The organism is Leifsonia sp. 22587 (assembly GCF_052044215.1).
In the GTDB taxonomy this organism is placed as follows: Bacteria; Actinomycetota; Actinomycetes; order Actinomycetales; family Microbacteriaceae; genus Leifsonia; species Leifsonia shinshuensis_C.
On the sequence record NZ_JBQENB010000001.1, the window covers coordinates 174868 to 401421 of the forward strand.

At 67.8% G+C, this 226554-nt stretch carries 212 protein-coding genes, 4 tRNA genes, 2 pseudogenes and 1 riboswitch; of the genes and pseudogenes, 123 read left to right on the forward strand and 95 right to left on the reverse strand.

The window, feature by feature from the left end:
* Positions 1 to 241: 241 nt before the first annotated feature.
* Positions 242 to 2335, forward strand: a complete 2094-nt coding sequence (locus ACTJI1_RS00840; protein WP_440741168.1) for an acyl-CoA dehydrogenase family protein — start codon at positions 242 to 244, stop codon at positions 2333 to 2335.
* A gap of 390 nt (positions 2336 to 2725) precedes the next feature.
* Here ACTJI1_RS00840 and ACTJI1_RS00845 read toward each other — a convergent pair whose 3' ends face one another.
* Positions 2726 to 3730, reverse strand: a complete 1005-nt coding sequence (locus ACTJI1_RS00845) for a malate dehydrogenase (RefSeq protein ID WP_440741169.1) — start codon at positions 3728 to 3730, stop codon at positions 2726 to 2728.
* 77 nt (positions 3731 to 3807) lie between these two features.
* On the opposite strand from ACTJI1_RS00845, the gene ypfJ reads away from it, so the two are divergent.
* The 3 genes from ypfJ (at position 3808) to pip (ending at position 6558) form a co-directional block, all read left to right on the forward strand.
* A complete protein-coding gene (gene ypfJ, locus ACTJI1_RS00850; RefSeq protein WP_440741170.1) occupies positions 3808 to 4695 on the forward strand; it encodes a KPN_02809 family neutral zinc metallopeptidase in 888 nt (295 codons plus the stop codon).
* 82 nt (positions 4696 to 4777) lie between these two features.
* Complete coding sequence (locus ACTJI1_RS00855) at positions 4778 to 5449, forward strand: GOLPH3/VPS74 family protein (RefSeq protein ID WP_440741171.1); 672 nt, start codon at positions 4778 to 4780, stop codon at positions 5447 to 5449.
* A 26-nt stretch (positions 5450 to 5475) separates the two neighbouring features.
* A complete protein-coding gene (pip, locus tag ACTJI1_RS00860) occupies positions 5476 to 6558 on the forward strand; it encodes a prolyl aminopeptidase (protein WP_440741172.1) in 1083 nt (360 codons plus the stop codon).
* On the opposite strand, the gene ACTJI1_RS00865 is transcribed toward pip, so the two are convergent.
* The gene (locus tag ACTJI1_RS00865; RefSeq protein WP_310131515.1) at positions 6547 to 6969 is read right to left on the reverse strand and encodes an adenylyltransferase/cytidyltransferase family protein; all 423 of its coding nucleotides are present in this window, start codon (positions 6967 to 6969) and stop codon (positions 6547 to 6549) included. The genes pip and ACTJI1_RS00865 overlap by 12 nt on opposite strands.
* Before the next feature lie 88 nt (positions 6970 to 7057).
* Complete coding sequence (locus ACTJI1_RS00870) at positions 7058 to 7627, reverse strand: arsenate reductase/protein-tyrosine-phosphatase family protein (RefSeq protein ID WP_440741173.1); 570 nt, start codon at positions 7625 to 7627, stop codon at positions 7058 to 7060.
* A 204-nt stretch (positions 7628 to 7831) separates the two neighbouring features.
* Between ACTJI1_RS00870 and ACTJI1_RS00875 the strand changes: the two genes are divergently transcribed.
* Positions 7832 to 10519 (forward strand): right-handed parallel beta-helix repeat-containing protein, encoded by a 2688-nt coding sequence (locus ACTJI1_RS00875; protein ID WP_440741174.1) that lies wholly within the window; start codon positions 7832 to 7834, stop codon positions 10517 to 10519.
* On the opposite strand, the gene ACTJI1_RS00880 is transcribed toward ACTJI1_RS00875, so the two are convergent.
* The 5 genes from ACTJI1_RS00880 to ACTJI1_RS00900 are packed head-to-tail and all read right to left on the reverse strand — an operon-like array spanning position 10472 to position 16337.
* Positions 10472 to 11848 carry a lipopolysaccharide biosynthesis protein gene (locus tag ACTJI1_RS00880; RefSeq protein WP_440741175.1) on the reverse strand — a complete coding sequence of 459 codons (1377 nt, stop codon included), beginning with the start codon at positions 11846 to 11848 and terminating at the stop codon, positions 10472 to 10474. The two genes, ACTJI1_RS00875 and ACTJI1_RS00880, sit on opposite strands and share 48 nt — an antisense overlap.
* Entirely contained in the window at positions 11845 to 12942 is a 1098-nt protein-coding gene (locus ACTJI1_RS00885) for a glycosyltransferase family 4 protein (protein ID WP_440741176.1), read from the reverse strand. Before ACTJI1_RS00885 ends, ACTJI1_RS00880 begins: the two co-directional genes overlap by 4 nt.
* On the reverse strand, positions 12939 to 13931 hold the full coding sequence (locus tag ACTJI1_RS00890) for a glycosyltransferase family 2 protein (protein ID WP_440741177.1): 993 nt from the start codon (positions 13929 to 13931) through the stop codon (positions 12939 to 12941). The genes ACTJI1_RS00885 and ACTJI1_RS00890 overlap by 4 nt, the downstream gene beginning before the upstream one ends.
* On the reverse strand, positions 13928 to 15019 hold the full coding sequence (locus ACTJI1_RS00895; protein ID WP_440741178.1) for a glycosyl transferase: 1092 nt from the start codon (positions 15017 to 15019) through the stop codon (positions 13928 to 13930). The genes ACTJI1_RS00890 and ACTJI1_RS00895 overlap by 4 nt, the downstream gene beginning before the upstream one ends.
* The gene (locus ACTJI1_RS00900; RefSeq protein WP_440741179.1) at positions 15006 to 16337 is read right to left on the reverse strand and encodes a phenylacetate--CoA ligase family protein; all 1332 of its coding nucleotides are present in this window, start codon (positions 16335 to 16337) and stop codon (positions 15006 to 15008) included. Before ACTJI1_RS00900 ends, ACTJI1_RS00895 begins: the two co-directional genes overlap by 14 nt.
* A gap of 123 nt (positions 16338 to 16460) precedes the next feature.
* On the opposite strand from ACTJI1_RS00900, the gene ACTJI1_RS00905 reads away from it, so the two are divergent.
* Both ACTJI1_RS00905 and ACTJI1_RS00910 read left to right on the forward strand, forming a co-directional pair.
* Positions 16461 to 17423 carry a glycosyltransferase gene (locus ACTJI1_RS00905; protein WP_440741180.1) on the forward strand — a complete coding sequence of 321 codons (963 nt, stop codon included), beginning with the start codon at positions 16461 to 16463 and terminating at the stop codon, positions 17421 to 17423.
* 46 nt (positions 17424 to 17469) lie between these two features.
* Complete coding sequence (locus ACTJI1_RS00910; protein WP_440741181.1) at positions 17470 to 18126, forward strand: hypothetical protein; 657 nt, start codon at positions 17470 to 17472, stop codon at positions 18124 to 18126.
* Positions 18127 to 18182: 56 nt separating this feature from the next.
* Here the strand turns inward: ACTJI1_RS00910 and ACTJI1_RS00915 are convergent, their stop codons facing one another.
* From ACTJI1_RS00915 to ACTJI1_RS00925, 3 genes are all read right to left on the reverse strand, one after another.
* Positions 18183 to 19808, reverse strand: a complete 1626-nt coding sequence (locus ACTJI1_RS00915; RefSeq protein ID WP_440741182.1) for a polysaccharide biosynthesis tyrosine autokinase — start codon at positions 19806 to 19808, stop codon at positions 18183 to 18185.
* Complete coding sequence (locus tag ACTJI1_RS00920) at positions 19805 to 21124, reverse strand: hypothetical protein (RefSeq protein WP_440741183.1); 1320 nt, start codon at positions 21122 to 21124, stop codon at positions 19805 to 19807. The genes ACTJI1_RS00915 and ACTJI1_RS00920 overlap by 4 nt, the downstream gene beginning before the upstream one ends.
* Positions 21125 to 21274: 150 nt before the next feature.
* Positions 21275 to 25693 (reverse strand): PKD domain-containing protein, encoded by a 4419-nt coding sequence (locus ACTJI1_RS00925; protein ID WP_440741184.1) that lies wholly within the window; start codon positions 25691 to 25693, stop codon positions 21275 to 21277.
* 226 nt (positions 25694 to 25919) lie between these two features.
* Between ACTJI1_RS00925 and ACTJI1_RS00930 the strand changes: the two genes are divergently transcribed.
* From ACTJI1_RS00930 to ACTJI1_RS00940, 3 genes are read left to right on the forward strand one after another with little or no spacing between them, the layout of a single operon-like run.
* Positions 25920 to 27086, forward strand: coding sequence for a DUF1972 domain-containing protein (locus tag ACTJI1_RS00930; RefSeq protein ID WP_440741185.1), 1167 nt, complete (start codon positions 25920 to 25922; stop codon positions 27084 to 27086).
* Positions 27052 to 28221: a Gfo/Idh/MocA family protein gene (locus ACTJI1_RS00935; RefSeq protein WP_440741186.1), complete on the forward strand. Its 1170-nt coding sequence runs from the start codon at positions 27052 to 27054 to the stop codon at positions 28219 to 28221. Before ACTJI1_RS00930 ends, ACTJI1_RS00935 begins: the two co-directional genes overlap by 35 nt.
* Positions 28218 to 29141, forward strand: coding sequence for a hypothetical protein (locus ACTJI1_RS00940; protein WP_440741187.1), 924 nt, complete (start codon positions 28218 to 28220; stop codon positions 29139 to 29141). Before ACTJI1_RS00935 ends, ACTJI1_RS00940 begins: the two co-directional genes overlap by 4 nt.
* Here the strand turns inward: ACTJI1_RS00940 and ACTJI1_RS00945 are convergent.
* The 4 genes from ACTJI1_RS00945 to ACTJI1_RS00960 all read right to left on the reverse strand — a co-directional run bounded on the left by ACTJI1_RS00945 (position 29115) and on the right by ACTJI1_RS00960 (position 33616).
* Positions 29115 to 30320 carry a glycosyltransferase gene (locus tag ACTJI1_RS00945; protein ID WP_440741188.1) on the reverse strand — a complete coding sequence of 402 codons (1206 nt, stop codon included), beginning with the start codon at positions 30318 to 30320 and terminating at the stop codon, positions 29115 to 29117. The genes ACTJI1_RS00940 and ACTJI1_RS00945 overlap by 27 nt on opposite strands.
* Positions 30304 to 31077 (reverse strand): CDP-alcohol phosphatidyltransferase family protein, encoded by a 774-nt coding sequence (locus ACTJI1_RS00950; RefSeq protein WP_440741189.1) that lies wholly within the window; start codon positions 31075 to 31077, stop codon positions 30304 to 30306. The genes ACTJI1_RS00945 and ACTJI1_RS00950 overlap by 17 nt, the downstream gene beginning before the upstream one ends.
* The gene (locus tag ACTJI1_RS00955; protein ID WP_440741190.1) at positions 31077 to 32594 is read right to left on the reverse strand and encodes a sugar transferase; all 1518 of its coding nucleotides are present in this window, start codon (positions 32592 to 32594) and stop codon (positions 31077 to 31079) included. The genes ACTJI1_RS00950 and ACTJI1_RS00955 overlap by 1 nt, the downstream gene beginning before the upstream one ends.
* Before the next feature lie 359 nt (positions 32595 to 32953).
* The gene (locus ACTJI1_RS00960; RefSeq protein ID WP_440741191.1) at positions 32954 to 33616 is read right to left on the reverse strand and encodes a DUF1345 domain-containing protein; all 663 of its coding nucleotides are present in this window, start codon (positions 33614 to 33616) and stop codon (positions 32954 to 32956) included.
* Between the two features lie 152 nt (positions 33617 to 33768).
* Between ACTJI1_RS00960 and ACTJI1_RS00965 the strand changes: the two genes are divergently transcribed.
* A complete protein-coding gene (locus ACTJI1_RS00965; protein ID WP_440741192.1) occupies positions 33769 to 34152 on the forward strand; it encodes a hypothetical protein in 384 nt (127 codons plus the stop codon).
* A gap of 81 nt (positions 34153 to 34233) precedes the next feature.
* Positions 34234 to 34953, forward strand: a complete 720-nt coding sequence (locus tag ACTJI1_RS00970) for an SOS response-associated peptidase (protein ID WP_440741193.1) — start codon at positions 34234 to 34236, stop codon at positions 34951 to 34953.
* Between the two features lie 54 nt (positions 34954 to 35007).
* Here ACTJI1_RS00970 and ACTJI1_RS00975 read toward each other — a convergent pair whose 3' ends face one another.
* Entirely contained in the window at positions 35008 to 36573 is a 1566-nt protein-coding gene (locus tag ACTJI1_RS00975) for a glycosyltransferase family 39 protein (RefSeq protein ID WP_440741194.1), read from the reverse strand.
* Between the two features lie 192 nt (positions 36574 to 36765).
* Positions 36766 to 37803 (reverse strand): L-glyceraldehyde 3-phosphate reductase, encoded by a 1038-nt coding sequence (gene mgrA, locus ACTJI1_RS00980; RefSeq protein WP_440741195.1) that lies wholly within the window; start codon positions 37801 to 37803, stop codon positions 36766 to 36768.
* 143 nt (positions 37804 to 37946) lie between these two features.
* On the opposite strand from mgrA, the gene ACTJI1_RS00985 reads away from it, so the two are divergent.
* The gene (locus tag ACTJI1_RS00985; RefSeq protein ID WP_310131468.1) at positions 37947 to 38162 is read left to right on the forward strand and encodes a hypothetical protein; all 216 of its coding nucleotides are present in this window, start codon (positions 37947 to 37949) and stop codon (positions 38160 to 38162) included.
* Between the two features lie 78 nt (positions 38163 to 38240).
* Here ACTJI1_RS00985 and ACTJI1_RS00990 read toward each other — a convergent pair whose 3' ends face one another.
* Together ACTJI1_RS00990 and ACTJI1_RS00995 are read right to left on the reverse strand one after the other, a co-directional pair.
* Positions 38241 to 38399, reverse strand: a complete 159-nt coding sequence (locus ACTJI1_RS00990; protein WP_310131466.1) for a hypothetical protein — start codon at positions 38397 to 38399, stop codon at positions 38241 to 38243.
* A 38-nt stretch (positions 38400 to 38437) separates the two neighbouring features.
* Positions 38438 to 38695: a DUF1049 domain-containing protein gene (locus ACTJI1_RS00995; RefSeq protein WP_440741196.1), complete on the reverse strand. Its 258-nt coding sequence runs from the start codon at positions 38693 to 38695 to the stop codon at positions 38438 to 38440.
* A 143-nt stretch (positions 38696 to 38838) separates the two neighbouring features.
* Here ACTJI1_RS00995 and ACTJI1_RS01000 point away from each other — a divergent pair, with 143 nt between their 5' ends.
* On the forward strand, positions 38839 to 39393 hold the full coding sequence (locus ACTJI1_RS01000) for a hypothetical protein (protein ID WP_440741197.1): 555 nt from the start codon (positions 38839 to 38841) through the stop codon (positions 39391 to 39393).
* 75 nt (positions 39394 to 39468) lie between these two features.
* Here the strand turns inward: ACTJI1_RS01000 and ACTJI1_RS01005 are convergent, their stop codons facing one another.
* The 6 genes from ACTJI1_RS01005 to ACTJI1_RS01030 form a co-directional block, all read right to left on the reverse strand.
* On the reverse strand, positions 39469 to 40500 hold the full coding sequence (locus ACTJI1_RS01005; RefSeq protein ID WP_440741198.1) for an SIS domain-containing protein: 1032 nt from the start codon (positions 40498 to 40500) through the stop codon (positions 39469 to 39471).
* 43 nt (positions 40501 to 40543) lie between these two features.
* Positions 40544 to 41392, reverse strand: a complete 849-nt coding sequence (locus tag ACTJI1_RS01010; RefSeq protein WP_440741199.1) for a carbohydrate ABC transporter permease — start codon at positions 41390 to 41392, stop codon at positions 40544 to 40546.
* Positions 41389 to 42348 carry a carbohydrate ABC transporter permease gene (locus ACTJI1_RS01015; protein ID WP_310131453.1) on the reverse strand — a complete coding sequence of 320 codons (960 nt, stop codon included), beginning with the start codon at positions 42346 to 42348 and terminating at the stop codon, positions 41389 to 41391. The genes ACTJI1_RS01010 and ACTJI1_RS01015 overlap by 4 nt, the downstream gene beginning before the upstream one ends.
* Entirely contained in the window at positions 42345 to 43646 is a 1302-nt protein-coding gene (locus tag ACTJI1_RS01020) for an extracellular solute-binding protein (protein WP_440741200.1), read from the reverse strand. Before ACTJI1_RS01020 ends, ACTJI1_RS01015 begins: the two co-directional genes overlap by 4 nt.
* Positions 43643 to 44578, reverse strand: a complete 936-nt coding sequence (locus ACTJI1_RS01025) for an N-acetylglucosamine kinase (RefSeq protein ID WP_440741201.1) — start codon at positions 44576 to 44578, stop codon at positions 43643 to 43645. The genes ACTJI1_RS01020 and ACTJI1_RS01025 overlap by 4 nt, the downstream gene beginning before the upstream one ends.
* Before the next feature lie 255 nt (positions 44579 to 44833).
* On the reverse strand, positions 44834 to 46090 hold the full coding sequence (locus ACTJI1_RS01030; protein ID WP_440741202.1) for an ROK family protein: 1257 nt from the start codon (positions 46088 to 46090) through the stop codon (positions 44834 to 44836).
* Between the two features lie 222 nt (positions 46091 to 46312).
* On the opposite strand from ACTJI1_RS01030, the gene ACTJI1_RS01035 reads away from it, so the two are divergent.
* The 3 genes from ACTJI1_RS01035 to ACTJI1_RS01045 all read left to right on the forward strand — a co-directional run bounded on the left by ACTJI1_RS01035 (position 46313) and on the right by ACTJI1_RS01045 (position 48747).
* The gene (locus tag ACTJI1_RS01035) at positions 46313 to 46732 is read left to right on the forward strand and encodes a hypothetical protein (RefSeq protein WP_440741203.1); all 420 of its coding nucleotides are present in this window, start codon (positions 46313 to 46315) and stop codon (positions 46730 to 46732) included.
* A gap of 139 nt (positions 46733 to 46871) precedes the next feature.
* The gene (locus ACTJI1_RS01040) at positions 46872 to 47498 is read left to right on the forward strand and encodes a TMEM175 family protein (RefSeq protein WP_440741204.1); all 627 of its coding nucleotides are present in this window, start codon (positions 46872 to 46874) and stop codon (positions 47496 to 47498) included.
* 70 nt (positions 47499 to 47568) lie between these two features.
* The gene (locus tag ACTJI1_RS01045) at positions 47569 to 48747 is read left to right on the forward strand and encodes a MalY/PatB family protein (RefSeq protein WP_440741205.1); all 1179 of its coding nucleotides are present in this window, start codon (positions 47569 to 47571) and stop codon (positions 48745 to 48747) included.
* Positions 48748 to 48910: 163 nt separating this feature from the next.
* On the opposite strand, the gene ACTJI1_RS01050 is transcribed toward ACTJI1_RS01045, so the two are convergent.
* The 5 genes from ACTJI1_RS01050 to ACTJI1_RS01070 all read right to left on the reverse strand — a co-directional run bounded on the left by ACTJI1_RS01050 (position 48911) and on the right by ACTJI1_RS01070 (position 53312).
* Positions 48911 to 50224, reverse strand: coding sequence for an O-acetylhomoserine aminocarboxypropyltransferase/cysteine synthase family protein (locus tag ACTJI1_RS01050; protein ID WP_440741206.1), 1314 nt, complete (start codon positions 50222 to 50224; stop codon positions 48911 to 48913).
* A gap of 70 nt (positions 50225 to 50294) precedes the next feature.
* The gene (locus ACTJI1_RS01055; RefSeq protein ID WP_440741207.1) at positions 50295 to 50630 is read right to left on the reverse strand and encodes a carboxymuconolactone decarboxylase family protein; all 336 of its coding nucleotides are present in this window, start codon (positions 50628 to 50630) and stop codon (positions 50295 to 50297) included.
* Complete coding sequence (locus ACTJI1_RS01060; RefSeq protein WP_440741208.1) at positions 50627 to 51034, reverse strand: (R)-mandelonitrile lyase; 408 nt, start codon at positions 51032 to 51034, stop codon at positions 50627 to 50629. The genes ACTJI1_RS01055 and ACTJI1_RS01060 overlap by 4 nt, the downstream gene beginning before the upstream one ends.
* A complete protein-coding gene (locus ACTJI1_RS01065) occupies positions 51031 to 52062 on the reverse strand; it encodes a zinc-dependent alcohol dehydrogenase family protein (protein ID WP_440741209.1) in 1032 nt (343 codons plus the stop codon). The genes ACTJI1_RS01060 and ACTJI1_RS01065 overlap by 4 nt, the downstream gene beginning before the upstream one ends.
* Positions 52050 to 53312, reverse strand: a complete 1263-nt coding sequence (locus tag ACTJI1_RS01070; protein WP_440741210.1) for a multidrug effflux MFS transporter — start codon at positions 53310 to 53312, stop codon at positions 52050 to 52052. Before ACTJI1_RS01070 ends, ACTJI1_RS01065 begins: the two co-directional genes overlap by 13 nt.
* 102 nt (positions 53313 to 53414) lie before the next feature.
* On the opposite strand from ACTJI1_RS01070, the gene ACTJI1_RS01075 reads away from it, so the two are divergent.
* The gene (locus ACTJI1_RS01075) at positions 53415 to 54287 is read left to right on the forward strand and encodes a helix-turn-helix transcriptional regulator (RefSeq protein ID WP_440741211.1); all 873 of its coding nucleotides are present in this window, start codon (positions 53415 to 53417) and stop codon (positions 54285 to 54287) included.
* A 39-nt stretch (positions 54288 to 54326) separates the two neighbouring features.
* Here ACTJI1_RS01075 and ACTJI1_RS01080 read toward each other — a convergent pair whose 3' ends face one another.
* Both ACTJI1_RS01080 and ACTJI1_RS01085 read right to left on the reverse strand, forming a co-directional pair.
* Complete coding sequence (locus tag ACTJI1_RS01080) at positions 54327 to 55526, reverse strand: acyltransferase family protein (protein WP_440741212.1); 1200 nt, start codon at positions 55524 to 55526, stop codon at positions 54327 to 54329.
* A gap of 69 nt (positions 55527 to 55595) precedes the next feature.
* Positions 55596 to 56504: an alpha/beta hydrolase gene (locus ACTJI1_RS01085; RefSeq protein ID WP_440741213.1), complete on the reverse strand. Its 909-nt coding sequence runs from the start codon at positions 56502 to 56504 to the stop codon at positions 55596 to 55598.
* A gap of 45 nt (positions 56505 to 56549) precedes the next feature.
* On the opposite strand from ACTJI1_RS01085, the gene ACTJI1_RS01090 reads away from it, so the two are divergent.
* On the forward strand, positions 56550 to 57029 hold the full coding sequence (locus ACTJI1_RS01090) for a MarR family winged helix-turn-helix transcriptional regulator (RefSeq protein ID WP_440741214.1): 480 nt from the start codon (positions 56550 to 56552) through the stop codon (positions 57027 to 57029).
* A gap of 302 nt (positions 57030 to 57331) precedes the next feature.
* Here the strand turns inward: ACTJI1_RS01090 and ACTJI1_RS01095 are convergent, their stop codons facing one another.
* The 4 genes from ACTJI1_RS01095 to ACTJI1_RS01110 all read right to left on the reverse strand — a co-directional run bounded on the left by ACTJI1_RS01095 (position 57332) and on the right by ACTJI1_RS01110 (position 65318).
* Positions 57332 to 58282 carry a quinone oxidoreductase family protein gene (locus tag ACTJI1_RS01095; protein ID WP_440741215.1) on the reverse strand — a complete coding sequence of 317 codons (951 nt, stop codon included), beginning with the start codon at positions 58280 to 58282 and terminating at the stop codon, positions 57332 to 57334.
* A 76-nt stretch (positions 58283 to 58358) separates the two neighbouring features.
* Positions 58359 to 60008 carry a hypothetical protein gene (locus ACTJI1_RS01100; protein ID WP_440741216.1) on the reverse strand — a complete coding sequence of 550 codons (1650 nt, stop codon included), beginning with the start codon at positions 60006 to 60008 and terminating at the stop codon, positions 58359 to 58361.
* Between the two features lie 128 nt (positions 60009 to 60136).
* A complete protein-coding gene (locus ACTJI1_RS01105) occupies positions 60137 to 63859 on the reverse strand; it encodes an InlB B-repeat-containing protein (protein WP_440741217.1) in 3723 nt (1240 codons plus the stop codon).
* Between the two features lie 64 nt (positions 63860 to 63923).
* Positions 63924 to 65318, reverse strand: coding sequence for an FAD-binding oxidoreductase (locus tag ACTJI1_RS01110; RefSeq protein ID WP_440741218.1), 1395 nt, complete (start codon positions 65316 to 65318; stop codon positions 63924 to 63926).
* Positions 65319 to 65464: 146 nt separating this feature from the next.
* Here ACTJI1_RS01110 and ACTJI1_RS01115 point away from each other — a divergent pair, with 146 nt between their 5' ends.
* The 3 genes from ACTJI1_RS01115 to ACTJI1_RS01125 all read left to right on the forward strand — a co-directional run bounded on the left by ACTJI1_RS01115 (position 65465) and on the right by ACTJI1_RS01125 (position 71087).
* Positions 65465 to 65734, forward strand: coding sequence for a hypothetical protein (locus ACTJI1_RS01115; protein ID WP_440741219.1), 270 nt, complete (start codon positions 65465 to 65467; stop codon positions 65732 to 65734).
* A 110-nt stretch (positions 65735 to 65844) separates the two neighbouring features.
* On the forward strand, positions 65845 to 69042 hold the full coding sequence (locus ACTJI1_RS01120; RefSeq protein ID WP_440741220.1) for a BTAD domain-containing putative transcriptional regulator: 3198 nt from the start codon (positions 65845 to 65847) through the stop codon (positions 69040 to 69042).
* A 335-nt stretch (positions 69043 to 69377) separates the two neighbouring features.
* A complete protein-coding gene (locus ACTJI1_RS01125; protein ID WP_440741221.1) occupies positions 69378 to 71087 on the forward strand; it encodes an ATP-dependent nuclease in 1710 nt (569 codons plus the stop codon).
* A 665-nt stretch (positions 71088 to 71752) separates the two neighbouring features.
* Here ACTJI1_RS01125 and ACTJI1_RS01130 read toward each other — a convergent pair.
* Positions 71753 to 74470 carry an AAA family ATPase gene (locus ACTJI1_RS01130; protein WP_440741222.1) on the reverse strand — a complete coding sequence of 906 codons (2718 nt, stop codon included), beginning with the start codon at positions 74468 to 74470 and terminating at the stop codon, positions 71753 to 71755.
* Between the two features lie 318 nt (positions 74471 to 74788).
* On the opposite strand from ACTJI1_RS01130, the gene ACTJI1_RS01135 reads away from it, so the two are divergent.
* The 4 genes from ACTJI1_RS01135 (at position 74789) to ACTJI1_RS01150 (ending at position 78086) form a co-directional block, all read left to right on the forward strand.
* Positions 74789 to 76081: a P-loop ATPase, Sll1717 family gene (locus ACTJI1_RS01135; RefSeq protein WP_440741223.1), complete on the forward strand. Its 1293-nt coding sequence runs from the start codon at positions 74789 to 74791 to the stop codon at positions 76079 to 76081.
* Positions 76059 to 76766, forward strand: coding sequence for a P-loop ATPase, Sll1717 family (locus ACTJI1_RS01140; RefSeq protein ID WP_440741224.1), 708 nt, complete (start codon positions 76059 to 76061; stop codon positions 76764 to 76766). Before ACTJI1_RS01135 ends, ACTJI1_RS01140 begins: the two co-directional genes overlap by 23 nt.
* 91 nt (positions 76767 to 76857) lie before the next feature.
* Entirely contained in the window at positions 76858 to 77415 is a 558-nt protein-coding gene (locus ACTJI1_RS01145; RefSeq protein WP_440741225.1) for an MIP/aquaporin family protein, read from the forward strand.
* A 131-nt stretch (positions 77416 to 77546) separates the two neighbouring features.
* Positions 77547 to 78086, forward strand: a complete 540-nt coding sequence (locus ACTJI1_RS01150; protein WP_440741226.1) for a MarR family winged helix-turn-helix transcriptional regulator — start codon at positions 77547 to 77549, stop codon at positions 78084 to 78086.
* Here the strand turns inward: ACTJI1_RS01150 and ACTJI1_RS01155 are convergent.
* The 11 genes from ACTJI1_RS01155 to ACTJI1_RS01205 all read right to left on the reverse strand — a co-directional run bounded on the left by ACTJI1_RS01155 (position 78053) and on the right by ACTJI1_RS01205 (position 88916).
* Positions 78053 to 79183: an enolase C-terminal domain-like protein gene (locus ACTJI1_RS01155; RefSeq protein ID WP_440741227.1), complete on the reverse strand. Its 1131-nt coding sequence runs from the start codon at positions 79181 to 79183 to the stop codon at positions 78053 to 78055. The genes ACTJI1_RS01150 and ACTJI1_RS01155 overlap by 34 nt on opposite strands.
* A complete protein-coding gene (locus tag ACTJI1_RS01160; protein WP_440741228.1) occupies positions 79184 to 80713 on the reverse strand; it encodes a thiamine pyrophosphate-dependent enzyme in 1530 nt (509 codons plus the stop codon). It abuts the gene before it with no gap.
* A 5-nt stretch (positions 80714 to 80718) separates the two neighbouring features.
* Positions 80719 to 81030 carry a thiamine pyrophosphate-binding protein gene (locus ACTJI1_RS01165; RefSeq protein ID WP_440741229.1) on the reverse strand — a complete coding sequence of 104 codons (312 nt, stop codon included), beginning with the start codon at positions 81028 to 81030 and terminating at the stop codon, positions 80719 to 80721.
* Positions 81031 to 81035: 5 nt separating this feature from the next.
* Positions 81036 to 82688: a GMC family oxidoreductase gene (locus tag ACTJI1_RS01170; protein WP_440741230.1), complete on the reverse strand. Its 1653-nt coding sequence runs from the start codon at positions 82686 to 82688 to the stop codon at positions 81036 to 81038.
* Complete coding sequence (locus tag ACTJI1_RS01175; protein ID WP_440741231.1) at positions 82678 to 83358, reverse strand: gluconate 2-dehydrogenase subunit 3 family protein; 681 nt, start codon at positions 83356 to 83358, stop codon at positions 82678 to 82680. The genes ACTJI1_RS01170 and ACTJI1_RS01175 overlap by 11 nt, the downstream gene beginning before the upstream one ends.
* Positions 83355 to 83822, reverse strand: coding sequence for a hypothetical protein (locus tag ACTJI1_RS01180; RefSeq protein ID WP_440741232.1), 468 nt, complete (start codon positions 83820 to 83822; stop codon positions 83355 to 83357). The genes ACTJI1_RS01175 and ACTJI1_RS01180 overlap by 4 nt, the downstream gene beginning before the upstream one ends.
* Positions 83819 to 84661, reverse strand: a complete 843-nt coding sequence (locus ACTJI1_RS01185; RefSeq protein ID WP_440741233.1) for an alpha/beta fold hydrolase — start codon at positions 84659 to 84661, stop codon at positions 83819 to 83821. The genes ACTJI1_RS01180 and ACTJI1_RS01185 overlap by 4 nt, the downstream gene beginning before the upstream one ends.
* Before the next feature lies 1 nt (position 84662).
* The gene (locus tag ACTJI1_RS01190; RefSeq protein ID WP_440741234.1) at positions 84663 to 84908 is read right to left on the reverse strand and encodes a hypothetical protein; all 246 of its coding nucleotides are present in this window, start codon (positions 84906 to 84908) and stop codon (positions 84663 to 84665) included.
* Positions 84909 to 85006: 98 nt separating this feature from the next.
* Positions 85007 to 86095: an NAD(P)/FAD-dependent oxidoreductase gene (locus tag ACTJI1_RS01195; protein WP_440741235.1), complete on the reverse strand. Its 1089-nt coding sequence runs from the start codon at positions 86093 to 86095 to the stop codon at positions 85007 to 85009.
* A 233-nt stretch (positions 86096 to 86328) separates the two neighbouring features.
* Positions 86329 to 88152 carry a glycoside hydrolase family 15 protein gene (locus ACTJI1_RS01200; RefSeq protein WP_440741236.1) on the reverse strand — a complete coding sequence of 608 codons (1824 nt, stop codon included), beginning with the start codon at positions 88150 to 88152 and terminating at the stop codon, positions 86329 to 86331.
* Entirely contained in the window at positions 88149 to 88916 is a 768-nt protein-coding gene (locus ACTJI1_RS01205) for an SDR family NAD(P)-dependent oxidoreductase (protein WP_440741237.1), read from the reverse strand. Before ACTJI1_RS01205 ends, ACTJI1_RS01200 begins: the two co-directional genes overlap by 4 nt.
* Before the next feature lie 238 nt (positions 88917 to 89154).
* On the opposite strand from ACTJI1_RS01205, the gene atpB reads away from it, so the two are divergent.
* From atpB to ACTJI1_RS01235, 6 genes are all read left to right on the forward strand, one after another.
* Positions 89155 to 89934, forward strand: a complete 780-nt coding sequence (gene atpB, locus ACTJI1_RS01210) for a F0F1 ATP synthase subunit A (RefSeq protein WP_440741238.1) — start codon at positions 89155 to 89157, stop codon at positions 89932 to 89934.
* Positions 89935 to 90037: 103 nt separating this feature from the next.
* The gene (locus ACTJI1_RS01215) at positions 90038 to 91105 is read left to right on the forward strand and encodes a sodium:calcium antiporter (protein ID WP_440741239.1); all 1068 of its coding nucleotides are present in this window, start codon (positions 90038 to 90040) and stop codon (positions 91103 to 91105) included.
* 527 nt (positions 91106 to 91632) lie between these two features.
* Positions 91633 to 92403, forward strand: a complete 771-nt coding sequence (locus ACTJI1_RS01220) for an alkaline phosphatase family protein (protein WP_440741240.1) — start codon at positions 91633 to 91635, stop codon at positions 92401 to 92403.
* Positions 92404 to 92461: 58 nt separating this feature from the next.
* The gene (locus ACTJI1_RS01225) at positions 92462 to 93292 is read left to right on the forward strand and encodes a ZIP family metal transporter (RefSeq protein ID WP_440741241.1); all 831 of its coding nucleotides are present in this window, start codon (positions 92462 to 92464) and stop codon (positions 93290 to 93292) included.
* 89 nt (positions 93293 to 93381) lie between these two features.
* On the forward strand, positions 93382 to 93546 hold the full coding sequence (locus ACTJI1_RS01230; RefSeq protein WP_440741242.1) for a hypothetical protein: 165 nt from the start codon (positions 93382 to 93384) through the stop codon (positions 93544 to 93546).
* A 19-nt stretch (positions 93547 to 93565) separates the two neighbouring features.
* Positions 93566 to 93907: a hypothetical protein gene (locus tag ACTJI1_RS01235; protein ID WP_440741243.1), complete on the forward strand. Its 342-nt coding sequence runs from the start codon at positions 93566 to 93568 to the stop codon at positions 93905 to 93907.
* Positions 93908 to 93911: 4 nt separating this feature from the next.
* Here ACTJI1_RS01235 and ACTJI1_RS01240 read toward each other — a convergent pair whose 3' ends face one another.
* Positions 93912 to 94577 carry a response regulator gene (locus ACTJI1_RS01240; RefSeq protein ID WP_440741244.1) on the reverse strand — a complete coding sequence of 222 codons (666 nt, stop codon included), beginning with the start codon at positions 94575 to 94577 and terminating at the stop codon, positions 93912 to 93914.
* 23 nt (positions 94578 to 94600) lie between these two features.
* On the reverse strand, positions 94601 to 96217 hold the full coding sequence (locus tag ACTJI1_RS01245) for an ATP-binding protein (protein ID WP_440741245.1): 1617 nt from the start codon (positions 96215 to 96217) through the stop codon (positions 94601 to 94603).
* A gap of 161 nt (positions 96218 to 96378) precedes the next feature.
* Here ACTJI1_RS01245 and ACTJI1_RS01250 point away from each other — a divergent pair, with 161 nt between their 5' ends.
* The 5 genes from ACTJI1_RS01250 to ACTJI1_RS01270 all read left to right on the forward strand — a co-directional run bounded on the left by ACTJI1_RS01250 (position 96379) and on the right by ACTJI1_RS01270 (position 100923).
* A complete protein-coding gene (locus tag ACTJI1_RS01250) occupies positions 96379 to 97233 on the forward strand; it encodes an ABC transporter ATP-binding protein (protein WP_440741246.1) in 855 nt (284 codons plus the stop codon).
* A 5-nt stretch (positions 97234 to 97238) separates the two neighbouring features.
* Complete coding sequence (locus tag ACTJI1_RS01255) at positions 97239 to 98114, forward strand: ABC transporter permease (protein ID WP_440742160.1); 876 nt, start codon at positions 97239 to 97241, stop codon at positions 98112 to 98114.
* Positions 98115 to 98167: 53 nt separating this feature from the next.
* Positions 98168 to 99271 (forward strand): ABC transporter substrate-binding protein, encoded by a 1104-nt coding sequence (locus tag ACTJI1_RS01260; protein WP_440741247.1) that lies wholly within the window; start codon positions 98168 to 98170, stop codon positions 99269 to 99271.
* A gap of 133 nt (positions 99272 to 99404) precedes the next feature.
* Positions 99405 to 100049, forward strand: a complete 645-nt coding sequence (locus ACTJI1_RS01265) for a DedA family protein (protein ID WP_440741248.1) — start codon at positions 99405 to 99407, stop codon at positions 100047 to 100049.
* A 64-nt stretch (positions 100050 to 100113) separates the two neighbouring features.
* Positions 100114 to 100923, forward strand: a complete 810-nt coding sequence (locus tag ACTJI1_RS01270; RefSeq protein WP_440741249.1) for a COG4705 family protein — start codon at positions 100114 to 100116, stop codon at positions 100921 to 100923.
* 27 nt (positions 100924 to 100950) lie between these two features.
* Here ACTJI1_RS01270 and ACTJI1_RS01275 read toward each other — a convergent pair whose 3' ends face one another.
* The gene (locus ACTJI1_RS01275) at positions 100951 to 101943 is read right to left on the reverse strand and encodes a sensor histidine kinase (protein WP_440741250.1); all 993 of its coding nucleotides are present in this window, start codon (positions 101941 to 101943) and stop codon (positions 100951 to 100953) included.
* The gene (locus ACTJI1_RS01280) at positions 101940 to 102605 is read right to left on the reverse strand and encodes a response regulator transcription factor (RefSeq protein WP_440741251.1); all 666 of its coding nucleotides are present in this window, start codon (positions 102603 to 102605) and stop codon (positions 101940 to 101942) included. Before ACTJI1_RS01280 ends, ACTJI1_RS01275 begins: the two co-directional genes overlap by 4 nt.
* 95 nt (positions 102606 to 102700) lie before the next feature.
* On the opposite strand from ACTJI1_RS01280, the gene ACTJI1_RS01285 reads away from it, so the two are divergent.
* The 3 genes from ACTJI1_RS01285 to ACTJI1_RS01295 all read left to right on the forward strand — a co-directional run bounded on the left by ACTJI1_RS01285 (position 102701) and on the right by ACTJI1_RS01295 (position 105546).
* Positions 102701 to 103531 (forward strand): phosphatase PAP2 family protein, encoded by an 831-nt coding sequence (locus tag ACTJI1_RS01285; RefSeq protein WP_440741252.1) that lies wholly within the window; start codon positions 102701 to 102703, stop codon positions 103529 to 103531.
* A 159-nt stretch (positions 103532 to 103690) separates the two neighbouring features.
* On the forward strand, positions 103691 to 104347 hold the full coding sequence (locus tag ACTJI1_RS01290) for a phosphatase PAP2 family protein (RefSeq protein WP_440741253.1): 657 nt from the start codon (positions 103691 to 103693) through the stop codon (positions 104345 to 104347).
* A gap of 587 nt (positions 104348 to 104934) precedes the next feature.
* Positions 104935 to 105546, forward strand: coding sequence for a hypothetical protein (locus ACTJI1_RS01295; RefSeq protein ID WP_440741254.1), 612 nt, complete (start codon positions 104935 to 104937; stop codon positions 105544 to 105546).
* 944 nt (positions 105547 to 106490) lie between these two features.
* Here ACTJI1_RS01295 and ACTJI1_RS01300 read toward each other — a convergent pair.
* Positions 106491 to 107357 carry an ArdC family protein gene (locus tag ACTJI1_RS01300; RefSeq protein WP_440741255.1) on the reverse strand — a complete coding sequence of 289 codons (867 nt, stop codon included), beginning with the start codon at positions 107355 to 107357 and terminating at the stop codon, positions 106491 to 106493.
* 511 nt (positions 107358 to 107868) lie between these two features.
* Between ACTJI1_RS01300 and ACTJI1_RS01305 the strand changes: the two genes are divergently transcribed.
* The gene (locus ACTJI1_RS01305) at positions 107869 to 108189 is read left to right on the forward strand and encodes a hypothetical protein (protein ID WP_440741256.1); all 321 of its coding nucleotides are present in this window, start codon (positions 107869 to 107871) and stop codon (positions 108187 to 108189) included.
* Positions 108176 to 109276, forward strand: coding sequence for a tyrosine-type recombinase/integrase (locus ACTJI1_RS01310; protein WP_440742161.1), 1101 nt, complete (start codon positions 108176 to 108178; stop codon positions 109274 to 109276). The genes ACTJI1_RS01305 and ACTJI1_RS01310 overlap by 14 nt, the downstream gene beginning before the upstream one ends.
* A gap of 77 nt (positions 109277 to 109353) precedes the next feature.
* Here the strand turns inward: ACTJI1_RS01310 and ACTJI1_RS01315 are convergent.
* The 3 genes from ACTJI1_RS01315 to ACTJI1_RS01325 form a co-directional block, all read right to left on the reverse strand.
* Positions 109354 to 109426 (reverse strand) — tRNA-Phe (locus ACTJI1_RS01315).
* A 60-nt stretch (positions 109427 to 109486) separates the two neighbouring features.
* Positions 109487 to 109563, reverse strand: a tRNA-Asp gene (locus ACTJI1_RS01320).
* Positions 109564 to 109637: 74 nt separating this feature from the next.
* Positions 109638 to 109710 (reverse strand) — tRNA-Glu (locus ACTJI1_RS01325).
* A 363-nt stretch (positions 109711 to 110073) separates the two neighbouring features.
* Between ACTJI1_RS01325 and ACTJI1_RS01330 the strand changes: the two genes are divergently transcribed.
* Both ACTJI1_RS01330 and ACTJI1_RS01335 read left to right on the forward strand, forming a co-directional pair.
* A complete protein-coding gene (locus tag ACTJI1_RS01330) occupies positions 110074 to 111348 on the forward strand; it encodes a M23 family metallopeptidase (protein WP_440741257.1) in 1275 nt (424 codons plus the stop codon).
* Positions 111341 to 112654 (forward strand): C40 family peptidase, encoded by a 1314-nt coding sequence (locus tag ACTJI1_RS01335; protein WP_440741258.1) that lies wholly within the window; start codon positions 111341 to 111343, stop codon positions 112652 to 112654. The genes ACTJI1_RS01330 and ACTJI1_RS01335 overlap by 8 nt, the downstream gene beginning before the upstream one ends.
* A 113-nt stretch (positions 112655 to 112767) precedes the next feature.
* On the opposite strand, the gene ACTJI1_RS01340 is transcribed toward ACTJI1_RS01335, so the two are convergent.
* Complete coding sequence (locus ACTJI1_RS01340) at positions 112768 to 113259, reverse strand: inorganic diphosphatase (protein ID WP_309853846.1); 492 nt, start codon at positions 113257 to 113259, stop codon at positions 112768 to 112770.
* A 43-nt stretch (positions 113260 to 113302) separates the two neighbouring features.
* On the opposite strand from ACTJI1_RS01340, the gene tilS reads away from it, so the two are divergent.
* The 15 genes from tilS (at position 113303) to cls (ending at position 127015) form a co-directional block, all read left to right on the forward strand.
* Positions 113303 to 114376, forward strand: a complete 1074-nt coding sequence (tilS, locus tag ACTJI1_RS01345) for a tRNA lysidine(34) synthetase TilS (RefSeq protein ID WP_440741259.1) — start codon at positions 113303 to 113305, stop codon at positions 114374 to 114376.
* Between the two features lie 16 nt (positions 114377 to 114392).
* A complete protein-coding gene (gene hpt / locus ACTJI1_RS01350; RefSeq protein WP_310131400.1) occupies positions 114393 to 114944 on the forward strand; it encodes a hypoxanthine phosphoribosyltransferase in 552 nt (183 codons plus the stop codon).
* Positions 114945 to 115035: 91 nt separating this feature from the next.
* Positions 115036 to 117039, forward strand: a complete 2004-nt coding sequence (gene ftsH / locus ACTJI1_RS01355) for an ATP-dependent zinc metalloprotease FtsH (RefSeq protein ID WP_310131398.1) — start codon at positions 115036 to 115038, stop codon at positions 117037 to 117039.
* A gap of 13 nt (positions 117040 to 117052) precedes the next feature.
* Entirely contained in the window at positions 117053 to 117631 is a 579-nt protein-coding gene (gene folE, locus ACTJI1_RS01360) for a GTP cyclohydrolase I (RefSeq protein WP_310131396.1), read from the forward strand.
* Positions 117628 to 118431 carry a dihydropteroate synthase gene (gene folP / locus ACTJI1_RS01365; protein ID WP_440741260.1) on the forward strand — a complete coding sequence of 268 codons (804 nt, stop codon included), beginning with the start codon at positions 117628 to 117630 and terminating at the stop codon, positions 118429 to 118431. Before folE ends, folP begins: the two co-directional genes overlap by 4 nt.
* The gene (gene folB, locus ACTJI1_RS01370; protein ID WP_440741261.1) at positions 118424 to 118807 is read left to right on the forward strand and encodes a dihydroneopterin aldolase; all 384 of its coding nucleotides are present in this window, start codon (positions 118424 to 118426) and stop codon (positions 118805 to 118807) included. Before folP ends, folB begins: the two co-directional genes overlap by 8 nt.
* Positions 118804 to 119346 (forward strand): 2-amino-4-hydroxy-6-hydroxymethyldihydropteridine diphosphokinase, encoded by a 543-nt coding sequence (gene folK / locus ACTJI1_RS01375; RefSeq protein WP_440741262.1) that lies wholly within the window; start codon positions 118804 to 118806, stop codon positions 119344 to 119346. The genes folB and folK overlap by 4 nt, the downstream gene beginning before the upstream one ends.
* Positions 119343 to 119822 (forward strand): DUF3180 domain-containing protein, encoded by a 480-nt coding sequence (locus ACTJI1_RS01380; protein ID WP_310131388.1) that lies wholly within the window; start codon positions 119343 to 119345, stop codon positions 119820 to 119822. The genes folK and ACTJI1_RS01380 overlap by 4 nt, the downstream gene beginning before the upstream one ends.
* Complete coding sequence (locus ACTJI1_RS01385; RefSeq protein WP_310131386.1) at positions 119806 to 120291, forward strand: PH domain-containing protein; 486 nt, start codon at positions 119806 to 119808, stop codon at positions 120289 to 120291. The genes ACTJI1_RS01380 and ACTJI1_RS01385 overlap by 17 nt, the downstream gene beginning before the upstream one ends.
* Positions 120288 to 121949, forward strand: a complete 1662-nt coding sequence (locus tag ACTJI1_RS01390; protein WP_440741263.1) for a PH domain-containing protein — start codon at positions 120288 to 120290, stop codon at positions 121947 to 121949. The genes ACTJI1_RS01385 and ACTJI1_RS01390 overlap by 4 nt, the downstream gene beginning before the upstream one ends.
* Positions 121949 to 122758, forward strand: a complete 810-nt coding sequence (locus ACTJI1_RS01395; RefSeq protein ID WP_440741264.1) for a Rossmann-like and DUF2520 domain-containing protein — start codon at positions 121949 to 121951, stop codon at positions 122756 to 122758. Before ACTJI1_RS01390 ends, ACTJI1_RS01395 begins: the two co-directional genes overlap by 1 nt.
* A 33-nt stretch (positions 122759 to 122791) precedes the next feature.
* Positions 122792 to 123670 (forward strand): pantoate--beta-alanine ligase, encoded by an 879-nt coding sequence (panC, locus tag ACTJI1_RS01400; protein WP_440741265.1) that lies wholly within the window; start codon positions 122792 to 122794, stop codon positions 123668 to 123670.
* A 42-nt stretch (positions 123671 to 123712) separates the two neighbouring features.
* The gene (gene lysS, locus ACTJI1_RS01405) at positions 123713 to 125242 is read left to right on the forward strand and encodes a lysine--tRNA ligase (protein WP_310131375.1); all 1530 of its coding nucleotides are present in this window, start codon (positions 123713 to 123715) and stop codon (positions 125240 to 125242) included.
* A 54-nt stretch (positions 125243 to 125296) separates the two neighbouring features.
* Positions 125297 to 125470, forward strand: a complete 174-nt coding sequence (locus tag ACTJI1_RS01410) for a hypothetical protein (RefSeq protein ID WP_310131373.1) — start codon at positions 125297 to 125299, stop codon at positions 125468 to 125470.
* An 81-nt stretch (positions 125471 to 125551) separates the two neighbouring features.
* Positions 125552 to 127015 carry a cardiolipin synthase gene (cls, locus tag ACTJI1_RS01415; protein ID WP_310131370.1) on the forward strand — a complete coding sequence of 488 codons (1464 nt, stop codon included), beginning with the start codon at positions 125552 to 125554 and terminating at the stop codon, positions 127013 to 127015.
* 10 nt (positions 127016 to 127025) lie between these two features.
* Here the strand turns inward: cls and ACTJI1_RS01420 are convergent, their stop codons facing one another.
* From ACTJI1_RS01420 to ACTJI1_RS01430, 3 genes are all read right to left on the reverse strand, one after another.
* A complete protein-coding gene (locus tag ACTJI1_RS01420; protein ID WP_310131368.1) occupies positions 127026 to 127439 on the reverse strand; it encodes a type II toxin-antitoxin system VapC family toxin in 414 nt (137 codons plus the stop codon).
* The gene (locus tag ACTJI1_RS01425) at positions 127436 to 127717 is read right to left on the reverse strand and encodes a FitA-like ribbon-helix-helix domain-containing protein (RefSeq protein WP_440741266.1); all 282 of its coding nucleotides are present in this window, start codon (positions 127715 to 127717) and stop codon (positions 127436 to 127438) included. The genes ACTJI1_RS01420 and ACTJI1_RS01425 overlap by 4 nt, the downstream gene beginning before the upstream one ends.
* Before the next feature lie 137 nt (positions 127718 to 127854).
* Positions 127855 to 128856, reverse strand: coding sequence for a pirin family protein (locus ACTJI1_RS01430; RefSeq protein WP_440741267.1), 1002 nt, complete (start codon positions 128854 to 128856; stop codon positions 127855 to 127857).
* 52 nt (positions 128857 to 128908) lie between these two features.
* Between ACTJI1_RS01430 and ACTJI1_RS01435 the strand changes: the two genes are divergently transcribed.
* The 4 genes from ACTJI1_RS01435 (at position 128909) to ACTJI1_RS01450 (ending at position 133380) form a co-directional block, all read left to right on the forward strand.
* Positions 128909 to 129331: a hypothetical protein gene (locus ACTJI1_RS01435; protein WP_440741268.1), complete on the forward strand. Its 423-nt coding sequence runs from the start codon at positions 128909 to 128911 to the stop codon at positions 129329 to 129331.
* A gap of 130 nt (positions 129332 to 129461) precedes the next feature.
* The gene (locus tag ACTJI1_RS01440) at positions 129462 to 131984 is read left to right on the forward strand and encodes an ATP-dependent Clp protease ATP-binding subunit (protein ID WP_310131360.1); all 2523 of its coding nucleotides are present in this window, start codon (positions 129462 to 129464) and stop codon (positions 131982 to 131984) included.
* A 136-nt stretch (positions 131985 to 132120) separates the two neighbouring features.
* Complete coding sequence (locus tag ACTJI1_RS01445) at positions 132121 to 132636, forward strand: amino-acid N-acetyltransferase (RefSeq protein ID WP_440741269.1); 516 nt, start codon at positions 132121 to 132123, stop codon at positions 132634 to 132636.
* A 108-nt stretch (positions 132637 to 132744) separates the two neighbouring features.
* Positions 132745 to 133380, forward strand: a complete 636-nt coding sequence (locus tag ACTJI1_RS01450) for a hypothetical protein (RefSeq protein ID WP_310131357.1) — start codon at positions 132745 to 132747, stop codon at positions 133378 to 133380.
* On the opposite strand, the gene ACTJI1_RS01455 is transcribed toward ACTJI1_RS01450, so the two are convergent.
* A complete protein-coding gene (locus ACTJI1_RS01455; RefSeq protein WP_440741270.1) occupies positions 133367 to 133723 on the reverse strand; it encodes a YciI family protein in 357 nt (118 codons plus the stop codon). The genes ACTJI1_RS01450 and ACTJI1_RS01455 overlap by 14 nt on opposite strands.
* Positions 133724 to 133806: 83 nt before the next feature.
* Positions 133807 to 135168, reverse strand: coding sequence for a DNA repair protein RadA (gene radA / locus ACTJI1_RS01460; protein WP_310131353.1), 1362 nt, complete (start codon positions 135166 to 135168; stop codon positions 133807 to 133809).
* A 139-nt stretch (positions 135169 to 135307) separates the two neighbouring features.
* On the opposite strand from radA, the gene ACTJI1_RS01465 reads away from it, so the two are divergent.
* Positions 135308 to 136234 (forward strand): alpha/beta fold hydrolase, encoded by a 927-nt coding sequence (locus ACTJI1_RS01465; RefSeq protein WP_440741271.1) that lies wholly within the window; start codon positions 135308 to 135310, stop codon positions 136232 to 136234.
* On the opposite strand, the gene ACTJI1_RS01470 is transcribed toward ACTJI1_RS01465, so the two are convergent.
* Positions 136224 to 137027: an SGNH/GDSL hydrolase family protein gene (locus ACTJI1_RS01470; protein ID WP_440741272.1), complete on the reverse strand. Its 804-nt coding sequence runs from the start codon at positions 137025 to 137027 to the stop codon at positions 136224 to 136226. The genes ACTJI1_RS01465 and ACTJI1_RS01470 overlap by 11 nt on opposite strands.
* Positions 137028 to 137113: 86 nt before the next feature.
* On the opposite strand from ACTJI1_RS01470, the gene ACTJI1_RS01475 reads away from it, so the two are divergent.
* The 3 genes from ACTJI1_RS01475 (at position 137114) to ACTJI1_RS01485 (ending at position 138635) form a co-directional block, all read left to right on the forward strand.
* Positions 137114 to 137200 (forward strand) — tRNA-Ser (locus ACTJI1_RS01475).
* 390 nt (positions 137201 to 137590) lie between these two features.
* Positions 137591 to 138037, forward strand: coding sequence for a helix-turn-helix domain-containing protein (locus ACTJI1_RS01480; RefSeq protein WP_440741273.1), 447 nt, complete (start codon positions 137591 to 137593; stop codon positions 138035 to 138037).
* Between the two features lie 16 nt (positions 138038 to 138053).
* The gene (locus ACTJI1_RS01485) at positions 138054 to 138635 is read left to right on the forward strand and encodes a PIN domain-containing protein (RefSeq protein ID WP_440741274.1); all 582 of its coding nucleotides are present in this window, start codon (positions 138054 to 138056) and stop codon (positions 138633 to 138635) included.
* Between the two features lie 110 nt (positions 138636 to 138745).
* Here ACTJI1_RS01485 and ACTJI1_RS01490 read toward each other — a convergent pair whose 3' ends face one another.
* Positions 138746 to 139714 (reverse strand): HNH endonuclease, encoded by a 969-nt coding sequence (locus tag ACTJI1_RS01490; RefSeq protein WP_440741275.1) that lies wholly within the window; start codon positions 139712 to 139714, stop codon positions 138746 to 138748.
* A 232-nt stretch (positions 139715 to 139946) separates the two neighbouring features.
* A complete protein-coding gene (locus tag ACTJI1_RS01495) occupies positions 139947 to 141068 on the reverse strand; it encodes a tyrosine-type recombinase/integrase (protein WP_440741276.1) in 1122 nt (373 codons plus the stop codon).
* Between the two features lie 138 nt (positions 141069 to 141206).
* On the opposite strand from ACTJI1_RS01495, the gene ACTJI1_RS01500 reads away from it, so the two are divergent.
* Positions 141207 to 141605, forward strand: a complete 399-nt coding sequence (locus tag ACTJI1_RS01500; protein ID WP_440741277.1) for a hypothetical protein — start codon at positions 141207 to 141209, stop codon at positions 141603 to 141605.
* Positions 141606 to 141619: 14 nt separating this feature from the next.
* Here ACTJI1_RS01500 and ACTJI1_RS01505 read toward each other — a convergent pair whose 3' ends face one another.
* Positions 141620 to 144352 carry an AAA family ATPase gene (locus ACTJI1_RS01505; protein ID WP_440741278.1) on the reverse strand — a complete coding sequence of 911 codons (2733 nt, stop codon included), beginning with the start codon at positions 144350 to 144352 and terminating at the stop codon, positions 141620 to 141622.
* Between the two features lie 373 nt (positions 144353 to 144725).
* Positions 144726 to 145001, reverse strand: coding sequence for a hypothetical protein (locus ACTJI1_RS01510; RefSeq protein WP_440741279.1), 276 nt, complete (start codon positions 144999 to 145001; stop codon positions 144726 to 144728).
* Positions 145002 to 145346: 345 nt separating this feature from the next.
* Between ACTJI1_RS01510 and ACTJI1_RS01515 the strand changes: the two genes are divergently transcribed.
* Entirely contained in the window at positions 145347 to 145712 is a 366-nt protein-coding gene (locus ACTJI1_RS01515; RefSeq protein WP_440741280.1) for a hypothetical protein, read from the forward strand.
* 481 nt (positions 145713 to 146193) lie between these two features.
* Here ACTJI1_RS01515 and ACTJI1_RS01520 read toward each other — a convergent pair whose 3' ends face one another.
* The 7 genes from ACTJI1_RS01520 to ACTJI1_RS01550 all read right to left on the reverse strand — a co-directional run bounded on the left by ACTJI1_RS01520 (position 146194) and on the right by ACTJI1_RS01550 (position 152447).
* Positions 146194 to 147036, reverse strand: a complete 843-nt coding sequence (locus ACTJI1_RS01520; RefSeq protein WP_440741281.1) for an ArdC-like ssDNA-binding domain-containing protein — start codon at positions 147034 to 147036, stop codon at positions 146194 to 146196.
* A 364-nt stretch (positions 147037 to 147400) separates the two neighbouring features.
* Positions 147401 to 148633, reverse strand: coding sequence for an MFS transporter (locus tag ACTJI1_RS01525; protein WP_440741282.1), 1233 nt, complete (start codon positions 148631 to 148633; stop codon positions 147401 to 147403).
* Positions 148634 to 148742: 109 nt separating this feature from the next.
* A complete protein-coding gene (gene eno, locus ACTJI1_RS01530) occupies positions 148743 to 150119 on the reverse strand; it encodes a phosphopyruvate hydratase (RefSeq protein WP_440741283.1) in 1377 nt (458 codons plus the stop codon).
* Positions 150120 to 150274: 155 nt separating this feature from the next.
* The gene (crcB, locus tag ACTJI1_RS01535; protein ID WP_440741284.1) at positions 150275 to 150655 is read right to left on the reverse strand and encodes a fluoride efflux transporter CrcB; all 381 of its coding nucleotides are present in this window, start codon (positions 150653 to 150655) and stop codon (positions 150275 to 150277) included.
* A complete protein-coding gene (locus tag ACTJI1_RS01540; protein WP_440741285.1) occupies positions 150652 to 151035 on the reverse strand; it encodes a fluoride efflux transporter FluC in 384 nt (127 codons plus the stop codon). The genes crcB and ACTJI1_RS01540 overlap by 4 nt, the downstream gene beginning before the upstream one ends.
* A gap of 138 nt (positions 151036 to 151173) precedes the next feature.
* Positions 151174 to 151932, reverse strand: a complete 759-nt coding sequence (locus ACTJI1_RS01545; protein WP_440741286.1) for a 2,3-bisphosphoglycerate-dependent phosphoglycerate mutase — start codon at positions 151930 to 151932, stop codon at positions 151174 to 151176.
* Positions 151929 to 152447 carry a universal stress protein gene (locus ACTJI1_RS01550; RefSeq protein WP_440741287.1) on the reverse strand — a complete coding sequence of 173 codons (519 nt, stop codon included), beginning with the start codon at positions 152445 to 152447 and terminating at the stop codon, positions 151929 to 151931. The genes ACTJI1_RS01545 and ACTJI1_RS01550 overlap by 4 nt, the downstream gene beginning before the upstream one ends.
* Positions 152448 to 152623: 176 nt before the next feature.
* A riboswitch (Fluoride riboswitch) is annotated at positions 152624 to 152686 on the forward strand.
* Positions 152687 to 152720: 34 nt separating this feature from the next.
* On the opposite strand from ACTJI1_RS01550, the gene ACTJI1_RS01555 reads away from it, so the two are divergent.
* Genes ACTJI1_RS01555 through ACTJI1_RS01570 form a run of 4 tightly spaced genes read left to right on the forward strand, consistent with a single transcriptional unit; the run spans position 152721 to position 156791 of the window.
* Complete coding sequence (locus ACTJI1_RS01555; protein WP_440741288.1) at positions 152721 to 154253, forward strand: MutS-related protein; 1533 nt, start codon at positions 152721 to 152723, stop codon at positions 154251 to 154253.
* On the forward strand, positions 154250 to 155782 hold the full coding sequence (locus ACTJI1_RS01560; protein ID WP_440741289.1) for a MutS-related protein: 1533 nt from the start codon (positions 154250 to 154252) through the stop codon (positions 155780 to 155782). Before ACTJI1_RS01555 ends, ACTJI1_RS01560 begins: the two co-directional genes overlap by 4 nt.
* Positions 155779 to 156357 (forward strand): histidine phosphatase family protein, encoded by a 579-nt coding sequence (locus ACTJI1_RS01565; protein ID WP_440741290.1) that lies wholly within the window; start codon positions 155779 to 155781, stop codon positions 156355 to 156357. The genes ACTJI1_RS01560 and ACTJI1_RS01565 overlap by 4 nt, the downstream gene beginning before the upstream one ends.
* Positions 156354 to 156791 (forward strand): hypothetical protein, encoded by a 438-nt coding sequence (locus ACTJI1_RS01570; protein ID WP_440741291.1) that lies wholly within the window; start codon positions 156354 to 156356, stop codon positions 156789 to 156791. Before ACTJI1_RS01565 ends, ACTJI1_RS01570 begins: the two co-directional genes overlap by 4 nt.
* A 147-nt stretch (positions 156792 to 156938) precedes the next feature.
* On the opposite strand, the gene ACTJI1_RS01575 is transcribed toward ACTJI1_RS01570, so the two are convergent.
* Entirely contained in the window at positions 156939 to 157832 is an 894-nt protein-coding gene (locus ACTJI1_RS01575) for a LysR family transcriptional regulator (protein ID WP_440741292.1), read from the reverse strand.
* 84 nt (positions 157833 to 157916) lie between these two features.
* On the opposite strand from ACTJI1_RS01575, the gene ACTJI1_RS01580 reads away from it, so the two are divergent.
* The 3 genes from ACTJI1_RS01580 (at position 157917) to lgt (ACTJI1_RS01590) (ending at position 160767) form a co-directional block, all read left to right on the forward strand.
* Positions 157917 to 159065 (forward strand): TDT family transporter, encoded by a 1149-nt coding sequence (locus ACTJI1_RS01580; protein WP_440741293.1) that lies wholly within the window; start codon positions 157917 to 157919, stop codon positions 159063 to 159065.
* Between the two features lie 19 nt (positions 159066 to 159084).
* Entirely contained in the window at positions 159085 to 159681 is a 597-nt protein-coding gene (locus tag ACTJI1_RS01585) for a uracil-DNA glycosylase family protein (RefSeq protein ID WP_440741294.1), read from the forward strand.
* 177 nt (positions 159682 to 159858) lie between these two features.
* Positions 159859 to 160767, forward strand: coding sequence for a prolipoprotein diacylglyceryl transferase (gene lgt, locus ACTJI1_RS01590; RefSeq protein WP_440741295.1), 909 nt, complete (start codon positions 159859 to 159861; stop codon positions 160765 to 160767).
* Between the two features lie 81 nt (positions 160768 to 160848).
* On the opposite strand, the gene ACTJI1_RS01595 is transcribed toward lgt (ACTJI1_RS01590), so the two are convergent.
* Both ACTJI1_RS01595 and ACTJI1_RS01600 read right to left on the reverse strand, forming a co-directional pair.
* The gene (locus ACTJI1_RS01595) at positions 160849 to 161202 is read right to left on the reverse strand and encodes a DsrE family protein (protein WP_440741296.1); all 354 of its coding nucleotides are present in this window, start codon (positions 161200 to 161202) and stop codon (positions 160849 to 160851) included.
* 4 nt (positions 161203 to 161206) lie between these two features.
* Positions 161207 to 161479, reverse strand: a complete 273-nt coding sequence (locus tag ACTJI1_RS01600) for a metal-sensitive transcriptional regulator (RefSeq protein WP_301209958.1) — start codon at positions 161477 to 161479, stop codon at positions 161207 to 161209.
* A 396-nt stretch (positions 161480 to 161875) separates the two neighbouring features.
* Between ACTJI1_RS01600 and ACTJI1_RS01605 the strand changes: the two genes are divergently transcribed.
* Positions 161876 to 163528, forward strand: a complete 1653-nt coding sequence (locus tag ACTJI1_RS01605; protein ID WP_440741297.1) for an FAD-dependent oxidoreductase — start codon at positions 161876 to 161878, stop codon at positions 163526 to 163528.
* A 36-nt stretch (positions 163529 to 163564) separates the two neighbouring features.
* On the opposite strand, the gene ACTJI1_RS01610 is transcribed toward ACTJI1_RS01605, so the two are convergent.
* The 6 genes from ACTJI1_RS01610 to ACTJI1_RS01635 all read right to left on the reverse strand — a co-directional run bounded on the left by ACTJI1_RS01610 (position 163565) and on the right by ACTJI1_RS01635 (position 169724).
* The gene (locus ACTJI1_RS01610) at positions 163565 to 164287 is read right to left on the reverse strand and encodes a DUF4396 domain-containing protein (protein WP_440741298.1); all 723 of its coding nucleotides are present in this window, start codon (positions 164285 to 164287) and stop codon (positions 163565 to 163567) included.
* Positions 164288 to 164332: 45 nt separating this feature from the next.
* A complete protein-coding gene (locus tag ACTJI1_RS01615) occupies positions 164333 to 165865 on the reverse strand; it encodes a multicopper oxidase family protein (RefSeq protein ID WP_440741299.1) in 1533 nt (510 codons plus the stop codon).
* A gap of 114 nt (positions 165866 to 165979) precedes the next feature.
* Positions 165980 to 166588 (reverse strand): DUF305 domain-containing protein, encoded by a 609-nt coding sequence (locus ACTJI1_RS01620; RefSeq protein WP_440741300.1) that lies wholly within the window; start codon positions 166586 to 166588, stop codon positions 165980 to 165982.
* An 87-nt stretch (positions 166589 to 166675) separates the two neighbouring features.
* Positions 166676 to 167143, reverse strand: a complete 468-nt coding sequence (locus ACTJI1_RS01625; RefSeq protein WP_440741301.1) for a hypothetical protein — start codon at positions 167141 to 167143, stop codon at positions 166676 to 166678.
* Between the two features lie 209 nt (positions 167144 to 167352).
* On the reverse strand, positions 167353 to 167655 hold the full coding sequence (locus ACTJI1_RS01630; protein ID WP_440741302.1) for a metal-sensitive transcriptional regulator: 303 nt from the start codon (positions 167653 to 167655) through the stop codon (positions 167353 to 167355).
* A 32-nt stretch (positions 167656 to 167687) separates the two neighbouring features.
* Positions 167688 to 169724: a heavy metal translocating P-type ATPase gene (locus tag ACTJI1_RS01635; protein ID WP_440741303.1), complete on the reverse strand. Its 2037-nt coding sequence runs from the start codon at positions 169722 to 169724 to the stop codon at positions 167688 to 167690.
* Between ACTJI1_RS01635 and ACTJI1_RS01640 the strand changes: the two genes are divergently transcribed.
* Positions 169698 to 169871, forward strand: coding sequence for a hypothetical protein (locus ACTJI1_RS01640; RefSeq protein ID WP_440741304.1), 174 nt, complete (start codon positions 169698 to 169700; stop codon positions 169869 to 169871). The two genes, ACTJI1_RS01635 and ACTJI1_RS01640, sit on opposite strands and share 27 nt — an antisense overlap.
* 31 nt (positions 169872 to 169902) lie before the next feature.
* On the opposite strand, the gene ACTJI1_RS01645 is transcribed toward ACTJI1_RS01640, so the two are convergent.
* The 3 genes from ACTJI1_RS01645 to ACTJI1_RS01655 are packed head-to-tail and all read right to left on the reverse strand — an operon-like array spanning position 169903 to position 172729.
* Positions 169903 to 170160, reverse strand: coding sequence for a hypothetical protein (locus ACTJI1_RS01645; protein WP_440741305.1), 258 nt, complete (start codon positions 170158 to 170160; stop codon positions 169903 to 169905).
* A gap of 24 nt (positions 170161 to 170184) precedes the next feature.
* Positions 170185 to 172482, reverse strand: coding sequence for a heavy metal translocating P-type ATPase (locus tag ACTJI1_RS01650; RefSeq protein WP_440742162.1), 2298 nt, complete (start codon positions 172480 to 172482; stop codon positions 170185 to 170187).
* Between the two features lie 37 nt (positions 172483 to 172519).
* The gene (locus ACTJI1_RS01655; protein WP_440741306.1) at positions 172520 to 172729 is read right to left on the reverse strand and encodes a heavy-metal-associated domain-containing protein; all 210 of its coding nucleotides are present in this window, start codon (positions 172727 to 172729) and stop codon (positions 172520 to 172522) included.
* Between the two features lie 163 nt (positions 172730 to 172892).
* On the opposite strand from ACTJI1_RS01655, the gene ACTJI1_RS01660 reads away from it, so the two are divergent.
* Together ACTJI1_RS01660 and ACTJI1_RS01665 are read left to right on the forward strand one after the other, a co-directional pair.
* Complete coding sequence (locus ACTJI1_RS01660; protein ID WP_440741307.1) at positions 172893 to 173300, forward strand: four-helix bundle copper-binding protein; 408 nt, start codon at positions 172893 to 172895, stop codon at positions 173298 to 173300.
* A gap of 26 nt (positions 173301 to 173326) precedes the next feature.
* Positions 173327 to 173578 (forward strand): transposase, encoded by a 252-nt coding sequence (locus ACTJI1_RS01665; protein WP_440742163.1) that lies wholly within the window; start codon positions 173327 to 173329, stop codon positions 173576 to 173578.
* Here ACTJI1_RS01665 and ACTJI1_RS01670 read toward each other — a convergent pair.
* Complete coding sequence (locus ACTJI1_RS01670; RefSeq protein ID WP_440741308.1) at positions 173575 to 173925, reverse strand: ArsR/SmtB family transcription factor; 351 nt, start codon at positions 173923 to 173925, stop codon at positions 173575 to 173577. The genes ACTJI1_RS01665 and ACTJI1_RS01670 overlap by 4 nt on opposite strands.
* A 222-nt stretch (positions 173926 to 174147) precedes the next feature.
* Here ACTJI1_RS01670 and ACTJI1_RS01675 point away from each other — a divergent pair, with 222 nt between their 5' ends.
* The 12 genes and pseudogenes from ACTJI1_RS01675 (at position 174148) to ACTJI1_RS01730 (ending at position 185775) form a co-directional block, all read left to right on the forward strand.
* Positions 174148 to 174552, forward strand: coding sequence for an arsenate reductase ArsC (locus tag ACTJI1_RS01675; RefSeq protein WP_440741309.1), 405 nt, complete (start codon positions 174148 to 174150; stop codon positions 174550 to 174552).
* A gap of 552 nt (positions 174553 to 175104) precedes the next feature.
* Positions 175105 to 175541: pseudogene (locus tag ACTJI1_RS01680) on the forward strand (phytoene desaturase family protein); the annotation flags it as partial.
* Positions 175542 to 177174: 1633 nt separating this feature from the next.
* Positions 177175 to 177690 carry a M23 family metallopeptidase gene (locus ACTJI1_RS01685; protein WP_440741310.1) on the forward strand — a complete coding sequence of 172 codons (516 nt, stop codon included), beginning with the start codon at positions 177175 to 177177 and terminating at the stop codon, positions 177688 to 177690.
* 104 nt (positions 177691 to 177794) lie between these two features.
* Positions 177795 to 178607 (forward strand): F510_1955 family glycosylhydrolase, encoded by an 813-nt coding sequence (locus ACTJI1_RS01690; RefSeq protein WP_440741311.1) that lies wholly within the window; start codon positions 177795 to 177797, stop codon positions 178605 to 178607.
* Between the two features lie 104 nt (positions 178608 to 178711).
* Positions 178712 to 179905 (forward strand): peptidoglycan DD-metalloendopeptidase family protein, encoded by a 1194-nt coding sequence (locus tag ACTJI1_RS01695; protein ID WP_440741312.1) that lies wholly within the window; start codon positions 178712 to 178714, stop codon positions 179903 to 179905.
* Positions 179898 to 180527 (forward strand): TlpA family protein disulfide reductase, encoded by a 630-nt coding sequence (locus tag ACTJI1_RS01700; protein ID WP_440741313.1) that lies wholly within the window; start codon positions 179898 to 179900, stop codon positions 180525 to 180527. Before ACTJI1_RS01695 ends, ACTJI1_RS01700 begins: the two co-directional genes overlap by 8 nt.
* A 58-nt stretch (positions 180528 to 180585) precedes the next feature.
* Positions 180586 to 181551 carry a prolipoprotein diacylglyceryl transferase gene (gene lgt, locus ACTJI1_RS01705; RefSeq protein WP_440741314.1) on the forward strand — a complete coding sequence of 322 codons (966 nt, stop codon included), beginning with the start codon at positions 180586 to 180588 and terminating at the stop codon, positions 181549 to 181551.
* Positions 181544 to 183226, forward strand: a complete 1683-nt coding sequence (resB, locus tag ACTJI1_RS01710; protein WP_440741315.1) for a cytochrome c biogenesis protein ResB — start codon at positions 181544 to 181546, stop codon at positions 183224 to 183226. Before lgt (ACTJI1_RS01705) ends, resB begins: the two co-directional genes overlap by 8 nt.
* A gap of 44 nt (positions 183227 to 183270) precedes the next feature.
* Positions 183271 to 184221, forward strand: a complete 951-nt coding sequence (ccsB, locus tag ACTJI1_RS01715) for a c-type cytochrome biogenesis protein CcsB (protein WP_440742164.1) — start codon at positions 183271 to 183273, stop codon at positions 184219 to 184221.
* Between the two features lie 44 nt (positions 184222 to 184265).
* Positions 184266 to 184544, forward strand: coding sequence for a hypothetical protein (locus ACTJI1_RS01720; protein ID WP_051336973.1), 279 nt, complete (start codon positions 184266 to 184268; stop codon positions 184542 to 184544).
* Between the two features lie 22 nt (positions 184545 to 184566).
* The gene (locus ACTJI1_RS01725; RefSeq protein WP_440741316.1) at positions 184567 to 185334 is read left to right on the forward strand and encodes a cytochrome c biogenesis CcdA family protein; all 768 of its coding nucleotides are present in this window, start codon (positions 184567 to 184569) and stop codon (positions 185332 to 185334) included.
* Positions 185335 to 185370: 36 nt separating this feature from the next.
* A complete protein-coding gene (locus tag ACTJI1_RS01730) occupies positions 185371 to 185775 on the forward strand; it encodes a DUF3566 domain-containing protein (RefSeq protein WP_440741317.1) in 405 nt (134 codons plus the stop codon).
* 287 nt (positions 185776 to 186062) lie between these two features.
* Here the strand turns inward: ACTJI1_RS01730 and ACTJI1_RS01735 are convergent, their stop codons facing one another.
* Positions 186063 to 186317 carry an SHOCT domain-containing protein gene (locus ACTJI1_RS01735; protein WP_440741318.1) on the reverse strand — a complete coding sequence of 85 codons (255 nt, stop codon included), beginning with the start codon at positions 186315 to 186317 and terminating at the stop codon, positions 186063 to 186065.
* Between the two features lie 288 nt (positions 186318 to 186605).
* Here ACTJI1_RS01735 and ACTJI1_RS01740 point away from each other — a divergent pair, with 288 nt between their 5' ends.
* The 10 genes and pseudogenes from ACTJI1_RS01740 to ACTJI1_RS01785 all read left to right on the forward strand — a co-directional run bounded on the left by ACTJI1_RS01740 (position 186606) and on the right by ACTJI1_RS01785 (position 194042).
* A complete protein-coding gene (locus tag ACTJI1_RS01740) occupies positions 186606 to 187277 on the forward strand; it encodes an ArsR/SmtB family transcription factor (protein ID WP_440741319.1) in 672 nt (223 codons plus the stop codon).
* A 70-nt stretch (positions 187278 to 187347) separates the two neighbouring features.
* Positions 187348 to 188529, forward strand: a complete 1182-nt coding sequence (locus ACTJI1_RS01745; protein WP_440741320.1) for an MFS transporter — start codon at positions 187348 to 187350, stop codon at positions 188527 to 188529.
* Between the two features lie 180 nt (positions 188530 to 188709).
* On the forward strand, positions 188710 to 189114 hold the full coding sequence (locus ACTJI1_RS01750) for an MFS transporter (protein ID WP_440741321.1): 405 nt from the start codon (positions 188710 to 188712) through the stop codon (positions 189112 to 189114).
* A pseudogene (locus ACTJI1_RS01755) lies at positions 189078 to 189395 on the forward strand (MFS transporter); the annotation flags it as partial. The gene ACTJI1_RS01750 and the pseudogene ACTJI1_RS01755, both read left to right, overlap by 37 nt.
* Before the next feature lie 53 nt (positions 189396 to 189448).
* Entirely contained in the window at positions 189449 to 189748 is a 300-nt protein-coding gene (locus ACTJI1_RS01760; RefSeq protein ID WP_440741322.1) for an MFS transporter, read from the forward strand.
* 898 nt (positions 189749 to 190646) lie between these two features.
* A complete protein-coding gene (locus tag ACTJI1_RS01765) occupies positions 190647 to 191129 on the forward strand; it encodes a hypothetical protein (RefSeq protein WP_440741323.1) in 483 nt (160 codons plus the stop codon).
* Positions 191126 to 191758, forward strand: a complete 633-nt coding sequence (locus tag ACTJI1_RS01770; protein WP_440741324.1) for a hypothetical protein — start codon at positions 191126 to 191128, stop codon at positions 191756 to 191758. The genes ACTJI1_RS01765 and ACTJI1_RS01770 overlap by 4 nt, the downstream gene beginning before the upstream one ends.
* Before the next feature lie 97 nt (positions 191759 to 191855).
* Positions 191856 to 192554 (forward strand): hypothetical protein, encoded by a 699-nt coding sequence (locus ACTJI1_RS01775; protein ID WP_440741325.1) that lies wholly within the window; start codon positions 191856 to 191858, stop codon positions 192552 to 192554.
* Positions 192555 to 193113: 559 nt separating this feature from the next.
* The gene (locus tag ACTJI1_RS01780; RefSeq protein WP_440741326.1) at positions 193114 to 193545 is read left to right on the forward strand and encodes an SMI1/KNR4 family protein; all 432 of its coding nucleotides are present in this window, start codon (positions 193114 to 193116) and stop codon (positions 193543 to 193545) included.
* A 245-nt stretch (positions 193546 to 193790) separates the two neighbouring features.
* Entirely contained in the window at positions 193791 to 194042 is a 252-nt protein-coding gene (locus tag ACTJI1_RS01785; RefSeq protein WP_440741327.1) for a hypothetical protein, read from the forward strand.
* Positions 194043 to 194296: 254 nt separating this feature from the next.
* On the opposite strand, the gene ACTJI1_RS01790 is transcribed toward ACTJI1_RS01785, so the two are convergent.
* The 3 genes from ACTJI1_RS01790 to ACTJI1_RS01800 form a co-directional block, all read right to left on the reverse strand.
* Entirely contained in the window at positions 194297 to 196114 is a 1818-nt protein-coding gene (locus ACTJI1_RS01790; protein WP_440741328.1) for a cell wall-binding repeat-containing protein, read from the reverse strand.
* Positions 196115 to 196703: 589 nt separating this feature from the next.
* Positions 196704 to 197351 (reverse strand): TetR/AcrR family transcriptional regulator, encoded by a 648-nt coding sequence (locus ACTJI1_RS01795; RefSeq protein ID WP_440741329.1) that lies wholly within the window; start codon positions 197349 to 197351, stop codon positions 196704 to 196706.
* Complete coding sequence (locus tag ACTJI1_RS01800) at positions 197348 to 198094, reverse strand: SDR family oxidoreductase (RefSeq protein ID WP_440741330.1); 747 nt, start codon at positions 198092 to 198094, stop codon at positions 197348 to 197350. Before ACTJI1_RS01800 ends, ACTJI1_RS01795 begins: the two co-directional genes overlap by 4 nt.
* 78 nt (positions 198095 to 198172) lie before the next feature.
* Between ACTJI1_RS01800 and ACTJI1_RS01805 the strand changes: the two genes are divergently transcribed.
* The 13 genes from ACTJI1_RS01805 (at position 198173) to ACTJI1_RS01865 (ending at position 211157) form a co-directional block, all read left to right on the forward strand.
* Positions 198173 to 198676 (forward strand): winged helix-turn-helix transcriptional regulator, encoded by a 504-nt coding sequence (locus tag ACTJI1_RS01805; protein WP_440741331.1) that lies wholly within the window; start codon positions 198173 to 198175, stop codon positions 198674 to 198676.
* A 96-nt stretch (positions 198677 to 198772) separates the two neighbouring features.
* Positions 198773 to 199261: a heme-degrading domain-containing protein gene (locus ACTJI1_RS01810; protein WP_440741332.1), complete on the forward strand. Its 489-nt coding sequence runs from the start codon at positions 198773 to 198775 to the stop codon at positions 199259 to 199261.
* A gap of 12 nt (positions 199262 to 199273) precedes the next feature.
* On the forward strand, positions 199274 to 200320 hold the full coding sequence (locus ACTJI1_RS01815) for a LacI family DNA-binding transcriptional regulator (RefSeq protein WP_440741333.1): 1047 nt from the start codon (positions 199274 to 199276) through the stop codon (positions 200318 to 200320).
* Between the two features lie 176 nt (positions 200321 to 200496).
* Complete coding sequence (locus ACTJI1_RS01820) at positions 200497 to 201534, forward strand: BMP family ABC transporter substrate-binding protein (RefSeq protein ID WP_440741334.1); 1038 nt, start codon at positions 200497 to 200499, stop codon at positions 201532 to 201534.
* Positions 201535 to 201568: 34 nt separating this feature from the next.
* Positions 201569 to 203119 (forward strand): ABC transporter ATP-binding protein, encoded by a 1551-nt coding sequence (locus tag ACTJI1_RS01825; RefSeq protein WP_440741335.1) that lies wholly within the window; start codon positions 201569 to 201571, stop codon positions 203117 to 203119.
* The gene (locus tag ACTJI1_RS01830; RefSeq protein WP_440741336.1) at positions 203112 to 204191 is read left to right on the forward strand and encodes an ABC transporter permease; all 1080 of its coding nucleotides are present in this window, start codon (positions 203112 to 203114) and stop codon (positions 204189 to 204191) included. Before ACTJI1_RS01825 ends, ACTJI1_RS01830 begins: the two co-directional genes overlap by 8 nt.
* The gene (locus ACTJI1_RS01835) at positions 204184 to 205092 is read left to right on the forward strand and encodes an ABC transporter permease (protein ID WP_440741337.1); all 909 of its coding nucleotides are present in this window, start codon (positions 204184 to 204186) and stop codon (positions 205090 to 205092) included. Before ACTJI1_RS01830 ends, ACTJI1_RS01835 begins: the two co-directional genes overlap by 8 nt.
* A 25-nt stretch (positions 205093 to 205117) precedes the next feature.
* Entirely contained in the window at positions 205118 to 205612 is a 495-nt protein-coding gene (locus ACTJI1_RS01840; protein ID WP_440741338.1) for a nucleoside deaminase, read from the forward strand.
* A 22-nt stretch (positions 205613 to 205634) separates the two neighbouring features.
* Positions 205635 to 206672 carry a Gfo/Idh/MocA family protein gene (locus ACTJI1_RS01845; RefSeq protein WP_440741339.1) on the forward strand — a complete coding sequence of 346 codons (1038 nt, stop codon included), beginning with the start codon at positions 205635 to 205637 and terminating at the stop codon, positions 206670 to 206672.
* A complete protein-coding gene (locus ACTJI1_RS01850; protein WP_440741340.1) occupies positions 206672 to 207436 on the forward strand; it encodes an SDR family NAD(P)-dependent oxidoreductase in 765 nt (254 codons plus the stop codon). The genes ACTJI1_RS01845 and ACTJI1_RS01850 overlap by 1 nt, the downstream gene beginning before the upstream one ends.
* Positions 207429 to 208244: a purine-nucleoside phosphorylase gene (locus tag ACTJI1_RS01855; RefSeq protein ID WP_440741341.1), complete on the forward strand. Its 816-nt coding sequence runs from the start codon at positions 207429 to 207431 to the stop codon at positions 208242 to 208244. The genes ACTJI1_RS01850 and ACTJI1_RS01855 overlap by 8 nt, the downstream gene beginning before the upstream one ends.
* Positions 208241 to 209935, forward strand: coding sequence for a phospho-sugar mutase (locus tag ACTJI1_RS01860; protein WP_440741342.1), 1695 nt, complete (start codon positions 208241 to 208243; stop codon positions 209933 to 209935). The genes ACTJI1_RS01855 and ACTJI1_RS01860 overlap by 4 nt, the downstream gene beginning before the upstream one ends.
* Positions 209928 to 211157 carry an MFS transporter gene (locus ACTJI1_RS01865; protein ID WP_440741343.1) on the forward strand — a complete coding sequence of 410 codons (1230 nt, stop codon included), beginning with the start codon at positions 209928 to 209930 and terminating at the stop codon, positions 211155 to 211157. Before ACTJI1_RS01860 ends, ACTJI1_RS01865 begins: the two co-directional genes overlap by 8 nt.
* Positions 211158 to 211335: 178 nt before the next feature.
* On the opposite strand, the gene ACTJI1_RS01870 is transcribed toward ACTJI1_RS01865, so the two are convergent.
* Positions 211336 to 212220: a LysR family transcriptional regulator gene (locus ACTJI1_RS01870; RefSeq protein ID WP_440741344.1), complete on the reverse strand. Its 885-nt coding sequence runs from the start codon at positions 212218 to 212220 to the stop codon at positions 211336 to 211338.
* Between the two features lie 117 nt (positions 212221 to 212337).
* Between ACTJI1_RS01870 and ACTJI1_RS01875 the strand changes: the two genes are divergently transcribed.
* Complete coding sequence (locus ACTJI1_RS01875; protein WP_440741345.1) at positions 212338 to 213057, forward strand: SDR family oxidoreductase; 720 nt, start codon at positions 212338 to 212340, stop codon at positions 213055 to 213057.
* Between the two features lie 20 nt (positions 213058 to 213077).
* Entirely contained in the window at positions 213078 to 213737 is a 660-nt protein-coding gene (locus ACTJI1_RS01880) for an alpha/beta hydrolase (RefSeq protein ID WP_440741346.1), read from the forward strand.
* Here the strand turns inward: ACTJI1_RS01880 and ACTJI1_RS01885 are convergent.
* Entirely contained in the window at positions 213734 to 214315 is a 582-nt protein-coding gene (locus ACTJI1_RS01885) for a TetR/AcrR family transcriptional regulator (protein WP_440741347.1), read from the reverse strand. The genes ACTJI1_RS01880 and ACTJI1_RS01885 overlap by 4 nt on opposite strands.
* Positions 214316 to 214412: 97 nt before the next feature.
* Here ACTJI1_RS01885 and ACTJI1_RS01890 point away from each other — a divergent pair, with 97 nt between their 5' ends.
* Entirely contained in the window at positions 214413 to 215294 is an 882-nt protein-coding gene (locus ACTJI1_RS01890) for an aldo/keto reductase (RefSeq protein WP_440741348.1), read from the forward strand.
* A gap of 64 nt (positions 215295 to 215358) precedes the next feature.
* On the opposite strand, the gene ACTJI1_RS01895 is transcribed toward ACTJI1_RS01890, so the two are convergent.
* On the reverse strand, positions 215359 to 216600 hold the full coding sequence (locus tag ACTJI1_RS01895) for an ROK family transcriptional regulator (RefSeq protein WP_310131301.1): 1242 nt from the start codon (positions 216598 to 216600) through the stop codon (positions 215359 to 215361).
* A 279-nt stretch (positions 216601 to 216879) separates the two neighbouring features.
* On the opposite strand from ACTJI1_RS01895, the gene ACTJI1_RS01900 reads away from it, so the two are divergent.
* The 4 genes from ACTJI1_RS01900 (at position 216880) to ACTJI1_RS01915 (ending at position 222822) form a co-directional block, all read left to right on the forward strand.
* The gene (locus ACTJI1_RS01900; RefSeq protein WP_440741349.1) at positions 216880 to 218223 is read left to right on the forward strand and encodes an ABC transporter substrate-binding protein; all 1344 of its coding nucleotides are present in this window, start codon (positions 216880 to 216882) and stop codon (positions 218221 to 218223) included.
* Positions 218224 to 218231: 8 nt separating this feature from the next.
* A complete protein-coding gene (locus ACTJI1_RS01905) occupies positions 218232 to 219179 on the forward strand; it encodes a carbohydrate ABC transporter permease (protein WP_440741350.1) in 948 nt (315 codons plus the stop codon).
* Complete coding sequence (locus ACTJI1_RS01910) at positions 219176 to 220033, forward strand: carbohydrate ABC transporter permease (protein WP_440741351.1); 858 nt, start codon at positions 219176 to 219178, stop codon at positions 220031 to 220033. Before ACTJI1_RS01905 ends, ACTJI1_RS01910 begins: the two co-directional genes overlap by 4 nt.
* Positions 220034 to 220098: 65 nt before the next feature.
* Complete coding sequence (locus ACTJI1_RS01915; RefSeq protein ID WP_440741352.1) at positions 220099 to 222822, forward strand: hypothetical protein; 2724 nt, start codon at positions 220099 to 220101, stop codon at positions 222820 to 222822.
* 37 nt (positions 222823 to 222859) lie between these two features.
* Here the strand turns inward: ACTJI1_RS01915 and ACTJI1_RS01920 are convergent, their stop codons facing one another.
* Complete coding sequence (locus tag ACTJI1_RS01920; RefSeq protein WP_440741353.1) at positions 222860 to 225826, reverse strand: glycoside hydrolase family 2 TIM barrel-domain containing protein; 2967 nt, start codon at positions 225824 to 225826, stop codon at positions 222860 to 222862.
* Positions 225827 to 225899: 73 nt separating this feature from the next.
* Here ACTJI1_RS01920 and ACTJI1_RS01925 point away from each other — a divergent pair, with 73 nt between their 5' ends.
* The gene (locus ACTJI1_RS01925) at positions 225900 to 226508 is read left to right on the forward strand and encodes a TetR/AcrR family transcriptional regulator (RefSeq protein ID WP_440741354.1); all 609 of its coding nucleotides are present in this window, start codon (positions 225900 to 225902) and stop codon (positions 226506 to 226508) included.
* Positions 226509 to 226554 lie beyond the last annotated feature (46 nt).

The window sequence follows — 226554 nt, forward strand, 5'->3', positions numbered from 1 at the left end:
GGCGCCGCCGCGACCGCGGATCGAAGCGCCGCTCCCACTCGGGGGCGGCGCTTTTTCGCGCTCTGCAGCAGGGCGGGCGCTTGTTCCTTCACCACCAGCTCGGACACCCGCATTTGGAGGTTCCCACAACGCCGGGGTCGCACGTCCGCCCGGGCGTTTGTAGGCGGCGCACCGACGTTTTCGCCAGTCCCGGCGGGCGTCGTAGCGTGTCCTCATCCCGCGATTTTCTTGAGGAGAGGTCATGGTCGACACTGCCGAACGCGTCCCGAACGCTGTCTCCACCACCACCCCGGCGCCCGCCGTCCCGGAGCCCGCACCCCTCGGTGCGTCGCCCCGCGTCGACGTGGAGGCGCTGGGCCGCCAGCTCCTCGGAGACTGGGCGGAGGCGCGGCTGGCGTCGCGCCGGCTCGCGGGGCGTCCCGAGATGCAGAAGCAGGAGGGGCTGTCCGTCGCCGAGCACCGGAAGCGTGTCTTCGAGCAGCTGAAGCTGCTGGTCGAGAACGGCCAGGTGCACCGTGCCTTCCCGAAGTCGGTCGGCGGCGAGGAGGACAACGGCGGCAACATCGCCGCGTTCGAGGAGCTCGTGGCGGCCGACCCGTCCCTCCAGATCAAGTCGGGCGTGCAGTGGGGCCTCTTCGGCGCCGCCGTGCTGCACCTCGGCACCGAGCGTCACCACACCGCCTACCTGCCCGCGATCATGTCGCTGGAGGTTCCGGGCGCGTTCGCGATGACCGAGACCGGGCACGGCTCCGACGTCGCGAGCATCGGGACCACGGCCACCTACGACCCGGAGACGCAGGAGTTCGTCATCGACACCCCGTTCCGCGGGGCGTGGAAGGACTACCTCGGCAATGCCGCGGTGGATGCGACCGCGGCGGTCGTGTTCGCGCAGCTCATCACGCAGAACGTCAACCACGGCGTGCACGCCTTCTACGTGCCGATCCGCGACGCCAACGGCGACTTCCTGCCCGGCATCGGCGGCGAGGACGACGGCCAGAAGGGCGGACTGAACGGCATCGACAACGGCCGGCTGCACTTCACCGGGGTCCGCATCCCGCGCACCGACCTCCTGAACCGCTACGGCGACGTGGCCGAGGACGGCACCTACACCTCGCCGATCTCCAGCCCGGGGCGCCGGTTCTTCACCATGCTCGGCACGCTGGTGCAGGGTCGCGTCTCGCTCGACGGATCGGCGACCATCGCATCCAAGATCGCCCTGAAGATCGCGATCACCTACGCGGACCAGCGGCGCCAGTTCACGGCGGGCAGTGACACCGACGAGGAGGTGCTGCTCGACTATCAGCGGCACCAGCGCCGCCTGCTGCCGCGCCTCGCGACGACGTACGCGGCGAGCTTCGCCCACGAGGTCTTCCTGCACAAGTTCGACGACGTGTTCAGCGGCGTCGCGGACACGGACACCGACCGGCAGGACCTCGAGACGATCGCGGCCGCACTCAAGCCGCTCAGCACGTGGCACGCGCTCGACACGCTGCAGGAGGCGCGCGAGGCGTGCGGCGGCTCCGGCTTCCTGACCGAGAACCGGCTCACGTCGCTCCGCCAGGACCTGGACATCTGGGTCACCTTCGAGGGCGACAACAACGTCCTGCTGCAGCTGGTCGCGAAGCGCCTGCTCACCGACTACAGCCGCAAGTTCGCCAAGGCGGACGCCGGCGCGCTCGCCCGCTACGTCGTCACCCAGGCGGCGGGCAAGGCCTACCACGGCAGCGGGCTGCGGAGCGTCGCCCAGACGGTCCGCGACTTCGGCTCGACGGCCCGCGCGGTCAACTGGCTGCAGGAGCCGTCCACGCAGCGCGAGCTGCTGACGGCGCGCGTCGAGACGATGATCGCGACGATCGCGGGACGCCTGCGTCCCGCATCCAAGCTGGGCAAGAAAGCGGCCGCCGACCTGTTCAACGCGCAGCAGAACGACCTCATCGAGGCCGCCCGCGCCCACGGCGAGCTGCTGCAGTGGGAGGCGTTCACGGACGCCCTCGAGGACGCGCCGGACGAAGGCACCAAGCAGGTGCTGACCTGGCTGCGGGACCTGTTCGGCTTCGGGCTGATCGAGAAGCACCTCGCCTGGTACCTGATCAACGGCCGGCTCTCGCCGCAGCGGGCGCAGGCGGTGTCGGCCTACATCGACCGGCTGCTCACGCGCATCCGCCCGCACGCCGTCGACCTGGTGGATGCGTTCGGCTACGGCCCCGAGCTGGTGCGCGCGAAGATCGCGTCCGGCGCCGAGGCGGAGCGCCAGGCCGAGGCCCGCGCGTACTACGCCGAGCGCCGCGCCGACGGCACCCTCCCGCCGCACGAGAAGTCGCAGAAGAAGCGCTGACGCGGGGCGGGCGGCGTCGCGTCGCTCGCCCCGGCCCGGTCGCGCGATTTGTGCCAAATCGTGGTTATGGCAGCGCTATAACCGCGATTTGGCACAAATCTCTCGCGTTCCCGCCCCCCGGCGGTATTCGCGCCGAATCGCGACAATGGCGGCGCCGGTGCCTGCATTCGTGACGAATGTCGCTGGCCCCCGCGGCGCCGGTGCGTTCATTCGTGACGAATGTTGCTGATCCCCTGCCGCGATTCGTGCCGAATGGTCGCTATGGCCCCGCGAATGCCACGATTCGTCACGAATGTCGCGCGCCGCCGGCGTGCGATTTGTGCCAAATCGTGGTTATGGCGACGCGAATACCGCGATTTGGCACAAATCGTGAGCTCGCGAACGCGCGCGTCAGAGCAGGCCGAGGGCGCGCACGGCGTCGCGCTCCGCGACGAGCTCCGCCACCGACGCGTCGATGCGCGAGCGCGAGAAGGCGTCGATCGCGAGGCCGGGGACGATCCGCCACGCGCCGTCCACCGAGCGCACCGGGAACGACGAGACCAGTCCCTCCGGCACCCCGTACGACCCGTCGGACACTACGCCGGCGCTGGTCCAGCGCTCGGCGGTGCCGTGCACCCAGTCGTGCACGTGGTCGATCGCGGCGCTCGCCGCCGACGCGGCGGACGACGAGCCGCGCACCTCGATGATCTCGGCACCGCGCTTCGCGACCCGGGGGATGTACTCGTCCACGAGCCAGCGCTCGTCCACCAGGTCGGTGGCCGGGCGGCCGTCCACGCTCGCGTGGCTGAGGTCCGGGTACTGGCTGGCCGAGTGGTTGCCCCACACGATGACGCCCTCGACGGACCGGACGGGCACGTGCAGGTGCCGGGCGAGCTGCGCGACCGCGCGGTTGTGGTCCAGCCGGGTCATCGCGGTGAACCGCTCGCGCGGGACGTCCGGCGCGTGCGCGCTCGCGATGAGGGCGTTCGTGTTGGCCGGGTTGCCGACGACGAGCACGCGGACGTCGTCCGCGGCGCCCGCGTTGATCGCCTCCCCCTGGGGTCCGAAGATGGCGCCGTTCGCCTCGAGCAGGTCGCTCCGCTCCATCCCCGGTCCGCGCGGGCGCGCGCCCACCAGCAGCGCGATGCTGGTGCCGTCGAACGCCGCCCGGGCGTCGTCCGTCACGTCGACGGAGTGCAGCAGCGGGTACGCGCCGTCCTCCAGCTCGAGGGCGGTCCCCTCCGCCGAGCGGACCCCGGCCGGGATCTCCAGCAGCCGGAGACGCACCGGCGTCTCGCGCCCGAGCAGCTGCCCCGACGCGATCCGGAACAGCAGCGCGTAGCCGATCTGGCCGCCCGCCCCGGTCACGGTCACGGTGACGGGCGAAGGGGACGGCGACGGGGTGGATGCGCTCACGCCGCGAGCCTAAACCGCAGCCCGGTCGACCGCGCAAGCCCCGAGACCGGCCGCGCGCCGCGGCGTACGGTGTGCCCATGACGTTCGATCCGAATGCCGACATCAGCGGCGGCAAGGTCCGCCGCCGTGGCCGCACCACCGGGATCGCCGCCGGAGGCGTCGGGCTCGGCGCGATCGCGGTGTTCCTCATCGCCCAGCTGCTCGGGGTGGACGTGAGCGGGCTCGTCGGCGGCGACTCCGGCGGCAGCACCCAGCAGATCGGCACGGGCGACCAGGAGGTGGCCTGCACGACCGGCGCCGAGGCGAACGCGAGCGTCGACTGCCGGATGAAGGGGGCGGCCGCCTCGCTCGACACGTACTGGGCGGACGAGCTGCCGCGCCTCGGCGGCAGCTACGAGTCGCCGCAGTTCATCCTGTTCACCGACCAGACCAGCACCGGATGCGGCGGAGCCACGAGCGCGGTGGGGCCGTTCTACTGCCCGCCCGACCGGACCCTGTACGTCGACACCGGCTTCTACGACGAGCTGCGGTCGCGGTTCGGCGCGAGCGGCGGCCCGCTGGCCGAGATGTACGTCGTCGCGCACGAGTGGGGCCACCACATCCAGAACATCTCCGGGATCATGGACCAGCACACCAGCCGAGAGACCGGACCGGCGTCGGACAGCGTCCGCACCGAGCTGCAGGCGGACTGCTTCGCCGGGAGCTGGGCGGGCGCGGCGTCGACGACGAAGGACGAGAACGGGCGCACCTTCCTCGAGCCGATCACGGATGCGCAGATCGCCGACGCGCTCAGTGCGGCTGCCGCGGTCGGCGACGACCGGATCCAGAAGGCCGCCACGGGACGCGTGAACCCCGAGGGGTGGACGCACGGCTCGGCGGAGCAGCGTCAGCGCTGGTTCACCACCGGCTTCCGTCAGGGCGCCGCCGCCTGCGACACGTTCTCGGTTCCGGCCTCACGTCTCTGAGCGTCACCGTGTGCCGGTGTCGACGGCGTCCCGAACATGCCCGACGGCGTCACGAACGGGGCCCGGCCGCGTCTCAAGGGGTATGGCCCCTTCCACTCTGACGGTCCCCGAGGGGCTCGCTCTGCTCCTGCTGCGCGACTCCGACGGCCGGCGCGCGGTCGAGGCGGGGACGTTCGACGCCCTGCTCGCGGCGGGTGCGCTCGCCGAGCTGGCGGTGGACGGCGCGATCGACCTCGACGCGGGCGGACGGGTGGTCGTGGCCGGCGGTGCCCGTGCATCCCGAGCACACCGCCTCGATCCCACGCTCCACCGCATCCTCGACGAGGTGGCGGCATGCCCGCCTCAGCCGGACGAGTGGTGGGTGGCCCGGCTTGCGGGGCCGGCGCTGACCGACGGCATCCTCGACGCCCTCGTCGGCCGCGCCATCGTGGCCGAGCGTCCGCGGACCTTCCTCGGCCACCCGGTGGCGCCCGCCTACCCGGCCCTCCGGTCCGACGAGGAGGAGGCGCTGCGCGACGCCCTCCGCTTCTCGCTCGCGGTGGACCACCACCCGGCCCCGCGGGTCGTCGCGACCATCGCGCTCCTGGACGTGGTGGGCCGCCTCCGCCATGTCGCCGGCTTCATCCCCGACGGCGGTCTCGACCTGCGCTCCGGCCAATGGCCCGCTGCCGCCCTCCAGGCGTGGCTGCTGGGCAGCGACCCGGTCGCCGGTGGCGCGCTGCGAACATCCATCGAGCGCGGTGACGCCGGCTGAGCGGCCCCGGGCACTAGCCTGGCGGAATGCGCACCCTCTACCCGGAGCTCGAGCCGTACGACAGCGGGATGCTGGAGGTCGGCGACGACCAGCAGCTCTACTGGGAGGTGAGCGGCAACCCGGACGGCAAGCCCGTCGTGTTCCTGCACGGCGGCCCCGGCGGCGCGACGACCCCGGCGCACCGGCGCCTGTTCGACCCGGAGCTCTACCGCATCGTGCTGTTCGACCAGCGGATGTGCGGACGCAGCCTCCCGCACGCCAGCGCGCCGGACGCCGACCTCGCGGTGAACACCACCTGGCACCTCGTCGAGGACATCGAGCGGCTGCGCGAGCACCTGGGGGTGGACCGCTGGCAGGTGTTCGGCGGTTCGTGGGGGAGCACGCTGGCCCTCGCGTATGCGGAGACGCATCCCGACCGGGTGACCGAGCTGGTGCTGCGCGGGATCTTCACCCTGCGCGCGCAGGAGCTGGACTGGTTCTACGAGGGCGGCGCCGCGGCCCTGTTCCCCGATCTGTGGGAGGGCTTCGTCGAGCCCGTACCCCCGGCGGAGCGGTCGCACCTGATGCGCGCCTACCAGCGCCTGCTCTCCGACCCGGACCCGGCGGTGCACCAGCCCGCCGCGGTGGCGTGGTCGCGCTGGGAGTCGTCCACGATCACCCTGCTGCCGCGTCCGGAGCTCGTCGAGTCGTTCACCGAGCCGGCCTACGCCGTCGCCTTCGCGCGCATCGAGAACCACTTCTTCATGAACGGCGGGTGGTTCGAGGAGGGCCAGCTGATCCGGGATGCGCCGAAGCTCGCGGGCATCCCGACGGTGATCGTGCAGGGCCGCTACGACGTCTGCACGCCGCCGATGACCGCGTGGGACCTGCACCGCGCACTTCCGGAGGCGGACCTGCGCATGATCCCGGACGCCGGGCACGCGTTCGACGAGCCGGGCATCCTGGATGCGCTCATCGAGGCGACCGACCGTTTCGCCGGCAAGGAAGCGCCCGAGCAGGACGACGCGGCCGAGCAGGACGACGCTGCCGAGCAAGACGACGCGACGGACGCCGAAGGGTCCGACGCCGAGGAGACGGACGGCGAGGAGCCGGACGGCTCAGCCGGCTAGCACCGCCAGCGCCTGCCGCAGCTGCGTCGACGACGTGGTCATCGTGTACGGGAAGTACACGACCTCGACGCCGACCGCGGCGAACTCACGCTCGAGCCGCAGGCCCTTCTCGGTGCCGCGCCAGTCGTCGCCCTTGAAGAACACGTCGAACCGGAGCTCGCGCCAGGTGTCGAGCTTGTCGGGGACGGTCTCGGCGACCGCCTCGTCGACGTACTCGATGCTGCGCACGATCTCGAGCCGCTCCGCCAGGGGGATCACCGGGCTGATGCCCTTCGTGAGCTCGAGCATCTCGTCGGAGACGACGCCCGCGATCAGGTAGTCGCACTGGCTCTTGGCGTGCTTCAGGATGTTCAGGTGTCCGATGTGGAACAGATCGAACGCCCCTGCGGCGTAGCCGACGCGTCGGGTCACGGGCTTCCCCCCTTTGGTTGAGATATCCTCACCATTCTGGCGGATTAGTGAGGATTTGTCACCAGACTGTTTCGGGGGGTACGGCTCCTTATGCGGCGCAGCTCTTCAAGACACGTGCCACCCGCTGGACCAGCGGGTCGATCTGCAGCAGGGCGGCGGTGAAGGCGGCGTCACCGCGACCGTACGGATCGAGGATGTCTCCCTCGTCGTAGCCGCGGCGGGTCGCCGCACCGATCGAGCGCACGCGAACCGCGGGACGGTGCGATGCGGCCCAGGCGACCAGCTCGGCAGATTCCAAGCCTGCCGGAGCGCCGGTCGTCGCGTCGGCGAACTCGGTGAAGGTGAAGACGCGGCGGACAGTGCGCGGGTCGCGTTCCGCCACCCAGCCCCGGTGCTGCTGCGTCGCCGTGAGGATGAGCCCGGACTCCTCGAGCATGTGCCGATCGGCCTGCCGGGCTGAGAAGCCCTCGACGTCGATCCCGCGGGCGATGAGCATCCGGTCCATCGGCGGATGGACCGGCCATCCCACCTCCGCGTGCGTCCCCGCTGAGCTGACGGCGAACCGCTCGTCACCGGCGAGTTCGTGCGCGAGGAGGAGGTGCATGGCGGGGGAGCGGCAGATGTTGCCCGTGCAGACGGTGAGGATGCGGAAGGGCATGCTCCCATTCTCCCCGATGCGCAAAGGCACCCGAACGGGGGGTTATGCTTCCCTGGTGACTTCCCGCACCGAGCGATAAAATCATTCGTTTTCGGTGTAACGCTCATCGAGCATCTGCTAGGTTGCAGGGAAGCTCCGCGCAGAAGGCCTGGTCTCACCTTCGTGTTTTCTGTTCGTGAACTAATCAGCATTGGAAGACAGTCCATGGTCCGCAAGGCCAGACACCGCCTCGCCAACACCCCTAAAAGCCCCCGAAACCCCGACAAGACCTCGAGCCCGAAGACGCTGCGCGCAGTGATCGCCGGACTCGGGATCGCGGCCGTCGCCGTCACCGCGGCGATCACCGTCCCCCTCGGCGCCACCGCGGCGCCCTCCTACCAGACCGGTGCCACCGTCGTCTCCGACGGCTTCACGCGCTCGATCGCCGACGGCTGGGGCTCCGCCCCCGTCGGCGGCGCGTACACGGTCACCACCTCGGCCGGCCCGTCCGTCTCGCCGACCGCAGGCGGAACGCTCGAAGCGCCTGCCCCCGGCCACTCCGGCCAAGCCGTCCTCGGCGCCGTCTCCGAGCGGGACATACACGCCAGCGACGTGCTGACGGTTCCTGCGCTGCCGCGTTCCGGCAACGGCGTCTACAGCGGCATCCGGCTCCGGGTTTCCGGTACGCACGCCTACGTGGCGCAGCTGCGTGTCAGCCCGCGCGGGGTCGCGACCGTCTCCCTCCTCCGGGTCGGAGATGTCGGCGGCGCCCAGGCGACGCTCGCCAGCGAGCGCGTCGCCCTGCCCGCGGTCACCCCGGGGCAGCGCATCACGCTCGAGGCGCAGGCCACCGGTGCGACCCCCGTCTCGCTGTCGGCGCGCGCCTACACGACCGGGACGACCGCTCCCGCATGGCAGTCCGTGGCCACCGACTCCTCGCCGCAGCGCATCGTCGGCGCCGGAGCCCTCGGGATCTGGACGTATGCGTCCAGCGCCTCGGCGCCCGTTCCGCTCCGGCACTCGACGCTGAAGGCGGAGAAGCTGGTGCCGGTGGTCCCGTCGAACCCGGCGCCGACTACGACGCCGACCCCGACGACGACGCCGACAGCCCCCGCGCAGACGCCGACTCCCACCCCGACCCCCACCACGCCGCCGACCCAGCCTGAGCCTCCGGTGACTCAGCCGGCTCCGGGCGGCTCCGGAGGCTCGTCCGGTTCGGTGACTGCGGGTCTCGACCTCACCGGTGTGCGCAAGGCCACCGGCTCCGCGGATCCCGGTCAGACCGCCTACCCCGTACCCGCCGGCGCGCTCTTCGTGTCGCCGCAGGGATCGGACGGCGCCAACGGCTCCCAGGGCAGCCCGCTCCGCACGGTCGCAGCGGCCATCGGTCGCGCCACTTCCGGTCAGACGATCGTCCTCCGCGGCGGCACCTACACCGAGAGCGTGACGCTCCCCGCCAACAAGCAGCTCACCCTGCAGGCGTACCCGCACGAGGCGGTCTGGTTCGACGGCAGCGTGCCGGTCACGTCGTGGACGAAGTCCGGCTCCGTCTGGATGTCCACCGGCTGGAACCACGTGTTCGACCACAGCCCCACGTACAGCCGCGGCGCCCCCGACGGCACGGCGGACGCGTGGACCTGGATCAACCCGGCCTTCCCGATGGCGGCTCACCCCGACCAGCTGTTCGTGAAGGGTACCTCGCTGCGGCAGGTCGCGAACTCCTCCAAGGTGGTCGCCGGGACCTTCGCCTACGACGAGTCGTCGAAGACGCTGATCACCGGAACCGACCCCACCGGTGGCGACACCCGTGCCAGCGCCCTCCAGAAGGCGATCACGATCGCCGGCCCCGGTGACGTCCTCCGTGGCTTCGGCATCCGCCGCTACGCGGACTCCGTGCCCGACATGGGCGTGCTGACCGCGGGCAAGGGCAGCACGACGCTCGAGAACATCGCCGTCACGGACAGCGCCACCCAGGGCATCTCGCTGGGCGGCCCGAACAACGTGCTGCGCAACGTCACGGTGGCGCGCAACGGTCTGACCGGTGTGCACGCCGACTACGCCGACAACATCACGATCGTGAACCTGCTGGCCGCGGGGAACACGGCGGAGCGGTTCAACACCTCTCCGGTGTCGGGCGGCATGAAGATCACCCGGTCGCGCGGCGTCTCGGTCACGAACAGCGCCTTCGTGGGCAACTACGGTCAGGGCTTCTGGACCGACATGGCCGTGTACGACATGACGTTCTCGGGCGACGACTTCCTTCGCAACCTGAGCAACGGTCTCGTCCTTGAGATCTCGGCGAAGGCGACAGTGGCGGATGTCCGGGCCATCGGCAACACCCAGGCCGGAATCAAGATCGACAGCACCGCGGACGTGCAGATCTGGAACTCGACGCTCGCGGACAACAACCGCGACGTGAACATCACCCAGTCGACCAGACGCGGCACCAACGCCGCGGACTACGGCCACGACCCGCGGCGTCCGTTCCCGGACCCCACGATGACCTGGATCAGCTCGGGCACGCAGGTGCGGAACTCCGTCCTCTCCGGCTCGACGGGCAACTGCCTGCTGTGCATGGAGGACTACTCGCACCAGTACTCGGCGGCGACGCTCAACACGGTGGTGTCGAACACGCTGTTCCAGCGGCCGAGCACCTCGCAGCCGGGCTGGATCGTGGTCTGGTCCCGTGGAGCCGGCGACCCGGCGATCTTCTCGTCGCTGCCGGCGTTCCAGTCGGCGACCGGGCAGGGCAAGGCGAGCACCGAGCTCGTCGGGCCGAGCCTGATCACGTCGACGGGTGGGCTGACCGGAGCCGTGCAGGCCCAGGTGGCAGCCATCGCCACGCCGGTCCCGGCTGCGATCGCGTCACTCGTCGGTCAGCCGGCCGGAGTCCCGCACCTCGGCGCCTGGTGAGGCGGGCGCCGACCTCCGCGCGAGGTCGCGCCTGACCCACCAGAAGTTCGGGATCACCTGGCAGAGCAGGACGGAGATGGCCGTTCCGACGATCGGTCCGCCTGCTCCCAGGATCCCGATCAGGTACCACGACAGGCCGAGGTTGAGGGGCACGCTGATCAGGATCGGCCAGACCTGGAAAGCGAGCCCCCGCTCGTCGGTCATGTACATGCCGATCGGGTACTTGGCCGCCTGCAGCGTGATGAAGACCACGTAGCCCCCGATCAGCCAGCCGTCGAGCGTGATGCGGCCGCCGGACACGAATCCGGTGATCAGCGGCGCGACGGCGGCGAGCAGAAGGGCGGCCACCAGGCCGAGCACGGTGAACCAGAGGGTCGGCCGGAGCGGTGATGTCACCGTCCGGTCGGCCCTCGCCCGTGCGAAGATCGGCCACAGCGCTATTCCGGACGCTGCGATCGTGGCGAGCAGGATGTTGAAGAGCTGCGATGCCAGGTTGTACTGCGCCAGCTCGTCCCCGGTGGTGAGGTGGCTGAGCAGCAGCCGGTCCGTCTGCATGGCGATCGGCAGGGCGATCATCTGCACCAGCATCGGCCACGCGATGCTGCGCGTCCGGACGCCCGGGTAGCGCTTCGGGTGGATCGCCTCCCGGGCCGCCGCCCCCAGCTGCCGCGGCAGAGCACGGGCGGCGAGGATGAGGCAGAGCGTCGAGCACGCCGCACTCGCCACGAAGGAGTAGACCGCTATCGCCGACTCCGCCGGAAGAGCGAGAAGCGCGGATCCCCCCACCAGCAGCAGGATGATCGGCGCGACCACCGCCTGCGTCGCCACCTGGAGCGCGTTGCGGCCCAAGCCGATGAGGAGGCGCGGCCCGATCGCGAGCGGCAGCGCGAGCCCGAAGATCACGCCGCAGACGAGTGCCGCCGTGCTGCCGCCGCCCGGGAGGAGGCCCGCTCCCAGGAGCGTCGGCCACAGCCCGAACAGACTGATCAGCAGGCAGATGGCCACGATCACGAGCCCGGAGACGGTCAGTACCCGCATGGTCGTCGCGATGGTGCGGCGCAGCGTCTCGTCGCGCCGCGGGTCGTCGGACGATGCCACCGCGTTGATCAGGACCGCGCCCATCCCAAGGTCGGCGAAGGGGAGGAGGGCCGGGAGCGCCGTGAGCAGGCCGTACTGCGCGTAGGCCGCGACCCCGAAGTTCTCGATGATCACGCGGCTGGTCACGATCCCGAGCAGCCCGGAGATCCCCATCACCACGACCTTCGCCGCGGCGGTGGAGCCGACGGCGGCCGCCATGCGGCGACGGGGGCGGACGGCGACGTGGGTCATGCGACGGCCTCCCGCGGGGCGAAGAGCCAGCGGTCGGCGTCGAGCCTGCCGTCCTGGACGGGCAGCGCCGCCAGGATCCGTGCGGCATCCGCGGTTGCGTCCTCATCCGTCGTCAGGGACCCGGTGATCCTCGCCGCCCAGTCTTCCGCCGGGGCCGAGGGGTCGAGCACCACGTGACCGTTCTGCTCCAGCCAGTCGGCCAGGCCCGTCTCGCTGCTTGTGACGATCCGCCCTCCGTGGGCGAGCGCCTCCACGATGGGCAGTCCGACCTGCTCGCGCCAGAGCGGCCGGGGCTGCGAGGGCAGCACGAGGGTGCGGGCCGCGCGGAGCTCACGGTGGATGGTGTCGCGGGGCGGGTCCACCAGCAACCGGATCGACGGGTCAGCGGCTGCGGCGCGCCGTACTTCCGCTTCGAGCGGTCCGGTGCCGATGACCACGAGGGACGCCTCCGGACGAGCAGCGCGGATCGCCGGCCAGGCGGCGAGGAGCACCGGGAGGCCCTTGCGCTCGCTCAGCGCGCCAAGGAACACCACGCGGGAGCCCACCTTCTGCAGGAGTGCGCAGTCGCACGCCGCCGGCAGCGCGGGGACGAGGATGGCCTCCGCTGCGGGTGAGAAGCGGCGCGCGTACACGTCGCGGGCGCCCGGCGTGCCGAAGGCGACGCGGTCGATGCGGCGCCAGACGTACCGGGCCAGCGCGAGCTCGGCCCGGCGCCGCAGGCGCGAACGGAGGCGCGGTGCGCGCGCGTCGAACACGTCGAGGTTGCCGATCGCGTAGGTGACCACCGTCGGGCGGCGGCGACCCGCGAGCCGCGGCAGGCGGCTGGCGGCGAGCACCGCGGCGGTCCTCGGCAGCGATGCGAGGTCGAGCGGCTCGTTCACCTCCAGCTCGGTCCAGCGTCCCTTCGCGGCGAGCAGCACGGCGCGACCGAGACCCGCCTGGACGAGGTCGAGGCCGGCGGCCTGCTGCTGATCGAAGTCGTAGCGGCGCCGCCGGTACACGATCGACGCCGGCTCCAGGGCGTGCGCGCGTTCCAGGTGCGCGGTGCGCACCTGGTCGTAGAGCCGCACACGCGGATGGAGGAGGGCGCTCACGAGAGCTGCTCCCGGCGGGCGTACTCCTGGTAGACGCGACCGACCGCACCCGACATCATCCCGACCCCGCGGTAGACGCCGCGCTGGCCGCGCGCCCGGTGCCGGAGGTCCCCGGTGACAGTCCCGACAGCCCATCGTCCGAGGCCGAGCACGACGCGTCCCGCGCCGCCCGCCGCGCGGCGGATCCGGACGCCGGTGCGCTGTGCCCCGGGAGGCGCCATCAGCGCATCCACGACTGCCGCCGTGTTGCCGTGGCTGAAAGACCGGTGCAGGAGCCAGCGGCGCTGCAGCCGCTCGGCCGGCCACTCGTCGTCGAGCACCGCTTCGTCGCACCAGAGGATGCGGCCGCCGCGGCTCACCAGCTGCCGGGTGAACAGGTTGTCCTCGCCGCCGGACAGGCCGAGCGTCTCGTCGAAGCGCAGCCCCAGCCGGTCGATCTCGGCGCGGTCGAGCAGGAGGTTGTTGGTCGCAGCGATGGTCAGCGTGTCGCCCGTGCGGTGCCGGGGGCGGTGGAGGAAGTCGCCGGCGACCACCCACGGGTCGGTCCCGTGCGGGTACTCGGAGATGACGCGTCCCATCACGGCGGTCGGCCGCGACTCCGTGTACACCTCCGCGAGCCGGACCAGCCAGCCGGAGCGTGCGCGCTCGTCGTCGTCGATGAACACGATCAGGTCGCGGTCCGCCGTCTCGTCGAGGGCGCGGTTGCGGGCTGCCGCGATGCCGCGGCGCTTCTCGGTCACGTACCGCACCCCCTCTGTGAGGAACGGCTCGGCTGCGGCGCGGCCGCTCTCGTCGGGGTCGTTGTCGATGATCAGCAGGTCGGAGGTGATGCCGGAGGCGGCGTCGAGCTGGTGGAGCTGCTCCAGCAGCTCCGGAACCACCGAGGCGAGGAGGTGCGGCCGCTTGTAGGTGAGCACGACGACGCTCAGCGTGCCGGTGGCGGATCGCAGCGCTGGGCGCACTTCGAGGCGCTCGCTGTCGGAGATCACGGGGTGACCTCCCGCGCGTCGGCGAGGGCGGGGGCGGCGTCCGCCGGGACCTGCACGCCGCGGCGGAGCGCCAGCGCACGCCGGTACGCCCGGACGTGGGACTCCCCCGTACGCTCCCAGCCGCGTGCGGAGAGGTCGGGCCACGCCGAACGGGCGTCCACGCGAACCGCCGCGAGCGCGCTGATCAGCTGGCCGGCGGACAGCTCGCCGTCGAAGAAGCGCACCCAGCCCGGGCCGACCTCGCGCGACAGTGCTTCGTTCACGGCGTTCCGCGGCACGAGCACCGGACGATCGAGGGAGAGCGCGGCGAGCACGCCGCCCGAGTTGTGCATGAAGCGGTAGGGGAGCACCACCAGCTCGGCGCTCGTCACCGCGGAGACGAGTTCCGCGTCGTCGAGGTGCCGGAGGGTGGCCTCGATGCCGGAGCGTGGATGCGCCGCCGTGCGCACGAGCTCGTCCAGCGCCTCGCTCGTGGGGCGCCCGCCGATGGTCAGGGTCAGGTGGGGGTTCACCTGGTGCGCCGCCTCGAAGGCCGCGATCAGAGACTCCACGCCCTTGTAGCGGCGGATGAGGCCGGTGAACGCGACCCGCCCGGCGACGGGCGCCGACCGCGGGTACTCGGAGAACCAGTCGCGGTAGTGGCCGTGCGGGATGAGCGCGACGGCCGCTCCGGCGGGGACGGGTGTCTCGGTGTTGAGGACGACGCGCACGGACGTCATCCGGTCGATGAGGCCGAGCAGCGCGCGCTCCCGCCGATTGAGCCCATCGGGGAGTCCCACATTGTGGACGGTCCGGACGATGGGGATGCGCAGCACCGACAGCTTCGCGAGGAAGAGGAGCACGAGGAGCTGTCGCACCAGCATCCGGAGCGGCGTCCGCCCGCCGACCAGGATCTCGGGCCAGTGGGAGTGGTAGACGTCGAACCGGCCGAGCAGTGCGGTCCGCCACGAGAAGGTGAGCACGGTGACGCCGGGCTGCTCGCGCAGCGACTGCGCGAGCATCACGAGATAGGGATTGGTGGTCGGACGCGGGACCGGGAACGACTGCAGGACCGTCAGCGCGTCCGCGTCACCGTCATGCCGGGACATCGCTGCGGATGTAGCGGATCTTGCCGCCGTCGTGGGGGATCGACGTCACGAGTTCGAGACGGACCGGGACCGTGCCCTGGACGATGTCGCGGATGCGGTCGACCGAGTGCTCGATCGCCGAGACGGCGTACTCGTCCGGTGCCGGGACGCACCGGACGACGATGGAGTAGTCGGACAGCTGGTGCACCTGGAACTGCCGCACCTCGTCGATCGCGTTGCTGAAGAGCTGCGTGAGGCCCTCACCGGCGACCACGCGGCCATCGGGCAGGTGCAGCGCCTCCGAGACGCGGCCGGAGACGTTCGCGATCCGCGGCAGCGTGACCCCGCAGGCGCAGCGGCCCGCAATCGTGGTCGTGCGGTCGCCGAGCCGATAGCGGATCAGCGGGAACACGCGGTTGGTGAGGTCGGTGGCGACGGTCTCTCCGAGCTGGCCGGGGACGACCTGGCGGTTGCTGTCGTCGAGCACCTCGATCACGCGCACGTCGGCGAAGACGTGCATCCCGTCGGCCTGGGCGCACTCTCCGGCCATCCACGGGATCTCCGCGCAGCGGTAGTGGTCGTAGACCGGCGCGCCGAACGTGCGCTCGACGAGGGCGCGCTGGGCGGGGGTGATGGGCGCGGCGGTGACGGCGATCGCCTTCGGCGGGTGGAACGCGATGCCGGAGCGCTCGAGGAACGACGCGAGCTCGACGATCCCGCCGACGTAGCCGATCAGCACCTCGGGCTTGACGTCCTCCCAGCGGGAGATGAAGGCGCTGACCGAGTTCTCGTCCATCCGGTAGGCGTCGAGCTGGATGCGCTTCGACGGCCACCACTGGAGGTCGTGCTTGCGGGTCTGCGACTTGTTCTTCACCTGGCGTGACACGAGCGCCACGTTGTCGGACGGGTGAACCCCCCACCAGCTGAACAGCCGCCATTCGATGGTGCGCGTGGGCGTGCGCAGGTCGCGGAGCAGCTTCAGCGGTTCGCCCGTGCTCCCGCCGGAGGTGGAGACCACAGAGTTCTCCGCCGTCGCCTCGGTGGAGCGGATGTCGTCGAAGTGCGCCCGCACATCCGACTTCTGCACGATCGGCAGGGAGGTGAAGGCGGCGGGGTCGCGGAGGTCGTCGGCGGTGATCCCGGCGTCCGTGTACAGGTCGCGGTAGAACCGCGTGTTCTCGTAGGCGAACCGGGCGTGGTCGATCGCACGGCGGGCTTGCAGGGCGGCCAGCTCCTCGGGCTCCAGACGCTGGTCGTGGAGGAGGCGCTCGTACATCGCGCGGTTGTCGCGCAGGAACAGGTCTCGCTTCATGTCGAAGACGAGTCGGCGGAAAGTCACGGCGTCCTCCCTGGTCGGGTTCGGGTAGATTCGACGCGCCGGCTCGAGCCGGTGATGGGTTCAGGATATTGTGAAACCGCCCGAAAGCGAAGTTTTCTCACCTTTATTGGGGGTATTCCGATCGTGAGCCCCGACTCCGCGCAGACGGCGGTCGTCGTCGTCAACTACGGCGCGTCGTCCCTCGTGGCGCAGAATCTCGCCCCTCTCGAGGCCGAGCGCCCGGATGCGCTCATCGTGCTGGTCGACAGCTTCTCGGACGCGGCAGAGCGGCAGCGGGCGGCCGCGCTCGCCGCCGGACGGGGCTGGGAGTTCGTGGCCCCCGACGGCAATGTCGGTTTCGGCGGCGGTTGCGACCTCGGTGCTGCGCGAGCGCTGGAGCGCGGGGCGACGCGCATCCTGCTCCTCAATCCCGACGCGCGGCTGGAGCCGGGCGCGCTGGCGGTGCTCGAGTCCGAGGTGGAGGCGGACCCAATGGTCCTCGTCGCACCGAGGATCGAGCGGCCCGACGGCTCGGTGTGGTCCGTGGGCTCCGACCTGTACCTCGCGGACGGGCGGATCCGCTCGGTCCGAGCGCGGTCGCGCTTCCCGGGCGCCCAGCGGGCCTTCTGGCTGAGCGGGGCGTGCCTGCTGCTCTCCAGCACGCTGTGGACGCGGATCGACGGCTTCCGCGGCCAGTACTTCCTCTACTGGGAGGACGTCGACTTCTCCTGGCGTGTGGTCGCGGCCGGGGGGCGGCTGGCCGTGCGGGGCGATGCGCTGGCGGTCCACGCCGAGGGCGGCACCCAGGGCGAGGATGCGGGGCGCCAGTCCGCCGGGGAGCCGAAGTCGGACACGTACTACGCCTACAACATCCGCAACCGCCTGGTCTTCGCTCGTCTCAACCTGCCGGACGAGGCGGTGAGGAGGTGGCGCCGCCTCCCTCTGTCCCTGCGGATCGCGTGGGAGGTGCTGCTGCAGGGCGGCCGCCGGCAGTTGCTCCATCGGCCGGGTCTGCTGTTCCTCGCCCTGCGGGCCGTGCGCGCGGGGCGCAGGTTCGCGGTATCCCCCACCAACAGGGGCCAGAAAGGTGAGAATTCCTCGCGGTAGACTTCTGGGGCGCGGACCCGACACCGTGCGAACTGGGAGCGTAGCCATGACCACTCCGGCCGACCAGGACGAGCAGCCCCGCCGCCGCCGAATCATCCCGTGGATCGCGGGCGGCAGCGCCGTCGTGCTCTGCGCAGCGGGCATCACCTGGGGCGTCCTCAGCGCCCAGTCCGCTCCCACGAAACCGACCCATACCCTCGTTGCGGTCGGGACCCCTGTGCCGAGCGCACCAGCCATCCCGGGCCCCACAGCGAGCGCCGCGCCCGGAGCGAAGGCCGCAGACCCCATGACCGCGCCCACGCCCGACCCCCGCTTCGGCGCCCCGGTCGCGCAGACGGTCACGACGGGCGACGCGAGCTCCTTCGGCGGCGACGTGACCGTCACCGTCTCGCCCTTCACGGAGGTCACCATCTCCGCCGCCGGTCCAGGCGAGGTCAGCGGGCCGGGCATGAAGGCGACGGTCGTCGTGCGCAACGGCGGCTCCAAGCCGGTCGACCTTAGCACCCTCGCGGTGAACGGCTATTACGGCGACGACTACACGCCCGCATCGCCGATCGCGTCCGAGACCAACGGCCTGACGGGCCAGCTGGCTGCCGGGCAGGAGACCTCCGGCGAGTACGTCTTCTCGGTGCCGGCCGCATCGCAGTCGGCGTTCCGCGTCACGGTCGGCAGCGGTGCGTCGCCGATCGTCCTCGTGAAGTAACACCGTCTTCACGGCGAGAGCCGGGAGCGCCCGATCGGGTCGCTCCCGGCTCGTCGTCATTTGCGGGCGACGTCCGCGGTGTTGTCGGCGTCCTCAGAACGGTTGGCGCCGGCGTCGGCGCTGGCCTCGTCCTCCGGGGCCGAGAGCGACGCTGACGCCGCGACGGACGACACCTCCTGCGGCGCCGCCTCCGGCGCATCCTCGCCCTCAGGCCGGCCCTTGGAGGGCTTCTCCGGCCCGGGCTTCGGCGCAGAGTCCCCCCGGGACGCCCCCGAGCTGAACTTGCGCAGTGGGTTCATCGGGACGCGCCGTGCGCCGTCGCCCGCGGACGCGGTCTGCTCGTCGGCCTGGTAGTAGTAGTACGCGTTGCCGGTCCGCTTCCCGCGCGCCTTGTTGAGCACGACCCCGGCGACCGAGCCGCCGGCACGCCGGATGGCCTCCACGGTGTGCATCAGCTGGTTGCGCCGCACCGCCGAGCGGTCCACGATCACGACGGTGCCGTCCGACTCCGTGACGAGGGACGCGGCATCCGCGACGGCGGCCAGCGGCGGGGTGTCGATCACGATGACGTCGAACATGGTCCGCGCTTCGGCGATCAGCGAGCTCATCGCCTTCGACGACAGCAGCTCGCTCGGGTTCGGCGGGATGCGGCCGGAGGTGAGCACGGTCAGCGAGCCGTCGCCCCAGGGCTGCACCGCGTGGGCGAGCGAGATGCGCCCGGCCAGGATGGTGCTGAGCCCCGTCTCCTGCACGAGCCCGGTGTACCGCGCGATCGCCGGGCGGCGGAGGTCGGCGTCAATGAGCAGGACGCGCTTGTCGCCCTCGCTCAGCGCGATGGCCAGGTTCGTGGCCACCGTCGACTTGCCCTCCCCGAGGATGGACGACGTCAGCACGAACACCGGGGACGGCACGTCCACCGCCAGGAACTCGAGGTTGGCCCGCAGCTGCCGGAAGTCCTCGGCGCTCCCCGACCGTGTGTCCCCGACCATGGCGAGCGCCTGACCCGCGCCACGGCGGCGCCGGATCGTGCCGAGGCTGGGCGCTCCGCTGACCGCGACCGCCTTCTCCTCCGAGTCGATGCGGGTGCTCAGCGCCTCCCAGAGCAGGAGGGCGCCGACCGCGGCGAGGATGCCGACGATGAGCCCGAGCAGGACGTTCAGCCGCTCGTTAGGCGCCGACGGTCCGGCCGGCTGGACCGCGGGTTCGATGACGCGTGTGCTGACCGTGCCGTTGCCCTGGGCGTTCTTGGGTGCGATGTCCTCCACCTGGGTCTTCAGACTGGCGGCGGCGGCATTGGCGATGTCGGTCGCCCGCTTCGCCGACGTGTCCGTCACATCCAGCTGCAGCACGACGGTGTTCTGGGGCGTCGTGACCGTGATCTGCTTCGCCAGGGTCGCCGGGGACACGCTGAGGTCCAGGCTGTCGATCACCGGCTGCAGCACGACCGGAGCGGTGGCGAGCTGGGCGAAGGAGAGCATCTGGTTCTGCGTGTAGGTCGAGCCCTGGTTGATGTCGTTGCCCGTGACGCCCGCGTTCAGGGAGAAGTAGAGGCTCGTCGTGGAGGTGTACATCCGGGTCGCCAGCTGGCTCGCGCCCCATCCCGCGATGGCGCCGATGAGCGCGCCCACCAGCACCACGTACCAGAAGCGGCGGAACAGGGCGAGATACGGGTTCCGGGTCATGACAGTTCCTTCAGGGGTATCGGGAGGGCCGGGCCGGTCGGGACCCGGGTCGCGGACGCTTCCGCGGCGGGGCTGATGCGCGCGGTGCGTGCCAGCCATTGGCTGCTCGCGGCGATACCCGCGACAGCGAAGAGCAGGATGGAGTACTGGGTGATCAGGGCGACGGTGGCGAGCGCCGGGATCTGCGCGACGACGGCGATCGTCGCCGGAGTCGCCCGCCCGCGCACGACCACCCACAGCGCCCCGACGAGAGCGATGCAGGCCAGAAGGAGCGCGAGGATGCCGTTGGTCAGCCCGGTCAGCACGAGCTGGCTGTCGATGGAGACGAAGTGGGCGAAGTGCAGGGTGCCCGTCGAGTCGCGCTGAGCGGAGTCCGCGACGCCGATCGGGTTCATGCTGCCGAGCAGGGAGAGCAGGTCGCCGCGGTAGTCGGCGCTGCCGGTCGCCTCTGTCCCGGCGTCGTCGAACACCGACAGCACCAGCGGCGACGCGGCCACCGCGGCGACCACCAGGACCGAGAGCGTCACTGTGCGGGCCTTCACGGAGAGGTCGCGCGAGAAGAACACGGACAGCAGCAGCGCGATCGCCGCGCACAGCATGGCCGTGCGGCTGAAGCTCACCACGCAGCCGGCCAGCATGATCGCGACCATCGCAAGGCGTAGCCACAGGCGGAACGGCGCGGCGATCGCGAACGGAATCGCCAGGGCGAGGCTCGAGCCGAGGGCGATCGAGTGTCCGAAGGCGGCCTCGGCGCGGGAGACGCCGCCGCGCTCCTGGATGGTGCCCCACGCGCTGTAGAGGCCGTTCGAGGCGTGGATGAGCACGAACGGGTTGAACCCGGTGACGAACTCGACGACCGCCACAGCGCCGACGATGCTGAAGACGATCGCGATCGCCGCGCTCAGCCAGCTCAGGGAGACACGAAGGGCGGCCAGCCGGCCGACCAGGTAGCCGACGGCGAAGTACGAGACCGTGGTGATCAGCGTCGCGTAGGCGATGGAGCCGTTGGCCCCGAACAGGCCGGCGATGCCGAGCACGAGAAGGATGATGAGGAAGACGTCCGCCGGCACGAGGTGGAACCGGGGCGCGGGCACCAGGGCGGCGATGACGACCAGGCCGACGGCGCTCACCGCCGGAAGGAAGAGCTTGCCGTTGAACCCGACGCCGATGCCGATCCAGATGGGGATGAAGCAGAGGGCGGCGAGCCACAGGACCACCGATGCCCGCGGAGCACGGCGGAGGACGATGAGCAGCAGGGCGGCAGCGACGACGCCGAGCACCTGGATCATCAGGTGGTCAACGGAGGTCCCCGTCATCTTCGTGCCTCTCGTCTGCGGGTCGGTCGCAACTGCCGGGGTCGGTCCGGCTGAGAAGTGGTCTCATGCTACTCGTCCGGCCGGGACGGCCGATCAAGTGGAACCGGGCGGGGCGTTGGCACGCCCCGCCCGGTCGTGTGCTGCTCGCGGTCAGGCTACGGGCACCACCTGGAAGCCGGTGTAGCGGACGACGACCGGGGTCGTCGTCGCTGTTCCCGACAGGTACTCGCGGAGGCCGACGCTGCCGGCGGTCTGCAGGGCGGCGGTGGAGTCCGTCGCCTGCAGCTGCCAGTTCGCCGGGGCGGTCTGCGACGCCGACCAGACCGAGGCCTTGATCGTCGTCGGGTTCGTGCCCGTCACCTGCACCCGCACGGAGAGCGTGTCTCCGGCGGCGTAGGTGATGCCGGCGATGTTCGCCGCGCTCAGGACCGTCGACCCCTGGAGCAGCTGGAGCTGCACCTGGCCGGTGGCCTTGATCCAGACCCGCGCTTCGTAGTCCGTCGAGCCCACCAGTCGGCCGATGGCGGAGACGTACGTCCCGCCGCCGGTCGGCATCGTGGTCGTGCTCAGCTTCACTGTGGTGTCGGTGCTGGTCGACGAGACGCCGTTGAGCGAGCTCGTGCGGCTGGCGCCCAGGGTGGCGGACTGCTGGCCGTATCCGGGTGCGACCGAGTAGTTGGTCGCACCTCCGCTGACGGTCCACGCTCCGCCGGTGTCGGCGTTGCCCCACCCGCTGGCGAGCGTGCGGTTGAACGTGTCGGCGGCGAGCGGCTGCGGTCCGACCGGGGCCGTCGGGCTGACGGTCGTGGTCTTCTGCGCGGTCGCGCCCTGGTTGTCGGTCACCGTCAGCGTGATCGTGTAGGTGCCGGCCGCGGCGTAGGTGTGCGTCGCGGTGGCTCCCGTCCCGGTCTGCCCGTCACCGTAGTTCCATGCGTAGCCGGCGATCGTGCCGTCCGGGTCGGACGATCCGGAGCCGTCCACCGACACCGTCAGGTTCGAGGTGCTGGAGGTGAAGGCGGCGACCGGCGGCTGGTTGACCGGAGCGGTCACCGTGACCGAGTGGGTGGTCGCGGTGGAGGCGGCTCCCTGGTTGTCCGTGACCGTCAGGCCGACCGTATAGGTGCCGGCGGCGGCGTAGGTGTGCGTCGTCGTGGCCCCCGTGCCGGTCTGGCCGTCACCGAAGTCCCAGGCGTAGCCCGTCACGGTTCCGTCCGGATCGCTGGACGTGCTCCCGTCGAGCGAGACCGTGAGGTTGCTCGCCGTCGAGGTGAAGGCCGCCGTCGGCGCCTGGTTGGCCTTGGCTGCGGTCACCGGGTGGGTGACGACGGCCGAGGTCGCGCCGGAGTTGTCGGTGACCGTCAGCGACACCGTGTAGGTGCCCGCGTCCTGGTACACGTGGGTCGGCGTGGCGCCGACTCCCGTCGACCCGTCTCCGAAGTCCCAGGCGTACGAGGCGACCGTGCCGTCCGGGTCGCTGGACGCCGTGGCGTCGAACGCTCCGCTCAGGTTGGTCATCGTCGCCGTGAAGGCCGCGGTGGGCGCCTGGTTCGGCTTGGTGCCGGTGCCCAGGTTGTAGTGGTCGAGCACGGTGGACGCGCTGAGCACCGTCGGGTACACCGCGGCCTCGTCGATCGTGCCGTTGAACCACGGGCTCGACGAACCCCAGGTGGTGTCCCCGCCGACCCGCCAGTAGCCGCTGTACGACTGCGCGCTGGTCTGCGGGTTCGTCCCGGAGAGCTGACCGTCGAGGTACAGCTTCATGCCGTCGGGTCCCTGCGTGGCGACCACGTGGTGCCAGGCGCCGTCGTTGTACGACGGTCCCGTCGTGATCGTGTTCGTCTGGCCGGTCCAGGTGCCGAACACCAGCTGACCGTTGTCCTGCATGTAGACGTGGCGGTCGTAGTTGCTGGAGGTGCCGCTGGTGGCGTCCCCGAATCCGATGATCTTGCCGCCGGAGTTGGTGGTCGTCTTGAACCACGCCTCTTCGGTGTAGACCGTCGGGTTGGAGTCCTGCGTCCCGTTGATCACGGCCCCGCCGTTGAAGGCGACCGCGGTGTTCGAGACTCCGGCGATGGCTCCCGCCTGCTGCTGCGAGTAGGTGCCCTGGTAGTTGCCGGTCACGCCGTTCGGTCCGGCGTCGGCAGCGGTGCTGCCGAGCGTCTCACCGAGGCGCCAGTAGAACTCCGGGTTTCCGGCGTAGACAGCCGCGCCGTACGCGTCGCTCGGCGCGGCCGGGATCGGCGACGGCTGTCCGGCCGCGACGATCTGGGAGGCGATGGTGGTCCGGCTCAGGGCCGTCGGGTAGAACGCGACCTGGGCGATGGACCCCGCGAAGTTCTGGCTCGACGGCTGCGCCGGCCATCCGTTCAGGTTGTCGCCGCCGATCCGCCAGTAGCCGCTGTACGGCTGACCGCTGGTGACGTCCGTCCGGGTGCCGACGAGCTTGCCGTCGACGTACAGCTGCATGCCGTTCGAGCTGAGGCTTGCGGTGATCTGGTGCCACTTCCCGTCGTTGAAGGATGCGGCGCTGTTCACCGTCGCGACTCCGCCCGGGTAGACGCCGAACCAGATCCGTCCGGAGTTGTCCATGTACACGTGCCGGTCGTAGCTGCCCGAGGTCCCGGTGTTCGAGTTGCCGAAGCCGAGGATCTTGCCGCCCGAGGTGGTGGTGGTGTTGATCCAGGCCTGAGCCGTGAACGTGTTCGGTCCGGTGATCTGCTGACCGGGCGTCACCCAGCTGTTGCCGTCGAAGACGGCCGAGCCGGAGCCGGAGATCGGTCCGTTGCTGGAGCGGGTGACCCCGCTCGGCAGCGTCAGGTCGTTGAAGCCGACGTGGTCGTAAGCCGTCTGACCGCTGGTCTCATCCATCGGCCAGTAGGCGCTGGCGCCCGCCCCGGTCACGCTGTCGGAGTAGCTGCTCGATCCGTTCGTGGACGAGACGGTCACGCTGGGCGTGTCCCTCGACGTGGTGTTGTTGTCGGGGTCGAAGACCTTCACGTGGTAGATGTGCGTCGATCCCGGAGCGAGGCCCGTGTCGACGAAGCCCATGGGGGGCGTCGTGTAGAAGTTGGACCGCTGGGTGACCGTGTACACCGGGGTGGTGCCGGCGTCGCGGTACACCTTGTAGGTCAGGTAGCCGTTGTCCATGTCGTAGGTGGCGTTCCACGAGACGCGGACCTGGCCGCTGGCGAACGAGACGGCCTTCGGCACGAGCGGGATGCCCTGCGGGCCGACCTTGTTGGGTGCGACGGAGCGAACCGCGAACCGGGTGAGGCCCTGCGAGGCGACGCCGTTCACGCTCGGGAACTCACCGCCGGCGATCACGTACTTGGAGTTGCCCGCGACCGACCAGGTCGCCTGCCCCTGTCCCGTGTACTTGCCGGTGGTGAAGTTCGGGAAGAAGTCCTGCAGCGCCGGGGAGGGCTTTCCGCCCCAGTTGAAGTACCCCATCGGGTCGTTGGCGAGCGTGCCCACCGCGGCGGCCGAGAAGCCGAGCAGGTGGTGGAACGTCCACGTCGGGGAGGTCTGCGGGAAGCCGCCGCCTGCGATGTTGCCGCAATAGTGCGGGTGGCCGACGACGTAGAGCACGGAGTTGACGGGTGCCACCGAGTAGGTGTCGCCGTGGCAGTCCTCGATCCACTGGACGTTGCCGGTCGACGGATCGGCCGAGAACGCCCCTTCGAGGTTGCCGGTGCCGCCCACCCAGTCATAGCCGGATCCGTAGATCGCCGTGGGCGTCGCGGCCAGCGCCGTGATGCTGGCGTTCTTGCCGTAGTCCTGCACGACCTGGTTCACCGCCCACGGGACGTAGGCGCCCGTGGTGGCGTCGACCGAGCCGAGGCCCAGGGCCGCCATGCCGGAGAGGCTGGCGAACTGACCGCCGACGTAGACGCGCGAGCCGTCGGTGCTGGCCGTGATCGCGTTCACGTTGTAGTCCGCGTCCGCCTGGAACGGCAGCGTGGCTCCGGTGTTCGGGTCGAGGGCCGCGACGCGCTGCTTGGCCACACCGTTGGCGCTGGTGAACCAGCCTCCGGCGTACACCGCGTTGTTGGTGACGGTGAGTGCGCGGACGGAGGCGCTCATCACCGGCTTGAACGAGGTGATGCGCTGGCCGGTCGCGGTGCTGTACGCCGCGATCCGGTAGGCGCCGACGCCGTCGGACGTCGTGAAGTCGCCCGCGACGTACACCTTGGTGCCGTCGGGGGAGCCGGCGACCGCGAGCGCCTGGCCGTTCAGGCTGGGCGCGAAGTTGGTGAGCAGCGCGCCGGTGGTGACGTCGAAGGCGAGCACGTTGTTGCGGGGGACCGTGTTCACCCCCGCTGCCGAGCCGGCCGGGCGTGCGGTGGTGAAGCTGCCGGCCACGTAGTCGACGTTGCCCACCACGGCCTGCGACCAGACGACGCCGTCGATCTGAGGGGTGGGGAGCACGTCGGCCGTGACCGTCGGTGGTGTGGCCGGATCGGCCGGGTTGGGAGGCGCGCTGTCGGCGAAAGCGGGGCCGGCGGCGAAGAATGTGCCGAGGCCGAGCGCGATGGCTGTTGTGATGGCGAGCGTCCGCGCTCGGTTCATTCGGTTCATGGTCGGGTCTCCATGGGGGTCGGGTCGGGCCGAGTCATGTCCCCTCACGGTGAAGTGACACTTCCTCAACATTGCCTACAGGCTATCGCTTCCAGCCCAGGAGAGAAGTGCCCCCAATCCGGGGGTGAGCATTATTCAGTTTGTAGTGATCTGCGTTACTGTTGCCTCGACCGCACCCGACCGCGGTCATCGCGGCATTCGTCGAGGGGAGGATTGAATGGCGACAACGCGCGCTCAGGCCGTCGTCCCGACCGTCCGGATCCTCGGCACGCACGGCGTCCCTGCGAACTACGGAGGCTTCGAGACCGCCGCCGAGAACGTGGCGCTGTTCCTGCGCGACCAGGGCTGGCGCGTCATCGTCTACTGCCAGGCCGAGGGCAAAGGGCCGATCGTCACCGACGAATGGAACGGCATCGAGCGGGTGACTATCCCCGTCGCTGCCACCGGCTGGATTGGGACGAGCCGCTTCGACCTCCGCTCGATCGCCCACGCGGTGCGCCGCCCCGGGCTGTGCCTCACCTTCGGCTACAACACGGCGATCTTCAACATCTGGCAGCGCCTGGCGCGCATCCCGAACATCATCAACATGGACGGCATCGAGTGGTCCCGCGCCCGCTGGGGCAAGATCCGCCAGGCCATCCTGTACGCGAACGAGCGCATCGCCTGCGTGGTGGGGGACACGCTCATCGCGGACCACCCGGAGATCGAGGTGTACCTGCGACGCAAGGCGCCGCAGCGCAAGCTCACGATGATCACCTACGGGGCGCACCGCGTCGACGACGCTCCCGAGCAGCCGGTCCGCGACCTCGGCCTCGAGCCGGGCGGGTACTTCACCCTCATCTGCCGGCCCATCCCGGAGAACTCGATCCTCGAGCTGGTCGCCGCCTTCTCGCAGGAGCGCCGCGGCGTCCAGCTCGCCGTCTTCGGCGACTACCGCCCCGACGACGACGAGTACCACCGTGCCGTGGTGGATGCCGCGAGCGACGAAGTGCGCTTCGTCGGGTCGGTCTACGAGCCGGACCGCATCGCGGCCCTTCGCTTCCACAGCCTCGGCTACTTCCACGGGCACACGGTCGGCGGCACCAACCCGTCGCTCGTCGAGGCGATGGCCGCCGGAAACCCCGTGCTCGCCCACGACAACGCCTACAACCGCTGGGTGGCGCAGGACGCCGCCCTGTACTTCACCACCGTTTCCGAGGCCTCCGAGCGCATCAGCCGGCTCGTGGGCGACCTCGAGCTCCGCGCCGGTCTCGCGGCCGCCGCGCGCGAGCGCCACGCCACCGAATTCACCTGGGAGCACGTCGCCGGCCAGTACCGCGACGTGCTCGCCTCCCACCTGGAGCGCACACATGACGATCGACGCACCCTCGACCCTGCCCGCTGAAGCGGCCGCCCAGCCGACCCCGCAGCGGACCATCCGCCTGGGCGTCGTCGGCCTGGGCAAGATGGGCCTCTCGCATCTCTCGATGATCAACGCGCATCCCGACGTCCGGGTCGAGGCGGTGGTGGATGCGGCGGGCTACCTGCTCGACGTCCTCTCCAAGTACACCGGTCTCGCCACCTTCCCGTCGATCGACGCGATGCTCGCCCAGCGCGAACTCGACGCCGTCATCATCGCGACCCCGACGAAGCTGCACGCCCCGATGGTCCGCTCGATCCTCGAGGCCGGGGTCGACGTATTCTGCGAGAAGCCGCTCAGCCTGACGGCCGCGGACTCCGAGGCTCTCGCGGCGCTCGCCGCGGAGACCGGCCGGGTCACCCAGGTCGGCTACCACAACCGGTTCGTCGGCGCCTTCCGCGAGGTCAAGCGCCTGCTCGAGCTCGGCGCCATCGGCCGGGTGACGCACCTCCAGGCGGAGGCGTACGGTCCGGTGGTCCTGCGCGGCAAGGGCGGCACCTGGCGCAGCGACCGCAACGAGGGCGGGGGCGCGCTGTACGACTACGCCGCACATCCGCTCGACCTGATGACCTGGTACGCCGGCGAGGTCCAGGGCGTCGGCGGCACGGTCTTGGAGTCGGTGTTCTCCGCCTCCACGGAGGACCAGGTGTACGGCACCCTGTTCTTCGGCGAAGGGGTCAGCGGCCAGCTCTCGGTCGACTGGTCGGACGAGTCGTATCGCAAGATGACCACCCAGCTCACGATCTCGGGGACGGCGGGGCGCATCCACGCCGACAGGCAGGAGTGCCAGGTGTACCTTCGCGACACTGCGCCGGAGATCGACGGCTACACCCGCGGCTGGAACGTCCGGTACACCACCGAGCTGACCGACCCGGTCTGGTTCTACCTTCGCGGCGAGGAGTACAGCGCGCAGCTCGACTACTTCGTCCAGAGCGTGCTGACCCGGCGGACGGACGGACTCAACTCGTTCCGGAGCGCCGCGGCCACCGACCGCGCCCTATCCCTGCTGACCGCCGACGCCTCGGCGCCACGCACCACCGCCGGCGACGGCGACGGCGCACATCCGGCCCCCGCGACCTCCGCGCCGTCGGGACGACGCTTCCCCTGGAGGAGACGATGACCACCTCTGCACAGATCCCCGCACCGGCCGGCACGGCGCCCGCCGCTCCGGTCGTCCTCGACCGGCTGCTGCTGGGCGACAACCAGTTCTTCGGCGTGAACCACATGTCCGAGGAGAAGGCGCGCGCGCAGGCGATGCGCTTCCAGCACGCCGACGCGATCATGGAGGTGATCGACGCGGCGTACGACGAGGGCATCACCACCTTCATGTGCACGACCCACGACCGCATCGCGGAGATCGCCGACCGCGTGCGCGAGAACCCGGAGCGCTACGCGGACTTCTCCTTCCTGCCGAGCATGCCGTACGCGCACAAGTACGCCGACGCCGTGACCGAGGCGGGCATGCTGGGCGCGATCCGGCGGTTCCTGCCCGAGGAGGGCCTCGTAAACGCGGCGCTCCGCGGCGGCCGCGCGCTCGCCCGCAAGGATGTCGAGGGCATCATCACGCTCCTGGTGGACGCGGAGCTCGCGATGTTCCGCGGCACCCGCACGCCCGTCATCTGGCTGCAGAACGTCGTAGTCGACCTGCTCCTGGGTCTCGGCTTCCGCGACGCGTTCGGCATCTTCGCCGAGCACGTCCGCTCCCGCTACGGCGCCGAGCCGGGCTTCATCACGATGAACCTGCCGCTGTGCCTCGACGTGCTGGCCGACCAGGGCATCGAGAACCCGCTGGTGTGCTCGAACATCAACAAGATCGGGTTCCGGATGTCCGGGGGACTGGACGCCTACCGTCGTGCGCTCGAGGAGCGGCCGTTCCGCGCCGTGGCCATGAGCGTCTTCGCGTCGGGCGCCATCCCGGCCCGCGAGGCGATCGAGTGGATGGCGCAGCAGCCGAACATCGAGTCCATCGTCTTCGGCGCATCGACCCGGGCGCACCTGGCCTCCACGAAGGCCCTAGTGGACGAGTACTTCCCGGCGTGAGCGGCGCGCTCCGCGCGCACGGCTCCCGTAGCGGATCCGCGCGCGGAGGTTCGCCGCGATCTCGGCGCGGTACCGGTCGAGGGTGAACCGCTGGAGCGCGGACGCGCGGGCGTCCTCGGCCATCCGGTGTGCGAGCTCCGGGTCGTCCAGCAGCCGCTCCACCGCGTCCGCCATCGCGACTGGGTCGCCGGGCGTGACGAGCAGCCCGGTCCGGCCGTCCTCGATCGACTCGAGGTGCCCGAGGGCGGCAGCGGCCACGACGGGCCTCCGCGCGAACTGCGCCTCCACCACTGCGTTGCCGAACGGCTCGCGCAGGGAGGGCGCCAGGACGATGTCGGCGCGCTCCAGGGCGGGCCAGATCGGCGACACGTAGCCGGGGAAGGCGACGTGGCCGCGCAGGTCGTCGCGGTGGGCGCGGTCGCGCAGCTGCTGCTCGTACCACTCGTAGCCCTCGAACGGCGTTCCGCACAGCTCCAGCCGGACGTCGTGCCCGCGCGCCCGGAGGATCGCGGTCGCCTCGACGGCGACGTCGGGCGCCTTGCGCGGCGAGAGCCGTGCGACGACGCTCATGGTCACCGGTCCCGAGCCGCGCTTCACCGGCGTGGGCTCGACGGGAGGCTGGGTGACCCCGTTGTAGACCTCCACGGTCTTCGCCCCCAGAGCGGCGACGGCGGATGTCAGTGCCCCGGTCGATGCGCGGCTGATGGAGATGATGCCGTCCGCGAGGAGGAGGGGCGCGTTCAGGCCGAAACGGACCAGCCGCCCGTCGGTCGTCTCGGCCTCGTGCACATGGCAGACGACAGGGACCCGCGCCTGGCGTGCAGCAGCGATCCACCAGGGGAGCGTGACCGTGTTCACGTAGACGACATCCGGATCGATCTCGCGGATCAGCCGGCTGAGCCAGCCGACCGAGCGGAGGCCGCGCCACCCGAGCGAGACGACGCCTCCCAGGCTCGCGTCGGCGCGCCGCAGCACCGGGAACGGCCGGACCATGACATCCGCCCCTCGGGCCTTCAGCCACCCGGCGAGCGGACCATCGGCGCCGAGCACGACCAGCACGTCGAAGTCGTCCTCGATCAGCGCCTGGACGCTCTCCAGCATCTGCAGGTCCGACCCGTAGACGTCGCCGGAGGGGTTCGCGACCAGCGCGAGCGGGCGGCGGTCAACGGGTGCGGGCATCGAGGACCTCCAGGTCGCGGAACCACTTGCGCAGGGCGACGAGCAGGTAGAGCGCGTTCGCCACGAAGAAGGCCGTGTAGACCCAGAAGAAGAGCAAAGGCCAGCCGGCCGTGACGAAGGCGAGGCAGAGGAACCCGTAGTCCATCGGCAGTGCCGCAAGGGCCCGTAGCGGGGTGCTGCGGCCGGAGTCGCTCGCCGCGCTCGACGCGGGGGTCCACCCGCGCGAGCGCTTCAGCTGCTCGTTCAGGATGATCGTGAAGAAGATGACGGTCGCGACCACGCTGTACCCGATCGGGACGAGCAGGGCCGGCGCCGGGATCGGGTACCAGCGGAAGAACATCACCAGCACGGCGAGGTGCAATGCGGCGATCTTGGTCGCATCCACGACGTGGTCGAGCCATTCGCCCGAGAGGGATCCGCCGCCACGCAGCCGGGCGAGCTGGCCGTCGGCCGAGTCGAAGGCGTAGCCGACGGCGAGCGCCAGCCACACCACGAGACCGGTCCACCACTGCGGCGGCACCGTCACGAGCACCGCGATGCCGGCGAGCGAGAAGCAGGCGCTGATCGCCGTCACGGCGTTGGGCGTGAGGCCGGCGCGGAACGCGAACGCCGCGAGATGGCGGCCGATGGGCCGGTTGACGTAGATCGAGTAGCCGGGCGCTCCGCGCGTCTTGACCTTCTGGGCCGCCGACAGTCGGGCGACGATCTCGCGGTGCCCGGGCCGCGCGGTGGCGGGCCCGACGGTCTCAGCGGACATCAGTACGCCCCCACCGGATGAGTCAGCACTTTGACGGTGCGCCACATGATCACGAGGTCGCCCGTCAGGGACCAGTTCTCCACGTAGTAGAGGTCGAGACGCACGCTCTCCTCCCAGGAGAGGTCCGAGCGGCCGTTCACCTGCCACATCCCGGTGAGCCCCGGCTTGATGTAGAGGCGACGGTGCACGTGGTTCTCGTATCCCTCGACCTCGGAGGGTAGCGGCGGCCGCGGGCCGACCAGGCTCATGTCCCCGAGGAAGACGTTGACCAGCTGCGGGAACTCGTCGAGGGAGAACTTGCGCAGGTAGTGCCCGACGCGGGTGACGCGCGGGTCGTTCTTCATCTTGAACAGCAGTCCCTGGCCGTCGTTCTTCGCCTGGAGCTCGGCGAGCCGAGCCTCGGCATCGATCACCATCGAGCGGAACTTGAACATCCGGAAGCGCTCGCCGTTGCGGCCGACGCGCTCCTGCGAGAAGATCACCGGTCCGTTGTCGTCGAGCTTGATCGCGATCGCGATCGCGATGAACAAGGGTGAGAGCAGGAGCAGTGCGAGGCCGGAGGCGAAGAAATCGAACGCGCGCTTGAGCACGTGCTTGCCGCCTTCGAACTGCGGGATCTCCACGTGGATGAGGGGGAGGCCCTCGACCGGCCGGAAGTGGATGCGCGGGCCGGCCACGTCGGTGAGCGGCGACGCGAGGACGAGTTCCGTGGCGGTCCCCTCGAGCTTCCAGGCGAGCTTGCGTACGAAGTCGCCCGAACTGAGGGCGCGGCCGGCCACGATCACCGTGTCCGCGCCCAGCCGCGCCGCAGCGTCAGCGACCCCCGACAGGTCGGAGACGATCGGTACCTCCCGGTCGGGGCTCGCGATCCGGCGCCGCATCTCGGCGTCCTTCTTCGCGCCCTTGCGCTTGCCCGTGTCGAGAGCGGCACCCACGACGTTGTAGGCCGCTCCCGACTTCTGGTGGATCTGGCGCACGACGTAGTCGACGTCGTTGAACCGTCCTACGACGAGCGCGCGCGAGAGGTAGTGGTCGAAGGTGCGCTGGTGGATGAGCCAGTGGCGCCACAGCCAGCGCGAGAACAGCACCCCGGCCATGCCGGCCGGCAGCGCGACGATGAAGTAGCCCCGGGCGATGTCGATCTTCGTCACGAGGAAGAGGATGGCCAGCACGCCGAAGGTCGTCGCCGTCGCCGAGACGACGCGGCGGTACTCGGAGACGCCGAGCCCGATGACGCGGGGATCGCGGGTGCGGTACACCGAGAGGGTGAAGAGCCACGTCGCGGCGATGATCAGCGACAGGTAGGCGTAGTCGAGGTGGAATCCCGCGGTCGGAGCGACCGCGTCGTCGAAGCCGAAGCGCACGTACACGGCGCCGATGGTGGCGGCGAGGATGATCGCGGTGTCCGTGGCGAGCAGCCGGTAACGGTAGCGCTTCGCCCAGGTGAGTTCGGAGCTGCGCCCGCGCAGAGCGGTGGGGGCGACGATGCCGGGGAGCCGGGGGCGGACGACGGTCATGCCGCCACCTCCGCAGCGCCGGCGCCGGCATCGTGTCCCATCAGGGAGCCGACGGCGGCTGGGGGGAAACCGTGGTCTCGAACGGCTTCACCGCCGCCGGCTCCGCTCGAGGGGCGACTCCCGTGGTTCCGCGCGCGCCGAGTGCTCCCCGTTCGGATGGGGTTGAGTGCGGGAAGCGCTCGGCGCGGCGAAATCGGGTACACGTGGGTCACCTGCGGGTCGGGTAGGTACTGCTTTCGGGTGGTGTGAACGATCGGAGTTCCAGTACCGTAAAGTGACTGTTCCTCACCAATTCACAAAACTGAGAATACATCGTTTTCTCAGCTTCGCGTCACCCGCTTTTGGGGGGTGAGTGATCCTCAGTTACCCGTGAGCGTGTTGAAGGCGACCACCACGATCGCGCCGTTGAACAGGAACGACAGCACCGAGTGCCACGTCACCGTCCACCGGATCGCCGGAGACAGGACCCTGGTGTCGGACGTGGCGAAGGAAGTGCCGACCGTCACGGAGAAGTACACGAAGTCGCTCAGCCGCGGCTGCCGTTCGCAGGGGAACTCGAGCGTCGGATGCGCGCTGCAGTGGTAGCGCCGGAAGTACGACTGCGCGAACCCCCAGTGCAGCAGCGCCCAGGAGACGAGCATCGCCCAGACGCCCAGGCTGTCCACGAGAACGTGCAGGCCTTCGTCCGGCACCGGCGCCCGTACGGTGAGGGCTCCGGAGGCGCCGAGGACGAATCCACCGATCGTCGTCAGGATCGTCATGGTGCGGACCGTGCGGCCCACGTGGAAGCGGCTGAGGGCTCGCGCCGTCCAGTCCTCGCGCCGGGCGATCATCCCGACGACGACGCCGACCGTGAGGACGTACGCCGTGCCGATGCCGCACCACGTCGCGAACATCGCGAAGTAGGTCTCGTCCGTCGCCAGGAACATCATCGCGAGCACGAGGCCGATCAGCGCGGCCTGGACCAGCAGGTTCGCCGCGACCGCGAGGTGGGTCAGGGGCGCGACCGACGGTGAGCTCACGCTACGTAAGACGGCAGCGGACCCGTTCCATGATGCGGGTGCCGTACTGTGCCCACCGCCGTCACGAAACCGGGCACGTCGCGTCTGCAGAAATGAAGGGCCCGTGTCTGGCACCAGCAGCGGGCCGCAACCGCATTCACGATTGGAACACCGTGCGCATCACCAAAGCACTCATCCCCGCCGTCCTCGTCGCCGGCATGGCCGCCGTCAGCCTTTCGGGCTGCGTCCAGGCGAGCGTGGGGGACACGAACTCCTCCAGCAACCCGACGAACGAGAACCTGTCGGACATGCCGCGCGAGGTGCCCTACCTGCCCGACTCGGTCATCAAGAAGTCGACCACGAGCGGCAGTGACGCGACCGGCGACTACGTGATCGACCTCGAGACGTCCTCCACCGATGCCGTGAAGGACGCGGAGGACATCCTGAAGCGCGGCGGCTTCACCGAGGCCGGCGTCAACCGGTGGGAGAACGACAAGTACGAGGTGACCGTCACCGGCTCCGGCAGCAAGGTCAAGTACCAGCTCGACCGCAAGTAGCCGCTCGGGTACGGCACGCGGCCCCGTCCCCGGAACGGGGCCGCGCTCGTCCCTGTCGGAGGTGCGGCCTAAGCTGGCGGCATGTGCGGCAGGTTCGCGATGGACGACAGGGTCAACGCCGAGATCACGGAGTTCGTGGAACGGACCGGGCGGCGGCCCGAGGAGTGGCGCGCCGACTGGGAGGCGGACTACAACATCGCGCCGACCGACGACATCCCCGTGCTGATCGACTCGGCCAAGACCCGGGAGCTGCGCTTCGAGCGCGCGCACTGGTCGCTCGTCCCGTCCTGGTCCGACACCCTCAAGACCAAGTTCCCCACCTTCAACGCGCGGGCGGAGGACATCGCCGAGAAGTCCACCTGGCGCAAACCCGTGCAGTCGCACCGCGCGATCGTCCTGGCGCGCGGCTACTACGAGTGGCAGGGGCCGAAGGGCAGCAAGACGCCGTACTTCATCCGCTACCCGGAGGGACGCCTGATGGGCTTCGCCGGGCTGTACTCCTGGTGGCGCGACAAGAGCAAGGCGGAGGACGACCCCGACCGCTGGGTGCTCACCGCCACGATCCTCACGTCGGATGCCGTGCAGACGCTCGCCGACATCCACGACCGCAATCCCGTGATCCTGCCCGAGGAGCTGTGGCAGCACTGGATCGACCCGTCCATCGTCGGCGACCAGGCCCTCGTCGACGAAGCGGTGCGCGCGGGCGTCGCCGAGGCCGAGACGCTGCGCTTCGACCGGGTGGCCCCGTTCAAGACGAGCGACGACGGACCGCAGCTGATCCAGCCGGTGGACGCCGCCTGAGCGTCGATGAAGCCTGAGCGTCGGCGAAGCGTGAGCGTCGACGAGGCCTGACGCTCAGCGCGTCAGCTCGATGATGACGCTGCGGTGCGTCGTGATCGTCCGGCCGGTCTCGAAGAAGCCGAGCGCCTGCAGGTCGGCGAGACCCCAGGTGTCCTGGACGCCCTCCTCGTCGTCGTACTCGATCATCCACACCCGCTCCACGCCGTCGAAGCGGCCGCGCTGCGCCGCCGCCGGCACCGAATAGGCGCGGTCCGACCACCAGTCGTTGCGGTAGTAGGGGACGCGCAGGGTGACATCCCGGACGCCCCGGAAGCCGTCCGGGTAGGTGCGCATCGCCAGCCGGGGCCGCTGCGAGGGCCGCGCCGACTCGTCGAAGACGACGGCGTCGCCCGGGCCGGCGTTCGCGCGCATCGCCGCACTGATCTCGGCCCAGTCGCTGTCGTTCTTGGCATAGGGACCGCGCTGGAGCACGTAGACCGGGGCGCAGAGGGCGACGAAGACGAGCGTCGCGCCCGCGGTCGCGGCCACCGTCCGCCTCGGGTCGCCGCCGATGAGCCGCCCGAGCACCAGGATGCCCTCCGCGACGAGGAGTGCGGCGGCCGGAGCGGCGAACGTCGAGTAGCGGCCTGTGTACATCGGGTACACGAGGTTGACCACGAGCATGACGCCCGTCGGCAGGAACAGCCAGGTGGCGGCGACGAGGCGGGTCGACACCCCGCGGGGACCGGTGCCGGAGGGACGCATCACGCGCGTGCGCCAGGCACGCCACGCCGGCCACAGTGCGAGCGCGATGAGCGCCCACGCCGGGATCGCGACCCACGGCATGCCGAACCACAGGAAGTAGTACCAGATCGACGGGTCGTCCGGGGTGGCGCTCAGGTAGGAGATCTGACTGCGTTCGAGGTACGCGAGCGCGGCGAGCGGCATCAGGGTCAGCATGCAGCCGGCGGCGCAGACGGCCCATGCCCGGAGGGTCGAGCGCGACGCGCGGCTCCCGAGCAGCACGGCGCCGTGGGCGATCAGCAGGGTGGCGAAGTAGAGGAAGAGGTACGAGGAGACGGCCATGCCGACGGCGTACAGCAGCCAGGCGAGCCGCCGCGCGGCCGGTGCCAGCCGCCGGCCGCCGCCGTCGACCAGCCACAGCAGGAGCAGCGTGAGCCAGGCGGCCGCGGCGGCGGTGAAGGCATACGACCGTGCCTCCTCGCCGGCGTACGTGAGCCGCGGGAGGACGGTCGCCACGATGCCGGCGACGACCGCCGCCCGGGCGCCGCCGCGCCGGCCCGCGATGAGCGTCACGGCCGCCACCGCGGCCCCGACCGCCACCGCGCTCGGCAGCCGCAGGGCGAACGCGCTCTCGCCGGCCAGGCGGATCCACCCGTGCATGAACAGGTAGTAGAGCCCGTGCACCGCGTCGACGTGCAACAGCATGCCGATCAGGCTGCCGACGGGACGCTTGGCCGAGAGCAGCGTCGCCGCCTCGTCGCCCCACAGCGAGGGGATCCAGCTCGCCGCGGCGCACAGCACCGTCGCGAGGAGGCCGAAGATGCCCGCGATCGTCCACGGGCGCACCGCGCGGAGCGGCGCTCCGACCCGGAGGTCCGGTTCGACGAGGACGGCCATACCACCCGGTTCTAGACGGCGGACGGGAACACCTCAGAGACAACCAGAGAACCCTGGGGGACGCGTGAGGGAGCACTACGGAAACTCACAGCCCCTGCCTACTGGGGCAGTGGTCCTCCCGATAGCCTCCGTGGCGGCCTGCCCACCCGGCGCAGGCGCGCGCGCAGGGCGCAGTCCGCCGCGCGCCGGCGCTCACACCTCGCCGCGCCGCGCTCCCGCCCAGAGGTCGACCCCCGCATCCACCGCGTGCTGGTCGATCGCCGCCAGCTCGTCGTCGGAGAAGGACAGATTGCCGAGCGCGGCGACGTTCTGCTCGAGCTGGCCGACGCTGCTCGCACCGATCACCAGGGAGGTCACACGCTCGTCGCGGAGCGCCCACGCGAGCGCGAGCTGCGCGAGCGACTGCCCACGGGCGGCGGCGATCTCGTTCAGCGCGCGCAGGTGCCCGATCGCCTCGTCGGTGAGCCAGGACGAGTCGAACGAGTCGCCGCGGCTCGCACGGGAGCCCTCCGGCACGCCATCGAGGTACTTGTCGGTCAGCATCCCCTGCGCCAGCGGCGTGAAGCCGATCACGCCGACGCCGAGCTCGTCGACCGTGTCGAGCAGGCCCTCGGTCTCGATCCAGCGGTTCAGCATCGAGTACGACGGCTGGTGGATGAGCAGCGGCGTCCCGAGGTCCGCGAGGATCTCTGCGGCCCGCCGGGTCTCCTCGGCGCTGTACGACGAGATGCCGACGTAGAGCGCCCGCCCGGAGCGCACGGCCGTGTCCAGCGCCTGCATCGTCTCCTCCAGCGGAGTCGACGGGTCGGGACGGTGCGAGTAGAAGATGTCCACGTAGTCGAGCCCCAGCCGCTCCAGCGACTGGTCGAGGCTGGCGAGCATGTACTTGCGGCCCCCGCCGCCCTGCCCGTACGGCCCGGGCCACATGTCCCACCCGGCCTTGCTCGAGATCACCAGCTCGTCGCGGTGGTCGCGGAGGTCCTCGCGCAGGATGCGGCCGAAGTTCTTCTCGGCCGACCCGTAGGGCGGGCCGTAGTTGTTCGCCAGGTCGAAGTGGGTGACGCCGAGGTCGAAGGCGCGGCGGATGATCGCGCGCTGCGTGTCGATCGGCCGGTCGTCGCCGAAGTTGTGCCAGAGGCCGAGCGAGAGGGCGGGCAGGTCGAGACCGCTGCGCCCGGTCCGACGGTAGAGCATGTCGTCGTAGCGTGCGGGATCCGGAATGTAGGCCATGCCTCCACAGTGCTACGCCGAGGGTGCGATGTCCAACCGGCGCGGACGTCCGGTGCGCTGCGCGAACCACGGCGGCGGCTACCGCAGATCGGCGACCGATCAAGCCCTTGCCGCACCGACGGATGCGGCGGTCGCATGGGAGCATGACCGACGAAACGACTCCCACAACCGACCCCACCGTCCCCGGCCAGCCGCAGGGCGCTCCGGCGCCCTCGGACACCCCGGTGCACGACCAGCCGACCGCCGCCGGGCAGGCGCCCGCCGGCACGGCCCTGGACGACGACGCCGACCTCCCGGCCGACGACGAGACGGCCGACACCCTCCAGAACGACGCGCTGCTGGACGAGGAGCAGCCGTGACGTCACCCCATCGCTGCTCATGACAGCGGCGGCCGCGCTCGGGTGAGCACGGCCGCCGCTGGACGGACAGGGGACGGGTCAGGTGCGGCTCGCACCGCGGCGCAGCCAGCCGACGATCGCCGTGATGACGAAGAAGACGATGCCGAGGATCGCCAGCCACAGCAGCCCCTTGATGGCGAAGCCGAGGATGGCGAGGACCAGCCAGATGATGAGCAGGACGATGATAAGAGCGATCATGTGATCATCTGACCCCTCCGCGCGGGACTCGTCAATGTTCAGCGGCGGCCCTTGCGTGCCGCCCGGTTTCGTGCGAATACCCAGCCGACCACGCCGCCGGCCGCGAACACGATGAGCACCAGCGCCCACGTCGGCATCACGAGCTGCCCCCACAGCAGGTAGATCGTCGCCTGGTCGCCGCCGACCCCGTTCTGGATGGCGACGACGATGAGCAGGACCACCAGCACGATCGCCAGCCACTTCCGCTTGAGGAAGCGGACGAACGCGTTCTCCCGGGTGTCCTGACGGGTGCTCATGGCGTCAGTATGGCGCGACGCGCCCAGGGCGGGACAGGGGGAGGTAAGGCGTCACGAAGTGCGTGCAGGCACGTCTTCCTCTGTAGGGGCGCTCGAGGTACGGCCTCGACACCGCAACGCCCCGCCAAGAGAAAGAGAACTGTATGAACCCCCGTTCCACCCGCCGCGCTTCCGTGCTCGCCGTGCTCGGCGCGACCGCTGTCGCCGGCGCCTCTCTGCTGACCGGCTGCGCCGCCGGCGTGGATGCCCACGTCCAGGAGGGAACCGTCCACGTCACGAAGGGCGACACCGAGACCTTCGAGAAGGACGGCGTGGTCGTCGACGCGGCCGGCAAGAAGGTCCAGATCGAGTCCAACGGCTCCAACGCCACGGTGAAGTGCACCGGCGGTGAGGAGATCGACCTGGTCGGCCACAAGGGCACCATCACGCTCAAGGGCTCGTGCGGCCATGTCGAGGTGACGTCGAGCGACCAGAAGATCACGGCCGAGACCATCTCGGGCATCAAGATGGTGTCGTCCGGCACGACGTTCGATGCCGGCACCATCCAGAAGGATGTCGTCGTGTTCGGCTCCGACATCGACCTCACCTACGACGAGTACACCGGCTCCGGAGACCCGGCTCTGTTCGGGACCAACATCCGCGTCGGCAAGAAGGGCGACATGCCCACCGTGACCAGCACCCCGACCCCCTCGAAGTAACGAGGCCCCTCACACGACGGCCGTCGCCGCATCCACACGGTGCGGCGACGGCCGTCCACGGTTGCAGCGCTTCGCTCAGCCCACCGGCAGCTTGGTGTCGTCCTGGTGGTACAGGAAGTCCTCGAGCGGGAACGGCTTGTGCTCGATGGCCGCGGCGATCGCGAGCTGGCCGATCACGGTCTCCACCACGGAGCGCTCGAACGGGCCGAGCCCCGCATCCACCGGCACGATCGTCAGTCCCGCGTGACCCGCGCCCGGCACGCCGGCCGGGTCGGCGGCGGTCATGAGCACCACGCGAACCCCGGCGTCGAGCACCGACGAGGGGATGGCCAGCTCGCGTCCGTCGCCGAACACCACGAGCGCATCGCCCGCGGAGAGCACCTCCATCGGTCCGTGGAGGTACTGGTACGTCTCGAAGGCGGCACTCGGCGTACGCAGGCCCTCGCGGACCATGAGCGAGAGCTCCGACGCGGACGACAGCGACGCGCCGCGACCCACGACGTCGATCGCGCCGGCCTCGGCCAGCACGCGGCCGATCGTCTCCGCCGCCTCGGCGTAGTCGCGCAGGGCGTCGGACGCCCGCGCGGGGATGCGCTCCGCCTCGGCGGCCGCGTCGAGCGCGCCGACGTGGTCGAGCAGCAGCGCGTAGGCGAGGATCGTCGCGGTGTAGCCGCTGGTGTAGACGGGCGAGTCGGGGAAGCCGCCCAGGCCGAGCACCGCATCCACCGTGTCCCGGATGGGCGCCTCGGGGCAGTTCGAGATGCCGATCCGCGTGCCGGCGGGCAGCGTCCGAGCGGCGTTCAGCGGCTCGGGGCTGCGTCCGGACTCGGACACCACGATGTGGTGGTCGGCCCGCACGGCGACGAGGCCGTCGGCGAGATCGGACGCCACGACCGACGAAGCGGGCCGGCCCACGGCCGCGAGAGCGGCGACGAGCGCATGCGCCGAGTTCAACGAGGCGCCCATCGCGACGACGGACACCGACTCGTCGGCTCCCCATCGGCTCAGTCCGGAGGCGGCCAGGTCGCGCAGCACGGTCTCCCGGGCGAGGGCGAGGTTCTCCGGCTGGGCGCGCATGGCGTCGACGAAGGGGGCTTTGGGTTCCATGGAAGGTCCTTACGTGTCGGTGAGGGAGGTCGGTCGGGGAGGGTCAGCCCTTGACGGCGCCGGCGGCCATGCCGCTGACGACGTACCGCTGGAAGATCAGGGCGACGATGATCGGGGGAAGGGCCGCGAGGATGCCGCCGGCAGCCACGAGCCCGAAGTCGGTCGTGTAGCGTCCGGCGAACTCGCTGATCGCGACCGGCAGCGTCTTGGCCGCGTTCGACGAGGTGAAGATCAGCGCGTACATGAACTCGTCCCACGCCAGCAGGAACGCGAACATGATCGCCGCGAAGATGCCGGGGCGCGCGGCGGGCAGCACCACGCGGAACAGCGCGCCCAGCCGCGAGGCTCCGTCGATGCGGGCCGCCTCCTCCAGCTCCTCCGGGATGGTCAGGAAGTAGTTGCTGAGGATCCACAGCACGAACGGCACCACGAGAGAGCAGTCGACGATGATCAGGCCGACCACCGAGTCCAGCAGCCCCAGCGAGTTGAGGATCAGATAAAGAGGAATGAGCAGCGCGATCTGCGGCAGCATGTACGTCGCCAGGAAGAGGATGAGCACCGCCTGCCGGAAGCGGAACCGCAGCCGCGCGAACGCGTAGGCGCCGAGGATGCCGACGACCATCGAGACCGCGACGGTCCCGACCGCCACGATGGTGGTGTTGGCGAGCGCCGCGCGGAACGTCGCGCCGACGCTCTCCGCCCCGCCGCGGAAGATCAGCTCGTAGCGGCTCCAGTCGAGCGTGTCCGGGATCCACTGCAGCGGTGTGGAGATCAGGATGCGCTGCGGCGTCACGCTGGCGATCACCATCCACCCGAAGGGCAGCAGGATGACGACCGCGACCACCAGCGCCGCGAGGTGGATCAGGATCGAGTTGCGGGTGGTGCGCTTCACAGCAGGCTCATCTCGGATCGGCGCAGCATGCGCAGGTAGACGAAGGTCAGCGCGAGGATGACCAGCACGATGATGTACGACAGCGCGGCGCCGACCCCGAAGTTCTGGTCGGAGAACGCGGTCGTGTAGGCGTAGTACGCGATCGTCTGGGTGCCGTTCACGGGCCCGCCGCGGGTCATCGCGTAGATGATGTCGAAGACCTTGAACGCCTCCACGGTGCGCAGCACCAGCACGATCGAGATCGACGGCACGAGCATCGGCAGCACGATGGTGCGGAAGATGCGCGGCCAGCTCGCCCGGTCGACCTTCGCCGCCTCGTACAGCTCGCTCGGGATGGACGTGAGCCCCGCCAGCAGGAAGAACGCCACCAGCGGGGTCGTCTTCCAGACGTCGGCGACGATGACCATGTTGAGCGCGAGGGTCGGGTCTCCGAGCCACGCCTGGTACTGGTCGATGATGCCGAGCTGGGTCAGCGCGGCGTTCAGTGCGCCGTACTGGGCGTTGAAGATGCCCTTCCACATCGCCGCGTTCACGATCGTCGGGATCGCCCACGGGATGATCACGACGGCGCGGAACAGCCACCGCGCCCGGAGCTTCGCGTTGAGGAGTCCCGCCACGATCAGGCCGAGCACCAGCTCCAGCGCGGTCGAGACGAGGGTGAAGTACAGCGTCCGTCCCATCGCCGCCCAGAAGCCCGGGGCGGTGAGGGTGTCGATGTAGTTCTGCAGCCCGACGAACGGGGTGTCGGTCGCCAGCGCCGAGTTCACCTCGAAGAACGAGATGAGGAGCGTGCGCAGGATCGGGTACACGATGACCCCGAACACCGCGATCGCGGCGGGCAGCAGCAGCCAGAAGGCGAGCCTTCCCTGGTTGTCGCGCTTGCGCCGGTTGCGGCGCTGCCCCGTCGCGGGGGCGCGTCGCTCCGTCTCGACTCCGGCGACCGACACGCCGCTCATCCCTGGTTCTCGTTCGCGGCCTTGACCGCGTCGTCGAGGGCCTGCTGCGGGCTCTTCTTTCCGAGCAGCGCGTTCTGCAGCTCCACCTGGATGGCCTGCGACACGGTGTTGTAGTTCGGCACCGGCGGGCGCAGGATCATCGAGTCGTAGGCCTTGCCCGCGGCGGCGAACACCTCGGGGTTGGTCTTCGTGATCTCGGGCTTGGTGTAGCTGGCCTTCCAGTTCGTCATCGAGCTCTTGACGTACTTGTCCTGCACCGCCTCGCTGGTCATGTACTCGATGAACTTCCACGCGGCCGCCTGGTGCTTCGACTTGGCGCCGATGGCGAGCGCCATGGAGCCGTTCACGCCGGGGTTGTCGCCGCTGGGGCCCGCCGGGGGAGCGGTGACCGCGATCTGCCCGACCACCTTCGAGATCGACGGGTCGTTCTGGTCGCGGAAGGTCGACTCCCAGTTCAGCTCCATCGCCGTCTTGCCGGCCGCCATGGACTTGTCGGTGTCGTCCTCGAGGAAGGTCGTCGACGCCGGGTCGGTGAGCCCCTCATCCAGCGACTTCTTCATGAACTCGAGCGCCTGCACGCCCGCGCCCTTGTTGATGTCGAGCTTTCCGCTGGAGTCGGTGAACTGGCCGCCGTACGCCCCGAGCAGCTCGGCGTAGTCGCACACCAGCGCCTCGGCCTGCGACCAGCTCCAGGCGATCGGGTACTGCACCACCCCCGCGTCCTTGAGCTTCTTGGCGACGGCGAGCACGCCGTCCCACGTCTTGACGTCGTCGGGGGTCGCGCCCACCTTGGCCAGCATGTCCTTGTTGTAGAAGAACAGCTTCGTGGACGGGCCCCACGGCACGCCGTAGAATTTGCCCTTGTACTCGGCGCTGGTGAGCGCGCCGCCGAGCATGTCGCTCTTCCACGAGGACGGGAACCGCTTGGTCACGTCGGTGATGATGTTCTTGGAGGCGAACTCCGCCGGCCAGATCACGTCGAGGTGCACGACGTCGTACGTTCCGGCCGGAGCCGAGGTGACGATCTTGTCGTGCAGCGCCTCGTAGGCGACGAACGTCGGCTTGACGGTGATCTTGGGGTTCTTCGCCTCGAAGTCCTTGATCATCGCGTTGACGTCCGACTCCGAGTAGCCGGCCTGCTTCATGAACAGGGCGTTGATCGTGCCGGTGCCGTCGCCCTCGCCGCCCGACGCGGTGCCGGCGCCGGTGACGCTGCAGGCGCTGAGGGCGAGAGCGGCGGTCGCGGCGAGCCCGAGGGCCCCGAGTGCGCGACGGCGCCCGGTGGATGTGATTCTCATGACTTCCTCCGTGTGTTCGATGGTGCGAAGGGGACGACAGTGGCCGCCTCCGTGAGCCGCCGGGCGAGCGCGAGGGCGCCGCGCACCGGGGCGACATCCAGCAGGTGGATGGAGTGGGTGAGCCCGCGGGCGCGCAGGCGCTCGCCGAGGGCGTCGAACAGCCGCGGCTGATGGCTGACGACGCCGCCCGCGCAGACCACGTCGTCGCCGGCCGCGCCGCGGCGGTGGACCAGCTCGACGCTCCGGGCGAGCTCGTCGGCGGCGGCGTCGATGACGCGTGCCGCCCGTTCGCTGCCCGCATCGGCCGCCGCGAAGACGAGCGGTGCGGCGGCGCCCCACGCCGTGACGCGCGGGCGGACCGTGAGCGCGTTGGAGAGCCCGACGATCTCGTCGACGCCGAAGTGGGCGAAGAGGGCGTCGGCCAGCGCGTCGCGCGGCTCGTCCTGATCGACCGCGTCGAACAGCGAGCGCACGGCGTCCCGCACCAGGGCGGGGGCGCTGCCGGGGTCGTTCAGGATGTAGCCGTAGCCTCCGGCGCTCACCAGGCTGCCGTCGGCGCGGCGGCCGACGACCTTGCTGCCGGTGCCCGCGATGACGGCGATCGCCTCGTCGAAGCCGGCCGCCGGTCCGACCAGCTCGACGTCGTTGACGGCCAGCGCCGGTCCGTCGTGCAGCTCCGCGAGCATGTCGGAGAAGGCGAGCGTCTGGGCTTCGCTGTCGAGCCCGTGGGCGCCGACGACGAGGGGAGCCTCCGCGGCGCCGGGCACCGCATCCAGCAGGGCGAGCAGGCCGCGGACGTTGTCCTCCGAGTGGAGGTGGCCCCCGTGCTGCCAGTCGGCGGTCTTGACCGACCGGTCGAGGAGCGCGGCGCCGGCGTCGTCCTCGACGCACACGTGCGTCTTGGTGCCGCCGATGTCGATTCCGACGATCACGTCTGCTCCTCTGCGTCGTTGAAGTACCTTCTTCTTTCCTATCGGAGTGAGAAGAAGTTGACGCCCAACCTAGGCGACGCTCCCCGCCCCCGTCAAGGCCCGCGCGTGGCCGGGGACGACATTCGTCACGAATGCGCGCTTCCCCGCCGCGAGAGGCGACATGCGGCACGAATGTCGCTACGACCCGAAGCAAGACATTCGTCACGAATGGGGGTTGCCGCGACGCGAGAGGCGACATTCGGCACGAATGTCGGGTCAGAACGCGAGGTAGGCGAACCCGTTGACCTCGGCGGCGGCCAGCTCCGCGGCGCCCAGCAGCACCGCATCCTCGCGGTGGGTCGCCGGCTCGATGCGCGGCACGCGGATGATGCGCCCGCGCAGCCGCTCCTGGATGCCGGGGATCACCATGTCGGAGCTGCCGACGAAGCTGCTTCCCACCACGACGAGCTCCGGGTCGAGCACGATCACCAGCGCCGCGACCGCGATCGCCACCATGTCGAGGATCTCGTCGGCCAGCTCCTGCGCGTCTGCGTTGCCGGTGCGCGCAAGTTCGAAGACGTCCTCGGCGGTCAGTGAGCCGGAGGCGGGGATGGGCATGCCGCGTTCCCGGGCGCGCTGCGTCAGCGCGAGCGAGCCGATGCGGTCCTCGAGGTCGCCGCGCGCGTCGTACGAGCGTTCCAGCGAGGACCGTTCCATGAGCAGGTAGCCGATCTCGCCCGCCTCCGCGCGCGCTCCGCGGTGCAGTTCGCCGTTCGCGACGATGCCCGCGCCGAGGCCGTTCTCGAGGAACAGCGCCACCAGGCTCGACAACCCCCTGCCCGCGCCGGCGTGCAACTCGCCGTAGGCCAGCGCGTTCGCGTCGTTCTCTACGACGACGGGCAGGTCGGTCCGTTCGCGCAGCAGCGCGCCGAACGGGACGCCTGTCCAGCCGAACTCCGGCATCGTGCCGACCACGCCGTCCGGCTGCTGCACCACGCCGGGCACGGCGATCCCGACCGCGAGGCACGGCGTGCCCATCGAGTCCGCGGTCGCGATCAGGTCGTCGAAGAGCCGGAACACCTTGCGCAGCTGCCGGTCCTGGTCCGGTGCCGCGACCGTTCCGCCGCCGCCCGCGGCGCCATCATCCGGCCCGCCACCGCCTTCCGCCCCGGCCTGCCGGGCGCCGAGCGCCACCGACCGCCGGAACACCACCTTCCCGTCGAAGTCGACGAGGATGCCCGTCACCGTCTCGGCGCGCAGCTGGATGGCCGCGACGAGCCGCGAGCTGCCGGCGTACCGCAGCAGGACGGAGGGCCGCCCGCCGGTCGACGGCTCCTGCCCGGCCGGAACGATGAGGCCGTCGTCGATGAGGGATGCGGTGAGCCGGTTGATGGTGGCCGGGCTGAGGCCGGTCTTGACGCCGAGCTGCTGCCGCGACAGCGCACCGGACTCGCGCAGCGCCTCGATGATGGCGGTCTGGTTGACGCGTGCGAGGGTGCTCGTGGTCGCCGTCGCCCGCGTCCGCTTCGCCACCGGCGCCTCCTCGTCCCGTCCCCCGCTCCCGCGGTCTGCGCACACTTTACTATCGCAGTGATCGGATGTGCGCCGCCGCCACCCGGTCGCCGGTCACTCCGCGCTCAGCCTAGCGACGCTGCGATCGCCTCCGGGATGCATGACCTCTTCGCCGTGACCCGCAGCGGGGGCACTCGAACTGGGGCGCGCATCCGCTCGAAGGGCAGGGGTACCGTCGGCGGCATGTTCCGGTTCCCTCGTGCAACGGGCCGGCGGCGGACTGACCCCGCCGTCGGCTCGTTGCTGGCCGGAGCCATGGCGGGCGGCATCCGCGACATCTACGGCCACACGGTCACCTACGTGCCTGAGGACCTCGTCTACGTCGAGCGCCTGTTCACCGACCTCCGCACGGACGACGGGTTCGTCGGCGACGAGTTCACCCTGCAGAGCCTCGGCTGCCTGATCGGCGAGATCCTCGTGCGCACCGACGGCGGGCACTGGAGCGCCGCTGCGCGCCGCCGGGGAGCACCGGACGACGCGGGGCTCGAGGTCGTCCTGCCGAACGGCCGCGCGGTGAACCCCATCCGCGCCGCCTACGACCGGGCGGACCGCGGCGCGGACTCGTCGGTGATCCGGTTCCGCCAGGTCGCACTCGCGTCCTGACCGGCGCTCGCGTCCTGACCGGCGCTCGCGTCGTGACCGGCGCTCGCGTCCCGGCCGACATCGCCCCACCGGTGCGCACACGCCGCCGCTGCGGCATGATCGTCGCCGGGAGCACATCCTCCCGCCAGGAGGGACGACGATGTCGAAGACACGGCTCGAGGCCTTCAGCGACGGCGTGCTCGCCGTCGCCATCACGCTGCTGGTGCTCGACCTGCACCTGGAGCCCGGCGAGCCGGGCGGCCTGTTCGCCCAGCTGGTCGCAGCGTGGCCGTCGTTCGCCTCCTACATCGTGAGCTTCCTGGTCATCGGCGTCATCTGGGTGAACCATCACGCGGTGGTGCGGTTGGTTCAGGTCGTCGACCGCACGCTGCTGTTCTGGAACCTCGTCCTCCTCATGTTCGTCACCGCGCTCCCCTTCACGACGTCGACGCTGGCCGCGGCCCTCGCGGGAGGCGACCGCACCGATCTCCGCGTCGCGGCGGTCCTGTACGGAGGCGCGATGACCGGCGTCGCCGTCGGTTTCACCGTGCTCCAGGCGCGCATCACCGGCCAGCTGGTGGCGTCGGGCCAGATGGATGCGGCCACGCGCCGCCGCTCCCTGCTGCGGTTCGGGCTGGGCACCGTCGTCTACCCCGTGATCACCGTCGTCGGACTGTTCAGCGTCGTCGCGATGCTCGTGGCGCTCGCCGCTCTGAGCCTCTACTACCTGTTCAACCAGACGGGCACGTCGGAGACCGGCCGTCTCGGCGACGGCGCGCCGTCCTGACAGGCCGCTTTCACTACGCTTTTTGACGCTCCGGGTCGCGGCGCCGCCGCGGCTGCGGCACAGTGTCCGAATGAGCTTCGGACCGGCACGATCCCTGGAGCAGCTCTTCGCGACCAGGTCGAGCATCAAGTGGCGCCGCTACCCGGCGGACGTGCTGCCCGTCTTCGTCGCCGAGATGGACTTCGATGTCGAGCCGGCCATCCTGGACCGCGTCGCCGAGACCCTGCGGCACTCGGACACCGGCTACCTGGACTCCGCCGGTCCGCTGGCGCCAGCCTTCGCCTCCTTCGCGGCGCGCGAGTGGGGCTGGGAGGTCGATCCGGGCACGGTGCACCTGGCGACGGATGTGACGGTCGGCGTGGTCGAGGCGCTCCGGCTGGACCTGCCCGAAGTCGGTGGATGCGTCGTGCTCACGCCGCCCGTGTACCCGCCGTTCTTCGAGATGGTGGACGAGGCGGATGCGGTGGCGGTCACGGTCCCGCTGCTCGAGGACGAGGACTGGTCGCTCGACCTCGTGGCGATCGAGCGCGCCTTCGCGGAGGGAGCCGACGCCCTGCTGCTCTGCAACCCGCAGAACCCGACCGGCCGATGTCACAGCCGCAGCGTCCTGGAGGCGCTCGCCGCGCTAGCCGCACGCTACGACGTGTTCGTGGTCAGCGACGAGGTGCATGCGCCGCTCGCGCATCCCGGAGCCGTCTTCACCCCCTTCGCGCCGATCGCCCGCGCCGCCGGCGCCCGTTCGGTCACCGTCACGTCGGCGAGCAAGGCCTGGAACCTCGCCGGCCTCAAGTGCGCCGTCGTCGTGCCGGCCGACGACGCGTCGGCACAGCTGCTGACCGCCCTGCCGGAGGAGCTGGCCGCGCGCACCAGCATCCTCGGCCTCCACGCCAACGTGGCCGCCCTCTCGTGCGTCAGCTGGCGGGACGACCTCCTCGGCCTCCTGGTCTCGAACGTCCGGCTGCTCGAGGCCGAGCTGGCCGAGCACGCACCCGCCGTCCGCGTCGTCCTGCCCGACGCCGGGTATCTGGTCTGGCTCGACTTCCGCGACGCCGGCCTCGGCGACGACCCCGCCCGCGTGCTGATCGAGCAGGGGAGGGTCGCCCTCAACTCGGGGCTCGCCTTCGGCGAGCCGGGACGTGGCTTCGCCCGGATCAACCTGGCGTGCAACCCGTCCACCGTGGTGGAGGCGGTGCGCCGCATCGCCGCGACGGTCGCCGCCGCGCGCGAGCGGGCGGTGCTCGCCGGCTGACGCCGCTCGCCTGACGGCGGCGCCGCTGCCGGCAGTCACCGATCGTCGGAGAACGGGTCCCAAATCTCCGACACAGGGCTCTGGCGCAGGAGTTTCGCGCCGATTTCAGCCGATCATCCGACGGTAGGCGCCGAATCTCCGACGCTGGGACTGGAGGCGAGTCTCACGCGCCATCCGCGCCGCCCGCGGCGACCAGCCCGCGGTCGAGGTCGTCCAGGATGTCGCGCACGCTCTCCAGCCCGATCGACAGGCGGATCAGCCCCGGTCCGATCCCCGCCTCCGCCTGCTCCTCGGGCGTCAGCTTGGCGTGGATGGTGCTGCCGAGGTGGATCGCGAGCGTCCGGACGTCGCCGATGTGCGTCATCGGCGAGATCAGCTCCAGTGCGTCGATGAAGCGGCGGGCCGCCTCCCGTCCGCCGGCCAGCTCGATGGACACGATCGATCCCGCTCCCGCAGGCAGGTAGCGCTGGGCGCGGGTGTGGAACGGGTTCGACGGGAGGCCCGGGTAGTGCACCTCGGCGACCTCCGGCCGTGCCTCCAGCCACTCCGCCACCGTCTGCGCGCTGGCGACGTGCCGGTCCATCCGCACCGACAGGGTCTCGATGCCGTGGAGCAGCAGGAAGCTGCTGGTCGGTGGCACCGTCGGCCCGTACTCGAGCACGATCACGCTGCGGACGTAGGCGAGGTAGGCGCCCTCGCCGTAGCGCTCGACGAAGGACGGGACGCCGGGCCGCGGCGCCGCGGCGAGCTGCGGGAACCGTTCCGCCTGCGCCGCCCAGTCGAAGCGTCCCGCGTCGACGACGGCGCCGCCGATCACCGACGCGTGACCGGACAGCCACTTCGACGTCGAGTGGATGACGATGTCGGCACCGTCTTCGATGGGGCGCCAGAGGTACGGGGTCGGCACGGTGTTGTCGACAACGAGCGGGACGCCCGCCTGGTGGGCCAGCCGGCCGATCCGCTCGATGTCCACCACCTGGCCGAGCGGGTTGGGGAGCGTCTCGGTGTAGACGGCCTTGGTGTTCGGGCGGATGCGCGACGCCCACTCGGCGTCGTCCGCGTCGTCGGGCACGTACTCGAACTCGATGCCCTGCCGCGCGAGCACGCCGCGGAACATCTCGCGCGTGCCCTCATAGAGCGACCGCGAGGCCAGGATGTGGTCACCGTTCGCCGCGAGAGCGCTCAGGGCGGAGGCGATCGCCGCCTGTCCGCTGGCGACGACGATCCCGTCCACGCCGCCCTCGAGGTCGGCGATCCTGCGCCCGGCGACCGCGTTGGTGGGGTTCTCGTTGCGCGAGTACGCGCGGTAGGCGCTGCGGCCGGCGAACCGCTCCTCGCCGTCGTCGAAGCTGTCGAAGACGTACGCCGCCGTCTGGTAGATCGGGGTCACGCGGGAGCGGGTCTCGGAGTCGACCACGGCTCCGGCGTGGATCTGGCGGGTCTCGAAGTCGAGCGGTCGGGTGCTGCGGCCTGGCATGGGGTCACTGTAGTGAGAGCCGCGGCAGACTGCCACGTTGTTGCGCCATGCGACGGCCGCAGCACCCCTCCTAGGACTGCTCGCCTCCGAAGACCTCCTTGGCCATCGTCATCGCGGACATCGCCTTCGGCCAGCCGGCGTAGAAGGCGAGGTGCGTGATCGCCTCGATCAGCTCGTCCTGGGTCACGCCGTTGTCGCGGGCGAACACCAGGTGGAACCGCAGCTGCTCGATGCTGCCGCCGGTGAGCAGTGCGGCCACCGTCACCAGGCTACGGTCGCGCTTCGAGAGCTCGGGGCGCTCCCACACCTCGTCGAAGAGCACCCGGTCCGTGTAGTGGACGAGGCCGGGCGCGAAGTCGCCGAACGCGCGCTGTCCGCCCGTCCATCCCGTCGTCTCGTCGCTCATGCCGTGCGCCCTTCGAACTCGTCGTCGGTGATGTGCTCTTTCCAGATCGTCGTCTCAGCGGGGTCGTCGCCGGCCTCCAGGAACGCGATGTGCTCCATGAAGCAGCCGGGGGCAGCCGCGTGCCAGTGGTCCTCGCCCGGCGGGGTGTACAGCGTCTGGCCCGGGTGGACCTCGATGATCGTGCCGTCGCGGCCGCCGAAGCGGGCGACTCCCGCGGTGACCCGCAGGTACTGCCCGCGCGCGTGGCTGTGCCACGCCGTCCGCGCGCCGGGCGCGAAGCGTACGAGCGCGGCCGTCATGCGCTGGTCCCCGTCGTGCGGCGTCACGATCGGGTCGACCCAGACGTCGCCGGCGAACTGCTCCGGCGGGTTCTTGACCGTGGGGGTGGTGGGTTCGATGTTCATGCGTTCTCCGTCTCCAGCAGCACCTTGATGGCGCGTCTTTCGTCCATTGCCTGGTAGCCCTCGGCCGCCCGCTCGAGCGGGAGGGTGAGGTCGAACACCGCTCCAGGATCGATCTCGTCGTTCATGATCGACGCGATCAACTCGGGGAGGAACCGCCGCACCGGCGCCGGGCCTCCGTGCAGGTGCACCGCCGAGAAGAACAGCTCGAGGCCGGGCAGCTCGACGTCGTGCGAGACGCCGACGTAGCCGACGTGTCCGCCCGGGCGGGTGGCGCGGATGGCCTGCATCATCGACTCCTGCGTGCCGACCGCCTCGATCACCGAGTGCGCGCCGAGCCCGTCCGTGAGGGCCTTGATCCGCTCCACCCCGGCGTCGCCGCGCTCCTCGACGACGTCCGTGGCGCCGAACCGTCGTGCGAGCGCCTGCCGGTCGGCGTGGCGGCTCATCGCGATGATGCGCTCGGCCCCGAGATGCTTCGCCGCCAGCACGCCGAGCAGGCCGACCGCTCCGTCGCCGACGACGGCGACCGTCTTGCCCGGCCCGGCCTCGGCGGCGACGGCCGCGAACCATCCGGTGCCGAGGACGTCGGAAGCCGCGAGCAGGCTGCGCCGCTGCGCGTCCGTCGGGACACCGGGGACAACGACGAGCGTTCCGTCCGCGAGGGGGACCCGCAGCCGCTCCGCCTGGGTGCCGAGGGCTCCCATCGGCACGGCGTGGACGCAGCGGGACTGGTAGCCCGCCTGGCAGATCTCGCACGTGTTGTCCGAGGCGAAGAACGACCCGACCACGACATCGCCGACGCTCACGTTCCGGACCGCGTCGCCGACCTGCTCGACGACCCCGACGTACTCGTGGCCCATCGGGGTCGGCTCGGTGACCGCGTCCGTGCCGCGGTACGGCCAGAGGTCCGAGCCGCAGATGCAGGCGGCCGTGACGCGGATGATGGCGTCCGTCGGCTCCTGGATGGTGGGGTCGCCGCGTTCTTCGACGCGAACGTCCCCGGGGGCGTGCATGACTACTCCGCGCATGTGCGGGTTCCTTTCGTTGCGAGGGGGAGGGGATGCCCGGGAGCGGTGCTCGCGCCCCGGCGGGTGTGGAGGAGGACCGTCGCGGCCGCCAGGGCGATGGATGCCGTGGTGACGAGGCCGAGCGGCAGGATGCTGAGCGACCCGGCGACGCCGACGAGCGGGGCGGCCACCCCGCCGAAGGCGAACCGCGCGGCCCCGAGCAGCGAGGACGCGGTGCCGGCGATCTGCGGATAGCCCGCGAGCGCCATGGTCGTGGACGGCGGGCTGGTGACGGCCGTGCCGACGGCCAGCAGGAACAGCCCCGCGATCACGATCGGCAGGGGCACGCGGACCAGCCCTGCCACGAGGAGTCCCGCCGCGCCGAGCCCGGCGAGACCGAGCCCGACCGTGAGCGTCCCGCCGAGCGAGCGCTCCGAGGCGCGTCCGGCCAGGTAACCGGCGACCATGAACCCTGCAGAGTTGAGCCCGAAGGCGAGCGCGTACCCCTGCGGCGTGAGCCCGTAGACGCCCTGGAGGACGTACGTCGCACCGCTCAGGTAGGCGAACAGGGCCGCGTAGGCGAAGCCCTGGGCCACGACCGCGCCGACGAAGCGTCGGTCCGAGAGGAGCAGTCGCAGGTCTCGCCGCAGTCCCGTGAACCCGTCGCTCGTGCGATCCGCCGACGGGAGCGTCTCCGGGAGGCCGACGGCGACCCAGGCGAGGATCGCCGCGCCGATGACCGCCAGCACCAGGAACAGGCCGCGCCAGTCCAGCACGGCCGTGAGCGCTCCGCCGATCAGCGGACCGACGACCGCGGCGAGTCCGCCGGTGACCGTGAGTCGTCCGTAGAAGCGGATGAGCCGGCCGCCGTCGTACACGTCGCGTCCGGCCGCCTGCGCGATGACGATGCCGACGCCGCCCGCGAGCCCCTGGAGCAGGCGCGCGGCGATCAGCGTCTCCATCGTCGGGCTGATGGCGCACAGCGCCGAGACGATCACATACGCGATCACGCCGGCGAGGGCGGGCGTCCTGCGGCCGAACCGGTCGGAGAGCGGCCCCGCGATCAGCTGCCCCGCCGCGAGGCCGACCAGGCAGGCGGTCACCGTCAGCTGCGCGAGCGAGGTGGCCGAGCCGAGCTCGGTGGTGAGCGCGGGGAGCGCCGGCAGGTAGAGGTCCATCGAGATGGGACCGAACACCGTGAGCACGAGCAGCAGCGTCGCGAGGGCGCGGGTCGCACGTACCGGGGTCCGGGTCGGGGATGTCGTCGTCACGTGCTCAAGCACACCCGCTCCCGGAATGGAGAGGGAGTCCCTGCTGAGGGGTGTACCGCCAGGGCATCCCTCAGGCCGCCGTCACGGCTTACGCTCGACGGCATGGACAACCGAGCCGAGGTCCGCGAGTTCCTGATGTCGCGGCGCGCCAAGGTCACCCCCGAGCAGGCCGGCCTGACCGCCGGCTCCGGCCGGCGCGTCCAGGGCCTGCGCCGGTCGGAGGTGGCGATGCTGGCGGATGTCAGCGTCGAGTACTACGCGAGGCTCGAGCGCGGCGCGATCTCCGGCGTCTCCGCCGCGGTGCTGGACGCCGTCGCGCGGGCGCTGCAGCTCGACGACACGGAGCGCGCGCACCTCTTCGACCTGGCGAGGGCGGCCGACGGCATCCCCCTGTCGGGGCGTCCCCGCCGCCGGACCTCGCGCGACCCTGCCGCGCGTCCCAGCCTCCACTGGGCGCTTGAGGCGTTCACCGACGGCATTGCGGTGGTCCGCAACGCGCAATCCGACGTTCTGGCCTTCAACGCCCTGGGCCGCGCATTCTACGCGCCGCTGATCGGCGACGGCGGCCGCACCCCCAACCTCGCCCGCTTCCAGTTCCTCGACCCCGCGTCGCGCGACTTCTACCCGGACTGGGACCTGTTCGCCGACATGTGCGTCGCGGTGATGCGCGCCGAGGCGGGCCGTGACCCGCACAACCGGGGCCTGCAGGACCTGGTGGGCGAGCTGTCGACCCGCAGCGACACCTTCCGCCGGTTGTGGGGCGCGCACGACGTCCGCACGCACGGCGCGGGCACCAAACGCTTTCGGCATCCGGTCGTGGGGGAGGTGACGCTGGCGTACGAGGAGCTGGCGATCACCGCGGAGCCCGGCCACGTGCTGCTCCTCTATACCGCGGAGCCGGGCTCACCCTCCGCCGAGCGGCTGCGGCTGCTCGCCTCGTGGGCGGCGGAGCGGACGGCGACGTCGGCGCAGTGACGCCCGCGCCTTCCTGACTGCCCGCCGATTACCTCCGGCTCAGCCGGCATCCGGCGTGACAGCCGGCCGGGGTTCCGCCGCGGCGGGGACCGGTCGGGCGCTCAGAGCGCGGCCGACCGTGCGCGAGAGCGCGATGGAAGGCCGTTCCACCAACCGGTAGAACAGCTCCGCGACCACCAGGATGACGGGGATGGTCAGTGCAGCGATCGGGACCCACCACCATCCCGACGCCCCGACGAGCAGGGCGACCGCCACCAGGATCGGCTCGTGCACGAGGTAGATGCTGAACGACCGGGTGCCGGCCCACTGCACCGGCCGCGTCTCCAGCGGACGGCGAGCCGGGGAGGCGAAGGCGAGGCACAGGATGACGGTCACACCGATCAGGGAGGCCGCGTAGACGACGGACTGCCGGACGCCGTACGAACCGTTCGGGGCCGCGATGGAGGGCGCGACGGTCAGCAGCAACGCCGCGGCGACGACCGGCCACCAGTGCCGAACCGACGCCGCCGCCGACGAGACCCCATCCCGGTTGAAGGCCACGATCATCCCGATGGCGAACACGGGCAGGTACTGCAGCAGGTCGTCGGTGAGCCACGCCGCGGGCAGCAGCTGCCGCACGACCGCGAACCGGGACAGCGCCGATACGGCGATGAGCACAGGAATCGCAGCCCACCACCACCTGTCCGCTCGCGCGAACCGGATCACCAGGTACATCAGGGGCATCAGGAGGGAGAACCACACTTCCCAGGTCAACGACCACAGCGGGCTGTTCAGGTTCGAGGTCCCCAGCACGAGGATCGCGTCATGCCAGAGCGTGCCCACCGTCGGCGCGTGGTGCGAACCCAGCCAGGTCGGACCGGGCTGACGCGGTACCGCGAGAGCGAGCGCCAAAGCCACGACGAGCGACGCCCAGACGGGCAGGTACAGCCGGACGATGCGGCGGCCGTAGTACGCGAGCGTCGACCGCCCGGTCGGCGGCCGGCTGAGGAACGGCAGCGTGAGCACGAATCCGGACAGCACGAAGAACACGAGCACGGCCTCGTGACCCGCGAACAGCAGGCGCAGGGGCGTCGCGTACAGCCACCACTCGGGGCTGAGGAGGGCGGGATTCGCGTGGGCGACATAGAGCGCCGACACCGCCGGGACGATGAGGAGGGCGTGGTAGCCCAGGACGACGAAGGATGCGACCCCGCGCAACCCGTCCAGCGACCGGTACCGAGCAACCTGAGCTTCACTCATGTTCGAAGGCTACGCCACGAGTGGACCATCCGGTGCACCCCGAACGGGGGATGCGCGTCCCGGTGCGGCTCAGGTGGACCGATGCCGCAGCCGCTGCGTGATGAACAGCGCGGCCCGCTCGACGGCTTCGTCCGCCTCGTCGAGGACCCCGGTGAACGCGGGGAACACATGGGGGACGTCGGCGACCACATCCAGGATCACGTCCACTCCGGCGTCGCGGGCCCGGTCGGCGAGCCGCACGGAGTCGTCGAGCAGCAGCTCGTTCGTGCCCACCTGGAGCAGGATCGGAGGGAACCCGGTCAGGTCGGCCAGTACCGCGGGCGCGAGGAGCGGCTGGTGCGGGTCCTGCCCGGCAAGGTAGAGGTCGCCGGTGCGGCGCATCCCTTCGATGGTGAAGAGCGGATCGGCGTCCCGTCTGGAGGACATCGACGCACCGGACCTCGTGTGGTCGAGGCCCGCCGAGAAGGCGACGATGCCTGCGGGGAGCGGCAATCCCTGGTCGCGGGCGGCGAGGGTCGTCGTGACCGCCAGGCCGCCGCCGGCGGAGTCGCCGGCGAGGACGATCGACGACGGATGGGCTCCCTGGTCGAGCAGCTCGCGGTAGGCGGCGAGACAGTCGTCGATGCCTGCGGGGAAGGGATGCTCGGGCGCCAGCCGGTAGTCGAGGGAGATGGCGGGCACGCTGGTCTGCCGTACCAGGCGCGCAGTGAGGGCCATCGCGGTCTCCGGTGACCCGAGCGAGAACGATCCGCCGTGGAAGTAGAGGATCGTTCCGGGGTGCGGATCGGTCGCCGGCCGAACCAGGACTGCGGGTCGCCCGCCCAGCTCGATCGGGCTCCGCGTGATCTCGCTCGGCACGGGGAACTGGCCCATGAATCGCGCGAACCCCGCCCGCTGGTCCTCGACGGAGGCCGGACCGGCGGCTTGTGGGGCCGCTCGAAGCTGCCGATCGAGCGCCTGTCGTTGTTCCCTGCTCATGTCTTCCTCTCGTCCGGACTACTTGCCGCGGCATGTATCTGTAGAATGTATGCCGTGGCAACTAAAAGCGCAAACGACGCACTCATCCGGCTCTTCGACGACCTGGTCCGCTGCGAGACGCGCCTGTACAACGCGATCGGCGAGTCCCTCCGGCAGGAGCACGGGATCGCCACCTCGCAGTACGAGTTCCTCCGCTACTTCCGCGATCACCCCGGTTCGCGGATCGCCGACGTCGCAGCCAACTTCGCCGCTGGAATCGGCGCGATCAGCAAAGGAGTCGACCGCCTCGAGGCGCGCGGATGGGTGGCCCGCCACCCGAACCCGACCGACGGGCGTTCCTCCCTCGTCAGCCTGACCTCCGCAGGCGCGCTCCTCGTGGCCGACGCTGAAAGCACGTTCCGCGACCGGTTGGCCGAGCTGATGACCGCAGATCTCGCAGCGGCCGACGTCGAGGCGACAGGGCGCGTGCTCGCGACACTGCGCTCCGCACTCGAGCGGGATCGCGTGGGTCTGCCGGTCGGCTGAGACGACGAAAAAACCCCCGGATTCCGTTAGGACCGGGGGCTTTCTTTGGTGGCTCCGACCGGCATCGATCCGGTGACCTTTCGATTTTCAGTCGAAATCGTGGCGTGACAAGGGGCATCGCACAGTGACAGATCGTTATTTTTCCGCGGAAGTCGATGCGCTGAGATCACGTGAGATCACATTGAATCTCGGGCGTTTGTAGTCAAAATGTAGTCACGTCGGGGCCCTTGGAGGCCAGCGAAATAGGGTTCGTCGGCGGGTCCTCGCGGCCGCTCACTCGTCCGATTCGGAACGTCTCGAGATCAGGTCGGCTCTTCCAGGGGATCGCCACCGACCGCCAGGACTGCCTTGCCTCGCGCTTTGCCTGCCCCGTGTTGTGTGTGAGCCGCGATGAGCTCGGACCAGGTGACGATGCGGGGTGCCGGTATCACCAAGCCCTCGCCGGTGTGCGCCACCGCCGCTGTCATCAGTTCGCGAGCGCACTCCGGCTGGGACCGAGCGAGCCCTAGGATGCTGAATCCGCTCAGCGTCGCATTGGCGGCGCGCAGTTCCCGATACGTGGGCGGTTGGGGGTCCGGTTCACCCGCTGCGCCGCCGTATGTGAGGATCGTGCCTCCTGGAGCGAGCGCCGCAAACGCTTCGTGGAGGACTTCCCCGCCGACAGATTCGAATATGAGGTTGAAGCGTTCGCCACCGTTGGCCTTCCGGGCCCGCTCGAAAAAGTCGTGGTTGCGTTGAACGGACACCGTCCCCGGCTCAGGGTGCTTGTCCATCCCGATCCCGCCGACGATTCTGTTGAGGCCTCGATGTTGGAGGATCGTCGACAGTGCGCGTCCCACGCCGCCACTGGCGCTTGTGATCAGCGCGCTGTCTCCGCGCCCAGCATGAGCGCGGCGAGCCAGACCGGTGGCCGTGGCCCACGTCAGCGGGATGGTCGCCGCCCGCGCGGCGTCCAGTTCCGCGGGAATTGGAATAGTGAGGTCGGCTGCCGCGACGACGAACTCGGCCATACTCCCGCCCGCAATTGTGAACGCGAGTACGCGGTCCCCCTTCTGCAGTGCCGTCACGTCTTCTCCGATTCCGACGATGATCCCGGCAACCTCCATTCCCGGGACGAAGGGCCATCGCGTCGCGTAGCCGGGCACTCCCCGCCGCGCCAGTACGTCGGCGAAGTTCAGCCCGGCGAACTGCGACTGGATGAGCACTTGGCTCGCACGAGGGACGGGAATGGGGATGGAAGTGATGGAGAGCACCTCCGGCTCGCCTGGCTCACGCATAGTTAGGGCGCGCATGGTATTGGCCTCCGTATCAGATGGATCTTCGATGTAGTCATGGCTGGCAGGCGGACGGGTCCTCGGTGACTGGGATGGTCATCGGCTCGCCCGCGCGATTGTTGTGGATGCGCTTGTCGGCGTTCATTACGACCGAACCGGTTTGCGGGGTGACCGTTGCGTGTAGGCCACCCTCGCTTGAGAACGCGATGGTCCCGGTGCCCGTGTGGGTGAACTGCGTTCCCCGGGACTCCCCGGTGAGCACGTAGGGCCCGGCCCCGTCCTGCACGTGCGCGCTGATCGACCCGGTGTAGGGGATGCCTGACGGTGTTGCGTCGAACCGGATCGTCCAGTCGCCGTCGATCGGCCCACACTTGCTGCCCTCGATTCGCATGCCTTGCACGCTGGTCGCGATCCGGTACCCCTCGACGTTGGTGTCCAGGCTCAAATCGGTCTGCGCGATTCCTCGTTTTGACTTGGCGATGAAGTGGACGACGCCGGTCTTGTTGATCGCTCCCGGCGCGACGAAGGTGTGTTTCGAGGGCGCCTTAACGGGGGTAGCGGGGCTGACCGATGTACCGCCGGAGGTGAGCGATGCCGTTATAGTCCCGCCCGTCTCGGCTCCATCTATCTTGCTTTTCGGGCGCGCCGTGAGGGCGGCCTCTGATTTGGGCTTCAGCCGGTGGGTGCCCTTGTCGCTGCTGACCGGGAGGTCGACGCAATGGCCCCCTTGCCAGAAGGCGATGGCCTTTTTATAGAGCGTCTGGACGGTGAGTAGCGACGCCTGCTGGTTCACCTGGACGACGGCGGCGCGCCGGGCAGCGTCGGCGCGGGAGCTGCTGCGGACGATTCCCGGCCCGCGGGGGGCTGACGCGGAGGCGCTGGTGAAATCGATGGCGCTGGGGGCGCCGGTGAGGGAGTAGCCGTCTCTCGCCTCAAGGTAGACACCTCCGTTGACGCCGGTGCTGTGCGCGCCTGCTGCCACGGTGGTGCCGGTGGATACGTCGAGCCGTGCCAGCTCGGCGTCGTCGTCTACGGTTCCTTTTGCTTCGACGTGAAGGTCGAGGCTTGCGTGCATGCCGATGCTTCCCGCGTCCCCGGTGACGGTGGAGTGCATGTCGGCGGAAGCGTCCGCGGTGCCGGAGGCGTCGGGGCACACTGTGAGGCTGAATGCGGTTGTCGTGGTCATGGCGACTGTTCCGGCGTCGGTGCCCTGTGTGGTCGTCGCGGCTACGGTGCCGCGCATCACGCCGTTTTCGACGCTGATCTGGGTGCCGTTGCCGGTTGCGATGTCGCCGGTGGACGACGTCGTTTCGGCCTGGTCGGAGCCGGCAAGGTCCATACCGCTGGAGATCCCAGCGCCCAGAGCGGTGTATCCGATCACCCCGGCGGCGATGGTGGCGTCGCCTAACGGGTCGCCGGCGCGGGCGGTCCCTGGGTGGGCGGGTCCGCCGGATCCTTGCGGCACGGCAGGTGATGGCAGAACCGCTTGGCGGATTTGCTTCTCGTTGGCGTCGGCCAGTCCTTCAACGGTTTTCAGGAATTGGGTTCGGTCGGGGCCGTGGAGGCCTGCCGCAGCTGTCATCAGGTCGGCGGCCTGACGCTGAGTGGTAACGGCCGTGCTGGCGGTGTGTGAGGACACCGTTCGAAGCCCGAGCGTGTGGCGGTCGGCGGCGGTGCCGGTGCATCCGACTGTTACCGCAGCCACCGTGGAGAGGGTTGCTAAGACGAGCAGGCCGCGGTGCGACCGCGAGCGAGTGATCACTGGTGTCTCCGTGTTCTGTGAGGATGATGTAGTGCACTGGCCCCGCCGCGTGTGACGGCGGGGCCAGTCGATCAGTTCAGGCTGAGGACGGACGCGGCCCGACCGCCGACGGCGATGAGCGCTGCGGCTTGATTGGCGGAGGTCTTGCCCAAGAGTGTGTCCACGAGCACTGCGGCGGTGTAGGCGACCAGCCGAGCCTGCGCGCCCAACCGATCCGCCCTCTTGCCGGTGGCGGCGAGTACTGCCGCTTGGTCGAGGAGCGAGCGCAACGGCGCAGCGGCGGCCGATGTGACGTGAAGCTTCGCGACGGTCGCATCGAAGTCGGCGAGGACGCGCTCCCGAGGGGTGGTAGGCGGAGGCGGTGCCGTCACGGTGACCGTGAACGGTGCGCCACCGGGGGAGGGCGCGAGCGCCTTGGCCCCGGCGTCGTCCGCGACGGCGAGTTGAACCGTCCATGTCCCCGTCTGCGTCAGGGTGACCGTTCCTGTGGCCGTCCCGGAGCCGCGGGACTCTTGGACGGTCGCGGGGACGTCGACGGATGCCGATCCTGAAACCAGGGTGAACGTCGCGCGGTGCGTGTCCTGGGTCCCTGCGTCCGTGAAGCTGCCGGTGAGGGTGACGGGTGTGCCGGTCGTGACAGTTCGACTTGTTATTCCGGTGAGCGCTGGTACGGGGTCTGCGTTGTTCACCGTGGCAACGGTCGTAGCGGAGCCTACCCGTCCCGTTGCGTCGATGATGTTGACCGTCACATCATGGTGGCCGTCTTGGGCGAACGCCACGTCGGCGGAGGCTGTCGTTCCATCGACGCGAGCCGGTAGGGCGGGGCCGCCGTCGATGCTGTAGCTAGCCGTCCACGGGCCGCCGTCCGGGTCGCTGAACCCTGCGGTTATGCTGGCCGTCCCTCCCTCGCTGATGGGTTTCGGCTGTTGTACCGTCACCACAGGGGTGTGCGGCTCGGGACCGAAGCGGGCGGTCACGGTGTGGTCGCGGTCCATCGTCATGCTGAGCGTGCCCGGGCTGGCGTCGTGACCGTCGATGGTCCAACCGGTCTGCTGCCACCCTTCCCGCGCCGTGGCCTCGACTGTGACGATCTCCCCAGCGGCATATGTGTTGCGTTGAGGTGTGGCAGCGACAGTTCCGCCCTCATCCGCTGTTGCGGCGAGCCGGTACTGCACGTTGGAGCCGACGACCGTGGTGCTTGCAATCACCTGGGATCCCGACACGTCTGCGGTGATCGTCACCGGATGCTCGGTCCCCGGATCAAGCGCCGGGCTCAGTCCGCTGTATGTGCCATCACCCAGCGTGGCGTCCCCGTCTTTCCCGTCGTCGTGCAGCGCGACCTCCTTGACTGCCCCGTCGACGTCGCCGACCCGCGCGACGACGGATCGGACCGCCGGACGGTCAGCGGTGAGCTGGTCGGTCTTGCCTCGGGGGGCCGCGGTCAGCAGCGTTCGTCCGTTGCTGAGCGTGGGTGCGTCCACGCTCAGTGAGTAGGGGCCGCCGGAGACCCAGACCGCAACGCTGACCGCGGAGCCTGGCTTGGCGCCGTCGATGTGAACGGTCCAGTTTCCAGCGACCGGCCGCGGGCTGAAGGCGTCGGCGAAGCCGAATGTGCCGGACCCTTGAGTGGTCTGGCTCAGCATGTCGCCGTCCGGGTCGATTAGGGACAGGGTGGCGCCCTGGGCCGCGGCGACGGCACCGAACTCGGCGGCATCGGGGACCGGCACGGTGGCGTCGCCGGATCCCGATTCGTCGACCGTCACTGTGGGTGTCGCGATCGTAACCGGGTCTGTGAGCTCGTCGTCACTCGGTGCGCCATTGTTGCCGTCGCCCGGGTTCCCGGGGCAGCCGCCCCAGTCGACCGGGATGGTCGGGTCGCAGCCGTCGGCAGGGGTGCCAGTCGGTGCCGGGGTCGGTGTGCCGGAGTCGGTCGGCGTCGGAACTGGGGTGTCCGTGTCGCTCGGAGTCGGCGTGTCGGTGTTCGACGGCGTGGGCTCGGCCGATGCCAGCTGCCTGGGCGCAGCGGTTGTGATCGGATGGCCGATGAGACGCGGAAGTACGTAGTTCTGGAAGTCCTCCTCGGACTCTGTCATGGCTGTGTGGAAGTCGCGTGGTGACTCTGGCGCGTCGGTAAGGTCCCACTTGGCGCTGGAGGCCGGGACGATCCCGTCGCCAAAGTACGCGGTCTTCACCGGCATGGCGAGTAGTGGGATTTCCGTTCCGACGAGGTTCGAGATGGGCACTCCGCGAAGGTTGGTGATGAAGCCGTTGAAGATGTGGTCGACATAGGCGGTGCTCAGCTGCATCGTCGCCGGGAACAGCGGGATGGCGTGTTTGTCGGCGGCGCCGATGCTCATCAGGATGTCGGCGAGGGGTGACCCGCGATTCGGTGTTCCCATTTGGATGAGCCGGTGGACCACGGGCTTGCCGGGCTCTGGGTCGGCAGGCATGAGCTCCTGGATGTAGTAGCGGGACATCAGTCCGCCCATTGAGTGAGCCAGTACGTCGACATGCCAGGCGCCGGTCTTGTTCCGTACGCCTTCGATGTAGGAGGACTCCTGTGAAGCGTTCTCGGCGATTGTGTTAGTGGGCTGGAGGAGGTCGTCTGACGTGCCGGTGTTCAGTTTCCCTGGGACCTGCCCGTCGCCGACCGCCCAGCCGTGGAGGAGAGGGTGCCCTTTGGCGAGGATGGTTTGGTACGCGCCCCACGAGGAATTGGCGTTGGATTTGTAGCCGTGAACCAGGACAAGTGGTCGCGGTTGGATGGAGACGGAGGTCCAGCTGATGGGTGCCGCGTTCTTTTGTATTGCCCGCGCGGCGAGCGCGATCGTGTCTGTGACGGGTTTGCCGTGCGTATCCCAGGCGGCGTCGGTGGAGTCCCATGGGAGGTCCTGGACCCAGTCGCCGCCGGCGGGGACGGTGATGTCCGGCTGGTCACCTGGCAGAGGGGTGGAGCTTTGGTCGACCAGCTGAAGCTTTGCAGTGATGGGCCGGGAGTCAGGGTTGTGTGCTTGTACGTGGATGCGGACCGGATTGCCGGCCACGACTCGTGTGCTGGGTTCGACGTCGGTCCAGTCGGTGGATGGATAGATCTGGGTCTGCGGCTTTGCTGTTAGGGCGAGCGGTTGCTCGGGTTGGGGGATGTCGGGGCTGCTGCCGTCGTCGTAGGCATGCAGGGTGGCCCGCTCGCTCAGCGGCACGCCGTTGTTGTTGGCGGCGATAGCGGTGAAGTCGTACGTACCTGCCGTCGTGGGCGTTATCGTCTCTGGACTGACGTAGCAGGACCTGATCGGAAGGACGTCGTCCGTGCACTCGATATGCGGAGTGACGGATTGGCCGACGGGTGCCGAGAAGTCGCCGGCCGAGGACGGGTAGACCCAGTGGATGACGGGGCCTTGCATGACCTTCGTGAAGGTGTGCGAGCCGGTGACCTCTCGGTGACTGGCGGTGGTCTTGTCGGCGAACGTGATGGTCCAGGTGTAAGTCATGGCTCCGGACGCTGTGGGCCTGATGCAGGCCGTCAGGGGCTCGCCTGACGCTGTCCGATGCTGGGTAGCGCCCGTGGAGTCCACGGATTCGAGAGTCGTGGAGAGGGCGATCTCATCGTCGGCGGGACGCGGGTCGATCCTGATCGTCGGGCAGTAGAACAGCCAGCCGTCGTAGGCCTTTCCGTTCTCGTCCCATGACACCCGGTAATCGGGGTAGTCGGTGGTCGTGGTGTCGGCTGCGGCTGGTTGCGTCGCCACCAGGCTCGCGCCTATCGCGAGCGCGCACGCCATGATGGCGCCGATCACGGCCCGTGGGTCGATCGGCCGGTTGCCGGACTGTCGGGTTCTCATGGGCAGTTCTCCGTTCGCGTTAGATGCCGGCGCAGGCGCGCCGGATGGGGAGGGCGTCCGCGAGGACGCCGTGCGGGTCATAGGCGGCTGCGAGTCTGCCGAGCCGCGACAGCGCGTCGGAGTCGTAGGCGCGATGCGCCGACTCCGTGCTGCCGTCGGCAGCGAAGTTGACGAGCTTCCCGCCGGTCAGCCACGGGCTCAGCGCGCCGAGGAGTCCCTCCGAATGTGCGCGAGTAGCCTCTCCGATCCCGGGTGCGTCGATGCCGATGGTGAGGATGCTGTAGGCGGCGTCGCGGTTGCTCACCGCGCTCGGCGCGGCGTGACAGGCAATAGCGCCGCCGAGCTGGCGAAGCTCGACAATGACCTGAGGAGAGCGCGATTCGGGTCCGGCAGCGGCGACGATCACATCGAGGGCCTCGTCGGGCAGGTCGCGTAGCAGCCCGGTTCGCTCGAAGACGGGCATCGGATCGACGGGGTCGGCGTGGATCGCGCCGAGAGCGGCATAGGGAATCGTGTTGACGGCGTCGATCAGCGTGGAGGCGACCGCGCGCATCGGCTGGAGGACCGCTTCTCCGTCGGCCGGGTCGCCCGTCCACGCGAAGCGCACGGCGACGGTCATGCGGCCTGCGAGCGGCTCGGGCACGCCCGGCATCGCAGGGAGCTGCAGCACGGCAAGGGAGGTGGTCGCCCGCGCTGGCAGCCGTCCGGCCCATTCTCGCCATGCGGACAGCACCTTGGACGTGTTCTCGCCGCCGTAGTACAGGGCGCCCGCATAGATCGAGGGAATGCGCACGAGGTCGAACTCGATCGCCGTCACGATGCCCAATGCGCCCTTGCCACCCCGAAGCGCCCAGAACAGTCCGGACTCGTCCTCGGCCGTCACGCGCCGCGCCTGACCGTCACCGGTCACCACTTCGATCGCACGGACGCGGTCGGACGCGACACCGAGAGTGCGGGCGAGGGGACCGTAGCCGCCACCGGTGGTGTACCCGACGACGCCGACGTTCGGCGCCGAGCCGGCGAGTGGGGCGAGGCCGTGCGGGGCGGCTGCATCGAGCACACGCTGCCAACGGACGCCGGCGCCGACGCGGGCCCACCCGTCGGGGTAGACGACGCATTCCTCGAGCAGCGTCGTATTGATGAGGAGGTGCGGCTCGTCGAGGGAGAAGGCCCCGTGGCCGGTAGCGCCCACGGCGACACGGAGGCCGTTGATCCCGGCGAACCGGACGACCGCGCTCACGTCGCCGGCGGTGGCGACGTCGACGATCGCCGCGGGCGTACGTCGCACGGCGACATTCCAGCCGGTGACCCGTTCGGCGTAGCCGGGCGTCCCGGGAAGGAAGAGCTGCCCCTGGAGAGCGGCGGAGAGGAGTCCGAGATCCAGGTCGCGGACGGGCTGGTCAATGGTGGTCATGGCTGGGTCCCTTCGTGGAGATTCGGCCCTCAGCCTGGCCGTCGGCGCTTGCCATCGGCTTGTCGCTCTGCTCCAAGCCGGCTCCAAGCGGCGGACGGAGTTGGTGCCCCTAGCGTCGCTTCGTCCGACTTGAAGAAAGGAACATCATGTCCACCGTCACCATTCAGCGCACCGAGGACCCGGGCCGCACGCTCGGCGTCGTGGGACTCGTCCTCGCGATCGTCTTTCCGATCGCCGGCCTTGTAGTGAGCCTGGTTGCCCGCAACCGCTCGCGGGAGGCCGGCTTCGCTAACGGCCTCGCCAAAGCCGGCGTGATCGTCTCGATCGTCATCATTGCCGCCTCGCTCCTGATCTCCTTCGCGATCATCGCTCTCGGTGTCGCCATCACTGGCGATCCGACTTTGATGGCCCCGTGAAGGAATGCCCCACTGCGTATCGGGACGCGGTGGGGCCGGGGGCCGCGGTCGGGTTACTGCGGCCCCCATCTGGCTAGAATGACGCCGATTATCATCTGCGAGGAGGACCCGTGATCGAGGTGCGGCTGCTCGGACCCACCCGTGTCGTCGTCGACGGCGTCGAGGTCGACGCCGGTCCGCCCAAGCAGCGGGCGTTGCTCGCCCTGCTGACCCTCAACTCGGGGCGCACGGTTTCGGTGGACCAACTCATGGCCACTCTCTGGGAAGACGACCCTCCTGCGAGCGCGATCTCGAGCATCCACGCATATATTTCCAACCTCCGGCGTGTCCTCCGGGGCCCGAGCGGCGCCCCGACCATCGTCCGCCAGGGCTCCGGTTACAGCCTTGTGCCGAATGCTGCGGACATCGACGTCACGGCGTTCCGCGATGACCTGGCATCCGCCCGGCGCGCTGCAAACGTGGGCGATTGGAGGATGGCAGCCGACACGTCCGGTCGTGCTCTCGAACGCTTCCACGATCGGGCTCTCGTCGATCTCGCCGGCGACTTCTCCGAGCTGGACGAATTCGCGCGCGCACTCGAAGAGGAACGTCTCGACGCTCTCGAACTACGAGCGGAGAGCCTGATTCGCTCTAACGCCCCGGAGACTGCGCTTCCGCTGCTCGCCCGGGCCTCGGCCGCGCGGCCCCTGGCAGAGGACCCTGTGCGATTGCGGATGATCGCCTTCCATGCGCTCGGCCGCACCGCCGACGCGTCGACGGCATTCCATGAGCACGCCGAACGGCTCGCGACCGAACTGGGTTTGGATCCTTCCCCGACAGTACGAGAACTACACACGCAGCTCCTGCGTGGCACGAGCCCACTCGGCACGCGTTCCGCTCCTCCGGCCGAGGACCCGGAAGAATCCCGGCTGCATGACGATGTCGTCGGTCGTGTCGCCCAGCGGCAGCAACTCCTCACCGCAGTGGAGGACGCATACAGCGGCACCCCACGGTGGTGCATCCTCACCGGGCCCGCGGGCATCGGGAAGACGACGCTCGCCGAGTGGGCACTAGCCGAGTTCGCTGCTAAAGGCGCAGATGACATTCGAATCCGCTGCCAGCAGGACGACGCTGCGCCCTCCTGGTGGGTCGTTCAGCGTCTGCTGAGCGCGCTCGGTCACGATCCGGACGTCGTGCTCGACGCGCGCGGGAGCGACGCCGATGCCGCCGCGCACCTCCTCCTGGAGCGTACTCACCAGGCTGTGGGCGCGACGCTGAAGTCATCCGGCCGTCGGGTCGGCGTACTGATCGACGATGCCCAATGGGCCGATGCCAATTCGCTGCGCGCACTGCTCTACGTGGCCGACAACCTGCGGGACGCTTCGTTCCTTGTCACTCTGACTGTCCGGGACGGAACCACATCGCCGGATACCGACAAATTGCTCGCCCGCTTCGCCCACAACCGTACGGCTCGGCAGCTTCGCGTGCCGCCGCTTCGCAGCGAAGAGGTGAGCACACTTGTGGAGTCCCTGACCGACGAGCTCATCACCCCCGAGCGCGCCGCCGAGCTGACCGAACTCACGCAAGGCTCGCCGTTCCTCCTGCAGGAGTACACCCGCCTGTCATCGGAGGACCGCGCGAACACGAACTGGCAGGAGGCCGCTGCCTCCGTCCTCTCCCGCCGGCTGGCGATCGTCGACCCCGAGGTGGTCTCCGTCCTTCGGTCCGCCGCGGTCGCCGGCGAACCCATCGACTTGGAGATGCTCGCTGAACTGACCACCCTGCACACCGACAGCGTCGCAGACCTGATCGATGAGGCGGCCGACCAGGGCTTCATTGTCGCGACGCGTAGCGGCCAATACCGCTTCGCCCACGCGCTCATCCGGGAACACCTCCTGAGCGGCCTGTCGCCCTTGCGGCGCCAGCGCCTGCACTTGGCCGCCGCGAACTGGATAGACCGGAGCGGAAACCGCGGCACGCGCGCCCTGTTCCGACGAGCGACTCACTACCTGGCCGCCTTCCCGTTGGCGTCCGCGCCTATTGTCCTGGAATCCGCCATCGACGCCGCACGCAGCGCAGAAGGCGAATACGACACCGAGCGTGCTGCAGAGTGGTGGGGGACCGCACTCAGCTTCCACCGCGAGACAGGGACCGACGCTGCACCAATTGAACGGCGAGACGAGCTGCGCATCGCCTATGTCGAAGCCCTCGCGCGCGCCGGCCGCGGGCAGACGGTACTGGATGCGGTCGATACCGGCATCCTCGAGGCGATTCGCGAGCGACGCTCGTCATCAGCGGGCGTTATCGCCGCGGCCCTCGTACGCACCGCCGGCTGCTGGCCGTGGGTCTCCTACCGTGGTGACCCCAGCGGCCTCCTGGGCCGTCTCGCCGGGATCGAACCCTTGGTGCAGGATGACGCTGCCGCCCATGCCCGGGTGCTCGCAGCCCTGGCCGTGGGCAGCTACTACGAAGATGACCCCGCCGTGCCAGACGAGTTGAGCCGCAGGGCAATCGAGCTTGCAGAACAGTCCGGTGACCCGGATGCGCTCGCCGATGCCCTCCTGGGGCGCGTGCTGGCCTTCGTCTCCACCCACTCTCACCTCGGCGAAGCACTCGAGATAATCCAACGGATCAATCAGCTCCCGCACGCACGAGCGGCATTCGACGAAGCGCTTACTACAGCCATCCTCGTTGCCACCCATCTGGGACTCGGGGACCCAGCCGCCGCTCGCGAAACCCTCCGCCAAGCAATCGTGCGAGCCGACCTGCTGCGCCTTCCGGTCATCCGCGTACAGCTTCGCTGGGTCGAAGGCATGCTCGCGCAGTGGGACGGGGACGTAAGCGCCGCCGAGCGACACTTCGAGCTGGCATACGAACTGCACCGCGAAACGGAACTCTATACAGAGGGCGTAAGGAGCATCTCCGCGTTCGCACTGCGGTATGCCCAAGGCTTGAAGCACGACCTACCGGTATTCGCCCACCAGGATCAACTTGTGGGCCTATGGTCGCGAACCATAGCGGCAGCGGAAGCGGATGAACGGAGCTTGGCGCAAGTTCTCATCCGAGAACTGATCGGTAGGTCCGTGCCCCTGCAGTGGACGTCAGTGGCCTCCTTGGTGATAGCAGGCGACGCGGCGGCGAGATTGCAGCTGGAAGACGAGCTTAACGAGCTAACGGGGCTGCTGGAGCCGTTCCAGAACTGCGTGGCCAACATCGGCCAGGTTGGGGTCCTCGGCACAGTAGCGGAATGCCTGGCGCGCATGGCCGAGGCCGCAGGCCAGCGCAGCGAGAGTTTTGCTCTCATCGACGCGGCCATTCGAGCACGATAGGGGGTTTGCTCACGGAGACACCCGAGTCGAACATCGCGCACGTGTGTCCGGATTGGGAAGCTGAGGTTCTACCATTGAACTACACTCGCGCGGCCCGGAATCCCAGTAAAACACTGGGAAGTAGGGCTGCGGCCCAGACAACCCGCTCAATGGTTTTTGGCCAAACTCAGCGTTTACTCACCGCTTTGGGATTGCGAGTGCCTGTCTAGCAGTCGTGACCTCTATGGGGGACGCCGCCTATTGCGGAGTTCTGTGATGCTGATGGGGGCGAACAACATGTCGCACGACGCATGGTCAAGTCAGTGGCGAAGTGACCTAGACGCTCGGGGGATCGAATGCTCAATGTCAAAATCAATACCTTTGAGACCAGCGATGGCACGCAGGTCTCTGTACCCGACGCCGGAGTCGTGATCTTTGTAGGCCCCAACAACGCGGGCAAGAGCCAGGCGTTGAGGGACCTGGTGGGTAAGGTCCGAAACGGCGACGGGTACGTCGGTAAAGCAATCACCGCCGTTAGCCTTGAGAAGCAGGGCGACACGTCGGAATTGTGGTCTTGGGCGCAAGAGAACCTCCCGCGTGCGACGCGTGAAGGCGTAGAACGAATCCAAGTCTCAGGGTGGGGTGACGTCGCGGCCACCGACGTCGGTCCGCAGTGGTCCATGCCTTCGAATCTGGGGATGCTTACGGATTCATTTGTGCTTTTCGCTGATGGGAAGACGCGGCTGACCTCAGTAGATGCTCCGACGAACATTGACTTCCGCACGCAGTTCCCAACCCATCCAATACAGCGAGCTGCGAGGGACTCCGCGTTGGAAGTTGAGTTCAGCGAGGTCTCACGGTCCGCCTTTGGATTGGAGGCGACGGTCGACCGATTCGCAGGAGCTGTAATCCCGTTGAGGCTTGGGCCGCGGCCGGTGTTCGCGCACGAGAACGGGGTTCCTACCATGGAGTATCTCGAGGCCTTGGCGGGGACGCCTGCCGTCGAGAATCAAGGCGACGGTGTCAAGAGCTTCCTCGGCCTGATGACACAGCTAATCGCTGGAAGTCATACAGTGTTGCTGGTGGACGAACCAGAGGCGTTCCTACATCCGCCTCAGGCTCGCTTGCTGGGGCGATTGCTCGCTCAGCGTGCGTCATCGCGTCAGGTGTTCCTCGCGACGCATAGCGCGGACATCGTGCAAGGAGCGCTGGAGGCGGGCGCTTCGGTGACGATCGTGAGGCTTACGCGCGAGGCAGACCTCAATCGGGCGGCCGTTATCGACGATGCCGATGTTCAAGAGCTGTGGGCTGACCCGCTACTTCGCTACTCGGACGTTCTCGACGGGCTGTTTCACGACGCGGTGGTTCTGTGCGAGAGCGATTCGGACTGTCGATACTACGCAGCAGTCCGCAACCACCTATTTCCTGACGACACGGGCGCCACTCGCCGACCTGAGCTGCACTTTACTCACTGCGGAGGAAAAGGTCGGCTCGCTGTGGTGATCCGAGCCCTAAAAGCCGTCCGGGTCCCGGTTGTTGTCGTGTCGGACTTCGACTTACTGCGCGAGGAAGCCGATGTCCGGAAGACTGTCGAAGCGCTTGGAGGGCAGTGGGAGGGCCTCAGCCCCGCGAGGTCGGTCATCGATGCAGCGCTGAAGTCAGACACCAAGCCTCTGCGCAAGACTGCCACCAAGGACGCGCTTATAAGTCGCCTTGACTCGGCCGGCGAGGTACTTAATGAGTCGGACATTGACGCGCTTCGTTCCATTCTGAAAGCGGACTCGGGATGGGATAAGGCAAAACGCGCGGGGCTCGCAGGGTTGCCGCAGGGGGATCCGTCCAAGGCCGCCGAGGAGTTGCTGGTTTCATTTACCGCCCTGGGGCTGTTAGTTGTCCCGGTAGGCGAGCTCGAAAGGTTTGTACCGACGGTCGGAGGGCACGGCCCTGGATGGGTAAATGGTGTCCTGTCGGAGAAGCTGCACGAGGCTCCATCGGCTGATGCGGAAGCCTTTGTTACGAGCATCGATGAAGCGTCGCGTCGACTCAGCGGACTGGTGTCAGAATGACGCCTTTGCAGCCTTCCGGGCGGTTCTGCGCTCGAGCGAGCACCTCTAAGTGGGGACCGCCATTGAGCGGTACTTTGGCCGCACACCAACCCCGCAAGCGCGGCCACCGGGCCGGCACAGCAATCGTCCCAGGGAGATCAACGGACTAGGGCGATATCTGAAGTTGCTACGTGCGCGCCCATTCTCGGACGAAGCCGGACCGCGAGACCGGTGAGCTTGTCAATCAGCGGTCTGATGGACACTTGGGTCGTGACGTTTCAAGAACCAGCCCCTAGGCCGTTCGGCGTATCGGACGATGAGGCAATTGAACTGTGCCGAGAATGGATGATCTATCTCGGCGCGACCGATGCATTGGCAGCTGAGGGAGCCGCACGACATTCCTGCGATCTGTATAGCTCGCGCTACCTAGCCTGGGTTGACAATGGTCGCGGGAATCTCGATGTGGCAGCGGTCGAACGAGCGGCAAGCGTAGCCGCCCAAGATGGGCGTACTGCTCTAATCTTTCTGCGAGGCGGCGTGCGGCCCGTGGCGCAGCAGAGAGCCGATGCGCTCGGTGTCGCCCTACTGAACTACCGCGCGAGGGACAGTGCGCTTGACGGTAGAAGCAGCCTCGGTCGAGAGATTGTTTCTACCGGTTTGGGCGCGTGATAGCCGACTTTGCACGCCTAGCGCGTCAATGTCGGCGACGAAGGCGACAGTGCGACAACTGGGCCCGCAGTGTCGATTCGAGCCGATCGTCCAAGCTCCTGCCTAGCCGCAGAGCGGGACTTCTCAATCGTCTCTTCGCTGAGCAGTCGCTGCATCGTGGCTGCGACTTCTGTCAGGGCGGCTTCGACGGTGCCGGCGATTACGACGACGTCATTTTGCGCGCGCCCGCGCGTGAGCCCGACGTAGAGGCCAGCGGCGTCGACACCCGGTCCTACGATCGCGCGCTCTGTCGTTTCCCCCTGGACTCCATAGACAGTGCTGGCGTATCCGAGGTGCACGTGCGAACTCGCGTAGTCGCGTGTGATCTGTCGGATTGCTGACGAGTCGCTGACCGATGCCAGGGTGACGTTGTCGTCCGAGATGCTCCTAACTACCCAGTTCTGCCGGTTCTCGACTCCGACGCTGTTGTCGTTACGCCGGGTCTGAACCAAATCTCCGACGAAGAGCGGCTGCTCTGACTGGCCGAATGCAGAGCGGCGGGTGTCGAGTTCGCCGGCCGCGATACGGCGAGCCTGGATCGCTTCGCTGATCTGCTGGGCTTCGGCATGAGTAGCGGTAACGAGCGCGATAGACTCGCCCTTCCGCGAGGACTCCAGCCAAGAGGCGACCATCATTTGGCGTGCTTCAACTTCGCTCGTCGCGCGCGTGAGATGGCCAGTCCGCTCAAGCTCCAAAGCAATAGCTCGCGACTCTGCCGGCCCGCTTGAGTCACGCAGGCGTGACGACAAATCGGCCCATTCTGGGTCGCGGAAGCGGTGGATTTCCGTGAGCTCGATTTTCTCGAACGCGGACCGGCGGAAGAGGGCCATTGCGCCGGAGTGCCCGACGGGGAGCGCTTGGTAGTCGTCGCCGACGACGGCGATGGTGGCGCCGGTGCGGTGCATGACGTCGATGAGCGCGTTTGCGGCTTCAAGGTCGAGCATGCCGGCTTCGTCGATAACGATCCGATCACCAGGCCGGATCCGGGTTCGTGGGCCCTGGTAGTGCTTGCCGCTCGCGGGTTCGATTTCACCCGGCTCGAGCCGTGTCCATTCCGTGTTGCCGGCGATGCCCGTGTTCCATCGCCAGCCGTAGTCGTGAAGGAGTTGGTGGAGGCTGGATGCGGCGCTGTCGGTTTCGCGTCCGGCGACGGTGGAGGCCTTCTTGGTGGGGGCGACGATGATCATGTTTCGCCCGTGGCGCCGCAGGGTGGCGCCAGCGACCTTGAGCATGGTCGTTTTGCCGGTGCCAGCGGCGCCAGTGATGGCGACGACGGTGGCGGTCCCGGCGATAGCGGATGCGCCATCGGTTTGATCGTTGTCTAGGACTCGCTCGGGATCGAGCGCGTGCGCGATCTCGGTGATCTCCTCCACAGGGGCCGCAGCACCGGGCGCGGACAGCGCTTCGATGCGGTTGGTAAGCGTGGCTTTCAGCACAGCCGTAGAGATGGCCATTCTGGACTTGATGTGCGCGGGGACGTCGGGCTCGTCGAGCAGCGTGACGGTGTGTGCTCGTGCGGCGGCGATGACCTGCTCGGCCATGGTCGCGAGTTCTGTGCGCTCAGCGACGACGCCGGTCGCGGCGAGGGCGCGGAGCGCGCCGGCGCGGATGTCCATCAGGCTGAATCGGCCGCCGGTGCCGGTCGAGCGAGCGTCAGCATCGACGACGGCGGTGGCGGCGAGGAGTTCGATGTCGAGATCCTCAATCGATGCCGAAGATGCGCCGATGGGGGAGCGCGCCAAGAAGAGCGCGGGGTCGGCAGTGGCGACTTCTTCGCGGACGAGCTCGGCCCAGTCGCCTTCATCCAGATAGCCGGGCTTGTTCGGTCGGCCGGCGGCCCAGGCCCATCGGTCGATCTGGCTCAGCACATCGTGGGACGGTTCCTGTCCGGGGTTCTGTTGCTTCCACCAGGCGGTGCGGGCGATCTTGTTGGCCTCGATCTGCGCCGACCGCTTCGACAGTGGCCGCACGAGATGCTGCAGCTGGGCGATCTCCCCATCCTCGTTGAGAGTGAACCCTTTCGCTGCCAGAGCGGTGATCCAGGCGGGGTCGGTGCGGGCGGCGAGGTCGCCTTCGGCGTTGATGACGTTCTGGAAGCGCAACGCAACCCTGGTGTCCACGTTGGACCATTTCCCGTCGATGCCTTGGACTTTGACGCTCAGCCAGAGGTGGCGGTGCTTGTGCGGATCCAGCGATCGAGAGCGTTCATGCTTGAGCTCGACCACCTCGATTCGAGCGAGATTTTCCCTGATGCAGCCGCCCTTTCCACGCCGCGCGTTGAGTTCCTCTTGCCAGAGGTGGATGATCCGGTCTCTCACCCGATCCTGGAGGTCCTCGTACGCCGCGTTCAACTCCGGATCCAGCATCGCCGCGATGCTGAACGACTTCGGCGCGTTGATCGTCGCATCCAGAACGAGGTCCGCGACCGGTGACTCCAGATCCCGGCCGCGACGCTCACCGGTGAGAGGGTCGGAGCCGTCGACCCATTCCCTTAACTGGGAGCGGGTGAGTAGGTCGTCGCGGATGGCGCCGTTCTCTACGATGTAACGGGTCATCACCGCATTTGCGTAGCCGGCCGCGGCCAGCGGGCCGTCGGCAGTCTTCGCCGTCAAGGTCGCGTCGCAGACGCCGCCGAAGGCGTAGTGGACCGCCTGCTTGACCCCTTGGGCTGACTGCCCGCGCTTCCAGCGCGCCACTCCACCTCTCACACTTAGAACTTCCGTTTGCGCGCGCTTTTTGGCGCGCACGGAGCGCGCACACTCGAAGAGTGACTGCGTGCATTAGCTGTTAGGTAGCCTTCACTTCTTCTCCCCTTGCTGTCACCGCAGTCTCGTCTTCCCTCCTCGGCTATTCCCCTTTTGCGCCTGTCCGGGTTTCCGGGTCTGGCTTCGCTCGATCGTTGAGTTCTTCCACGCGCTCGAACCACATCCGCTCGCTCCTTCGCCGAACAAGCGTGCCCCTGAAACCGAACGACTGTCATCTGTTGCCTCTAGAGTCAAACCGGGAGGGTGTCTATGGAAAGTGTCTTCTTCGCGTATGCCTGGTTGCCGCCGTTGCGTGCAGAGACGATGCGAAATGCGGCAGAACAAATCCAGCAGGCGGGCTTTGCGGCCACAACCTGGGAGGATCTACCGATCGAGGGGTCGGCATTGATCCCCACGATCTGCCAAGCCATCGCCGCATCAGACTGCGTCATCGCCGAGGTGAGCGATCTCAACAGCAATGTCTTATTCGAAGCCGGATACGCGATAGCGCTGGGTAAAGAGGTCTGGTTTGCCGTCGACGAAAGCGACGGCGACGCCTTGCGCAACTGGAAGGACCTCGGCATCCTCGCGACTGTCGGACGAATTGGCTACGAAGGAAGCAGCCATTCATTGTCGAACCGTTGGGTGGAGCGCAGAGACGATCAAGGAGCGCCGCTGCTTGAAACCCTCCTTATCAACGGACGCCCGAGAGAAGCGGACGCAGTATTTGCGCCCTCCACACCGTTGAAATTCGAAGCCTCATCAACGCTAGAGAAGCACCTGGACAGACAGGGTCATCTCCGCATTCTTGGGGCCACGGAGGACCTTGGTCTCGCACCACTCGATTTCTACGTCAAAGAGATATACCGATCATCCGCCTGCATTTTCCACCTCCTTGCGCCTCGCCGGGTGCGTTCAGGCGAGCACAACGCGCGAGCCAGTTTTTTGGCTGGTATTGCGCACGGGCTGGATCTCCCACTCCTGGTGCTCATCGAGGAGGGTGGAACCGTTCCGCTTGATTACCACGACCTCACCTTCGCCTATTCCGGATCCGCGCAGCTAATCGCAAAGGTCGATACCTGGCTAAACGAATTGCCGAAAGCTCCTGGCTCTAACCGACGGCTCGGTCGCCTGGCGCTTGATATTGAGCTGCCCATCCGCTCATTCGGCGAATACGTAGCCGAATACGAGAAGTCGGAGCTTCAGAACTACTTCATCAACACGAGCGAATTTGAGTCGGTGCTCGCCGGCAACACCAAGGTCTTCGTCGGCCGCAAGGGCACAGGCAAGACGGCGACGATGAGCCAAGCGGTGGAGGAATTGAGACGCGACCGGCGCATCCTCACGGTGCCGATAAAGCCCTCCGCATACGAGCTCTCCGGTCTGGCGAGGGCTCTGCGTGATCTGTCCTCGCACGGATCGTCGGACTACCTCGTAATCAGCTTGTGGACCTTCCTCCTGTACACAGAGATCGCACTTCGAGCAGTTTCCTTTGCTCGCGAACGCATTGGCGCCTCACGACACCGCATCAACGAGTGCCGTGCAGGACGCTCGCGCGCCTGACAAGATTGGCGTCCAGTCAGTTCACTGGAACGACGAAGAGTTGCTAGCGCGCGTCCTTGAGGAACGGTACGCAGCGAACAAGAGAGGTCAACGCAACGGACATTCCTTCGACATGTGGGCGGAGATCTTCGACCCAGAGGTTAGGGGTTTGCGGACACGGGACTACTTCATGTGGAAGGTGCTGCCGCGACCTCGGGACGTGATTTACTTCGCCAACGAAGCGCTCACAACGGCGATTAATCGCAAGCACCCCCGCATTACCACCTCGGACATCTTGTTCGCCGAAGAGCAATATTCCAGATTCGCTGCCGAAGCCCTCTTGGTGGAAGGGGAGGCCGAGCCCTTCGATCTCGAAAGCGCCTTGTTCGAGTTTGCAGGTACAAGTGCGACTCTTACCGAGACGGAATTGCGCGACATTGTGAGGGACGTTCCCCACTCCGAGGAGCTCTTGCAGTGGCTTGTCCGAAGCTCAGTCCTCGGCATCGAGACACGGCCTGGCAAGTTCATGCACGTTGAAGGCAAGACGGCTGCCGAACGCCAGCTGCGCGTCGCACGTCGACTAGCGAAGAGCACCGGGGCGCCTGTTCGCTTCCGAGTTCATCCGGCGCTCCGCAACTATCTTGAGGTACGCAACGACGATCTTCACGACGACGAGATCGAAGATATGACGCTGCAAATCGAGTAGCGGCTTTGGCCGGACGACAACTTCTCGGCCAGGGTCACCTGACGCGTCTCGGGGTCGGTGTAGCCGCTCTACAGCGAGCGGTGCGCGGCGGATGCCCCAACCGGTCGCCTCGTGGCTGGCGCTTAGGGGAGCGGTAACGCTGTGGTCGTCGCTGCTGGGGGTGCCCACGTTCCCTGCCCCGTACTACAACGGGAACATGTGGGGACCGTTGTTCGACCAGATCGTCGGGACGATGTTCCTGCTGATGCTCATCGCCGCGCTCATCGATTTGCACAATACGGCCGTCCAGGCCAACCTCGGTCCGCTCATCATCGGCTTCGCTGTCGCGGCGATCGGAATGTCCTTCGGAGCGAATGCCGGTTACGCGATCAACCCGGCTCGTGATCTCGGTCCCCGGCTTCTTGCGTGGATAGCTGGTTGGGGCGATCTCGCCGTTCCCGGCAACGGGCCGTGGTTCAGCGGCTACATGTGGGTGCCGATCCTCGGGCCGCTGATCGGCGGCATGATCGGCGTCATCCTCTACGACTTGTTCATCGGGGACATCCTGCACGCGCGTCTTGTTTGTAATGGGCCCGCGATGCAGGCGCAGGCCGAGACTCCGGCCCGTCCACCTGGGCCGGACACCACGGAGCCGCGTTCCCGCCGATAGCCGATCGGCGGCGGCTTCGTAACAAGTGCGGGGAGGGGTCGTCCACGTCCCCTCCCCGCGCCCTGTTTTGCCGGCCCACGGGGATCGGCGCAAGATTTGCGTAGCCGCAACGAGACGGGAATACTGAGCGGATGACCAGCCCTCACGCCACAGCCGACCGTGCGTCCGCCGACCGTGCTGTGGATGCGGCGCTCTCGGCGGCGAACGTGATGATGCGCGTTGCGGCCAGGTCGGTGCTCGAGGTCGAGGATCGGGTCACCACGCCGCAGTTGCGGGTGCTGATGATGATCGCGGCCACGGGTCCGCAGAATCTGGGTGCGGTGGCTGAGGAGCTGAACGTGCATCCGTCAAATGCGACCCGGGCTTGCGAAAAGCTGGTACAAGCCGGCTATATCGTGCGCTCTGACGACCCGATCGACCGCCGCTACATCCGGCTGCAGCTGACACAGGCAGGGGTCGACCTGGTGAACCATGTGCTGGACCAGCGCCGGCGTCAAATGGCCGAGGTCCTCGCGCGCCTCTCAGCGGACGAGCAGAGTACGGTCGCCACCGCGCTGGAACTGTTCGCTGCTGCGGCAGGTGGGGAACCCATCCATGACGGCCGCTTCACGTTCTCGCTGGAACCCGGGCACGACAGCTATTCCGTCGAGGACCATTCCTCGACGAGGTAGCGTTCCGCATCCGCGCGTTTAAAAATCAGACCATGGCCGGCCAAAGCGCGAAAAACTTGAAGGTCTCCTCCCGACAGTGTGGGGCCACCGTCGAAGAACGCTGCCTCGATCTGAGCGTGGTCGTGGAAGTACTCCACATGCGCGACGTTGGCCAGCGCAGCCCCCAGCGTCGCATGGATAGCCGGGGCGGTGTGCGCACTCAACGGTATGCCGGCGGCTTGGGCCAGGGTGGATGCGCGCAGGAAGCCGGTCACACCGCCGCAGCGGGTCGCGTCGGCTTGCAGCGTGTCGACGGCGCTGGCCGCCAGCATGGTTGCAAAGTATTGGGGCGTGTAGCCGTATTCGCCAGCGGCGATCTGCATGCCTGCCGGGCCGCGGTTGCGGATCAGCCGCAGCCCCGCGAGGTCGTCGCTTGAGACGGGCTCCTCGAACCAGGTGACGTCCTCGTCTTCGAAGCCCGCGGCGAAACCGAGGGCCTGTTTTACGTTGTATGCTCCGTTTGCGTCGACGAACAGCTGCACTTTTGGACCGATCGCGTCGCGGGCCGCCCGTACGCGTTCCAGGTCGTCCGCGGGCGCGGATCCGATCTTCATCTTCACCGCGGGCAGACCGTCGTCGGCCCAGCCTCCGAGTTGATTCTGGAGTTCCGGGATCGTATAGCTGGTGAACCCGCCGCTCCCGTAGGCCATCACGTTGGTCGCTGAGCCGCCCAGCAGTTGGAGGAGGGATACCTCCAGCTTCCGGGCGCGAAGGTCGTGAAGTGCGATGTCCACGGCCGAGATCGCACTCGCGCATACCCCGGCCCAGCCCAGGTTGCGGACCGCGCCCGCCATTGCCCAGAAGGTCGACTCGGCGGCCAGCGGATCCGTGCCGATGATGTGGGGTGCCAGGACCCCTCTGATGATGGCGAGGGCGGCCGGAGAGGTGTAGGAATAGCCGAGCCCGGTGCGGCCGTCCGCCTCGACTTCGGCGATGAGCACGCCGGTGCTGTTCCACTTGGCGGTTCCGTCCGACTCGGGCTGGGCTTCCCCCGCGGTGGTTGTCGGCACCGAGTACGCGGACACACTCACCCGGCTGACCCGGCCGTGCTCCATCATCTATTCGCTCCTTGGGGAACTCGTGTCGCCGCTGTCGTCCGTGTTGTCACCGAGGTGCAGTTTGCCCTTGACGCGCTCCACGCCTTCGGTGATCACGGCGGTCGCAGAATCGCGGATTACACCGAGCTCGCTGGGATCGCCCTTCAGCAGCGCCTTGGCAGTGTTCTTCGCGTACTCCAGCGTGATGTGCGGCGGGAGTGGGGGGACGTTCTTGCTGGTGTGTGCATCGAGTAGGGTGACGCCTTGGTGCGCGAAGGCTGCATCCCAGGCGTCGGCGATCTGATCGTCATCGGTGACCGTGATGCCTTGGAAGCCGAGGAGTTTCGCCCACCCTGCGTAATCGACCGATTCCACCTCCTGAGCGGTATTCCATACCGGGTTGCCGTCTTCGGTCCGCATCTCCCACGACACCTGAGTGAGGTCGTTGTTGTGCAGGACCAGGATGATCAGCTGCGGACTTTGCCAACGGTCGAGGTACTTCTTGATGGTGATGAGCTCGTTCATGCCCAGCATCTGGAATGCGCCGTCGCCGATTGTGCAGATCACCGAGCGATCCGAGTAGGCGAACTTGGCCACGACTGCGTACGGCATCGCGGCGAGCATGGTTGCCAGGCGTCCGGAGAGGTCGCCCATCATCCCTCGTCGCAGGCGGATGTGGTGGCCGTACCAGTCGGCGGTCGTTCCGGCGTCGGCTGTGACGATCGCCCTCTCCGGCAGGCGCTTGTTGAGCTCGTAGTACACGCGCCGAGGGTTGACGCCGTCGTTGTACTGCGCCATGGCCTGCGCATCCATCTCGCTCTCCCACCGCACCATCTCGTCCGCGACGGTCTGCTGCCAGTCAAGGTCCGTCGTCTCGTGCAACAGTGGGATCAGCGGGCTCAGGGTGCTCTTGACGTCGCCCCAGAGGTTCAACTCTGTCGGGTAGCGCAGTCCCATCTGCTCCGGCTTGAGGTCGACTTGGATGGCGCGGGCCTGCCCGGTGGCCGGCAGGAACTGGCCGTACGGATAATTGGTGCCCAGCAGGACGAGCGTGTCGCATCCCTTCATCTGGTGCAGACTCGGCACCGATCCGAGCAACCCGACCTGTTGAGAGTGGTATGGCACGTCGGAGGGCACGACCTGCTTGCCCCGCAGGGCGGTGACGATGCCCGCGCCCGCCAGCCTTGCCGCCTCCAGCAACTCGTCGGTCGCCCCGTTGGCGCCGTGTCCGACCAGGAAGGTGACCTTCTGGCCGGCGTTGATGATCTCCGCCGCTTTCAGCAGCTCGCTGTGCGGAGGAACGATGGACGTCGACGGTGCGACCGCGCTCGACCGGGACACCCACATCTCCGGTTCCGGCTCGACCATCTTCACGCCCTGGATGTCGTGAGGAAGGATGATGACGGCGGGCTGCAGTCTCACGCGTGCTGTCCGGAAGGCGGTGTCGATGACGGCCTGCGCCTGTTCGGGGGAGACGATGGTCTGCACGTAGCAGGCGACGTCCGAGAAGACGCGTTCCAGGTTGCTCTCCTGCTGGTTGAAGGTGCCCAACGCGTTCACGCCCTGTTGGCCGACGATGGCGCCACCGGCTGGTTGTCCATCATCGCGTCGTAGAGCCCGTTGAGCAGGTGAAAGGCGCCGGGGCTCGAGGTTGCGGTGCATACTCCGATCTCGCCGGTGAATTTCGCGTGCGCTGTCGCCATTAGGGCGCAGATTTCTTCGTGGGTCGGCCGGATGTATTCCACGCCCGTTCCCGAGCGCTCGGCTCTGCCGAGCGCGCCGTCGAAATCGCCGATGCCGTCGCCGGGAAATCCGAACACGCGGCTGACTCCCCAGTCGCGGATGCGCTGGATGACGAAGTCGCTCACGCTGGTCATTGGGACTCTCTTTCGGTTTTGTCCGGGTGCTGGATGAGACGGTCGGCCGCTCGAGCGGCGATCGCCATGATGGTCAGTGCAGGGTTGGCGCTTCCCTGGGTTGGCAGCACGCTGCCGTCGGTGATGAGTAGGTTGGGTACGGCGAAGCTGCGGCAGTCCGCGTCCACCACACCGTCCTCTTGCCGGTGGGCCATGCGGGCGCCGCCGACCAGATGGGCGTAGCGCTGGATGGTGATGGTCTCGCTGGCGCCGGCTGCGGTGAGGATCCGCTCCATGACGTCTTGCGCGGCCCGTGCGAGGGTCCGGTCGTTGTCGCACTGGCTGTACGAGAAGTGCGCAACGGGCAGGCCGTAACGGTCCCTTTCGTCGCTCAGTGTGACGCGGTTTTCCGGCTGAGGCAGGAACTCGCAGAGGGCGCCGAGGCATGCCCAGTGCACGTAGTCGGACATGTAATTGCGGAGCTCCGCACCCCAGCGTCCCTCGGCCATGACGTGCTCCGCCCAGGTGATCGGCAACGGCGAGACCGTCTGGATCGAGAACCCTCGCTTGTACGGCTTGCTCGGGTCAGTCTCGTAGAAGTCTTCGGTGCTGACCTCGGGCGGTGGGCCCTTCCACATCCGGATCTCGGAGTTGAACCGCCCGGCGGTCTGCGGCGCCCCCTGCACCATCAGGTAGCGGCCGACCTGGTCGAAGTCGTTGCACAACCCGTCCGGGAAGCGTTGTGACGTGGAGTTGAGCAGCAGTCGCGGCGTTTCGATGGAGTATCCGGCGACAGCGACCATCCGCGCCCGCTGGAACCGCTGCCTGCCGTTCTTGACATAGTGGACGCCGGTCGCGCGTCCGGTCCGCTGATCGATCTCGATGGAGGTGACCATGCTGTCGGCGCGCACTTCGGCCCCGTGGTCGAGGGCGTCCGGGATGTGGGTGATGAGTGGAGACGCCTTGGCATTGACCTTGCACCCTTGGAGGCAGAAGCCGCGATAGATGCAGTGCGGCCGGTTCCCGAATCGGCCGTTCGCGATGGCGACCGGGCCGACCTTGGCAGTGATCCCGCAGGCCAGAGCCCCGCGCTGGAATACTTCGCCGTTCCCGGACACAGGATGGGGACGGTGCGGGTAGGAGTGCGCGTCGCCCCAGGGCCAGTCCTCCCCGGCGACCGGTAGCTCGCCCTCGATGGCGGAGTAATACGGCCGGAGGTCGTCGTACCGGATGGGCCAGTCCGCTCCAACGCCGTCCTGGCTGTGGGTGTGGAAGTCGCTGGGATGGAAGCGGGGTACGTACCCGGCGTAGTGGACCATTGAGCCGCCGACGCCTCGGCCCGAGTTGTTCGAGCCGAGGGGGACGGGGTCTTGGCCGCCGATCTGCCGGGGTTCCGTCCAGTACAGTTCGTGCGAGCCGGCCTCATCGCTCACCCAGTCGGTCTCTGGGTTCCAGAACGGGCCGGCGTCCAGGGCGACGGCCGTCCAGCCGGCGCGCGCCACGCGTTGCAGCAAGGTCGATCCGCCGGCGCCGCTGCCGACGATGACCAGGTCGACGATGTCCGCGTCGTCGAAGCGGCGCATATCGTCGCGGAGCCGGTGCTCGGGAGCTGCGCCGTTGGGGGTCAGCAGCCAGGCCGAGTTGTTGCGTTCGCGGACGTCAGTGCTCATGGGATGTTCCAGCCTCGGGGGAGGTGCCGTGATTGTCGGTGATTTTCGTCGGATCGTCGGCGGGGTTTGCGTCGGCGACCTCGAACGGTTCGAGCCGGTCGATGCCTAGGTTTTTGTAGCCGCGTGGGTAGGCGGGGCCGGCGAACCCGATCTCGTTCCACGCCCACGGGTGGGAGTAGAACGCCGTGCAGGCGTACCGGGTCCATAGACCCCACACTTGCGAGGCCGAGAGGTCGTGCCAGGGGCGTTCACCGAGGGCCTGGATGTGGGCGAGCACGCTTTCCTGGTCGGTCCAGGAGCAGTCGGCGAAGCACGCGCCGTGCGCAGCCGAGGCGTCCTCATCGAGGGCGCCCAGCGACTGCCGCCACGCGACGGCGTCGTCCGGCATTGAGTCGTAGTGCCAGCCGTCGGTCTGCTTCTCCGCAAGGCGGGCGTCCACCATTGCGGTCACCGGAACCCGCGGCTCGTCGCGTTGGTCGAGGAGTTGGTCGAACAAAGCGGTGGCGCAGGCTTCTTCGGTGACGTCGAAGAACCGCATCTGGGGAAGCAGGCTCAGCCGTGACTGCACGAGCGACCGGGTGACCTCGTCCCAGTGGTCGCGCTGCGCGAGCGCATCGAAACCAGGGAAGCGGTTGCCTCCGCGCGAGGATGGCAGGGGAAGCGCCGTCATTTTTCCCGCCTCAGGATTGCCGCGAGCAGCCCCATACCGCCGACCAGGGTCACGAGGAGCGGGGCGAGCAGTGGCGGGCCCATCTCGAGGTTGTAGCGCAGGTTGTGCCATCCGCCCGGCTTCTGCGCAACCCCGCGTGCGTGCAGGTAGGTGCCTTGAAGTCCATTCGCGACAATGGTTGCTGCCGCGACGGGAAGCACCGTCTTTGCCAGGCGGCGGCTGGTCACACCGGCGATGCCGGCGGCCGCGCCGATCGGGCCGAGGATCACCGGCACCCACATCCACTTGTTGCCGAAGCTCGCCTTGTCATGCTCGAAGTAGATTTCTGCCGCGGTGACCAGAGCGCCGGCAGCCGTTAGCGCCGAGAGTGAGCGTTCGAAGCGTCCGGTCTCGACGTTCTTGACCATTCGATCGATACCGTGCAGGGCTCCGGCCGGCGGGGTCCTTCTGCTGCGTGCCGTCATCGATCTCCTTCCTGGGGGCCTAGCTGCCCGTGTTCGGGGGCGACGTGTTCGAGGATGCTTTCCCATGCGCTCGCCATCAGGCCCCGGCCGCCGTGTTCCGCTACGACGATCCGGGAGTTCGGGATTTCATCGGCGAACCAGCGTGCGTCGCGCGGAGTGGCATAGGTGTCCTGCCGCCCGACCAGTACGAGCGTCTCGGCGGCCGTCGTGGACAGGCTCGGCGGTTCGGCGCGGAAACACTGCAGGTCGGCGTCGACGCCGGAGGTTCCCTGCAGTTGAGCGTCGGCCATCATCCGCTGGACGCGGCGTTCGTAGGAGGTGGCGTCCCATCGCGCGTTCGCCGATGTCAGGCGGTGGGCGTCGAACCAGTTGGCGTCGGCCTTGCGGGTTCGGGCTCGGGCCCCCGTTTCCGCCAATGCGGGCAGGGCCGGGCAGCCGACGAGCGCGAGGCGATCGACGAACTCGGGGTGCCTCGCCGCGAGGGCTGCGGCGAACAGCCCACCCTCCCGCCAGCCGATGACGCCGATGGAGCCGAAGTCGGTGCCGGCGGTCGAGCTCGCGGAGCTTTCCGCCTGGTCGAGGTAGGCGGCGACTCCGTCTGCCCACCGGTTCGCCGATGGCTCGGTCTCTGTCGGGTAGGGGTCAGATGCTCCGTAGCCGGGGCGGTCGAACGAGACCAGGTGGAGTCCCCAGGTCGATGTGAGGACGGGGTCTGGGTCGAATCCGGAGGCTCCTGCCGTGGGGTGGCAGAGCACCACGAGGCGTTTCGCCGCCGGATCGCCGATGGCCGTCAGTCCGACGATCCGTCCGTCGGGGAAGCGTACGTGGAGTCCCGCCACGTCAGTGCTCGGCCTTGGGGTAGTTCCCGTGCCTCTCATGCGTGCTCGCGACCTCTGGCGGCTCGCCGTGGTGCGATGCGCCCGTGTACTCGCCTTCGGCGAGTGGGTCGGGTGCGTCCGTGCCCGTCTCGGTGTATTGGCCGTGGACGGTTCGGGGGCCTGTTTCGCCCCGCTGCGTGTACTGGCCTTCGAGTGCGTCCCGGTCGGCGCTGGAACCGGTCCGGTCCGTGTCGTCGTGTTCGCCCATCGTGCCACCTCCATTAGTTGCCTTTACGCAATCATTGCACTGACGCGCCTACTAGTGAAGGGTGTGACCTGGGAACCCAGGCGGTTGCTAGGGATCGCTCAGTTGTGGTTGTGTTGAGCGGCCGTACGAACGAACCGCGCGCGAGCGTCCTGCACGGCACTCGTTGATGCGGTGTCGTGAGGCGCCAATGCGTTCGCGATCCACCCCAGGATGAGACGCAGTCGCCGGCCGGTGCTTGGCAGCGCTACCGCGTGGTACGCCATATCGACCGCCCACGCGGCCACGCCGCGCAAGGACAGTGTCCGCACGACCGCAGCGCCCTGGTGGCCGCTGTAGCTGGCAAGCGTGCCGAGGCTGCGGTGCCGGTACTCGATCGCTTCGGCGCCCTGGATCGTCGCGCGGATGTTCGAGGCCAGGACTTTGGCCTGGCGGATCGCGTTCTGCGCGTTAGGCGGGCAGAACGCTGGTTGCTTGTCGGCGGTCAGGTCCGGTATCTGGGCGTTGTCACCGAGTGCCCATACTCCCTCGATGGGGGAGCCATCGTTGCGTACCGCTTGTAGCCGGGCGTTGCACTGTACGTGGCCCTTCGCGCCGCGGCGAACGTCGGCCCGGTCAAGTACTGGATTCGGGGTGACGCCGGCGGCCCAGACGAGGGTGTCGAAGGGGTGCGCGTCGCCGTTGTCGAGGTGCGCGATTCCGTCCTCGCACGAGGAGAGCTTCGTGTGCAGGAGTACGGTGATGCCCCGGCGTCGAAGCAGCTGGAGAGTCCACTGCGACAGCTTCGGCGGCAATTCGGCCGCGATACGGCCAGCTTCCTCGACCAGGAGCCACGACATCCTCTCGCGCTCCAGCTGCGGGTAGCGGCCGAGTTCAGTCTTTGCCCGTCGATGCAGCTCGGCGATCGCCTCAACCCCCGTGTAACCGCCACCCACGAAGACGAAGGTCAGTGCTCGCTGCCGCTCTGACGGATCCTGCGTCGCCGCCGCGAAGCGCACCCTGTCCACGACATGGTTGCGCAGATACACCGCTTCTTCCACGCTCGAGAACCCGATCGCGTGCTGGGAAAGTCCGGGGATGGGCAGGGTCTTGCTGACTGCTCCAAGGGCGAACACGACATGGTCGAAAGCGACACCGCGTACCGTGCCATCGATCGAGCGGATCACTGCGACCTTGGCCGATGTATCCACAGTATCCAGCTCCTGCCATGAGCTGGGCGTGAGGGAAGCGGCCTGCGAGCGGCATTAGCGTGTCGCGGGGCGCCGTCTCCCCGCCTGCCACCTCGGGCAGCAGCGGTTTGTATGTCAGGTATTGTTCGGGCTCGACCACGGTGACCCGGAGGCGTTGGGCTGTCGCATCGCTTCGCAGCTTACGGGCAAGAGTGAACCCAGCGAAGCCGCTACCCAGGATGAGAACGTGCGGTTCAGGCATGGCTGGACTCCTTAGTACTTTCAATGTGAATGCGGTCCTCTGTGGTGCCGGCGCCTCCGGCCAGGAGATGGAAGGCGCTGCGGACGAGCGCGAAGTGGCTGTACGCCTGCGGCATGTTGCCCAGCTGTCGGTGCTCGCGCGGATCCCACTCCTCGCTCAGGAGCCCGACGTCATTGCGAAGCTCCAGCAGCCGCTCGAAGAGGTTCTCGGCCTCCGCCGTTCGCCCCGCGCCGATCAGCGCATCGACCAGCCAGAAGGAGCAGGCGATGAACACGCCTTCCTTGCCGGGCAGGCCATCGTCGCTGAGTTCGGGTCGGTAGCGGAGCACGAGTCCGTCCTCGGTCAGGTGCTGCTGGATGGCGTTGATCGTGCCGACGACCCGGGGGTCGTTCCCGGGCAGGAAGCCGACCCGGGGGATGAGCAGCAGCGCCGCATCCAGCTCGTGGGATCCGTACGCCTGCACGAAGGTGTTGCGGGAGGCGTCATAGCCGTTCTCCAGGATGTCGCGCCGGATCGCTGCGCGTAGACGCTCCCAGCGTCGGACGGGCCCGGGCAAGTCGAAGCGACGCGCGCCCTGGACCATGCGGTCCGCCGCAACCCAGGCCATGAGTTTCGAGTGGGTGAAGTGTTGCTTGGGGCCGCGGATCTCCCAGAGCCCGTTGTCAGGCTCCTGCCATACCGTCTCCAGATGCTCGATCAGGGCGAGCTGTAGGTCCCACGCGTCCTCCTCGCCGGACCCGATGGTCGACCGGGTCAGGGCCAACCCGTCCAGCACCTCACCCCAGACATCCAGCTGCAGTTGGCCCGCAGCGGCGTTGCCTACGCGTACCGGCGACGAGCCGGCGTAGCCGTCGAGCCAGTCCAGCTGCTCCTCCGGCAGGCGGCGCCGCCCGTCGATGCCGTACATGATCCGCAGGTCTGCGGGGTCGCCCGCGACGGCGCGGAGCAGCCAGTCGCGCCAAGACCGGGCCTCGTCGGTATAGCCGGCGGTGAGGAGCGACTGAAGCGCCAGCGTGGCGTCACGCAGCCAGCAGTACCGGTAGTCCCAATTCCTCGGCCCGCCAAGCTGCTCGGGGAGAGATGTCGTGGGTGCCGCCACGATGCCTCCGGTCGGTTGGTAGGTGAGTGCCTTCAGTGTGATCAAGGACCGCTGGATGGCGTCCATATTGGGGCCGTACGCGGTGCTCCGGCTGCTCCACTCGGTCCAGAATTGCTCGGTCACCACCAGCGCGGTATCGGGGTCGGCCGGTGTCGGCTGAGGCTCATGGCTCGCGCACCATGTGAGCACGAACCGCACCCGGTCACCGGCCTCGACCGTGAACTGCGCCACCGTGCTCAGGTCACGACCACTCAGGGGCACGTCGGCCGTCACCTGCACGGCCTCGGGCCCAGCGACCGCCAGAATCCCTCGCTCCGTCCGGGTCACCCACGGGACGACGTGCCCATAGTCGAAGCGGAGGAGGAGATGGGTCACCATCTCCACCGACCCCTCCAGTCCTTCGACGACGCGCACGAGATCGGCCGCGTGATCCCGCACAGGCATGAAGTCCGTCACTCGGACATGCCCGGTACTCGTCTCCCACTCGGTCTCGAGGATCAGCGTGCCGTCGCGGTACCTGCGGCGGGTGCATCGACCTGCGCCGGCCGGAGCGAGGAGCCACCGACCGGCGGAATTCTCGTCCAGCATTGCGGCGAAGCAAGCCGGCGAGTCGAACCGTGGCAGGCACAGCCAGTCGATGGACCCGTTAGCGGAGACCATCGCCGCCGTGTGGAGGTCCCCAATCAGCGCGTACTCCTCGATGCGGGAGGCGCTCACAGCCCCGGGCCGCCCTGCATGATCCCGCCGTCGACGAAGACCGTCGTGGCCGTCATGTAGTCGGCGTCGCCGGAGGCCACGAACGCTACCACCCGTGCGATCTCGGCCGGGTCGGCCACCTTCCGGAGCGGGATGGAATCCTGAAGCTTCTCGCGGAGCGAGTCGTCCTGCATCGTCTTCGCGTTGATCGGGGTCGCCACGGCTCCTGGAGCGACGTTGACGACGCGCACCCCGTGCGGGCCGAGCTCTACGCCGGCGGTCCGCGTCAGCATGCGCATCCCACCCTTCGAGACGCAGTAGGCAAGGTTGCCGGGCATCGGCCAGTCCTCATGCACGGACGAGACGTTGATAACAACGCCACCCGACCCCTGGTCGATGAAGGTTTGGGCCGCACGCTGGGTACCGAAGACGGCGCTCTTCAGGTTCACGGAGATTACCTTGTCGAAACTGTCCTCGTCGAGGTCAAGCAGCCCTTGACGCGTCTCGATGCCAGCGTTGTTGACGAAGATGTCGAGCTGACCGAACTCCTTCTTAGCTGCGCTGATCAGCTTATCGATGCCCGCGATTGTGCTGACATCCGCTCCGGCGCCGAGGGCTTTGCCTCCTGCCGCGCTGATCTCCTTCACGAGGTCTGCGGTGTCCTCAGGCCGCGCCACATAGTCGATCACCACGGAAGCGCCCGCCGCAGCGAGCCCCTGGACGATCGCCTCACCGATCCCGCTGTTGCCGCCGGTCACCACCGCGACCTTGCCTGCCAAGTCCATGCGCACCGCCTTCTGTCAGAGTCGAGGCCCATTTAACCCTTTACTTGCGCGAACGCAACTGTTTCCGACAGCTAGAAACCGGTGCGCACATGCTTAGCCGCAACGGTTGCAATAGCGCAATGATGACTGTTAGGGTTCCGATTGGTTGGCGGTCCCGGGCCGCCGTCCCGCCATTGGACGATTCCTGCCCGCTAATTTGCCTCGCTGCTCCCCGGGCATCACGGAAAGCAGATTCTTCGTGCACCTCGCTGACTCAGGGTTCTCCGGCCCGTCCATCAACGACTTTTTCCCGCCGCCAATCCTGTTTGCGGGCACCCCGTTCGAGATCAACCGGGTCACTGTCATCCGGTTCATCGCTACGCTTGCAATCCTGCTGATTTTCGGCCTTGGCACCCGGCGTATGCGTGTCGTGCCGGGACGGTTTCAGAGCATCGTCGAGATGGGACTTGACTTCGTTCGCGTCAACATCGCGGAGGACCTGTTAGGGAAGAAGGCCGGCGCACGCTTCCTGCCTCTGATCACAACCATCTTTTTTATGGTGTTGTTCTTCAACCTCGCCAGCATCGTCCCTGGCTTGAACATGGCGGGTTCTGCGGTGATCGGGGTGCCGCTGGTGTTGGCGATGGTGGCGTACGGCGCCTTTATCTACGCAGGGGTGCGGCGCAGCCCGAGTGGGTTCTTCCGCGGTTCGCTGTTCCCGCCCGGCGTGCCGTGGCCGCTGTACATCATCGTGACCCCCATCGAACTGATCTCTACCTTCATCGTGCGCCCGGTGACCCTTGTGCTTCGGCTGATGATGAACATGGTGGTCGGGCACCTGCTGCTCGTGCTTTTCTTCTCGGGGACCGCCTGGTTTCTCTTCCAAGCGCCGGCCGCCTTCAAACTGCTGGGCCTGGGGACGATGGTCTTCGGCTTCGCATTCACTCTCATGGAGATCCTCGTCGGGGTGCTTCAGGCCTACATCTTCGCTTTGCTCACGGGGGTCTACATCCAGTTGGCGGTCGCCGACGAGCATTGACCCTCTCTATTCGGACCACGGGCACGAGCGAGACCATCCGCGCGTTGTGATTGCCAGGTCGCAATAGTTGTGGAGACGCACATGCCGGGGTTTGATGACGTCCATGGACTCTTTGCCGATCTGGCTGCTGGTGCTCATCTTCGTGGCAGGTGCGGCGGTCATCTGGTTCTCCGGTATTCAGCTGTCGAAAACGACTGACGTTCTGGACAGCCGGTTGCATCTCGGAAGCGCGCTCGGTGGCCTGATCGTACTCGCCGTGGCTACGAACCTGCCGGAGATCGCGATCACCGTCAGTGCCGCGGTTTCCGGTTCAATCGGCGTCGCCGTCGGAAACATCCTGGGTGGTATCGCTCTTCAGACCGTCGTCATCGCCGTACTGGACGCGTTCGGCAAGCGTGGCACAGGCGTGAAGCCCATCACTTACCGGGCGGCGTCCCTTGGTCTCGTCCTGGAAGCAGTGGTGGTGGTCGCCGTCCTCTCAGTGGTCATCGCTGGCAGCCAGCTCCCTTCAGGCCTGCTGTTCGCCCGCCTCACGCCGGACGTTGTCCTGATCGCGGCGATCTGGCTGGTTGGCCTCTTCTTAGTGCGACGTGCAGGCAAAGGTCTCCCCTGGCATGAGGACGGCGCAGCCCCGGACACGACGACGCCCCACCCCAGCGGGCACCGCACTCGGAAGCCCGCGAGTCCCGAGCAGATGAGCACCGCGAAGGCGGTGGTCGTCTTCACTGTGGCCGCGCTGCTCACCCTGGCGTCCGGCGTCGCTTTGGAGCTCGCCGGAGATGCGGCGGCCAAGCAGGTCGGGGTTTCCGGTGTGCTTTTCGGTGCGACGGTGCTGGCACTGGCCACCAGCCTCCCGGAAATCTCCACCGGCCTGCAGGCGGTGAAGCAAGGCGACGACAACTTGGCCATCAGCGACATTTTCGGCGGTAACGCATTCCTGCCGGTTCTGTTCCTCGTCGCCACACTGATCAGCGGCAAAGCCGTTCTCCCGCAGGCGAACGCAAGTGACATCTACCTGACAGCGCTCGCAGCTCTGCTGACCGTGGTGTACGCCGTCGGCCTCATATTCCGGCCACGGAGGCACGTCGCCGGCATGGGCCCGGACTCGCTTGCTGTGGTGGTGCTCTACCTGATCGGGGTCGGTGGACTTGTGGCGATCACCGTCAGCTGAGGGGAGCGGTGGCGGCTGGTCTGCGTGGGTCGGCGGTATCCAACTGGGCGACGCCGCAATGATGCCGAGCGTTTTTGTGTAGTTCGCCTACCTTTGTTGGCGCGCGCGTGATTTTGTGAGACGGAACAACGGTTTCCGAAGTCCTGAGATAGGTCTTTCACCGGTGTCCGGCGGCATGACAGCCCGCTCGTTCCGTGGAGGTGCATTTTGACTCCGTTCTGCCCCTTGCTCTCGTTCCTCGACAACCTCTCATCGTCGCGGACGTGGGCGCTCTGGGCTTCCCGAACATGCACGGTGACCGGCGGACGCGTGCCGATAACGGGGCGATGAGACTTCGCCGGTTCAGGATTCCGCTCGGGGCGCTCGTCGTGTTAGTGGCGGCCGGACTGGCGCTCAGCGGTTGCGTAGGAGCAGCGAGCGAGCCCTCAGGGGTGCCCCTGCCCAGCGCTCCACGAACAGGCAACAGACCGGGTCCGGCCACACCGACGCAGGCAACGCCGACCCACGAGAGCTTGCAGCACGTCGTCTTGATCTTGGAGGAGAACAAGCCCGCATCGCGGATCGTGGGGAACGCCGATGCACCGTATTTCAACCAGCTGCTGACCCGGTACGCGCACGCGACGCAGTACAGCGCGATCACACACCCGAGCCTGCCGAACTACCTGGCGCTCACGAGCGGCACGACGGGAGGCATCAGCTCCGACTGCAATCCGCCCGGCGGCTCCTGCCTGGTCACCTCGCCGAACCTCGCCGACTCCCTCCGCGCGGCGGGACGGACGTGGAAGATGTATGCGGAGGGGATGCCGTCACCGTGCTCGGCACCGAACGCCGGTCGGTATGCGGTGAAGCACAATCCCTTCCTCTACTACCCGAGCGTGACGGCCTCCGAGGCGTACTGCCGTCAGCATGATGTGCCCTTCAGCGGGTTCGCAGCGGACCTCGCCTCCACGTCGTCGCTTCCCGCGTTCTCGTTTGTGAGTCCGGACCTGTGCAACGACATGCACAGCTGTCCGATCTCAACCGGTGACGTCTGGCTCTCCCGGGTCGTCTCGCAGATCCTGGCGTCGCCGGCGTTCACATCCCAGCGGTCGCTGCTCGTCGTGACGTTCGACGAGGGCGACAGCGGGAACAACGTGGTCGCGTGCGTCTTCGCCGGGCCGGGCGCGCGGCGGGGGGCCGTCTCGAGCGTCGGCTATACGCACTACTCGCTGTTGCGGACGATCGAGGATGGGCTGGGCCTGCCGCCGCTGGGCGAGAGCGCAGCAGCGACGCCGATGAGCGATCTACTCGGCGATTGAGCACTCGCCGCCTGCTGTAGGTTAGGTGAGCCTAATCGCCGTCAGGAAGTGAGAGTGCGTGAACACGGGGACCGTCATCGTGATGGGAATCATCGCGGGAGGGACGATCTTCATCGGGCTTCCGGTCGGCCGTCTCGGGGCCCGGGCGAGCGGGATGCGCGCGATGCTGAACGCGATCACGATCGGCGTTCTGCTGTTTCTGCTGTGGGACGTGCTGGGGCATGCCGTCGAACCGGTGGAGGGCGCACTCACTGCCGCGTCGGTCGGTCACACTGCCTCCTGGTGGCCGTTCGTCGGCTTGGCTGCGCTGCTTTTCGTGGGTGTCTCGGTCGGTCTCTTGGGGTTGGTGGCGTACGACCGCTGGATCAGCCGGCACGGCCGGAGCTCCGCGGGCTCCGAGGCGACGGGAGGCGGAGTGCTGCGTCTGCACGAGCCCGCCAGCCGGTTGGCCTTCCTCATCGCCGTTGGCATCGGTCTGCACAATTTCGCGGAGGGGCTGGCGGTCGGGCAGTCGGCCGCGGGCGGTGAACTGCAGTTGGCTGTCGTGCTGGTCGTCGGGTTCGCGCTGCACAACGCGACCGAGGGCTTCGGGATCACCGCTCCGCTGGCCGGTTCGTCGCGTCCGGCGCCGTGGGCTCAGCTCGCGTTGCTGGGAGTGATCGGCGGCGGCCCGACCCTCGTGGGCACCCTGCTCGGGAGCGTGGTCGTCAACGATGCGCTCGCTCTGGTCTTCCTGGCGCTGGCGGCCGGCTCGATCATCTACGTGCTGGTGCAACTGATCGGAGTAGCCCTCAAGCTGGACCGGGGCCTCGCCCTGTACGTCGGAATCGTGATCGGGCTGTTCGCCGGGTTGGCGACCGACTTCGTGGTGACTGCCGCCGGCGTCTGACCCGCCCGCCTGCCTTCGCCTGAGCGCGACCGCAGAGATACCTCTTGCGGTGGATGTCGCCCGCGAGGCAAGAGGATCACCATGGCCGCATGTGGGTACATCGCGTGGTGTTCGCCGTCGTCGTCTACTGCCTCTTCGCGCTCGCGGTGGGATCGACCTACGTCATCGTGCAGCACGACGGCCGGAGCGCTGTCGAAGACGCACCGCGGGCGCTCCTCGCCGGTGGAGAACTCAGGCCAACCCGGCCGGGTTGACCTCGCTCGCTCTCCGGGCGTGTTCTGGGCACGCTACGACCGCGCCGACCGACCCATCGCGGGGAACGGCTATCTGGATGGGCAGCTGGCTGACCCGCCGTCGGGCGTGATCGACACCGCCCGCGAACGCGGCAGCGACACCGTCACCTGGCAGCCCTCGGGCGGGCTCCGGTTCGCGATCGTCGCGCAGAGGGAGCCCGACGGCCAGGTGCTGATGGCCGGGCAGTCGCTCACCCGGACGGAGGAGCGCGCAAGCCAGTCGTTGATTATCGCGCTGTCGGTACTCATCGCGGGCGCAGTCGTCACGGTGGCCGGGGTGCTGGTGAGTGCGGCTCTCGGCCGGAGCTCCGCCGACCGATAGCGCATTAGCCCCGCTTGACCGCGTAGCGGTGCTCCGGCCGGCCGGTAGTGCCGTAGCGGAGCTCGAGACGGAGCACGCCGCTTTGTTCCAGTTGCGTCAGCGCCCGCTGCGCCGTCGTCCGGCTGATGCCGACGGCGGCGGCGACATCGGTGGCGGAGAGGCTCGAGACGCTTCCCGAGACGGCGTCGAAAACGGCTTGCAGGGTCGGGGCGAGGCGGCGGATCGCTTCCGCCTGTGCGGGAGTAGCGGGACGCAGCAGATCGAAGATCCGGTCGATGTCCTGCTGGGTGGCGACCGCTGGAAACCGCGCCAGGTCATCCTGTGCCCGTCGGAACGCGGCAAGCCGCTCGGCCAGTTCCGCGAAGCCGAACGGTTTCACGAGGTAGTGGAGGGCGCCCAGCTGGACTGCGCGACGCACCGTGCCGAGGTCGTTGGCAGCCGAGATCACCAGCACGGCAGGGGGATCGGGGTCGGCCAGGAGCGTGCGCACGACCTCGAGCCCGTCCTCGTCCGGCAGATACACATCCATCAGCACCAACTCTGGGCGGAGGGATGCCGTCAAGGTTCGGGCATCCGCCCCCGTGTGCGCGGTGCCGACAACGCGGAAACCGGGCACGGCCTCGACGAAGCCGACATGCACCCCGGCGACCCGGAAGTCGTCGTCGACCACGAGGACGCTGATCTGATGGTCGCTCACCGCATCCCCTCGCCCGAATGCGTGCGAGTGCGGGGGAGGACCACGGTGAAGGCCGCGCCGGGGCCCTCCGACACCGTGACCGTTCCCCCGAGCTTCGACACCGTCGAGTGGACGAGCGACAGGCCGAGCCCGCTGTGGCGCACCGCGGAGCCCTGCTTGGTCGTGTAACCGCTGGTGAAGATCCGCGGGAGCTCGGTGCCCTGGACGCCCGGCCCGTTGTCGGAGACGCGCACGGTGATCGACTGGGGCGACTCGACGACGCTCACGACGGTCCGTCTGGGGGCCGGTGCGCCTGCCAAGGCGTCGAAGGCATTATCGATCAGGTTACCAAGGATGGTCGTGAGCGCCTGGACGCGGTCGGGCGCCTCGCCGAGGTCGGTGTCGGGAGCGATCACCAACTCGATGCCGCGCTCGTTGGCCTCGGCGGCCTTCCCGAGGAGGAGCCCGATGATCATCGGAGCGCCGATGTGGGTCCGCAGGGTGTTGTCCAGATCGGCCGTCGTGCCGCGGATCTCGTTCAGGTACTGCAGCGCCTCCTCGGGCCGCCCGAGTTCCAGCAGACCGGACAGAGCGTGCATCCGGTTGGAGAATTCGTGCTGCTGGGCCCGGATGGATTCGGCGAAGCTGCGTTCACCGTCCAGCTGATGCGTCAGCGCTCTCAGTTCGGTGCGGTCCTGCAGGGTGACGACCGCACCGTGCGCCCGCCCGCCGATGGTCACCGGCATGCGATTCACGACCAGGACGTAGTCGTCGGTGATAGCGATGGCGTCCGTGATCGCGGTCGTCCCTGTGAGGGTGTCCCGGATCGGGCTGGCCGCGAGGACCTCGTCGAGGTGGCGTCCGCCGGCGCCGTCCGGAAGGTGGAGCAGGCGACGGGCCTCGTCGTTGACAACGGTGATCCGGCCCGCGGGATCGATGCCGATGACACCCTCCCGGATCCCGTGCAGCGTCGCCTCACGCTCCTGGAGGAGACGGGCGATCTCGTCCAACTCGAGACCGAACGTGCGGCGCTTCAGGAGGCTCGCCAGAGCGAACGAGACGAGGGCGCCGAGCGCCAGCACGACCACGAACCAGGCCGCGTAGGTCGGAAGCTCTGCCAGCAGCTCGCTGCTGACGCTGCTCTCGCGGATGCCGACCGACACCTCGCCGACGACGCCGGCGTCGGCCCCCGTGCCGTTGCCGAACAGGGGTACGCGGGCATTCGCGTTCACACCGGTCGCGCCCGAGTCCACCCGGAGGTGCACCCGACCGTCGCGGGCGACGAGCGGCTCGGACACCTTCTGCCCGATCAGCGACGGATCCGGATGGGAGTGCCGCACCCGGTCGCGATCGATGACGACGACGTAGGCGGCGCCTGTGCGGTGCGCGGTCTGCGAAGCGAGGGTCTGCACGGTCGTCGCGCAGTCCGGTCCGCCTGAGGTCATGCAGGCACGGATCTCGGGGATGCCCGCGAAGGTCTGGGCGATCCCCGCCGCCCTCGCCTGGTAGTCGGCGTCCAGATTGCTGCGCGCGGTCTGCGCGAACAGGAGAAAGCCGATCAGCATCGAGGCGGTGAGGATCGCCACCTGAGCCAGCAGGATCTGGCTCGACAGTCGCCTGATCCGTCGTCGCATCCCCGAAAGTCTTTCATCCGAACCGTGCCATTGCACGCGCGCACAACGCGCAAAACCTTCCGCAACGCTCAGATCCCGGCGAATCAGGCACAAGCGCGACAGCGGATAGGGCGCTGGCGCAGCATCGTCCACACACACCGAAAGACAGAGAGGTCTTCGAGATGGTTGGACAACGACCCCGTGACAGCGTCACGGCACCACTGACCGACGAGTCGGCACGCATCGACATCGTCGGACTCACCAAACGGTTCCTCACACCGAAGGGCGAGACGTTCACGGCCATCCGGGACGTCACGTTCTCGGTCGAGCCGGGCAGCTTCTCCGCGATCGTCGGCCCGACCGGATGCGGCAAGTCGACGACACTCGCCCAGGTCTCCGGGCTGGAGCGACCGAGCGCCGGCTCCGTAAGCGTCGGCGGCACGATCGTCGACGGCATCACCTCCGGAGTCAGCTACATGTTCCAGGCCGATTCGCTCTTCCCCTGGAAGACAGTGCTCAACAACGTGATGATCGGCCCCATCCTGCTCGGCACTCCGAAGAAAGAGGCGACCGCGCTGGCCCTGGACTGGCTTCGACGCGTGGGACTGTCCGGCTTCGAGGATCGCTACCCCCACCAACTGTCGGGTGGCATGCGGAAGCGCGTGGCCATGGCTGCGGCCCTGATCAACAACCCGCGCATCCTGCTCATGGACGAGCCGTTTGGTGCGCTGGACGTGCAGACCAAGGCGATCATGCAGACCGAGCTGCTGCAGCTCTGGGAACAGCTGCGCCCCACCGTGCTCTTCATCACGCACGACCTCGACGAAGCAGTGGCGCTCGCCGACCAGGTCGTCATCATGACCAGCGGCCCGGGGACGGTCAAGGACGTCTTCCCGGTCGACCTCCCTCGCCCCCGCGGCGATGTGCAGGAGATCCGCCACGAGCAGCGTTTCCTCGATATCCAGGGCCGGATCTGGGAGTCGCTGCGTGACGAAGTCACCCGCGCCTACCAGCAGACATCAGGAGCGGCAGCGTGACCACCATGACGACCACCAGCACACCACACCCCTCCGTCCGTGAAACGCGGGAGACCGACCTGCAGCTCGCCGGCCGGCGCGCCCTCAAACGCCGCACCACAACCGTCTGGATCGGCCGCGTCGCGGTCGCCGTCTTCGTGATCGGTGGCTGGCAGTGGTTCACCTCAGCGGGCTGGGTGGACAAGTTCTTCTACGGCCAGCCCTCGGGCATCTGGGACAGCCTGGTGCGGCTGTTCACCCAGGGAACCGCGTTCGGCACCATCTGGGAGAACCTGTGGATCACGGTTCAGGAGGCGTTCCTCGGGTTCCTCCTCGGCACCGTCACCGGAGTGGTGTTCGGAATCCTGTTGGGCTCCAACCGCTACCTCGCGTCGGTCTTCGGGCCGTACATCAAGATCGTCAACTCGATCCCGCGCATCGTGCTCGGCTCCATCTTCATCGTCGCCTTCGGGCTGGGGGTGGTGCCGAAGGTGCTGCTGGCCGCCGTGCTGGTGTTCTTCGTCGTGTTCTTCAACGCCTTCCAGGGCGTCCGCGAAGTCGATCCCAACCTCGTCGCCAATGTGCGCGTCCTCGGTGCCTCTCCCGCCCAGGTGGCGCGGCATGTGACCATCCCGTCCGCCATGACCTGGATCATCGCCAGCCTGCACACCGCCTTCGGGTTCGCGATCATCGGCGCGCTGGTGGCCGAGGTGCTGGGAGCCCAGCACGGCATCGGACTGATCATCAGCCAATCCCAGGGCAACTTCGATCCGAACACGGTGTTCGCCTGCATGGTGATCGTCGCCGTCGTCACCCTAGTGGCGGAGTACCTCATCACCCTTCTCGAGAAGGCGCTGCTGAAGTGGCGGCCGCCGAGCCGCTCCGAAGCCCAAGCCATCTGAAGACCTGCAACGACGCAGAACGCCGGTACGCCGGCACCACGAAAGGAACCCCAATGAACAAGCGCACCATCGGTGTCATCGCAGCCGCCGGTATCGTCGCCCTCGGACTCGCCGCCTGCAGTTCCGGCGGTAGCGGATCGGGCGGCACCGGATCGGGCGGCGGTTCGTCCGCCGCGTCGATGCCGACCGTGAAGATGATGGTCGGAGGGATCGACAAGCAGATCTACCTCCCGTACCAGCTCGCTCAGAGTCTCGGCTACTACAAGAAGTACGGCGTCAACATGGAGCTCTCGACCGAGCAGAACGGCGGCGTCGGCGCAGAGGAGGCGATGGCCTCCGGCCAGGTGGACATGGCCGGAGCCTGGTACATCCACGCGGTGGACTTCCAGGCCAAGGGCAAGGATGTCATCAACCTCGTACAGCTTTCCGGTGCTCCTGGTGAGCGTGAGATGTGCAGTCCCAAGAGCGGGGTGAAGTCGGCCGCCGATTTCAAGGGCAAGAACATGGGCGTCACCGACCTCGGGTCCGGGACGGACGAGCTGACGCAGTTTCTCGCCGCCAAGAACGGAATCGACAAGAAGCAGTACAACACCATCGCCGTGCACGCCGGCTCGACCGCCATCGCCGCCATCCAGCGCAACAGCGCCGACTGTGTGATGACCACGCAGCCGACGGTCGGCGCCCTCACGTCACAGAAGCTCGCGACGACCGCCGTCGACTTGGCGACCACGTCCGGTGCCACCAAGGCCCTCGGTGGGGCGTGGCCCGCAGCCGGGCTGCTCGCCAACGCCAGCTGGGTGAAGTCGCACGAGGATGCCGCGCAGAAGACGGTGGACGCCCTCGTAGCGACCATGCACTGGATCGCCACCCACAGCGCGAAGGACATCGCTGACAAGCTGCCGCAGGACTTCGTGCAGAACAGCACGATCAGCAAGCAGCAGTACATCGACGGGCTCACCTCCGACAAAGGGCAGTTCCTGCCAGACGGGATCATGCCCGCCGGTGGTCCGAAGGTGATCTTCAACATGGAGAAGACGCTCGGCCTGGACACGTCCAAGGTGACGTACGCCAGCACGTTCACCAATAAGTACGCGGAGGCCGCCAACAAGCTCGAAGGGTTCACCCCCACGACCAAGCCAGCCGGCGCGAACGGCTGACCGCGAAGCGATAGGCGGCCGGTCCGCCACCGTCCGAACCGAAAGACCCGTCGGGTGCTACCCGGCGGGTCTTTCGACTTGGAGGTTTCTTAGGAGGGATCGGTTTGACTGGGCAGGCCACGAAAGGACACCATTGACCGCACATCTCGGATTGCTGGATCCCCAGGGGATCATCCAAGCGGCCGGCCCCTGGGCGCTTCTGGGTATATGCCTGATCGCCTTCGTCGAGACGGGGTTGCTGGTCGGATTCTTCCTTCCCGGGGACACCTTGCTGTTCTTCACCGGCGTGCTTGCGCTGACCGGTCAGTTCTCCGAGCCGTTGTGGGTGATCATCCTCGCGGTCATCGTCGCGGCGGCGCTCGGCGACCAGGTCGGCTATGCCATCGGCCGCCGCACGGGTCCGCGCGTGTTCGAGCGCAAGGAATCCGGATTCTTCGGCCGGGCGAGCGTGGATCGCACTCAGCACTTCTTCGACCGCTTCGGCGGCGCGGCCGTGATGGTGGCGCGTTTCGTCCCGGTGGTGCGGACCTTCGCCCCGGTGGCGGCGGGAGTCGGGAAGATGCGCTGGTCCTTGTTCACGGTCTTCAACGTGGTCGGCGCCGCCGCCTGGGCGACCGCAGTGATCATGATCGGTTACGGGCTGGGACATATCCCCGGAGTGGCCGACTTCGTCTCCTCGTATCTGGATCTGATCCTCATCGGCATCGTCGTGATCTCCGTCGTCCCTGTCCTGGTCCGAGTGCTTGCGCTGCGTCGCCGGGCCCGAACGGATTCTTAGCGGCGCCTGAGCGCGAGGACCCTAGCCTTCGATGCGTCCGACCCGATCGCACGAAGGAGAACTCATGACCGAGCCGAACCGTCTCACGCTCACAGAGAACAAGGTCCCGGAGCCCACCGCGACATTCTGGATCATCAAGGTCCTGGCCACCACCGTGGGCGAGACCGCCGCCGATCTGCTGGCGACCAACCTGCATCTCGGCACCCAGTTGACGTCGATCGTCATGGCGGTGCTCTTCCTCGTGGTGTTGGTGGCGCAGTTCCGTACCACTCGGTACGTCCCCGCGATCTACTGGCTGACCGTCGTCCTCATCAGCGTCGTCGGCACCTTAATCACCGACAACCTGACAGACGGGCTCGGCGTCCCCCTGGGTGTGTCGACCGCCGTCTTCGCCATCGCTCTGATCGCCACGTTCGCCATCTGGTACCGCGTCGAGCGGACGCTGTCGATCCACGAGATCGTCACCCGGCGGCGCGAGACTTTCTACTGGCTGGCGATCCTCTTCACGTTCGCGCTCGGAACCGCTGCCGGGGACTTCCTAGCCGAGCAGCTGAACCTGGGCTACCTGGCCTCTGTGGCGGTCTTCGCGGGTGCCATCGCGGTCGTTGCGGTCGCCCACTTCGTCTTCCGACTCGGAGCCATCGTCTCCTTCTGGATCGCGTACGTGCTCACCCGGCCGCTGGGGGCATCGCTCGGAGATTTCCTGGCCCAGCCCACGGGCGACGGGGGCCTGGGACTCGGGACCATCCTGACGAGCGTTCTGTTCCTCGTCGCGATCCTGGCGCTCGTCGTGTTCCTCACGGTGTCGCGACGAGACCGCACGGACGCTCGCGAGTCGTCGACCGCATCACGGGAGCCCAGCCTCGACCTCTGACCGACGGCAGGGCATGCGGGACGCGGGTCACGGTCGCCGGGCGGCGGACGGGACCCGCATCTCGATGCTCGTGCCGGCGGCGCCGGTTGACACGACAGCGACCGTGCCGCCGTACCGCACAGCGATCTCACGGACGAGCGCGAGGCCGATCCCGAAGCCCGCGCGGGTGCGACCGGTTGCCGTGGATTCGGTTCGCGCGAACCGGTCGAAGATCCGGGCCGGGTCGATTCCCGTGATTCCCGCACCCTGGTCGGTGACAGACAGCACAGCGTCTTGCCCGGCGAGCCGAATATCGACGGTGATGGTCGACCCCATCGGCGAGTGGGTGAGGGCGTTGTCGAGGAGTGCGATCGCGCACCGCTGAATGCTGGCCGGCGGGACGCTCGTCCAGACGTCCTCCTGTTTCTCGAAGTGCAACTCGACCGCATTCTCTCGGGCCAGAACCTGGAGCGATTCCACCGCTCTTTCGACCGGCTCGGAAAACGGGGATGGCCCGGCGCGGGTCTCGCGCTCCGGTCCGGCGGCGAGCAATAGGTCGTTAACGACGTCGATCAGCGTCCGAGTGTCGCTTCGGAGTTCTGCGATAGCCGGAGCGGAGGGATCATCCGGCGCGAGACTGCGCAGCAGGACCTGGAGTCGGGCGTCGAGCACAGCGAGCGGCGTGCGCAATTCGTGGCTCGCATCCGCGACGAAATTGCGTTGCACTTCCAGTGCTTCCCCGAGCGGACGGACGGCACGGCGCGTGACGATGATGCTCAGCACCCCGGCGATCACGATGGCCAGCACCCCGACGATCACGAATGCGGTCAGTGCGGCGGTCGTGTCGATGTAGATCTTGTGCTCGCCTGGCGCTGGGGGCTCCTTCAACTCGGCGGGACGCAACTGGTCGAGCACGAAGAAGAATGCGACACCGATTGCCGCGACGACGAGGGCTCCGGACGCGATTGTGATCTGCAGGGCCACCGTGCGGGAGGCGCGGCGCACCTCCAGGGAGTTCGTGGCATCGCTTCCGCGCTTCATGGCTGCCCCAATCGGTAGCCGGCGCCGCGCACGGTGGACACGATGTGTGGGTCGGTTTTTCGGCGCAGATAGTGCACGTAGGTGTCGACGGTTCCCGGCTGTTCGTCCGACTCGAACACCGCCTCCAGGATCTGGCGCCGCGAGAACGTGCGCAACGGGTTCTCGGCGAGCAACCGGAGCAGCGCGTTCTCGCGGTCCGTGAGGAGGATGCGTCCCTCGTAGGGCGAATACACGGCGCGGCTCTCGGGGTGGAACCGCCACTCGCCGATCGGCAGCTCTCTGCCCTCGCCGGTGAACGTGCGGGTCAGTGCGCGCAGCCGCGCCAGAAGCTCGTCGAACTCGAACGGCTTCACCAGATAGTCGTTCGCGCCCGCGTCCAGGCCCTCGACCTTGTCGCGCAGAGTGCCGAGGGCGGTCAGCATCAGGATCGGCGCGACGACCCCGCGCTCCCGCAACGTCTTCACGAGTTCGCCGCCGCTGATCCCGGGGAGGCGTCGGTCCACGACCATGGCGTCATAGTCCCTCGCGAGTCCCGCCGCGAGGCCGGCCTCACCATCCGCTACGCGCATTACGTCGTAGCGTTCGGAAAGTACGTTCTCGATGAGGGGACCGAGGCGGACGTCGTCCTCGACCAGGAGCACTCTGAGCCGTTGCGCAACCATGACCTCAAACTACCCGGCTGGTTTCGGAAGCTTCCAAGAGGCCCGAGCGGCAGATTCTTAGTGATTCATTGGGGCCTGCTTCGTAGTTTCGGAGGGTGAGTTCCACCACGCCCACCACTTTGTCCGTCGCAGTGCCGCTCGACCCGCGCGCGCGGATGGCGGTGCTCCCTCATCCCCGGCACTGGATCCTCTGGCCGGCTTTCGGGGCGGCGATCGTTGTGGCGTTCGGGCTGCTGATCCGTTTCGTCCCCGCGATTACTGCGGCTGAGGTTCAACTCGATGTTTGGCTGACCCGCCACCAGAACGGACTCTCCACCGCGATTGCGTTGACGATCGAGGCGCTCTTTTCTCCGGCCGGCAGTGTGGTGATCCTCGCGGTCTCGTTCCTCTTCCTGCTCCTGGTGCGCCGCTCGCCGGTCAACGCTGTCGCCTTCACCTGGGTCGCCGGGTTCGGTTATCTCGCGTGCGAAGTGTTCAAGACTGTCGTTTCGATGCCCCGCCCGGATGGTCACCTCATGTTGCATCCATTGTTAGCGGAAACCGGGCAGGACAGCTTCCCGAGCGGCCACACCACCTTTGCCGTGTCATACGCCGCCGCGGCTGTGCTGCTCGCCCACCGCACACGCTGGTCCACCCCAATCGCGCTGCTCGGCACGTTGCTCGTCGTAGTCGTCGCGGTGTCCCGGATGTACGTCGGCGCCCACTACCTCACCGACGTGATCGGATCGGTGCTCGTGGCCGCTGTAGCGATCTCGTTCGCGTGTGGACTGTGGTCGCGGTTCGGTCTGATCGCGCTTGACCGGTTGCCGTTCCTGCGGCGAATCGGGTCCGTGCCGCCGCCGACCGTAGCGCAACTGCCCCCCACCAGAAAGCGCGGGCACAATGCAAGGAATGGCTGGCTCCGCAATGACTCCCGATCCCGATGAACCGGCGTTCGCGGTGAAGTCGACGATGACCGATTCGTCGGTGACCGTGACCTCACTCACTGGTACACGCCACTCGGCCGGCAGCTGGCCCGGTTCGCGCACTGGATCGGAGCCCGGCTCGGGCCGAACGCCGCACTGATCGTCACGCTTGTGATCGGGATGGCGCTGGTCGTCATCCTCACCCTGCTCGCGGCGCAGGTGTACGACGCTGTGACCGATAAGGACGGCGTCGCGGGACTCGACCTGCCCATCCTGAACGCGGCGATGCACCTGCGCTCACCGGTATTGAACGCGTTCACCATCGGCTATACCGATATCGCAGGCGAGATCGGGATGCCCGTCATCGCTGTGACGGCCATCCTCATCCTTGCGCTCCGTCGCCGCTCGTGGACGCCGGTGCTCCTCATCGGCGCTGCCGGCATCGGCTCGCTGCTCATCACCATCGCCGGAAAGGATCTCGTCGGACGGCATCGGCCACCCCTGGCCGACGCTGTTCCTCCGTACGAGTATTCTCCCTCCTTCCCGAGCGGCCACACCCTGAATGCGGTCGTCGTGATCGGCATCATCGCTTACCTGCTCGTCCTGCGACGCCACACTGCCCATGCACGCGTGCTGCTCATCTGCGCGGCAGCCGTGTACGCCTTCACGGTGGGCCTAAGCCGGATATACCTGGGCCACCACTGGTTCACCGACGTGCTCGCGGCGTGGGCGCTGGGCGCCGCCTGGCTGGCGCTGATCATCACCGCCCACCGGCTCTACCTCACGGTGCGGCGCCGACGGGAGTCCGGAGCTCTGACGCAGGCGCAGAGCGCGTGAGCCTCCGCGCGCTCACGCCCCTACGGACCGGCTTCGTGTTTGTCGCTGAGGAGTCATCACAATAGTCGGCATCATCCTGGTGTCCTGAGCTGCACCCGGCTGCACCACGACGACGATGTCCGAGGGTCGGTCCAACCCAGCCCTCCGTTGACCTCGTTGAAGAGAACGCGACGCAGCGCGGAGTGATAAAGGCCTACTTCACCCATCTCGGCACCGAGGGAATTGACTGGCAGGGGCAGGTGCCACTGCGGATGGAATTATTCCTGAACCTGACGACGGCTCCGCAGCTCCGGCCATACGCCTCGAGGCAGCAGGCCGCGTCGCGGTGACTCCCTCTGTTCTTTGAATGGCGCGGTACACGGTGGGCGTGCGACACCGAACAGCTCGGCTATTTCGGCCGTGGTGTGCGCGCCTTGACGATGCAGGTTCACCAGGTGTCTTTTTTGCGCGGGGGAGAGTTTGGGCTTCTTCCCGCGAAGACGACCCTTCGCCTTCGCGACCGCCATCCGTCGGCCCGCGAAGGCGGCGACGACCGTGCGCTCGCACGTTTCGCCGAGGTAGACAGCGTTGTCCGCTAGTGTTGCGGCGTGAAGCTCGCAAAGCCAGCGGTCATCGGTCTCATCGCGCTGTCCCTCGCAGGCTGCACCGCGACGGCGGACGCGCCGTCCCGAACGGCGAATGCTCACAATTCGAGTGCTCCGGCTGCTTCGACGACTCCCGCCGTCGTGGACGGGCTGCCGTCCAGCTGCGACGCATTCTTCTCCTCCTTGAAGACGTTCGTCTCCCCGGACGGTTCCCTGGTCCTCAACCCGGCATGGAAGTCCGGAGCAGGTGTTGCCCGATCGGAAGCGAATGGATACGGCAGCTACGACCCGACGCTCGCTCCCATGCTGTCGCAGAATCCGGGTCTCATCTGTGACTGGGCGCCAGCGGCCGGGCCGAGCGACACGTTCCTCACCACGCAGTTCCGCCACGTCGACGACGCGACGGCGCAGACGGCGATCGCCCACCTGGAACAGCTCAACTGGGGATGCAGCCCGGTTTACGACGGCATGTGGTGCCTGACCAACGACTCCCACACCGGCCGGTCGATCGGCGAATCGCAGTACTTCGGCCACGGTGACTGGATCGCCTCCGACTGGAACAACGCCGGCCCGGAAACCTACACGCCAAGGCTGCTGGAGACGCTTTTCGGGTGAAGCATGGCACGCCCGGGGAGTGCAGTCAGCTCCGTCAGTATTGGAAGGCGAAGGCTGAGCGCGAGGAGCGGCGACAGGAATGACGGCACAGCGCAACACTCATCGTTCATTAGCCTGTCGTGTTTCGCCTTCGCGGTCGTGGTTGGGGTTCTCGCGGTGACCGTTCGCCTTCCGGCGCTCTGGATTACCGCCGTCATCATCGCCGTCGCCGGTGTTGGCGGCACCGTCGTTGCACCTCGCCGTGCAAGGCGGTCACGGCCACCCAGGACAGGCGGCGAGTAGAGTCCGACCCGTGACCGGTGCGCCGTCGAAGAAGCCGTGGTGGATACACCTCATCCCGCGCCGGCTCGTGGTGGATGGCGATTTTCTACACGGCCCTCGCCGGCATTGAACCGCTCCTTGCGTTGGGCCGCGGGGACTGGTGGTGGTTGCTAATCGGCGTGTTCTTTGTGATGACGGCAGGTTTTCTGGGTGTCGCTCGTGTGGGCGCTCCGGTACCGGGCCAATAGAGTGTCCGCACCGCCGCGGGCAGGTGACCGTGACGATGGCTGATCGGAAGCGGCCGTGGTGGCTGGCATGACTTACCCGCGCATCGCATGGATCAACACTGTTCTCCCGACAGCCTTGTGCATGTGCTTCATCGTGGTGTGGACTGCCGGGAAGCGACGGGGGCACTCTCGCGGAAAGCGCTGCTCCCGCCTCCCCCGCCGCTGCTCCCACGACTAGAAACGGGGCAACGCTTCTACTCGTTCGCCTCTGACGGGTTTGCCTCACCCTAATGACGCGGCCTTTTGACTACATTTTGACTACAACCGTATGAGTTCCAACGAGATCTCGTGAGATCACAACAGCTTCAGTTCGTTGACATTCCGCGGAAGTTGCCGCTGATACCAAGGGGCTTAAGGGGTCGAACTAGGGTTCAAATCCCACCGGCGAGAAGGCGCCTAGACGCTGATGTAGTTTGCGAGCGTGTCTGCTGCTTTGAGCACGTGAGCGGCGGTGTCCCGGATGAGTTCAATGTCTTGGTTGGACCATCCGGTGATGTAGCCGATGCTGTAGGCGCTAGTGTCGAATCCGACGAGGCCGGCAACGATGTAGGCGACGGATTCAGCTTCCACTTCCATCCTTCCTCGGTGGTGACGGTACTCGTCGAGGTCGTCGACGTGGCCGAGCTCGACGTGCGCTGTCTCGTGGATGAGAGTTTTCGCGGCCTGCTCGGGTGCGAGGCCAACGCGTAGGGCAACGCGTAAGGCAACGGTACGCTTTCCGGGGTCGGTGTAGCCGTTCGCATAGGTGAGCGTCTCGCGCGCTACCGCCCACCCGGTGCCCTCGAGCTGGGCGGTAAGCCTGCTGATGACGCCATGATCCTGGTTACCGGTGAGCTGTTGGATCGGGTCTTCTGGCACCGTCGCGCCATCGATCGGGTCGGTTTGGGAGATGTCGAACACGGACAGCATGGGGAAGTAGTGCACCGTGCGCTCCTCCGGATCGGCGTCGGTCTCGGCCTCCGTGCTGATGGGTTTCTTTGTGCTGTATCCGAAGATCTTGATCGAGTGCTCGCCTTTGCGTACCTGGCGCCCTTTGGCCTGCCATTGCCGGAATCCGGCGACGATCGTGGCGTCCGGGTTTTGAGCGAGGATGAGCAGGAGGTTGTTCAGGCTATACGTGTGAAAGGAACGGGCGAAGTCAAGGAACCGACGCCACCGTCCGGTGTCCGCAAGCTGCTGAACCTGTTCAACGATCGAAGCGTGTAACGCCTCGGCTTGCGCTTTCCGCTGTTCGGCAGTCCGCCGGCTTGTCGTTTGCTTCATGGTCTGTGCTCCCTCGTGGTCACCCTCAGTGGTGTGGGCTGTTCGATAGAGGGAGTCGGTGGGAGCGGGAGCACCGAAAGTGCCAACCGCGCCCTGGCGAAATAAGCCCGGAGGGCGCGTCGGAGCGCGGTTGGAACGGCAAGGTGCGTCAGCGACCTACGATGAACGGTCGGACAGCCCGCACCTCAGTGAGAAAGCACTGCCCCGCGCAGCAGGACCATCCGTCGCAGACAGGTTTAGCCCCCGTGCTCCGATGGCGCCGTGGGATGGGATCGTCGCAGCCCGTTCGGTGGAGCCGCCTGCGGCGGCGCGCTCCTTGCCGTTTTGTTTGCCTTCCTGCCGGCCGATCGTAGCTCGTTCCCGGGTCGTCCGTTCCAGGCTTTCGCGGCATATCCTCACTCGCTGCGCTCGCTCCGGTATTCCACGGTCCCGGCACTCCCGCCCCTCCCACTCGCAATCGATCTCTCCGCCGGAAGGCAAACAAAAACGATCGACAGGGGAGTGAATGATCATGCGGGTATTCATCATCGACACCAGAAACATGGCCCCGGAACTGCAGGGCGGACTGATCGGCGTGGTCGGGTCGGCGTTCCCGACCGCGGAGGAGAAGAAGGAGTGCGTGGAAACGGTCGCCCGGTACGCGGGAGATGGGTGGGCGATCGCAGCTGACCCGCGCACCCTGATCGGCCGGCTCGCCGCGGTGACCGCGGAAACAGCGTGCGTGCCATTCGTGGACCTTCGCAAGCTGCGCGACGGACGGGCCTCTCTCGTCAGTGGTCTGGCGGACAATCCACTCATCGACTCAGGGGGTGTCGGACATGGGATCGATTGAGTCCTACGAGACGGCGGCGGGCAAGCGATATCGAGTTCAGTATCGGACGCCTGACCATCGCAACACGATGAAGCGCGGCTTCACTACGAAGCGCGCAGCGGAGCTCTTCCTGTCATCGGTCAACGTCTCGCAAGCCAAGGGGGAGTGGGTCGACCCGACGAAGGCGAGAACGCCGGTCTCACACGTCGCCGAGGAGTGGTTTCGTGCCCAGGTCCAGGTGAAGCCGACGACTCGCTCGGGCTACCGATTCCATCTCGATAAGTACGTGCTTCCTCGCTGGGGCGACATCCGACTAGTGGAGGTTCGGCATAGCGACGTCCAGGCGTGGATCGGTGAGCTCTCGAACACCCTCGGACCCTCGATGGTGCGGCAGGTACATCTGGTCCTGGCGGGCGTGCTGAAGTATGCGATCCGTGATGGGCGCATCACACTGAACCCGTCCGACGGAATTCAACTGCCGAGGCTGTCATCGCGCGAGCATGGGTACCTGACGCATGCGCAAGTGCGGGCGCTAGCAGCCGAGTGCGGTGATCAGGGTGATGTCGTTCTCTTTCTCGCGTATACGGGTCTCCGCTGGGGTGAGATGGCCGGCCTTCAAATACATCGGGTCGACTTCATTCGCCGACGGCTCGACATAGCCCGGGCGGTTTCGGAACCGCGCGGAGTGATCGTGTGGGGAACGCCGAAGAATCATGAGCGGCGCTCTGTCCCCTTCCCCGGTCTTTTGATCGCCCTATTGGAGGCCCGGTGTTCCGGTCGCGACCCCGATGAGCCTGTGTTCGTCGGCGCCGACGGTGGTGTGCTTCGGGCCGGCAACTTCCGCAACCGTGTCTTCAACGCGGCGGTCACTCGGTGCATGGAGAAGGACGACACCTTCCCGCGTCTGACTCCCCACGACCTCAGGCACACGGCAGCATCGCTTGCCGTCTCGGCTGGCGCCAACGTCAAAGCCGTGCAGCGGATGCTCGGACATGCGTCGGCTGCGATGACACTGGACGTCTACGCCGACCTCTTCGACGACGACCTTGACGAGGTCGCGAACGCGCTTGATGCCCAGGCCGCGAAATCAGTTGTAGTCAAAATGTAGTCAAACGGCGATGTGACCGCCTCGACCAGCAAACGAAAAACCCCCGGATTCCGCTTCGGACCGGGGGTTTTCTGAGGTGGCTCCGACCGGCATCGATCCGGTGACCTTTCGATTTTCAGTCGAACGCTCTACCAACTGAGCTACAGAGCCAGAGGATGCTGCTGCATCCACCTAGACGGAAGCCCTTCCGAGAGGAAGGGCTTGTCGCCGTGGCGACCCTGACGGGACTTGAACCCGCGACCTCCGCCGTGACAGGGCGGCACGCTAACCAACTGCGCTACAGGGCCTTACTGTGTTGCTTTTTGAATTGTGGTGTTCATCGATCGTGCTGCTCATCGATTGTAGTGGACGCCGTTGGACGTGACCCCAACGGGATTCGAACCCGTGCTACCGCCGTGAAAGGGCGGCGTCCTAGGCCGCTAAACGATGGGGCCGGATCGTCCCGAATCGCTTTCGCGCTCCGATGACCACCGACGAACAAGCATACGGAAACGTCGCCGAGAATGCGAATCGCCTCCGGATCCCGGGCGGGTCGGGGCTTTCCGGACGGTTTCCGGCCGCTGCCCGGTTCGCGCAACGCCCCACGGAAATCCGCGATCCGGCCCATGCGGACGCATAGTCTGCGAGCCAGGCGGTCCCTCGGCCGCCCGTGCGAACGCACGCCCCCCGAACCGGCATTGAGGCCACCGACCTGGGCTCACGGACACCATGTTGCTAAAGTTGCGCCTGTTGACCGTGTGACCGATGTGACGGATGTGATCACTGTCGACGCGAGAAGTGAGCGGGTCGATAACAGCATGAGACGCGAGACGACGAGCCGAACGGTTCCCCCGACCATCCCCGGCAGCCCCCGCCGCCGGGCGGTCCGTGCTGCCCTGGCCGCCCTCGCCGTCGCCGCCGTCACGGCGGTGGGAGCCGTCGCGGCCCCCGCCTACGCCGACAACTACCCGTCGTGGCAGGACGTGCAGAACGCCAAGGCGAACGAGTCGGCGGCCAGCGCCCAGGTCGACCGCATCAACGGCCTGATCTCGTCGCTCAAGCAAGAGGTGGCGGACACGCAGGCGCTCGCCGTCAAGCGCGGCGCCGAGCTCGAGGTCGCCCAGACGAACTACGACATGGCGACGATGAAGGCGCTCGATCTCGAGTCGCAGGCCGTCGCCAGCCAGAAGAAGGCCGACGAGGCGAGCGAGCAGGCCGGCAAGCTGGCCGCGCAGCTCTACCGCACCGGCGGCCGCAACCTGACCGCCAACCTCTTCCTCAGCGGCAACAACGCCAGCACCACGAGCCCCGACAAGCTCCTCTCCGGGCTGGGCAGCATGTCCAAGCTCGTCGAGCAGTCCAACAAGGTCTACACCGACGCCAAGGCCGCGCAGAACACGGCGAAGTCGCTGTCGGCGCAGGCGGATGTGGCGAAGGCCGAGCGCGAGCGGCTCCGCGTCGTCGCCGAAGCGGCGATGCAGGCCGCGATCGAGGCGGCCAAGGCGGCTCAGGACAAGCTGGCCGAGCAGCAGAAGCAGATCGTCGTCATGCAGGCGCAGCTCGCCGCCCTGAAAGACACCACCGCCAAGACGGTCGCCGGCTACCAGGCCGGTGTCGCGGCCGCGGCCGCAGCGGCGGCCGCGCGCGGGTCGGCGGGGCTCCCCGGCGGCTACGTCGGACCGCAGGGCTGGGGGGTGCCCGCCGCCGGCCCGATCACCGACGGCTTCGGCGCGCGCCCGTCGCCCGGCGGCGTTGGCAGCACGTACCACATGGGCATCGACATCGGCGCCTCGTGCAACGCGCCCATCTACGCCGCCCACGAGGGCACGGTCATCTATGCCGGCCCCAACGGCTCCTACGGCAACTTCGTGCTGCTCGACAACGGCGGCAGCGTCGACACCGGCTACGCCCACATCCGTGACGGCGGCATCCTCGTCGGCATCGGCCAGCACGTCGGAGCCGGCCAGCCCATCGCCCGCGTCGGCACGACCGGCGCATCCACCGGCTGCCACCTCCACTTCGAGGTGCGCATCAACGGGACGAAGATCGATGGCATCCCGTTCATGAGAGACAGGCAGGCACCCCTTGGCTAACGAGAACGAGAAGATCAGCCGGGTTCGCCCGGGCCTCGCTATCGGAGCGGGCGTGATGGGCGCGGTCACCGCATCCATCGGCATCGTCACCCCGGCGCAGGCGGTCGACTACCCGTCGTGGAACGACGTGCAGCAGGCCAAGAACAACGTCGCCAATCAGCAGGCGATGATCGACAACATCACGAGCCTGATCACCGGTCTGCAGTCGAGTGTGGATGCGGCCCGCATCGCCTCGGAGAAGGCGGCGGAGGCGTACTTCCAGGCGAAGGATGCGCTGGCGGCCGCGACGGCGAAGGCCGACGACCTGCAGAAGCAGGCGGTGGAGGCGGCCGAGAAGGCGAAGACCTCCAAGATGCGGGCCGGCCTGCTCGCCTCGCACCTGGCGAAGTCCGGGGGCGGCGACGTGACCACCGACCTCATGCTGAAGGGCGGCGGCTCGGGCTCCGCCGCCGACAAGCTGCTGTTCCAGCTCGGCACGATGAGCAAGCTGACGGAGCAGTCGAAGGCGGTCTACGACCAGGCCACCACGGACAAGAACACGGCCGACGCCCTCACCGCGCAGGCCAAGGCGGCCAAGACCGAGCGCGAGTCGCTCGCCGCCGAGGCCGACAAGGCGCTCGCCGCCGCGCAGTCCGCGCAGGCGCAGGCGCAGGCGGCGCTCGCGACCCAGCAGCAGAAGTCGACCGAGCTGGTCGCCCAGCTTGCGACGCTGAAGAACACCTCCGCGCAGACCGAGGCCGCCTACCTCCAGGGCGAGCGGGTGAAGGCGCAGCAGGAGGCGGCCCGCAAGGCGCAGGAGGCGGCCCTGCGGCACCAGCAACAGCAGCAGCAACAGCAGCAGCAGGCCGCCGCGCCGAGGCCGCCGGCGTCCGGTGGCGGGGGAGGCGGCGCGGCTCCGGCGGCGCCCGCGGCTCCTGCGGCCCCGAACGGGAACGTCGTCCAGACAGCGATCGCCTACGCCCGGGCCCAGCTGGGCAAGCCGTACATCTTCGGCGGCGAAGGTCCGGTGGGCTACGACTGCTCCGGTCTGACGATGAAGGCGTACGCGTACGCCGGCGTCTACATCGGCTCGCACTCGGTCAACAACCAGTACTACACCGCGGCTGGCCGCGGACAGCTGGTGTCGTACAGCGCCAAGCAGGCGGGCGACCTCATCTTCTGGGGATCCGGCCCCGGCGACTTCTACCACGTGGGCATCTACATCGGCGGCGGCATGATGATCGCCGCTCCCACCGAGGGCGACGTCGTCAAGATCCAGTCCGTCTGGGGCTCCCCCTACCGCCTGGTCGCCCGCCCTAGCGCCTGACCCACTGCGTCGCGCGCTCCGCCCCCGTCGAGTACACGAAAAGTGCACGCCATCCGGCCGGATNGATAGCGTGCACTTTTCGTGTACTCGACGAGGGGGATCAGCCCGGGGGGTCAGTGGCCCTCGGCGGCGAGCTTGGCGATCGCCTTCTGAATGAGGCCGTCGGCCTCGGCGGCGTCGCCCCAGCCCTCGATGTTGACGAACTTGCCCGGCTCGAGGTCCTTGTAGCGGGCGAAGAAGTGCTCGATCTCCTTGCGCGTCTGCTCCGGGATGTCGTTCACATCCTGGATGTGCTGCCAGCGCGGGTCCTTGTACGGCACGGCGATGATCTTGGCGTCGCCTCCCGCCTCGTCGCTCATGTTCAGCACGGCGACCGGGCGCACCTTGACGCCGACACCCGGGAAGACCGGGTACTCGAGCAGCACCAGCGCGTCCAGCGGGTCGCCGTCGTCGCCCAGCGTGTTCTCGAAGAAGCCGTAATCGGTCGGGTACACGAAGCTGGTGAAGAGCACGCGGTCGAGATAGACGCGACCGGTCTCGTGGTCCACCTCGTACTTGTTGCGGCTCCCCTTGGGGATCTCGATGACGACGTCGTATTCGGCCATGCCGTGCTCCTTAATGGTCGTGATTCGGCACTAACGTTACTAGGTGCCCCTCCACGGTTCCGCGGCCCCGGACCGCCGCCCGCGGCTGACGCCCGCCATCGCCGACGCCCGCCGGGCCGTCCGCACGGCGCTCGCCGCCGCGGCCGAGCTTCCGCCGGTCGACCCGCACGACGACCATGGTCCGGCCCGCCCGGCCCCGCTGACGCCGGGCGTTCTCGTCCTCGTCGGGCTGAGCGGGGGAGCGGACTCCCTCGCGCTCGCAGCGGCCACGGCGTTCGAGGCGCCGCGGGCGGGGTTCCGGGCAGGCGCCGTCGTGGTCGACCACGGCCTCCAGCCCGGGTCGGATGCGGTTGCCGCCCGCGCCGCCGAGCAGGCGACAGCGCTCGGGCTCGACCCGGTGCTGGTGCGCCGGGTCGAGGTGGATGCGTCCGGCGGCCCCGAGGGGGCGGCCCGCGCCGCCCGGCACGCGGCGTTCGGCGCCGCGGTCGCGGAGACGGGCGCCGAGCGCATCCTGCTCGCCCACACCCTCGACGACCAGGCGGAGACGGTACTGCTCGGCCTCGCCCGCGGTTCCGGCCCGTCGAGCCTGCAGGGGATGCTGCCGGACACCGGCCGGCTGCTGCGCCCCTTCCTGGGGATCCGCCGCGCGCAGACGCGGGCGTTCTGCACCGACAGCCGCCTGGAGCCGTGGGACGACCCCCACAACGACGACCCCTCTTATACGCGCGTGAGGGTGCGCAACGCGGTGCTGCCGGTGCTGGAGCGCGAGCTCGGACCCGGTGTCGCCGAGGCGCTCGCGCGGACCGCCGAACAGCTCCGCGAGGACGACGAGGCGCTCGACGGCCTGGCCCTCGAGTGGGCGCAGGAGCTGGTGACCCAGGCCGACGACGGATCGGTCGCGCTGGACGTCCGCGGCCTCGCGTCGGACCCGGCGGCGCTCCGCCAGCGGATCATCCGGCTGGTGGTCTCCGCGGAGTTCGGCGTCTCGCTCACGCGCACCCATACGCTCGCCGTCGCGGCCCTCATCACCGACTGGCACGGGCAGGGACCGGTCGACCTGCCAGGCGTTAGAGTGGTCAGGCAGAACGGGCTGCTCACGTTTCACCCCACCACGTAAGGACAGCACCTCCCCCATGGAACTCACGGACGTTCAGGACGACCTCACCGAGATTCTGATCACCGAGGAGCAGATCCGCTCCCGCGTCGCCGAGCTCGCCCGCGAGGTGGAACGCGACTACGCCGGCAAGGATGTGCTGCTGATCGGCGTGCTCAAGGGCGCCGTGATGGTGATGGCCGACCTGTCCCGCGAGCTGCGCATCCCGGTCACCATGGACTGGATGGCCGTCAGCTCCTACGGCAGCGGAACGCAGTCCAGCGGCGTCGTCCGCATCCTGAAGGACCTGGACACCGACCTCAGCGGCAAGACCGTCCTCATCGTCGAGGACATCATCGACTCGGGCCTCACGCTGTCGTGGCTGCTGTCGAATCTGCGCAGCCGCGGGCCGGAGTCCATCGAGATCTTCACGCTGTTGCGGAAGCCCGAGGCGGCGCGCGTCGAGATCGACGTGAAGTACGTGGGCTTCGACATCCCGAACCAGTTCGTCGTGGGCTACGGCCTGGACTACGACGAGCGCTACCGCACCCTCCGCGGCGTGGGCATCCTGGCGCCCGCCGTCTACAGCTGACGCGGCCCGCTACTCCGGCCGGCCGCACGCAGACCGCCCAGAGCGAACACGCAGGCGACCCCCAGCGCCCAGGCGGTACTGTGGTCGCACCATGAACGTCAAGAAGATCTTCCGCGGCCCGATCCTTTACGTCGTGCTCGCGATCATCGCGGTATGGATCGGCTCGAGTCTGATCACCATGTCGGGCTTCAAGAGCGTGTCCACCCAGAAGGGCCTGGAGTACCTCTCCCAGGACAAGGTGGCCAGCGCGAAGATCGTCGACGGTGAGAACCGCGTCGACCTGACGCTGAAGGAGCCGGACGGCAACCTGGGCGACCAGGTGCAGTTCTACTACGTGACGCCGCGCGGCGAGGACATCGTCAAGGCCGTCGACGCCGCCGACCTCCCCAAGGGCTACGACGACGAGGTGCCGCAGCCGAACTGGTTCGTCAACATCCTCGGCTTCCTGATCCCGGCGCTGCTGATCGGCGTCTTCTTCTGGATCATGATCTCCGGCATGCAGGGCGGCGGCAACAAGGTCATGCAGTTCGGCAAGTCGCGGGCGAAGCTCGTGACCAAGGAGACGCCGAAGGTCACCTTCGACGACGTCGCCGGCTCGGACGAGGCGATCGAGGAGCTGCAGGAGATCAAGGACTTCCTGAAGGAGCCGGCCAAGTTCCAGGCGGTCGGCGCCCGCATCCCGAAGGGCGTGCTGCTGTACGGCCCTCCCGGAACGGGCAAGACCCTCCTGGCCCGCGCCGTCGCGGGTGAGGCGGGCGTCCCCTTCTACTCGATCTCCGGTTCGGACTTCGTCGAGATGTTCGTCGGCGTCGGCGCCAGCCGCGTGCGCGACCTGTTCCAGCAGGCGAAGGAGAACTCGCCCGCCATCATCTTCATCGACGAGATCGACGCGGTCGGACGCCACCGCGGCGCCGGGCTCGGCGGCGGTCACGACGAGCGCGAGCAGACGCTGAACCAGCTCCTCGTCGAGATGGACGGCTTCGACCCGAAGACCAACGTCATCCTGATCGCGGCGACGAACCGTCCCGACATCCTCGACCCCGCGCTGCTGCGCCCGGGCCGCTTCGACCGCCAGATCGGTGTGGATGCGCCCGACATGCTCGGCCGCAAGAAGATCCTCGAGGTGCACGGCCGCGGCAAGCCCCTCGCCGCCTCCGTCGACCTCGAGGTGCTGGCCCGCAAGACGCCGGGCTTCACCGGAGCCGACCTGGCCAACGTCCTGAACGAGGCCGCGCTGCTGACCGCGCGCTCCAACGCGCAGCTGATCGACAACCGCGCCCTGGACGAGGCCGTCGACCGCGTGATCGCCGGTCCGCAGAAGCGCACCCGGGTCATGAAGGACCAGGAGAAGCTGATCACGGCGTACCACGAGGGCGGCCACGCTCTCGCCGCCGCGGCGATGCGCCACACCGACCCCGTGACGAAGATCACCATCCTGCCGCGCGGTCGTGCCCTGGGTTACACCATGGTGCTGCCGCTGGAGGACAAGTACTCGGTCACCCGCAACGAGCTGCTCGACCAGCTGGCCTACGCCATGGGCGGCCGCGTCGCCGAGGAGATCGTGTTCCACGACCCGACGACCGGCGCCTCGAACGACATCGAGAAGGCGACCTCCATCGCCCGCAAGATGGTCACCGAGTACGGCATGAGCGCCGACATCGGCTCGGTCAAGCTGGGCCAGGCGAACGGCGAGATGTTCCTCGGTCGCGACATGGGTCACCAGCGCGACTACTCCGAGCGGATCGCCGAGCGCGTCGACGCCGAGGTGCGCGCCCTCATCGAGAAGGCGCACGACGAGGCGTGGGAGGTGCTCAACGACAACCGCGCGACGCTCGACCGTCTGGCCGCCGCGCTCCTCGAGCACGAGACCCTCGACCACAACCAGATCGCCGAGATCTTCGCCGAGGTGAAGAAGCTGCCGGAGCGCCCGCAGTGGCTCTCCAGCGACAAGCGCCCCATCTCGGACGTGCCGCCGATCCCGTTCCCGAAGGCGCCGATCGACGCCGGTGCGGTGGACGGCGGAGTGGACTCCGAGCCTCCGGCGGCCAAGCCGAAGCGTTCGCCCGCCATCAAGCCGCGGCCGGCCACCGCCTAGGGCCGCCGCGCGCATGCCCGGCATCGACCGTCCGCGCATCGAAGCGGCCGTCGCCGAGATCCTCGCCGCCATCGGCGAGGATCCGGCGCGTCCGGGGCTCGAGAGCACTCCGTCCCGGGTCGCCGACGCCTACGCGGAGTTCTTCGCCGGCATCGGGCGTGACGCGGCCGCGGATCTCGGGGAGCCGGTCCCGCTCGAGGACGGGCGCACGGCCGAGACCGTGCTGCTGCGCGACATCGAGTTCCGCTCGGTCTGCGAGCACCACCTGCTCCCGTTCCTCGGCGTCGCCCATGTCGCGTACCTGCCGGGGGACACCGTGGTCGGGCTGGGGCGCATCCCGCGCGTCATCGAGACGCTCTCCGCGCGCCCGACGCTGCAGGAACGGCTGACGGAGCAGATCGCCGACACGATCGAGGAGGGCGCCGCCGCCCGCGGCGTGCTCGTTGTGCTCGACGCCGCCCACTCCTGCGTGACGACGCGGGGACCGCGCCAGACGGGCAGCACGACGGTGACCGTCGCCGCACGCGGCGCGTTCGCCGACCCGATCGCGCGGGCCGAGCTCATGGCCCTGATCGGGCGTGGCGTCGCGTGACCCTCATCATGGGCGTCCTCAACGTGACGCCGGACTCCTTCAGCGACGGCGGGCTCTGGCTCGAGCCGGACGCCGCCATCGAGCACGGCCTCGACCTGGTCGCACAGGGCGCCGACCTGGTGGACGTGGGCGGCGAGTCCACCCGTCCCGGAGCGGTGCGCGTCGACCCGGTGGAGGAGCAGAACCGCGTCGTCCCGGTCATCCGGGAGCTCGCGTCGCGCGGGGTGCTCGTCAGCGTGGACACGCTCAACGCGTCGACCGCGAGAGCGGCCGTGGAGGCCGGCGCCGCGATCATCAACGACGTCTCCGGCGGGCTCGGGGACGCCGGCATGCCGGACGCCGTCATCGAGACCGGCGCGCAGTACGTCGTCATGCACTGGCGCGGACGTCTCGACGCGGCCGACTCGCGCGCCGTCTACCGGAACACCGTTGCCGAGGTGCGGAGCGAGCTGTCGGCCCGCGTCACCGATCTGCTCGAACGCGGCGTCGATCCGGCCAAGCTGATCCTGGACCCCGGCCTCGGGTTCTCGAAGAACGCGACCCACAACTGGCAGGTGCTCGCCGGGCTGCACGAGATCGAGACGCTCGGTTACCCGGTGCTGATCGGCGCGTCGCGCAAACGGTTCCTCGCAGCTCTGCTGCCGGAGGGCGCGCCCGCGGAGGATCGCGACGCACCGACCGCCGTCATCTCAGCCCTGGCCGCCCAGGCGGGCGCCTGGGCGGTGCGCGTGCACGACGTGCCGTCGACCCGGATCGCCCTCGACGTGGTGCGGGCGTGGCAAGCTGGACGCGATGACTGACATCCACTCCCGGAGGGCCGACTCGATCGTCCTCACCGGCTTGCGCGTGCGCGCGAACCACGGCGTCTTCGACTTCGAGCGCGCCGACGGGCAGGACTTCGTCGTCGACGTCACCGCGTGGCTCGACCTCGCGCCGGCTGCCGCCGGTGACGACCTGGCCGCGACCGTCCACTACGGCGACCTGGCCGAGGAGGTCGTCTCGGCGGTGGAGCGCGACCCCGTCGACCTCATCGAGACCGTGGCCGAGCGGGTCGCATCGACGGTGCTCGCGCATGAGCCGGTGGATGCCGTCGAGGTGACGGTGCACAAGCCGCAGGCGCCGATCAGCGTGCCCTTCGGGGATGTCGCGGTCCGCATCACGCGGAGCCGGCCGTGAACGCGGCGCCGATCGGCAAGCCGGTGCGGATGCGCGTCGGCGTGCCGGCTGTGCTCGCGCTCGGCAGCAACCTCGGCGATCGCGCCGAGACCATCCAGGCCGCCGTCGATCTGCTGCGCGCGGAGCCGGGCGTCGACGTGCGCGCCGTCTCGAGACTGTACGAGACGCCGGCGCTCAAGCCCGAAGGCATCGACGAGGAGGCTCCCGCGTACCTGAACGCGGTCGCCCTCGTGCACACCCTGCTCGAACCGCTGGCCCTGCTCGGCGTGGTCAACCGCGTCGAGGACGCGCTGGGACGCGTCCGCGAGGAGCGCTGGGGCGACCGCACGATCGACATCGACATCGTCGACTACGACGGCATCGTGTCCGACGACGACCCGCGGATCGTCCTCCCGCACCCGCGGGCGCACGAGCGCGCCTTCGTCCTGGTGCCGTGGCTCGACGTCGACCCCGGTGCGCGTCTGGCGGGCTACGGGCCTGTCGCAGAGCTGGCCCGTCAGGCCGGCGACCCGGTGGAGCTGTGGGAGGACCGCCCGTGAAGCGCACCGGTCCCGCCTCACTCATCGGACTCGCCGTCCTCGGTCTCGCCATCGGCTTCCTCGCGGAGCTCGCCGCGGCGTCGATGGGCGCCGCCATCTTCATCCCGCCGCTGACGCTGCCGATCACGCTGCTCGCGGTCGCCGTAATCGTCGTCGCCTTCGCCGTGCCGATCCGGCGTGCGGTGCGCGGACGCAGCGTCCGGCGCATCGACCCCTTCCAGGCGACGCGCATCGTGGTGCTCGCCAAGGCGTGCAGCCTGAGCGGCGCCCTGCTCGTGGGCGCCGGCGTGGGCGTCGGCGCCTACCTGCTCACCCGGGATGTGCTGCCCGGCGGCAACGCCATCCTGCTGACCGCGCTCGCCACAGCCGGTGCGGTGGTGCTGCTGGTGGCGGGCCTGGTGGCCGAGTTGTTCTGCACTCTGCCTCCCGGCGACGACGACGAGCGCACGGAGAACGTCCATGTCCGATCGGATTGACCTCGACGTCGGCGAATGGCGCCGCGTCTCGCCCAAGTACGTGCTGGTCGTCATCGCCAGCACCGTTCTGACCGGCCTCGTGCTCTCCGCAGCGAGCCTGTTCCTGTGGCTCGTCGGCGGCTGGAGCTTCGGCTGGCTGCTGCTCGCCGTGGTCGTGGTGGTGAGCGTCATCGCCCTCGTGATCGCGCCCCGGCGTGCACGCTCCATCGGGTACCTCCTGCGCGAGGACGATCTGCTGTTCCGTCGCGGCATCATGTTCCAGCGGTTCGTCTCGGTGCCGTACGGACGGATGCAGCTGATCGACATCAACCGCGGCCCCGTGAGCCGGCTGCTCGGGCTGGCCGACCTCAAGTTCGTCACGGCGGCCGCCTCCACCGGCGTGATGGTGCCCGGCCTCCCGGAAGCGGACGCCGCGGAGCTGCGCGACCGCCTGGTCGAGCTGGCGGAGAGCAGACGGGCGGGACTGTGACCGCGCCGCAGCTCCCCGGGAACGGCTCGGCGCCGGCGCTGTCGCCGGCGGAGCGCGCGGCCGAGCGGTACACCGACGGCGAGTGGCACCGCCTGCACCCGGCGACGCCGGTGCTGCGCGGCGGGATCGTGTTCATCGCGCTCATCGGCTTCGTGCTCTCGAACCTGCGCGAGCGGTTGATCAGCTTCTTCGTGGGGGCGCCGCAGTACGGAGGCGACCCGCTCGACGCGATCTACGACCACGGCTGGGAGGGCTGGGCGCTTCTCGGCGTCGCCGTGGTGCTTCTCGCGTGCCTCGGGGCGTTCTACCTGTCGTGGCGCATGCACAGCTTCCGCATCACCGAGGACGCGGTGGAGGTGCGGAGCGGCATCCTGTTCCGCACCCAGCGCAAGGCGCGGCTCGACCGCATCCAGGGCATCAACGTGGTGCGCCCGCTGCTCGCCCGGCTGGTCGGCGCGGCGAAGCTCGACATCTCCGTCGCCGGCCACGATGCGAACGTGCAGCTCGCCTACCTCGGGTCGTCCCTGGCGGACGGCCTGCGCGGCGACGTGCTGCGGCTGGCGTCGGGGGTGCGCGCGGTCGAAGCGGCGGAGGCCGCCGAGGCGGCCGAGCAGGCCGAGCAGGCCGGCACGGCGGTCGTGCACGACCCCTCGGCCCCCGGTGGGGAAGCTCTCCGGCCGTCGCGCACCGCCGCGGTGGGCGACCTTGTCGGCAGGCGCGTGAACGAGTTCCTCGCGCCGGAGCTCGACCCGAACGCCGCACCGCCCGAGTCCGTCGTGAAGATCCCCCCGCTGCGACTGTTCGGTTCGCTGCTGCTGAGCGGCTTCACGATCTTCGTGCTGGTCGTCGTCGCCTTCTTGGTCTGGGGCGCGGCGAGCGGAGCGCTGTGGCTGCTTATCGTGGTGCTGCCCGGGCTGCTGGGCTCGGCGAGCTTCTACATCAACCGCTTCACCAAGTCGCTGCGCTACTCCATCGCCGGGACGCCGGACGGCGTGCGCGTCGGCTTCGGCCTGCTGAGCACCAGCAACGAGACGCTGCCGCCCGGACGCATCCATGCCGTCGAGGTGCTGCAGCCGCTGCTGTGGCGGCCGTTCGGGTGGTGGCAGATCCGGATCGACACCGCCGGTCATTCGCGCGAGAAAGGCGCCGCCGGCCAGCCGAACACGACCATGCTGCCGGTGGGCGACGCCGCCGACGTGTCCCGCGTGCTCTCGCTGGTGCTGCCCGGCTTCGCGACCGACGAGCACCGCGCCCTGGTCGAGGCCGGGATGGTGTCGTCCGGTCATGACGACTTCACCGGGAGTCCGCGCCGGGCCGCCTGGATCCGCCCGATCTCGTGGCAGCGCACCGGCTTCCGGCTGGTCGGCGACGCGATCGTGCTGCGCCGGGGGTTCGTGTGGAGGAGCCTGGCGATCGTTCCGCTCGCGCGGCTGCAGAGCCTCGAGCTGCAGCAGGGCCCGCTGGATGCGGCGCTCCGGCTCGCGGAGGCGCGGTTCCACACCGTCTCCGGCCCGGTGCGCCCGCGGCTGGCCGCGATCGACGCCCGGACGGCCGTGACGCTGTTCGAGGAGGTCTCGGCGCACGCCGTCGCCGCCGCGAGCGTCGATCGCAGCCACCGCTGGCGGCACGATCCGATCCGCCCAGAGGAGGGCCACTGATGCTCCCGTCCGCTCGTCCACCGTCGCAGCGTTCCGGGCGGCTCGGGCTCGGGATCGTGGGCTCCGGCCGCGTGGGACCAGTGCTCGGACTCGCGCTCGCCGGTGCGGGCCACGCCATCGTCGGGATCTCCGCGGTCTCGGAGCGCAGCCGCGAACGCGCGGAGAGCATGCTGCCGCACGTGCCCATCCTCGACGTGCCGACGGTGGTCGAGCGCAGCGAGCTGGTCGTGCTGGCCGTGCCGGACGCCGAACTCCCCGGACTCGTCGCCGGCCTCGCCTCGACCGACACGTGGCAGCCCGGCCAGATCGTGCTGCACACGGCGCCCGGCTACGGGATCGACGTGCTGCAGCCGGCTGCCGCCGCGGGCGCCATCCCGCTCGCGGTGCATCCCGCGCTCGAGTTCACCGGGACGAGCCTCGACCTCACCCGCCTCGCCGAGAGCTACTTCGCGGTGACCGCACCGGCCGCCGTGCTGCCCATCGCCCAGGCGCTGGTCGTCGAGATGGGCGGAGAGCCGGTCGTCGTCGCCGAGGCGGACCGGCCCGCCTACGCCGAGGCCATCGCGACCGCGACATCGTTCTCGCGTTCGATCGTCGAGCAGTCCACCGGACTGCTGCGCGAGATCGGCGTCGAGAACCCCGGCTCGTACCTCAGCTCGCTGATCCGCTCGGCCGTGGACAACGCGCTCACCCGCGCCGGAGCGCCCTCGCGACTGGCGGTGGAGGACGTGATCGACGCGTTGGGCGCGGAGCCGGGGGACGGGGATCCCGGCGACGACGGACGCGGCTGGTTCCTCCGCGGCGAGTAGCCTGGTTCCGGCCGGTGAGGACCGGCCGGAGGGATGCGCATGCCAGAGATCATCACCACCATCGCCGAGCTGCGGGCACGGGTCGCTGAGGCCCGTCGCTGGGCGCATCAGGACGGATCCTCGGACGCACCCGTGGGTCGCGTCGTCCTCGTGCCGACGATGGGGGCCCTGCACGACGGTCACCTGCGCCTCGTGTCGAGCGCGCGCGATCTCGGCGGCTTCGTGGTGGTCTCGATCTTCGTCAACCCGCTGCAGTTCGGCCCGGGTGAGGACCTCGACCGCTACCCGCGGACGCTGGACGCCGACGTTGCGGCCCTCGAGGGGCTCGCCGACGTCGTCTTCGCCCCGACCGCATCCGAGATGTATCCGCACGGGCCGTCGGAGACGCGCGTGACCGCCGGGGCGTCGGGTGCGCTGTTCGAGGGCGCGTCGCGTCCGGGGCACTTCGACGGCGTCCTGACCGTCGTCAGCAAGCTCTTCAACATCGTGCAGCCCGACGTGGCGGTGTTCGGCCAGAAGGACGCGCAGCAGGTGCACGTGATCGGGCGCATGGTGGACGACCTGAACCTCCCGGTGTCGATCGCCGTGGTGGACACGGTGCGGGAGTCCGACGGATTGGCGCTGTCGAGCCGCAATCGCTACCTGGAGGAGGACGACCGGCTCGCCGCTGTGACGCTCTCCCGTGCGCTCGCCGAGGCGGCGGAGGCGGCGGCGGCCGGTGTGGGCGAGGCGCTCGCCGCGGCGCACGCGCGTGTGGCCGGCGAGCCAGCGGTTAAGCTTGACTATCTGGCGATCGTCGATCCGGAGACCTTCCGGGAGGCGTCGCCCGACCACCACGGTCCCGCCCTGATGCTGATCGCCGCCCGGGTCGGAACCACCCGGCTGATCGACAACGCACGCCTCACGACGTGACCTGAGCGACCACCCACCGCCACCTCGAACGGAAAGACAGCGATGACCGACGCGCAGACCACCGCGGCCGACCTGGGCGACGACCAGCTCGGCGAGGACGAGATCAGCGAGCAGAAGGCGGTCCGGCTGAGCAAGCGCGACCGCCTGCTCGCCGAGGCGACGGACGCCGGCGGTGGAGCGTACCCGGTGCACGTCCCGGTGACGACGACCATCCCGGCCGTCCGCGCGAAGTGGGGCCACCTGGCCGCCGACGAGGCGTCGGGCGAGATCGTCGGGATCGCCGGCCGCGTCGTGCACCTGCGCAACACCGGCAAGCTCTGCTTCGCGGTGCTGCAGGCCGGTGACGGATCGCGCATCCAGGTCATGGTGTCGCTCGCGGCGGTCGGCGAGGAGTCGCTCGCGGCGTGGAAGGAGCTCGTCGACCTCGGCGACCACGTGTTCGTCTCGGGCGAGGTCGTGTCGAGCCGTCGCGGGGAGCTCTCGGTGATGGCGCAGGAGTGGCGCATCGCCGCCAAGGCGCTGCTGCCGCTGCCGAACCTGCACAGCGAGCTGAGCGAGGAGACGCGCGTCCGTGCGCGGTACCTGGACCTCATCGCCCGCGAGCAGGCGCGCAAGACCGTCATCGACCGCGCGAAGGCGGTCGCCAGCCTGCGTCGCACCTTCGGCGAACGCGACTTCGTCGAGGTCGAGACGCCGATGCTGCAGGTCATGCACGGCGGCGCCTCGGCCCGTCCGTTCGTGACGCACTCGAACGCGTTCGACACCGACCTCTACCTGCGCATCGCGCCGGAGCTGTACCTCAAGCGTGCCGTCGTCGGCGGCATCGACCGCGTCTTCGAGATCAACCGCAACTTCCGCAACGAGGGCGCGGACTCCACGCACTCGCCCGAGTTCGCCATGCTCGAGGCGTACCAGGCATACGGCGACTACAACTCGATCGCCGACCTCACGCAGACGCTGATCCAGGATGCCGCCATGGCGATCTCCGGATCGCACGTCGTGACGTGGGCCGACGGCACCGAGTACGACCTCGGCGGCGAGTGGGACCGCATCCGGATGTACGACAGCCTGTCGGAGGCGATCGGCGAGGAGATCGTCCCCGAGACGCCGATCGAGCGCCTGCGCGAGCTGGCTGCGGAGGCGGGCATCGAGATCGAGCACCCGCTGGCCGGCAAGTACGTCGAGGAGCTGTGGGAGCACCACGTGAAGACGGACCTCGTGCGCCCGACCTTCGTCATGGACTTCCCCGTCGACACGAGCCCCCTCGTGCGCGCCCACCGCTCGCGCGAGGGCGTGGTGGAGAAGTGGGACCTCTACACCCGAGGCTTCGAGCTGGCCACCGGCTACTCGGAGCTCGTCGACCCGGTCGTGCAGCGCGAGCGCTTCATCGAGCAGGCGAAGCTCGCGGCTGCCGGGGACAACGAGGCGATGCGTCTCGACGAGGAGTTCCTCCGGGCACTGGAGTTCGGCATGCCGCCCACGGGCGGCATGGGCATGGGCATCGACCGGCTGCTGATGGCTCTGACCGGCCTGGGCATCCGCGAGACCATCCTCTTCCCGCTCGTCAAGTAGCAGCATGCCGGGAGGGCGCCGCCTCCCAGCCGCGCGGGTTAGCATGGAGCCGTTATGAACGACGTCATCAGCGGTATCGTCTGGGCTCTCGCGCCGACCGTGCTGGTCGGTCTGCTGTTCTGGGCGATCATGCGCGCGATCGTTCGCGCTGACCGCAATGAGCGCAAGGCGTACGCCCGCCTCGAGGCGGAGGAGCGCGCCCGCCGCGGCCTCGCCCCCAAGGCCTGAACGGAGTGACCCCCGCCGGTCCGCTACGGTAGCTCTGGGGACGCCGCCGCGTCCTTCTGCGCTCGTAGGAGGGACGTCGGGATGGAGACGGGTTTCTGGGTCTCGGTCTCGATCTGGGTCGCGCTTCTCGTCGACTTCGTGATCCGTGTCCTGGCGATCATCATCGTCCCGCGCAACCGCAAGCCGACGTCCGCCACGGCGTGGTTGCTGGCGATCTTCCTCATCCCGTACATCGGCATCCTCTTCTTCCTCCTCATCGGCAGCTACAAGCTGCCGAAGCGGCGACGGCGGAAGCAGGAGGAGATCAACCGCTTCATCATCGACAGCACCGAGGGCATCGAGCGCGTGCGTCGCGACCACCCGTGGCCGCCGTGGCTCGAGGGCGTGGTCGAGCTCAACCGCAAGCTGGGCGCCATGCCGCTGGTCGGCGGCAACCGCGCGACGCTGAACGGCGACTACCAGGGGTCGCTCAACTCCATGGCTGCGGAGATCCACACCGCTCGCCGGTATGTGCACGTCGAGTTCTACATCCTGACCCTCGACAAGACGACCGGCCCGTTCTTCGACGCGCTCGAGGATGCGGTCAAGCGCGGCGTCACCGTGCGCGTCCTGCTCGACCACATCGCCTCCCTCCGCACCCCCGACTACAAGCGGACCCTGAAGCGGCTCACCGCGATGGGCGCCAAGTGGCAGCTCATGCTCCCGGTCCAGCCGTTCCGCGGCCGGTACCAGCGGCCCGACCTGCGCAACCACCGGAAGCTGCTGATCGTGGACGGCCGCGTCGCGTTCATGGGCTCGCAGAACGTGATCGACCGCAGCTACAACAAGAAGTCGAACATCCGGCGCGGGCTCAAGTGGAAAGAGCTCATCGTCCGTCTCGAGGGCCCCATCGTCGCTGGTCTCAACGCGATCTTCATCACCGACTGGTACAGCGAGACGGATGAGCTGCTGCGCCGGGAGACCGAGCCGATCACCGACGAGATCGACGACAACGAGCTCGACGCCCAGGTCGTGCCCTCCGGCCCCGGGTTCGCCGGCGAGAACAACCTGCGGCTGTTCCTGGCGCTGCTGTACTACGCGCAGGAGCGCATCGTCATCACCTCTCCGTACTTCGTGCCGGACGAGTCGATGCTCATGGCGATCACCTCCGCCGTGCAGCGGGGCATCCACGTCGAGCTCTTCGTCTCGGAGATCGGGGACCAGGCCCTCGTCTATCACGCGCAGCGGTCGTACTACGAGGCGCTGCTGCGCGCCGGGGTGAAGATCTGGATGTACAAGGCTCCGTACATCCTTCATGCGAAGCACTTCACGATCGACGACGATGTCGCCGTCATCGGGTCGAGCAACATGGACATGCGCTCCTTCCAACTGAACATGGAGGTCTCGCTCATGGTGCGAGGCCGTTCCTTCGTCGAGGAGATGCGTCGGGTCGAGGCCGGCTACCGCCGGGACAGCCGCCAGCTCACGCTGGACGAGTGGATGAAGCAGCCGCTGCGCAGCACCGTGCTCGACAATCTGGCGCGGTTGACCTCCGCGCTGCAGTGAGGCCTGGCCTCTACGCGGCCGCGAGGTCGCTCACGCGCCGCACCTCGCACCAGGGCTGAGCGGCGCTCGCCAGCCGCTCGTCGGCGGTGAGCAACGGGACGTCGAGCAGGCGGGCGAGGGCGACGTACATGCTGTCGTAGGCGGTCAGATTCTCACGCCACCGCCAGGCCTCCTGCCAGAGCGGCTCATGCTCCATGCGCACGATCTCCAGCCGGTAGAACGCTTGGATGGCCAGTTCGCTCTGCTGCGCCTTCTCGGGCTGCCGACGCGTGTGTCGGCGCATCGCGCTCACGAACTCCGGATCGATGAGATGCGGGGCGACGAAGATGCACTCGGCGAGTTCTTCGCTCTCCTCGAAGGCACGGAGGCCGTCGGTCGCGAGCAGCGCGACGACGGCGCTGCAATCCAGGACGGCGGACTTCATCGATCGTCCCGCTCGGCGCGGATGATCTCGGCGATCTCCTCCGTGGTGATGTCGAGCAACGGCTGCCGCAGTTCATCGCGGGGCGGCTCCGTCTCCATCCGCAGCCGGTGGGCGGCTTTCACCTCCGTCCACCGTTCGTCGATGCGCAGACGCTCGGCGATACGCGTGAGCTCGCGACGGAGGTACTCGGAATACGACAGCCCCTTCGCGGCTGCAGCGCTCTTCAGGCGGTCGTTGACCGCAGGATCGAGGTCTCTCACTTGCACGGTGACTCCCATGGTTCCAGGCTAGGTGGTTGTGCATGCAGAAGCAATGGGTCTGCATGCATAGGGAATCATCTCCTGGCGGAGGTTCTTCCGGGAGCACCCGACCGGAATCTGTGGAAAGTGGCTGCGACCGCGGGGCTGTGGACGACTCAGCCGCGCGGGCGGAGCCGCACCGTCGGCAGCTCGGGGGCGGGCAGGGGCGAGCCGTCGTATCCCTCGACGGTGCCGAAGCGTCCGTCGGGATCGCCGCCCGCGATCACCTCGCCCTGCCAGTCCGCGCGGTAGGCGACCACCTCGTCGTGACTGCGGCCGATGAAGTTCCACCACATCACGATCTGCTCGCCGAGCGGCTCCCCGCCGAGCAGCACGACGCGCGCATCCGACTCCGCCCGCAGCGTCAGGGACGTGCGGCCCGGGCCGAGATAGGCGAGGTGCCACAGCGGGATCGACACGCCGTCGACCGCCACTTCTCCGGTGTCGACCAGCAGCCCGTGCTCGAACGACGCCTCCAGCGGCACCTCGATGGTCGAACCGGCCGGCACGACCAGCTCGGCGCCCACGAGAGGGGAGAAGACGGTCGCCGGCGTGCCGCTTCCCGCGAGCGACCCGACGAACGTCTTCACGCTCGCCGCCCCGAGCCGGCCGGTCACGGGCGCGTGGTGCTCGAAGAACGGCGCGACATCGCGGGAGGCGGACGGCAGCGCGACCCACAACTGCACCCCGTGCAGTCTCGCCGTACCGGGTGTGGAGACCTCGGAGTGGCTGATTCCGTGGCCCGCGGTCATCAGGTTCAGCTCGCCCGGGCGCACGAGCGCGTGGCTTCCGACGCTGTCGCGGTGGTCGATCTCGCCCTCGAACAGCCAGCTGACCGTCTGCAGGCCGGTGTGCGGATGCGGCGGCACGCGCATCCCTCCGCTCACCGAGACGTCGTCCGGGCCGTAGTGGTCGATGAAGCACCAGCCGCCGATGAGCGAACGCCGGCGCTGGGGGAGGGTGCGGCGCACCGTCATCGCCCGCGGTCCGCCGAGGGGGACATCGCGGGGCTCGAGGATCTCGACCACGTCCTCGGAGACAGCCGCCTCCGCGGGCACGGGCTCCGTGAGCACGGAGCCGCCGACCGATTCCGCCGGATCGCGCTCCAGATTGCTCATAGCGGCATCTTAGGCGCGGACTGCTTTGAGCAGGGCTTCCTAGAATGGGCTCGTGCCCCACCGTGCCCCCCGCCCCCTCGCCGCCCTGGCCGGCCTGGCCCTGCTCGCCGGGCTCACGGGGTGCAGCGCGGGCGCCGGAAAGCCGGTCGAGGACTACGCCGGCGAGCCGAAGGGCGTCCAGGCTCCGGCGAGCAGCGCGGGAGGCGCATCCTGGGCAGCGTGGCTCGACGACGGCGCGCAGTTCGCCATCGTGCTGTACGGAAGCTCCTCCTGCCCGCCGAAGGTGCAGAACGCGACCGCTTCGTCCGGCACCCGGATCACCGCGACCCTCGCGCCGGCCCCCGGGGGCATCTGCACCCGCGACTACGTGCCCCACACGACCGTCTTCACCACACCCGACCGGATCAGCAAGACGGCCGAGGTGACCGTCGACCTCGCCGGTTCGACGCTCACGCTGCCTGCCCGTCAGGGCTGATCGGACGCAATCCGCACTGTCCTGGGCACGTTGTCACGCCCACGGCGAACAGGGCCACGCTGGCGGGGGAGCGGTGGTTACTCTCTTTGTATCGACGCCGAACCTGCAACGGTGTCGCCGAGGAGTAGACATGTTCGAGAGATTCACCGACCGCGCCCGCCGTGTCGTCGTCCTGGCCCAGGAAGAGGCCAAGATGCTCAACCACAACTACATCGGGACGGAGCACATCCTGCTCGGCCTGATCCACGAGGGCGAGGGCGTCGCCGCCAAGGCCCTCGAGTCGCTCGGCATCTCGCTCGACGCCGTGCGCGAGCAGGTCCAGGACATCATCGGCCAGGGTCAGCAGCAGCCGACCGGCCACATCCCGTTCACGCCGCGCGCCAAGAAGGTGCTCGAGCTCAGCCTCCGCGAGGCCCTCCAGCTCGGCCACAACTACATCGGCACGGAGCACATCCTGCTCGGCCTGATCCGCGAGGGCGAGGGCGTCGCCGCCCAGGTGCTCGTGAAGCTGGGCGCCGACCTCAACCGGGTGCGCCAGCAGGTCATCCAGCTGCTCTCCGGCTACCAGGGCAAGGAGCAGGTCCAGGTGGGCGGCAACGATCAGAACACCGCGCAGGCCGGTAGCCAGATCCTCGACCAGTTCGGCCGCAACCTGACCCAGGCCGCTCGCGACAACAAGCTCGACCCTGTCATCGGGCGCGAGAAGGAGATCGAGCGCGTCATGCAGATCCTGTCGCGCCGCTCCAAGAACAACCCGGTGCTGATCGGTGAGCCCGGCGTCGGCAAGACCGCCGTCGTCGAGGGACTCGCCCAGGCGATCGTCCGCGGCGACGTCCCGGAGACGCTGAAGGACAAGCAGCTCTACACGCTCGACCTCGGTTCGCTGATCGCCGGTTCCCGCTACCGCGGTGACTTCGAGGAGCGCCTCAAGAAGGTGACCAAGGAGATCCGCACCCGCGGCGACATCATCACCTTCATCGACGAGATCCACACCCTGGTCGGTGCGGGCGCCGCCGAGGGCGCGATCGACGCGGCCAGCATCCTGAAGCCGCTCCTCGCCCGTGGTGAGCTGCAGACGATCGGTGCGACCACGCTCGACGAGTACCGCAAGCACTTCGAGAAGGATGCCGCGCTCGAGCGCCGCTTCCAGCCCATCCAGGTGGCCGAGCCGTCGCTGCCCCACGCGATCAACATCCTCAAGGGGCTGCGCGACCGCTATGAGGCGCACCACAAGGTGTCCATCACCGACGGCGCGATTGTCGCGGCGGCCAACCTGGCCGACCGCTACATCCAGGACCGCTTCCTGCCGGACAAGGCCATCGACCTGATCGACGAGGCCGGCGCCCGCTTGCGCCTGTCGATCCTGTCGGCTCCGCCGGAGCTGCGCGAGTTCGATGACAAGATCGCCGCCGTGCGCTCCCAGAAGGAGGCCGCGATCGAGGACCAGGACTTCGAGAAGGCCGCCAGCCTCCGCGACGAGGAGAAGAACCTCCTCGGCGAGCGGCTGCGCCTCGAGAAGCAGTGGCGCTCGGGCGAGGTCAAGACCACGGCGGAGGTCGACGAGGGCCTCATCGCCGAGGTGCTGGCCCAGGCGACCGGCATCCCGGTGTTCAAGCTCACGGAGGAGGAGTCGGCACGGCTCGTCTACATGGAGCAGGCGCTGCACCAGCGGGTCATCGGTCAGGAGGAGGCCATCGCGGCGCTCTCCAAGACGATCCGCCGCACCCGCGCCGGCCTGAAGGACCCGAAGCGTCCGTCCGGCTCGTTCATCTTCGCCGGCCCCACCGGTGTCGGTAAGACCGAGCTCGCCAAGGCGCTCGCCGAGTTCCTGTTCGACGACGAGTCGGCGATGATCTCGCTCGACATGTCGGAGTACGGCGAGAAGCACACCGTCTCCCGCCTGTTCGGCGCCCCTCCCGGGTTCGTCGGCTTCGAGGAGGGCGGCCAGCTGACCGAGAAGGTCCGCCGCAAGCCGTTCAGCGTGGTGCTGTTCGACGAGATCGAGAAGGCGCACCCGGACATCTTCAACTCGCTGCTCCAGATCCTGGAGGAGGGACGTCTGACGGATGGCCAGGGACGTGTGGTCGACTTCAAGAACACCGTCATCATCATGACCACCAACCTCGGTACCAAGGACATCTCCGGCGGCCCCGTCGGGTTCCAGATCGAGGGCGACCCGCAGACCGGCTACGACCGGATGCGCGGCAAGGTCTACGAGGAGCTGAAGAAGAACTTCAAGCCCGAGTTCCTGAACCGCGTCGACGAGATCATCGTCTTCCCGCAGCTGGACAAGAGCGAGCTCCTGCAGATCGTCGACCTGTTCATCAAGCGCCTGTCGACCCGCCTGCTCGACCGTGACATGACCATCGAGCTGACCGTCCCGGCGAAGGAGCGGCTGATCGAGGTCGGGTTCGACCCGACGCTCGGCGCCCGCCCGCTCCGCCGCGCGGTGCAGCACGAGATCGAGGACCGGCTGAGCGAGAAGATCCTGCACGGCGAGCTGAACGCGGGCGACCACGTCCACGTCGACTTCGCCGACGGCGACTTCGTCTTCACGACGACCGCCCGCAAGGAGCCGATCGGCGCCGGCATCAACTCGGCGGCCGCGATCGGCACCGGCCCGGCGACGCCGGACCTGGCGGCGAACGACTGATCCATCGCGATCCACGACCTGGGAGGGCCGGTCTTCTTCGGAAGGCCGGCCCTCTCGGTGTTCGGGCAGCGTCTACCCGGTATCGGGCGGGTGACCGCCGCGCGATCGGTGTTCGCGTACTCGGTAGGGTGGTTTCGTGGGCGAGAACGAACCAGGGTTCAGGATCCGGCGGGCGCGCACGGGAGACGTGCAGCGCATTCAGGAGCTGGTGGAGCCGCTGGTGCACCGACGCATCCTGCTCGGCAAGGAGACCGTGACGTTCTACGAGGCGGTCCAGGAGTTCCGGGTGGCGGAGGACGCGGACGGGCGCCTGATCGGCTGTGGCGCCCTGCACGTCATGTGGAGCGACCTGGGCGAGGTGCGCACGCTGGCCGTGTCGGACCAGTGGCTGGGCAAGGGTGTGGGCCGCGCGCTGCTGGCGAGGCTGGAGTCGGACGCCCGCGAGCTCGGGCTCAGCCGGTTGTTCTGCCTCACGTTCGAGGTGGGTTTCTTCGCGAGGAACGGGTTCGAGGACATGGGCGAGGAGACCGTCGACCCTCAGCTGTACGCCGAGCTGGTGCGGTCGCACGACGAGGGCGTCGCGGAGTTCCTCGACCTCGCCCGCGTGAAGCCCAACACGCTCGGCAACACGCGGATGCTGAAGCGTCTCTGAGCGCTGTGTCTCTGAGTGCTGAGTCTCTGGGCGCTCCGACTCTGAGCGCTGCCCGGGGGCCGGGCGCGCCTGCCGGGCGGCCCCGCGGCTGCTGGCTATAGTGCGGGCATGTCGACGTTCAAGAACCCGGTCGGCCCCCAGCCGAGCAGCGTGTACTGGCGCCGTCGGCTCATCGTCCTCCTCGGCGTGATCGCCGTCGTGGTGGTCATCATCCTCATCGTGGCCCGCCCCGGCGCCTCGAACGGCGAGCCTGCGAAGAAGGCTCCCGCGACGACCGGCACGAGCGCGCCGACGCCGGCGGCGACCAGCATCCCGACCAGCAGCGCATCCGCGTCGGGTCAGCCGTGCAAGCCGGCCGACGTGACGGTGGAGGCCGTCACCGACAAGGACGAGTACGCGGCGGGGGAGCTGCCACAGCTCTCCGTGGCCCTGACGAACACAGGGTCGGCGGCGTGCACGATCGACGCGGGGACGGCGCAGCAGGTCTTCACGATCACCAGCGGCACGGAGGTCTACTGGAAGTCCACGGACTGCCAGAGCGACAAGGTGGATGCGGAAGTGCTGCTCCAGCCGGGCAAGACGATCTCCTCGCAGACGCCGATCACCTGGGACCGGACGCGGTCGGACCCGTCGACGTGCGCGGCGAAGCGCGAGCAGGTGCCGGCCGCGGGGGCGTCGTACCACCTGGAGACGAGCGTCTCGGGCATCAAGAGCTCCGAGACGAAGCAGTTCATCCTGCAGTGAACGCGCTGTCGTACCGGTCGTAGCTCGCGGCGACCTCCCGGACCTCGACACCGGAGCCGTGGCGGGTCGCCGGGTTCTGGCGCGCCCAGGCGAGTGCAGCATCCAGGTCAGGGGCCTCGATGATGCCGATGCCCGCGATGAGCTCCTTGCTCTCCGTGAACGGCCCGTCGGTGACCCCGTCGCCGCGGACGGACTTCGCCGTCGCGGGTTCCGAGAGCGCGTAGGCGGCGGTCAGCGCACCGGCCGCGATGAGGTCGTCGGAGTGCCGGTCGTGCTCCGCTAGTTCTGCGGCGTCGTGCTCGGCCGTGGTGTCGGAGTAGATGAAGATGGCGTACTGCGGCATGGTGTTTCCCTTCCGTCGACGGATGTCGTCACCTGTGCGTCGAACGGCGCGGCGCCGGTTCGACATCCGGTTCGATGTTCCGGTCAGAACGCGGCGTCGAGTTCTCGCTCGCGGTCGGTGGATGCGGCGGTGAAGGCGAGCCGGAGCGCTTCACGGATCGAGGCGCTGCGGTCGTCTACCCGGGTGGCGAAGCCGAGCCGGGCCGCCTCCGCCGTGCGCTGCTTGCCGCTCACGACCGGGCGGATCTCGCCAGCGAGGCTGATCTCGCCGAACGCCGCGAGGGTGTGCGGGATGGCCCGGTCGGTCGCCGCCGACGCGATCGCCAGAGCGATCGCCAGGTCGGCCCCCGGCTCGGTGAGCCGCACGCCGCCGACGGTGGAGACGTAGACGTCTTTGTCGCCGAGCTTGATGCCGGCCCGCCGTTCGAGCACGGCCAGCAGCATGGCGACCCGGGACGAGTCGACTCCGTTGGTCACGCGGCGCGGGTTCGGCGCCGTTGTACTCACGACGAGGGCCTGCACCTCGACCGGCAGGGGGCGCCGTCCCTCCATCGCCACCGTGACGCAGGTGCCGGAGACCGGTGTCGTGTTGCGGCTGAGGAACAGCCCGCTTGGGTCGGGCACCTCGGCGATGCCGTCGCCGGCCATCTCGAAGCAGCCCACCTCGTCGGTCGGCCCGAAACGGTTCTTGAGCGCCCGGATGAAGCGGAGGGCCGTCTGACGGTCGCCCTCGAACTGGCACACCACATCCACCAGGTGCTCGAGCAGCCGGGGACCCGCGATCGAGCCGTCTTTGGTGACGTGCCCGACGATGAGCACCGGCAGGTCGCGCTCCTTGGCGATGCGGATGAGCGTACTGGCGACCTCGCGCACCTGGCTCGGGCCGCCGGCCATGCCCTCGCCGGCCGAGCTGGACACCGTCTGCACCGAGTCGACGATCACGAGCGAGGGGTCGACCGCGTCGATCTGCGCGATGATCGTGCTGAGGTCGGTCTCGGAGGCCAGGAACAACTCGTCGTGCACCGCGCCTGTACGCTCGGCGCGCATCCTGACCTGGCTCACCGACTCTTCCGCGCTCACGTAGAGCACCCGGTTGCGGGCTCGCGCGGCTCGGGAGGCGACCTCGAGCAGCAGGGTCGACTTGCCCACCCCGGGCTCGCCGCTGAGCAGGATGGCCGCTCCGGGGACGATGCCTCCGCCCAGCACCCGGTCGAACTCGCCGATGCCGCTGGGGCGCCGCGGCGTGCCCTCGGCGCGGATGTCGGTGATGGCCCGCGCCTCGCGCCCGGCGGCGATGGTCACGGGTTTCAGCGCCCGCAGCACGCCGGTCGGCTGCGCCGTCTCGGCGAGTGTTCCCCACGCGTCGCACTCCGGGCAGCGGCCCACCCACTTGGCTGTGGACCAGCCGCAGTCGGAGCAGCGGTAGTTGACGGACGCCTTCGGCACGGCACCTCCTCGATCGGGCTCAACACTACGGGGAGCCACCGTCATCGCCGGAAGGATCGCGGCGACCTGTGGACATCCCGTCGCGAGCGGTGCATGTGAGCACTTCTGCGAGTCGGTGGCCGCGTGCACAATGGGCCCCATGGCTGACCGCACGTTCGCACTCCGCTCCGGCCGCGCCGTCGGCGTCTCCACCTTCGGGGACCCCGACGCCGAACGTCTCGTGGTGTTCTGCCACGCGGCCCCGGGCTCCTCGGTGTTCGACCCCGACCCGGACGCATCCGCGGAACGGCATGCGCACATCGTCGCGATCGACCGTCCCGGTTACGGCGCCAGCGACCCGTGGCCGCTCGGGAGCTGGCCCAGCATCACGCAGGCCGCCGACGACATCGCCGAGTACATCCGGTCGGTCGTCGTGGCCGAGACGGTCATCGGGGTGACGCGTCCCCGCACGGTCGGCGTCGTCGGCTGGTCCGCCGGCGGCCGGGTGGCGCTCGCGGTCGCCGCACGGCATCCACATCTCGTCGACCGCGTGGCGATCGTCGGGACCCCGGCGCCCAACGAGGCGGTGCCGTGGATCGACCCGAAGCTGCAGGCGCTGTCGGATGAGCTGGGCGCCATGGCGCCCGGCGAGGCGATGAGCCGGCTGAGCGCCATGCTGCAACCGCAGGCGGACGCCGTGGCCGCCGCGTCCGAACCGGGCGAGGTCCCGCTGGAGATGCTCGGGGTCGGTCCCGTCGACCAGCAGGCGCTGTCCGGCCGCGGCGTGCACGACCGCCTGGGGCGGATGCTGAAGGAGGCGTTCCGCCAGGGGGCCGGGGGAGTCGCGGGCGACATCCTGAGCTACACCGCTAGGCCGTGGGGTTTCGAGCTGGGCGATGTGGCCGCGAAGACGCTGATCATCGCCGGGCAGGCGGATGCGGTCGCCGGCCACGCGCACGCCGCCTGGTACAAGAAGTCGCTGCCGGACTCGCGGATGGAGACGATGCCCGGCGTCGGCCACCTGGCGATCGTGCCGGCCTGGGGGCGCGTGCTGTCGCACGTCGCGCCGGCGCAGCTCACGCGCTAAGCGCCTCCGGAGCCGCTGTGGCCTGCTCGCCATGGCGCGGGTACAGCTCGCGCGCCCGCGCGGTCACAGCCGGGAGGAAGGCGGACGCCCAGGTGCGGTAGCCGTGGTCGTTGGGGTGGAAGAGGTCCTCCGCGAACTGCGTGAACGCGCCGCGGAGACCCTGGCGGCGCATGGTGGAGTGCAGCGGCGCGACCTGCAGTCCGCGCTCCGCCGCTTCCTCGCGCAGGATCTGGTTCGCCTCGGCGACGATCCGCTCGTTCCAGGGCAGATAGAAGTAGGGGAGGTCGGCGACGATCGCGTGATCGGGCACGGCCGCGAAGACGGCGCGCTGTCCCTCGCGGAAGCGGACCGGGTCGAACGCCGCGATGTCGTTCGCCCCGATCGAGACGGTCACGATGTCGGGCTCCGGGTCGAGCTTCAGGAACCGCGGGAGCTGGTCCGCCACCGCGAGCGAGACGGTCGCACCCGACACGGACAGGTTGACGACCCGCACGGAGCGACCGGTAACCGCGCGCAGGTGGTCGGCGATGATCCCGACGTAGCTGTTCTTGGGCGCGGACGCGCCGATGCCCTGGGCGGCACTGTCCCCGATCGCCACGTACAGCAGCTCGCCCGGGTCTTGCGCCACATCCCGCCACCACTTGGAGTGGACCGGCAGCAGCTCGTTGAGCCGCACCCGCCCCTCGGCGACGGCCGCCCGCTTCGCCTGGACGCGCCTCCACCCCACGACGGTGAGCGCCCCCGTGGCGACGAGACCGGCTGCGGACGCGAGGATGCGGGGGACTGCACTCATGGACGGAAGAGTACCCCGCGCCACCGACCCCGGCACCGCCCCCGCTCGATTGGAGACGACCGCCCGAATCGCGTACGATAGTCCGCGGTACCGTGTCCGAGCGGCCGAAGGTGCAACTCTCGAAAAGTTGTGTGGGTGAAAGCCCACCGTGGGTTCAAATCCCACCGGTACCGCCGCGTGCAAGCCCCCGCGATCCCAGTGTTTACAAGGGATCCGGGGGTTTTCATTTCCTCGGATTCGGGTGTTTGACTACATTCTGACTACATTTCATTGACGGTTCTCAACGGCAGATTTGGATTGGCCTGGCTGCGTTGTTTCCCGGGTTCTGTCCGGGCGCGCTAGTCACAGTCGTGGTGTACATGCTTTCGAGCGGGCAATCGCGAATCCGTAACTACACTTGAGCTCGCACTTGTAGTGACACGTGAGTTCAAACTTATGACCTCAACTGACTTTGCACTTATAGCAGCAACTAGGTTTGCACTTATAACCGCAAGCGGGGTTGCACTTATAACTGGAGCCGCCTAGTCTTGAGTTGACCAATTGAAGCAGAGTAGGTGGTTCCCATGACCGCAACGCTTCTTAGCGATGGATCTGTTTTCGTCGACGAAGAGGTTCAACACGAGGCCGAGCAGTTTGCGGAGACGGCTCATGATCGCTCGGTTCGCGGGATTCTTATCCAACTCGAGGACGGAAGCGAACAATCGCTACCGCCTCGTTTAGTCGAGTTCGTTACTCGAGTCCTGAGCGGTACGGCGAACGGGCCGATCAGTGTGAACCTTATGCCAGAGGAACTTACGACGACGCAAGCAGCGGACATGCTTGGGGTGTCGCGTCCGACGTTGATGAAGCTTGTGTCCGGGAAGCAAATCCCCTCGCACAAGGTCGGATCGCATACTCGGTTGAACACTCGCGATGTCCTGACGCTCAGGGAGCAGCGGAAGAGTGAGCGAGCGGCAGCCTTTGCGCGTTTGCGGGCCTGGGACGAAGAGAACGGTCCCTTAGCTGACTAGTCACTAATCTAGGCAAGTGACCCATCGCGTTTTCGTCGACTCGAACGTGCTAGCCAGCCGTACTCTGCGCGATTGGATCTTCTTGCTCCGGTTGCAGACGCCGGGCATGTTCCAGTTGCATTCAACGCCGGATGTGATCGCCGAGGCCATTCGCGCTTGGAGACGACTCAACCCAACCGCAGATGGCGGCGTTGGAGTGGCGCTGGATGCACGGATTCGGGAGAATCTCGACGAAGTGTTGATGGATTTCCGTGGCGATATCCCATTCGCGGGTTCGGATCCGGACGATCAGCACGTTCACGCTGCCGCAGTGTGGACGCAGGCGGACATCCTTCTTACGGCAAACCACCGTGACTTCGGCGATCCCGACGACTTGCCCTACGAAATTCAGACGCCGGACGAGTTCTTGGTTCTCGTTGACAACAGCTCTCCGACGTTGGTGCGAGCGGTCGTTCGAGAGCAGAACGACTATTGGCAAAACAGAAGGGCAAATGGTCATAGCGTAAAGCCGCTCGACCAGGCCCTCGTGGATGCTGGGTGCCCCGAATTCGCCAACAGAGTGCTAGGCCACTTGCGTCTGCTCTCAGGCCTACGGTGACTTTTACGACAAGTTCGGGGCGCGCGTAAACGCTCGACGGAGGTACTCGGGAAACGGTTCGTACGCGATCAGGGGCGATGCGACTTGCCAACAGGCTCGATGGTGCCCGTTCAGACGGCGAAGATCTTGTTCGACTTGGTCCGGTTACATCGCCAGCAAAGCGTCTGCAGGTTGTCCTCGGTCGTCATTCCGCCCTTTGAAACGGGAATGACATGATCGACTTCCAGCAGCAGGTGAGGCTCGGCCGCGAGCGAGACCGAACAATATCGACAAGTGTGCTGATCCCGCGTCTTGATGAGCGCGCGGAGCCGCGCGGTCATCAACGCTCGCTGGCCGGCGGCAGACTTGTTGAACTTGATCTTCTGCGACATCGTCCCCACGAGGGCGTCGATGGTCGGGGTGTTCAGCGTGACCGTGCTTCGTTGAGAGCTATTGCCGCCGGCACTCACGTACTCGAAGGCGTATACCGGGTACGGAACGGTGATCGGAGACAGTTCGACCCCCACGTGTCCCATGAACTCGTCCGAGTAGTGGTTGAGAATGAACGCTGGTGGCTTGATCGATGCGGTAATGCCAGCCTCGCGCTGGTGAAGGTTGGCGACAGCGGCTTCGAGGCGCGCAATTGCGTCGCCGAGGTTCTCGACGTCGCCGAGGGTGGCCTCGTCCGCCTTGATGCCGAAGTACTTCATTAGGTACTTGATGGGGTCGGCGCTGGCGTTCCGCACGACCTGCAGAGAACAGTTGTGGACGTTCGGAGCTTGGTAGCTCGCTACGTTGCGGTCGCGGCGGTACTTGTGCGCGCTGGTGTTCTCAAATGAAGCGAGGTACGAGGTCGTTCCGGTCGAAGAGACTCCGAGTTGAAATTTCGCTCCTCCGCGGATTTCAGACGTGTACGCGGCAACCTCATTGTGTTCGGCGACGACGGCGGCCAGTTCGGCCTTCTTCGCTAGGAATTCTTCGCTCGCGAAGTATCGGTTTTTCCGGATGGTTCGGATTATGCGAGGCAGCACGAATGCCAACACAACAATCAACGCAACCGGCACCGCGATGTACCAGAACGTGATCAGAAGTGCGATCACAACTATCACGGCCCCGATTGCCAAGAGGTATGGCACAGTGTTTCCCCATTTCAAGAGTCATCGAATGAGGGGCAGCGATTATCCGTTTCATCCCGGCGACTGCCTTCGGCTTGTCCGCCTACTCGCACCTGTCTCACTATCGCGACCAAGTACACCTCACGCGACGGGCTTTCCTTGGGGCTCGCTGCACCCAGATCCACTTTGGCGGGAGTGTGGCTTCGTCTTGTAGCCCTCAATCGGGTGGGGCAGCGCTCGAGCCATGCGCCCTCGTACGAGCCGCGTCAAGAGCAACAGCAACGGCATCCAAGTCATCATCGAAAAGGTCGGCGTAGGTGTCGAGAGTCATGGCGGCAGACGAGTGGCCAAGCATCCGCTGCACAGCCTTCACGTTTGCTCCGGCGCTGATCGCTAGGCTCGCGGCGGTGTGCCGCAGGTCATGGATCGTGACACGGGGGAAGTTCTCGTCGAGGGCCTGAGATCGCGCGATGGCGGAGACATACCAACCCCGGCGACGATCTGGTTGGTGCAGGTAGCTGTCCCCGTCACCAAAGACCAACTGCGATGCGGACTTTTGCTCGGTGATGGTCTTTAGCATCGGAGTGAGGAACGGCGGGAACGGGACGCTGCGAGCTTCGCCGGTTTTCGGTGTTCCGACATGGATCGTGCCAGAGACCTCCACTGCGTTCTCGTGTACGTCGACGCGTCGGCGATTCAGATCAACATCGCGAACACGCAGTGCGGTTGCTTCGCCCCATCGCAGTCCGGTGTAGGCCAGGAAAAGAACCATGGTCCGGTGCTTCTTCGCGTTCCCCGCAAGGAGTTCGACTTGCGCGTGGCTGAGGTACTTGTGCTTCCCCTTGAGTTTTCGAGGCAGGTTGACGCCGCGCGCCGGGTTAGACGGGATCCGGCGATCCATCACAGCCGTGTCGAGGATTCCAGCGAGGACGCCGTAGGCGCGAAGAATGGTGGTCGCAGAGCGCGGTTTGCCGTCCCCCTTGGTAAAGGCCGTCACCCAGTTCTGCACTTCCGAGTGGCGGATCTCACCCACTCGCCGGCTTCCCCATTTCGGCTCGACGTGAAGTCGCCAAGCGATTTCGACGGGTCGCAGCGACGACGGCTTCAAATGGTGTTGATTGGCCAGCCACTCGGCACCGAGGGAGCTGATCGTGGACTGCGACGCTCGAGCGTCCATGAACTCGCCTCGGGCCTTCGCGACTTCAACGGATGCGAGGAAGAGTTCCGCTTCTCGCTTGGTTCGGAATCCGCGCTTTCCCGTGAGCGCGTGCCCGGGCGTTCTGTACTGAACGCGATAGCGCTTGCCTTCGGCTGTGTCGTACGCGTGAATGCTCCCCATTCCTCAGCTCCTATTGCGGGTTGTCGCATCGAACTGCGATGGAGGATGTGGCGTCAGACTAGGAGCGAGGACCGACATCCCGCCTCCTCGGGACGGACTGCAAGTCGCCGGGACAGCGGTCTCAGGCAAACTGGGTACGTGGAACGGCAACCTCCGGAACCGAAGCCTTGGGGTGCTTCGGACAACGAAGCGATCGAACTGTGCCGCGAGTGGATGATCTACCTCGGCGCTACCGACGCTGTGGCGGCCTACGGAAGTACGACTGAGGTGTGCGACATCTACAGTGCGAGAAGTCTCGCGTGGGTCGATAACCAGCGTGGCAATCTTGACGTCCATCGCGTGGAGCGGGCGGCCTCTGTGTCGGCGGCGGATGGTCGTCGGGCATTGATCTTTGTCCGAGCCGGTGTAATTCCAGCTGCCCGGGTGAGGGCCGACGATCTCGGAGTCGCCATCTTCGGGTTCGATCCTGAAGGCGGAACTCTGGACGGAGTCAACTTGCTCGGCCGGGAGTTGTTCGCGGGTGGCATTGCCGGTTAGAGCCGTCGTTCGGATCATTTGAGGCCAACCGGGGCCCGGTCGCCATCGAGTCCCTCGATGATCGGTCCGGCGGACGATTGGGCAGCCCGTCTGAGTTCGGTCTGGGCAGCAGCTCTCGACTTCTCCATCGTTTCTTCGAGGGCCTGGCGTTGCATCATCTCAACTAGCCGCGACTTCGCGGACTCAGCTGTCGGCGCCACCAACACGACGGCGTTGTGTTGCTTCCCGCGAGTGAGACCGACGTAGAGGCCGGCGGCGTCGACCCCTGGTCCGACGAGGGCACGGTCGGTCGTTTCGCCCTGGACCCCATAGACCGTTGTGGCGTACGCGAGGTGAACATGGGCTTCGGCATACGAGAGGCTGACCTTCCTCAAGTCGTTCGAATCGGTACTCGCGGCCAGAAGGACATGGAACTTGCTGATTCTCTTGACGACCCAGGTTTGGCGATTCTGTACGTCCACAACGCTGTCGTTCCGACGCGTCTGGACTACGTCGCCGACAAAAATCGGTTGCCCCGCTTGCCCGGAAAGTGCTTGGCCAGCGCGGACGGCCCCGGACTCGATACGGCGGCGTTGGATGGCCTCACTGATCTCCTGCGCTTCAGCGTGTGTCGCCGTGACGAGGGCGATCGTCTCGTGATGACGAGAAGCGTCGAACCATCCGTCGACCATTGCCTCGCGGGCGGCGAGGTCGCTATCGGTCATCACGACATGATCTGTGCGGATGAGCTCCTCGGCCACCTGGCGACCCTGGGCCTCGCTGTAGGGGTGGCGGAGCCGAAGCGTGAGCTCGGCCCACGCTTGGTCGCGAAAGCGGTGGGTAGTTGTCAGCTCGACACGGTCAGGCGAGCGGCGCCAGAAGAGTGCCATGGCTCCTGAGTGTCCTACTGGTAGGGCTTGGCGTTGATCGCCGACGAGAGCGACTCCTGCGCCCGTGTCGCGCACGACATCGAGGAGTGCAGACGCAGCTTCGAGATCCAGCATGCCTGCCTCGTCCACAACGATGCGATCCCCAGGGTCGATCCTCATCCGGGGGCCACGATAGCCATCGCCCGAAGTCGGGTCATTCTCGCCAATCGCGAGCCGGCGCCACACGGTTGCGCCAGACTCCGCAGTCATCCATCGCCATCCGAAATCGTGAAGGAGCTGGTGGAGCGATGACGATGCGCTCATCGTTTCACGGCCCGCGACAGCGGAGGCCTTCTTGGTCGGTGCGACGATGATCATCTTGTGGCCGCGTCGCCGAAGAGCTGCCCCGGCGATCTTGAGCATCGTGGTCTTACCGGTGCCGGCCGGCCCGGAGATGACGACGTTGCGGGATGTGCCACCGATTGCGGCCGCGCCGGCGAGCTGACCCTCGTCGAGCGTCCGATCGGGCGCGACAGCCTGCGCGATTGCAGCGACCGCGTCTGTGTCGAGGACCTGTCCGGGCGCGGAGAACGCGTCGACCTTTTGGCCAAGGGTGGCCTTCAGCATGGCGGTGGAGGCCGCCATGAGGTGCTTGACGTGTTTCGGAGCGTCTGGTTCGGAGATCAGTGTCACGGTATGCGAACGCGCCACGACGTCCTCGGCGAGGTTCGCGAGTACGTCTCGGTCGGCGACAACGCCCGTAGCGGCGATCGCGCGGAGAGCTCCGGCCCGCACGTCCATCACGCTGAACCGACCACCGTTGCCGGTCGAGCGGGCGTCCGCGTCGACAACGGCCTTGGCAGCCAGTAGCTCGATGTCGAGTTCCTGGACGGCGATACAAGGCAGGGGCGCGGGAGAGCGCTGCATGCCCAGCGTTGGGTCGGCGGTATGTAGTTCTTCACGGACGAGCGCCGCCCATCCGTCCTCGTCGAACGCGCCAGGCTTGTTGGGCCGGCCGACTGCCCACGCCCAGTGGTCGATCTGACTGAGCACGTCGTGCGAAGGTTCCTGCCCGGGGTGCTGCTGCTTCCACCAGGCGGTGCGGGCGAGCTTGTTGGCTTCGATCTGCGCGGACCGCTTCGACAGCGGTCGCACTAGATGCTGGAGTTGGGTGATTTCCCCGTCCTGGTTGAGGGTGAATCCCTTTGCGGCGAGAGCATTGATCCAGGTGGGGTCGGTGCGGGAGGCGAGGTCGCCTTCGGCGTTAATCACGTTCTCGAACCGCAACGCGACCCTCGTGTCGATGTTGGACCATTTGCCGTCTTGCCCTTGGACTTTGACGTTGAGCCAGAGGTGGCGATGCTTGTGCGGGTCCAGGGAGCGGGAGCGTTCGTGGCGGAGTTCGACGACCTCGATCCGGGCCAGGTCTTCGCGGATGGCGCCGCCTTTGCCGCGGCGGGCGTTGAGCTCCGTCTGCCAGAGCTTCACGATCCGGTCGCGGAGCCGGTCTTGGAGGTCTTCGTACGCGGCGGCGAGGTCGGGGTCGAGCATGGCGGCGATCGAGAACGACTTCGGTGCGTTGATCGTCGCATCCAGAACCAGATCCGCCACCGGGGACTCGAGATCCCGGCCGCGACGCTCGCCAGTGAGCGGGTCGAGTCCGTCGACCCACTCCTTAAGCTGATCCTTGGTGAGGAGGTCGTCGCGAATGGCGCCGTTCTCCACGATGTACCGAGTCATCACCGCGTCGGCGTAGCCGGCAGCGGCGATGACCCCGTCGGCGGTCTTTGCGGTGAGGGTGGCGTCACAGACACCGGAGAAGGCGTAATCGACGGCTTGCTTGACACCATGGGACTGCTGTCCGCGCTTCCATCTGGCTACTCCACCTCGCACCTGCACTCACCCCTCGGCTTTTGGTCTGGATGGTCTCGTCCCGGGCAGAAAATGCCCCTCCTACTTAGTACTTCCGGTTTGCCGGTTGTTTTGGCACGCTCCGAGCGCGCACCCGCGCTCTTCCGGCCAGTCACTGCCTCTCCGGTCGCTGGCACCGCTAGGCTCCGGCACACCACCGACACGGTCATCGAGTTGCGGCGTGGTGTCGTGTTCGGGTCGAATGCCCTCATACCTACACGTTGTGTTTCCCAGCCGGATTTGACGCGCAAACGCGAGACTCGCAGGAACAGATTCGCGATCGGAGAAACTCGGTGGCTCCTGAGAGGGGTCCCGGGAGTATTCCTGCCCAGACGGGAGCATCCGTCTGGCGGCCGATAGGTCAGTGGCGTGCGTCTTGAAGCCGGGGCGCATGCAACGCAATCCGGGTCAGGTTGACGAAGGGCACGCATGCCGTCTCGGCCGTGAGCGCGGCGAGCCATCCGATCGCGGTGTGCGGGTCGGCGGCGATGGCCCAGCCATCCAGCGCGTAGCGGCAGACGGTCTCAACGCACTCCTGCTTTTCTCGCGCGTCCGGGTTCGAGGATCCTTCCACGCCGATCAGCCCGCCGTGCAGTTCCGGGCCCATTTCTCCGGTGTCGATGATGAATACCCGCATTCCGCTCACTCCCAAGGTCGATCATGTTTGAGTGCCTTTCCGGCGAGTGATCGAGAGCGAGTGGGAGGCGCGCAGTGCCGGGACCGTGGAGTATCGGGGGAGCGAAGCGGAGGAGGCTACGCCGCGAAAGCCCGGCACGGAGCACCGGAAGCGAGCTACGATCGGGCGACGGAAAGGCCCTCAAACCTCGGCAAGACTGCGCCGCCCGCGGCGTCTTCGATCCAACCTCCGGGACCGGTTGATGAATTGAACCGCCCGAACATCATGCGCGTCTCGATGTCGTCTGCATTGGCAGAATCAGGGGGACTTCGGATCGGTGTTTGACGCCTTCGTTAGTGTGGTCGCATGGCTCAACTGACCCGCGACGGTTCCGACGCCGTAATCACACTGTCTACGTTCGAGAAGATCGAAGGACTGCTCGCCTCAACTCGCTTCCCGGTTGCCCACGTCGCGTCCGTGCAGGTGCTGGACGACGCTCACCAACAGATCAAAGGATGGGGAAACGACTTCAAGATCGCCGGCCGATACGTCCCCAACACGACCGCCGTTGGAACCTTCCGAAACGGTGAAGACACCGGGATCACGCTCGCTCTCGTGCACTCCGACACCCCACGTGGGCTGCAGATCGAGTTAGCTGGCGAGCCCTATCGCCGCGTTGTGATCGGCCTCGCAGATCCGGAAGCCACCAAGGCCCAAGTCTTCGGCGACTAGAGCCATTCCGATCGGCACGCTCGGGGGTGGTCGCAGCGATTCCACGTCAGCGCAGCCGACCGTCCGGTTCGCTCCGGACGGATAGGCCTCTCGTCAGCACCAGGTGAGAGCGATCGCGCGGTGCACTGAACTCATCGACTCCGGCCGCCAGGAGCTCGCGGCAACTCAGTTGACGTCGAACTCCTTCGATACGGGGCCGCCGGGCGTCCTTCCACTTAAGTGCCTACGTGCATTCGCTCTTTTCCCTTTGGCTTGTCGTCCTTCTTGTCTGCTCTCGTTTTTGGTCTCGTTGTCTCTCTGGTCTCCTTCCTCTTGGTTTCCTTCGTTGCTTCTAGCCCCTTCGTCTCGTCACTCCTTGTCACGGCCAACTCTCCCGCTCAGCGTTTGGCACCTTGCTGCGCCCCCACTTCGCGCCGCTCCCGAGCGTGAAAGAACCCCGACCCACTCAAGATGGGGCGGGGTTCTTTTCGTTCGCTCGCGTTTACTGGTCGAGCACCCCCGCGATGCTGTGGACCGCCGCGAGGACGCGGGAGGCCGAGTCGCGAATCACGGAGACATCCTCGTCACTCCATCCGGCGATGTAGCCGATGCTGTACGCGCTGGTGTCGAATCCGTTCAGACCAGCGACCACGTAGGCTACCGACTCAGCCTCGACCTCCATGCGTCCGCGGTGCTGCCGGTACTCCTCGAGGCTGTCGATGTGGCGGAGTTCGATGTGCGCCGTCTCGTGAATCAAAGTCTTCGCGGACTGCTCGACGCTGATGCCTTCCGCCAGGATCACGCGCAGCGTTTCGGGGTCGGTGTAGCCGCTGGCATGGCTAAGTGGTTCGCGGCTGATCGTCCACCCCGTGGACTCGAGATGAGCGGTCAGCGGAGTGATCACTCCGTGGTCGTGGTCGCCGGTGAGTTGCTGCGTGGGATCACTCGGGAGCGGGTCGGCTCCCTCGACCGGGTCGGTCTGTGTGATGTCGAATACGGAGAGGGCCGGGAAGTATCGGATCACGCGGCCTTCGTCATCTGAGCCCTCATCGGCGGCGGCGGTCGCGGTCTTCTTCTCGCGATATCCGAAGATCTTGATGGACTTCTCGCCTTTGCGGACCTGTCGCCCCTTTGCCTGCCATTGCCGGAAACCGGCGACCGTCGTCGTGTCTGGTTTCTGCGCGAGGATCAGCAGAAGGTTGTGGAAGGAGCGGGCGAACTCCAGGAATGCCCGCCACTTGCCGCTGTCGGCGAGCTGCTGGACCTGCTCCACGATCGACGCGTGCAGTGCCTCCGCTTCGGCAATTCGGTCCTTTGCGTCGCGGGTGATGGTCGTGTTGCCCATGATTTGCTTGCTCCTTCGTCCACTCGTCTTTGTCGCCGTTCCGGCACGAAGATCAAGAACGGGTGGGGGCCGATGCGCGACCGGCTGGAGCGGCTGCTAAGTGGAGGAGCGAAGCGACGGAGTCTGCAAATAGCGAGGGGCGGTCGCGGATCAGCCGGAGGCCGTTACGATCGCAGGCCGGAGCGGGGAGAAGACACATACAGTCGCGCCGACGAAGTCGGCTCCACGCCCGAGTTCGTTGCGAGTGGACGGGTGATGGTCTGGATGTAGAACCACGGCCCTGATGATGAACGGTTTCGGACGATCGCTGGCACGAACCAGCGTCTGTACAGTCGCGTGTCTCCCCGTTTGAATCGCTGATTGGTTACCCCGGGTTCTGCCCTGATGATGCTGGCGCTCGGAAGACTCTGGCTGCGCAAGCTGACAGCAACATCCATGCTCCCGCGTACGTGAACGCAGCGGCCGGAGAGGCTGTCGCATAGAGCACCCCCGCAACAACCGTCCCGACGATGTTCCCCACTGCCTGGATTCCTCCGACGACGCCGAATCCGCTGCCTCTGAGTTCGTCCGGGAGTATCCGAGCGATGAGAGCGGACTCAGCTGTCTCGGCCAGGCCGACGCCCGCTCCTGCGAGTAGGAAGCCCGCGACGGCGAACACCCAGTGGATCGAAGCGAGGGCGATGAGCCCGTACGCAAGGACATAAGCGATCGCCCCCGACGCGAAGACGCGCCTCGGCCCGACGCGGTCGAGCCAGAAGCCTCCCGGAAGAGCGATCAGAGCGGCGACGGCATTGTGACCCGCGTAGAGCAGGATTGCGAGCGAGGCCGCGTTTGCGAACCCGAGGGTCGTGAACAGGTCGGTCGCCCGCAGGATCAACAGCGTGGTTGCGAGATTGCCGCACTCGAAGAGCAGCACGGGCAGAAGCGGCCGCCCGATCCCGGCGCGGCGGAGTCCCTGGACGTCCAAGCGAATTGGGCGACGCACTCCAGTAGGGAGTGCTCTCGCTTCTCGGGCGGCGAAGATGATGGCGACGGCGGCGAGCATCCCGGGAACGAATGCGAACCAGATCGCCGGTCGAAGACCGAGCCACGCGACGAGCGCAGCCGCCAGTAGCGGCCCTACCACGGCGCCGAGGTTGTCGCCGGCGCGTTCGAGACCGAACGCCCGCCCGAACGTGTGCGGTCTGGCAAGAGAGCCGAGGAGCGCATCGCGGGCGGGTGATCGGACACCCCGGGCTGCCCAGGCCAGGGCTCGAAGCACCCCCACCTGCCAGACCGCGGTGGCGAACCCGATCGCGGCTGTGGCGGCAGCGGTGATGATGTACCCGCCGGTGGCGAGCCTGCGCCGCCGTGCAGGGTCGTTGGCGAGCGGGCCGCCGATCACCTTCATCGTTCCGGTCAGTGCGTCGCTGACGCCCTCGATGAGGCCGAGCGCTGCTGCACTGCCGCCGAGGACCGAGGTGAGGAATGCCGGCATGACGCTGGTCGCGATCTCATGGCCGGCATCGGAGAAGAAGCTGGCCGCACCGAGGGATGCGACACCCGGGGTGAGCCATTTGGCGTCCTCGTCCTTGGGTGCGTATTGCGGTGAAGCCACGAGCTCTCCTTCAGTCCAAAGTCGAGGGGGAGCGCCTCGGTATAAGGGCGCTCCCCCTCTCACTCCCGCGCCGGATCACGTGGATAACCCGATGTGGGCGGAAGTGTTCTCAGGGCTCCAACGCCACCTCGGGTGCGTGGGTCGGAGCCAGCTCGAGCCCGTAGGGCAGAGACTTGTTGTCCAGTTCGATCTCGAGCAAGCGGTTGTACTTGATCACGCGCTCTCCTCGGGCCGGCGCCCCAGACTTGATCTGGCCGGTTCCTGTTCCGACGACGAGGTCGGCGATGAAGGAGTCGGTGGTCTCGCCGGAGCGGTGGGAGACCATCGATTGCATGCCGAATCGTCGGGCGGTCGCGATGGCGTCCAGCGTGGAGCTGACGGTGCCGATCTGGTTCGGCTTGATCAGTGCCGCGTTGGAGTAGTGGTTGCGGGCGCCGTCGGAGATGCGCCGGGGGTCGGTCACGTAGAGGTCGTCGCCGACGAGTTGTGTGCGAGTGCCGACGGCGTCGTAGAGGAGCTTCCATCCGGCGTGGTCGTCTTCGGCGAAGCCGTCCTCGATGGAGCGCAGCGGGTATTCGTCGAGGAGCTTGATGTAGTAGTCGACGAGCTGGTCGCGACCCAGGAGCTTTCCGGCGATCTTGTACTTTCCTTCCCGCTCGTAGAACCCGTTCGCTGCGGGGTCGATGGCGATTGCTACGTCGTTCAGACCGGGGGTGTATCCGGCGTCCTGGATGGCTTGCACCAGGAGTTCCATCGCTTCTTCTGGGCTGGCGATGTTGGGGGCGAAGCCGCCTTCGTCGCCGAGGCCGGCGGTGTGGAATCGAGCCTTCACCCGGGCGGCGAGGGCGTGGTAGATCTCTGCTCCGGCCTCCACTGCGGCTGCCTCGTCCGCGGCGCCGACGGGGGCGATCATGAACTCCTGGAACTCCAGCGGGTTGGCCGCGTGAGCGCCGCCGTTGAGTACGTTGAAGTGCGGGACGGGGAGTCTCTGCGCACTGTCGGTGACCCGAGCAAGCCACACATGCAGCGGAACTTCCGAGGCGTGTGCGAAAGCGCGGGCTGCGGCGATGGACACGGCCACCACCGCGTTGGCGCCGAGACGAGTAAGGTTCTCGGTTCCATCGAGCGCTCGCAGGGCATCGTCCAGTTCACGCAGCGTCGTCCAATGGCGGCCCGCGAGCACGGGCGAGATCTCCGTCTCGACGCCGGCAACGGCGCGGTGAACGCTTCGACCGGAATAGGAGGGCCCGTCGTCGCGGAGCTCGACGGCTTCATACGCCCCCGTTGATGCTCCGGCGGGCGCGGAGGCAGAGACCTGCATGCCATCGTGCAGGTGGAGCGTGACTGACACCGTGGGGTAGCCGCGGGAGTCGAGGATCTGGCGGGCGGTGACTTGCTCGATCGCGACCGGGTGCGTTTCGGGGTGGCTGATGTAGTGGCCCTGGTGGGCGGCGTCGATGTGGCCGGTGTAGCCGTGCTCGTGCATGGTGTCTCCTATCTCCAGGCGTGCGTGATCGCGTGAGATAGGGACTGTTGTCGGCATCGAGGTTGGTGTCGGCGAGCCCCACCGCCGAAGCGCCGAAGCGCTGGTTGGGAGTGTGGCACACAATCGGGGGAAACGGAACCGTGCGGATGGTTTTCTCATACCAGCCAGCTGATCCACAGGCCGAGCCCCGCGGCGAGCAGAGCGCCGGCGAGCATGCCGACACTGTTGACGGCCGCGGCACGGTATCGGCCCTCCTGCGCGAGGCGGACGGTCTCGAAGCTTGCGGTGCTGAATGTGGTGTACCCGCCGAGCAGTCCCACTCCGATGACGGCCCGCCACTCCGGTGCAAGCAGCGCCAAGGTGGCGAGACCGGTTACGAGTCCGAGCAGGAACGACCCCGAGATGTTGATGATGGTCGTGCCGAGTGGGAACGGGATCGTCACTCGTGACTTCACGATGCCGTCGACGACAAGTCGGCTGGCCGCGCCCACTCCACCGGCGGCGGCGACCGCGAGGGCAACCAGGAAGCCGGTCATCGGGTCCCTCCGCTCGCGCGGCGGTTGATGGCCGTGCCGAGGGCGATGCCGGCGAGCGAGGCGAGCGCACCGACGAGGAGAGTCGCGACGGCGTACGCGATGCTTCCCGCGATGTTGGAGGCGACGATGAGTCCATCGGTGTCGACAGCGAAGGAGCTGTAGGTCGTGAACCCGCCGAGTATCCCTGTCCCGACGAAGAGTCGCACGACTCGTCTCATGCCTTGGTCCGGCCCCCGGGAGAGACCGGCGAGAAGCCAGCCCAGGGCGAACGCACCCGCCACGTTGATCGCGAAGGTGATCACGGGGATCCCGTCGACGGTCGGAACTGAAAGCGACAGGAGATAGCGGATCGTGGTGCCGATGGCGCCGCCGGCGAACACGAGGCCGATGTATCTCCAGTGGAGGTGGACAGGGCGTATCCGCCTCGCCGGGGCATCGTCTGCGACGATGTCAGGATCGACGGGCAGGGTCTGGCTCTCGGTGTTCAGGAGCCGGCTCCTTTCACGACGGGACACCATTCAGGTGCCCCCTTGGCTTCGAAGGACATCCGCGGCGACGGCCGCCGCGTCGGGATCGAGGTAGGTCGCCGACTGCAGCCGGAAGCGGCCGTTGCTTTGCTCGAAACGGCAGCGCAGCGGGTGCCCGGTAGGGATGTTGAGCTGCTCCACCTGCTCGCGCGTCAGCTGCTGCAACACGAACAGCAATGCGCGGAGGGAGTTGCCATGCGCGATCACCAGGATGGGGCGGCCGGCGCCGAGGGCAGGGAGGAGTACATCGCCGAGGAACGGCGTGATCCGGCGTACAACATCGGCGAGGGATTCCGTGGCTGTAACCGCCTCGGCCGGCAACCGATTGAACGGTGGCCTGTCACGGAGTCGGGCCATCGCGGCCTCCGACATCGGCGGCGGTGCGGCGTCGTAGGAGCGTCGCCACTCCCGGTAGCGTGCCTGGCCTGCACGTCGCGCGACGTCGGTCTTTGAGAGGCCGGTGAGTGCCCCGTAGTTGCGTTCGTCGAGTCGCCATTCGATTTCGAGGTGCGGGGGCAGGTCGATGACCGCGTTCATCTCCTGGGCGGTCTGGGTGGTGCGTTGCAGCGCTGAGCAGAACACCCGAGCCGGATGAACGCCGGCTTGCGCCAGGAGCATCGCAGCGCGGCGCGCTTCGTCCCGGCCGAGTTCTGTCAACTCCGGGTCCAGGACACCGGTGAATAGTCCTCGCGCGTTGGCAGTGCTCTCACCGTGGCGGAGCAGGTAGACCTCGGCGACCGGTTCCGTCACTCCCACGGCAGGGCTCGGCCGTCGTCGACCGGGGATAGCGGTACGACGAGGACGGGTCGGTGTTGCCGGTGGGCGAGATGAACAGCGACGGAGGATCGGAAGAACTCGCGCATGCTGGTGCGCAGCCCAGCCTCGTGGGTTCCGACGACGATCATCCGGGCGTCGAGCTTTTCCGCGAGGTGGCCGAGGGCGCGCGCGGGGTCGCCTGCGAGGGTGCGTGGGCTCCAGGAGACGCCCGTTTCCGAAAGCAGCTTCTCGATCCGTTGGGTCAGCGCAGGATCGAAGACGTCTTCGTCGAACTCCGGAAGATCGGGATCGATCGGGACGGAGTGGATTGTGCCGTCGTTGTCTTCAGCGACGGCATAGCGGTTCGGGTCGACCGTTGCGCAGACCAGGTCACAGCTCAGGTCCGCCGCCAGGCGCGAGGCGACGACTAGGACGGCGTCCGCGAGATCCTTCGCTACTCCGACGAGGATGACACCGGGCGGGGGTGGCTCGGGCCTGTGATCGGTCATCGTGCTCCTATCTCCGGGCGCACAGGCGTGCGCGTCTCATGAGATAGGGACCGTTGTCGGCGAAGCCGATGTTGGTTGCGGCGAGCCCCACCACCGCGACGGCGAACCGTCAGCTCCCATCATGCCAGAAGCCGTCGCAGGTACAAGTCCGGATGCGACGGTGTTATGGTTACGGCACGCACCACGGTGATGAGGCTCACCGGCAACCGCGGGTCCCCGCTGATGGCTTCTACCTGAATGTGACGCTGCGCGCGTCCGGGTAGAGGAGAGCCGATGACTGACCGCGAGGTGACCCCCACCAGCCTGCTGTTCCCACCCGGGCCGCCGAAGCAGCTGGCGGAGGAACAGCCGGGATGCTTCCCTGATCTCGGCCTGGATCAGATCGTCACCGACGTGCTCGGCGACGACCCGCTGGAGCTGGCCGCGGTGTTCTGGACCGTGGCGGATGCTGCCACGGTCGAATACCGCCACGGCGTTTTCGCCGACCTCGACACTCCAAACGTGATTGCTGCCTGCCGCACGTTCGTCGTCGGCATGGCGACGGTACGGGAGGCTCTCGGCCTCGCCCGGAGATTGCGGTATCCGCGGCAGGCCCAGCGCGTTCTATTGGATGCCGCCCGTCGGTACGCGGACGTCGTAGGCAGTGCCGCTGACGCTCTGACCAGATGCCCGCTCCACTCCGTAGCGTTGCAAGCCGCCGCGCAGGTACTGGCTGAGTATGTCGACTCTGAACCATTCACACGCCTAAGCATGGATACCCGGTCTGTCACTGCACAGCTGGACGCGGTGAAGTACGGGATCCATATCCAAGGCGGAAGCGTCACCGTTGTAGCAGACGCAAGCGGCACGGATCAGAGCGATGCAGTGATGACCGCCTTCGCCCGCTTCAAACACACGGACGCGTGTTCGCATCGCACACGGTTCGTCGACATGCTCGAGATGAATCGCGTCGAGGCGGGCGTCCTCGACCTCGTTGCGGAGGTCTTCCCCACCGTTTTCCAAGCGCTCGAACGTTTCGCCGGCGAGCATGCCGCATTCCTGGACACGACTGTCGCGCGATATGAACGCGAACTGCACCTGTACCTCTCCGTCCTGGACCATCTGAACGCGGCGGCCGGCGCGACGCTACCTACCTGCTTGCCCGAACTCACGACGGACCGAAGTGTGCAGGTCGTCGACGGCTACGACCTGCAGCTGGCCGCCCAGCCAGACACGCGCGTGTCCATCGTCCCGAACGACGTCCGTCTGGCGTCGGGCGAGCAGTTCCTTGTCGTCACCGGGGCCAACCAGGGCGGCAAGTCGACCTTCGCCCGCGTGTTCGGGCAGCTGCACTGGATGGCCGCGCTCGGGTTCCCGGTCGCCGCACGCACCGCACGACTGGCTCGCTTCGATCTCCTCCTGACGCATTTCGAGCGCCAGGAAGACCTCGCTCAGCGGCGAGGCCGCCTCGAAGACGACCTCATCCGGGTACGGAACATCCTCGGGCAGGTGACCCCCGACTCCATCGTGATCGCGAACGAGCTCTTCAGCTCGACCACCGCCCAGGACGCGCTCACCCTGAACGAACGCGTCCTCCGCAAACTGCTCGAGGCCGGCGCCATCGGGGTCACGGTCACCTTCCTGGACGAGCTCGTGGCGATGACGCCACAAATGGTCAGCGTCGTTGCCGAGGTGGCGGTGGACGACCCCACGCGCCGCACATTCCGCATTGTCCGCCGGCCACCGGATGGGCTCGCTCACGCCACCGCGATCGCCGAGAAGTACGGATTGTCGCCGCAGCGCATCCGGGAACGGGTCCTCTCATGAGGCCGCGACTGCTGTATCGCGACCGTGACGCCACGGTCGAATACCAACCTGATGAGCTTGCGCGCGACCGATTCGTCGACCTCGAGCTTGGCGCTCTCGTGCGGTCGATGGCCCATGATGATACGACCGTCGAGACCGTCGCGACGGCGATGCTGCACCAACCGCTCAACGACCCAGCCGCCGTCGCCTACCGACAGGCGGCGGTGCGGGATGCCCTAGCGAATTCCGAGACGATCCTGGAGCTCTATCAGGCGCCGAAGCGCGCCCTGGACGAGGTCAAGAAGGCGTACGGCTGGGGGCTTTTCACGCCCGCCGGGGTGGTGCATCACTCCATCGAGGTGCTCCGCATCCACGTTCGGCACCTCCAAGCACTGCGCGAACTGGCGCGCGCGAACGCCGTGAAGTTCCAGTCCCAGGCGTTCACGGATTTCTTCGCTGCACTCGGACAGGACGTGTCGGACGAATGGCTCGGGCAGGTCACCGTGCTGCTCACTGAGTTGACCTTCCCCCACGGCGTCAATGCAGCCGCCACGCTCGGCACCGCGAACAAGGCCACCGGTATCACCCTGACTCGGCCACCCCTGACCCGACCCCCGCTCCTGGTGCGCCTGGGGTTCCGACGCCCCGACCACACCTTCACCCTTCCCGACCGTGACGAAGCAGGATACAAGGCGCTCAGCGAGCTCAAGGACCGCGCACTGGACCCGATCGCGGACGCGCTCGGCCAGGCGGCCGATCACCTCACCGGCTTCTGGAACGCCCTACGGACAGAGGCAGCTTTCTTCGTCGGCGCGTGCAACCTTCACAATGCGCTGACTTCCTTCCAGGAGCCCGTTGCACTGCCGACCTTCCACGCGTCCCCGGGGTTCACCTGCACCGGTCTCTATGACGCGGCGCTGGTCCTGTTGTCCGGGTCACCGGTCGTTGCGAACACACTGGACCTGAACCACACCACCGTGACCGTCATCACTGGCGCGAACAGAGGCGGCAAATCCACCCTCCTCCGCAGCCTCGGCCAGGCCACCGTCCTGGCACACTGCGGCCTGTTCGTGCCGGCCGAGTCCTTCTCCACAGCGCTGAGGACCACCATCCACACCCACTTCACCCGCGAGGAAGACGCCGACCGAACCAGCGGTCGCCTCGACGAGGAACTGGCACGCATGAGCGCCACCGTCGATGCTGCCCAACCGGGCGGGCTCATTCTGCTCAACGAGTCCTTCGCCTCGACCAACGAACGCGAAGGCTCAGAGATCGCCCGCAACGTCATCGGGGCACTCCGCGACAGCGGAGTCTCCGTCGCCTTCGTCACCCACCTGTACGAGTACGCGAGCCGTGCTCACGAGGAGAAGCGAACGGACACCGTCTTCCTCCGTGCCGGCCGAGAGGACGACGGACACCGGGACTTCCGCATCCAACGGGGCATCCCACTGCCCACCAGCTTCGGCGCCGACCTGTATGAACGGATATTCGGGACGACACTGGACCCCGACGAACTGCAACCGACACTCCCATCCCAAGGAGCGAGATGAACGACGGCCCGCACCCGCTCTTCCTCGTCCGGCACGGCCAGACCGCCCTCAACGCCGAAGGCCGACTGCGCGGGCTCGCCAACCCGCCCCTCGACGAGACCGGCATCGCCGAAGCGCGTGCTGTTGCCGAAGCGCTCGCCTCTCGTGGAGTCGTGGAAGTTCGCTCCAGCCCCCTCGACCGCGCCGTCACAACAGCGCGGATCATCGCTGAACGCTGCGGTTGCGCGGTGGAGACCGACTCAGCGTTTAACGACCGCGACTACGGGCCCTGGACAGGCCAGGTCAAACAGGAGGTCGTCGCAGAGTTCGGTAGCATCGACGCCGCTCCGGGCGTGGAGCCCCTCTCCCGTGTCCTCGAGCGGGCCATGCGCGCGCTCGATCGGCTCGCGGGAGCGTCCGACGGGGCAGTGTGCGTCGTCACCCACGATGCGGTCATTCGACCGCTCCTTGAAGCCATCGACCCGGCAAGTCGGACCGCACGTGTGCGTACGGGATCCTGGAGCGAACTGCTGCTCGAGCACGGCGTGTGGTCGGTTGTGCAGCTGGACCAGGAGCCGATTCCCGGCACGGCGTGAGGTTCCGCGCACTGTCTGGGCGACCTTTACGAGTCTGTTCGCAATTTGGCGACCGAACCCAGCTCGTCGGCGACGACCTGTACGTCACCGACATGCGCCGCATCGCCGACGGGGCGCGCAACCACTACTCGAACGCGGCCCTGATCAAGCCGAACCAGATCGGCACCGTGTCGGCGACTCTCGACGCGATCGAGACCGCGCGCCGGCTCGGTATGGCGTCGATGGTCTCCCACCGCTCGGGTGAGACCACCGACACGTTCATCGCCGACCTCGTTGTCGGCACCGGGGTCGGGCAGATCAAGACCGGCGCGCCGGCCCGGGGAGAGCGGGTGGCGAAGTACAACCGGCTGTTGGAGATCGCCGACGAGAACCCGGGCTTGCCGTACGGGCTCGCGCTCGCGAGCGCAGAGGAGCTCGCCGCGATCGACAACTGAGTTGACCAGACGTGGGGCGGCGGCTTGTGTGAGCCGCTGGCCCACCGGTTCGTGGAGCGTATCGGAGCGCCGCCACCAACCGTCGGGGTGACGGCCCCGATCGCCTTCCTCGGGACCGTCGCCCCGTCTTGTTCTGATCTGCGTCGATCAGCGGCCCGCGAGGACATCGAGAACTCGCTGGACCGCGGAGGTCACGCGGTCGCCGCGCCAGATCGCGGTCAGGGGCCGCACGATCCTCAGCCCGCGCAGGCTCACCCGTCGGAGGACGCCGGTGGCGAGCTGCTCGCGAACCGCCAAGATGCTCAAAACGGCGGGGGCCTGCCCGGCGGCGGCCGTGGAGCGGATCGCCCCGGCTGTCGACAGCTCTGCGGCCGGGTCGACCGGCGGGTGCCCGGCTTCGGTCAGGGCACGCTCGAAGGCGAGGCGGGTGCCGGAGCCGCGCTCGCGGGAGAGCACGGGTGTGGAGGCGAGTTCAGCGACTGTGACGCCGGATCGTCGGTTCGCCCACGGGTGCGTCGCACCCACGACGACGATCAGCTCGTCGGTGGCGAAGTTCTTGAAGGCGAGGTCGTCGGGGATGTCGGGCGTCTCGATGAACCCGATGTCGACCTTGCCGGCACGGACGCTCTCCGCAACGGTGGCGCTGTTCAGTGCGATCAGCTCGATCCGGAGAGCCGTATCGGCCGTGCGGAGTGCGACGATCCAATCGGGTGCGAGGTGCTCGGCGATCGTCAGGCTGGAAGCGATGCGCAGACTCGTGGACGATGTCGACCGGAGCGTGGTGGCCGCCCATGTGAAGCGGTCGGCGGCTTCCAGCAGCGGCAAGGCCCATTCTGTCACCAGCACCCCGGCTTCGGTCAAGGAGGTCCCCTGCGGCGTCCGGTGGAGGAGCGTGATGCCGATCTCTCGTTCCAGCGAGGCCATCCGCGCCGACACCGCCTGCTGCGAGACGCCGTTCTCGCGGGCGGCGCCGGAGAGGCTCCCGAACCGTCCGATCTCGGTGAGCAGGCGAAGGGTGTCGATGTCGACCCGAATGGACATGCGACCCCCCGATACAAGAACGCCTTGTGACGTTACAAGCGTAGGCCCGTCGCGCTCGACCGCGATGACCGACAGTCTGGAAGCATGAACTCGGTCACCCTCTCGCCGGCGCCGGTCGCATCGCGACGGTTGCTGCTTCGCGACCTCGCGCACCCAGCGCAGGCGTTCTCGAACATCACCCCGAACTGGTTCGCGTCGGTTATGGGCACCGGTATTGTCGCGAACGCGGCTGCGACTCTCCCGATCATCGCGCCGGTGCTGCGCATTCCGGCGACCATCGTCTGGGCAGTCGCTGCCCTGTTGCTGGTGGCACTTGTGGGCGCAACGGCGGTTCATTGGCTCCGCCACCGCCAGACGGCGCTCTCTCACCACCTCAACCCGGTGATGGCGCACTTCTATGGCGCCCCGCCGATGGCGATGCTGACGGTCGGCGCGGGGACACTGCTGCTGGGGAAAGACGTAATCGGCCTCCCGGCCGCCGTGACCGTCGACTCGGTGCTGTGGGCCATCGGAACGGTGCTCGGCCTGTTCAGCGCGATCGCGGTGCCCTACCTCACCTTCACGCGGCACGAGATCGCCGAAGACTCGGCTTTCGGCGGGTGGCTGATGCCGGTCGTCCCGCCGATGGTCTCAGCGGCGACGGGTGCGCTGCTGGTGCCGTACGTCCCCGCCGGCCAGCCCCGACTGACGATGCTGCTCGCTTGCTATGCGATGTTCGGCCTGAGCCTTGTTGCTTCGGTGATCGTCATCACCTTGATCTGGGGGCGCCTCGCCCGGCACAAGGTCGGTGCGGCGGCTGCCGTCCCGACACTCTGGATCGTGCTCGGGCCGCTCGGGCAATCGATCACTGCCGCGAATCTTCTCGGGGGCACCGCCCACCTCGTCTTCTCCGGGACCTTCGCTCGCGGCCTGGAGTTGTTCGGCATCGTCTACGGCGTCCCGGTCCTCGGCTTCGCACTGCTGTGGGCCGCGCTGGCGGGTGCGATCACACTCCGGACCGCGCGCGAGAAGCTGCCGTTCTCACTGACCTGGTGGTCGTTCACCTTCCCGGTCGGTACCTGCGTGACCGGCATCACCGGCCTCGCCCTCCATACCGGGTCTGTGGTTCTCCAGGGGCTCGCGATCATCGCGTACGCGGGACTTGTCACGGCGTGGATCACAGTCGCTGTGCGCACCTTCCACGGCAGCGTCATCCGGGGGACTCTCCTTGCCCCGCCGATGCCGGTGGCGTGAAGGAGGGCTCACCTCGACCATGGACACGGCACTCACGAGTTCGAAGACGCAACGAGTGCGGGATCCGCACGTGGCGCCGCTCAACCGACTGGTGGAATCGTGGCGGTCAGCAGACGCCGGACGATTCGTTCCGTGGTTCGACCCCGATGACGGCGGGGTGAACGCCCGGGTGCTGGTCCTGCTGGAGCGGCCTGCGCTCAGCACAGTGGCGGCGGGCTCGAAGGGCTTCAGCTCTGAGGACAACGCATCCGCAAGCTCGCGTGCCTTCCGGGCGGCGCGGATGGCGGCAGGCGTGGATCGCGGAGACATCCTGCGGTGGAACATCGTTCCGTGGGTGTCGACCGATAGCCTGTCGCCGCTCCGGATCCCGGAGATCGACGAGGCGCGGGACGCGCTGCATGTGTTGCTGTGTGCGCTTCCGCGGCTTCGCGGCATCGTCGCCCTCGGCTCTGCGGCGCTCGCCGGCAGCATGCGCTATCTCACCCTGCACGACGGGCCGGTGGTGCTGCCGGTCTTCGCGGCACCGCACCCGTCGCCGGCCAACGCCGCGCGCCGTGCCGAGCGGCCCATCCGTATCGCCAACGCGCTGCGTCGTGCCCGCGACTGCTCCGATTGACAGTGTGCCACCGTCGACCGGAATGGGATGGTCGCCAGGAGGCACCGGATCATGGGTCCGCAGCTGTGACTGTGACTGAGGGCTCGTACACAGTGGAATGGATCGAACGGAAGAGGTGACCGCCGCGGTTAAGCTTCCAGAGCCGCGCTTGCGAAGTCCGCCGAGAGGAGTCTGCCGATGAAGACCAGCATCCCCAGCCCGCCGCCGGAGTGGGCTCAGTTCCAGCTCGGGCCCGTGACCATCCACACCTACGCACTGTGCATCCTCGCCGGTATCGTCGCCGCGGTGCTCATCACCGGGCATCGGCTCGACCGGCGCGGAGTGCAGCGAGGGGTGGTGCTGGATGTCGCCCTCTGGGCGGTGCCGCTTGGCATCATCGGCGCTCGGTTCTACCACGTCTTCACTCACGTCGGCGACTATTTCTTCCCCGGCGCGAATCTGTGGAACGTTCTCGCGATCTGGGATGGCGGAAACGCCCTCTACGGTTCGCTTCTCGGCGGCGCTCTCGGCATCCTGATCGCGTGCCGCCAGACCGGACTGCGGTTCTGGGCGTTCGCCGACGCACTCGCGCCCGCTCTCCTGGTCGCTCAATCGCTCGGTCGTTTCGGCAACTATTTCAACCACGAACTCTTCGGACTGCCCACCACCCTGCCGTGGGGGCTGCAGATCGAGGCAACGAACGCGAAGTTCCCGCCGGGGCTGCCGGCGGGCACACTCTTCCACCCGCTGTTCCTCTACGAGATCATCTGGAACCTGGTCGGGGTGGCGCTCATCCTGTTCCTCGAGCGCCGCTTCCAGCTGCAATGGGGCAAGGTTCTCGCGCTCTATCTCATCTGGTACGGGTTGGGGCGCAGCTGGCTGGAGGCGATCCGGATTGACCCGACCTCCGACGGGTTCCTCGGCATACCGGCCAATGTGTGGGCATCGTTTGTCGCGGTCGTGATCGGTGTTGTGCTCTTCATCGTGCAAACCCGTCGCCACCCAGGTGTCGAGCCGTCGCCGTTCACCGGTCGGGACTCGCCCGCCGCCACGCGGCTCTCCTCCGCCGTGGTCACGGCTGGGGCAGAAGCCCAGGCGGAGCGCTGACTGCGCACGTAAAGCAGATCCCGGACGCACGGTCACGGCTTCTCGGCGGACCGGGGCCGGGGGCACGGTTCGTGCGGGTTTTTACGGGCGCACGTACGCCCAGCCCTCGCGCTGGCGTATGACGAGGTGGGCGACTCCACTCGGCACGACCACCGCGCCGGGCAGGAGCCGCTCCCGGGCGATGCTTGCACTGCTGAGGGTGTTGCCGCATGCGTCGACCGTCAGGCCGCGATCCTGCAACGCGCGAACGTTCTCGCTGTGCGGGCTGCCCTCGAGGAGGAGGTCGATCCCGGCTCCGTGGACGACGAGCTCGACCCGTGTCTGCGGGCCCAGAGTATCGAGCAGGTTGCCGAGATTTCTCAGCACCGACGCGTGTTTGGCCGGGTCGCCTTCGTCCAGGTGGACGACGACGCCAGTCCTGCTGGATTCGGTCACGGTCTCAGGCGAGCGTCATGAAGAGCTTTTCGAGCTCTTCGACGGTCATCGGATCGGTGGTGTCCTCCGGGTCGTTCAGGCATTTCTGCATGGCGGTGGAGATGATCTGAAAGCCGGCCTTGTCGAGTGCGCTGGAGACCGCGGCCAGCTGGATGACCACGTCGCGGCACTTGCCGCCGCCCTCGACAGCAGCGATCACGGCGTTCAACTGGCCCTGTGCGCGGCGAAGCCGATTCAGGACGGGCTTGATGTCGGCGGGGGTGGTGTTCTCTGCCACGGTGTCCTACTCTCTGCGTACCCACCAGGGTATAGCGACCGCTCAGGCTTGGGCGGCGGGGGCCGAAGTCGATGACCGAATGCTCTAGGATGCTGCTTCGCGCTCAGCCTCGGCTGAAGAGGCGCCCGAAGAACCCGCGGCCGGAGACGGCAGCCCTCTCGGCGTCGGTGTGGGTGCCGTTGCACCACCGGTTTGCGGGCACAGCGCGGCGTACGTCGGAGACATGCTGCCCGCAGCCGCTCCAAGTCGTCTTGCCACAGACCTTGCAGGTGACGGGATAACACATGGATTCGTCCTCTCGATGAGCGGCTTCGGGTCGGTGCAAAATATACCCTCCCCCGTATAGTACGATACCGGGGAGGGTATAACAAACGACTCTCGGGAGGAGTTCGCAGAATGAGAACGATCATCGTCGGCGGCGTCGCCGGAGGCATGTCGGCCGCCACCCGGCTGCGCCGGCTGGATGAGGCGCGCGAGATCGTGGTCTTCGAGCGCGGCCCCTACGTCTCCTACGCGAACTGCGGCCTCCCGTACTACGTCGGCGGGGTCATCCGCGACCGGTCGTCGCTGCTGTTGCAGACGCCGCAGTCGCTGGCGTCCCGGTTCCGGCTCGATGTGCGAACCGGGCACGAAGTCCTGGCCGTCGACGCCACGCGGCGCACGGTCACGGTGCTCGACGTCGCGAGCGGCGAGACGTCGACCGAAGGCTACGACGAGCTGATCCTCGCGGTGGGCGCGTCCGCGCGGGAGGCGGCGGGGCACCCCGGCATCCCGACGCACACGCTGCGCACGGTGGAGGACGTCGACGCGATCGGCGCGCTGGTGGCGGCGGCGGCCGACAACCCCTCTGCGCTGGTGGTGGGCGGCGGCTTCATCGGTCTGGAGGCCGTGGAGAACCTGGTCCGCCGCGGCATCCACGTCACGCTCGTCCAGCGCGGTCCGCACCTCCTCAGCCCGCTGGACGCCGAGATGGTGGCGCCGTTGGAGGCGCAGCTGCGCAGCCACGGCGTCGACGTGCGCACCGCCGTCACGATCGACGCGGTGGAGGGCGGCGTCGTCGTGCTCGACGACGGCAGCGCGCTGCGTCCCGACTTCATCGTCGACGCGTCGGGCGTGACGCCGAGTGTGGACCTCGCGCGCACCGCCGGCCTGCGGCTCGGCCCGACCGGCGGGATCGCGGTCGACGCGCAGAACCGCACCAGCGACCAGCACATCTTCGCGGTCGGCGACGGCGTCGAGAAGGTCGACGCGCTGTCCGGCGACGCGGCCCTGGTCACGATGGCCGGCCTGGCCAACCGGCACGGCCGCTCGGTCGCCGACGTGATCGCCGGCCACGACGAGCCCAACACCCCCGCGCTCGGGACGGCCATCGTGAAGGTCTTCGACACGGTGGCCGCGAAGGTCGGCTGGAGTGAGCGGCAGCTGGTGTCGGCCGGGCGTGAGCACCGCGTCATCCACACGCACCCGACCTCGCACGCGACGTATTACCCGGGGGCGCAGCCGATGTCGATGAAGCTGCTGGTCGACCCGGCCACGGACCGGATCCTCGGCGCCCAGATCGTCGGCGGGGAGGGCGTGGACAAGCGGATCGACGTGATCGCGGTGGCGATGGCGGGCGGCATCACCGCCTCCGGGCTCGCCCGCCTCGAACTCGCGTACGCGCCGCAGTTCGGCTCTGCGAAGGACCCGGTGAACCAGCTCGGCTACGTGGCGGACAACCTCCGCACCGGCGCCACCCGCGCGATCCAGTGGCATGAGCTCGACTCCGCGCTCGCCGCCGGCGCGACCCTGGTGGATGTCCGCACCGCGGGTGAGCACGCGGCCGGCGCGATCCCCGGCGCGGTCAGCATTCCCGTCGACGAGCTTCGCGACCGGCTCGCCGAGTTGCCGGCCGGGCCCGTCGTCGTGCACTGCCAGGTGGGGCAGCGCGGGCACACCGCTGCCCGCATCCTCGCCCAGCACGGGCGCGACGTCGTTAATCTGGACGGCGGCTACCGCACCTGGGTGGCAGGGGCCACCGAGCCGGCCGGCCGGTTGGCCACGGTGTGATCGCGGTTCCGTGTGTTGGGCCGGCTGCCTTCGTCGTCACATGCGCTCCTTGACTCCGGCCCGGATGAGCAGCCAGTTGACGGGGTAGGCGGTCGCGAATCCGAGCAGCATCGCCCACTGCATGGCGAACCAGAATTCGGGAGAGTCCACCGGCGCGCGGCCGCCAAACAGGGCGGGAAACAAGAGGAGCTGGACGAGCGCCATCGCGCCGTACATCCCGACCTGCCAGGAGGTGATGGAGGCGGCGTCAGCTTTGAGCGCTTCGATCAGACCCTTGCGGAGGCTGAGCCCGCGCATGGGAGCGATTGCGAAGTACTGGAAGACGATGCCGAGTCCGAAAGCGAGGATGAAGTCGAGGATCCAGACAGCGAACATCTTGTCCTGGAAAAGCCAGCCCCAGCCGAAGGCGACGGCGACGGCGGGGAAGAGGAAGGCGACCCATTCGGCGATGAGGTCACCGAGGGCGCAACCGGCGCCACAGTGGTTGGCGCCGGTTCCGACGGCCACCGCCATGGGTGTGTCTTCTTCGTCCGCGCTTTCCGAGGGTTCGGATGTCCGTCCCCAGCGCAGGTAGCCGCCGAGCCAGAGCACGCCGCCGAAAAGCATGGAGACGGGCCAGACGACGTTCATGACGGCCATTTTCTGCGGCCGCCGGATAACGTCGACGGCCACCCCAAGGGCACAGGCGATGCCGAGCCCGAGAGAGTTCCACGCGAGGATGTTCAGCCAGGTGGGGAAATCGCCGAGGGTGGGTTCCATGAGTCCACTGCTACCCGGGTCGCAATGCTAGTAGTACCCGTTGACTCAGCTCTTCTCATAGCCGAGGACGGCCATCATCCCGGATTCTGCGTGGTAGACGTTGTGGCAGTGCGTCATCCAGAGGCCCGGGTTGTCTGCGTCGAGGAGCACCCTGAGGGTTCGGTGCGGCAAGACGATGGCGGTGTCCTTGCGGGGGCCGCCGTCGAGTTGGAAGGTGTGGCCGTGGATGTGGAACGGATGCCACATCATGGTCTGGTTGGCGATGGTGAGTTGGACGCGTTCGCCTTCCCTGACGGTGTAGGCGCCGTCGAGCGGGTTGTTAATGTCGAACACTTTGCCGTTGACACTCCAGTCGTACTTCATCATTCCGCCGGTGAGGGCGATGTCGATGCGGCGGTCGATTCCGCGCCGCTGCAGGGTGTCGGCGGAGGTGGCGCTCAGTACGGTAGCTGTGACCGGTGACGTGTCGGGGGCCGTGTACCCGTTGGCGGTGGGTGTCGGGCTTCCTGGGTTGGAGCGGAGGATGGCGAAGCCGCGGTTGGCTTTGCCGACGGCTTCGGCCACGATCGGGAAGGCGCCGTCGGCGACGGTGATGATGGCGTCGTAGCGTTCACCCATTCCCAGGAGGATGCTGTCGCCCTCGACCGGGTTCACCGGGTACCCGTCGGTGTGGGTGACGGTGAGCCGGTGGCCACCAACGGAGAACCGGAACGCGGTGTCGCCGCCGGCGTTGATGACACGCAGCCGCACCCGTTGCGCGGGCTTCGCGGTGAAGATGGTCGGGTCTCCGGCCGGTCGGCCGTTGATGAGATAGTACGGGTAGTAGACGTCCCCGGCGTCGCCGCCGAGCAGGCTCGAGCTGGTCCCGCTGAGCAGGTTGCCATTTCGGGTCGGTGTGCCTTCTTGGCCGCCGCCCATCATGCCGCTCATTCCTCCCATCCCGGTCATGCTGCTCATACCCTTCTTCAGGTCGGCGAGCACTTGGTCGGGGGTGGCGGTGACGCCGTCGAGCCAGTCGTCGAGCACGAGCACCCAGTCGTGGTCATAGCCGAGCGGCTCGTGGGGGTCCTCGATGACCAGCGGGCCCTGGAGGCCGCGGTCGAGCTGTGGGCCGACGTGCGGGTGGTACCAGTAGGTCCCGGGCGCGTCGGCGGTGAATGCGTAGTCGTACGAGCTCCCGGGCGCGATCGGCTGCTGGGTGATCGGGGGCACGCCGTCCATGTCGTTGCGCAGGGCGATGCCGTGCCAGTGGACGGTGGTGTCGTCCGGGAGCTGGTTGGTCACGTGCGCGTGGATGGTGTCCCCGACCGTTGCCCGGATGGTAGGGCCTGGGACGTGACCGTTGTAGGCCCAGGTGGAGGCGGTGCGCCCGGCGAGATCGATGTCCGTCTTGCCTGCGGTGAGCTGGACCTGGGTTGTTCGTCCGGTGCGCCGCCGGGCTTTCTCGGCCGCGGTGACGGGGGCGCTGGTTGCGGTGAGGAGGTTGGGGCCGCCGGTGCAGGCGGCGAGGGCGAAGGCAGTGGCGACCCCTGCGCCGCCGAGGAGGAGGCTGCGCCGGGTGAGATTCGAAGAGTTCATCAGATGTCCAGAAGAGCAAGCGGCCAGACGGGCCGTAGGGAGTAGGAAGGGGGGCGGGCGCCGCCACGAAATGGGGGGAGGGGTGACGGCGCCCGCGTCTGGTGCGACCGAAGGTCAGAGGCTGGCGAGGAGCCGCTTCATCGTGGCGATCTCAGCTGTCTGTGCGGCGGCGATCTTCTTCGCCAGCGCGACGGCGTCGGTCGCCTTGCCCTGTTCGGTCTCGGTCGTGGCCATGGTGATGGCGCCCTGGTGGTGCTGAATCATCTGGCCGAGGAACAGCTTGGACGCGTCAGCTCCGGACGCTTTTTTCAGCGCGTCCATGTCCTGCTGGGACATCATGCCGTCGCCGCTCATGTTCATGCCGCTCATATCGGTCTTCTGCCCCCAGGTGGTGAGCCAGCCGTTCATAGTGTCGATCTCGGACTGCTGGGCCGCTTTGATCTTCCGGGCGAGGTCGGTGACCCGTGGGTCGACGCCTTGCTTGGCCAGCAGGGAGTCGGACATCTCGATGGCCTGCTGGTGGTGGGGGACCATGGCCATGGCGAAGGTGACGTCGGCCTGGTTGTGTTCGGAGGTCGCCGTGTCGGTGCTGGAGGCGCTGTGGTCCATTCCGGGCATGTTCCCCATGCCCGTATTACTGCCGGAGGAGCCGGCAGAGCAGCCGGCCAATGCGGCCGCGGTGAGGAGGGCGCCGGAGGTGAGCGCGATCAGTCTGGTCTTCATCGGAAGAAGTCTCTTTCGTCGTGTGCGGATGTGCGGATGCTGGGCAGGCTGAAGCACCACCGCGCGGTGCGCGGGGTGCGGGCTGCGTCATCTGCGATCGACGGAGAGAGCCAGAAGAGACGGTGGAGACGATCCGATGGTGCGGGCGAGCGTTGGGATCAGGGTGGTGGGTGCGGCGCGCATGCTTACGCCGAGCAACGCCCGGGTCAGGGCGGGCGCGATCAGCAGGATGGTGGCGGCCAGCAGGGCGAGAGTGCACACCATGGCGGTCATGTCGTGCATGGGATCGCAGCTGCCGGTAGCGCATCCACTCGTGGTCCCCGGGTCGGGATTCGCCAGGGCTATCGCGGCCGAGTGCGCGCCGGCTCCGTGAGACTGGCCCGGGGTGGCCGCGGAGACCGCGGCGTGAGACATGGTGAACTCGTGCGGTTGGCTCGCGGGGGTGTTGACCACGTGCATGGCCAGGATCCCGGTGACGATGCCCGCGACAGCGATGAGGAGGACCAGCAGGCAGCGCCAGGTTCGGGTGTGCGTCGAGATGCAGTCGGCGAGCATGAGTCCTCCTTCCGAGGATCACGTTAGCGGTGCAGTCTGGATACCCGCCGGGGGTTCAGCCCGGACAGGACTTGTACTCCCTCAAGTCGACGATTCTGCATGAACATGGTCGCCGAACTCGACTGAGGGCGCGATGGATCACGAGCAGTAGATCGGCGGCGTGGCGAGGTCGGGCGCTCAGGAGGTTAGGTCCGTGGCCCGGGCTGGGTTCAGGAGCGTACGAGGCGGGCGATGGCGTCGCTTGCCTCTTTGATCTTTATGTCCGCGTCGTCGCCGCCCAGTCGGGCAGCGTCCAGGACGCAGTGCTTCAGGTGGTCGTCGAGGAGCCCGACGGCGACAGCTTGGAGGGCGCTGGTGAGCGCACTGATTTGAGTGAGGATGTCGATGCAGTACTGCTCCTCGTCGACCATGCGCGAGATCCCCCGCGCCTGGCCTTCGATGCGCTTGAGGCGGTTGAGGTATTTGTCCTTGTCGGTGATGTAGCCGTATTCGGTGTGATCATGCTTGGTCATCGTGAGTCTTTCGTCAGCGGGAGGGGACGGCGTCAGCGGGTGAGGATGGCGCGGGTGCTGATCTCGGGGGCGAGGTCGAGCCGGCGGAGCAGTTGGGCGTTGAGGGCGACCACGACGGTCGACAGCGACATGAGTATCGCACCGACGGACATGGGCAGAACGAAGCCGATCGGTGCGAGCACGCCGGCGGCGAGGGGGACGGAGATCAGGTTGTAGCCGGCAGCCCACCACAGGTTCTGCTTCATCTTTCGGTAGCTTGCTCGGGAGAGCTCGATGACCGAGAGCACGCTGCGCGGGTCGGAGCTGGCCAGGATGACACCGGCGGAGGCGATCGCGACGTCGGTTCCGGCGCCGATCGCAATGCCGACGTCGGCTTGGGCGAGGGCGGGGGCGTCGTTGACGCCGTCGCCGACCATTGCCACCTTCCGTCCCTCCTTCTGCAGTTCGGCCACTGTGCTGGACTTGTCCTCGGGTCGCACCTGCGCGTAGGTGCGGTCGATGCCGAGTTCGGCGGCGACCGCGTTCGCGACCGCTTCGGCGTCGCCGGTGATCATGACGACTTGCACGCCCAGTTTGTGGAGCGCGTCGACAGCCTCACGGGACTCCGGGCGCACCTCGTCGGCGAGCTTCAGGCCGCCGATGAGGGTGCCGTTGCGGAGGACGTGGAGGATGATCGCTCCTTCGCTGCGCCACGAGTCGGCCTCCTCGACCTCCGTGGTTCCTGCTTCTTCGAGCAGCCGGGGGCCTCCGACGCGGATCTCGGTTCCGTCGATGGTCGCGGTCACGCCGACGGCCGGTGAGGAAGAGAATCCCGCGGCCGGGGGGATGGTCAGTTCCCGTTCGCGTGCGGCGCGGACGATGGCCGTGGCAAGCGGGTGCTCGCTGTCCGCTTCGGCTGCCGTGGCGAGTGCGAGGACTTCGTCCTCCGTCAGCGTGCCGACGGGTGCGATCGCAGTGACGGTCGGCTCGCCCTTGGTCAGGGTCCCGGTCTTGTCGAAGAGGACGGTGTCGACGGTGCGCATGCTTTCCAGCGCGAGCCGGTCCTTGACCAGCACTCCGCCGCGGGCGGCGCGCTCGGTCGCGATGGAGACGACCAGCGGGATGGCAAGGCCGAGCGCGTGCGGGCAGGCGATGACCAGCACGGTGATGGTGCGCACGACGGCGTCGTCGGGGCTGCCGATAAGTGTCCAGGCGATCGCGGTGATGATGGCGGAGCCGAGGGCGAACCAGAACAGCAGTGCGGCGGCACGGTCGGCGATGCGCTGGGCCCGCGAGGAGGAGTTCTGCGCCTCCGTGACCAAGCGCTGGATCCCTGCGAGGGCCGTATCATCGCCGACGGCGGTGACCTCGACCCGCAGGCCGGAGTCGACCGCCACGGTTCCCGCTGTCACGGCGTCCCCGTCGCCGCGGGAGACCGGGCGGGATTCGCCGGTCACCATCGACTCGTCCATCTCAGCGCGGCCGTCCACGATCCGGCCGTCGGCGGGGACGCTCCCGCCGGGCCGGATGAGCACCACGTCCCCGACTTGGAGATCGGAAGGGGCGACCTTCACGGTCGTGTCGCCCTCGATCCGTTCCGCCTCGTCCGGGAGGAGCGCGGCGAGGGAGTCGAGCGCCGAACTGGTCTGGGCCAAGGACCGCATCTCGATCCAATGCCCGAGCAGCATGATCACGATCAGCAGCGCCAGCTCCCACCAGAACTCGAGTTGCTGGTCGAGCAGGCCGAGCGTGGCGCTCCACGAGGCGAAGAACGCGACGGTGATCGCGAGGCCGATCAGCAGCATCATGCCCGGTGTGCGGCTCTTCAGCTCGCTGTAGGCGCCGCTGAGGAACGGCCACCCGCCCCAGACGTACATGACGGTTCCCAGCACGGGCGCGATCCAGAGTGCCCAGTTTGGCACGGTGTAGCCGAGGATCATCGCGAACATCTGCGAGGTCGCGACGACGGGGACGGCGATGATCAGGTTGATCCAGAACAAGCGCCGGAACTGCCCGACGTGGTCGCCGTGCCCGGCGTGCCCGGCCATTCCACCGTGTCCGGCATGCCCGACCATCTCGTTTTCGGCCATGTCGTGTCCGTCGCGCTGGCCGGCGTCGAGTTCGTGGCCTCTCATGTTGTGGTCGTGCTGCTGATGAATGGTTTCGGTATTGGTGGGGTTGGCCTGGTGGTCGTGCGCGTTGTGATCGGTCATGGTCTTAGCCCTTCACCTGGGTGATGTGCTGGAGTCCGCCTGTACCGGGCGAGGGTTATGCGGCGACGTAGGCCGCGGGGTCGGCGTCGAAGCGGGGTGCGCAGCCGGCGCAGCAGAACCAGTACCGCTCATCGTTGTAGTCGCGGTAGAGGCCGGCTGCTTCTGCTTTCGCTTTGCTGACGCTGCTGCCCTTCATTACGACGCACTCGGTGAGGTCGTCTGCGTCGCCGCCGCCGAGGAGGTTGGTGCCCCCGGCTGGCATGGCGGCGTCGTCGTGGTGATTGCTGGTGGTGCTGCAGCAGCTGTCGCTCATGGTGGTCTTCTCTTTCGTGGGTGGTCAGGCGGTCTCGAGGACGCGGGTGGGGGTCTTCGGGGTTGGCGTGGTGGCTGTGCCGCGGGGTCGGAAGTTGCGGAGGCGGAGGCTGTTGCTGACGACGAAGACGCTGGAGAACGCCATCGCGGCTCCGGCGATCATCGGGTTGAGCAGGCCCAGAGCGGCCAAGGGGATCGCGGCGACGTTGTAGGCGAACGCCCAGAACAGGTTGGTCTTGATCGTGCCCAGCGTTCGGCGGGCCAGGCGAACCGCATCAGCGGCGGCCCGCAGGTCGCCGCGGACGAGCGTGATGTCGGCCGCTTCGATAGCGACGTCGGTGCCCGTCCCCATCGCGAGACCCAGATCCGCGGTTGCGAGGGCTGCGGCATCGTTCACGCCGTCACCCACCATCGCCACGGTCTTGCCCTCGGCCTGAAGCCGGCGGATGGTCTCTACCTTGTCCTGGGGGAGGACTTCGGCGACCACTGTTCTGATACCGATAGCATCGGCGACCTCGCGGGCGACGGTGGCATTGTCGCCGGTGAGCAGGATCGGGGTGAGCCCGCTCTGCTTGAAGGCAGCCACCGCCTCATGGCTGGTCGGCTTGATGGCGTCAGCGACCACAAGCAGGCCGCGGACCTCGCCGTCCCAGGCCACACTGACGACCGTCCGGCCAGCTGCTTCCGCAGCGTTCTTGGCGGCGGTGAGGGCGTGGTCGAGCGTGATCGACCAGTCCTCGAGAAGCGTGGCGCGGCCAACCAGTGCGAGGTGGCCGTCGACGACGCCTTGCACTCCGCGACCCTCGATGTTCACGAACGACTCCGCCGCCGGCAGCGGTCCGGTTCGCTCGGTCGCTGCGGTGGCGACGGCTCGGGCGATGGGGTGCTCGGACGCTGCTTCGACGGCGCCAGCAACGCGTAGGAGCTCGGTCGCGTCGACCCCCGCAGCCGTCACGACGTCTATCAGTGTCATCTTTCCGGTGGTGACGGTTCCGGTCTTGTCCAGCACGATGGTGTCGACGGTGCGGGTGGACTCCAGCACCTCCGGCCCCTTGATCAGGATGCCGAGCTGCGCCCCGCGCCCCGTCCCGACCAGCAACGCGGTCGGGGTGGCCAAGCCGAGTGCGCACGGGCAGGCGATGATCAGCACGGCCACCGCGGCGGTGAACGCAGCCGCTGCCGGATGGCCGGTGAGCAGCCACACGGCCAGAGTGACCACGGCGATGCCGAGCACAATCGGCACGAAGATCCCGGAGATCCGATCGGCGAGGCGCTGCACCTCGGCCTTGCCGGACTGCGCATCCTCGACCAGCTTGGCCATCTGAGCCAGCTGGGTGTCGCTGCCCACCCGGGTGGCCCGCACGAGCAGGCGGCCTCCGGCATTGACCGTCGCACCGGAGACCGTATCCCCGACGGTGACCTCGACCGGCACCGATTCGCCGGTCAGCAGGGACATATCGATCGCGCTCGCACCGTCGACGACGACGCCATCAGTGGCGAGTTTCTCGCCGGGCCGGACGACGAACTCGTCACCAACCTGCAGCTTCTCGATCGGTATGCGCGTCTCCTGCCCTTCCCGCAGGACCACGACGTCCTTAGCGCCCAACTCCAGCAGTGCTCGCAACGCGGCGCCAGCCTGCCTCTTGGACCGCTTCTCGAAGTAGCGCCCGGCCAGGACGAACGTGGTCACCCCGGATGCGACCTCAAGGTAGATGTTTCCGGCGCCGTCGGAGGCAGCGACCGTGAAGCTGAAGCCGTGGGTCATGCCCGGCATCCCGGCGGTGCCGACGAACAGCGCATACAGCGACCACGCGAACGCCGCGAGGGTGCCGATCGAGACGAGGCTGTCCATGGTCGCCGCGCCGTGGCGGGCATTGATGAAGGCGGCCTTGTGGAACGGCCACGCGCCCCAGACCACGACGGGCGCAGCGAGTGTGAGTGAGAGCCACTGCCAGTAGGTGAACTGCAGGGCCGGGATCATCGCCAGCGCGATGACCGGAACCGACAGCGCCACGCTTCCGAGCAGGCGGTTGCGTAGTCCGGTCAGCTCCGGGTCGCTGTCTTTCCCAGCCGCATCCGGCTCGGCGGCTGGCAGCGCTGCGGTGTATCCGGTCTTCTCGACCTCTTCGATGACGGCCGCGACATCCATGCCGGCCGGAATCGTCACGCGTGCTTTCTCGGTGGCGTAGTTCACCGTCGCCGTCACGCCGTCGAGCCGGTTCAGCTTCTTCTCGATTCGCATGGCGCACGACGCGCAGGTCATCCCGCCGACCTCGAGTTCAAGGGTCGATCCGCCGGCGGCGGTAGTAGGAGATGCTGACACGTTGGGCTCCTTGCGGTGGTGAGGAGAGGTCTCGGTATTACTTGCGGACGGCGGCGTAGCCGGCCTCATCGACCGCGGCGAGCACCGCCGCGTCGTCCACTCCGGTTCCGGTAGTGATGTGCAAGATGCCGTCGCTCGCGGACACCTTCACGCTGTCGACGCCAGCCACCTGTCCGACCTCGGTGGACACTGCTCGCTCGCAGTGCTCGCAGGTCATCCCTCTCACCTGGTAGTCGATTGTCTCCATCGTTCCTCCATCGAATCGTGCATACCCTCGGAGGGTATCCGGGCTATCAACAGGATACCCCTGGACGGTATTCCCGCAAGTCGAGATGGCAGGTGGAAAACGGCGATGCGGCGGGTACCGTCGCATGCGCAGGCGGGATCAACGAAGAGGAAGGGCAGTCACCATGTCGACCGCAGCGCGAATGCTCGAGACATATCCGGCGGATCTCGGAGGTGTGGACCGCGGCAAACTGGGCACCTGTATCGAGGCATGTATCGAGTGCGCCCAGGCCTGCACAGCCTGCGCGGATGCATGCCTCAGCGATGAGATGGTCGCCGAGCTCATCAAGTGCATTAGGACGGATCTCGACTGCGCAGACATCTGTGCTTCGACCGGCAACGTCCTCTCCCGTCATACGGAATATGACGCCAACGTCACGCGAGCGGCACTTGAATCCTGCCGCGCCGTTTGCGGCGCCTGTGCGCATGAATGCGAGAAGCATGCCGACATGCACGAGCACTGCCGAATCTGTGCCGAGGTATGCCGACGCTGCGAACGCGCATGTGCCCAGTTGCTTGACGCTATCGGGTAGTCGCCTGCCCGACCGATCGTCGCGGCCTGGCCGGAGCGTCGCCGTTGGAGGCCTCGAGTGGCAACACGACCCGGCATCGGCTGCACCGTCGCGGCCACCGCCAACTGAACCGAGCACTGGATGTCATCGCCCGCGTCCGGCTCAGTTGCGATCCGCCCACGCGTGCGTATCTGGCGCGTCGGCTGGCGGAGGGCAAGAGCAAGCGCGAGATCCGGCGCAGCTTGAAGCGCTACATCGGCCGCCAGCTGTTCCGCCACCTGAGCACAGTCATGGCTTAGACGGCGGCGAAGAAGGAGGTGACGGTGTCCAGGGCGCCGGGAGCGATCCGGTAATACGCCCAGGTTCCGCGCTTGCTGCGAGTCAGGAAGCCGGCGTCGGTCAGGATCTTCAGATGGTGCGAGACCGTCGGCTGGGAGAGGGCGAGTGGTTCGGCGAGGTCGCAGACGCAAGCTTCTCCGTCCTCATGGGCGGCGATCATCGACAGCAGCCGCAACCGGGCCGGGTCCGCGAGCGCCTTCAACGCGCGGGAGAGCGAGATTGCGTTCTCCTCGCTGATCACCTCGCCGGTGATCGGCGCGCAGCAGGCCTGCAGATCACGCAGCGGGAAGAGCTCGATGGTCGCCATGCATCGATTTTCATCGATACATTGACAAACGTCAATGTATTCGTTCACCCTGGGTTCATCGACAACCGTCGATGAAGAAGGGAGAATCATCATGGGATGCTGCGACGACGACTGCCAGACGCTGCCCGACGGCTCGTGCGCGCCGGACTGCTGCTGACACCTTCCGGGCCGTCGCTCCGTTCCGGGCGACGGCCCCACTCGAACGACTTCACGGAGACACCAATGACCGAGACCACCCCGACCGTCCTGTTCGTCTGCGTCCACAACGCCGGCCGATCCCAGATCGCCGCCGGCTACCTGCGCAGCCTCGCCGGTGACCGGGTCCGGGTGCTCTCCGGCGGCTCGGAGCCGGGCAACGCGATCAACCCGGCCGCTGTCGCCGTCATGGCCGAGGAAGGCATCGACATCTCCGCCCAGGTGCCCTCGGTTCTGGAAGCAGAGCAGGTCCGCGAGTCCGACGTCGTGATCACGATGGGCTGCGGCGACGCCTGCCCGATCTTCCCCGGCAAGCGCTACGAGGACTGGGAACTCGAAGACCCCGCAGGCAAGGACGTCGAGACTGTCCGCCGGATCCGGGACGAGATCCGCAGCCGCGTCGACGGGCTGATCGGCTCTCTCGCGATCTGACGTCGCCGCCCGAAGGCCATCCGGGGCCGCAGCCCGGACTCCTTGCGCGCGGTCGTTGGCCGCGGGGCTGGAAGCGGAGTCGGTGGGGGAGGGGTAGCGCCAGGTTTGCTTGCTTGTGACCGATTCGCACGCGCCGAGGACGACAGCCAGCGCGACATGCTGCGCTTTTGCCGGGGTCTGCTCGAGCAACGCGACGAGCTTGTCGTTCTCGAAGTAGCCGGATGGCTGCTGGCCGAGCAGCTGGTGGGCGAGCTCGTTGCCTTCACGGGTGGCGGTGCTGATCGTCTGCCGGTGGATGGTCAGGCCCTTGGCGATCGCGACCGCCGCGTCCTTGGGCGGAGCCTTGCGCGACAGGAGCGTGGTGAGCCATTCGCGGCGGACGATTTCGGCGGATGCCCACGCCCTATTGTTCGCGATCAGAGTCCATCGTTCGGCCTTCTCCTCTTCCGTCATCGGCACCGATTTGGACTGGGTGCCGCCGTAGGTGTGGAAGCCTGCGGCTTTCGGGTCCTGGAGGAAGTAGCTGATGGTGGCGTTGCCGTCTGCGTAGACGCGCAGCCGACGGTGTTCGATCCGACACGTGCGCCGGCCGGCAAGCACGTGCTTTGGGCCTACACGCACGTCCCCTCCGGTTCGAAGGAGGACATGACAGCGCCGGTCGTCGCGCAGATCGAGCGGTTCGCCCCCGGCTTCCGCGATACGATCCTTGCGACGGCGGCCCGCAGCGCGCAGGACATGCAGAGCTACACCCCAATTACGTCGGCGGCGACATCGCGGCAGGGAGCGCCGACCTGGAACAGCTCGTCCGTCGCCCTGTCGTCTCCTTCGACCCATGGCGCACGCCCGCGAAGGGCGTCTACCTCTGTTCGGCCTCGACGCCGCCAGGGCCGGGGGTGCACGGCCTCGTGGGTTGGCATGCGGCTAGGAGCGCGCTGCGCCATTGCTTCGGCATGAGCAGCATGCCCGCGGTGTCTATCGGGCCTCGCTGATCGGGTTCCCTCAGACCGGATGCATGGCGTCTGGCTCGATGGGCGCCCCTTACGAATCTAAGGGAACCTAATCGTGGTTTAGACGCTTCGCGCGGGCGGATCTCACCAGACGAGCCACGAAGCGGAATCTAGTGCGCCAATTCCACATTCCACGGCGGTTGGCGTTTGACTACATTAACCGACGATGTACCGGTCAGATCGAGGGTGCCGGTAGTGCGTCACGCGTTACGCCAACGGCGGAGGTCATGCCGTGGACATTTATCTCCTGAATGGTCGCCCTCTCACAGGCGGAGATCCGGGGTCGCTGAAACTGATTCGCGCGCTAGATCCTCTGATGCCACCGGAAACAGATTTGGGGCACGTGGGCTGTCGAGGGAGCGTGGCCGTCACCAACTTTCTGCCGTTTGATGACACCTGCGATCACCTCCACATTTAGTTTCGGCAAGCCCAAGGAACCACGCTCAAGCTCTCCACCTAACCGGTAAACGCATACAGGTCATCCGGTCTGCTGCATTCCACTCAGCAGCGTTCGCTATGATGCGGGTGCCCCCAACCATCAACCCAGGACTGAAACCATGACGCTCACGCGACTTGACCCGTACCGGGTCGTTGCTGTGCGCCTGCGTCGGATCCTGCTCGCGGTGCTGTCCCTGTTGGCATTGGCGGTCGGGATGTTTGTGATGACATCCATGAACTCGACACACCCGCATGAGGTCGTCGCAGCTTCGGCTGGCAGCCAATCTAACGCCCACCTTGTCGCAAACCACCCACAAATTGAGCCGCCCATGCTGGTGGTTGCGCCGGCCGCAAGCGCACCCGTGAGCCTTCAAGGCTCCCCGGGCCCGCAGTGCGACACGGTTTGCGAGCTCGGTTGTGCGATCGCCGGCGCCGCGTGCGTTCTGGTCGTGATCGCGGTCGCCGTCTCCCTCTTCGCGGTAAGTAGAGGGCTCGCGCTCGTTGACCTTGTACATCGATTCGCGCCTGTCGCCATATCGTCGATTACGTCTGTCCGAGCGCATGGTCCGTCGCTAGTTGCGCTCTCGGTAAGCCGCACCTAGACCGGCGTTCTGGAACCCACAGCGCAACGCCGACCTGACTAGCAAAGGACTAGCGGTTGGTTGGCCTGGGCTTTTTGCGCTCCACTGCTGTGACGTGATCGACGTTTCTCGTCGGATGCCTCTCTGTCACACAATTTCCAGTCATTCGGCGACGATAACGGCCTCCGGTCGGCATTTCTCGTCGTCTACCTTTCCGAGCCGACCTATGGGTCTTCTCACGCAAAACGTCGGAGCCTTTCGTCACGATGCCCGCACATTCTCGCCACCGACAAAGCGCGAACGCGCTTCCCTCGACCGCCTACCAGCACGAATCACGCCGCGCCCGACGCGACGCCGAGCGACGCCGACGAGTCACTCGCCCCGCGGCAGTCGGGAGACAACGACGTACCCGCAAACGTTGGGCGCCGGTTGCTGCACTGGCGCTGGCCGGAACCCTGTTCGGAACCTACGCCCTGCCGGCCTATGCGGTCGTGCCCGGCGAGCGTCAACAGATTGCAACGGCACGACCAGGAGAGCTGCAAACGGTAACGGTCGCCGCCACTGAGCCGGCACCCGTCGCACGCGAAGGAGTTGCAGTGACCGCGCCGCCGCCGAAGCCGAAACCAAAAGCCACAGTCCCCGCCCCGAACAGTGTCCTGCGGACAGCGAACACGTTCACAAACGACCCCGCTTCCCCAATCCAGTGGCCATTCGATATCGGCGTACCCATCAGCGACGGATTCGGCTACCGAGTCGCGCCCTGCGCTGGCTGCTCCTCCTATCACGAGGGCATCGATATGAATCCGGGCGCCGACACCCCGATCCAGGCGATCGCGGACGGCGTCGTCCGCGAGGTGGGTAACCCGTCCGGAAGCCTGGGTGTGTACGCCATCATCGACCACCAGATCGACGGACAAACCGTCAGCAGCCTCTACGCCCACATGGCCTACGGTTCACTCGCACTCCGTGTGGGACAAAACGTCAAAGTCCGGCAACTGGTCGGCCTGGTCGGCAGCACCGGTGCCAGCACCGGCGCCCACCTGCACCTCGGCATCTCCATAAACGGAACCCCGGTCGACCCCTACGCGTGGCTAACGCAGAAAGTGATATAGCCATGCGCTCTTCCACTAATCGACACACCTTCGCCCTAGTCAGCGCTTTCGCGGTCTCAGTCCTGCTCAGTGGTTGCAGCGCCGCAACACCGGCGGCTCCGAGAATGAAGGAGCTCGGACACGTGCACGGCCTGGATGCCACGCACGGTCGCATCTACGCCGCAACCCACCACGGGGTGTGGGCGATCGACGCGGCGAAACTAGGAGATGGTTTCGCCACAGAAACCACCGCCCGGGTCGGCAATAGCAGCCAGGACACCATGGGGTTCACCATCGCCCGCTCCGGCGTCATGTTCGCATCCGGGCACCCCGATCCCGGCAACAACCCGCAGCGCCTACCCGCGAACCTGGGTCTCATCCAAAGCCTTGACGGCGCACAAACCTGGAAGCCCGTTTCGCTTGCCGGCGACATGGACTTCCACGACCTTGTTACCGCCACCACAAGGGACGCCCGGGTACGGATCTACGGCTACGACGCGGGCCAACAACGCGTCCGGATCAGCGACGATGGCGGCCACACCTGGCACGATGGCGCGACACTGTCGTTGCGTAAGCTCACGGTCGACCCGAATGCGCCAGACACGCTGCTTGCCACAACCCAGTCCGGCGTGCAGATCAGCCGGGACGCTGGTATGACCTTCTCTGCGCTACCCGGCGGGCCGATCCTGTACTTGGTCGCCCCCGTGGACGCCGTAGCGGGAGCATTCATCGGCATCGACGTCAACAAGAAGATTTGGGCAACCACAGACGACGGTTCCAGCTGGGCGCAGAAGGGAACGTTCGACTCTCTGCCCGAATCGCTGGCAACAGTGCAGGGCACCTCCAAACTCTGGATCCTTGGGGCCGATGCCCGCGGGATCGTCGCAACCGCCGACCACGGCGCCACCTGGGTCACCCTGATCGCAGGCACCCCATGAGGCCAACATGGGGCTCGGCCAAAAACACGCGCCGGGTGCGACCAAATCGAGCGCGGTGGCCATTGGCTGTGCTGCTCCTAACCCTTCTACTCAGCAGCCAGCTCGTGGCAGTGAGCCCGGCAAAAGGGGCCGACTATCCGACCTGGGCTGAAGTTGAAGCGGCACGCTCAAGCGAAAGTGCGAAAGCAGCCGAAATCAATCGGATCACCGGCCTTCTGCGCACGCTGGAGGGCAACGTCCGCAGCGCCCAGGCGGCGGCAGCCGAACGGGGGAGCGACTACGAGAAGGCGCAAGCACGACTCGATCTGGCGAATTACCGCGCTCAAACGCTGGCAGCTTCGGCCGACGCGGCGCAGGCGCGCGCGAACGAATCCCAAGCCCGCGCCGGCCAGATTGTCGCCCAACTTGCACGCTTTGGCAACGGCGACCCGACCACGCTGCTTCTGCTGAACGGGCAACGAGCGGAGACGCTGCTCTTCCAACTCGGCACCATGAGCCAACTCACGCAACGCTCCAATCGCGTCTTCACCGCCGCCACCGCCAGCGCAAACACCGTCCAATCACTCACCCGCCAGGCCCATGCCGCCCAAGCCGCACTTGCGAACCTTGGCCGCGCCGCCGAAAAGGCGCTGCAGTATGCCGTCGCTGCCAGCCGTACTGCAGCGAACCAGCTGGCGGAACAACAACAGACACAGGGAACACTGCAAGCCCAACTCGCGGTGCTCGTCGAGAACCGCAAAGCGACCGAAGCCGACTACCGCAAAGGTGAGGAGGCCCGACGTCAGCAGGAAGCGGCCGCCGCAGCTGCCGCGGCCGCGGCTGCCGCCGCTGCTGCGGGCGGTGGTGTACCGGCGTCGCCGGGGGACGGCGGGCAACCCGGTGGACAAGATTGGGCGAAACCAGTATCCGGATGGATCAGCGACCGGTTCGGGCCACGTCCGGACAAACCGGTCGCTAGCTCGGGCGCATTCCACTACGGCACAGATCTTGCCGCCGGTTGCGGCACCTCGATCTTCGCCGCCGCCTCGGGACGCGTCGTCTATGCAGGCTGGCTTGGAACCTACGGCAACTGGGTACTCCTGGACCACGGAACGGGGGTGATGACCGGGTACGCGCACATCCGCGAGGGCGGAGTCCTGGTCAACGTGGGCCAAAGCATCCAAGCCGGCCAGAACATCGCCCAGGTCGGTACGACAGGCGGCTCCTCCGGCTGCCACCTGCACTTCGAAGTCCGCGTCAACGGCAACCGGATCGACCCGCAACCATTCATGAGCGCGAGAGGAATCACCCTTGGCTAACCGCAACCGGCGAACCACCAAACTCCGTACCGCCCTCACCTCGGTGGCCGCAGCCGCCGTGCTCGTTGTCACGCTGGCGGGGTGCAGCAACAATGAAGCCCTCGCTCAGCAGTACAAAGACGGATCCGGGAAGAACTACGTCGCCGGTGACGGCACCATCACCGAAATCAAACCCCAGAATCGTGCGGCACCCGTCGCATTCGCGGGAACGCTCGAAGACGGCAAACCGATCACTTCAGCGATGTACGCCGGGAAGGTTCTGGTCCTCAATTTCTGGTACGCCGGATGCGCGCCCTGCCGGGCGGAGGCACCCGCGCTCGAAAGGACCTACACAAAATTCGCCGGACACCGTGTCGAATTCATGGGCGTTAACGTCAGGGACCAAGCCGACACCGCCCGCGCGTTCGCCCGCACTTATAAAGTGACCTACCCCAGCGTGCTCGACGCCTCTGATGGTGCTATGCAATTGGCGTTCAGCGGGATTGTCGCCCCCAACGCGGTCCCCACCACCCTGGTTATCGACAAGGACGGACGCGTCGCCGCTCGCATCCTGGGCCAACTGCCGGATGCGTCCGTGCTCAGCGCACTAATCAGCACCGTTCTCACAGAACAGGGACCGTGACACCCTTCCGCGACGTTAGGAGCCACCACCCGCACACCCCCTCATCGAAAGCCCGATCATGAACCGCCACCTCAGCATTCCCAGCCCCGATCCTGTGTTCGCCCAGTTCACGCTGGGTCCACTGACCATCCACACCTACGCGCTGTGCATTCTCGCCGGAATCGTCGCAGCCACGTTGATCACCTCCAGACGACTCGCTCAGCGGGGCGCCCGCGGGCCCGTCGTTCTCGACATCATTCTCTGGGCCGTGCCGTTAGGCATCGTCGGCGCCCGGTTTTACCACGTCTTCACCCACACTGGCGATTACTTCTACCCCGGCGCGAATCTGTGGAATGTGTTCGCGATCTGGGATGGCGGGAACGCGCTCTATGGATCCCTCATCGGCGGAGCCGTTGGCGCATACATCGGGTGCCGGCAAACTGAAATCCGGTTCTGGTCCTTCGCGGACGCGCTGGCACCGGCCATGCTCGTGGCACAATCGCTTGGACGGTTCGGCAACTACTTCAACCACGAACTCTTCGGCCTGCCTACCACGTTGCCGTGGGGGCTGCAGATCGAAGCGAGTAATCCGAAATTCCCGGCAGGGCTTCCCGCTGGAACGCTCTTTCACCCGTTGTTCCTCTATGAGATCATCTGGGACCTCGTCGGGGCCGGCATCATCTTGCTGCTGGAACGCCGCCTCAACTTGCGGTGGGGGCGAGCGTTCGCCGTGTACCTGATCTGGTACGGTCTGGGCCGGAGCTGGTTGGAAGCTATCCGGATCGATCCCACCAGTAACGCGTTCCTCGCTATCCCCGCCAACGTGTGGGCCTCCTTCGTCCTGGTCGCGCTCGGCGCGGCGCTGTTCTTCGTGCAAACCAAACGCCACCCCGGGCCCGAGGACTCGCCGTACCGTGACGGGCGCCAACCCGCACCACTCGACGACTCGAACCGCGCCGTCACCGCCCCAACCGTCGACGATGCAGCAGGAGCCCCCGAAGACGAACCGCAGCCGAGCTCAATACGAAAGCCGTTCGATGTCTAGGCCCCTGGACCACATCGACGTCAGACCATCCGGCCCGGGCAGAATCACCGAACCGGCGCTCGGGTTCACCGGATGGATGCGCTGGATGTGGCGACAGCTGACCAGCATGCGCGCGGCCCTGTTCCTGCTTCTGCTGCTCGCTCTGGCCGCCGTCCCGGGATCCCTGGTCCCGCAACGCAGCTCCGACCCGAACGGTGTCGTTCAATACTTCAAAAACAACCCCGGCCTCGCTCCAGTGTTGGACAAACTCCAAGCCTTCGACGCCTACACCTCGTTCTGGTTCTCCAGCATCTATCTGCTGCTGTTCATCTCCCTGATCGGCTGCGTCTTGCCGCGCACGGTCCACCACCTCCGCTCCCTGCGCGCGACACCACCGAAAACGCCGGCCCGGCTATCACGGATGAGCGGCTACACCTCCATCGAGTTGTCGGCTGAGCAGGGAGCCGCTAACTCGGCGGCCACGGCAATCACCACGGCGGCAACTATTCTCCGCAAACGCGGTTACCGGGTTGCCGCCTTCACCGGCGAGCCGACCGCTGGTCGGCGTGAGCTATCGGTCAGCGCCGAACGGGGCTATCTGCGCGAAGCGGGCAACCTGACCTTCCACATCGCCTTGGTCGGAGTCCTGATCACGGTGGGGATCGGCGGCGGATTCGGATTCAACGGCAACCGGGTAGTTGTCGAGGGTCAAAGCATGATCAACACCCTCGCCGCCTACGACTCGTTCAACCCCGGCCGCTTCTTCAGCCCCGCCGAGCTGGCACCCTACTCGCTCACCCTCAACAAGCTCGCGGTCACCTACGAAACGCAGAACAAGCGGGCACGCGGACTTCCGACCGACTACACCGCGAGCGTCACCACCCAAACCCAAGGCTCGTCTCGAAAGACGCGCCGGACGATCAAAGTCAACGACCCCCTGTCGATCGGGGGCACCGACGTCTATCTGCTCGGAAATGGGTATGCCCCCCGGATCACAGTCCGCGACCCGCAAGGTCACGCCGTGTTCAGCGACTTCATCCCCTTCCTCCCGCAAGACGCGAACCTCACCTCCCTCGGCGTCGTGAAAGTCCCCGACGGACTTGCCAAACAAGTCGGTTTGATCGGGTTCTTCTACCCCACGAAGTCCACCGCACCCACCGGCGCCTTCTATTCCTCGTACCCGGATCTCACCAACCCCGTGTTGACGTTGAACGCGTACTCCGGCGACCTCGGCATCAATGCCGGGGCACCCAAGTCCGTTTACGCACTCGACACCACGAAGCTCACCCAACTCACCGGCGGCGCAACCGGGGTCCGGTCAATCGAGCTCAAACCCGGTCAGACGCAGCAACTGCCTGACGGTCTCGGCTCGATCACGCTGGAGGGCGTGTCCCGGTTCGCGTCCTTCGAAATCCATCACGACCCCGCCCAGGGGTGGGTGCTGTTCTTCGCCACCGCCGCGCTCGGTGGCCTTCTGACCTCCCTGTTCGTGCCGCGCCGACGCCTGTGGGTGAAAGCGATCCTCGAAGAAACCAAACCAGTCCGCATCGAGTACGCGGGACTCGCTCGAGGCGACGACCCCCAACTGCAGGACGCGGTAGCCGACTTGGCATCTGCCCACCAAGCAGCCTTCCGCACCACCCGTGAAGCCGATCAGGACTCACAACGAAACATCGACCTGAAGGGAACACCGTGACCGAATCGCTGTCACAGATCTCCGTCATCCTGCTGATCTGCTCGATGGTCCTCTACGCGGCAGCGTTCGTTGCTTTCGCGCTGGACCTCGCCCGGCGCAGCGCTCACGCGACCGCCGCGGTTCCTAGCGCCGTCGCCCGACGAGCGCAAGAATCGGCGGCTGGCAACGCGCCCGGTTCGGCACACACGACGACCCTCGTCCGCGGATTTGTGGACCAGGCCGGTTCCCCGATCGTCGGGTCGGCGAGCTTGCGCACCGGCTACTCACTCACCGTCCTCGCTTTCATCGTCGAACTCGGCGCCGACATCTTCCGCGGCATCGCCGCCGGACGCGTGCCGTGGGCAAACATGTATGAATTCTCGATGACCGGCACCCTGCTCATCGTCGGCGTCTTCCTCGTAGTCACGCTCCGGTACGACCTACGATTCCTCGGCTCCTTCGTCACCGGGCTTGTGCTGATCCTCCTGGGGATCTCCAGCATGCGCTACTACGTCGAAGTCGCACCGCTACCGCCCGCGCTGCAGTCTTACTGGCTCGTCATTCACGTGATGGTCGCAATCATCGCCACCGGCTTCTTCGCGATCGGCTTCGCCCTCTCCGCCGTACAACTGCTACAGACACGCAGAGAGGCACAGATCGCCGACGGACGACCAGCACCGCTGCGGTTCCTGACAACCCTCCCCAGCTCCGGCACCCTAGAGAACCTGGCATACCGGATCAACATCGTCGGCTTCATCCTCTGGACCTTCACTCTGATGGCTGGCGCGATCTGGGCAGAAAAGGCCTGGGGGCGCTACTGGGGGTGGGACACCAAGGAAGTGTGGACCTTCATCATCTGGGTCGTCTACGCCGGCTACATCCACGCCCGCGCCACCCGCGGCTGGCGCGGATCCCGCTCCGCCTGGCTGGCGATCATCGGCTTTTCCGCCGTCATGTTCAACTTCGGCATCGTCAACGTCTTCTTCAAAGGCCTGCACTCCTACAGCGGCCTCTGAACCGATCACCCCACCAACCACAAAACAGCCGCAGGAAGGCGACCATGGCCCGCAAGAACGCAGAACCACCTCGACGACGTTCCACCCATGAGGAAGCCAAACCAACCCCGGAGCAACTGCGTGCCCGCTACCTACGCAAACGCCGGTTCCTCCGAGTCGGCCAACTGATCATGCTGATCGGATTCCTGGTCGGCCTGCAGCATTGGCTCGCCCACCTCGGCGTCTTCGGTACACAGCCCCCCGGCTGGGTCGACCTCGCAGCCGGATACCCGATGGCCGCCGCGCTCATTCTCGCCGGCGCCATCACTGCTGGCCAGAAATGACCAGACTCCTGCCACTACCGGGTTGTCGCGGATCGGCGGCGCCTTAGTGGGCGCACAATTCGCCTCGATCATCGCCAACGGTGGACTGCTACTGGCCATCCCGATCGCCATCTTCGCCGGCCTCGTTTCGTTCGCCTCCCCATGCGTTCTCCCGTTGGTACCCGGGTACCTCGCATACGTCGGCGGAGTCACCGGGTCCACCGGGCGCGTAAGCCGACGTCGCACCGCCACCGGAGTCGCGCTTTTCGTCCTCGGCTTCGCCCTCGTATTCATCGCCTACGGTGCCCTGTTCGGCGCATTCGGATCCTGGCTGGTGCGCTGGCAAGACCTCATCACCCGGCTGCTCGGCCTCCTAGTGATCGTGATGGGCCTGGCCTTCATCGGCACCTTCGCATTCTTCCAACGCACCCTGAAACTACCCTTCCGCCCCTCGACCGGCGTCACCGGCGCACCGCTGCTCGGAATGGTATTCGGGCTCGGCTGGACACCCTGCATGGGCCCCACCCTCGCAGCCGTCCTTTCACTCAGCCTGTCCAGCCAATCCGCCGCGCGCGGGGCCGTCCTGACCGGCTTCTACTCAATCGGCCTCGGCATCCCATTCGTCCTCGTTGCCCTCGGAATCACCTGGGCAACCGGCGCCGTCAGCTTCCTGCGTCGACACATTCGAGCAATCAACATCGCCGGCGGCAGCGTCCTGATCCTCATCGGCGTCCTCATGGTCACCGGGCTCTGGACCGGGTGGATCTACAGCCTCCAAGCCCTCATCGGCGGGGTCACACTCCCGATCTGATCAACCCAGCCCGACGAACGTCTCGAAGGAGTTCCTATGATCCGAAAGCACAGCATCGGCGAAAGCGCCGAACACAACGACGCTCGACTTCACCTGGTCTACACAAATGTGTGGTCGATGGCGAAGGTATCCCTCCTAGTCGGCCTGATCATGGCCGCAGTCACAGTGCTTGCCAGCGCCCTCCTCTGGACGCTCCTCAATCAGGTCGGCGCGTTCCAACAGATCGACACCCTCCTCTCCGGCCCGGCAGGCGAGACCACGGCATCCTCCGCCTCACGCATTGCCAAAGTTGTGAACCTCGGAACCGTGCTCATCGGATCGATCGTGGTCGGGCTTGCCGGTGCGCTGGCGACGATGGTGGGCGGGATGCTTATCGCCCTGCTTTACAACCTCAGTTCCAAAGCGACCGGCGGACTCTGCATCGGATTCAGACAAGACTGATACCCGAGGTAGCGCTGCACCCCAGGCGCTGGGCAATCAATGTGGGCCCCGGGCATCGCTATGACGTCCCCTGGACGGACCGTGCGACCTGGAGCAAGCCAGAATTCGCCAGTCCTGGATGGTTCGCCAGTCACGTCCGCGAGAGTAACGGAACGGTCATGTCGTGGTTTACGCGGCCGAGAAGTGCAGCCGTGCGACCGTGGACCGGCCGGTTGCGTGCGCCAGACCCGGCGTGAACTCCTCTTTCTATCGTGTCGTCAATCGCACCCAGGACTTCCTGGGTCCACTCATGGGCTGCCCAATGTTTTCAGGCGTTCCTGGTATTCCTCTGCCCTAATTTCACCGCGGGCGTACCGTTCCTCGAGGATCTGTATCGCAGTGCTGCTTCCGGCGTTCCTGTCGACAGCCGGGTGGTGGCCGCTGTGCGGCCGCCTGGAAAGCAGTCGCATGAGTAGTACCGCCGCTAGTACCACTACGACTGCCGCAGGAACGCCGTAAAGCCACCCCCCTCCTATCACTGGGAAGCCGTACATGCCCATCATCTGTCCCTCCTTCGCCTGATACCCCCAGGGGTATGTTGATATGCGGGAATCCTATAACGAAAATGCTTGATTGCCGACTCGGTCCGACTTGCTTGGGTGGAGCGTGGCGGTCACGCGTGCGCGGCTTACCCCGGGGGCGACGATGGTCGGGCATGTAACGGGTCATGCCCTACCACACGAGCGCTGGATGCTGGAGCGGTGGAACGGTGCGATGGCGACGCCTGCTGCGAGTGTGCTCGGCGAGTCGACCGTTTCAGTGGGGAGACCGCTGGACTACCATCTAGTTCCATGAAGCAATGGAATAGTCGGGAACTCGACAAGCTCTCCGTCTACGATTCGCTGGCGGATGTGATCCGTGCGTTGGGGAACGCCAGGCGTCTCGAGCTGGTGGAACTTCTGGCTCAGGGTGAGCATTCGGTGGATGTGCTCGCCCGGATGTCCGGTATCGGCGTGACGACGGTGTCTGCCGCCCTGCAGACGCTTAAGCAGGTGGGGTTGGTGAAGACGCGGCGGGAGCGGACTACGATCTTCTATCGGCTGGCCGGCACGGATGTGGCCGAGTTGTATCTGGCTGCCAAGCGCGTCGGTCTGCTGCGTTACCCGCAGTTGCGCGAGTCGTTGGCCGACTATCTGGAGGCCGCGCCGTCCGGTGCCGGGGTGCCGTTGGTCGACCCGGCGGCGGTGACGGCGGAGATGACGGTGATCGACGTGCGGCCGCGCCAGGAGTATGAGGCGGGCCACTTCCCGGGCGCCGTGTCGATCCCGCTGGATGAGCTGCGCGATCGGCATTCGGAGGTTCCGCGCACCGGGGTGGTGGTCTATTGCCGCGGCGAGTTCTGTCGAATGGCCCGGGAGGCGGCTGTGTTCCTGCGTGAGCGGGGTGTGGATGCGGCGGCGATGGAGGAGGGTGTCATCGAGTGGCGGGCAGCGGGGGTGCACGACCTTGAGAACATCGCCTGACGCGTCCGCTCTCGCGCGCTCGATCGCGACGGACGACAGTGTTCGGCGCGCGGTCCAGCGACGCACGCTCATGGTCGTCGTGGTCAGCCAGATCCTCGGCGGTGCTGGGCTGGCTGCCGGGGTCACGGTCGGCGCGCTGCTGGCGCAGCAGATGCTCGGCAGTGACAGCCTCGCCGGGCTGCCGATTGCGCTGTTCACTCTCGGTTCGGCGTTGGCGGCGTTCCTGGTCGGCCGATTCAGTCAGCGTTGGGGCCGCCGGGTCGGGTTGGGGCTCGGGTTCGCCGCCGGCGGCATCGGCGCGATCGGCGTTGTCGTCGCAGCGGTGACCGGCAGTGTTCCGCTACTGTTCATCGCCCTGTTTGTCTATGGCGCAGGCACTGCGACCAACCTGCAGGCGCGCTATGCCGGCACCGATCTAGCGCTGCCCGCCCAGCGCGGCACCGCGGTCAGTGTGGCGATGGTGTCCACGACCGTCGGAGCTGTCGCGGGCCCGAACCTCGTCGACCCGCTCGGTGGATTGGCGCAGTCCCTCGGCATCCCGGCGCTTGCCGGCCCGTTCCTGCTCGCTGCGGTCGCCTACCTGGCGGCGGGGATCGTGCTACTGGCGTTGCTGCGCCCCGACCCCCTGCTGGTCGCCCGGCAGCTGAGCGCACCGGCCACAACCGCGGACGCGGCCGGTCCGTTGCCGCGGCCACGCGCGGGCGTGTTCGTCGGGGCGACGGTGATGGTGCTGACCCAGGTGGCGATGGTGGCGATCATGACGATGACGCCGGTGCACATGCGCGCCCACGACTTCGGGATGGGTGCGGTAGGGCTGGTGATCGGCATTCACATCGGTGCCATGTACTTGCCATCGCTGCTCACTGGCGTCCTGGTCGACAAGGTCGGGCGCACCCCGATCGCGATCGCCTCCGGCGTCACCCTGCTGCTGGCCGGGATCGTCGCCGCGCTCGCCCCGAGTGATTCGCTGAGCCTGCTGATCCTCGCACTGATCCTGCTCGGCCTGGGCTGGAACTTCGGCCTGATCGCCGGCACCGCCCTCGTGGTCGACGCGACGGAACCCGTGAATCGGGCACGAACGCAAGGGGCCATCGACGTACTGATCGCCCTCGCGGGCGCGGGGGGAGGAGCAGCGTCCGGCATGGTCATGGCCGCGACCGACTACAGTACCCTCTCTCTGGCCGGCGGAATCCTCGCGCTGCTGCTCATCCCCGTCCTGCTGTGGGCACGCCGCACCAAGGAGGCGCTATGACCTACGCATTCGCGGAGATCGGACTCATCCGGTACCGGTTCACCTCGTTGGTCGCCGCGAGTGGCCACTGGCCGACGATCGCGAGCATGAGCGAGCAATGACCGCATCGCGACCGATTCGTCTGGGTCTGCGCGAAAACGCAGCGCAGTCCTGCTCTGCCTGGCCGGACGCACCTTTCACTTGACCGGGTACGCGTTCATCTTCGCGTACGTCGCAGCGTTCGGCGTCACCAACTACCTCGCTGGCACGCTCGCCGGCCGATTCGGTGGCAAGCCCGTCCTCGTCACTGGATGGCTGTTCACCCTTCCGGTTCCACTGCTTATCATCTGGGCACCGTCCTGGGGCTGGGTCGTCTTCGCCAACGTGCTGCTGGGCATAAACCAAGGCCTGTCCTGGTCCACGACAGTGATGATGAAGATCGACCTGCTCGGCCCACCCCAACGCGGACTAGCGGTGGGGTTGAACGAGGCCGCAGGCTATGGGGCAGTTTGCGGTGACCTCGCTCCTCAGGGGGCCTTGCCGAACAGTACGGGCTGCGCCCCGCGCCCTTGCTGCTCGGACTCAGCTACGCGGTTCTCGCGCTGATCCTCTCGACCGTGTTCATTCGGGAAACCCGCGACTACGTCGCACTCGAATCCTCGAGGATGCAGCCGGCACCGGGTCTGACGAGTGCTCGCATCTTCGCCGACACGACCTGGCGGGAACCTGCCCTGTCCGCCACCAGCCAGGCAGGACTGGTTAACAATCTCAGCTTCGGGCTCTCCTTGGGCGTCTTCCCTCCCCTCTTCGCCACCGCAGGATTGAACGTCGCCCAGATCGCCCTCCTCGTCGCCCTCTACCCCGCGGTCTGGGGTATCGGCCAGCTCGTTCCCGGGTGGCTCTCCGACCGGTGGGGCCGAAAACGCTTCGTCGCTCTCGGATGCTCCTCCAAGCCGCCGCACTTGCAGCCATCGCGGCATCCCCAGGATTCGTCGGCTGGGCGGCCGGTGCGATCCTGCTGGGACTCGGCACAGCGATGGTCTACCCGGTACTGCTCGCGGTCGTCGGCGACGTGGCCCATCCAACCGGGCGTGCCCGCGCCATCGGCGTCTATCGGCTCTGGCGCGACCTGGGATACGCGTTCGGAGCGCTCGTCGGCGGTTTCATCGCCGACGCATTCTGCCTTACGCCTCAGTCTGGGCGGCCGCAGTGCTCGCGTTCCTGTCGTCCGGGGTCGTGATGACCCGGATGTATGAAACGCATCCACGTACCGCATAGGTCCACTGCTGTGTGTGGCGCACAGCTAGGGCGTGTTGATAACAGGTCTTCAGCGTTGGTCGTCAGTCCGCTACGGCGAACCCGTCTATTGCTTGTGGGCCTCTGGACGCGAAGCCTGATCAGTCGGTAGCCGAGCCCAATGGCCAGAACGATGAGCCCGGTGATGATCGCTCCCAGTGGGAGTGTGGCCGGTTCTCACGGTTCTGTGTCCAGGCGGAGGCGTTGGCGACGAGTAGTGGAGCAGGACGCCGAAGCTGCAGAAGCCGATCGCGCCGCGGAGGTCGGTGACTGCGACCAGGAGGCAGACGATCAGCCCGAGGGTGAGTTCGGCCCGGAACGGCTGGTGCAGCCGATCCCCGCGATCATGGCCAGGAGTGCACCCGTGCGGTCGCGGCGGCGCCGATACGGATGGTGAGGCCGGGCCAGACTGCGCCGGTTCTGGCCATCTGGCCGCACGGCAAGCCGAATGTAACATTTCGATGTCACATTGTAGCGACGGCGGCGTTTGACTACATTTTGACTACAACCGTATGAGATTCAATGAGGTTCTAGGAGATCACAGGAGCCCTACTTCGTTGACATTCCGCGGAAGTTGGCCGGGAACTCAACGGTCTTATGGTTCCGAACTAGGGTTCAAATCCCACCGGTACCGCCAAGAAAACGCCCCGGATTCCCGCGAAACTACAGGGATCCGGGGCGTTCCGCACGTTAACGACCTAGCGGTTGGCGGAAGCGGTGTTGGGTGCGCGATGGACGTTGTTGGCTTGGCAGGCGGGGGTGCCGGAAAGATTGCAAAAGCATTCGGTGCCAGCGGCGACGTGCTTCGTGGAATCGACGCCGCTGGGCGGCGCTAGGATCCAATGTCGGAGCCGCAGGCGATGTCGCGGGCTGGGGAGAATATGCAACGCGGCAGTGATGACGGGCAGGAGATGCGACGGGTTGTCTCCGTAGGCGGTCCGTCTGCGTATGCGTGTGCGATCGTCGGGCGGGCGCTCCTCGTGGTCTGGCTTCTTCTATTGGGTGCAATGCTCGCGGTCGTTCTCGCGCGTCCCCATGATCCGACGAGCCCCTACTTCGCGACGTTCTTCGGAGTTCTTGGCACGTGGGTTGCGTCCTGCGTGATCATCGGAGTCATGGTCGTCGTGACGCGCATACAGATGCGGCGCGAACGCAACCTCGGGTATACCTGGGCGAGGGACGATTTCGTCAATTTGTCGCAGATCGACCCAGCTAGTGGCGTCGTGATCCGTGAACCAGGCGAGCCATTGCTTTCCGAGGACGAGCGCCGGCGCCGGGTCGCGGCAGCTCGTAGTTGGGCTGCAAATAATCCGGTGACGAAATGAGTTCCCGTTCCAAGCTTGCGCTGCTGTCGGGCGCTTGCTCTGCAGGGTTCGTGGTCGTCATGACCGTCCGTGTTGTCGGCGGAGCAGTGGTGCAAGGAGGGACGACCTCCGGTGTTCTTGCAGCGCTTCTCGTTCTGTTCGGCTCCACCGCACTCGTGGCCGGAATAGTGGCGATCGCCATTGGTGTCGAGGGCAGATTGGGCCGCTTGACTCCTGTCCTCAAGAGTCGGTTTCCCCGAGCGGAGGTACGCCGAATCTACGGTGAAGCGGACTTCCAGATCGGTCTTCGTGCGCTAATCGGCAACGACAAGCTTCCACCGCATTTTCTGCTGATGGTGATGCAGGACAACGCTGTGGACTTGTTCTCAGCCACGGCTGATGTCCCTCTAGCGCACATTGAGGCAGAGCAAATCGTCGAAGTTCATGCCAGCACGGTGCTGACAGGTAATGGAGTCCCGAAGCCTAGTGTCGAGCTGTCAGTGAGGCCGAATTCCGCAGATGAGACCCAGATTGTTCTCCGATTTCTCGTTATGCGCGGCCGGTCGCTCTCGTTTATGAATGTGGATATGCCAGGTGTCCAAGCCGTTGCGGATCGACTTGGCGCAATCCGGCGCGACGCTCGGGCGTAAACCCCAGTGGTGACACTTAGAAACGAGGGCAAGGGCGTTTACATCCTCAGCAAGGACGGTGCTAAGTACTCCTTGCGTGGTTTTTCAAGCAGCACAGATGGGCCAACCGCAGAATATTTCCCTCGCGGTAGCAAGAGCGCAGTACTCAAGCTTCGACTGGACGGCAAATATGACAGATGACTCTCGTTCACGGCGGACGAGTCCACTGGCAACTTACGACGACTACCTGAAGCTAAGAGATCAGGCTGAAGTGGTCATCGACTCAAGAGCCACTTTCCCGGACCAGGTCTTCCGTAACCCCGGCCGGTTCTTCCTCACCCAGTACCGGTCGATCGTCACGCCGTCGGCGTGGGGCTTGATTCGAGGCCTTGCGCAGCTCCACGGCGACGCCGAGGTCTATTGGTTGGTTCTCGAACCTCAAAATGAGGAGTATTACCTTCCCAAACTGGGGGCGCCTATGGCATTCGCGGTTGCTGCATCCGCGGATGAGAACGACTTTGCCGAACGGCTTGAGTACGAGCCGAGCACTGAGTGGGGTGATGCGATCATGTTCACATCGGATCGGTCGGCAATCTTTGGACCGTCCGGAAGACGGGGGATCGTAGCAAACTATCGCCCCGACGTGGCGGTGGTTTGGGTCGAGGAGGCATCACCTGCCGTCCTTGCCTGGCAAAGGTCGCTCGACCCGAATTGGTCGACAAGCCAAGCCCTGCAAGTAGCTTCGATGGATTTTGTAGGCGGTGTGCCGAGGTCGTATTCCATTCCGTTCCTGCGGAACTATCCGACGGCTTCATAGCCGATTCATCGGATGGCCGACGGGTCGGCTGCCGGTCGATCGTCGCGCGGTGGTCGAGGCGACGGCGTGGCGGTTTCGGACCGGTGCGCCGTGGCGAACCTGCCAGTGCGGTTCGGTAACTGTAACGCGATCTGCAAGAACCTCAACCAGTGGTCCGAGGAAGGCGTGTGGGCGACCGTGTTGGGCTAGGCGCAGTCCTTCGTCTACCAGACGGCGAGATGGACTGGGTCGCCTCGCTCGATTCGACGATCGTCCGGGTCCATGAGCAGGGTGCGACTCTGCCGCGGGTCACAGGGGGCGCTATCGAACTACAAGAAGTTCCCGCCGGAGTCGTCTGATCACGCGATCGGCCGTTCCCGTGGCGGGTTGACCACGAAGACCCATCTTGTTGGCGACGGCAATGGCCGCGCTCCCGCATTCGTTCTGAGGCCGGGACAGGCCGCGGGCACAAGCCTTCTGGCCGCCACGCTCGAGCAGATACGTGTGCACGGCGCAGCCGGACGACCGCGTACCCGCCCGGATCGCGTGCTCGCGGATAAGGAAGCACGGGTCGTGCACCATGATTGATGCCATGCTCGTGGAGGAGATTCAGCATTGGGGCGAGGCCGCATTCGGCCGGCCGGCATCCGCAGACGCTATCCAAGCGTGCGAAGCTAAATTGGGGCACGGACTGCCCGACCATCTCCGGCAACTGCTGGCTGAGACGAACGGCATCGAAGGAGAGTACGGGCTGGGCCTGCTTTGGAGTACACAGCGCATCGCCGACGATAACGTCCATTTCCGGAACGATGATCGTTTTCGTAAGCTCTACCTGCCCTTCTCTGGGCTCGTCTTCTTCGCGGACGCGGGCAACGGTGACCAATTCGCGGTTTCGCTCAGCGGGACTCACGACGTCTACGCCTGGAACCACGAGGATGACAGTCGGAAGTGGGTGGCGCCGACCGTCATGTGCTACCTCGAGAACTGGATGACCGGGACACTGACGATCTGAAGCGCCCAGTGATGTGTGAACTGCACCATGAAGAGCATGCTGGGAGGAGCTCATGCCACTGAGCAAGAAGGGACGGCCGCAGGTTCGTCGGTTGGCGCCTTGGGTGCTCATTCCAGTGGGGGTGGTCATCGTGATCGGGTCGGTGCTCGCCGCCGGCTTCCACTCAGGTAGCTTCTCAGGACTGATCGCCTTCGGGTCAGTTCTGATAGTGGGCGGCCTTACAAGTCTGTCGATTCCTCGCACGGGTGACGGAGACACTAAGGGCGGCGACGCCCTCGACGATCCACCTCTGCCTGCTGAGCGCCGGATTTACCGCGCGGGGGGCGCTGGTCACGATCATCGCGAGCGCCGTCAACGGCTCGCTGGCTCGGGCCATTGGCCGCAGCAACTCTCTGATTCCAGCAGATACATTTCAGGAGCGCGCGACAGGCCTGGCCACGACGATTCTGATCGTGTCGAGTTTGCTGCTTGTCGCCCTGCTCCTATGGTCAGCATGATGGCTGAGTCAGGGTAGGCCTGCAGTTCTGCCTCTGCTGACAACGACATGCTTTCTCTTTGTCGGCGGACAAGGTCCGCCTGCCGTTTCCTGCGGTCCGGGGGTTTCGCTTTCCCCGGATCGGGCGTTTGACTGCATTTGACTACATCTGGTTCTCGGCCCCGCCAAGAAAGCGGGTTCGGAGCCGCGCGGTCATCAAAGTACGGCGATCCAACACGGCGGTCCAACCAAGATGGGAGCGGGAAGCGCGGCGAGTCACCCGCACGGCGTGAGCGCGGCGACGCCGGATGTGAGCGTCGCGGTCCCTCCGATGAGGACGACTTGGGTTGCGCCGAGGCCGTTGATGTCTGCGAGCACCTGTTGCGGGACGCACCCGGCGGGCACCGAGTAGAGCGGTGCCTCAGCGATTCCGCCTGCCCACGGTCCGGCGCTGAGCGCGTCTGGGAAATTCGTTCCAGTCGCGAGGAACACGGTGGAAGACCCCGGCTGGGCTCCGTTGCTCCCGCTGGTGTTGTAAAAGCCCTCGTTGAGGCGCTCTGCCGTTTCGTAACGGTCCTGACCGGCCCAGCGTGACACGATCGCTCCGCCGGTGTTGAGGTCGGCCTCGACACCGCTTGAGACGCTCGCCGTGCCGCCTACGATGTCGATACGTGACGGCCCGAGTGCGTTCAGCGCGGTGACGTCGCCGTCCGAGAGCCATGGCTCGCGCCCGTCGAGGAGAAGGATAGGCTCCTGAAACGATGCGGCGACCGCTCCTGCAGCCAGTGCGTCCGGGAAGTTGTTGGCGGTGGCGATGAACACGCCGGAGGACCCATTGGGGAAGGCGTTCGCGGCAACGGCCCGGCTCGTGGCATAGCGGTCGGAGCCCGCCCAGCGCACCGTGTCGGACACCAGGCCGTGCAACTCGCTGAACACCGACGCGCTTACAGAAACCGGACCGCCAACGACGACGATCTTGCTCGGCTTCAGCCGGGAGATCTCATCCGAGACCTGACCAGGAATCCAGCCAGGTGCCGTCAGCAGAACCGGTCCGCCCATCGCAGCCGCGGCCGGCCCGGCGGAGAGGGCGTCCGGGAAGTTCTGTCCATCCGCGATGAACACAACCGGGGCACCGGCCGGAAACTCCTGCTCCGACACCGCTACCGACGTGCTGTAGCGGTCGCCGCCCGCGATGCGATCGATCTCGATCACCCGTTGTGAGTACGCCTTCGTGACGGCCCCGCCGATGGCATCGGTGGCGGTGATCGAATACGAGAACGTGCCACCGGCCGCAGGGACGCCCGAAAGGACGCCACTCGCGCTGTCGAGTGCGATGCCTGTGGGGAGGGCTCCGCTCGTGACCGCGTAGGTGATCGCGCCGACCCCGCTAGCGGTGAACCGCTCCGAGTAGTCCACGCCCTGCACCAGGGAAGCCAAAGGTGCAGCGGAGGTGATGACGATCGGTGCAGAGTACACACGGATGTCGAGCGCCGTCGGCATGTATACATTGCCCGTGGACTGATTGACGGCGAGTTGCTCCCCGATGCCGGCGGTCGGGTCAGGGACGTCGCCGGCGACGGTGTTCGTAGCCCCGTCGACATCGACGAGGTCGGTCGGGAAGGCGGCGATGAACACCTGGTCCGTGGCGGCATTCACCGCGGTGTGCCCGCCGTTGGGAATCGTCCCGATGATCGTGTCCGTCGCTCCGCTGACGATCGTCTCCACGAGCAGGCCACCCGCGGTGTTCGGTGGTTGACTCCACAGATACACGTCGTTGTTCGCCTCGTCGGCTGTGGCGCCGTAGACCGTGCCGCTGATCGCGACGTTCGCCCGGACGGTGGCGGTGGCGCCGTCGATGACCGCCAGGCCAGTGCTGGATGTGGCGTAGACCGTGTTCGTCACACTGTTCACCGACACCCAGGCCGTTGCCGGCGCCGCGATCGATGTCACAGCATTGGTCGCGCCGTCGAGGACGAACACGGCGCCCGCCGACGCCATATACACCCGGTCGGTCTGCGGATCGACAGCGATCCCCGTCGCCACCGCCGGCAGAGCGATCGTCGCGCTGATCCTGTTTGTGGAACCGTCGATCACCGCGACCTCGGCGCTCGACGGGCTGATGACGTAGACGGCGTGCGTGGCCGGGTCGACGGCGACAGACTCCTGGCGGAGGTAGCCGGCCGGGAACCCGAGCGGGATGGCCGTGATCAGTGCGTTCGTGGCGCCGTCGATCGCGTCTAGTTCTTCGGACTTGTAACCCGACGAGTAGATGACCCCGGTCGAACTGTCCACTGCGACGGACATCGAGCCTGCAGCGGGCGCGATGGGGTTCGTGGGGACGAGACCGACCGAGATGGAGGCAGACGCAGGTGCTGTGAACACGAGCAGGGCGGCGAGCCCAGCCAGTGCACTTGCACCCGCGATCAGAGGGGTGAGAACACGACGGTGTCCTGACGCGATTCGGTTCACGTGGGCTCGTTCCTTGAAGCGCTCCGACGAGCGCACGGAGGCTCATCATCGCGGATGCGCCAGGATGTGTAAACGCCCCCGTTCGGGCGCTCCTGATTCCCCGCTGTGCGTTTGTTTTCTCGGGATGCGGCCACCCTGGATGGGCCTGTCGTGCGATGGAGGATCGCGCGGGCGTGGTGGCGGGAATGCTCGATGGCTACTTCGAAGGCTCGTCCTACTCGACGCTAAGGCTCGTCCTGATGGCGGTGTCCAGCAGGTGCGCGACGGCGGAGCGTGCGCTCTCGGGGAACCCCGAATAGAGCGCGGCGTGGGCCGCGGCGCCGTCGAACATCAGAGTGAGTTGCTCGGCCAGCTCGTGCGGGTGGTCTGCGCCCGCCGCGGTCGCTTCGCGCTCGAAATACGCGGTGTAGAGGTCCTTGTAGTGTCGTGCCACCAGCGCGGCCGGATGCTCCCTGCTGCGCACTTCGGTCGCAATGTTGACGAAAGGGCACCCGAAGTACTCGTCGTTGTCTGCGACCTCCGAGAGGGCGTCGAAGACATCGAGAATGCGTTGGCGTGGCGTCCTGGCGCCGTCCGGGTGGAAGAACTGCGCGAACACGTTCGATCCGACCTCGTTCAGTGTGTCGGCCACCAGCGCGTCCTTCGTCTGGAAGTGCTGGTACAGGGAGCGTTTGGAGACGCGCGCCTCCTGTGCGATGCGATCGACTCCCACCGCCCCGACGCCGTACCGGATGAAGAGGTGCGCCGCCGCCGCGAGGATGCGTGCTCGCGGCGGCAGCCGCCCCGGGGGAGGCCCGTCCGGCACTGTTCCGGGCTGCCGGACGGGCGGCTGAGCGATCTCAGGAAGATGCGGGTTGGTCATCGCGCCTGGTCTTCCTGCGACAGCGATGCCTGCGACAGCGATGCCTGCGACAGCGACGGGTACAGGGCTTCGACTCCCCCGGGAAGGCCGGCGCGGATGCTGCGGCTCTCTTCGTCGGCGAACACCTCGAATTCGCGGTTCTCAATGGCGTCGACCGCGAGACGTGCGACGTCCGCCGGGTCCTCCTTCGGAGCGTCGAACACCCGCGAGAAGTCCGTGTCCATCAGGGCGACGTAGAGTCCGCCGACCCGGGTGCCCTGGCCGGCGAGATCCTGCCGGAGGCCGTCGGTCAGCGACCACTCCGCCGCCTTCGAGGCGCTGTAGCCGCCGATGAAGGGAACGTTGAGCCAGGAGTATGCGGACAGGATGTTGAGCACGTAGCTCTCCGCGTGCTCGCCCAGCTGCGGTGCGAAGGCCCGTGTGACGGAGAGAGTGCCGAAGAAGTTGGTCTCGAACTCGTGGCGGATATGGGCGAGCTCGCCTCCCAGCAGCGACGATCCGGTGACGACCCCCGCGTTGTTCACGAGGATCGCCGCGTTCCCGACCGAGGCGGCGGCGGCGGCCACGGAAGCCGGGTCGGTGATGTCCAGCCGGAGGGGCGTCACCCCTGCGAGATCGACGGAGTCCGGATTTCGGGCGCCGGCGAACACATTCGCTCCGCTGTCGCGCAGTTGCCTGGCGATGTGTCGCCCCAATCCGCGATTCGCTCCGGTGACCACTGCGGTGGTGTGTTCAAGCTTCATTCTCGATCCCTCCATCTGGGTTGTGTGATCCAACCTAGCTATCTGAGTGGGATGGGGCAACTCAGGTACACTCGAAGGATGGGTTCGATACCGGAAGACGACACCTGCTCCATCGCACGAAGCCTGGGCGTGCTGGGTGAACGTTGGACGCTGCTGATCATCCGCGACGCCCTCGAGGGCTTCACCCGCTTCCAGGAGTTCCGGCGCAGTCTCGGAGTGGCAGCAGACGTCCTGACGGCGCGGCTCGCGATGCTCGTGGAGCACGGCGTGATGACGAAGGTGGACTACCAGGAACCCGGTGAGAGGCGCCGCTCCGAGTATCGGCTGACCGAGGCCGGGAGGGAGCTGTACGTCGTCCTCTCGGCGTTGCAGCAGTGGGGGGACCGCCACGTTCCCGCCGATGCGGGACCCAGCCTGAAGCGGGTGGACGTGGAGACGGGGGCGTCCGTGCATGTCGGCTTCGTGGGCGACGACGGAATGGAGCTTCCGCCCGCCCGCGTCGAGCTCAGGCCGACCGAGTCGTATTCACCGCTGCGGCGGCGATTGCACGAGGAACGGCAGGCGCGCGCCGGGTCGCGCTGAACGCGTCCGGCCGGTGCCATCGCCATAGTAGGTTCATCTCATGACTCGCCCCGAAGCGCTGAGACAGAGTGCCGTCGTTTCGACCGGAACAGCATCATGAGCGACATGGACGACCTGCTCGCGGTTCTCGAGGCGCACGAGCGCGAGCTGCAGTTCGAGCGGATGGACCACGATCTGGCGTGGGAACTCGGGGTGTACCTTCGCGAGCGTGCGGCGCAGGCAGGTCATGGGATCGTGATCGATGTCGCCCTCGGCGAGCAGGACGTCTTCCGGGCGGCGCTGCCCGGAACGACGTCGCACAACGACAAGTGGATCGATCGCAAGAAGCGCACCGTCCGCGAATGGGGCACCAGCACGTACCTCGCCGGGCTGCGCTTCCCGCTCTACAACCCGCCCTTCTCGCTCGAGACGGCCCCCTGGGTGGATGCCCGGCTCTACTCGGGCAGCGGAGGAGGATTCCCGCTCACGGTGCGTGGAGCGGGCGTGGTCGGCACCATCGCGGTCAGCGGTCTCCCTCCCGAACTCGACCACGCCTTCATCGTCGAGTCGTTGCGCGACTTCCTACGCCGCCCGGCCGTGCATTAGGGGGGCGTTCGAATGCCGCAGGTCGACCCGCTGCCGCACCTGGCGCGTCGTGTGACCTCCATCGATGTCGCCAAGGCGGCCGGCTGCTCGCAGGCCGCCGTCTCACTCTGGGTCACCGGCAAGCACGAAGGCCGGCTCAGCGAAGAGCTGCAGAAACGAATCGCCAAGGCCGTCGCGGATCTCGGCTATGTGCCGAACCGCACCGCCCGGCGGCTCACCGCGGGGTCGTCGCGATCGGTGTCGTTCATCTTCCCCGGGTTCTCCTACCACTTCTTCGGATCGATCCTGGAGGGTGTCGGGGGAGTGCTCGACGATGCGTGGGAGCTGACCTTCCATGACTCCCGGCCGGGCCGGGCCCACCCCGACCGCCCCAACGTGGTCAGCAGCTCCGTTTTCGCGGATACCACAGGAGTCATCCTTGCCAGCCCGTCCGCCGCCGAGGTGGAGGCGATCGGGAAGGTGGGCGCCGCCGCGGTGCTCGTCGACTCGCCCGAGGCACCGCCCGGCACCTCCCGGGTGAGCTTCGAACTCGTGGAAAGCCTCCGAGAGGTGGCGGAGGATCTTCACCGTCTCGGCCATCGCCGGGTGGGCTATGTGTCCTTCGTCGCCAATTCGCTCACCCTGGCGAGCCGCCGGGCCGCAGTGGTCTCCGCCTTCAAGGCGCGCGGACTCAAGGTGGTCGGGCCGGACCTGCGGCTGGAGAGCCTGGACATGGGCGCCATCGCCGAGCGGTTCGCGCAGAAGTGGCCCGAATGGCGAGCCGCGGGAGTCACCGCGGTCTTGTGCGCCGACGATCGCCACGCGTTCGGAGTCATCCGGGCTGCCCGGGGGATGAACCTGCGGATTCCGGACGACTTCTCCCTCGTCGCGTTCAACGACACGGATGCCGCGGCGATCGTCGACCCCGCATTGAGTTCGATCCGGCTGCCGTCGGTGGCGATCGGAGCTGCTGCCGGCCAGGCGCTCAAAGACCTGGTCACGGAAGGGAACGCGCGAGAGATCGCGGTGGCGACGCAGTACATCCCCCGGACGTCGACCGGGATGACCCCCGCCGAGTAGCGAGCTGTCGCACTCGGAACCGACACAAAGCAAGCGCGTTATACGTATTGCGTTATACGCATAACGTCATTAGCTTCGTTCTCACTCGGATGAAACGGTGCAGCTCAGCCCGATGAATGAGCCCCCTGTAGCGCCGCTTCTGCCTCCTGAGTTCAACGAGGAATAGGAGCACCACAGTGACCAAGAAGATTCGGATGGTGGCTACAACGGTCGCCGCCATCGCCATCGCCTCGCTCGCTCTGAGCGGCTGCTCGAGCAGCGCAGGCGGAGAAGCGGGCGGAAAGAAGACCGTCGCCTTCGTCTCGACCCAGGCGGCGGGCGACGATTCGGGCGTCGACGACCTCGTCGCCGGGCTGAAGAAGATCAAGACCGCGGACGACGTCAACACCAAGTACGTCGAGTCGACCGACCCGTCGGGGTACGAGAGCTCGATCCGCAACGTCGCGCAGTCGGGCGCGAACGTGATCGCCGGGGCGTTCCCGGACATCACGAACGCCCTCAACGGCGTGGCCCCGGATTTCCCGGACACGCAGTTCGTCCACATCTTCGCCGACCCGCCCCAGAAGAAGATCGCGAACCTCACCACGGTGAGCTTCGACGTCTACAAGGCGCTGTACCTGTCCGGGTACGCGGCAGGCACGTTGACGAAGTCGAATACGGTCGGGTGGATCGGTGGCGCCGGTTCCCCGCTGCTCTACGCGAACTTCCACGCATACAAGGCCGGCGCCGAGGCCGCCAATCCCCGTGTGAAGGTGCTGAGCGGCATCGTGGGCTCGTTCTCCGACCCGTCGAAGGCCCGTGACATCGCTCTCGGAATGATCTCCCAGGGTGCCGACCTCCTCCAGACCGACGCCGGCGGCAGCTCGGTCGGCATCATCCAGGCGGCGGCCACCGCCAACGCCCTCGTGTTCACGGACGCCTCTGCCGCGGTCGCCCAGCAGAACCCGAAGACGGTCGTCGGCCTGACGTACCTGCGATTCGGCGATGCACTCAAGGAGGCCGTCACTCGGATCCTGAAGTCCGGCAAGTCCCTGGGCACCTACGCCGCCTCGCTCGACAAGGACCTGGTCGGAGTGCAGATCGCCGACAGCTTCCTGAACGGCGGCTCCGACCGTGTCGCCGACGTGAAAGCCCTGCAACCCAAGCTCGACGACCTGAAGAAGCAGATCGTCGACGGCTCCGTGAAAGTCGCCTACGACACCGACGGCATCTGAAGCCGCTCCCTCCACCCATCCCTCCGCTGAAACGATGAGGTCATCCGTCATGCTCGGCCCCCGTCTCGACGTCGCAGACGTCACCATGAGGTTCGGCGACTTCGCCGCCCTCTCGGAAGTCAATGTCAGCTTCGAGCCGGGAGCCGTGCATGCGGTCGTCGGTCAGAACGGGGCAGGTAAGACGACCTTCGCCCGTGTCGTCTGTGGGCTGTACGAGCCCACAGACGGCACGGTCTCCCTCGACGGTGTCCGGCTCCAGGCCGGCGATGTCGTCGGAGCCCGCAAGCAGGGCGTCGACATGGTGCACCAGCATTTCAGCTCGCCGCCGTCGATGACGATCGCAGAGTGTCTCGAGCTGTTCTCCGCCGACACGAAACCTCTCTACTCGCGGCGAAAGCTGGAGCAGCACTGGCAGCGACGTGCGGACGAGGCGGGCTTGGGCCTCGACGTGCGCATCCGGGTGCGCGACCTGTCGGTTCCGCAGCGTCAGTCCCTGGAGATCACCCGGGCGCTGGTGGGCGATGCCCGGGTGCTGATCTTCGATGAGCCCACGGCCGCCATTCCGGCGAGCGAGGTTCCTGCACTGTTCGAGCGCATCCGGGGGCTCGCTGCACGGGGCCTCACCGTGATCGTGGTGCTGCACAAACTCGCCGAAGTGTTCGCTGTGGCGGACACCGTGACCGTGCTCGAGAAGGGCAGGGTGTCCCTGCCGCTGACCCCGGCGCGCGAACTCACGCCCGAGACCGTGGCCGGGCACATCATCGGTCAGCAGCGAACCGACGACGTCGTGGAGCTGGTCGACAGCGGGGGAGTCAGCTACGTCGGCGCCGCACTCCCGGCGGACGCTGAACCGCTTCTGCGGGCCAGCGGCCTGTCGACCAAGGACTCGTCCAACGACGCGGCCCTCTCAGAGGTCGAGCTCGAGTTGCGTCCGGGCGAGATCGTCGGCATCGCCGGGGTGGAAGGGAACGGTCAGCGCTCCCTCGTCGAGGCGATCGTCGGCCTCACCCCCGTCACCGGTTCCCTCACGCTCGACGGCACGGAGATCGGACGCGCGTCTGTGATCGGTCGCCGCCGCGCCGGAATCAGAGCCGTCCCGTTCGAGAGGAACCTCGAGGGGGTCAGCTCGACCAGCCCGCTCTGGGCGAACGTCGCGATATCCGACGTCCTCATGCAGACGAAAGCCTTCATCAACCGATCGAAACTCCGGGGTTCGGTCTCCGCCCGCCTGGACACCTGGAGTGTCGCGTACCGGTCGGTGGATCAGGCAGCAGGGCAGCTCTCCGGCGGCAACATCCAGCGCGCGATCCTCGCCCGCGAGATCGACGACAACGCCCGGCTCGTCCTCGCCGCCCAGCCCACCCGGGGGCTCGACATCGGCGCGATCGCCTTTGTGCAGAAGTCTCTCGCCGACGTCGCCGCTCGCGGCGGAGCCGTCCTCCTGGTCTCGAGCGATCTCGACGAACTCCGCGCTCTCTCGACGCGCATCCTGGTCCTCCGAGGCGGTCGCATCGTGGCCGAGATGCCGCCGACAGCCTCGCTCATCGAAATCGGAACGGAAATGGTCGGTGCCGCTCATGCATAGGCTCTCCGCCTTCGGGCGCTCCGCGGCGATGGTCATCGCAGCCTTCGCCCTGGGCTCCCTCGTCTTCCTGGCCTCCGGCTACAACGTGTCCTCCGTCTGGAGCGGCACCGTGCAAGGCGCCATCACGGCACCCGGCGCGCTGCAGAACACGCTGCGCTGGACCATCCCGCTGGTGATCGCCGGTCTCGGTGTCCTCGTGTCCTTCCGCGCCGGGTTCTTCAATGTCGGCGCACAGGGGCAGATCTACCTGGGCGCTCTCGCGGCCACGGTCGTCGGGCTGACGGTCCACGTCCCAGGGCCGCTGCTCAGCGTGCTCTGCGCGGTCGCCGGCATGGTCGGCGGTGCCCTGTGGGCCTTGATCGCCGCCGTGCTGAAGGTGGTGTTCGGCACCGATGAGGTGCTCTCCACGCTGATGCTCAACTTCATCGCGGTGCTCCTGGTGCAGTACGTGGCAGGTGGCCCGTTGCGGGACAAGGCCGGGTCGAGCGCCGTCGCGTCCACCACAGCGCTACCGCAGGATGCTCGCGTTTCGAACGGACTGGGAGTGTCGGCCGCCCTGCTCATCATCGCCGTGCTCGCTGTCGTGCTGGTCTGGGTGTGGGCATCGTCCACTCGCAGTGGACTCACCACGGAACTGCTGGGGCGGAACCCCGTCGTCGTGCGCTGGCAGGGTGCGTCGTCGAGCCGGCTGGCGTTCGTGTGCTTCGGCGCAGCGGGAGCCGCGGCCGGTCTCGCGGGCAGCCTGGACGTGCTCGGCCCCGCCGGCCGGCTCGTCGCCGGCTTCTCGCCCGACATCGGCTTCACCGCGGTGCTCGTTGCCCTGGTCGGGATGTTGACCGTGCCCGGCGTCGTCCTCGCCGGGCTGCTGTTCGGCGGACTGCAGGCCGCCCTCCAGTACCTCCCGACCGTCTCGGACATTCCCCGCTCCGCGCTCGACCTCATCCAGGGGCTCATCGCCGTGCTGATCACTCTGCAGGTGCGCAGCGTCTGGCGGAGGCGAGCCCGCGCGCCGAAACCCGATCAGAACATCCCCGAACCATCCCCGACAGCAGCGGAGACAGCAGATGTATGAGTTCCTCGCCACCGCAATACGCGACGCCGCCCCGCTCCTCTGGGTGGCCCTCGGCGGCCTCCTGGCTTACCGCGTCGGAGTGTTCAATCTGGGTCTCGAGGGGCTCATGGCGATCGCCGCCTTCACCGCGGTCGCGGCGGCCAAGGCGACGGGCAGCATCGCCCTGACTCTGCTCATCACCGCCGCCGTCACCGTCGCCGTGTCGATCGTCTACTGGCTGTGCATCACCATCCTCAAAGGCGACGTCATCATCGTCGGCATCGGCCTCTCGACCGTCGGGCTGGCGCTCACAGTGTTCATGCTCAACGTCTTCTACGGCTCTCAAGCGACGGCGAATGCGCCGGTGGCGCTTCCGGCGCCCATCCCCTCCACTGTCCGCGGTGGGCCGATGCAGATCATGGCAGGGATGTCCATCCTTGTGTGGATCCTCCCCTTCGTCGCTCTGATCGTCTGGGTTGTGCTGCGCCGGACCCAGGCCGGGCTGGTCATGAACGCGGTCGGCGAATTCCCGTTCGCGGCGCGCAGTGCCGGCCAGTCGCCTACCGTAGTCCGTTTCTGGGCCATCGCCGCAGGAGGCGTCCTGATCGCGATGGGGGGAGCGGAGCTCTCGCTCGGGGGCCTCGACTCCTTCAGCCAGGACATGACGGCCGGCCGGGGATTCCTCGCCTTCTCCGCCCTCATCTTCGGCGGGGGAACGGTGTGGGGTGTCGTCGGAGCGTGCGCCTTCTTCGGCGTCGCCAACGCGCTCGGCATCCTCGCCCAGGTGCAGGGATGGAGTCTGCCGACCGAGTTCCTCCTCGCCATCCCCTACATCCTCACGATCCTCGCCGTGACCGTCGCCGCCTACATCGCCAAGCGCGCCGGCGGCAACATCGCCACCTTCGCGGAACTCCGCGATTGACGTCCTGCACAAGAGAAAGACAGCCATGCCCTCCTCCGACTCCCTGTCCTCGACCGACCGCGCGCACCTCGAGCACGCGGTGCGGCTCGCCACCGAGAACGTCGCCGCCGGCGGCGGCCCGTTCGGCGCCGTCCTCGTCGACGCGGACGGCGCCGTCGTCTCCGTCGGCCAGAACCGCGTCACGCGCGACAACGACCCCACCGCGCACGCCGAGATCGTCGCCTTGCGAGCCGCCGGCCGCCTGCGCGACGACTTCAACCTCTCCGGTCTGACCCTCTACTCCTCGTGCGAACCGTGCCCGATGTGCCTGGCCTCGAGCCTGTGGGCGCGGGTGGACCGGGTGGTCTTCGCCGCGGACCGCTACGACGCGGCCGACGGCGGCTTCGACGACCTCGCCTTCTACGACCTCTTCGCCCGAGACCGCAAAACCTGGGAGACACCGGTGGAATCGCACCCCCTCCCCGGCCGGGCGACGCCGTTCGACGCGTGGAAGTCGAACACGACCCGCGTCGACTACTGACGCGAATCCCGATAGGAGCACCATGAAGAACACGTCCGTCCGCCCGGTCATCATCGGGTCCGGGATGATCGCCGTCAGTCACGCCCGCGCGCTCGCTGACATCGGGATCGCTCCCGCGGTCGTCTGGAGCCCCAGTCCGGCGAACCGCGACCGGTTCGCCGCCGACTGGGACGCCGTGTCCGCGCTCTCCTTGACCCAAGCGCTGGACACTCCCGGTGTCACCCACGTGCATGTGTGCTCGACGCCGATGAACCATCTCGACCCCATCCGGGAGGCCGCGGAGCGCGGACTGGCGATCGTCAGCGAGAAGCCGCTCGCTCCGACCGGAGAGCTCGCCTCCGAGGCTCTGGAGTACGTGCAGTCCCACGACGTCGCTCACTTCCTCAACTTCAACCGCCGGCAGGACGAAGGCATCCAGCTGCTCCGTGCCGCGATCGGCGCCGGAGACCTCGGCGCGCCCGTCTCGGTGTTCGGGCACTACCGCCAGCAGTGGAACGCCACTCCGAGCGGGCTCGACTGGCGGTACGACCCGCAGCAGGTCGGCCCTTCCCGCACTGTCACCGAGATCGGCTCGCACTGGCTCGACCTCGCGGAGTTCGTGCTCGGGGACCACATCGGCGAGGCGAGCGGGCTCCTGTCGAGCATGGGAGAGCGCGATTACGACACCGGCTCGGCGTCCGGCCGGGTGAACCCGCCCAACGACGACCTGTTCGCCGCGCTGCTCCGATTCGACTCGGGCGTCGTCGGACAGGTCTACGGGACCGAGCTCTCCCACGGCTCGTTCGACGAGATCGAACTGCGCGTCGACGGCACCCTCGGGTCGGCGGTCTGGACCTCCGGGCACCCCAACCTGCTCCGCATCGGCGACAAGACCTCCGGGCTGCGCACGCTGGGACTTGACGCGCCCACATCATCCCTCGGGCGGAGCATCGCCGCCATCTACGGGGGTGAGGCGGAGGAACGCGGAGTCGCCACCTTCGTCGACGGGCTCAGCAACGCACTCGCGATGGACGCCATCCGGCTGTCCGCGCAGACCAACACCTGGAAGGAAACACGATAGTGAACCGCAATCAGGCACCTCTCGGCTTCACCCTCATCGGGAGCACAGCACTCGTCACCGGCGCTGCAGGCGGCATGGGCCGCGCCATCACCGCCGCCCTGCTCAACGCTGGCGCGACCACCGTCTACGCCTGGGACCGGCTGCCCACCGACAGCGACGGAGTCACCTCGCAGATCGTCGATCTCGCCGACACCACGGATGTCGAGCGTGCCCTCGCCGCGCTCGAAGGCACCCCCGAGATCGTCGTGAACGCCGCCGGGTTCCAGGTCGCACGCCCCACCTTCTCCGTCGACACCGACGACTTCCGCCGCACCCTGGACATCAACCTCACCAGCCCGTACGTCATCCAGCGTGAGATCGCCCGGCGTCTGGCCGACGAGGACAGGGAGGGCGCGTTCATCAACATCACCTCGGTCGCCGGCAAGCACGGCTTCAGCAATCAGGTCGACTACACGACCTCGAAGGCGGCACTGATCGGGCTCACCCGGGCCGCCGCCCTGGACCTCGCACCTGCCATCACCGTCAACGGCATCGCCCCCGGCACCGTCGACACGCCGATGATCGCGCAGGTCATCGCCGAGGTGGCCGCCCAGACCGGGCTCTCGCTGGAAGACCAGCGGGAGGCGTTCGTGTCCGGCATCCCCACCAAGCGGATGCAGCAGCCCAACGAAGTGGCTGCAGCCATCGTGTTCCTCGCCTCGGTCGCCGCGCGCTCGATCACCGGCGAGATCCTCAACGTCGACGGCGGGAGCACGCGTGACTGACGGGCGGCCCTCGGAACTGGCCCGCGAGGCCGCACGCACGCTCGCCGAGCTCACCGGCGTCACCCGGCACGAGATCGCCATCACTCTCGGCTCGGGGTGGAGGTCGGCTGCCGAGCTGATCGGCGACGTCGTCGCCGACATCCCCGCGGCAGAGGTGCCCGGATTCACCCCATCGGGTGTCGCCGGCCACTCGGGGCGGCTCCGGTCGATCCGGTTGGCCGACGGGAAGCATGTCCTCGTGATCGGCGCACGCACCCACCTCTACGAAGGGAAGGGCGTCGCCGCCGTGGTGCACGGAGTGCGCACGGCCGCCGCGGCCGGCGCCACGACGCTCATCCTGACGAACGGTGCGGGCGGGCTGAACCCCGCCTGGACCCCGGGCGAGCCCGTGCTGATCCGCGACCACATCAACCTGACAGCCACCTCGCCGATCGTGGGCGCCGAATTCGTCGACCTCACGGACCTGTACTCCCCGCGTCTGCGCGAGCTGGTCGGCTCCATCCGCCCGGGGATCGACGAGGGGGTGTACGTGCAGCTGCCGGGGCCCCACTACGAGACACCCGCCGAGATCGCGATGGTCCGCGCGATCGGCGGGGACATCGTCGGCATGTCGACCGCGCTCGAAGCCATCGCGGCGCGGCAGTGCGGACTGGAAGTCCTCGCGATCTCCCTGATCACCAACCTCGCCGCCGGGATCCAGAACGCGCCGCTCAGTCACCAGGAAGTACTGGAGGCCGGCGCCTCGGCGGAGGGCCGCCTCGGCCCGCTGCTTGCCGAGATCGTGAACACGGTGGGGGCTGCCAGATGATCGCGGACGACGTGTTCGCCCGCGCCGAGTCGTGGCTGCACAACGACCCCGACCCGGTCACACGGCAGGAGTTGACCAAGCTGCTCGACTGGGCACGCCAGGGTTCACCCGCCGCGCTCGCGGACCTCCGGGACCGGTTCTCCGGACGTCTGCAATTCGGAACCGCAGGCCTGCGCGGTGCGCTGGGAGCAGGCCCGAACCGGATGAACCGGGTATCCGTCGCCCACACCGCGGCGGGGCTCGCCGCCTACCTCAACGCCACCCCCGGCCCCCCGTCGGTCGTCATCGGCTTCGATGGCCGGACCAACTCGCACGCCTTCGCCATCGACACCGCCGAGATCATGGCCGCGGCAGGGATCACGACGTACCTTTTCGCTCGGCTGGGGCCGACGCCGCTGCTCGCCTTCGCCGTACGGGAGCTCGACGCCACAGCCGGCGTCATGGTGACGGCCAGCCACAACCCTGCCGGTGACAACGGCGTCAAGATCTACCTGGGAGGGCAGCACAAGGGCGCCCAGATCGTCGCGCCCGTCGACCAGGAGATCTCTGCACACATCGGCGCCGCCGCGGCGCTGCCCTACGCGGTGATCCCGCTCTCGTCCGATTTCGAGCTCGTCCCGGCGTGGGTGGGCCGGAAATACATCGCCGCCACCTCTTCCCTGGTCACCCGATCCCCAGTGGCGATGCGCGTGGTTCATACCGCGATGCACGGCGTGGGCTGGAAGACGGTGGAAGAGGTGGTGTCCGCGGCCGGCTTCTCCTCCGTGATCCCCGTGCCCGAACAGCAGCATCCCGATCCCCGTTTCCCGTCCGTGCGATTTCCGAACCCCGAGGAGCCGGGGGCTCTGGACCTCGCCTATGCACTCGCGACGGAACGCTCGGCCGAACTCATCATCGCCAACGACCCCGACGCCGACCGGCTCGCCGTCGCCGTTCCCGACGACCAGGGCTGGCGTCGACTGACCGGAAACGAGGTGGGCCTTCTGCTCGGCTGGGACGCCGCTGAACGGACTCGCGCACGCGGTGAGACGGGGACGCTGGCGTGCTCGGTTGTGAGTTCGCCGGCACTCGGGCAGGTGGCAGCCGACTATGGGCTCCGATTCGTGGAGACGCTCACGGGCTTCAAGCACATCGCGCGCGTCCCCGACCTGATCTTCGGGTTCGAGGAGGCGCTGGGCTACCTGGTGGACCCTGCCAAAGTGTCCGACAAGGATGGGATCTCCGCCGCTGTGGCGGTTCTGGACCTGGCATCCCGGTTGAAGCGGGAAGGTCGCTCGTTGGACGATCGGCTGCTCGAAGCCGCCCACCGGTTCGGCGCCCACGCATCGGAACAGGTGTCGATCCGGACAGCTCGGGTGAGCGATATCACCGAGACGATGGCAAGGCTGCGCCGCCGGCCGCCGGCCGTGTTCGCGGGTGCGGACGTCGTGGCGGTCGACGACTTCCTCCACGACGTGCGGGAGTTCGCACCGACGGACATGCTTCGCTTCCGGCTGGCCGACGGATCCAGGATCATCGTGCGTCCATCCGGCACCGAGCCCAAGCTGAAGGCCTACATCGACACGCACAGCAGGGTCGGGCGCCCGGAAGAACGCATTCGCATGGCCCGTGCGCGTGCGCGCGACCTGGCTGATGGAGTGCAGCGAGTACTCAGGGGTGCGTCCGCGGCCGGGGGCGGCCTCGATGACTGAGCCGGCACCGGGCGGTGGCGTGCGGTCGCTCGTCGCGGCCGCCGGATTGCCGTACTTCCCCATCGCGCTCTTCGCGCGGCTACCTCTCGCGATGACGCTGATCGGTTCCATCGCGATGATCACGATCGTCCGCGGCTCGCTCGCCGAGGCGGGTGCGGTATCCGGCGTGCTCGGGCTCACGTCGGCGTTCGTGGCCTCCGTGATCGGGATCGCCGCCGACCGGTGGGGCCAGCGGCCGGTCGTGCTCGTCGCCTGCATCGGGAATGCGATCGCGCTGACGAGCCTTGTCGCCCTGACCGTCGTGGGAGCCCCGCTATGGTCACTGCTCCTGGTCGCGGCTGCGGCCGGCGGCACATCCCCGCAGATCGGACCCATGGCGCGCGCTCGCTGGATCGGTCTGGCAGGAGGCCGGTCGCCGGCGGCTCTGACGTGGGCGATGGGTTACGAGTCGACGGCGGACGAGCTGACGTTCATCATCGGACCCCTCCTCGTGGCTCTTCTCGCCGGTGCCCTCTTCCCGGCCGCTCCGCTGCTGCTGGCCGCACTCGTGACGGCAGGCTTCGGCATCGCCTTCGCCGTGCATCCCACTCATGCCGCCGCCCGGGCATCGCGCGAGACCGTTCCTGCTGGGCCCGTCCGCGACGTCTTCTCACCCCGCGCCGTCGTCACCCTCGGAGGAATGGTGCTGATGGGCGCCTTCTGGGGAGGGTCTTTGACCACCCTGACCGGGTTCGCAAGCAGAGCCGGTCACCCGGCTCAGGCCGGTCTCATCTATGGTGTGATGGGGATTGCCGCCGGCGGCGTGGCCTTCGGCGCCGGTCTGCTGCCGAGCCGCTTTCGACTCACCTGGCGCTGGATGACCGGCGCTGGGATCCTCCTCATCGCCATGGTCGGTGCGTCCACGTCAGCCGATTCGGTCGTCCTGGCCGCCTGGTATTTCGGCGCCGGCATCGGGGTGGGCCTCACCATCGTGACCCTGTTCAGCCTCGCGGCGTCCGGCGCCCCCGCGGGCCGCTCGAGCACCGTGATGACCATCATGAACGCGGGGATGATCCTGGGGCAGGCGCTCACAACGACCGTCAATTCCCAGCTTGTGGCCGTTCGTGGGCCATCGGCCGGGCTAGTGACCCTGATCCTGGTCGGCGCCGGCATGCTGGCCGCGGCGTCGATCCGGGCGGCGATGCGAGAAGCTCCCCGCCCGTGTCGGACGGCGGCGCCATGACGGCGCCGTGAAAGGACGGGAGGGCACGATCATCGGCGGGCCCTCCCCATTCGGGCCGTCCCCACGCACGCCGGATGCGGGCGCGGGGACGGCCCGGAGCAGTGTGCTCGGGGTTTTCCTCTCGCGGGTGGCGTGCAGTCCCCGAGCACACCCGCCACCGACGGCGCCCGTCTCGCGATCAGTTCTGACCGAGATCGTGCTTGGCGTCGCGAGCCGCGGCGACGAAGGCGTCGATGAGTCGCGACCGCCTGCTGCTCTCCCAGCCGAGCAGAACGTCTGTCGGCGGCAGGTCTGAAACCGGGACGAAGGCGACGTCGGGTCGCCGGTAGAACCGAGCCGTCGACTGGGGGAGGATAGCGATCCCGCTCCCCACGGCGACGAGCTCGAGTTTCTCTTCGACGGTCCGGCTCGGAGGACGCGCCGACCCTCGACGGGGGCGCATCTCGGCGGCGACGGTGGCCCACTCCGGCACGGCGGCCGGATCCTGGAGGAGGTGCTCCCCGGCGAGGTCGCCCATGAGGACGCTCGACGCCGCCGCCAGTTCGTGGTCGGTCGGCAGCATGACCACGCGAGGCTCCGAGAACAACAGCTCGGTGGTCAGCCCTGCGGCGTCGAACGGCCGTCGCAGATAGCTGACGTCCGCGCGGCCGTCGTGCAGCACCCGCACCTGGTTGTCCCAGCTCGTGCGCATGACATGGATCGACACCTCGGGGAGGGTGCGCTGGAAGGCTCGTACGGCTGTGGTTACCATCAGACCGGGCATGAAGCCGACGGTGAACTCGGACTCGCCCCGCGCGGCGATCGCCACCCGGCGCCGGACCGCCGAAGCGGACGCGAGGAGCGCCTCCGCCTCCTGGTACAGCAGCCGACCGTGCTCGGTGAGTTCCGTCCCACGGGTGTCGCGCACGAACAGTCGCACGCCGAGTTCCGCCTCGAACGCTCGGATCTGCCGGGAGAGCACGGGCTGCGCCATCATCAGCACCTCCGCCGCGCGGCCGAAGTTGAGCTCCTCGGCGACCGCGACGAAGTAGCGCAGCTTGCGCAGATCCAGATCGGTGTTCACAAAGCCAGGATCGCACACTCCTTGATACCTTTCGGGTCTCAATAAGAACGAAAGAGGTCTTGGACGGGGGACGCCTGAGCGAGGGATGCTCGATGCGGTTCAACGAAAGGAAACCCCATGTCTCTCAACGGGAAGCGCGTCGTGATCATCGGCGGCACATCCGGAATCGGCCTGGCGACCGCGCACGCTGCGGTTGACGCCGGTGCAGAGGTCGTCATCGCATCCAGCCGTCAGGCGAGCGTCGATGCGGCGCTCGGCGAACTGTCCGCCGGCACCACCGGCCGGACCCTCGACGTCCTCGATCCCGCCGACGTCCAGGCGTTCTTCGCCGAGGTCGGCCCATTCGATCACCTCGCGTACACCGCGGGGGAGCCGCTCGGACTCCTGCCCGTGGACGGACTCGACATCGACCGGGCGCGCGCCTTCTTCCAGGTGCGCTTCTTCGGCGCCCTCAATTCGGTGAGCGCTGCAGCACAGTACATCCGGCCGGGTGGGTCGATCACCCTCACCTCCGGTTCGGCTCGCACCCGCCCCGGTGCCGGCTGGGCGGTTGCGTCCAGCCTGTGCGGGGCGATGACGAGCCTCGCAGGTGCCCTCGCGGTCGAGCTCGCTCCCGTCCGCGTGAACGTGGTCGAGCCGGGCATCGTCCGAAGCCCGTTGTGGAGCGGCATGAGCGCCGAGGATCAGCAGGCGATGTATCAGCAGCAGGCCGATGCCCTCCCGGCCGGCCGCGTCGGCGAGGTCGACGACGTCGCGCACGCTTTCGTGTACTCGATGACCCAGTCCTTCATGACCGGCACGTCCATTCCGGTGGACGGCGGGGCGCTCCTGGTCTGACGATGACCTCGGATCGAACCGTGAAGTACCCGCCTCTCGACCCGGACTCGGTGCTGTGGGCTCACAGCCCGGGCGGCCCGGACTCCGATCTGCTGATCATGATGCACGGCTGGAGCTATGACGAACGGCACCTGTTCGCCCTCCGCCCCCGCCTTCCCCAGGAGCTCACGATCGCCTCGCTCCGCGCCCCCATCGCCGAGGCGGGCGGTTACGCCTGGTTCCCGAGCTCGGGGAACCCGATCGGGAACCCGCGCCCGGAGGTCGCCAATGCGGCAGTGGACTCCGTGCTCGCCTGGTACGACGCCCTCCCACGCTTTCGCTCCGTCGGCGTGATGGGGTTCTCCCAAGGCGGGGCCATGGCCCTCCAGCTCATGCGGAGGCGCCCCGCCGAGTTCGGCTTCGGTGTCCAGCTCGGCGGATTCGTCATCGACGACGCCCAGCCCGGGGATCGGCAGCTTGCCCTCACTCGCCCTCCGGTGTTCTGGGGACGCGGCGCGCACGACTCGGTCATCCCGCGGTCGGCGATCCTGCGCACGGCGGAGTTCAGCGCGACGCATCTCTCGGTCGACGAGAGGGTCTACGGCGACCTCGGGCACGACGTGGCGGGGGAGGAGGTGCGGGACCTCAGCGCATTCGTGGCGGACATGATCCTTCGCGCCGGTGCCACCCGGAACGGCTAGCGCGCTGGGCGCTGCGGCACCCGCGGCCGGATGCCGTCCAGCACGATGCGCACGGCTCCGTGAAGCTGCGCGTCGTCCAGGTAGAGCCCCCCGGTGACGGCGAAGATCACCCGCATCACATCGTCGGCATCGACATCGAGGCGCACCTCACCCGCCTGGCGGGCTCGCTCGACCAGCGGGTCGGCGATCCCGTAGATGGCATCCCGAGTCGGCACGTAGACGACCGAACTCTCGGTCAGAACGGTGACGATGGGGTGCTTGGTCCGCATGAAGTCGACGAACTTCAGCAACCACATCTCCAGCGCCCTCCAGGGGTCCGGTTCCTCGATCGACTCCCCGAATCGCACGAGTTCGTCGACGGCCGCCAGGTAGACCGCCTCCATCAGGGCGATCCGGGTGGGGAAGTTGCGATAGAGCGTCGCCACGCCGACGCCCGCACGGCGGGCGATCTCCTCCATGCCGACGCCGGCACCCAGCTCGGCGTAGGCGAGGACGGCCGCGTCCAGGACCGCGTCGAAGTTGCGTCTGGCGTCAGCGCGCTGGGGGCGCCTCTCCTCGAGCAGCGCGGACAGGCTCACGCGATTCCTCTCCTGAAAATGTGATAGACAATCTATCGGATAACTGAGAGGCTAACTCTCAGTATGACGCCCATAGTACCGGGCAGACGGGAGCATCATGACATCCTCGACCGCAACCACCGTGAGCATCGGAGGCGATCTCAGTGTCGGCCGCGTCGGCTTCGGCGCGATGCAGCTGACCGGGAAGCAGGTGTGGGGCGATTATCCCGACCACGAGCAGGGCATCGCCCTCCTTCGCGCGGTGGTGGATGCCGGAGTCACCTTCATCGACACGGCGGACGTGTACGGCCCGCACTCCAACGAGCTGCTCATCCGGGAGGCGCTCCACCCGTACCCGGAGGAGCTGGTCATCGCCACCAAGGGCGGGTTCGTCCGCGGCGGCTACGACTACTCCACGCTCGACGCGGTGGGCAATCCGAACTACCTCCGGCAGTCCGCCCACATGAGCGCCCGACGGCTCGGCGTCGACAGCATCGACCTCTACTACCTGCACAGCGGTCAGGCCACGGATGCACCGTTCGAGGAGCAGGTCGCCACGCTCGCCGCGCTCAAAGAGGAGGGTCTCATCCGGCACATCGGTCTCTCGAACGTCACGGCCGCCCAGTTCGAACTCGCCCAGAGCATCACCCCGATCGACGCAGTGACCGCGCTCTACAATGTCGGCAATCGCCGTGGGGTCGACCTGCAGCGGGCGGCGGAGGCGGCCGGCGCGGTGTTCTCTCCGTGGCACCCCGTGTCCATCCAGGACGGTGGCGACCCCGAGCGTATCGCCGCCGCTCTCGCGCCGATCGCGCACAATCATGACGCGTCGGTGCACCAGATCGCCCTGGCCTGGCTTCTCCACCGCGCCGACAACGTGCTGCCGATTCCCGGCACCACCAGCGTCGACCACCTGGCGAGCAACCTCGGGGCCGCTGCGATCCGCCTCACCGACGACGAGGTGACCGCGATCACTGCACTCGTGCCGGAAGCGGCGTGAGCGAGGCAGCCCTCGTGCAGAGTTCCCGGCGGAGGTATTCGTTTCCGGCGTTGATCCGGACGCGCTAGTCGGCGGCGAGCAGGAGCGCCGACGGCCTGGGCGAGAAGGTGGTGTCCAGCACGAGGGTCGCCGCTCCGACCGCCGCGACGTCGACCGCGATATCGGACTGCACCAGCCGCACGGGATGCGGCGGGACGAGTGCGGGATCCGACCAGACGGCCTCCGGCAGCTCGGCGAGCAGGGAGGTGGCGATCGGGTTCCAGAACGGACCGCCGAAGATGACCTCGTCGATGTCGAGCAGGTTGACGACGACGACGATCGCCCGCGCCAGGGACCTCGCGGTGTCGACCATGATCGCCCGGGCGCGCGGGTCGCCGGCCGCGTCCAGCGCGGCCAGCCGGTGGAACGCGGCGCTGACGTCGCCCATGTCGTCGGGGTCGCCCGCTTCGTCGGCCGTCAGCAGCCCGTCGAGAACCGCGCGCTCCACGAGCGCCCGGGGGACGGTGATGTAGCCGACGCACCCCCGCCGACCGCAGGTGCACACCGCACCGTGGGGGTCGACGGTGATGTGCCCGGCGTCCCCCGCGTTCGATCCGATCCCGCGCACCACCTCGCCCGACACGGCGATGCCCGTGCCCAGGCCGGTGCCGTAGTACATGAACGCGAAGTCCCGGCTGCTCCCCGGCTCTGCGAACCAGAGTTCGGCGACGACAGCCGCCGTGGTGTCCTTCTCGAGCAGGACGGGGAGCCCGGTGGCCTCTCCCAGCGCCCGGCGGAGCGGCACCAAGTGCCAGTTGGGCATCATGGGCGGGTTGAGCACGATGCCGTTCTCGACGTCCACGGGGCCTGGCGACGCGATGCCGATGCCGAGGATGCGCGACCGGTCGACCAGCGACCGCTCGATCAGTCCCTCGATGGCCTCGGCCATCTCGGAGATGACCGCAGCGGGCTCGCCGGCGGTGGGGGTCCCTGTGCGGGAGTGGTCGCGGACCGACCCGGAGAGGTCGACGAGGACGTACGTGATCGCCGCCGGGTCGATGTGCACCCCGACCGCGAACCCGCCGGACGGGTTGAGCCGGAGCACCGCGGCGGGCTTGCCCGGGCCGCCCACCCGCGTCCCGTGCTCCTCGACGAGTCCCGCGTCGAGCAATCGCCGGCAGACGTTGGTGACGGTCATGCCGCTGAGCGCGGTCAGGCCGGCCAGCTCGGAGCGGGTGATGCCTTCGGGGCGGCGGCGGATGGCGTCGAGCACGACCGCCTGGTTGTACTCGCCCACCGCTGGCAGGTTGGTTCCGGTCGGATCCACGCTCCCCCTTCCCGTCGGCAACGCAGCTACAGCCTAGCCATCGCCGTCCGGGCCACGAGAGGCGTTGCCAGAGGGCGCGGACGCGCCGCCTTTGCGCAGCGCGTGCACGGCGGATGTGCTTGCGCCCTATTAGGAAATATGATTTGCTAATCCAACCCGCCGCCGGCACACCCCCGCCGCGCGGTCGTGTTCTCTCCATTCCACAGAAGGCAGCACCGACTGTGCCTTCCCGTCAAAGTCGACCGCCTCGCACCGAAGCGAGGCATTCGGAAGGAAAACATGAGCAACAGAAGCACACGCATCCGCCTGGCGACCGTCGCGGCGGCTGCGACGATCACCGTCGCCGCCCTGGCGGGGTGCTCGTCCACCCCGGCCTCCGGCAACGGTTCCGGCTCGGCCTCCTGCGAGCCGTCCAAGGGCAAGGTGACACTGCAGTACTGGAACACCGTGAACGGGATGGACCAGGTGGTGGACGTCTGGAACAAGTCCCACCCGAACATCCAGGTCCAGGTCAAGAACATCTCGAACGACCAGTACGGCACGCTGGGCAACGCCCTCAAGGCGGGCAAGGCGCCCGAGCTGTCCCAGGTCGGCTACGACGAGCTGCCCGACCTGCGCACCCAGGACGCTTTCGTCGACGCCTCCGCCTGCAAGGCGGCCGTCGCGGCGAAGTCGAAGTTCGTGCCGTGGACGTGGTCGCAGACCAGCTTCGGCGGGACCGGCGTGTTCGCCTACCCGCAGGACACCGGCCCCATGGCGATGTACGTGCGCACGGACATCTTCGCCAAGTACGGCCTGGACATCCCGAAGACGTGGGACGAGTACGCGGCCGACGCGCAAAAACTGCACGCCGCCGACCCGAACCTGACCATCACCTACTTCGACCCGAACAACGCCGAGTGGTGCAACGGGCTGCTGTGGCAGAACGGCGCCGACATGTACTCCTGCTCCGGCGGCAAATGGCACGTCACCGTCGACAACGACAAGGGCAAGCAGGTCGCCGACTACTGGCAGAAGCTCATCAGCCAGAAGCTCGTCCGCACCGACCTCGCCAGCGGATCCACTCCGGCCAACGCGGCCTTCGAGCAGGGCCAGCTCGCGACCTACCTCGGCGCGGCGTGGGGTTACAGCGGATTCCGTGACAACAACCCCGACCTGGCGGGCAAGTGGAGCATCGTGCAGTTGCCGACCTGGGGCTCCAACCCGGCCTCCGGTGACTGGGGCGGCTCGTCCGTCGCGTTCATGAAGGGCAACAAGCACCTCTACGAGTCGGTCGAGTTCAACACCTGGCTGAACACGGACCCCGAGGCGCTGGCTCTGGAGAACAAGCTCGGCGGACTCTACCCGGCGGCGCTCGCCGGGTCGAAGCTCCCCGCGCTGTCGCAGGGCGTGCCGTACTACAACAACGAGAAGATCTTCGACGTGTTCGCCGAGTCGTCGAAGAACATCGACACCAGCTTCACGTGGGGGCCCACCCAGAAGACCGTGAACCTGGCGCTGCAGGATGCGATGGCCAAGGCGACCGCGGGCAACGGCACCCTCTCCGATGCCCTCGGAGCCGCCCAGGCGACGGCCCTGAAGTCGATGAAGGATCTGGACATCAGCGCTGTGGCGGGCAAGTAGATCCCGTCATGACAGAAATCGCAACCCGCGCCCCACGCGTGGTCGCAACTGCCGAGGGTCGTCGCCGTCGTAACGGCGGCGGCCCTCGCGGCGGCGTCATCTTCGCGTTCATCGTGCCGTTCCTCCTGCCGTTCCTGCTCTTCTACGTCGTGCCGGTCTGCTACGCGATCTGGCAGAGCTTTCTCGTCGTTCGCCGCTCGGCGGGGCAGTACGGAGTGCCGTACACCGCCTTCGGCGGCTTCACGCAGTACGTCCAGGTGTTCCAGAACGCCGACTTCTGGACCAGCGTCGGGCGCGTGGCGCTCTTCGGCATCGTCCAGGTGCCTGTCATGCTCTTCGTGGCCCTCGTCATGGCGCTGCTGCTCGACACACCTCTGCTGAAGCTCAAGGCGTTCTTCCGCATCACGGCCTTCATGCCCTACGCCGTGCCCGGAGTCATCGCGGCCATCATGTGGTCGTTCCTGTACTCGCCCCAGTTCTCGCCGATCGTCGACGCCCTGAAGGCGATCGGGCTGCAGCCCGACTTCCTCGGGCCGTCCGGGGTGCTGTGGTCCACCGCCAACATCTCCACCTGGCTCTGGACCGGCTACAACATGCTGATCCTGTTCTCGGCGCTCCAAGCGATCCCGCAGGAGCTGTACGAGGCGGCGAAGCTGGACGGCGCGTCCAACTGGGTCATCGCCTGGCAGATCAAGGTGCCGATGATCACGCCGTCGATCATCCTCACCACCGTGTTCTCGATCATCGGGACCCTGCAGCTCTACGCCGAGCCGGCGGTGCTGCGCCAGATCTCGTCGAACATCTCCAGCACCTACACGCCGAACATGCTCGCCTACGCGGTCGCGTCCGGCAACAACTACCAGCAGGCGGCCGCCATCTCGGTCGTGATCGCCGTCATCACCTTCGTGCTGAGCTTCGCGTTCATGCGACTGACGTCGAGGAAGGCCGGCCTATGAGCACCAGCGCACCCATCCGCGAGAGCCGCGTCAGCCGCACGGCGGCGATGGCCCTCATGTTCATCCTGGCCATCTACTTCATCCTGCCGATCTACGTCCTGATCGTCGCAGCGACGAAACCGCAGGGCGACCTGGCGTCGACCTTCGGTCTCGCCTTCTCGCACTTCGACCTGTTCCAGAACCTCGGAGCGCTGTTCGGGCGCAACGGCGGCATCTACGGCCAGTGGGCGATCAATAGCGTCATCTATTCGGTGTTCGGCGCCGTGGTCGGAACCCTCATCTCCGCCCTCTGCGGGTACGCGCTGGCGAAGTTCCGGTTCCGCGGTCGCGAGGTGCTCTTCTCGGTCATCCTCGGCGGCGTGCTGGTCCCCAGCACGGCCCTCGCGCTGCCGCTCTTCCTTCTGTTCTCGGCGACCGGGTTGGTGAACACCTACCTCGCCGTCTTCCTGCCGAGCATCGTCAGCCCGTTCGGGGTCTACCTCGCCCGGGTGTTCACCGCGGCGGCGGTGCCGGAGGAGCTGCTCGAGTCGGCCCGGCTGGACGGCGCGGGGGAGTTCCGCACCTTCTTCTCCGTCGCGTTCCGGCTGATGGTCCCCTCGCTCGTGACGATCTTCCTGTTCCAGTTCGTGGGTATCTGGAACAACTTCTTCCTCCCGATGGTCATGCTGCAGAACGAGTCGCTGTTCCCGATCACCCTCGGGCTCTACGAATGGAACGGCCAGACCGCGAAGGTCTCGCTGCTGCAGGGATCCGTCATCTCCGGATCGCTGGTGTCCATCATCCCGGTGATCATCCTGTTCCTGGTGCTGCAGCGCTACTGGCGCAGCGGGATCGCCGCCGGCGCCCTCAAATGACCGGCTGAACCCTCCTGCATCCCATCACGCCCGCGACCCCCGACCATAGAAGGTATTCCCCCTCCATGCCCTCCTCCGCTGTCTTCGTTCCGCACTTCCATTGGGACCGCGAGTGGTACGAGCCCTTCCAGGTGTTCCGGCACCGACTGGTGGGGGCGTTCGACCTCATCCTCGACGTGCTGGAGTCGGATCCAGGTTTCCGGTTCACCGTCGACGGGCAGATGGCCGCGGTGGAGGACTACCTGCAGATGCGGCCGGAGAATCGGGATCGGGTTGCCGCGCTGGTCGCCTCCGGGCAGCTCGCGGTGGGGCCATGGCTCATCCTGCTGGACGAATTCCTCTGCTCCGGTGAGACGATCGTCCGGAACCTGCAGTCCGGATGGGCCTCGGCGCGCGAGTTGGGTGGGAGCATGCCGGTGGGCTATCTGCCGGACATGTTCGGGCATGTCGCCCAGATGCCGCAGATCCTCGTCCGTGCGGGGATCGAGGACGCCGCTCTGTGGCGCGGGGTGCCCGGCTCCGTCGAAGGCCACGCCTTCTGGTGGGAGGCGCCGGACGGCTCGCGGGTGCGCACAGAGTACCTGTTCGACGGCTACGACAACGGACTCGACGTGCTGCTGGTCCCCGATCAGATCGGACGAGCGCTCGACGACTACACCCGCCAGACGCTGACGCGTTGGGGCGACGATCCGGTGCTCGCGATGGCCGGCACCGACCACAACGCGCCGCACCCCGACCTCGGACGGTGGCTGCAGGCGGCGTCGACCGACGAGCGGCCTATCCGCATCGCGACGTTGCAGGAATATCTGAGGGCTCACATCAAGGACGACGTCTCGGCCGTGGTGCGCGGCGAGCTGCGCAGCCACGCTCGCGGAAACATCCTGCCCGGTGTGCTCTCGGTTCGGCTGGGACTCAAGCAGCGGATGGCGACCGCCGAGCGCACCGTGAGAGAGGCCGAGCGGGCGCTCGCCCTCTTCGCTCCGGACCGGGACGAGTCGCCGTTCCTCGCCCTCGCCTGGCGCAAGATCATCGAGTCGACCGCGCACGACTCCGTCGTGGGCTCCGGCACCGACGAGACGGTGGAGCAGGTGGATGCTCGGCTGGCGGAGGCGCAGCACGCCGCCCGTGCCGTCCGGGACGGTGCTCTGGCCGCCGGCGCAGCCGTCGTGCCGTCGGACGCCCATCTGGTGGTCAACACCCTCGCCGTGCCGCGGACTGCCTTGATCGAGGTCGACGCGGCCGCGCCCGTCGACGGGTCCTCCCTCGTGGCCGTGACCGCGGACCGGCGCGTTCGGCCGGTGCAGATGACCTCTGAGGCGCCGACCGTGCTCAGCGATGAGGTCGTGGAGGCGTCGCAGCTCGAGCGGGTGCTGCGGCGGATCCACCGCCGCGAGCTGTTCGGCCGACTCATCGACCGCTACGAACTCACGCCGGGCTCCCTCGTCTTCCACCTCGCGGAGGTTCCGGCGACGGCCGAGTTCGATCTGCTCCGGCTCCGCACGGAGGTCGCACAGGCGGCCGTGGAGCACCCGGGCGTCTGGCGGGTCCTGACGCTGGAGGAGGCGCGGGTGACCGCGCTCGTCCCCGTCGACGTCGCCGCCTCAGGTGCGACCACGTTCCGCCTCGTTCCCAGCGATGCCGTCGCGGCGCCCCACGTCGAGTCGGTCACTGCGACCCCGCGCCGTCTCACCAACGGCCTCGTCGCGGTCGAGGTCGCCGGCGACGGACTGCTGACCGTGACCGGCGCGGACGGCACCGTGCTGCGCGGAGTCGGCCGGCTCGTCGATGGGGGAGACCGCGGCGACAGCTACAACTACGCCCCGCCTGCGTCGGGCGTCGTCATCTCTGAACCGAGCAGCGTTGCGATCGAAGTCGTCGAGTCGGGGCCGTTGCGGGCGCGGCTGCTCATCACCCGCGTGTACGACTGGCCCGTCTCACTGTCCGGGGATCGTGATGTGCGGTCGGAGGAGACGGTGCCGACTCTGGTCGAGACCGTCGTCGAGCTGCGCCAGGCCGAGCCGTTCGTCCGTGTCTCGGTGTCCTTCCTGAACCGGTCGGCCGACCACCGCCTCCGGCTGCACGTCCCGCTCCCGGAACCGGTGGCCGTGTCCGCGTCCTCAGGCCAGTTCGCCGTGACCGAGCGTGGGCTAGAGGCCGAGGGCGGTTGGGGCGAGTTCCCGCTTCCCACGTTCCCGGCGAGCGAGTTCGTCTCGGCCGGCGCGGCCACCGTGCTCGTGGATCACGCCACCGAGTACGAGGTCGTCGAGGGCGGCTCCGAGCTCGCGATCACCCTGCTGCGGGCGATCGGGTCGATCAGTGTGAACATCCACCCGCTGCGTGACGAGCCGGCGGCGACGGAGATCGCCGCGCCCGGCGCGCAGGACCTGGGGGTCCGGGTCGAGAACCGCCTTGCGATCGTGCCGTCGGCCGCCGGGTGGCGGGGCGCGAACGCCGTCGCTCTGGCGGAGGAGTTCCGCAACGACGTCCTGGTCGCCCGGGGAACCGCTCCGGTCGGCGGCGCGCTTCCGGAGGCGATGGGCGGCCTCGCCGTCCACGGCCGCGACACGCTGGTGTCGAGCGTCCGCCGCGTGACGCTCGATGGCCGGCCGGGGGTCGAGGTCCGGCTCGTCGCGATGTCGGACGACGGTGCGACGCCCACCCTGACCGGCGAGTTCACGGAGGCCGCCCAGGTCGACCTGCTCGGCCGGACGATCGCGGTCGAAGAGGCCTACGGCGCCTGCGACCTGATGCTCGGTCCCTGGGAGATCCGCACCCTCGTGCTGCGCTGACCCGCACGGCATCCTCCCGGGGTGAACAGTCGCGAGGTCAGTGGGCAGGGGAGTCGAAGCGGAGCCGGATAGTGCGCGCCTCGGGCCGGAGGGCGAAGTCGGGCCACACATCCGGCCCGCACGCGCGCGAGCCGAGCCCGTGCTGTGCGGCGTCGATGAACAGGTAGGAGGTCCGGGATGCCGGCAGTTCGTGGGGATGGGCGGCGTCGGCGACCTGCTGCGGGGTGTGCCGCGTGATCGTGAACCCCGGGCGGCGGCCACGGAGATCAGGCAGCGCGGTCAACCTGACCGGACCGAACAAGAGTTCCCGGAGGTCGGAGCGATGGCCGGACTCCTGCGGCCGGGCGTAATCGACCGTCAGGTCTTCGAGGCTGGAGGTGAACCGGCCGACACGCGCGGCGCGACGGCTGTCCGGGTACGACTCCAGCGGGCCCGTCCCGAACCACTCGACCTCCGGGAGGCTTCCCCCGTCGTCCGGCAGGTCGAACCGCACGCCGATCCTCGGCCACACGCTCGGCCAGCCGGGGGAGGGCTCGACCTCCACCCGCAACTCCAGCCGGCCGTCGTCGAGGAGCGTCCAGACGGATTCGACCAGGACGGAGTGCAGGCTTGCCGCCGGCGCGACCCGCGTCAGCGTCCGCAGCGCGCCGGGCGCCTCCTGGACGCTCACGAGTCGGTGCGTGAGTCGGTCGAGTCCGAGCCCGTGCCATTCCGCGGCGTTCGAGAGCCCCGGCGCGCTGTCCTGATGCTCCGGCTCGTTGACGGTGCTCTCCCCGCGGTCGTTGTCGGTCGGTGCGCGGAAAAGCTCCAGCCGTGGACCGGCGACGGCACGACCGGCGAGCCGGACGAGCCGGCCGCCTTCGAACTCGCCGATTCCCAGAGCGACCGTGCCGCCCGCGTCATGCCAGTCGGCCGGGCGGGGCCGACTGGCCTCCGGTCGCGCAGCGGTCAGGTCGTGCTGCGCGCGGGCGAGCACGTGGCCGGCCGGCGCCCAGGCGGTGTCACGCGCGAGCGCCGCCTGCACTGACAGCCACGTCTCGCCCTCGGCGGCGATGTGCTCTCCGGGCAGCGGCATCGTCGTCGTGCCGCCGGCGGGGATGGCATCGAGCGCGAACACGCCGCCCGCGACCCGCGTGCCATCCTGCTCGATCTGCCAGCTGAACTCCAGGTCGGCCGTGTCGGCGAACCGCCTCCGGTTCTCCACTGCGACGGTCCCGCCGTCGAACCGGAACCGGATCGGTTGGACCACCGCGGCGAACTCGTGAAGCCCAGGCGTGGGCCGGTCGTCGGAGAGCACCATGCCGTCCATGACGAAGTTGCCGTCGTGGATCACCTCATCGAAATCGCCGCCGTATCCGTAGAACGGCACCCCTTCGGCCGTCCGGGTCAGGATGCCGTGGTCGCGCCATTCCCAGACGAAGCCGCCGTGCAACCGGGGAAGCCGGTCGACCACGGCCTCGTACTGGTCGAGGGCGCCGGGGCCGTTGCCCATCGCGTGCGCGTACTCGCACAGAAGGAACGGCTTGGTGCGCTGCCGGGCGCCCTGCGCGGGGGTGCACCCCAGCAGCGGAGCAGACGAACCGTCTGTTCCGATCGCCTCCGTTTCGGGGACGGAGGCGTACATACGGGAGTACACATCGGTGTACTCCCCGGTGTGATCGCCTTCGTAGTGCACCGGGCGGTGCGGGTCGCGGGCGTGGACCCAGGCGGACATCGCCGCGAGGTTCGCACCGGTCCCTGCCTCGTTGCCGAGCGACCACATCACGATGCTCGGATGGTTCTTGTCCCGTTCGACGGTGCGCTCGATCCGGTCGAGGTAGGCATCACGCCAGGCGGGGTCGTCGCTCGGATTGCGCGCCCACCCGCCGGCTTCGAATCCGTGCGTCTCCAGATCGCATTCCAGCACGACCCAGAATCCCAGCTCGTCGGCGAGGTCCAGCAGCCGGGGGTGCGGCGGGTAGTGGCTGGTGCGGATGGCGTTCACATTGAACCGCTTCATCATGGCGAGGTCGGCGCGGGCATGGTCCTCATCGAACACGCGGCCGCGCTCCGGGTGGGTCTCGTGCCGGTTCATCCCGTGGAACACGATGCGCCGTCCGTTGACCTGGAAGCGGTCGCCGACGATCTCGACCGTCCGGAACCCGGTCCGAACAGTCACGGTCTCGCCGGCGGCGTGCACCGTCACGGTGTACAGCCGCGGCGTCTCCGCCGTCCACGGCTCGGCGTCGCCCACCGGGAACCGGCCGACGTCCGCCGGTGACCGCCAGGTGCGCTCGACGTTCAGTTCGGGGATGCGCAGGGTGACGGGATAGGCGTCCCAGGATGCGGTGATCTCCGGATCGATCCAGCCGGCTCCGTTCTCCCATCCGGTGCGCAGCCAGACGTCGTCCACGCCGTCGTCCGGCCTGGCGAGCAGGGTGACGTCGCGGAAGATGCCGGGCAGCCACCACTGGTCCTGGTCCTCGAGGTAGCTTCCGGGGGACCACTGGTGCACGCGGACCACGATCAGGTTCTCCCCGGGGCGCACCAGCGCGGTCACGTCGAACTCCTGCACGAGCCGGCTCCCTGTCGCGACGCCGACCTCGTCGCCGTTGAGCCAGACCCGGTACATCGACTCGACGCCATCGAACCGGAGGAGCGTCCGGCCCTCCCGCGGCCACGCCTCCGGCACGGTGAACGTGCGCCGGTAGTCGCCGGTGGGGTTCTCATCCGGGACGTGAGGCGGATCGACGGGGAACGGGTACCGGATGTTCGTGTAGGCGGGTGAGCCGAAGCGACCGTTCTGTCCGAGCACCCAGTGCGAGGGGACGGGCATCGGTGCCCAGGAGGTGTCGTCGAAGCCGGGGGAGGCCATGTCGTCGGAGACACGGGCGGTCGGGGACAACCGGAACCGCCATATCCCGTTGAGCGAGAGCTCCGGTGCGTCGGTGGTGACCCGCGATCGTGCGGCCACCCGGGCGCCGTGACCGGACGCGGTCTCCGACAGGTAACGCGGGACGGGCATGCGCGGTCCTCCTCTGGCATTCGGCATCTCCGGCGTTTAAACTAATACACCTGAACCATTTTGGGGAGCGATCGTGGACGAGAGCGGATCTGCGGCCCGGAAACGGGGGCCGTACTCGAAGAGCGCCGCCCGGCGGCGGCAGATCGTGCTGGAGGCGTACCGGCAGTTCTCGGTGCACGGCTACCGCACCAGCTCTCTGCGCGATATCGCTGCTGCCGCGGGTGTGAGCCTCAGCTCGATCCAGCACCATTTCGCCGACAAGGAGGGCCTGCTCCTCGCGGTGCTCGACTACCGCGACGAGCTCGGGGCCGATCCGGTCGGCGGTGTTGAGCGGTTCGACGAGCGGGTCGTCGCGCGGGCGCGGGAGAACCTCAAGACTCCCGGGATCATCGCCTTGTTCACGGTCCTCTCGGCCGAAGCCGTCGCCGAGGATCATCCAGCCCACGACTACTTCGCGGAGCGTCAGGAGCGCCTCCGAGGGGAGTTCACCGGGGAGTTCGAGCAGCTCTCCGCAGCGGGCCGCCTGCGAGACGGTGTCCACCCGGCCGACGCGGCACGTCTGCTTCTGTCGCTCTGGGAGGGCGTTCAGCTGCAATGGCTCTACGCGCCTGACCGCGTCGACCCGGCATCCGACCTCACCGCGTTCTTCGAGACGGTTCTTCACGCCGATTTGTCAGTTTGATAGAACAAAGTATAGATTCGAAACGGCGCCAGAACCCCCGCACGAA

Coding starts and splice junctions, on each gene's coding strand:
- ACTJI1_RS01825 (WP_440741335.1), top strand. CDS start 201,569: ATGAGGTCATCCGTCATGCTCGGCCCCCGTCTCGACGTCGCAGACGTC.
- ACTJI1_RS00925 (WP_440741184.1), bottom strand. CDS start 25,693: ATGAACCGAGCGCGGACGCTCGCCATCACAACAGCCATCGCGCTCGGC.
- ACTJI1_RS01250 (WP_440741246.1), top strand. CDS start 96,379: ATGGTTGGACAACGACCCCGTGACAGCGTCACGGCACCACTGACCGAC.
- ACTJI1_RS01075 (WP_440741211.1), top strand. CDS start 53,415: ATGGACAACCGAGCCGAGGTCCGCGAGTTCCTGATGTCGCGGCGCGCC.
- ACTJI1_RS01495 (WP_440741276.1), bottom strand. CDS start 141,068: ATGGGGAGCATTCACGCGTACGACACAGCCGAAGGCAAGCGCTATCGC.
- ACTJI1_RS01205 (WP_440741237.1), bottom strand. CDS start 88,916: ATGGACTTGGCAGGCAAGGTCGCGGTGGTGACCGGCGGCAACAGCGGG.
- ccsB (WP_440742164.1), top strand. CDS start 183,271: ATGGTCCTCTACGCGGCAGCGTTCGTTGCTTTCGCGCTGGACCTCGCC.
- ACTJI1_RS00990 (WP_310131466.1), bottom strand. CDS start 38,399: ATGATCGCTCTTATCATCGTCCTGCTCATCATCTGGCTGGTCCTCGCC.
- ACTJI1_RS01670 (WP_440741308.1), bottom strand. CDS start 173,925: ATGGCGACCATCGAGCTCTTCCCGCTGCGTGATCTGCAGGCCTGCTGC.
- ACTJI1_RS01660 (WP_440741307.1), top strand. CDS start 172,893: ATGTCGACCGCAGCGCGAATGCTCGAGACATATCCGGCGGATCTCGGA.
- ACTJI1_RS01910 (WP_440741351.1), top strand. CDS start 219,176: ATGAGCACCAGCGCACCCATCCGCGAGAGCCGCGTCAGCCGCACGGCG.
- ACTJI1_RS01115 (WP_440741219.1), top strand. CDS start 65,465: ATGTCCACCGTCACCATTCAGCGCACCGAGGACCCGGGCCGCACGCTC.
- lgt (WP_440741295.1), top strand. CDS start 159,859: ATGAAGACCAGCATCCCCAGCCCGCCGCCGGAGTGGGCTCAGTTCCAG.
- ACTJI1_RS01585 (WP_440741294.1), top strand. CDS start 159,085: ATGGACACGGCACTCACGAGTTCGAAGACGCAACGAGTGCGGGATCCG.
- ACTJI1_RS00975 (WP_440741194.1), bottom strand. CDS start 36,573: ATGGCCGTCCTCGTCGAACCGGACCTCCGGGTCGGAGCGCCGCTCCGC.
- mgrA (WP_440741195.1), bottom strand. CDS start 37,803: ATGGCCTACATTCCGGATCCCGCACGCTACGACGACATGCTCTACCGT.
- crcB (WP_440741284.1), bottom strand. CDS start 150,655: ATGACCGGCTTCCTGGTTGCCCTCGCGGTCGCCGCCGCCGGTGGAGTG.
- ACTJI1_RS00870 (WP_440741173.1), bottom strand. CDS start 7,627: ATGCCCTTCCGCATCCTCACCGTCTGCACGGGCAACATCTGCCGCTCC.
- ACTJI1_RS01150 (WP_440741226.1), top strand. CDS start 77,547: ATGACCAGCCCTCACGCCACAGCCGACCGTGCGTCCGCCGACCGTGCT.
- ACTJI1_RS01305 (WP_440741256.1), top strand. CDS start 107,869: ATGCGGGTATTCATCATCGACACCAGAAACATGGCCCCGGAACTGCAG.
- ACTJI1_RS00940 (WP_440741187.1), top strand. CDS start 28,218: ATGACCACCTCTGCACAGATCCCCGCACCGGCCGGCACGGCGCCCGCC.
- ACTJI1_RS01465 (WP_440741271.1), top strand. CDS start 135,308: ATGGCTGACCGCACGTTCGCACTCCGCTCCGGCCGCGCCGTCGGCGTC.
- ACTJI1_RS01520 (WP_440741281.1), bottom strand. CDS start 147,036: ATGGGCAACACGACCATCACCCGCGACGCAAAGGACCGAATTGCCGAA.
- ACTJI1_RS01125 (WP_440741221.1), top strand. CDS start 69,378: ATGCTCAATGTCAAAATCAATACCTTTGAGACCAGCGATGGCACGCAG.
- ACTJI1_RS01170 (WP_440741230.1), bottom strand. CDS start 82,688: ATGAGCACTGACGTCCGCGAACGCAACAACTCGGCCTGGCTGCTGACC.
- folE (WP_310131396.1), top strand. CDS start 117,053: ATGCCCGGCATCGACCGTCCGCGCATCGAAGCGGCCGTCGCCGAGATC.
- ACTJI1_RS01815 (WP_440741333.1), top strand. CDS start 199,274: ATGCCGCAGGTCGACCCGCTGCCGCACCTGGCGCGTCGTGTGACCTCC.
- ACTJI1_RS01300 (WP_440741255.1), bottom strand. CDS start 107,357: ATGAAGCAAACGACAAGCCGGCGGACTGCCGAACAGCGGAAAGCGCAA.
- ACTJI1_RS01420 (WP_310131368.1), bottom strand. CDS start 127,439: ATGAAGTCCGCCGTCCTGGATTGCAGCGCCGTCGTCGCGCTGCTCGCG.
- ACTJI1_RS01635 (WP_440741303.1), bottom strand. CDS start 169,724: ATGGCCGAAAACGAGATGGTCGGGCATGCCGGACACGGTGGAATGGCC.
- ACTJI1_RS00935 (WP_440741186.1), top strand. CDS start 27,052: ATGACGATCGACGCACCCTCGACCCTGCCCGCTGAAGCGGCCGCCCAG.
- ACTJI1_RS01560 (WP_440741289.1), top strand. CDS start 154,250: ATGAGGCCGCGACTGCTGTATCGCGACCGTGACGCCACGGTCGAATAC.
- ACTJI1_RS01270 (WP_440741249.1), top strand. CDS start 100,114: ATGACCGAGCCGAACCGTCTCACGCTCACAGAGAACAAGGTCCCGGAG.
- ACTJI1_RS01915 (WP_440741352.1), top strand. CDS start 220,099: ATGCCCTCCTCCGCTGTCTTCGTTCCGCACTTCCATTGGGACCGCGAG.
- ACTJI1_RS00950 (WP_440741189.1), bottom strand. CDS start 31,077: ATGTCCGCTGAGACCGTCGGGCCCGCCACCGCGCGGCCCGGGCACCGC.
- ACTJI1_RS01455 (WP_440741270.1), bottom strand. CDS start 133,723: ATGCCGCAGTACGCCATCTTCATCTACTCCGACACCACGGCCGAGCAC.
- ACTJI1_RS01425 (WP_440741266.1), bottom strand. CDS start 127,717: ATGGGAGTCACCGTGCAAGTGAGAGACCTCGATCCTGCGGTCAACGAC.
- ACTJI1_RS01610 (WP_440741298.1), bottom strand. CDS start 164,287: ATGGAACCCACCCTCGGCGATTTCCCCACCTGGCTGAACATCCTCGCG.
- ACTJI1_RS00895 (WP_440741178.1), bottom strand. CDS start 15,019: ATGTCCCGGCATGACGGTGACGCGGACGCGCTGACGGTCCTGCAGTCG.
- ACTJI1_RS00855 (WP_440741171.1), top strand. CDS start 4,778: ATGGCCCCTTCCACTCTGACGGTCCCCGAGGGGCTCGCTCTGCTCCTG.
- ACTJI1_RS01620 (WP_440741300.1), bottom strand. CDS start 166,588: ATGAAGACCAGACTGATCGCGCTCACCTCCGGCGCCCTCCTCACCGCG.
- ACTJI1_RS01565 (WP_440741290.1), top strand. CDS start 155,779: ATGAACGACGGCCCGCACCCGCTCTTCCTCGTCCGGCACGGCCAGACC.
- ACTJI1_RS00875 (WP_440741174.1), top strand. CDS start 7,832: ATGGTCCGCAAGGCCAGACACCGCCTCGCCAACACCCCTAAAAGCCCC.
- ACTJI1_RS01440 (WP_310131360.1), top strand. CDS start 129,462: ATGTTCGAGAGATTCACCGACCGCGCCCGCCGTGTCGTCGTCCTGGCC.
- ACTJI1_RS01275 (WP_440741250.1), bottom strand. CDS start 101,943: ATGAAGCGCGGAAGCGATGCCACGAACTCCCTGGAGGTGCGCCGCGCC.
- eno (WP_440741283.1), bottom strand. CDS start 150,119: ATGCACGAGCACGGCTACACCGGCCACATCGACGCCGCCCACCAGGGC.
- cls (WP_310131370.1), top strand. CDS start 125,552: ATGGAGACGGGTTTCTGGGTCTCGGTCTCGATCTGGGTCGCGCTTCTC.
- ACTJI1_RS01280 (WP_440741251.1), bottom strand. CDS start 102,605: ATGGTTGCGCAACGGCTCAGAGTGCTCCTGGTCGAGGACGACGTCCGC.
- lgt (WP_440741314.1), top strand. CDS start 180,586: ATGAACCGCCACCTCAGCATTCCCAGCCCCGATCCTGTGTTCGCCCAG.
- ACTJI1_RS01085 (WP_440741213.1), bottom strand. CDS start 56,504: ATGAGCAGGGAACAACGACAGGCGCTCGATCGGCAGCTTCGAGCGGCC.
- ACTJI1_RS01765 (WP_440741323.1), top strand. CDS start 190,647: ATGTCGGAGCCGCAGGCGATGTCGCGGGCTGGGGAGAATATGCAACGC.
- ACTJI1_RS01020 (WP_440741200.1), bottom strand. CDS start 43,646: ATGAGAATCACATCCACCGGGCGCCGTCGCGCACTCGGGGCCCTCGGG.
- ACTJI1_RS01865 (WP_440741343.1), top strand. CDS start 209,928: ATGACTGAGCCGGCACCGGGCGGTGGCGTGCGGTCGCTCGTCGCGGCC.
- ACTJI1_RS01735 (WP_440741318.1), bottom strand. CDS start 186,317: ATGATGGGCATGTACGGCTTCCCAGTGATAGGAGGGGGGTGGCTTTAC.
- ACTJI1_RS01730 (WP_440741317.1), top strand. CDS start 185,371: ATGATCCGAAAGCACAGCATCGGCGAAAGCGCCGAACACAACGACGCT.
- ACTJI1_RS01480 (WP_440741273.1), top strand. CDS start 137,591: ATGACCGCAACGCTTCTTAGCGATGGATCTGTTTTCGTCGACGAAGAG.
- ACTJI1_RS01840 (WP_440741338.1), top strand. CDS start 205,118: ATGCCCTCCTCCGACTCCCTGTCCTCGACCGACCGCGCGCACCTCGAG.
- ACTJI1_RS01805 (WP_440741331.1), top strand. CDS start 198,173: ATGGGTTCGATACCGGAAGACGACACCTGCTCCATCGCACGAAGCCTG.
- ACTJI1_RS01720 (WP_051336973.1), top strand. CDS start 184,266: ATGGCCCGCAAGAACGCAGAACCACCTCGACGACGTTCCACCCATGAG.
- ACTJI1_RS01245 (WP_440741245.1), bottom strand. CDS start 96,217: ATGCGACGACGGATCAGGCGACTGTCGAGCCAGATCCTGCTGGCTCAG.
- ACTJI1_RS01675 (WP_440741309.1), top strand. CDS start 174,148: ATGACCGAGACCACCCCGACCGTCCTGTTCGTCTGCGTCCACAACGCC.
- ACTJI1_RS01190 (WP_440741234.1), bottom strand. CDS start 84,908: ATGGGCGAACACGACGACACGGACCGGACCGGTTCCAGCGCCGACCGG.
- ACTJI1_RS01215 (WP_440741239.1), top strand. CDS start 90,038: ATGGACTCTTTGCCGATCTGGCTGCTGGTGCTCATCTTCGTGGCAGGT.
- ACTJI1_RS01575 (WP_440741292.1), bottom strand. CDS start 157,832: ATGTCCATTCGGGTCGACATCGACACCCTTCGCCTGCTCACCGAGATC.
- ACTJI1_RS01065 (WP_440741209.1), bottom strand. CDS start 52,062: ATGCGCGGAGTAGTCATGCACGCCCCCGGGGACGTTCGCGTCGAAGAA.
- ACTJI1_RS01630 (WP_440741302.1), bottom strand. CDS start 167,655: ATGACCAAGCATGATCACACCGAATACGGCTACATCACCGACAAGGAC.
- ACTJI1_RS00920 (WP_440741183.1), bottom strand. CDS start 21,124: ATGACGGGGACCTCCGTTGACCACCTGATGATCCAGGTGCTCGGCGTC.
- ACTJI1_RS01080 (WP_440741212.1), bottom strand. CDS start 55,526: ATGAGTGAAGCTCAGGTTGCTCGGTACCGGTCGCTGGACGGGTTGCGC.
- ACTJI1_RS01155 (WP_440741227.1), bottom strand. CDS start 79,183: ATGATGGAGCACGGCCGGGTCAGCCGGGTGAGTGTGTCCGCGTACTCG.
- ACTJI1_RS01845 (WP_440741339.1), top strand. CDS start 205,635: ATGAAGAACACGTCCGTCCGCCCGGTCATCATCGGGTCCGGGATGATC.
- ACTJI1_RS01550 (WP_440741287.1), bottom strand. CDS start 152,447: ATGACCGATCACAGGCCCGAGCCACCCCCGCCCGGTGTCATCCTCGTC.
- ACTJI1_RS01625 (WP_440741301.1), bottom strand. CDS start 167,143: ATGCTCGCCGACTGCATCTCGACGCACACCCGAACCTGGCGCTGCCTG.
- ACTJI1_RS01410 (WP_310131373.1), top strand. CDS start 125,297: ATGAACGACGTCATCAGCGGTATCGTCTGGGCTCTCGCGCCGACCGTG.
- ACTJI1_RS01045 (WP_440741205.1), top strand. CDS start 47,569: ATGAGCTTCGGACCGGCACGATCCCTGGAGCAGCTCTTCGCGACCAGG.
- ACTJI1_RS00945 (WP_440741188.1), bottom strand. CDS start 30,320: ATGCCCGCACCCGTTGACCGCCGCCCGCTCGCGCTGGTCGCGAACCCC.
- ACTJI1_RS01860 (WP_440741342.1), top strand. CDS start 208,241: ATGATCGCGGACGACGTGTTCGCCCGCGCCGAGTCGTGGCTGCACAAC.
- ACTJI1_RS01835 (WP_440741337.1), top strand. CDS start 204,184: ATGTATGAGTTCCTCGCCACCGCAATACGCGACGCCGCCCCGCTCCTC.
- ACTJI1_RS01230 (WP_440741242.1), top strand. CDS start 93,382: ATGTGGGTACATCGCGTGGTGTTCGCCGTCGTCGTCTACTGCCTCTTC.
- hpt (WP_310131400.1), top strand. CDS start 114,393: ATGGAACTCACGGACGTTCAGGACGACCTCACCGAGATTCTGATCACC.
- ACTJI1_RS01800 (WP_440741330.1), bottom strand. CDS start 198,094: ATGAAGCTTGAACACACCACCGCAGTGGTCACCGGAGCGAATCGCGGA.
- ACTJI1_RS01605 (WP_440741297.1), top strand. CDS start 161,876: ATGAGAACGATCATCGTCGGCGGCGTCGCCGGAGGCATGTCGGCCGCC.
- ACTJI1_RS01145 (WP_440741225.1), top strand. CDS start 76,858: ATGCCCCAACCGGTCGCCTCGTGGCTGGCGCTTAGGGGAGCGGTAACG.
- ACTJI1_RS01580 (WP_440741293.1), top strand. CDS start 157,917: ATGAACTCGGTCACCCTCTCGCCGGCGCCGGTCGCATCGCGACGGTTG.
- ACTJI1_RS01900 (WP_440741349.1), top strand. CDS start 216,880: ATGAGCAACAGAAGCACACGCATCCGCCTGGCGACCGTCGCGGCGGCT.
- ACTJI1_RS00915 (WP_440741182.1), bottom strand. CDS start 19,808: ATGACCCGGAACCCGTATCTCGCCCTGTTCCGCCGCTTCTGGTACGTG.
- ACTJI1_RS00910 (WP_440741181.1), top strand. CDS start 17,470: ATGACCACTCCGGCCGACCAGGACGAGCAGCCCCGCCGCCGCCGAATC.
- ACTJI1_RS01795 (WP_440741329.1), bottom strand. CDS start 197,351: ATGACCAACCCGCATCTTCCTGAGATCGCTCAGCCGCCCGTCCGGCAG.
- ftsH (WP_310131398.1), top strand. CDS start 115,036: ATGAACGTCAAGAAGATCTTCCGCGGCCCGATCCTTTACGTCGTGCTC.
- ACTJI1_RS01615 (WP_440741299.1), bottom strand. CDS start 165,865: ATGAACTCTTCGAATCTCACCCGGCGCAGCCTCCTCCTCGGCGGCGCA.
- ACTJI1_RS01875 (WP_440741345.1), top strand. CDS start 212,338: ATGTCTCTCAACGGGAAGCGCGTCGTGATCATCGGCGGCACATCCGGA.
- ACTJI1_RS01920 (WP_440741353.1), bottom strand. CDS start 225,826: ATGCCCGTCCCGCGTTACCTGTCGGAGACCGCGTCCGGTCACGGCGCC.
- ACTJI1_RS01645 (WP_440741305.1), bottom strand. CDS start 170,160: ATGAGCGACAGCTGCTGCAGCACCACCAGCAATCACCACGACGACGCC.
- ACTJI1_RS01450 (WP_310131357.1), top strand. CDS start 132,745: ATGTCGACGTTCAAGAACCCGGTCGGCCCCCAGCCGAGCAGCGTGTAC.
- ypfJ (WP_440741170.1), top strand. CDS start 3,808: ATGACGTTCGATCCGAATGCCGACATCAGCGGCGGCAAGGTCCGCCGC.
- ACTJI1_RS01310 (WP_440742161.1), top strand. CDS start 108,176: ATGGGATCGATTGAGTCCTACGAGACGGCGGCGGGCAAGCGATATCGA.
- folB (WP_440741261.1), top strand. CDS start 118,424: ATGACTGACATCCACTCCCGGAGGGCCGACTCGATCGTCCTCACCGGC.
- ACTJI1_RS01890 (WP_440741348.1), top strand. CDS start 214,413: ATGACATCCTCGACCGCAACCACCGTGAGCATCGGAGGCGATCTCAGT.
- ACTJI1_RS01740 (WP_440741319.1), top strand. CDS start 186,606: ATGAAGCAATGGAATAGTCGGGAACTCGACAAGCTCTCCGTCTACGAT.
- ACTJI1_RS00955 (WP_440741190.1), bottom strand. CDS start 32,594: ATGACCGTCGTCCGCCCCCGGCTCCCCGGCATCGTCGCCCCCACCGCT.
- ACTJI1_RS01745 (WP_440741320.1), top strand. CDS start 187,348: ATGGTCGTCGTGGTCAGCCAGATCCTCGGCGGTGCTGGGCTGGCTGCC.
- pip (WP_440741172.1), top strand. CDS start 5,476: ATGCGCACCCTCTACCCGGAGCTCGAGCCGTACGACAGCGGGATGCTG.
- ACTJI1_RS01905 (WP_440741350.1), top strand. CDS start 218,232: ATGACAGAAATCGCAACCCGCGCCCCACGCGTGGTCGCAACTGCCGAG.
- ACTJI1_RS01035 (WP_440741203.1), top strand. CDS start 46,313: ATGTTCCGGTTCCCTCGTGCAACGGGCCGGCGGCGGACTGACCCCGCC.
- ACTJI1_RS01830 (WP_440741336.1), top strand. CDS start 203,112: ATGCATAGGCTCTCCGCCTTCGGGCGCTCCGCGGCGATGGTCATCGCA.
- ACTJI1_RS01640 (WP_440741304.1), top strand. CDS start 169,698: ATGCCCGACCATCTCGTTTTCGGCCATGTCGTGTCCGTCGCGCTGGCC.
- ACTJI1_RS00840 (WP_440741168.1), top strand. CDS start 242: ATGGTCGACACTGCCGAACGCGTCCCGAACGCTGTCTCCACCACCACC.
- ACTJI1_RS00930 (WP_440741185.1), top strand. CDS start 25,920: ATGGCGACAACGCGCGCTCAGGCCGTCGTCCCGACCGTCCGGATCCTC.
- ACTJI1_RS01340 (WP_309853846.1), bottom strand. CDS start 113,259: ATGGCCGAATACGACGTCGTCATCGAGATCCCCAAGGGGAGCCGCAAC.
- ACTJI1_RS01290 (WP_440741253.1), top strand. CDS start 103,691: ATGGCGCTGGTCGTCATCCTCACCCTGCTCGCGGCGCAGGTGTACGAC.
- ACTJI1_RS01005 (WP_440741198.1), bottom strand. CDS start 40,500: ATGGAACCCAAAGCCCCCTTCGTCGACGCCATGCGCGCCCAGCCGGAG.
- ACTJI1_RS01260 (WP_440741247.1), top strand. CDS start 98,168: ATGAACAAGCGCACCATCGGTGTCATCGCAGCCGCCGGTATCGTCGCC.
- ACTJI1_RS01555 (WP_440741288.1), top strand. CDS start 152,721: ATGACTGACCGCGAGGTGACCCCCACCAGCCTGCTGTTCCCACCCGGG.
- ACTJI1_RS01515 (WP_440741280.1), top strand. CDS start 145,347: ATGGCTCAACTGACCCGCGACGGTTCCGACGCCGTAATCACACTGTCT.
- ACTJI1_RS01470 (WP_440741272.1), bottom strand. CDS start 137,027: ATGAGTGCAGTCCCCCGCATCCTCGCGTCCGCAGCCGGTCTCGTCGCC.
- ACTJI1_RS01330 (WP_440741257.1), top strand. CDS start 110,074: ATGAGACGCGAGACGACGAGCCGAACGGTTCCCCCGACCATCCCCGGC.
- ACTJI1_RS01775 (WP_440741325.1), top strand. CDS start 191,856: ATGGGCCAACCGCAGAATATTTCCCTCGCGGTAGCAAGAGCGCAGTAC.
- ACTJI1_RS00995 (WP_440741196.1), bottom strand. CDS start 38,695: ATGAGCACCCGTCAGGACACCCGGGAGAACGCGTTCGTCCGCTTCCTC.
- ACTJI1_RS01395 (WP_440741264.1), top strand. CDS start 121,949: ATGCTCCCGTCCGCTCGTCCACCGTCGCAGCGTTCCGGGCGGCTCGGG.
- resB (WP_440741315.1), top strand. CDS start 181,544: ATGTCTAGGCCCCTGGACCACATCGACGTCAGACCATCCGGCCCGGGC.
- ACTJI1_RS01430 (WP_440741267.1), bottom strand. CDS start 128,856: ATGAGCAATCTGGAGCGCGATCCGGCGGAATCGGTCGGCGGCTCCGTG.
- ACTJI1_RS00970 (WP_440741193.1), top strand. CDS start 34,234: ATGTGCGGCAGGTTCGCGATGGACGACAGGGTCAACGCCGAGATCACG.
- ACTJI1_RS01110 (WP_440741218.1), bottom strand. CDS start 65,318: ATGACCACCATTGACCAGCCCGTCCGCGACCTGGATCTCGGACTCCTC.
- ACTJI1_RS01510 (WP_440741279.1), bottom strand. CDS start 145,001: ATGCGGGTATTCATCATCGACACCGGAGAAATGGGCCCGGAACTGCAC.
- ACTJI1_RS01810 (WP_440741332.1), top strand. CDS start 198,773: ATGAGCGACATGGACGACCTGCTCGCGGTTCTCGAGGCGCACGAGCGC.
- ACTJI1_RS01050 (WP_440741206.1), bottom strand. CDS start 50,224: ATGCCAGGCCGCAGCACCCGACCGCTCGACTTCGAGACCCGCCAGATC.
- ACTJI1_RS01040 (WP_440741204.1), top strand. CDS start 46,872: ATGTCGAAGACACGGCTCGAGGCCTTCAGCGACGGCGTGCTCGCCGTC.
- ACTJI1_RS01175 (WP_440741231.1), bottom strand. CDS start 83,358: ATGACGGCGCTTCCCCTGCCATCCTCGCGCGGAGGCAACCGCTTCCCT.
- ACTJI1_RS01255 (WP_440742160.1), top strand. CDS start 97,239: ATGACGACCACCAGCACACCACACCCCTCCGTCCGTGAAACGCGGGAG.
- ACTJI1_RS01000 (WP_440741197.1), top strand. CDS start 38,839: ATGAACCCCCGTTCCACCCGCCGCGCTTCCGTGCTCGCCGTGCTCGGC.
- ACTJI1_RS01780 (WP_440741326.1), top strand. CDS start 193,114: ATGATTGATGCCATGCTCGTGGAGGAGATTCAGCATTGGGGCGAGGCC.
- ACTJI1_RS00985 (WP_310131468.1), top strand. CDS start 37,947: ATGACCGACGAAACGACTCCCACAACCGACCCCACCGTCCCCGGCCAG.
- panC (WP_440741265.1), top strand. CDS start 122,792: ATGCGCATGCCAGAGATCATCACCACCATCGCCGAGCTGCGGGCACGG.
- ACTJI1_RS01690 (WP_440741311.1), top strand. CDS start 177,795: ATGAAGGAGCTCGGACACGTGCACGGCCTGGATGCCACGCACGGTCGC.
- lysS (WP_310131375.1), top strand. CDS start 123,713: ATGACCGACGCGCAGACCACCGCGGCCGACCTGGGCGACGACCAGCTC.
- ACTJI1_RS01060 (WP_440741208.1), bottom strand. CDS start 51,034: ATGAACATCGAACCCACCACCCCCACGGTCAAGAACCCGCCGGAGCAG.
- ACTJI1_RS01055 (WP_440741207.1), bottom strand. CDS start 50,630: ATGAGCGACGAGACGACGGGATGGACGGGCGGACAGCGCGCGTTCGGC.
- ACTJI1_RS01760 (WP_440741322.1), top strand. CDS start 189,449: ATGCTCCTCCAAGCCGCCGCACTTGCAGCCATCGCGGCATCCCCAGGA.
- ACTJI1_RS01090 (WP_440741214.1), top strand. CDS start 56,550: ATGTATGCCGTGGCAACTAAAAGCGCAAACGACGCACTCATCCGGCTC.
- ACTJI1_RS00880 (WP_440741175.1), bottom strand. CDS start 11,848: ATGACCCACGTCGCCGTCCGCCCCCGTCGCCGCATGGCGGCCGCCGTC.
- ACTJI1_RS01015 (WP_310131453.1), bottom strand. CDS start 42,348: ATGAGCGGCGTGTCGGTCGCCGGAGTCGAGACGGAGCGACGCGCCCCC.
- ACTJI1_RS01770 (WP_440741324.1), top strand. CDS start 191,126: ATGAGTTCCCGTTCCAAGCTTGCGCTGCTGTCGGGCGCTTGCTCTGCA.
- ACTJI1_RS01180 (WP_440741232.1), bottom strand. CDS start 83,822: ATGACGGCACGCAGCAGAAGGACCCCGCCGGCCGGAGCCCTGCACGGT.
- ACTJI1_RS01385 (WP_310131386.1), top strand. CDS start 119,806: ATGTCCGATCGGATTGACCTCGACGTCGGCGAATGGCGCCGCGTCTCG.
- ACTJI1_RS01655 (WP_440741306.1), bottom strand. CDS start 172,729: ATGGAGACAATCGACTACCAGGTGAGAGGGATGACCTGCGAGCACTGC.
- ACTJI1_RS01135 (WP_440741223.1), top strand. CDS start 74,789: ATGGAAAGTGTCTTCTTCGCGTATGCCTGGTTGCCGCCGTTGCGTGCA.